Annotated in this window: 190 protein-coding genes, 3 tRNA genes, 6 pseudogenes and 2 CRISPR repeat arrays (1 of these 201 cut by a window edge); of the genes and pseudogenes, 86 read left to right on the forward strand and 113 right to left on the reverse strand. The window is 41.2% G+C overall.

The window, feature by feature from the left end; translation table 11 throughout:
* Positions 1-1,084 precede the first annotated feature (1,084 nt).
* Together mtaC and mtaB are read left to right on the forward strand one after the other, a co-directional pair.
* Positions 1,085-1,852, forward strand: a complete 768-nt coding sequence (mtaC, locus tag FXV91_RS03970; RefSeq protein ID WP_229388615.1) for a methanol--corrinoid protein MtaC — start codon at positions 1,085-1,087, stop codon at positions 1,850-1,852.
* A 13-nt stretch (positions 1,853-1,865) separates the two neighbouring features.
* Positions 1,866-3,251, forward strand: coding sequence for a methanol--corrinoid protein co-methyltransferase MtaB (mtaB, locus tag FXV91_RS03975; RefSeq protein ID WP_229388616.1), 1,386 nt, complete (start codon positions 1,866-1,868; stop codon positions 3,249-3,251).
* A gap of 58 nt (positions 3,252-3,309) precedes the next feature.
* On the opposite strand, the gene FXV91_RS03980 is transcribed toward mtaB, so the two are convergent.
* On the reverse strand, positions 3,310-4,554 hold the full coding sequence (locus tag FXV91_RS03980) for an IS110 family transposase (protein ID WP_229388618.1): 1,245 nt from the start codon (positions 4,552-4,554) through the stop codon (positions 3,310-3,312).
* 878 nt (positions 4,555-5,432) lie between these two features.
* On the reverse strand, positions 5,433-6,452 hold the full coding sequence (gene mtaA / locus FXV91_RS03985; protein ID WP_229388620.1) for a methylcobamide:CoM methyltransferase MtaA: 1,020 nt from the start codon (positions 6,450-6,452) through the stop codon (positions 5,433-5,435).
* 475 nt (positions 6,453-6,927) lie between these two features.
* Between mtaA (FXV91_RS03985) and FXV91_RS03990 the strand changes: the two genes are divergently transcribed.
* A complete protein-coding gene (locus FXV91_RS03990) occupies positions 6,928-7,452 on the forward strand; it encodes an O-acetyl-ADP-ribose deacetylase (RefSeq protein ID WP_229388622.1) in 525 nt (174 codons plus the stop codon).
* A gap of 536 nt (positions 7,453-7,988) precedes the next feature.
* Positions 7,989-13,592 (forward strand): tetratricopeptide repeat protein, encoded by a 5,604-nt coding sequence (locus FXV91_RS03995; RefSeq protein ID WP_229389738.1) that lies wholly within the window; start codon positions 7,989-7,991, stop codon positions 13,590-13,592.
* Positions 13,593-13,882: 290 nt separating this feature from the next.
* Here FXV91_RS03995 and FXV91_RS04000 read toward each other — a convergent pair whose 3' ends face one another.
* A complete protein-coding gene (locus tag FXV91_RS04000; protein ID WP_229388624.1) occupies positions 13,883-15,133 on the reverse strand; it encodes a DEAD/DEAH box helicase in 1,251 nt (416 codons plus the stop codon).
* Positions 15,134-16,536: 1,403 nt separating this feature from the next.
* Here FXV91_RS04000 and FXV91_RS04005 point away from each other — a divergent pair.
* On the forward strand, positions 16,537-16,941 hold the full coding sequence (locus FXV91_RS04005; protein ID WP_229388626.1) for a DUF3303 family protein: 405 nt from the start codon (positions 16,537-16,539) through the stop codon (positions 16,939-16,941).
* A gap of 39 nt (positions 16,942-16,980) precedes the next feature.
* On the opposite strand, the gene FXV91_RS04010 is transcribed toward FXV91_RS04005, so the two are convergent.
* Positions 16,981-17,478, reverse strand: coding sequence for a GNAT family N-acetyltransferase (locus FXV91_RS04010; protein ID WP_229388628.1), 498 nt, complete (start codon positions 17,476-17,478; stop codon positions 16,981-16,983).
* Positions 17,479-17,782: 304 nt separating this feature from the next.
* Between FXV91_RS04010 and FXV91_RS04015 the strand changes: the two genes are divergently transcribed.
* Complete coding sequence (locus FXV91_RS04015; protein ID WP_229388630.1) at positions 17,783-18,670, forward strand: DUF2156 domain-containing protein; 888 nt, start codon at positions 17,783-17,785, stop codon at positions 18,668-18,670.
* A gap of 101 nt (positions 18,671-18,771) precedes the next feature.
* Here FXV91_RS04015 and thiC read toward each other — a convergent pair whose 3' ends face one another.
* The gene (gene thiC / locus FXV91_RS04020) at positions 18,772-20,058 is read right to left on the reverse strand and encodes a phosphomethylpyrimidine synthase (RefSeq protein ID WP_229388632.1); all 1,287 of its coding nucleotides are present in this window, start codon (positions 20,056-20,058) and stop codon (positions 18,772-18,774) included.
* Between the two features lie 698 nt (positions 20,059-20,756).
* Between thiC and FXV91_RS04025 the strand changes: the two genes are divergently transcribed.
* Positions 20,757-23,279, forward strand: coding sequence for a DNA topoisomerase (locus FXV91_RS04025; RefSeq protein WP_229388634.1), 2,523 nt, complete (start codon positions 20,757-20,759; stop codon positions 23,277-23,279).
* A 243-nt stretch (positions 23,280-23,522) separates the two neighbouring features.
* Here the strand turns inward: FXV91_RS04025 and FXV91_RS04030 are convergent, their stop codons facing one another.
* Positions 23,523-24,140, reverse strand: coding sequence for a 30S ribosomal protein S3ae (locus FXV91_RS04030; protein ID WP_229388636.1), 618 nt, complete (start codon positions 24,138-24,140; stop codon positions 23,523-23,525).
* A gap of 439 nt (positions 24,141-24,579) precedes the next feature.
* On the opposite strand from FXV91_RS04030, the gene FXV91_RS19630 reads away from it, so the two are divergent.
* Positions 24,580-24,708, forward strand: coding sequence for a hypothetical protein (locus FXV91_RS19630; RefSeq protein WP_255679910.1), 129 nt, complete (start codon positions 24,580-24,582; stop codon positions 24,706-24,708).
* Positions 24,709-24,764: 56 nt separating this feature from the next.
* On the opposite strand, the gene FXV91_RS04035 is transcribed toward FXV91_RS19630, so the two are convergent.
* Complete coding sequence (locus FXV91_RS04035) at positions 24,765-26,273, reverse strand: serine--tRNA ligase (protein ID WP_229388638.1); 1,509 nt, start codon at positions 26,271-26,273, stop codon at positions 24,765-24,767.
* A gap of 470 nt (positions 26,274-26,743) precedes the next feature.
* Between FXV91_RS04035 and FXV91_RS04040 the strand changes: the two are divergent.
* Positions 26,744-26,926, forward strand: a pseudogene (locus FXV91_RS04040) (nucleotidyltransferase domain-containing protein); the annotation flags it as partial.
* Positions 26,927-27,128: 202 nt separating this feature from the next.
* Positions 27,129-27,251, forward strand: coding sequence for a HepT-like ribonuclease domain-containing protein (locus FXV91_RS04045; protein ID WP_229388642.1), 123 nt, complete (start codon positions 27,129-27,131; stop codon positions 27,249-27,251).
* 58 nt (positions 27,252-27,309) lie between these two features.
* On the opposite strand, the gene FXV91_RS04050 is transcribed toward FXV91_RS04045, so the two are convergent.
* Together FXV91_RS04050 and FXV91_RS04055 are read right to left on the reverse strand one after the other, a co-directional pair.
* Positions 27,310-27,753 carry a hypothetical protein gene (locus FXV91_RS04050; protein ID WP_229388644.1) on the reverse strand — a complete coding sequence of 148 codons (444 nt, stop codon included), beginning with the start codon at positions 27,751-27,753 and terminating at the stop codon, positions 27,310-27,312.
* Between the two features lie 231 nt (positions 27,754-27,984).
* A complete protein-coding gene (locus FXV91_RS04055) occupies positions 27,985-28,506 on the reverse strand; it encodes a hypothetical protein (protein WP_229388646.1) in 522 nt (173 codons plus the stop codon).
* A 511-nt stretch (positions 28,507-29,017) separates the two neighbouring features.
* Here FXV91_RS04055 and FXV91_RS04060 point away from each other — a divergent pair.
* The 3 genes from FXV91_RS04060 (at position 29,018) to FXV91_RS04070 (ending at position 31,148) form a co-directional block, all read left to right on the forward strand.
* Positions 29,018-29,785 (forward strand): SDR family oxidoreductase, encoded by a 768-nt coding sequence (locus FXV91_RS04060; protein WP_229388648.1) that lies wholly within the window; start codon positions 29,018-29,020, stop codon positions 29,783-29,785.
* Positions 29,786-30,197: 412 nt separating this feature from the next.
* Entirely contained in the window at positions 30,198-30,863 is a 666-nt protein-coding gene (locus FXV91_RS04065) for a HepT-like ribonuclease domain-containing protein (RefSeq protein WP_229388650.1), read from the forward strand.
* A gap of 30 nt (positions 30,864-30,893) precedes the next feature.
* Positions 30,894-31,148, forward strand: coding sequence for a type II toxin-antitoxin system MqsA family antitoxin (locus FXV91_RS04070; protein ID WP_229388652.1), 255 nt, complete (start codon positions 30,894-30,896; stop codon positions 31,146-31,148).
* 83 nt (positions 31,149-31,231) lie between these two features.
* Here the strand turns inward: FXV91_RS04070 and FXV91_RS04075 are convergent, their stop codons facing one another.
* The 5 genes from FXV91_RS04075 to FXV91_RS04095 form a co-directional block, all read right to left on the reverse strand.
* Positions 31,232-31,558 (reverse strand): GYD domain-containing protein, encoded by a 327-nt coding sequence (locus FXV91_RS04075; protein WP_229388653.1) that lies wholly within the window; start codon positions 31,556-31,558, stop codon positions 31,232-31,234.
* A gap of 216 nt (positions 31,559-31,774) precedes the next feature.
* Complete coding sequence (locus tag FXV91_RS04080) at positions 31,775-32,581, reverse strand: HNH endonuclease (RefSeq protein ID WP_229388655.1); 807 nt, start codon at positions 32,579-32,581, stop codon at positions 31,775-31,777.
* Between the two features lie 301 nt (positions 32,582-32,882).
* A complete protein-coding gene (locus tag FXV91_RS04085) occupies positions 32,883-33,221 on the reverse strand; it encodes a nucleoside triphosphate pyrophosphohydrolase (RefSeq protein WP_229388657.1) in 339 nt (112 codons plus the stop codon).
* A gap of 101 nt (positions 33,222-33,322) precedes the next feature.
* On the reverse strand, positions 33,323-36,067 hold the full coding sequence (locus FXV91_RS04090) for a DEAD/DEAH box helicase family protein (RefSeq protein ID WP_229388659.1): 2,745 nt from the start codon (positions 36,065-36,067) through the stop codon (positions 33,323-33,325).
* Positions 36,068-36,601: 534 nt separating this feature from the next.
* A complete protein-coding gene (locus FXV91_RS04095) occupies positions 36,602-37,084 on the reverse strand; it encodes a TspO/MBR family protein (RefSeq protein ID WP_229388661.1) in 483 nt (160 codons plus the stop codon).
* A gap of 231 nt (positions 37,085-37,315) precedes the next feature.
* Here FXV91_RS04095 and FXV91_RS04100 point away from each other — a divergent pair, with 231 nt between their 5' ends.
* The 10 genes and pseudogenes from FXV91_RS04100 to FXV91_RS04130 all read left to right on the forward strand — a co-directional run bounded on the left by FXV91_RS04100 (position 37,316) and on the right by FXV91_RS04130 (position 41,118).
* Entirely contained in the window at positions 37,316-38,113 is a 798-nt protein-coding gene (locus tag FXV91_RS04100) for an ATP-binding protein (protein ID WP_229388663.1), read from the forward strand.
* A gap of 41 nt (positions 38,114-38,154) precedes the next feature.
* Positions 38,155-38,226, forward strand: a pseudogene (locus FXV91_RS20140) (Fic family protein); the annotation flags it as partial.
* 9 nt (positions 38,227-38,235) lie between these two features.
* Positions 38,236-38,337: a Fic family protein gene (locus FXV91_RS20145; RefSeq protein WP_345945479.1), complete on the forward strand. Its 102-nt coding sequence runs from the start codon at positions 38,236-38,238 to the stop codon at positions 38,335-38,337.
* 70 nt (positions 38,338-38,407) lie between these two features.
* Positions 38,408-38,779, forward strand: a complete 372-nt coding sequence (locus FXV91_RS04105) for a DUF2283 domain-containing protein (RefSeq protein ID WP_229388665.1) — start codon at positions 38,408-38,410, stop codon at positions 38,777-38,779.
* A gap of 52 nt (positions 38,780-38,831) precedes the next feature.
* Complete coding sequence (locus FXV91_RS04110) at positions 38,832-39,173, forward strand: ATP-binding protein (RefSeq protein WP_229388667.1); 342 nt, start codon at positions 38,832-38,834, stop codon at positions 39,171-39,173.
* A 22-nt stretch (positions 39,174-39,195) separates the two neighbouring features.
* A complete protein-coding gene (locus FXV91_RS19635; protein WP_255679911.1) occupies positions 39,196-39,318 on the forward strand; it encodes a hypothetical protein in 123 nt (40 codons plus the stop codon).
* Between the two features lie 142 nt (positions 39,319-39,460).
* Complete coding sequence (locus FXV91_RS04115) at positions 39,461-39,604, forward strand: hypothetical protein (protein WP_229388669.1); 144 nt, start codon at positions 39,461-39,463, stop codon at positions 39,602-39,604.
* Between the two features lie 2 nt (positions 39,605-39,606).
* Positions 39,607-39,939 carry a hypothetical protein gene (locus FXV91_RS04120; protein WP_229388671.1) on the forward strand — a complete coding sequence of 111 codons (333 nt, stop codon included), beginning with the start codon at positions 39,607-39,609 and terminating at the stop codon, positions 39,937-39,939.
* On the forward strand, positions 39,940-40,161 hold the full coding sequence (locus FXV91_RS04125) for a hypothetical protein (RefSeq protein WP_229388673.1): 222 nt from the start codon (positions 39,940-39,942) through the stop codon (positions 40,159-40,161).
* Positions 40,162-40,824: 663 nt separating this feature from the next.
* Positions 40,825-41,118: a hypothetical protein gene (locus FXV91_RS04130; protein WP_229388676.1), complete on the forward strand. Its 294-nt coding sequence runs from the start codon at positions 40,825-40,827 to the stop codon at positions 41,116-41,118.
* A gap of 450 nt (positions 41,119-41,568) precedes the next feature.
* Here FXV91_RS04130 and FXV91_RS04135 read toward each other — a convergent pair whose 3' ends face one another.
* Together FXV91_RS04135 and FXV91_RS04140 are read right to left on the reverse strand one after the other, a co-directional pair.
* Entirely contained in the window at positions 41,569-41,868 is a 300-nt protein-coding gene (locus FXV91_RS04135; RefSeq protein ID WP_229388678.1) for a hypothetical protein, read from the reverse strand.
* 277 nt (positions 41,869-42,145) lie between these two features.
* Positions 42,146-42,541, reverse strand: coding sequence for a DUF6326 family protein (locus FXV91_RS04140; protein WP_229388680.1), 396 nt, complete (start codon positions 42,539-42,541; stop codon positions 42,146-42,148).
* Positions 42,542-42,895: 354 nt separating this feature from the next.
* Between FXV91_RS04140 and FXV91_RS04145 the strand changes: the two genes are divergently transcribed.
* From FXV91_RS04145 to FXV91_RS04150, 3 genes are all read left to right on the forward strand, one after another.
* On the forward strand, positions 42,896-43,873 hold the full coding sequence (locus tag FXV91_RS04145; protein ID WP_229388682.1) for a winged helix-turn-helix domain-containing protein: 978 nt from the start codon (positions 42,896-42,898) through the stop codon (positions 43,871-43,873).
* Between the two features lie 536 nt (positions 43,874-44,409).
* On the forward strand, positions 44,410-44,544 hold the full coding sequence (locus tag FXV91_RS20150; RefSeq protein WP_345945472.1) for a Fic family protein: 135 nt from the start codon (positions 44,410-44,412) through the stop codon (positions 44,542-44,544).
* 183 nt (positions 44,545-44,727) lie between these two features.
* The gene (locus FXV91_RS04150) at positions 44,728-44,991 is read left to right on the forward strand and encodes a DUF2283 domain-containing protein (RefSeq protein WP_229388684.1); all 264 of its coding nucleotides are present in this window, start codon (positions 44,728-44,730) and stop codon (positions 44,989-44,991) included.
* On the opposite strand, the gene FXV91_RS04155 is transcribed toward FXV91_RS04150, so the two are convergent.
* From FXV91_RS04155 to FXV91_RS04185, 7 genes are all read right to left on the reverse strand, one after another.
* Positions 44,988-45,188, reverse strand: a complete 201-nt coding sequence (locus FXV91_RS04155; RefSeq protein WP_229388686.1) for a hypothetical protein — start codon at positions 45,186-45,188, stop codon at positions 44,988-44,990. The two genes, FXV91_RS04150 and FXV91_RS04155, sit on opposite strands and share 4 nt — an antisense overlap.
* Positions 45,189-45,260: 72 nt before the next feature.
* The gene (locus tag FXV91_RS04160) at positions 45,261-45,524 is read right to left on the reverse strand and encodes a hypothetical protein (RefSeq protein ID WP_229388689.1); all 264 of its coding nucleotides are present in this window, start codon (positions 45,522-45,524) and stop codon (positions 45,261-45,263) included.
* 89 nt (positions 45,525-45,613) lie between these two features.
* Positions 45,614-45,928, reverse strand: a complete 315-nt coding sequence (locus tag FXV91_RS04165; RefSeq protein WP_229388691.1) for an ATP-binding protein — start codon at positions 45,926-45,928, stop codon at positions 45,614-45,616.
* Positions 45,929-46,133: 205 nt separating this feature from the next.
* Positions 46,134-46,757 (reverse strand): PIN domain-containing protein, encoded by a 624-nt coding sequence (locus FXV91_RS04170; protein WP_229388692.1) that lies wholly within the window; start codon positions 46,755-46,757, stop codon positions 46,134-46,136.
* A complete protein-coding gene (locus tag FXV91_RS04175) occupies positions 46,750-47,121 on the reverse strand; it encodes an STAS-like domain-containing protein (RefSeq protein WP_229388694.1) in 372 nt (123 codons plus the stop codon). The genes FXV91_RS04170 and FXV91_RS04175 overlap by 8 nt, the downstream gene beginning before the upstream one ends.
* 216 nt (positions 47,122-47,337) lie before the next feature.
* Entirely contained in the window at positions 47,338-47,796 is a 459-nt protein-coding gene (locus FXV91_RS04180; protein ID WP_229388696.1) for a DNA polymerase ligase N-terminal domain-containing protein, read from the reverse strand.
* A gap of 155 nt (positions 47,797-47,951) precedes the next feature.
* Entirely contained in the window at positions 47,952-48,146 is a 195-nt protein-coding gene (locus FXV91_RS04185; protein WP_322221138.1) for a ferritin family protein, read from the reverse strand.
* A gap of 726 nt (positions 48,147-48,872) precedes the next feature.
* Between FXV91_RS04185 and FXV91_RS04190 the strand changes: the two genes are divergently transcribed.
* Entirely contained in the window at positions 48,873-51,077 is a 2,205-nt protein-coding gene (locus FXV91_RS04190) for a lectin like domain-containing protein (protein WP_229388698.1), read from the forward strand.
* A 206-nt stretch (positions 51,078-51,283) separates the two neighbouring features.
* Here the strand turns inward: FXV91_RS04190 and FXV91_RS04195 are convergent, their stop codons facing one another.
* Both FXV91_RS04195 and FXV91_RS04200 read right to left on the reverse strand, forming a co-directional pair.
* A complete protein-coding gene (locus FXV91_RS04195) occupies positions 51,284-51,517 on the reverse strand; it encodes a KEOPS complex subunit Pcc1 (protein ID WP_229388699.1) in 234 nt (77 codons plus the stop codon).
* Between the two features lie 121 nt (positions 51,518-51,638).
* Positions 51,639-52,976, reverse strand: coding sequence for a DHH family phosphoesterase (locus FXV91_RS04200; protein WP_229388701.1), 1,338 nt, complete (start codon positions 52,974-52,976; stop codon positions 51,639-51,641).
* Between the two features lie 192 nt (positions 52,977-53,168).
* On the opposite strand from FXV91_RS04200, the gene FXV91_RS04205 reads away from it, so the two are divergent.
* Entirely contained in the window at positions 53,169-53,384 is a 216-nt protein-coding gene (locus FXV91_RS04205; protein WP_229388703.1) for a hypothetical protein, read from the forward strand.
* Between the two features lie 130 nt (positions 53,385-53,514).
* Positions 53,515-53,586, forward strand: a tRNA-Gly gene (locus FXV91_RS04210).
* A 577-nt stretch (positions 53,587-54,163) separates the two neighbouring features.
* On the opposite strand, the gene FXV91_RS04215 is transcribed toward FXV91_RS04210, so the two are convergent.
* From FXV91_RS04215 to FXV91_RS04230, 4 genes are all read right to left on the reverse strand, one after another.
* Entirely contained in the window at positions 54,164-55,303 is a 1,140-nt protein-coding gene (locus tag FXV91_RS04215; protein ID WP_229388705.1) for a PGF-pre-PGF domain-containing protein, read from the reverse strand.
* Positions 55,300-56,121: a hypothetical protein gene (locus tag FXV91_RS04220; protein WP_229388707.1), complete on the reverse strand. Its 822-nt coding sequence runs from the start codon at positions 56,119-56,121 to the stop codon at positions 55,300-55,302. Before FXV91_RS04220 ends, FXV91_RS04215 begins: the two co-directional genes overlap by 4 nt.
* A 51-nt stretch (positions 56,122-56,172) precedes the next feature.
* Positions 56,173-56,838, reverse strand: a complete 666-nt coding sequence (locus FXV91_RS04225) for a hypothetical protein (RefSeq protein WP_229388709.1) — start codon at positions 56,836-56,838, stop codon at positions 56,173-56,175.
* A gap of 85 nt (positions 56,839-56,923) precedes the next feature.
* A complete protein-coding gene (locus FXV91_RS04230; protein ID WP_229388711.1) occupies positions 56,924-59,572 on the reverse strand; it encodes an Ig-like domain-containing protein in 2,649 nt (882 codons plus the stop codon).
* 1,040 nt (positions 59,573-60,612) lie between these two features.
* On the opposite strand from FXV91_RS04230, the gene FXV91_RS04235 reads away from it, so the two are divergent.
* Positions 60,613-61,746, forward strand: a complete 1,134-nt coding sequence (locus tag FXV91_RS04235) for a hypothetical protein (RefSeq protein WP_229388713.1) — start codon at positions 60,613-60,615, stop codon at positions 61,744-61,746.
* Positions 61,747-62,162: 416 nt separating this feature from the next.
* On the opposite strand, the gene FXV91_RS04240 is transcribed toward FXV91_RS04235, so the two are convergent.
* The 4 genes from FXV91_RS04240 to FXV91_RS04255 form a co-directional block, all read right to left on the reverse strand.
* Positions 62,163-62,396, reverse strand: coding sequence for a hypothetical protein (locus tag FXV91_RS04240; RefSeq protein ID WP_229388715.1), 234 nt, complete (start codon positions 62,394-62,396; stop codon positions 62,163-62,165).
* 400 nt (positions 62,397-62,796) lie between these two features.
* Positions 62,797-64,524 (reverse strand): radical SAM protein, encoded by a 1,728-nt coding sequence (locus FXV91_RS04245; protein ID WP_229388717.1) that lies wholly within the window; start codon positions 64,522-64,524, stop codon positions 62,797-62,799.
* A gap of 303 nt (positions 64,525-64,827) precedes the next feature.
* Positions 64,828-64,899 (reverse strand) — tRNA-His (locus tag FXV91_RS04250).
* 184 nt (positions 64,900-65,083) lie between these two features.
* Positions 65,084-65,866, reverse strand: a complete 783-nt coding sequence (locus tag FXV91_RS04255) for a sulfide-dependent adenosine diphosphate thiazole synthase (protein ID WP_229388719.1) — start codon at positions 65,864-65,866, stop codon at positions 65,084-65,086.
* Between the two features lie 75 nt (positions 65,867-65,941).
* Between FXV91_RS04255 and FXV91_RS19640 the strand changes: the two genes are divergently transcribed.
* Positions 65,942-66,067 carry a hypothetical protein gene (locus FXV91_RS19640; RefSeq protein WP_255679915.1) on the forward strand — a complete coding sequence of 42 codons (126 nt, stop codon included), beginning with the start codon at positions 65,942-65,944 and terminating at the stop codon, positions 66,065-66,067.
* A gap of 172 nt (positions 66,068-66,239) precedes the next feature.
* On the opposite strand, the gene FXV91_RS04260 is transcribed toward FXV91_RS19640, so the two are convergent.
* The 6 genes from FXV91_RS04260 to FXV91_RS04285 form a co-directional block, all read right to left on the reverse strand.
* Complete coding sequence (locus tag FXV91_RS04260) at positions 66,240-66,476, reverse strand: hypothetical protein (RefSeq protein WP_229388721.1); 237 nt, start codon at positions 66,474-66,476, stop codon at positions 66,240-66,242.
* Positions 66,477-66,548: 72 nt separating this feature from the next.
* Complete coding sequence (locus FXV91_RS04265; protein ID WP_229388723.1) at positions 66,549-67,058, reverse strand: hypothetical protein; 510 nt, start codon at positions 67,056-67,058, stop codon at positions 66,549-66,551.
* A gap of 121 nt (positions 67,059-67,179) precedes the next feature.
* The gene (locus tag FXV91_RS04270) at positions 67,180-67,998 is read right to left on the reverse strand and encodes an IS5 family transposase (RefSeq protein WP_229388725.1); all 819 of its coding nucleotides are present in this window, start codon (positions 67,996-67,998) and stop codon (positions 67,180-67,182) included.
* 645 nt (positions 67,999-68,643) lie between these two features.
* A complete protein-coding gene (locus FXV91_RS04275; RefSeq protein ID WP_229388727.1) occupies positions 68,644-70,014 on the reverse strand; it encodes a hypothetical protein in 1,371 nt (456 codons plus the stop codon).
* Between the two features lie 464 nt (positions 70,015-70,478).
* Entirely contained in the window at positions 70,479-71,147 is a 669-nt protein-coding gene (locus FXV91_RS04280) for an META domain-containing protein (protein WP_229388729.1), read from the reverse strand.
* A 368-nt stretch (positions 71,148-71,515) separates the two neighbouring features.
* A complete protein-coding gene (locus FXV91_RS04285; RefSeq protein WP_229388731.1) occupies positions 71,516-72,109 on the reverse strand; it encodes a hypothetical protein in 594 nt (197 codons plus the stop codon).
* Positions 72,110-72,493: 384 nt separating this feature from the next.
* Here FXV91_RS04285 and FXV91_RS04290 point away from each other — a divergent pair, with 384 nt between their 5' ends.
* The 4 genes from FXV91_RS04290 to FXV91_RS04305 all read left to right on the forward strand — a co-directional run bounded on the left by FXV91_RS04290 (position 72,494) and on the right by FXV91_RS04305 (position 73,949).
* The gene (locus FXV91_RS04290; protein WP_229388733.1) at positions 72,494-72,703 is read left to right on the forward strand and encodes a TOBE domain-containing protein; all 210 of its coding nucleotides are present in this window, start codon (positions 72,494-72,496) and stop codon (positions 72,701-72,703) included.
* A gap of 115 nt (positions 72,704-72,818) precedes the next feature.
* Entirely contained in the window at positions 72,819-72,989 is a 171-nt protein-coding gene (locus FXV91_RS04295; protein ID WP_229388735.1) for a hypothetical protein, read from the forward strand.
* Positions 72,986-73,546, forward strand: coding sequence for a toll/interleukin-1 receptor domain-containing protein (locus tag FXV91_RS04300; protein WP_229388737.1), 561 nt, complete (start codon positions 72,986-72,988; stop codon positions 73,544-73,546). Before FXV91_RS04295 ends, FXV91_RS04300 begins: the two co-directional genes overlap by 4 nt.
* Before the next feature lie 31 nt (positions 73,547-73,577).
* Entirely contained in the window at positions 73,578-73,949 is a 372-nt protein-coding gene (locus FXV91_RS04305) for a hypothetical protein (RefSeq protein ID WP_229388739.1), read from the forward strand.
* 156 nt (positions 73,950-74,105) lie between these two features.
* Here the strand turns inward: FXV91_RS04305 and FXV91_RS04310 are convergent, their stop codons facing one another.
* The 3 genes from FXV91_RS04310 to FXV91_RS04320 all read right to left on the reverse strand — a co-directional run bounded on the left by FXV91_RS04310 (position 74,106) and on the right by FXV91_RS04320 (position 75,542).
* On the reverse strand, positions 74,106-74,297 hold the full coding sequence (locus tag FXV91_RS04310; protein WP_229388740.1) for a CxxC-x17-CxxC domain-containing protein: 192 nt from the start codon (positions 74,295-74,297) through the stop codon (positions 74,106-74,108).
* An 847-nt stretch (positions 74,298-75,144) separates the two neighbouring features.
* Positions 75,145-75,333 carry a DUF2795 domain-containing protein gene (locus tag FXV91_RS04315; protein ID WP_229388745.1) on the reverse strand — a complete coding sequence of 63 codons (189 nt, stop codon included), beginning with the start codon at positions 75,331-75,333 and terminating at the stop codon, positions 75,145-75,147.
* Positions 75,334-75,353: 20 nt separating this feature from the next.
* Positions 75,354-75,542: a DUF2795 domain-containing protein gene (locus FXV91_RS04320; RefSeq protein WP_229388750.1), complete on the reverse strand. Its 189-nt coding sequence runs from the start codon at positions 75,540-75,542 to the stop codon at positions 75,354-75,356.
* Positions 75,543-76,637: 1,095 nt separating this feature from the next.
* On the opposite strand from FXV91_RS04320, the gene FXV91_RS04325 reads away from it, so the two are divergent.
* On the forward strand, positions 76,638-77,678 hold the full coding sequence (locus FXV91_RS04325) for a calcium/sodium antiporter (protein WP_229388752.1): 1,041 nt from the start codon (positions 76,638-76,640) through the stop codon (positions 77,676-77,678).
* A 739-nt stretch (positions 77,679-78,417) separates the two neighbouring features.
* Here FXV91_RS04325 and FXV91_RS04330 read toward each other — a convergent pair.
* Positions 78,418-79,089, reverse strand: a complete 672-nt coding sequence (locus FXV91_RS04330) for a diacylglycerol/polyprenol kinase family protein (protein ID WP_229388754.1) — start codon at positions 79,087-79,089, stop codon at positions 78,418-78,420.
* 629 nt (positions 79,090-79,718) lie between these two features.
* Between FXV91_RS04330 and FXV91_RS04335 the strand changes: the two genes are divergently transcribed.
* Together FXV91_RS04335 and FXV91_RS19645 are read left to right on the forward strand one after the other, a co-directional pair.
* Positions 79,719-79,871: a hypothetical protein gene (locus FXV91_RS04335; RefSeq protein ID WP_229388755.1), complete on the forward strand. Its 153-nt coding sequence runs from the start codon at positions 79,719-79,721 to the stop codon at positions 79,869-79,871.
* Positions 79,872-80,242: 371 nt separating this feature from the next.
* A complete protein-coding gene (locus FXV91_RS19645) occupies positions 80,243-80,368 on the forward strand; it encodes a hypothetical protein (RefSeq protein ID WP_255679916.1) in 126 nt (41 codons plus the stop codon).
* A gap of 140 nt (positions 80,369-80,508) precedes the next feature.
* On the opposite strand, the gene alaXM is transcribed toward FXV91_RS19645, so the two are convergent.
* The 3 genes from alaXM to FXV91_RS04350 all read right to left on the reverse strand — a co-directional run bounded on the left by alaXM (position 80,509) and on the right by FXV91_RS04350 (position 87,778).
* Positions 80,509-81,246: an alanyl-tRNA editing protein AlaXM gene (alaXM, locus tag FXV91_RS04340; RefSeq protein ID WP_229388756.1), complete on the reverse strand. Its 738-nt coding sequence runs from the start codon at positions 81,244-81,246 to the stop codon at positions 80,509-80,511.
* 923 nt (positions 81,247-82,169) lie between these two features.
* A complete protein-coding gene (locus tag FXV91_RS04345; protein ID WP_229388757.1) occupies positions 82,170-85,883 on the reverse strand; it encodes a PGF-pre-PGF domain-containing protein in 3,714 nt (1,237 codons plus the stop codon).
* A gap of 617 nt (positions 85,884-86,500) precedes the next feature.
* On the reverse strand, positions 86,501-87,778 hold the full coding sequence (locus tag FXV91_RS04350) for a cell surface protein (protein ID WP_229388762.1): 1,278 nt from the start codon (positions 87,776-87,778) through the stop codon (positions 86,501-86,503).
* Positions 87,779-88,245: 467 nt separating this feature from the next.
* Between FXV91_RS04350 and FXV91_RS04355 the strand changes: the two genes are divergently transcribed.
* Positions 88,246-89,124, forward strand: a complete 879-nt coding sequence (locus FXV91_RS04355) for a mechanosensitive ion channel family protein (protein ID WP_229388763.1) — start codon at positions 88,246-88,248, stop codon at positions 89,122-89,124.
* A gap of 245 nt (positions 89,125-89,369) precedes the next feature.
* Here the strand turns inward: FXV91_RS04355 and FXV91_RS04360 are convergent, their stop codons facing one another.
* Entirely contained in the window at positions 89,370-89,732 is a 363-nt protein-coding gene (locus tag FXV91_RS04360) for an Mth938-like domain-containing protein (protein ID WP_229388764.1), read from the reverse strand.
* A gap of 216 nt (positions 89,733-89,948) precedes the next feature.
* Here FXV91_RS04360 and FXV91_RS04365 point away from each other — a divergent pair, with 216 nt between their 5' ends.
* Positions 89,949-90,641 (forward strand): AIM24 family protein, encoded by a 693-nt coding sequence (locus tag FXV91_RS04365; protein ID WP_229388765.1) that lies wholly within the window; start codon positions 89,949-89,951, stop codon positions 90,639-90,641.
* Between the two features lie 178 nt (positions 90,642-90,819).
* Here the strand turns inward: FXV91_RS04365 and FXV91_RS04370 are convergent, their stop codons facing one another.
* The 3 genes from FXV91_RS04370 to FXV91_RS04380 form a co-directional block, all read right to left on the reverse strand.
* Positions 90,820-91,632 (reverse strand): DUF166 domain-containing protein, encoded by an 813-nt coding sequence (locus tag FXV91_RS04370; RefSeq protein ID WP_229388766.1) that lies wholly within the window; start codon positions 91,630-91,632, stop codon positions 90,820-90,822.
* A 429-nt stretch (positions 91,633-92,061) separates the two neighbouring features.
* Positions 92,062-92,448 (reverse strand): 4Fe-4S binding protein, encoded by a 387-nt coding sequence (locus tag FXV91_RS04375; RefSeq protein WP_229388767.1) that lies wholly within the window; start codon positions 92,446-92,448, stop codon positions 92,062-92,064.
* Between the two features lie 2 nt (positions 92,449-92,450).
* Entirely contained in the window at positions 92,451-93,953 is a 1,503-nt protein-coding gene (locus FXV91_RS04380) for an L-aspartate semialdehyde sulfurtransferase (protein ID WP_229388768.1), read from the reverse strand.
* 328 nt (positions 93,954-94,281) lie between these two features.
* Here FXV91_RS04380 and FXV91_RS04385 point away from each other — a divergent pair, with 328 nt between their 5' ends.
* On the forward strand, positions 94,282-94,737 hold the full coding sequence (locus FXV91_RS04385) for an FAD synthase (protein WP_229389742.1): 456 nt from the start codon (positions 94,282-94,284) through the stop codon (positions 94,735-94,737).
* Between the two features lie 77 nt (positions 94,738-94,814).
* On the opposite strand, the gene FXV91_RS04390 is transcribed toward FXV91_RS04385, so the two are convergent.
* The 8 genes from FXV91_RS04390 to FXV91_RS04425 all read right to left on the reverse strand — a co-directional run bounded on the left by FXV91_RS04390 (position 94,815) and on the right by FXV91_RS04425 (position 102,979).
* Entirely contained in the window at positions 94,815-95,957 is a 1,143-nt protein-coding gene (locus FXV91_RS04390) for a pyridoxal phosphate-dependent aminotransferase (protein ID WP_229388785.1), read from the reverse strand.
* A 55-nt stretch (positions 95,958-96,012) separates the two neighbouring features.
* Positions 96,013-96,417 (reverse strand): 6,7-dimethyl-8-ribityllumazine synthase, encoded by a 405-nt coding sequence (gene ribH / locus FXV91_RS04395; RefSeq protein WP_011032198.1) that lies wholly within the window; start codon positions 96,415-96,417, stop codon positions 96,013-96,015.
* Positions 96,418-96,457: 40 nt separating this feature from the next.
* On the reverse strand, positions 96,458-96,922 hold the full coding sequence (ribC, locus tag FXV91_RS04400) for a riboflavin synthase (protein ID WP_229388787.1): 465 nt from the start codon (positions 96,920-96,922) through the stop codon (positions 96,458-96,460).
* An 87-nt stretch (positions 96,923-97,009) separates the two neighbouring features.
* Positions 97,010-98,161 (reverse strand): alanine--glyoxylate aminotransferase family protein, encoded by a 1,152-nt coding sequence (locus FXV91_RS04405; RefSeq protein WP_229388790.1) that lies wholly within the window; start codon positions 98,159-98,161, stop codon positions 97,010-97,012.
* 338 nt (positions 98,162-98,499) lie between these two features.
* Positions 98,500-99,063 carry a CBS domain-containing protein gene (locus FXV91_RS04410; protein ID WP_229388792.1) on the reverse strand — a complete coding sequence of 188 codons (564 nt, stop codon included), beginning with the start codon at positions 99,061-99,063 and terminating at the stop codon, positions 98,500-98,502.
* A 324-nt stretch (positions 99,064-99,387) separates the two neighbouring features.
* Positions 99,388-101,682 (reverse strand): CDC48 family AAA ATPase, encoded by a 2,295-nt coding sequence (locus FXV91_RS04415; protein WP_229388794.1) that lies wholly within the window; start codon positions 101,680-101,682, stop codon positions 99,388-99,390.
* Between the two features lie 115 nt (positions 101,683-101,797).
* Positions 101,798-102,454, reverse strand: coding sequence for a flavodoxin family protein (locus FXV91_RS04420; protein ID WP_255679918.1), 657 nt, complete (start codon positions 102,452-102,454; stop codon positions 101,798-101,800).
* Positions 102,455-102,751: 297 nt separating this feature from the next.
* Positions 102,752-102,979, reverse strand: a complete 228-nt coding sequence (locus FXV91_RS04425; RefSeq protein ID WP_011032206.1) for a winged helix-turn-helix domain-containing protein — start codon at positions 102,977-102,979, stop codon at positions 102,752-102,754.
* Between the two features lie 916 nt (positions 102,980-103,895).
* Here FXV91_RS04425 and FXV91_RS04430 point away from each other — a divergent pair.
* The 4 genes from FXV91_RS04430 to FXV91_RS04445 all read left to right on the forward strand — a co-directional run bounded on the left by FXV91_RS04430 (position 103,896) and on the right by FXV91_RS04445 (position 108,019).
* Positions 103,896-104,297 carry a hypothetical protein gene (locus FXV91_RS04430; protein WP_229388798.1) on the forward strand — a complete coding sequence of 134 codons (402 nt, stop codon included), beginning with the start codon at positions 103,896-103,898 and terminating at the stop codon, positions 104,295-104,297.
* 855 nt (positions 104,298-105,152) lie between these two features.
* Positions 105,153-105,977: an integrase gene (locus FXV91_RS04435; protein ID WP_229388800.1), complete on the forward strand. Its 825-nt coding sequence runs from the start codon at positions 105,153-105,155 to the stop codon at positions 105,975-105,977.
* Between the two features lie 713 nt (positions 105,978-106,690).
* Positions 106,691-107,128 carry a transposase gene (locus FXV91_RS04440; protein ID WP_229388802.1) on the forward strand — a complete coding sequence of 146 codons (438 nt, stop codon included), beginning with the start codon at positions 106,691-106,693 and terminating at the stop codon, positions 107,126-107,128.
* Positions 107,129-107,464: 336 nt separating this feature from the next.
* Positions 107,465-108,019, forward strand: a complete 555-nt coding sequence (locus tag FXV91_RS04445; protein WP_229388804.1) for a hypothetical protein — start codon at positions 107,465-107,467, stop codon at positions 108,017-108,019.
* Positions 108,020-109,300: 1,281 nt separating this feature from the next.
* Here FXV91_RS04445 and FXV91_RS04450 read toward each other — a convergent pair.
* The gene (locus FXV91_RS04450) at positions 109,301-109,582 is read right to left on the reverse strand and encodes a hypothetical protein (RefSeq protein WP_229388806.1); all 282 of its coding nucleotides are present in this window, start codon (positions 109,580-109,582) and stop codon (positions 109,301-109,303) included.
* 88 nt (positions 109,583-109,670) lie between these two features.
* Here FXV91_RS04450 and FXV91_RS04455 point away from each other — a divergent pair, with 88 nt between their 5' ends.
* Together FXV91_RS04455 and FXV91_RS04460 are read left to right on the forward strand one after the other, a co-directional pair.
* Positions 109,671-110,255 (forward strand): hypothetical protein, encoded by a 585-nt coding sequence (locus FXV91_RS04455; RefSeq protein ID WP_229388808.1) that lies wholly within the window; start codon positions 109,671-109,673, stop codon positions 110,253-110,255.
* Positions 110,256-110,794: 539 nt separating this feature from the next.
* A complete protein-coding gene (locus FXV91_RS04460) occupies positions 110,795-110,974 on the forward strand; it encodes a hypothetical protein (protein ID WP_229388810.1) in 180 nt (59 codons plus the stop codon).
* A gap of 76 nt (positions 110,975-111,050) precedes the next feature.
* On the opposite strand, the gene FXV91_RS04465 is transcribed toward FXV91_RS04460, so the two are convergent.
* Positions 111,051-111,374: a hypothetical protein gene (locus FXV91_RS04465; RefSeq protein ID WP_229388812.1), complete on the reverse strand. Its 324-nt coding sequence runs from the start codon at positions 111,372-111,374 to the stop codon at positions 111,051-111,053.
* Between the two features lie 2,068 nt (positions 111,375-113,442).
* On the opposite strand from FXV91_RS04465, the gene FXV91_RS04470 reads away from it, so the two are divergent.
* Positions 113,443-116,367, forward strand: a complete 2,925-nt coding sequence (locus FXV91_RS04470; RefSeq protein ID WP_229388814.1) for a hypothetical protein — start codon at positions 113,443-113,445, stop codon at positions 116,365-116,367.
* Between the two features lie 522 nt (positions 116,368-116,889).
* On the opposite strand, the gene FXV91_RS04475 is transcribed toward FXV91_RS04470, so the two are convergent.
* The 13 genes and pseudogenes from FXV91_RS04475 to gvpA all read right to left on the reverse strand — a co-directional run bounded on the left by FXV91_RS04475 (position 116,890) and on the right by gvpA (position 124,835).
* Positions 116,890-116,963 (reverse strand) — tRNA-Val (locus FXV91_RS04475).
* 1,905 nt (positions 116,964-118,868) lie between these two features.
* Complete coding sequence (locus FXV91_RS04480) at positions 118,869-119,441, reverse strand: gas vesicle protein (protein ID WP_229388816.1); 573 nt, start codon at positions 119,439-119,441, stop codon at positions 118,869-118,871.
* Positions 119,431-120,231 (reverse strand): GvpL/GvpF family gas vesicle protein, encoded by an 801-nt coding sequence (locus tag FXV91_RS04485; RefSeq protein ID WP_229388818.1) that lies wholly within the window; start codon positions 120,229-120,231, stop codon positions 119,431-119,433. Before FXV91_RS04485 ends, FXV91_RS04480 begins: the two co-directional genes overlap by 11 nt.
* Positions 120,188-120,544 (reverse strand): gas vesicle protein GvpK, encoded by a 357-nt coding sequence (gene gvpK, locus FXV91_RS04490; RefSeq protein WP_229388820.1) that lies wholly within the window; start codon positions 120,542-120,544, stop codon positions 120,188-120,190. The genes FXV91_RS04485 and gvpK overlap by 44 nt, the downstream gene beginning before the upstream one ends.
* Positions 120,545-120,569: 25 nt before the next feature.
* Positions 120,570-121,241 carry a hypothetical protein gene (locus FXV91_RS04495; protein ID WP_229388822.1) on the reverse strand — a complete coding sequence of 224 codons (672 nt, stop codon included), beginning with the start codon at positions 121,239-121,241 and terminating at the stop codon, positions 120,570-120,572.
* 352 nt (positions 121,242-121,593) lie between these two features.
* Positions 121,594-121,764 (reverse strand): annotated as a pseudogene (locus FXV91_RS20155) (gas vesicle protein); the annotation flags it as partial.
* Between the two features lie 202 nt (positions 121,765-121,966).
* Positions 121,967-122,137, reverse strand: a pseudogene (locus FXV91_RS20160) (gas vesicle protein); the annotation flags it as partial.
* A gap of 211 nt (positions 122,138-122,348) precedes the next feature.
* Positions 122,349-122,624: a hypothetical protein gene (locus FXV91_RS04510; protein WP_229388828.1), complete on the reverse strand. Its 276-nt coding sequence runs from the start codon at positions 122,622-122,624 to the stop codon at positions 122,349-122,351.
* Positions 122,599-122,880: a hypothetical protein gene (locus FXV91_RS04515; protein WP_229388830.1), complete on the reverse strand. Its 282-nt coding sequence runs from the start codon at positions 122,878-122,880 to the stop codon at positions 122,599-122,601. The genes FXV91_RS04510 and FXV91_RS04515 overlap by 26 nt, the downstream gene beginning before the upstream one ends.
* Positions 122,880-123,539: a GvpL/GvpF family gas vesicle protein gene (locus FXV91_RS04520; protein WP_229388832.1), complete on the reverse strand. Its 660-nt coding sequence runs from the start codon at positions 123,537-123,539 to the stop codon at positions 122,880-122,882. Before FXV91_RS04520 ends, FXV91_RS04515 begins: the two co-directional genes overlap by 1 nt.
* A gap of 270 nt (positions 123,540-123,809) precedes the next feature.
* Positions 123,810-123,968, reverse strand: coding sequence for a hypothetical protein (locus tag FXV91_RS04525; RefSeq protein ID WP_229388834.1), 159 nt, complete (start codon positions 123,966-123,968; stop codon positions 123,810-123,812).
* Positions 123,969-124,111: 143 nt separating this feature from the next.
* The gene (gvpO, locus tag FXV91_RS04530) at positions 124,112-124,399 is read right to left on the reverse strand and encodes a gas vesicle protein GvpO (protein WP_229388836.1); all 288 of its coding nucleotides are present in this window, start codon (positions 124,397-124,399) and stop codon (positions 124,112-124,114) included.
* Positions 124,400-124,595: 196 nt separating this feature from the next.
* The gene (gene gvpA / locus FXV91_RS04535) at positions 124,596-124,835 is read right to left on the reverse strand and encodes a gas vesicle structural protein GvpA (RefSeq protein WP_229388838.1); all 240 of its coding nucleotides are present in this window, start codon (positions 124,833-124,835) and stop codon (positions 124,596-124,598) included.
* An 845-nt stretch (positions 124,836-125,680) separates the two neighbouring features.
* On the opposite strand from gvpA, the gene FXV91_RS04540 reads away from it, so the two are divergent.
* From FXV91_RS04540 to FXV91_RS04570, 8 genes are all read left to right on the forward strand, one after another.
* Entirely contained in the window at positions 125,681-126,073 is a 393-nt protein-coding gene (locus FXV91_RS04540; RefSeq protein ID WP_229388840.1) for a PadR family transcriptional regulator, read from the forward strand.
* Between the two features lie 50 nt (positions 126,074-126,123).
* Positions 126,124-126,735 (forward strand): hypothetical protein, encoded by a 612-nt coding sequence (locus tag FXV91_RS04545; RefSeq protein ID WP_229388842.1) that lies wholly within the window; start codon positions 126,124-126,126, stop codon positions 126,733-126,735.
* Between the two features lie 1,009 nt (positions 126,736-127,744).
* The gene (locus FXV91_RS19650) at positions 127,745-127,867 is read left to right on the forward strand and encodes a hypothetical protein (protein ID WP_255679920.1); all 123 of its coding nucleotides are present in this window, start codon (positions 127,745-127,747) and stop codon (positions 127,865-127,867) included.
* Positions 127,864-128,463: a hypothetical protein gene (locus tag FXV91_RS04550; RefSeq protein WP_229388844.1), complete on the forward strand. Its 600-nt coding sequence runs from the start codon at positions 127,864-127,866 to the stop codon at positions 128,461-128,463. Before FXV91_RS19650 ends, FXV91_RS04550 begins: the two co-directional genes overlap by 4 nt.
* Before the next feature lie 31 nt (positions 128,464-128,494).
* Positions 128,495-128,707, forward strand: coding sequence for a hypothetical protein (locus tag FXV91_RS04555; RefSeq protein WP_229388846.1), 213 nt, complete (start codon positions 128,495-128,497; stop codon positions 128,705-128,707).
* 769 nt (positions 128,708-129,476) lie between these two features.
* Entirely contained in the window at positions 129,477-130,592 is a 1,116-nt protein-coding gene (locus FXV91_RS04560; RefSeq protein WP_229388848.1) for a hypothetical protein, read from the forward strand.
* 475 nt (positions 130,593-131,067) lie between these two features.
* Positions 131,068-131,724: a hypothetical protein gene (locus FXV91_RS04565; protein ID WP_229388850.1), complete on the forward strand. Its 657-nt coding sequence runs from the start codon at positions 131,068-131,070 to the stop codon at positions 131,722-131,724.
* 505 nt (positions 131,725-132,229) lie between these two features.
* The gene (locus FXV91_RS04570; RefSeq protein WP_229388852.1) at positions 132,230-133,126 is read left to right on the forward strand and encodes a hypothetical protein; all 897 of its coding nucleotides are present in this window, start codon (positions 132,230-132,232) and stop codon (positions 133,124-133,126) included.
* Between the two features lie 381 nt (positions 133,127-133,507).
* Here the strand turns inward: FXV91_RS04570 and FXV91_RS04575 are convergent, their stop codons facing one another.
* From FXV91_RS04575 to FXV91_RS04590, 4 genes are all read right to left on the reverse strand, one after another.
* Positions 133,508-133,669: a hypothetical protein gene (locus FXV91_RS04575; RefSeq protein WP_229388854.1), complete on the reverse strand. Its 162-nt coding sequence runs from the start codon at positions 133,667-133,669 to the stop codon at positions 133,508-133,510.
* 1,109 nt (positions 133,670-134,778) lie between these two features.
* Positions 134,779-135,870 (reverse strand): RNA-guided endonuclease TnpB family protein, encoded by a 1,092-nt coding sequence (locus FXV91_RS04580; protein WP_229388856.1) that lies wholly within the window; start codon positions 135,868-135,870, stop codon positions 134,779-134,781.
* A 1,065-nt stretch (positions 135,871-136,935) separates the two neighbouring features.
* A complete protein-coding gene (locus FXV91_RS04585; protein ID WP_229388858.1) occupies positions 136,936-137,997 on the reverse strand; it encodes an NAD(P)-dependent alcohol dehydrogenase in 1,062 nt (353 codons plus the stop codon).
* A gap of 378 nt (positions 137,998-138,375) precedes the next feature.
* Positions 138,376-139,287, reverse strand: a complete 912-nt coding sequence (locus FXV91_RS04590; RefSeq protein ID WP_229388861.1) for a Fic family protein — start codon at positions 139,285-139,287, stop codon at positions 138,376-138,378.
* A gap of 705 nt (positions 139,288-139,992) precedes the next feature.
* On the opposite strand from FXV91_RS04590, the gene FXV91_RS04595 reads away from it, so the two are divergent.
* Positions 139,993-140,187, forward strand: coding sequence for a CxxC-x17-CxxC domain-containing protein (locus FXV91_RS04595; protein ID WP_229388863.1), 195 nt, complete (start codon positions 139,993-139,995; stop codon positions 140,185-140,187).
* 443 nt (positions 140,188-140,630) lie between these two features.
* On the opposite strand, the gene FXV91_RS04600 is transcribed toward FXV91_RS04595, so the two are convergent.
* Positions 140,631-140,957: an antibiotic biosynthesis monooxygenase family protein gene (locus FXV91_RS04600; RefSeq protein WP_229388865.1), complete on the reverse strand. Its 327-nt coding sequence runs from the start codon at positions 140,955-140,957 to the stop codon at positions 140,631-140,633.
* A gap of 670 nt (positions 140,958-141,627) precedes the next feature.
* Positions 141,628-142,335 (reverse strand): methyltransferase domain-containing protein, encoded by a 708-nt coding sequence (locus FXV91_RS04605; protein ID WP_229388867.1) that lies wholly within the window; start codon positions 142,333-142,335, stop codon positions 141,628-141,630.
* A 549-nt stretch (positions 142,336-142,884) separates the two neighbouring features.
* Between FXV91_RS04605 and iscB the strand changes: the two genes are divergently transcribed.
* Together iscB and FXV91_RS04615 are read left to right on the forward strand one after the other, a co-directional pair.
* Positions 142,885-144,150: an RNA-guided endonuclease IscB gene (gene iscB / locus FXV91_RS04610; protein WP_229388869.1), complete on the forward strand. Its 1,266-nt coding sequence runs from the start codon at positions 142,885-142,887 to the stop codon at positions 144,148-144,150.
* Between the two features lie 17 nt (positions 144,151-144,167).
* Positions 144,168-145,001, forward strand: a complete 834-nt coding sequence (locus FXV91_RS04615) for a TrmB family transcriptional regulator (RefSeq protein WP_229388872.1) — start codon at positions 144,168-144,170, stop codon at positions 144,999-145,001.
* Between the two features lie 271 nt (positions 145,002-145,272).
* Here FXV91_RS04615 and FXV91_RS04620 read toward each other — a convergent pair whose 3' ends face one another.
* A complete protein-coding gene (locus FXV91_RS04620; protein ID WP_229388874.1) occupies positions 145,273-145,620 on the reverse strand; it encodes a hypothetical protein in 348 nt (115 codons plus the stop codon).
* 207 nt (positions 145,621-145,827) lie between these two features.
* Between FXV91_RS04620 and FXV91_RS04625 the strand changes: the two genes are divergently transcribed.
* From FXV91_RS04625 to FXV91_RS04640, 4 genes are all read left to right on the forward strand, one after another.
* Positions 145,828-146,025, forward strand: coding sequence for a type II toxin-antitoxin system HicB family antitoxin (locus tag FXV91_RS04625; protein WP_229388876.1), 198 nt, complete (start codon positions 145,828-145,830; stop codon positions 146,023-146,025).
* A gap of 326 nt (positions 146,026-146,351) precedes the next feature.
* On the forward strand, positions 146,352-146,672 hold the full coding sequence (locus FXV91_RS04630) for a hypothetical protein (RefSeq protein WP_229388878.1): 321 nt from the start codon (positions 146,352-146,354) through the stop codon (positions 146,670-146,672).
* Positions 146,669-147,028 carry a DUF6516 family protein gene (locus tag FXV91_RS04635; RefSeq protein ID WP_229388879.1) on the forward strand — a complete coding sequence of 120 codons (360 nt, stop codon included), beginning with the start codon at positions 146,669-146,671 and terminating at the stop codon, positions 147,026-147,028. The genes FXV91_RS04630 and FXV91_RS04635 overlap by 4 nt, the downstream gene beginning before the upstream one ends.
* 55 nt (positions 147,029-147,083) lie before the next feature.
* Positions 147,084-147,326: a type II toxin-antitoxin system HicB family antitoxin gene (locus tag FXV91_RS04640; protein WP_229388881.1), complete on the forward strand. Its 243-nt coding sequence runs from the start codon at positions 147,084-147,086 to the stop codon at positions 147,324-147,326.
* 212 nt (positions 147,327-147,538) lie between these two features.
* On the opposite strand, the gene FXV91_RS04645 is transcribed toward FXV91_RS04640, so the two are convergent.
* Positions 147,539-147,832, reverse strand: a complete 294-nt coding sequence (locus FXV91_RS04645) for a DUF86 domain-containing protein (protein ID WP_229388883.1) — start codon at positions 147,830-147,832, stop codon at positions 147,539-147,541.
* A 54-nt stretch (positions 147,833-147,886) separates the two neighbouring features.
* The gene (locus tag FXV91_RS04650) at positions 147,887-148,192 is read right to left on the reverse strand and encodes a nucleotidyltransferase family protein (protein WP_229388885.1); all 306 of its coding nucleotides are present in this window, start codon (positions 148,190-148,192) and stop codon (positions 147,887-147,889) included.
* Between the two features lie 464 nt (positions 148,193-148,656).
* Here FXV91_RS04650 and FXV91_RS04655 point away from each other — a divergent pair, with 464 nt between their 5' ends.
* From FXV91_RS04655 to FXV91_RS04665, 3 genes are read left to right on the forward strand one after another with little or no spacing between them, the layout of a single operon-like run.
* Entirely contained in the window at positions 148,657-148,887 is a 231-nt protein-coding gene (locus FXV91_RS04655) for a type II toxin-antitoxin system HicB family antitoxin (protein WP_229388887.1), read from the forward strand.
* A gap of 22 nt (positions 148,888-148,909) precedes the next feature.
* Entirely contained in the window at positions 148,910-149,104 is a 195-nt protein-coding gene (locus FXV91_RS04660) for a type II toxin-antitoxin system HicA family toxin (protein WP_229388889.1), read from the forward strand.
* Positions 149,105-149,107: 3 nt separating this feature from the next.
* Positions 149,108-149,350 (forward strand): type II toxin-antitoxin system HicB family antitoxin, encoded by a 243-nt coding sequence (locus FXV91_RS04665; RefSeq protein ID WP_229388891.1) that lies wholly within the window; start codon positions 149,108-149,110, stop codon positions 149,348-149,350.
* A 989-nt stretch (positions 149,351-150,339) separates the two neighbouring features.
* On the opposite strand, the gene FXV91_RS04670 is transcribed toward FXV91_RS04665, so the two are convergent.
* The 5 genes from FXV91_RS04670 to carA form a co-directional block, all read right to left on the reverse strand.
* A complete protein-coding gene (locus tag FXV91_RS04670) occupies positions 150,340-153,462 on the reverse strand; it encodes a hypothetical protein (protein WP_229388893.1) in 3,123 nt (1,040 codons plus the stop codon).
* Positions 153,463-153,782: 320 nt separating this feature from the next.
* On the reverse strand, positions 153,783-154,691 hold the full coding sequence (locus FXV91_RS04675; protein ID WP_229388895.1) for a hypothetical protein: 909 nt from the start codon (positions 154,689-154,691) through the stop codon (positions 153,783-153,785).
* Between the two features lie 286 nt (positions 154,692-154,977).
* Positions 154,978-156,165: an argininosuccinate synthase gene (locus FXV91_RS04680; protein ID WP_229388897.1), complete on the reverse strand. Its 1,188-nt coding sequence runs from the start codon at positions 156,163-156,165 to the stop codon at positions 154,978-154,980.
* A gap of 387 nt (positions 156,166-156,552) precedes the next feature.
* The gene (carB, locus tag FXV91_RS04685) at positions 156,553-159,765 is read right to left on the reverse strand and encodes a carbamoyl-phosphate synthase large subunit (RefSeq protein WP_229388899.1); all 3,213 of its coding nucleotides are present in this window, start codon (positions 159,763-159,765) and stop codon (positions 156,553-156,555) included.
* The gene (gene carA, locus FXV91_RS04690; protein WP_229389744.1) at positions 159,765-160,871 is read right to left on the reverse strand and encodes a glutamine-hydrolyzing carbamoyl-phosphate synthase small subunit; all 1,107 of its coding nucleotides are present in this window, start codon (positions 160,869-160,871) and stop codon (positions 159,765-159,767) included. The genes carB and carA overlap by 1 nt, the downstream gene beginning before the upstream one ends.
* Positions 160,872-161,636: 765 nt before the next feature.
* On the opposite strand from carA, the gene FXV91_RS04695 reads away from it, so the two are divergent.
* Both FXV91_RS04695 and FXV91_RS04700 read left to right on the forward strand, forming a co-directional pair.
* On the forward strand, positions 161,637-163,163 hold the full coding sequence (locus tag FXV91_RS04695) for a betaine/proline/choline family ABC transporter ATP-binding protein (RefSeq protein WP_229388901.1): 1,527 nt from the start codon (positions 161,637-161,639) through the stop codon (positions 163,161-163,163).
* A complete protein-coding gene (locus FXV91_RS04700; RefSeq protein ID WP_229388903.1) occupies positions 163,157-163,987 on the forward strand; it encodes a proline/glycine betaine ABC transporter permease in 831 nt (276 codons plus the stop codon). Before FXV91_RS04695 ends, FXV91_RS04700 begins: the two co-directional genes overlap by 7 nt.
* Positions 163,988-164,019: 32 nt before the next feature.
* On the opposite strand, the gene FXV91_RS19655 is transcribed toward FXV91_RS04700, so the two are convergent.
* Positions 164,020-164,151, reverse strand: coding sequence for a hypothetical protein (locus FXV91_RS19655; protein ID WP_255679925.1), 132 nt, complete (start codon positions 164,149-164,151; stop codon positions 164,020-164,022).
* Positions 164,152-164,209: 58 nt separating this feature from the next.
* Between FXV91_RS19655 and FXV91_RS04705 the strand changes: the two genes are divergently transcribed.
* Complete coding sequence (locus FXV91_RS04705; RefSeq protein WP_229388905.1) at positions 164,210-165,160, forward strand: glycine betaine ABC transporter substrate-binding protein; 951 nt, start codon at positions 164,210-164,212, stop codon at positions 165,158-165,160.
* 93 nt (positions 165,161-165,253) lie between these two features.
* Here FXV91_RS04705 and FXV91_RS04710 read toward each other — a convergent pair whose 3' ends face one another.
* Positions 165,254-167,896, reverse strand: coding sequence for a NosD domain-containing protein (locus FXV91_RS04710; protein ID WP_229388907.1), 2,643 nt, complete (start codon positions 167,894-167,896; stop codon positions 165,254-165,256).
* 457 nt (positions 167,897-168,353) lie between these two features.
* Positions 168,354-171,155: a PGF-pre-PGF domain-containing protein gene (locus tag FXV91_RS20105; protein ID WP_229388909.1), complete on the reverse strand. Its 2,802-nt coding sequence runs from the start codon at positions 171,153-171,155 to the stop codon at positions 168,354-168,356.
* 644 nt (positions 171,156-171,799) lie between these two features.
* Between FXV91_RS20105 and mtaA (FXV91_RS04720) the strand changes: the two genes are divergently transcribed.
* The 7 genes and pseudogenes from mtaA (FXV91_RS04720) to FXV91_RS19675 all read left to right on the forward strand — a co-directional run bounded on the left by mtaA (FXV91_RS04720) (position 171,800) and on the right by FXV91_RS19675 (position 180,778).
* Positions 171,800-172,834: a methylcobamide:CoM methyltransferase MtaA gene (mtaA, locus tag FXV91_RS04720; protein WP_229388911.1), complete on the forward strand. Its 1,035-nt coding sequence runs from the start codon at positions 171,800-171,802 to the stop codon at positions 172,832-172,834.
* A 275-nt stretch (positions 172,835-173,109) separates the two neighbouring features.
* On the forward strand, positions 173,110-173,952 hold the full coding sequence (locus FXV91_RS04725) for a tetratricopeptide repeat protein (protein WP_229388913.1): 843 nt from the start codon (positions 173,110-173,112) through the stop codon (positions 173,950-173,952).
* A 685-nt stretch (positions 173,953-174,637) separates the two neighbouring features.
* Positions 174,638-175,941: pseudogene (locus FXV91_RS20165) on the forward strand (IS4 family transposase).
* 585 nt (positions 175,942-176,526) lie between these two features.
* Positions 176,527-178,734: a PGF-pre-PGF domain-containing protein gene (locus FXV91_RS04740; protein ID WP_229389746.1), complete on the forward strand. Its 2,208-nt coding sequence runs from the start codon at positions 176,527-176,529 to the stop codon at positions 178,732-178,734.
* A 200-nt stretch (positions 178,735-178,934) separates the two neighbouring features.
* Positions 178,935-179,175: pseudogene (locus FXV91_RS04745) on the forward strand (IS4 family transposase); the annotation flags it as partial.
* A 462-nt stretch (positions 179,176-179,637) separates the two neighbouring features.
* Positions 179,638-180,177: a hypothetical protein gene (locus FXV91_RS04750; protein WP_229388917.1), complete on the forward strand. Its 540-nt coding sequence runs from the start codon at positions 179,638-179,640 to the stop codon at positions 180,175-180,177.
* Between the two features lie 475 nt (positions 180,178-180,652).
* Positions 180,653-180,778 carry a hypothetical protein gene (locus FXV91_RS19675; protein ID WP_255679926.1) on the forward strand — a complete coding sequence of 42 codons (126 nt, stop codon included), beginning with the start codon at positions 180,653-180,655 and terminating at the stop codon, positions 180,776-180,778.
* A 171-nt stretch (positions 180,779-180,949) separates the two neighbouring features.
* Here FXV91_RS19675 and FXV91_RS04755 read toward each other — a convergent pair whose 3' ends face one another.
* Positions 180,950-182,380, reverse strand: a complete 1,431-nt coding sequence (locus tag FXV91_RS04755; protein ID WP_229388918.1) for an aspartate aminotransferase family protein — start codon at positions 182,378-182,380, stop codon at positions 180,950-180,952.
* A gap of 3 nt (positions 182,381-182,383) precedes the next feature.
* On the reverse strand, positions 182,384-183,862 hold the full coding sequence (locus tag FXV91_RS04760) for an aldehyde dehydrogenase family protein (protein WP_229388920.1): 1,479 nt from the start codon (positions 183,860-183,862) through the stop codon (positions 182,384-182,386).
* A 599-nt stretch (positions 183,863-184,461) separates the two neighbouring features.
* Here FXV91_RS04760 and FXV91_RS04765 point away from each other — a divergent pair.
* Complete coding sequence (locus tag FXV91_RS04765) at positions 184,462-185,079, forward strand: DUF998 domain-containing protein (RefSeq protein ID WP_229388922.1); 618 nt, start codon at positions 184,462-184,464, stop codon at positions 185,077-185,079.
* Between the two features lie 351 nt (positions 185,080-185,430).
* The gene (locus tag FXV91_RS04770; RefSeq protein WP_229388924.1) at positions 185,431-186,723 is read left to right on the forward strand and encodes a TIGR00341 family protein; all 1,293 of its coding nucleotides are present in this window, start codon (positions 185,431-185,433) and stop codon (positions 186,721-186,723) included.
* Here the strand turns inward: FXV91_RS04770 and FXV91_RS04775 are convergent.
* A complete protein-coding gene (locus tag FXV91_RS04775) occupies positions 186,720-188,051 on the reverse strand; it encodes a M28 family peptidase (RefSeq protein ID WP_229388926.1) in 1,332 nt (443 codons plus the stop codon). The genes FXV91_RS04770 and FXV91_RS04775 overlap by 4 nt on opposite strands.
* A 293-nt stretch (positions 188,052-188,344) precedes the next feature.
* A CRISPR array of direct repeats spans positions 188,345-192,400; the repeat unit is 37 nt; unit sequence ATCCGCGAGCAAGATCCACTAAAACAAGGATTGAAAC.
* Between the two features lie 48 nt (positions 192,401-192,448).
* Between FXV91_RS04775 and FXV91_RS04780 the strand changes: the two genes are divergently transcribed.
* The gene (locus tag FXV91_RS04780) at positions 192,449-192,982 is read left to right on the forward strand and encodes a hypothetical protein (RefSeq protein WP_229388928.1); all 534 of its coding nucleotides are present in this window, start codon (positions 192,449-192,451) and stop codon (positions 192,980-192,982) included.
* 683 nt (positions 192,983-193,665) lie between these two features.
* Positions 193,666-194,178: a metal-binding protein gene (locus FXV91_RS04785; protein ID WP_229388930.1), complete on the forward strand. Its 513-nt coding sequence runs from the start codon at positions 193,666-193,668 to the stop codon at positions 194,176-194,178.
* 265 nt (positions 194,179-194,443) lie between these two features.
* On the opposite strand, the gene FXV91_RS04790 is transcribed toward FXV91_RS04785, so the two are convergent.
* The 7 genes from FXV91_RS04790 to FXV91_RS04820 form a co-directional block, all read right to left on the reverse strand.
* Entirely contained in the window at positions 194,444-195,058 is a 615-nt protein-coding gene (locus FXV91_RS04790; protein ID WP_229388932.1) for an ATP-binding cassette domain-containing protein, read from the reverse strand.
* Positions 195,048-196,025 (reverse strand): ABC transporter ATP-binding protein, encoded by a 978-nt coding sequence (locus FXV91_RS04795; protein WP_229388934.1) that lies wholly within the window; start codon positions 196,023-196,025, stop codon positions 195,048-195,050. The genes FXV91_RS04790 and FXV91_RS04795 overlap by 11 nt, the downstream gene beginning before the upstream one ends.
* Positions 196,026-196,215: 190 nt before the next feature.
* A complete protein-coding gene (locus FXV91_RS04800) occupies positions 196,216-197,073 on the reverse strand; it encodes an ABC transporter permease (RefSeq protein ID WP_229388936.1) in 858 nt (285 codons plus the stop codon).
* Positions 197,070-198,062 (reverse strand): ABC transporter permease, encoded by a 993-nt coding sequence (locus FXV91_RS04805; RefSeq protein ID WP_229388938.1) that lies wholly within the window; start codon positions 198,060-198,062, stop codon positions 197,070-197,072. The genes FXV91_RS04800 and FXV91_RS04805 overlap by 4 nt, the downstream gene beginning before the upstream one ends.
* Before the next feature lie 320 nt (positions 198,063-198,382).
* The gene (locus tag FXV91_RS04810; protein WP_229388940.1) at positions 198,383-199,957 is read right to left on the reverse strand and encodes an ABC transporter substrate-binding protein; all 1,575 of its coding nucleotides are present in this window, start codon (positions 199,955-199,957) and stop codon (positions 198,383-198,385) included.
* Between the two features lie 505 nt (positions 199,958-200,462).
* Positions 200,463-202,106 (reverse strand): ABC transporter substrate-binding protein, encoded by a 1,644-nt coding sequence (locus tag FXV91_RS04815; RefSeq protein ID WP_229388942.1) that lies wholly within the window; start codon positions 202,104-202,106, stop codon positions 200,463-200,465.
* 634 nt (positions 202,107-202,740) lie between these two features.
* Positions 202,741-205,321: a CRISPR direct-repeat array (repeat unit 37 nt; unit sequence ATTCGCGAGCAAGATCCACTAAAACAAGGATTGAAAC).
* Between the two features lie 89 nt (positions 205,322-205,410).
* Positions 205,411-205,860 carry a stage III sporulation protein AH gene (locus FXV91_RS04820; protein ID WP_229388944.1) on the reverse strand — a complete coding sequence of 150 codons (450 nt, stop codon included), beginning with the start codon at positions 205,858-205,860 and terminating at the stop codon, positions 205,411-205,413.
* A 427-nt stretch (positions 205,861-206,287) separates the two neighbouring features.
* Here FXV91_RS04820 and FXV91_RS04825 point away from each other — a divergent pair, with 427 nt between their 5' ends.
* Entirely contained in the window at positions 206,288-206,767 is a 480-nt protein-coding gene (locus FXV91_RS04825; protein WP_229388946.1) for a hydrolase, read from the forward strand.
* A gap of 1,306 nt (positions 206,768-208,073) precedes the next feature.
* On the opposite strand, the gene FXV91_RS04830 is transcribed toward FXV91_RS04825, so the two are convergent.
* Positions 208,074-209,351, reverse strand: a complete 1,278-nt coding sequence (locus FXV91_RS04830; protein ID WP_229388948.1) for a tetratricopeptide repeat protein — start codon at positions 209,349-209,351, stop codon at positions 208,074-208,076.
* A 512-nt stretch (positions 209,352-209,863) separates the two neighbouring features.
* On the opposite strand from FXV91_RS04830, the gene FXV91_RS04835 reads away from it, so the two are divergent.
* Together FXV91_RS04835 and FXV91_RS04840 are read left to right on the forward strand one after the other, a co-directional pair.
* Positions 209,864-210,712 (forward strand): class I SAM-dependent methyltransferase, encoded by an 849-nt coding sequence (locus FXV91_RS04835; RefSeq protein ID WP_229388950.1) that lies wholly within the window; start codon positions 209,864-209,866, stop codon positions 210,710-210,712.
* A gap of 212 nt (positions 210,713-210,924) precedes the next feature.
* Positions 210,925-211,887 carry an MBL fold metallo-hydrolase gene (locus tag FXV91_RS04840; protein ID WP_229388952.1) on the forward strand — a complete coding sequence of 321 codons (963 nt, stop codon included), beginning with the start codon at positions 210,925-210,927 and terminating at the stop codon, positions 211,885-211,887.
* A 758-nt stretch (positions 211,888-212,645) separates the two neighbouring features.
* On the opposite strand, the gene FXV91_RS04845 is transcribed toward FXV91_RS04840, so the two are convergent.
* The 4 genes from FXV91_RS04845 to FXV91_RS04860 all read right to left on the reverse strand — a co-directional run bounded on the left by FXV91_RS04845 (position 212,646) and on the right by FXV91_RS04860 (position 215,535).
* Positions 212,646-212,978 carry a hypothetical protein gene (locus FXV91_RS04845; RefSeq protein ID WP_229388954.1) on the reverse strand — a complete coding sequence of 111 codons (333 nt, stop codon included), beginning with the start codon at positions 212,976-212,978 and terminating at the stop codon, positions 212,646-212,648.
* Positions 212,979-213,037: 59 nt separating this feature from the next.
* On the reverse strand, positions 213,038-213,676 hold the full coding sequence (locus FXV91_RS04850; RefSeq protein WP_229388956.1) for a DUF2284 domain-containing protein: 639 nt from the start codon (positions 213,674-213,676) through the stop codon (positions 213,038-213,040).
* Positions 213,677-213,772: 96 nt separating this feature from the next.
* Positions 213,773-213,970, reverse strand: coding sequence for a hypothetical protein (locus FXV91_RS04855; RefSeq protein WP_229388958.1), 198 nt, complete (start codon positions 213,968-213,970; stop codon positions 213,773-213,775).
* Between the two features lie 521 nt (positions 213,971-214,491).
* Positions 214,492-215,535 carry a formylglycine-generating enzyme family protein gene (locus FXV91_RS04860; RefSeq protein ID WP_229388960.1) on the reverse strand — a complete coding sequence of 348 codons (1,044 nt, stop codon included), beginning with the start codon at positions 215,533-215,535 and terminating at the stop codon, positions 214,492-214,494.
* Positions 215,536-215,864: 329 nt separating this feature from the next.
* On the opposite strand from FXV91_RS04860, the gene FXV91_RS04865 reads away from it, so the two are divergent.
* The gene (locus tag FXV91_RS04865) at positions 215,865-216,659 is read left to right on the forward strand and encodes a winged helix-turn-helix domain-containing protein (RefSeq protein ID WP_229388962.1); all 795 of its coding nucleotides are present in this window, start codon (positions 215,865-215,867) and stop codon (positions 216,657-216,659) included.
* A 46-nt stretch (positions 216,660-216,705) separates the two neighbouring features.
* Here the strand turns inward: FXV91_RS04865 and FXV91_RS04870 are convergent, their stop codons facing one another.
* Entirely contained in the window at positions 216,706-217,524 is an 819-nt protein-coding gene (locus FXV91_RS04870; RefSeq protein WP_229388964.1) for a DUF429 domain-containing protein, read from the reverse strand.
* A 194-nt stretch (positions 217,525-217,718) separates the two neighbouring features.
* Between FXV91_RS04870 and FXV91_RS04875 the strand changes: the two genes are divergently transcribed.
* Positions 217,719-218,345 (forward strand): hypothetical protein, encoded by a 627-nt coding sequence (locus tag FXV91_RS04875; protein ID WP_229388966.1) that lies wholly within the window; start codon positions 217,719-217,721, stop codon positions 218,343-218,345.
* A gap of 210 nt (positions 218,346-218,555) precedes the next feature.
* Here the strand turns inward: FXV91_RS04875 and FXV91_RS04880 are convergent, their stop codons facing one another.
* Positions 218,556-219,842, reverse strand: coding sequence for a hypothetical protein (locus FXV91_RS04880; RefSeq protein ID WP_229388968.1), 1,287 nt, complete (start codon positions 219,840-219,842; stop codon positions 218,556-218,558).
* Between the two features lie 345 nt (positions 219,843-220,187).
* Between FXV91_RS04880 and FXV91_RS04885 the strand changes: the two genes are divergently transcribed.
* Positions 220,188-220,406: a hypothetical protein gene (locus FXV91_RS04885; RefSeq protein WP_229388970.1), complete on the forward strand. Its 219-nt coding sequence runs from the start codon at positions 220,188-220,190 to the stop codon at positions 220,404-220,406.
* A 230-nt stretch (positions 220,407-220,636) separates the two neighbouring features.
* Here FXV91_RS04885 and pheT read toward each other — a convergent pair whose 3' ends face one another.
* The 6 genes from pheT to FXV91_RS04915 form a co-directional block, all read right to left on the reverse strand.
* Positions 220,637-222,265 carry a phenylalanine--tRNA ligase subunit beta gene (gene pheT, locus FXV91_RS04890; protein WP_229388972.1) on the reverse strand — a complete coding sequence of 543 codons (1,629 nt, stop codon included), beginning with the start codon at positions 222,263-222,265 and terminating at the stop codon, positions 220,637-220,639.
* A 317-nt stretch (positions 222,266-222,582) separates the two neighbouring features.
* The gene (locus tag FXV91_RS04895; protein WP_229388974.1) at positions 222,583-223,017 is read right to left on the reverse strand and encodes a nuclear transport factor 2 family protein; all 435 of its coding nucleotides are present in this window, start codon (positions 223,015-223,017) and stop codon (positions 222,583-222,585) included.
* Positions 223,018-223,110: 93 nt separating this feature from the next.
* Entirely contained in the window at positions 223,111-224,757 is a 1,647-nt protein-coding gene (locus tag FXV91_RS04900; RefSeq protein ID WP_229388976.1) for a DUF4157 domain-containing protein, read from the reverse strand.
* A 248-nt stretch (positions 224,758-225,005) separates the two neighbouring features.
* Positions 225,006-226,619, reverse strand: coding sequence for a DUF4157 domain-containing protein (locus FXV91_RS04905; RefSeq protein WP_229388978.1), 1,614 nt, complete (start codon positions 226,617-226,619; stop codon positions 225,006-225,008).
* A 467-nt stretch (positions 226,620-227,086) separates the two neighbouring features.
* Complete coding sequence (locus FXV91_RS04910; protein ID WP_229388980.1) at positions 227,087-228,487, reverse strand: ankyrin repeat domain-containing protein; 1,401 nt, start codon at positions 228,485-228,487, stop codon at positions 227,087-227,089.
* Positions 228,488-229,162: 675 nt separating this feature from the next.
* Positions 229,163-230,686: the 3' portion of a DUF4157 domain-containing protein gene (locus FXV91_RS04915; protein WP_229388982.1), read on the reverse strand. 135 nt of this gene lie beyond the right edge of the window; the window shows 1,524 of its 1,659 coding nt (coding positions 136-1,659); the start codon falls outside the window, past its right edge; its stop codon occupies positions 229,163-229,165.

The raw sequence follows: 230,686 nt of genomic DNA on the forward strand, positions 1-230,686 counted from the left end.
CATCAAATTCAGTTAGTTCATTTCGCGATAGATGTGAAAACACCTATCACCCAGAATTAACCGAACCGACAAATCCTCGTCAGACAGAAAACAACTTCTGTCTCCATTAAAAGATGAAAGAGATCTTTGAAATTCAACCCACACAATTGCTTTGTGTGAGGGAATCATACAAGGTATTTCTTGTATATAAACCTTTTTATTGTCCTCCCACATAATTGTTCTGTGTGAGGGAATCATACAAGGTATTTCTTGTATATAAGCTTTTTCCCACCTCGCAGTTTTTCAAGGCAGATTTAGCGCAAAACGAAATTTTGCTTAAATCTACAGAGATACTGCAGCTCCAATCATTAAAGATCGGAAGCAGGCGAGCCTCGCACAATTGACGTGTGAGGGATACATACAAGACATGTCTTGTATATAAAGCTTTTGTCTAGCAATTTACCTGCATACTGATTTTATTGCAAAAGTAATTTTGCCATAAATCAACAAGCTTATTGCCACCTGATCTCTCCTGATCAGGGAATCTTCTAAATGCAGTACTGTTATAAATACTTTTTGGCAGCTTTTGTCGTGCGGTCAGTTTAAGATGATTCGGAGTGATCCTGAAGATGAAAAGCGAAAAATGAGTAGCATACAGATAGCATGCAAGAAATGTAGATGCGCAGCATGACTTCTTCCGATATAGTTCGATACGAGTACTACTGTATGCACATCGACGGTATACAAGAAATTAATGTGTTTGGAGAGAAATCCAGCCCCATAAATAGAAAAAAACAGGATACGCAATGGAAGTGAAAGTACTTGTTTTCAGTCTGAGAACCTTAAACTTGCTCAGTGGGTTTTATATATATAGAACACAATTAAATTAAGGGGAGTTAGGAGTCCCTTTAAGAAATTGGGAAGATTCTGGGAATTTATACCTGATTAGATCAAGGTTAGTTGCTTCTATCTAAAAATGGGGAATTAGTGGACATCTAAACCTATTTCAGGTCTTTTTAGGAACTTTTAGTTTTAACCCGGCTTTTGCCCCTGCAAATAAACAGGGATTATTTGCTCCTCAAATGCTAAAATGGAGGTTAGATATTTGATAGACGTAGATCCCAGTGGTATTCTGGTTCGTTACAACGTTAAAATGGAAAAGGAAATGACACCGGAAGATGCTGCAGAAGAGCTTTATCCAAAAGACTCGACAATATACCCGGTTGCAAAAGCCATCTTCGAGGGAGAAGAAGATGACGTTATTGAAGGGCTGAAGAAAGCTATCGAGTCCGGAAAAGACCCTATTTCTCTTATCAATGATTCTTTGATGGTAGGAATGGGTGTTGTTTCCAAGCTTTACGATGACGGAGTTATTTTCCTGCCCAACGTTATGATGTCTGCTGACGCCATGCTGGAAGGTATCGAATTCCTTAAGCAAAAAGCTGGAAAATCGCCTGAAGTCAAAGGAAAAATTGTCTGCCACGTTGCAGAGGGCGATGTCCACGACATTGGCAAGAACATTGTGGTTGCACTGCTAAGAGCAAACGGGTATGATATAATAGATCTTGGAAGAGATGTTCCTGTCGATGAAGTCATAGCTGCCGTCGAAAAGGAGAGCCCCCTGATGCTGACAGGTACAGCTCTCATGACCACGACCATGTATGCCTTTAAGGAGATCAACGACAAGTTAATGGAGAAAGGCTACAGGATTCCCTTTGCATGCGGAGGTGGTGCTGTGAACCAGGACTTCGTGTCGCAGTATGAGCTCGGTGTATATGGTGAAGAAGCGTCTGATGCCCCGAAAATGGCTGACTTCGTTAAGGCAAATGGGGACAATATTGTAAAGCTGAGGGAGAAATTCCATAAACACTGAGGAGGTGGAGTAGATGGCAGTAAACAGATTCACTAAAATGGCTTATTCTACAGCAGATGAGATGGTCTTCGGAAGAGCTGTCAAACCCGTCAAAACAGGACTCGGGCTTGAGATTGGTGCCGGATACACAACTCCTGAAGTGAACTATGCTCCAAGGCCCGAAGCAGGTGCATCCAAGGAGAAGCTGATTAAAGAGTACGAGAGGATCACCACCGATATCATGGCAAGGATGGTCCAGATAGGAGCCCCTTCAGTTGTACTCGAAACTGAACACGTTCAGCAGATGTCCAATAACCCTTCCTGGGGAGCAGAAGTTGCACACGCCCAGAAAGCCATCATGGAAGACTACCATGACGAACACGGCATAAAGTGCGCACTCCGTCACACCATAGGAGATATCCGTGAGAGCAGAGACTACCTCCAGCTCAGAGGAGACAAATACAACACCTTTATAGAAGCATTCGAACAGTGTGCTCAGAACGGTGCTGATATGCTTTCAGTAGAGAGCATGGGCGGTAAGGAGGTCTTTGACTACGCAATTCTCAGGAACGATATGCCCGGTGTACTTTTCGGCATTGGTGTTCTCGGAAGCATGGACATGGAAATGATCTGGTCCGATATTGCAAACATTGCAAAGAAGAATAAGGTAGTTGCAGCCGGTGACACGGACTGTGCCCAGGCAAATACAGCAATGTTCATTGCAGGCGGTCTGCTTGACAAGAACCTTGCCCACACTATTGCAATTATTGCAAGGGCAATCTCTGCAGCAAGAACTCTCGTTGCATATGAAGCAGGTGCAACAGGTCCCGGAAAGGACTGCGGATATGAAAACACAATTGTCAAATCCGTATCAGGTGTTCCGATTGCTCAGGAAGGTAAGACCTCAACCTGTGCTCACTCTGACCTTATGGGCAACCTGACCATGCAGTGCTGTGACCTCTGGTCCAACGAGTCCGTTGAATACCACGGTGAATTCGGTGGTACCACAGTTCAGTGCTGGTCCGAAACCCTTGCATACGACTGTGCTCTGATGAACGTGGCTCTTAATTCGGGTAATGAAAAGATCCTGAGAGATCTGTTCGCAGCTTCTGATATGTACAGAGACGCCCAGGGTTACGTACTCGCATATCAGAATGCTTACAGAGTAGGAGAGGCAATTGCCAGGGACGGAAATGATATTTACCTCCGTGCCAGGAACGCAGCAATAGAGAGCATTAAAATCGTAGAAGAAGGAGCAGGGGGCAAACTCGAACTTTCCAGGTTCGAAACCAAAGCTCTTGCAGATGCAAAGGCTGCTTTTGAAGCCCTCACTGACGACAGTGACAAGTTCATGAGCGACAACCTGGACAAATATAAGAAGGAAGTCAAAGTCTTCCTGCCGGAGAATTACGGCCTCTAACCAAGGTTGTTCTCCTTTTCCTTTTTCTTTGGCATGAAAGTACATGAGGATATCTTCCTCACGTACTCTCTCTGTCTTCTTTTCCCATAATTGCGAATATTCCACTAATTATTTTGATCCGTTCATCAACCGAAAATATTTCAGTTTCAACAATCTTTCTCTTTTGAACTTCTCCCTTTTCATACCCTGTCTCATCTTCATACATCTCATCACTTGTGATAAGATGCCATATTATCGTTGCAATTTTCCTTGCCAGGGCAATAATCGCCTTTGCATATCCAATTGACTTCTTTTTTCTGTTAAAAAACTCTTTTAACCTGCTATTCTTCTTTCTTGATGCTGCTTGAGCAATCTGTGTCAGAATCCACCTTGCTACTTTTGATCCTCTCTTTGTGATTCTTCCATTATGGTATTTATCTGCAGATTGATACACATTTGGAACTATCCCAAGCCATGAAGCAAGTTTATCCCCTGAAGAAAAGTCTTTGAAGTTTCCTATCTCAGCAATTAGAGTTGCCGCACTCAGTTCTCCAATCCCAGGAACTGACATTAAAATTTCCATTTCATGTTTATGATTTCTATAAGCGTAATTGAAAATTTCTCTTTCCAGAATTTCGATTTCTTCATCCAGATGTTTTATAATGTTCAGGCACATCTGAAGCCTTATTGCAGCACTCTGAGATATTTCTCTGTTCAGAATCTCTCTTATCTGACCAGCTTTCTTCCGAACATTTGGAGAAAGTGATTCTATAATCTGATCAATATTTTTTCCTGAAGAAATTCCTGATAGAATTGCTCTTCCATTTTTTCCGAAAATGTCTGTTAGCACATCACCTAGATGTAACATTTCAGAAGAAAGAATAGCATGAGCTTCATTTTTTATATCTGTCCTTTTTCTTACAAGAGTTAACCTGAGCCTGACATACGACCTGAATTCCCTGTGCTTTTTAGGAAAAACTCTTGACGGTTGAATCATTTTATTCAATGCAAGTTGTGCAATGACTTCCGAATCTATCTTATCGGTCTTTTTATGTGTAAATGCTTTCATATCTCGCGCATTTCCAACTATAACAGGCAAATGATCTATCAATGACTCATAAATCGGAACCCAGAAGTCACTTGTTGATTCACAGGCAACAACATCACATTCTTCTGATGTCACCCAATTTTTAAGGTTTAAAATTCCATCATCATCTCTATCAAAACGTTGTAGCTGTTTTTCACCGGATCTGCTGAGAATAGTAACAATGACAAAATGTTTGTGAATGTCTAAACCACAAGCTTTGTTTATTTCTCCTTCCAATTTACATTACTCCATCATTTCAAGGACAGTGGAATTGCCTCAAAGGCAATTTGGCATCCGTGATCAAAGTCACATCTGGGCCTTCGATGGCAATTCGCTGATTAGTTTTTTGACGGTTTCACAGAACCAAAGAAAAGACAACCTTACTGTCCTAAGGTAATGATGGAGTTAATAAACAAAAAAGTTAGGTATAAAAGGACTTTCATCTTTTTGGGCATGTTATTCGAAGAATATCATGTGCGTTTTTTCAGAAAAAGTTTTTAATAAATGTCTCAGGAGAACTTCCGGATATCTCTTTTCGAATATTTTTTTCTTTGGATAATTTTTTCTTTGGATAGTTTTTTCTTTAGATATTTTTTACTTTGGATGTTTTTTTATTTAGATACTCTTCAGGATACTTTTCCTGCATTTTGAACTTTTACTGAAGATTTTAACTGCTAGTTGCTCCCCATTTATTCTGAAAAATTTTTACCTGCACTGCACTGGACTGAAGCCAGCTCACACCAGCTAAGAAAAAAACACAACGGAACCGCACTGCTGTTAAGAAAAACCAGATCCCAGGAAAAAGTACACCATAGAGATTGAAAAATACTTCCCCTTACCCCGGAAAGTGTTTCAGTCTACTGATAATAGGATGTTCACACCGGCTTACATGGCGGCCGATTGAAAAAAAGAAAAAACCACTGAAGACTTGAAGACCCGGTACAATGAATAAGGCTTTACTGGTAGGAGAGATTTGTTATTCGGTCTCTCAAAAATCACCGCTATAACAAATGTTAGTCCTCTTGAGCGAGTGAAATGGACCACGAAATCCCGAGGCACAATTCGGGAAAGTTAAAAAATAAAATTAAAAAAAATAGGGTTTTTATTTCAACTAATCAAGAGTAATATTCGTCTCTTGCTTCTACCATAGCTTTAATATGAGAAACCGGGGTCATTGGTGCAATTCCACAGCCCGGAGCAAGCACGTCAACGCCGTCAGCGATAGCCTGTTTGGCTTCTGATTTTATTTTGTCAACCGGGCCTGGAAGCAGAGTGAAGGGGCTTGAAATATTTCCTACGAGCCTTGCTCTTTCCCCGAGTATTTCTTTGGCCTTCTTTATACTGCCAATCTTTTCTTCAACGCTCAGACCTTCGAAGCCGCAGTCTGCCATATAGTTGAGGATAGGGTTCACATTACCGCAGATGTGCAGGACTGTAACCGAATCCACATTTGAAGAGAAATTCTGCAATCTGGGTTGAAGCACATTTTTGAAAGAGTCCGGGCTCATAAGGTCAGGAGATGCTACTGGGTCTGCAATGGAAATAACATCTGCCCCTGCAAGAACCATGGAATTTGCATACGCTATTGTGGCTTCGGTTGCAAAGTCCAGTACCTGTTCAAAAAGCTCGGGTTTTTTCAGAGACCATTTCATAAAAGACTTGACACTCGAAAGATCCGAGGCAAGGGTGACCGGTCCTTCCATTCCTCCGATAATAGGCACATCCGGTCCCACTCTTTCTCTAATGATTTTAATCGCATCAAGTACAGCCTGGATCCTGCCCATGTCAATCAAGTTTTCGGGCATTTTCATGCCTTCAAGGTCTTTGGGGTACGGATGAGCAGTAACAGAAGGCTGTCTGTTCTTCGTACCCATATTAACTTCGCAGCCCATGGCTTCGGCAAGCACGGTCAGGCAGTAAGGAACCCTTACAGCTTCGAGACCGCTACGTTCATAGTTTGCAATCGCCAGTTTTGCCATCTGTTCAGGGTCAGAGTGAGCTTCCGGCCAGGGAGCTCCCACTTCGTCCATTAACTCCACAATTCCGGTTTGGGTTACGGAACAAACAGGTACTTTGTCAACTTGCTTACCTTCCAATGCGTTTAAAAGTCTTTCCTTAAGTGTTATGTCGCTCATGGTTAGTCTCCCCATTGAAATAATTAAGAGGTTTATTCCTCGCTATATAAGCCATGGTCAAGAAATATGTTTAAGAAATATTTCGGCTCGATTTGTTTTAGCCACTTGTTTATTTTAACTACTACTGGCTTATTTTATGTGCAACTTCTTATTTTATCGATATATACTTTTGACCCTTCAGATTTTTTAATCTTTCAGATCAACTTCTTAACAGGATCGCCTCGGTAACCCCCAGAGGCATATAAGAGTTTTTAGAACTTTTTAAGCGGGCAATTACGCCTGCAGGTCACCGAAATCCCCGCTTTCGGATTGACTAGTATAATCTATGTTTTATGCTATATCATTGTTTGGGCACACACAAATCAAAAAGCTATGACTTTTGAGAAAAAAACTATCTAATGTGTAGATAAAAGAGCCGAGTACAGGAACCGCATACAAAAGTAAAAGTTGAATAAGTCGAGTACAGGAGTCAAGTATGAAAGTAAGTCCGGATAGAATAAAGATATCCGAAGGGGATATCGTAAAAATGAAAGTGGATGCGATTGTCAATGCTGCAAATAATACACTTCTCGGAGGCGGAGGAGTAGATGGAGCCATCCACAGGGTTGCAGGCTCCATGCTGCTGGAAGAGTGTAGAACCCTTAACGGCGGCCTAACAGGAGAAGCAAAAATTACATCAGGATATCTTCTGCCTGCAAAGTATGTTATACATGCAGTCGGCCCTGTATGGCATGGAGGCAGAACAGGAGAGGATGAACTTCTGGCTTCCTGCTACTGGAATAGCCTTGAACTTGCCAGGAGATACAATATAAAAAGAATTGCCTTTCCAGCCATAAGCACAGGAGCATACGGTTTTCCTTCCGAAAGGGCAGCCGGGATTGCAGTTTCTCAGGTAAGAGAATTTCTTCAGAATAATAAGCTACCTGAAACTGTTTTCCTCGTTTGCTATAATAAAGACAGCTGCAAAAGCATTAAAAAAGCCCTTGAGGGAAATCTTTAAAAAATAATTTATCTTTAGAATATCTTTTTATATATTCTTTTATAATGTAAACTCTCTTCAAAGAGATAGCTTAAATACCTGGTAAACAATGCTCAAAGCAATTTGGAAAGTTTTCCCCCACTCACATTTATGGGAGATTCTTTATATAGTATGTTAGAAAAATAGGTTCTAAATAAAAATTATAATGATAACAAACATGATAGCAATTCCAGATATCCAATAATAGCCCGCCCGAAAAACGAAAGCCGGGCTTAAAAAGACAGATAAAAACATAAAAATATATAATGTAATGCAAGTTTATCAGCAAACATTTATCAGTAAATACTTATCGGTAGCACATATAGGTAACACTTATCACAGGTTTATCAATGTATATTCACTGGCGCAGTTTATTGATATACATTCTCTTGAAAAAAGATACGCACTAAAAGGAAAGTAGTAATATAATACTCAGATGAGCTGCAGGATCTATTGCAAAAAAGGGAATCGGAGGAATTATTATCGTTCACGATGAAGCCTTTCACAGAGGCCTTGACCTGGTTAAACGCAAAAGGTACGAAAAAGCCATTAACACATTCAATAAAATTCTGGATAAAGACCCAACTCATAAGGGAGCCCTTTTCAACAGGGGACTTGCTCTCCTTGAAACTGAAAACCCCCGGGAAGCCCTCAACTCATTTAATGAAGTCCTGCAGCTTGAACCTGGGAACTCCGATGCCCTCTATAGAAAAGGAACCTGTTTTGCAATTCTGGGTGAATTTGAAGAAGCCCTTGAAGCCTACGAAAGTGCACTTGAAATTTCTCCTGATATCTCTGAAACCTGGTATATGAGAGGCCTTGCTTTTGCCGAAGTAGAAAGAACTGAAGCTTCAATCCTTTGCTTTGAGAAAGCTATTGAACTTAAGCCAGATTATGTAGCCGCCTGGTGTGCAATGGGGACAGTAGCCGGAAAGGTGAACAGATATGAAGAAGCACTGGAGAATTTCGGACGTGCACTTGAAATTAGCCCTAAAGATTCGGAAGCCTGCTACGCAAAAGGCCTGATCCTTGCAAAGCTTGAGAAATATGAGAAAGCCCTCGAATGCTTTGATCACCTTATCCGGGAGAACCCAAAAAATACCAGTGCCCTTGAGCAGAAATGTCTTGCCCTTGCAAAGCTAGGGAAAAAAGAAGAAGCTCTGGAATCTCTTGATGATTTTTTAAAGAAGTTTCCTGCAAATGAAGCTTCACTCTATCATAAAAGTATTCTTTTAAGCGAACTTTCAAGATATGAGGACGCAGAAAAAACCCTTTCAAAAGTATTGAAGCTTAACCCCGGGCACAGGGAAGCCTGGTTCAGGAAAGGTTTTGCTCTCATACAGCTGCTCAGGCTTAACGAAGCCATTGAGGCTTTTGAAGAAGCTATCCGGCTCGACCCTGCTTATTTTGAAGCCTGGAATTATAAGTGCTTTGCACTTATGAAACTTGAGGTATACGAAGAAGCCCTAGAAGCCTTTGATACCGTACTTAAAGCCTATCCTGATATGAAGGAAATCTGGTATAACAGGGCACTTGCTCTTTTGAAACTGCAGAATTTTACGGAAGCTATCCGGTCCTTTACCCGTGTTACGGAGCTTGACCCGACAAATACGGATGCATGGTTTCAACAGGGACGCCTGCTTGCCAGAACAGGTAAGTATGAAAAAGCCCTCGAAGCCCTTGAAAAGCTACTTGAATATGATCCTGATTTTACCGAAGCTCAGAAATTCAGGGGCACTGTGCTTGCAGGGCTCGGACGTTTTGAAGAAGCCCTTGAACCCCTTACGAAAAGCCTGGAGAAGGAACCTGAAAACCATAACATGTGGCTTCAAAAAGGGCTCATTCTCCTGGATATCGGAAAATTCGAGCCTGCCCTTAAAGCTTTTGAAAATGCAGCATGCCTGAAGCCTGAAGATGAAATCTGCTGGATGAACAAGGGTTTTGCCCTCTATTCTCTGGAGCGTTATGAAGAAGCCCTTGAAGCTTTTAAAGAAGGCTTGCAGCTGAATCCTTATCTTGAGAAGGGCTGGAACAAGAAAGGGATAGTGCTCGGAAAGCTTGGAAAAACCGAAGAAGCGCTTGAGGCTTTCGAAGAAGCAATAAAACTCAGACCTGACTTTGAGGACGCCTGGAAAAATAAGGGACTTTTGCTTTTTGCCTCGGAAGAGTATGAGAAAGCCGAGAAAGCTTTTGCCGAAGTCCTTAAAACAAACCCTGAAGATATCGATTCTATTTATAACAAAGGCATATCCCTTCTCAGACTGGGAAGAAAAGAAGTTGCCCTGGAATACCTTGAAAAAGTCGTTTCCCTCAGTCCCGATTATCCAGATCTTGCATACAGCCTTGGAGTTGCACTGACGGAACTTGGTAAACAGGAAAAAGCCCTGGAAACCTTTGAAAAACTTGCTGCAAAAAACCCGGACGATGTAGAAATCCAGTGCAGAAAAGGAAAGCTTGCAATGGAGCTCGAGAAACATGAAACTGCCCTGCAGGCGTTCGAAAAGGTATTGCTTGAAAAACCCGAATCAAAAAAAGCCTGGTATAATAAAGGGCTTGTCCTCCTGAAGCTGGAACGCTTTGAGGAAGCTGTAAAAGCCTTTGAAGAAGTAACTATAAGGAACGCTACAAAGGACTCAGGTTATGAGGACGCCGGAACTCTCAAGGGTTTTTCTCAAATGAAGCTCGGAAAATGTATCCCTGCCCTGGAAACCTTTGAAAGTGTACTTGAAAAAAGACCTGACTCCGGCATGACCTGGTACTACAGCGGCCTAACTCTGTATAGACTACACAGGCATGAAGAGGCAGCCCGGGCTTTTGAATCGGCTATCCGCCTTAATCCGGCGGAGCTGTATGATGCCATTGAATACAGGGCAATCTGTCTCTTTGAAACCAGGCAGTACGAAGCAGCTCTTAAGGCCTTTGAGACTGTGCTGGAAAGAGACCCGGAAAACCTTTCAGCCCTGCACAAAAGAGCAATTTGTTTCCTTGAACTCAAGAAGCATAAGGAAGCAGTTGAAGCTCTCTCAAACCTGCTTGAACTTGACCCGGCCAGGGAAGAGACCATGTTTAAGCTCGAAGAGGCGAAGTTCAAGCTCGGGATTGAGCATTTCGAGCTCGGCCAGTATAATGAGGCTCTTGCCCTTTTTGAAGAAATAAATGAGAAAGAAAAGAATGAGAATGAAAATAAAGAAAGAAATGAGAGCGAAGAATTAAGCGAAAACGAAGAAGATAATGAAGGAACAGTAGGGAACCTTCAGAAGACCTATTCTCAGAAAGGCTATTCTCAGAAAGATTATTCTCAGAAAGATTATTCTCAGAAAGATTATCCTGTGCGTTACTGGAAAGGGCTTGTGTTTATCAGGCAGGAAGCTTACGAAAAGGCACTTGAAGTCTTTTCAAGGTTAATTGAGCAGGATCCGAAGTTTGCGGAAGGTTGGTACTTCGTCGGGCTGTCCTGTTCAAAACTCGGGAGACAGGAAGAAGCTTACACGGCTCTCAAAAAAGTTCTTGAAATCGACCCTGCATTCCAGAACGCACAAGACGCATATTATCGGCTGGGTATTTCCTGCTCTGAACTCGAGAAGTATGAAGATGCCCTGAAAGCTTTTGAGGCAGCCCTTAAGACAGCTCCCGGCCCGGAAAAAATCCGGGATATTGCCGGCACGGATGTTATTTACACGGATGTTATCTACACAGATGTTATCTACACGGATATTATCTATAGAAAGAGCCTTGCTCTGCTCAGGCTTGGAAGATACGAAGAAGCCACACCCGGCTTTAAGGAAGTTCTTGCCAGAGACCCGGCAAATGATGAAGCCCTTGCACACATGAGCACTGCCTGTTTTAAGCAGGGATATTATAAAGAGGCTCTTGAGATTTTTGAGAAGGTGCTCAGTCAGACTCCGGGAAGAAAGACCATTCTTTTCAGAAAAGGGCTTGCTTTAAAAGCCCTTGGAAAAATCCAGGACGCACTGGCTGCCTTTGACCTTATCCTAAAACTGAAACCTGACTGCACATACGCCCTCGACCAGAAAGGATATACCCTTTTCGAACTCGGAAAATATGAAGAAGCTGCTGAAGCCTTTAAAGCAGCGCTGGAATACTCTCCGGAAAAAGCAGGTATGCAATATCTAAGAGCTCTTTCCCTTTTCAGGTCTGGTAATTTCAAAGAAGCCGTGCAGGGATTTGAAGAAGCCCTTGCCCTCGGGTGCCAGAAGCCTGACATCCCCTGTTATACAGGGTTTTCCTGCTTTGAAATAGGAGATTATGAAAGGGCTGTAGAAGCCTTTGACATTGTCCTCAGAGTAGGAGTGCAGGACCCCGAAATCCTGCAAAAAAGAGCTCTTTCCCTTTTCGAACTTGGGAGGTTAGAAGAAGCTGTATCTGCGGTAAATTCCCTTCTTGCCCTTCCTGAACTCTCCGTAGAAAATGTAATCGAAGGAGATACAGGAGAGAAAATCGAAAAAAGCACGGGAGAAACTCCTCAGGTATGTCAGGAGCTCCTTGAGAAGTTTGCGTCCGCCCTGATAGAACTTGGAAAGTCTGAAGAAGCCCTGCTGCCGCTTGAGAAACTTGCAGGAGACGGATCGGCTTCAGAAGAGGTTCTTTACAACAGAGGGACGGTACTTCTGGAACTTGGAAAGCAGGAGGAAGCCTGCGATGTTTTTTCAGAGCTACTTAAGGTTTATCCGAACTGCAGGAAAGCATGGTATGGGAAAGGGCTTGTGCTATTCTCACAGGAGAATTACGAAGAAGCCCTTGAAGCCTTCGAATATGCCGTACTGGAAAGCCAGGAAGAAGGGCCGAAAATAAATGATCTGGAATCGGAAGACGCCTGGACTAAAATAGGGCTTTCCCAGCTCAAAACCGAAAGGTATGAAGATGCCTTTGAGACCTTTGAAAAAGTCCTTGAGAAAAAGCCGATGGCTGCTGACGTGTGGTACTTAAGCGGGCTTGTCATGAGAGGGCTTGACCAGAACGAGGATGCAGTGGAGGCTTTTGAGAAGGCCCTGGAACTCAACCCTTCCCTTACAGCTGCCCAGGAGCAGAAAGGGCTTTCCCTCCTTGCACTTTGCAGGTGCGAAGAAGCCCGAAACGCCTTCAGTTCAGCTCTTATCCAGAACCCTGAAAATGCAGATATCCTTTACAGCCGTGCAATAGCCAGTTTCAAGCTCCTTAACTTCGAAGAAGCTGCAAAGGACCTGGAAAAAGTGATCCTCTTTACCCCTGATTTTCCGAACTACACCGAAGCTTGCTACAGGCTCGGTATTGCTAGCATAGAACTTCAGGACTATGAAAGAGCTCTTCAGGCCCTCGACCTGGTCCTTGAACATGAGCCTACGCACAGGGAAGCACTCTACAATATGGCTCTTGTGCTCTTCAACATGGAAGAGTACGAAGAAGCTGCAGGGACCTTTGAGCTGCTTCTCGAAGCATCCCCGGAAGACCCTGAAAGCCTTAACTACCTCGGCCTCTGTCACCTGGAACTTGACAACCCGAAAGAAGCCCTTCAGGCCTTCGAAAAAGCTTCCCTTTTCAACCCGAAAAACGAAGAAGCCCTTTACAATGCAGCCACGACCCTCATCAAGTTAAATAGGGCTCAGGAGTCCCTCGGTTACTTTGATCGCATCCTTGAACTCTCCCCTGAGAACTTCGATGCCATGAACTATAAAGGAATTGCCTTCTGCATGCTTGAGCAGTTCAGGGAAGCTCTCAGGTCTTTTGACGGCGTGCTTGAAAAGGATCCCGATAACATCAAGGCAGTCTATAACGTGGGTGTGGTCTGCTTCAAACAGAAACTTTACGAGACCGCAGCCAGGGCTTTTAAAGAAGCCCTTGCTATTAACCCCTGGCACGAGCAGTCCCTCAGATACCTGGGCATCTCTCTTGCAAAAATCGGAGAATATGAAGAAGCCCTGAAAGCCTTCGAAAAACTGTTAAGGATAGACCCTCAGGACGTCCAGTCCATGAACTACAGGGGAGTTATCCTCGGAAAGATGGAAAGGTACAGTGAAGCAATAAGGGCTTTTGATGAAATTCTGCGCGTTTACCCGGATATGGCGGATGCGAGGAAAAAACTTGAGGTATTAAAGTCCCTTGAGAACGAGGAAAGATCCTATTAAATCTCAAGAACGAAGAAAGATTTTATTAAGCCTCACTAAGAGAGGATTCCTTCTGAGAAGGGATCTTTTCCAATCTTTTATGAATACTTTTTCCTAAGTGTAGACACTTATTGAGAGACTATATTATTGAGAGACTACATTTATTGAGAGACAGAAGGAATCTTCAATGAAATGAGAAATACCGAATATGACGGATATTCGCTGGAATATATTGAGTGCGGTCTATTCAGGAAAAGACAGGAAGGGGAAAATCACTCCCACAACCTGGAAAAATTAACCCTTGTTGACATTTATTTGCTCTCTTTGTCAATCATTATCTTTAATAAAGCAGCAGCTACGTCTAAAGAAGTATATTCCTCTTGAATAAGCTTTTCAACTAAATTATTATACTCCCCGAGATGTCCTGCATCAACAACATCTTTAACATTTTCTAAAATTGTGTTTGTTCTCATCTCTTCAACATCACTGACAGAAGGAATTCTTCTAGCTATAATTTTAGTCTTTGTGAACTGCTGGATCTGCCTTATTCGATATACTTCTTTACCTACCACAAAAGTAAATGCAAGTCCTGATTTTCCTGCTCTGGCTGTTCTTCCGATTCTATGCACGTAATACTCATCATCCGTAGGTATGTCGTAATTAAAGACAGCATCCAGATCTCCTACATCGATCCCCCTGGCTGCCACGTCAGTTGCTACCAGTATCTCAATCTCTCTTTTCCGGAATCTGGACATGACAATGTCTCTTTGCTTCTGCTGCATATCCCCGTGCAGGCCATCAACCAGGTATCCTCTTATCTTGAGATTCTCAACCAGTTCATCCACACGTTTTTTCGTATTGCAAAACACCAGCGATAATTGCAAGTTATAATAGTCAATTAAACGAGCCAGAGCTTCAAATTTTGTCTGTTGCTTGACCTCAAAATAAAATTGCTCGATATTAGGAACAGTCATTTCTTTGTGTACAAGCTTTACAAAATGAGGGTTGTTTTGATATTTTTTAGTCAAGTCCAGGATTGTTTTAGGCATTGTTGCAGAGAAGAAAATAGTCTGTCTTTGCTCCGGGATCTTCTTCATAATAGTCTCGATATCTTCTCTAAACCCCATATCCAGCATTTCATCCGCTTCATCCAGTATGATTATTTTCACGCCTTCCGTTTTCAGAGTGCGGCGGTTCAGGTGATCCATAACACGCCCAGGAGTGCCGGTAATAATCTGTACGCCTCTTTTTAATGCCTTAATCTGGCGGTCTATAGGCTGCCCACCGTAAATAGGTAATATCTCGATGTCCGGTTTATATTTTGAGATCTTTTTGAGCTCTCCTGCTACCTGAATCGCCAGCTCTCTTGTAGGACATAAAATCACAGCCTGTAGCCCCTTTATTTTCGGATCTATCCTCTCTAAAACAGTAATTCCGAAAGCTGCAGTCTTCCCCGTCCCCGTAGGAGCCTGTCCGATAACATCTCTGCCTTCCAGCATATAGGGAATGGACTGAGCCTGAATTGTGGTAGTCTCTTCAAATCCCATATCCTCTACTGCCATCAGTATCTCTTTTGATAGATTTAAATCTTTAAACCCTGAACCTTCCGTATTTAACCCTCCTCTCTCAGTTTCAACCTGTTACCTTTTACCAACCCGGTTTTATTTTCATGGTAGAAATACGTTAATGAACGGACTCCCTCACTATAATCCGGTCCCCTTCCGCGCTGTGCAACAAAACTGCGGTATCATAATGAATAAGGAAAAAGAAAGTGAAAAAACAAAATTTGCAACCACCGAATACAGCCTGTCTTTGATTCTCATTCGCCTACCCTCAAAAAGATCTTAACTATTTAAATATCGGATTTTAATATAAATTCCTAATACTGACTATATGAATATGATCCAGCCAGTAGTGTAATGAAAAATATAATTATAATAAATAATATAACAATTTATAAGGTATATAATTCCTGAATTTAGATCCTTTCAGAACCTTTCTGAGTATTGTTTTCCATTTTTGAGACGAAAAAATCAGAATTCTAAAGCCGAAGAAACCATAATTCACTTTATCAGGTCGCTTTTTTCCAGGCATAAGCCTGTCCATTACCAAGAGCAAAAACCTAAAAAATAAAAAAGATATTTGAAAATGAGTTTATTTAGATAGAATTTGACTTTATTTTCTTTGCACTATTAAAGGTTTTTTGGTCACAATTAATTTTTGCCTTTTCTCTCCTTTTTTAGCGGGAAAGGCTGCCCCTCTTCGTTGAGCGTGACAAAAACGGCTGATACAGCGAATAAGGCTATACTGGTCAGAGATATTATAAGTTAGTCCTCTTGAGCGAAAAGGACATCGTGCTGTTGCACTTGCAGTGCAACTCCCAGAAAATCTTCGATTTCCTGTGATCCCGAAGCGAAACTATGGAAGCGAAACTTGAGAAATAGAGGTGGGAGGGGAAAGGGGCAAAGTTAGAAAACCCCTTTCGATAGAAAGTAATACATTGTAAAAAACGAATCCAGTTTTGTTTTTTTAACCCGCAAAAAACATTTTTTTGCGGGTCTAGCAGGTCTATTCGCATTTAGGGTATGATTATGTCCTTTCTTAACGGTGTAAAATAAGCTGAAAAACTATTTAAGGATTGCTACATGATGGCGTGGCACATACTGGCAGAGCAATACAAAATAGACTGCAGATTTTCACGCTGTAGGAGAATTCCTGAGACCTTCTAATGATTAAGAGCAAAAGGGTTTCGGAATAGGTTAACAAAACGGGTTTTGGAATAAGTTGTATTTCAGATCTTTTTTCCGTATCTTTTTTTCTAAACATTTCTTCCTGAAAGTATATGCCAGTTTGAAGAGAAACAACATTAACTTTGCTAAATATACGTTGAATCCGATTCGGATTCGATTGAACATAATATTGAACATAATTTAGACCTATTTTTAATACAGGGGGTATCAGGCAAATGCTATTGATGGATATAATAACCTGGGAGCCGAAAGACTCAGCAAAGGTTCAGAACCTTTATAAGAACTACGAATACCCGGAGGGAATAAAGATAACCGACGAGTGGATTGACCTTACGGGTTATCGCATGTTTGTAATTTACGAAACTGAAGACGAAAAAACGTATACACCTTCAATCACTCCCTTTATTGGGATCTGCAGGTTCGAAACAATCCTGATTATGAGAGCAGACAAATATATGCAGAGGGCTCAGGAACGTGCCGAGAAAACCGGGGAAAAAGGGGCAGGGGCTGCTCAGGGTAAAGAAGCATCTGAAGGAATCCTTGAGCAGATAGAAGGGCTTGAAAAAAGAGTCGAACGCCTTGAGCACCATTCTTTCATTCAGCAGGAAGATACGACCTGAAACCTTTAAAAAGAAGAATTTCAGGTAAACCTACCTGGTTTACTTTTCAAGCGCACTTTTGAATTTATCCGCACCCATACGATAGATATGCCAGCCATCAACAGGCCCGGCCCCGAAGTATTCGTAAAACTCCCTTGCAGGGTTCCAGTCAAGCACTGCCCACTCCATCCTCCCACAATTCCTTTCTTTTGCAAGCTTAACGCAGTGCATAAACATTGCCTTTCCGATTCCTTTTCCCCGAAACCCAGGTTTCACAAATATATCTTCGATATAAAGCCCCTGTTTTCCAACAAAAGTGGAGAAGTTGTGGAAAAAGACCGTAAAACCTGCAGGCACCCCATCAAGTTCGGCAAAGAAAACTTCAGCATAACGCTTTTCCCCGAACATGGACTCCTCCAGGGTTTCTTCTGTGGCTGTGACCAGGTGAGAGAGGTTTTCAAACTCAGCAATCCCTTTGACAAATTCAAAAATAAGGGGAATATCTTCTTTTTCTGCACTACGGATGTTCAAACCAGATTTTGTCTCAGTTTCAGCCATTTTTATTCCTTTTTTGTTGGTCGGTTAATAGAATTCTAAAAAGCTTGACAGGGTTATGAAAGGTTGCATATAATTGATTCCAATAGTCAAATGCGTAAGCCCTATTAAATTGAAGATAGTATTTTAATGTAATTTCCAGAAGTTAGCTACATTCACGCAGGACCTGATGATAATTATCTGGCACAATTGCTGATCAAAGACCTATCGAAGGAATCAATCAAGAAAATGGTGGGTAGATGAAAACCGATAAATCCGTATGCTTTACTTTCAGAATATTATATTTGCGAACCTCAGGAGATTCCTGATGCTTTGTCAGGAAGACTTCAAACCTGTCACTCTTGCTGACAGGGAATTTTTCGAACGACATTACGCGCTTTACCCGCAAGCCCACAGCATCAACACATTTACAAACATGGTCTGCTGGAACCATTTTACACCATACCGGTACGCATACGTTAACGGGAACATTATTATTTCGTGCACCACTGAAGGGGTTACCAGGTTCCACCCACCAATAGGTCCCCGCGACCCGGTGATTATGCGTGAGCTCATACGGCTGGCACTGGACATGAGCGACGATACGCCCCTTGTGTTCATTGACCCGGAGACTGCACGTTGGATGCAGGAGCTTGAGCCCGGCCTCGTGCTAGTGCCGGACAGGAACAACTTTGAGTATGTGTACAGGGCTTCCGAACTTGCGGAACTCCCGGGAAAGAAGTACCAGAAAATCCGGAGCCACCTCAACAGGTTCCGAAAGAACTGCCTGAACATAACTGAGCCGATTACATCCGAAAACCTGGAAGAGGTAAGGGAACTCCTGAGAAAATGGCACGATTGGAAAGGGTGTGAGAAAAATTTAGTCCTTACCCATGAGATCGAAGCAGCTCTTTACGCGGTCGAGCACTTCACCGAACTTCTCCTGAGGGGCCTTCTAATCAGGGTTGATTCGGAGGTGAGCGCAATCTCCCTTTTTGAGCGCCTCAATGCAGATACAGCGCTCATCCACTTCGAAAAAGGGCTGCCGGACTGTGAAGGTATCTATAAGGCGATTAACGCGGATACGGCAGCAGTTCTTGCCAGCGAAGTGGAGTACATCAACCGGGAGAGCGACCTCGGCGTCGGCGGCCTCAGAGAAGCAAAAATACGGTATCACCCGCATCACCTGGTTGAAGTATATTCTCTCAAACGGTAAACTGTTTTTAGTAAAACGGCTGAAGTCTGAAAAGGAGAATAGTAATTTAAAGGAAAAAGGATTGAAAGAAAAAAGAGATGAAAAAATTAGTTTTTCCGTTTTCACTCTTCTTTCTTCTTTTCCCCGAAGGCTTCCTTTACGATTTTAACTGCACAGAGTTCTCCGCACATGGAACATGCGTCGCTTTCCGTCTTTCTGGCGTCACGGATTTTGCGGGCGCGGTCGCCGTCGATTGCAAGTTCGAACTGTTTCTCCCAGTCAAGGTCCCTGCGGGCATAAGCCATAGTTGTATCCTGTTTCCAGGCGCGTTCTCTCGGGCCTTCTTTTATGAGATCGATAGTGTGGGCTGCAAGCTTTGTTACGAGCAGTCCCTCTTTAATATCTTCGAGAGCCGGGAGGGCAAGGTGTTCCGAGGGGGTTACCATACAGAGGAAGTCGGTGCCGTACATTCCCGCAACTGCTCCTCCGATTGCACCGGTGATATGGTCAAAACCGGGGGCAATATCGGTAACAAGGGGCCCCAGAAGGTAGAGAGGAGCTCCGTCGCAGAGTTCTTTCATGCCCCGGACACTGAGTTCGATTTCGTTTAAGGGGACATGCCCCGGCCCTTCAACGAAAGTCTGGACATCGACAGCCCTTGCACGTTTTACAAGCTCCCCGAGGGTGATAAACTCCATGAACTTGGGGCGGTCGGAAGCATCGGCAATACAGCCGGGGCGCATGCCGTCCCCAAGGCTGAGGGTCATATCGTATTCTTTTGCGATTTCAAGGAGATAATCAAATTCGACATAGAAGGGATTGTCTTCCCCGTTGTGCAGCATCCAGGCAATGGTAAAAGAGCCACCCCGGCTGACCACATTCATAATCCGGTCACTCTGGCGCAGGCGCTCGAGGGAATTCAAGTTTACTCCGGCATGTACGGTTACAAAATCCACGCCCTGTTCGGCATGCTTCCTTACGGCGTTGAACATGTCGTCAGAGGTCATTTCCACGACAACTTTCTGCGAAGCTGCTGCCTGGTAGATCGGGACAGTCCCTACCGGTATATTTACGGCTTTAAGGATACGGGTGCGGATCTCATCCAGGTTTCCGCCTGTTGAGAGGTCCATTACTGCATGAGCCCCGAATAATTCTGCAGTTTTCGCTTTCTCGACTTCGGCATCGATATCGATACAGTCCCTTGATGTGCCTATATTGGCGTTTATCTTTGTGCTCATGTATTTGCCAATACCGACAGGCAGGGTTTCTCGCCTGATATTCCTTGGAATGGCTATGAGCCCTTTTGCCACGCAGGAGCGGACAGTTTCTGCATCTATTCCTTCAGCTTTTGCCACGGCTTCCATTACAGGGGTAATGGTTCCCCGTTTTGCATCTTCCATCAGCGTCATTTTTACTCCGTATGTTGAGGTGGATGAGATAGTATTCCAGTCCAAACTATTCTGGTCTTACAGTGTTTTAGTCCTGAAACATTCCAATCCTGAAATATTCCAGTCCTTAAATATTTCAATTTTAACTAAGGGCTTACAGATAAGGACATACCAGTAAAGAAGATAAGGACTACCGGCAAATGTGTCAGTAACAGTGATAGTGAAACAATATAATTGAGTAATCTTCCTAACTGAGCAATCTTTCTATTAAACAAACTTTCCGTTAGAATGAATGTGACAATTAATCCGGGAATTTCAGTTTGTAGATTAGAACAGAGAGTGAACTGATATATAGCTTTTTACATCCGGAAAAGTCATCCAATAATGTATAAACAGACAAATATATAAATAATGTAAGCATACTAATCAGGGTATGTATATGTATGAGATCTATGTTGATTATTTATAAAGCGAAGGGTTTTTACAGAAGACAGGGACTTTACAGACAGCAAGAATAAATAATTAAAGTCTGCCAGTTAAGCTAAAAAAATCAAACCTGGAAACGTTTCAATGTACTTCCTAATTATGCTTCCTTGACGTTTTCGGCAATATTTCCATGCCATCGTTCAAATGATATTTTCTTACAAATGATATTTCCTTACAAATGATATTTCCTTACAATATTCTATATCTCAATAACAGAGGTTAAGGTATTTTATATGACAGTTGTCGCATTTGCAGAAAAAAATAAAGCAGCAGCCCAGATTGCCAGTATCCTGGGCGATGGGGAAGTGGATAAATTTTCAGTAGAAGGGCTGCCTGCTTATGAGTTTAAGTGGAAAGGGGAAGAATGGCTCGTGATGGGGCTTTCCGGGCACATCATGAACTATGATTTTCCTGAAAAGTACAATAAATGGAGTGAGGTTGACCCTGGTACGTTGCTTGGAGTTGACCCTGAAAAATTCGTCACCAGGAAAGAGTATGCAGCTGCAATAAAAAACCTGGCAAAAAGGGCAGACAGGATTATCCTTGCATGCGACTATGACAGGGAAGGAGAAAATATAGGGTTTGAAGCAAAGACACTTGCCGAAGAGGTTACAAACGTGCCTATTGCAAGGGCTCGCTTCTCAGCACTTTCCCCAAAAGAGGTCAGGAGAGCTTTTGAAAGTACTGTAGATCCTGACCATAACCTCGCTATGGCTGCGGAGGCCAGGCAGATCCTGGACCTGAAAATGGGAGCAGCTTTTACGCGTTTTGTCACGCTCTCGGTCAGGGAAAAGGCAAGAACAAAAGACGTCCTTTCAATCGGGCCCTGCCAGACACCTACCTGCGGGTTTGTGTACGAAAGGGAAAAGGCTATCCGGGCTTTTGAGGCAAAGGACTTCTGGAAGATTACTGGAATCTTTGCTACAAAAGAAGGGGAATTCGAAGGCACTCACAGAGCAGGAAATATCCACGACAAAGAGAAAGCGGTTGAAATCTTCAAGAGGCTAAAAGGGGCAAAAGAAGGACTTGTTGTAAAGAAAACGGTAAAAGAAGCAAAGACCAGCCCTCCAAACCCGCTTAACACGACAGAGTTTCTGAAGCGGGCTTCAAAATTCCTGGGGATCAGCCCGGAAGTAGCCCTTGAGGTTGCAGAACAGCTCTACCTTGCAGGGTTTACAAGCTACCCGAGGACAGAGACCAACAAATATGCAGATGACTTCGACTTCAAGTCGCTACTCTTCGATTTTGCGAGGCAGAAGGAATATAAGCCTTTTGCCGAATCAATCCTCGCTGTCCCCATAGTGCCGAAAAACGGGGAAAAAGACGCACACGACCATCCGCCTATCCACCCTATCCGGGCGGCTGCCAGGGGAGAAATAAGTGCTACAGTAAACATCCCGCAGGCAGCAGAAGTCTATGACCTTATTGCAAGGCACTTCCTGGCAAACCTGATGCCTGCAGCAGTTTTCGAAAAAACTCACCTCCACCTGCAGGTCCAGGAAGAACCTTTCGACTCTTCAGGGACAGTGCTTAAAGATGCAGGCTGGCTCGAAATCTATCCCTTTGAAAATAAAAAAGATAAGCTCCTCCCGTTTGTAGAGGAAAAAGAGAGGGTAGACGTAAAAAAGCTAAGCAATACAAAGTCCAAAACCAGCCCTCCGAAAAAATTGACCGAAGCCGAGCTCCTGACCCTTATGGACAAGCACGGAATAGGGACAAAGGCAACAGCTCCGACCCATATCGAAACAAACAAAAAGCGAGGCTATTTCGAAACCAAAGGAAAGACAGTTTCGATACTTGATACAGGTTTTACCCTGATGGAAGGGCTTTCCCTAACCGTCCCGATCCTTGTGAGGCCGGACATCCGCTCAAAAATAGAAGCCCTTATCCAGGAAGTCGAAGACGGGAAAAAAGAGTTTGAAACCGCTCTCGACGAAGGCACAACCCTGATCAAAGAGATGTATGCCCAGCTTGAAGCAAACAAAATAGAGCTGACTTCAAGCATTGCAGGCACAATCAAGGACGAAGCTGCCCTTGAAGACAAGAAAAACTACGTCGGCAACTGTAAGGCTTGCGGACATATTCTCAAAATCGTGCAGACGGATTCCGGGCGCTTTGTGGGCTGCACAGGCTACCCTGACTGCAGGAACTCATTCCCCCTGCCAAAAACCGGAGCTCTGACCATACTCAGGAGCAAGGAATGCAAAAAAGAAGGCGCAGCCGTCCTGAAGGTAGGAAACAAATACAACTGGGCTGTCGGTATAGGGCCCTGCTTTAAATGCGACCTTGAAAAGGAATGCTATCCACCTGAAACCGTAGGTCCCTGTCCTGAATGTGACGGGAGCATGTTCCTGATCGCGTTCAAAGACAGCCGCTTCCTGGGCTGTACAAAGCGCTGTGGGTACACTCATTCGGTCCCTAAGACCGGAAAACTGACCCTGCTCGATAAGACCTGTGAGACCTGCGGCTGGAAGCTATTCAGGCTAAAAGCAGATGGAGAAGGAGAAAATCCGGAAGAAGATATCTGCGTAAACCGGCGCTGCACGGAAGGCATACAGTACTGGAAAAAAGCAGGTCCCAGAAATGAAGCAAGGTTACGGGCGAAGAGTCCTGCGGGTTCTGCTGCAACAGGGCCTGAAACAGGAAGTGCAGCAAGGAAAGCAGAAAACCCGGCAGCAAGGAAAGTGGAAAGACTCGCACCAGCCAGAGTTTCAAAAGCACCATCGGTTTCAGGTAGCAGGAAAGAGAGTAAGTGAAGACCCGGTAAAAATCCCGGTATGGATCCGTTAAAGAGTCAGTAAAAGAAAATAAGTAAAGGTCCAGAAAAGAGAGTGTAAACAAGCAAGTTAGCAGGGATTATTAAGAAAAGCTTAAGAAAAGCCTAAGAAAAGCCACGAATAAAGTTGTGAATTAAGTTGTAAGTAATTAAACAATTAAAAGAGAGATAAGAAAATCCTTTCGGATTTTCTCCTGCTTCTAATTTTTGAACCGAAAAGAAATTATGCTGCGGCTGATGCAGGTGCAGGTGCAGCTGCGGGCATTTTTTCGACTTCGGTCTTCCTGATCTCGACTCTGCGGAGCGGGTAAATGAACTTGGCCTGCCTGTAAATGGCTGCTGAGAGCCTGCCAAGGATTGCTTCCTGCATGAATGTCTCGAAATCGGATTCTGCTGCGCGCCTTTTGACGATCTCAACCATCAATTCCCTGATGGCTTTCATCTGGCTTGAGCGTGCCCTTTTGATGGTGAAGCAGGTCGGCTTTACACGGATAATGTAGCCGTCTTTGGTTTTAACCTCGACATTGGCGTCGATCCTGGAAGTCTGCCTCTTAACGATTGAGCGGATATAGTCGGTTGTAAGTTCGTGGCCCATGAGGTCGGTAGTTGCTGTGTCTCCGACAACGTTGCTGATCCTGAGGACAACCTTTGTGTTGTTCTTGGTCATGTCGTTGGTGAGTTCTCCAACTGTAGTCTCAACATTGCGGCCTAAGAGCAGAGCAGGGTCTCCTGCCATTGTGTTTCCGACAACAGCCCTGTTTAGGTAAACCGGGGCTTCAATATTGTACCATTCCTTGGATTTCCATCCGTCAAGCTTTCTCTGTACTTTCTTTCTTGCCAAGTAATTCCTCCGAAGTATATTCGTTCTGTGTAGTTTTATTTTGCTTTGCCCTGATGCCCTCAGGCAGTCTCAGGTCTTTGTCTTCCGGATGCTCAGGTGAGCCTTTCCATGATCAATGAGTGTGAAAGGTTTTTCAGGCGTTTCTGCACAGTTTTACACTGCCGCAGGTTTGCTCTTTTATTACCTTCTCTTTGCAATATCAAAAATCTCTGAGCCTCTTAGCATTTCCGGACTGGGGCCCCATCCCATCTGCCGATAGCCACAGGCTCCTGATAGTCAAAAATGCGACCGGAAATCGGCCAGATATTCTCAGAAATTAACGGATACTAACTAGTTAATGGCTCACTATACACATCATTTCCGTATATAAAGAAATCGGTCAGAAACGCTTTCTGCTCTATTGTTCACATCCCAGGAGTAGAAAAAAGAGTGAAAAAACTTGGAAATAGTTAGAGAAGGGTTGAAAAAGAGTGGAAACAGAACTAAAAAAGAGCAAAAAATAGTTAGAAAAGAGTTAGATAAGCTAAAAATTAAAAATGAGTTAAAAAGAAAACAAAGAAAAAAATGAGTTAAAAAAAATTAAAAAGAAAATAAAAAGAAAATAAAAAGAAAAATGAAGGAAATTCAGAGGAAGCGAATTCCTGCTGGCATTTCGCCCACTCTCTTCCTGAACTCTTCAGGCCAGTTTTCCGGATCAAGCCCTTTCTGCGCAAGGAAGACCGCAGCCCACCTTTCAAGCCCGACCCCCGAGCACCCGGACCAGAGTTCTTCTCCGGACTGCAGCTTTACATTGAAGCCTTTCGGATACTTGTCCCCGTTGATGCTAACGTTCTGGAACTCGAGCCATTCGGCGTTTTCCCCGCGATAAGGCAGGCAGGCTTCATAGTCAGTTGTCCCTACAGCATTTCCTTCGGCAAGCCCGAGCAGCCCTTCCTGTGCCATGAACCAGGGAGTAACCCTTGCTTTTCTCCATTCAATGTCCAGGATGCCATTGAAGATATGCATGTAGCGCTCATGAAGCTCTTCCGCACACCTTATTACCTCTTCCTTTGTCCCTATCCAGACGATTTCTATCCTGTGGAACTCATCTACCCTTTCAATTCCGTGGATCCCACCGCTTTCGTACCTGTGCGAGGTCCCGGACCTGTCAAAGACCTTTACAGGAATCCCGTCATTCGGAAGAGTTTCACCTGCAACATACATCCAGAAAGGCGGGCACTGGGCGTAACACATACCGCCTATGGGTTCCCCGATTTTTTCTTTAATGAGCTTTGTCGGAACCTCGTGGGTTACCTTGTAATAGTCTGCAACCTCTTCCCAGTAATCAGGATCCCTTGTCTGCGGAGGGCAGACGTAGTAAATCTCAGGGTATACTCCTTTGGCATGCCCGGACTTCATCCAGACCTCCCAGGTGACCAGCTTCGGGAAGATCATCTCCCTGTACCCGAGGGGCTCAAGTAGTTCGTCAAAAACGATCTTTTCGAAAGTCCGGAAGACCTTTGTGGATTGAGGCCCGTGGATCCACTGACCGCGGCTTGCTCCCCTTTTGAGCCAGCCTTCTTTCATCATCGCCTGGGTAGGGTCTTCTTTGAAGGGGTGCTCCATAGGCTCTCTCTGCCAGATCAGGTTCCAGTGCTCAGCCTTTGCCCCGTACTGGGCAGCCTCGATTTTTTCTTCAAGCAGAGTAAGGATGCGGTCCGGCACCCGGTTCTTCATCTCAGCCTCCCCTACTTCAAGCTCGAGCATGATCCCGCCTTCGATATTTTCCATTCCCTTTATGTAAGGAACCTTCAGCATCCTGAGTTCGTGATCGGTCGGCACCTGAATGGTAAAAGATTCGACCTCAATTCCCCTGATCCCTATCCTGTACTTCTTCCCGAGTTCCTCGGAAAGCACTTTCTTCAGCCGCAGGACGGCATCATGAACCCTGACATACCTTCCGGACTCCAGGGTAAACTCGATCCTGTCTTCCCCGAGCTTCCATTCCGTAATTCTTGCTCCCTGCCCTTCAGGGGCGCCTCTGGTAAGAAGAGTATTGTTTGCCTCTTCAAAAAGCGCAGCCACAGCTTCCTCTGCAGGAGTGGGGTCTGCACCTGTTTTAAAGTAAGCTTTGAGTTTGAACTGTAATTCCAAGGTTTGAGCCTCTTTTAGTTGTATTGAATAGTGTGGTTGTGAGTCTGGAAAGGATGTCAGCAGAATTTAAACGCCTATTCTGGAGATAAATGCTTATTCTATAATAGCAGGTGCCTATAGTTCGGATGTAAAATTAGATATAGATACCTGTACTGGTTGTAGTTTTTTAGTTAAAAGAGAAATTAGCAACTATATAAATATTTAGATTCTGCTATTGACTGGTAACCATGCGGACATTTATAATGTCTATTTAACATGCAATACATTATACAACTGGATAAGATTGCAAATCAGAGTTTCAAATAAGAAGTGAGAAATTAAAGATACAGGATAAGGATATTATGAAAACCAAAGAAACACATATCGACGTTAACCACATCCGGCTTCTTATCCTGGAAAGAAAGGACGAAATTAAAGAAAAATTCAAAGCTGAGGTCGTTGAAACTTTTGGCTCATAAGCCCGAGGCGAGGAAAAGGAAGGAAGCGATATTGATGTCCTAGTGAGGTTTGAAGAAGGAGCAAGCCTTTTTGACTTTACAGCACTTGAGTTTTATCTTGAAGACCTGTTTGGAGTCTCTGTAGATGTTGTTTCGGAAAGAGGTATTAACCCAATAATTAAAGATGATATATTAAAGGGAACTCCCGGGGTATGAAATCCCCTCTGCTTTACCTTTCTGAAATGCTCGGCGCTGCCAGAACTATAAAGGATTTCATACAAAGTATGGAAAAGAGACTTTTTGAAGGATAAAAAAACCAGGAGCGCAGTTGCCCATCAATTACTGGTGCTGGGAGAGGCATCAGAAGCCATTCCCCCCAGATATAAAGTTACGAGCTCCAAACCTGGACTGAAGAGTTATGGCAGGTATGAGAGACCGCCTGACACATGCCTATTTTAATGTGGATTACGACCTTGTCCGGGATACTGCTAAAGAGCTCATCCCAAAACTCACTTTATTCTCACTCATTGAACGTTTTTAGAATTATTTTCACGGTCAGGAACTAGATTGATCATTCGAAATTCAAATATAAGAAGATTTTAAGGAATAAGGCCTTTTTCGCGTAATACTCCCTGCTCATCACTCGTAATATAAGCAAAAATTTTCGGCTTTTCACCTATTATTTGAACAAAATAGATTACATCAAACTCAATCAGTTCTTCTCTTCCGTCTTTTCTGTTATAAAATGAATGCCAGTGTACTTTTGCCATTGAATGGTATTCGTCTAAAGAAGATACCTCAACTGAATCAATGCTCATGGACTTTGTCCCGATACTCCTGTAAAATTCATACCCTTGAGTAATCACAGTACGAAATTGCTCATCATTCTTACCGCATAGAACCCCGAAGGGATTAGCCTCAATAAAACAGTCTGTAAATGAATTTGCAGTCTCTTCAACATCAATTTTCCCGACCAGTGACTTATTAAATCGGGTCTCATGTTCTCTAAAAAAATCTTCCAGTTTCTTATCGATATTATCCATAATCCAGCTTCCTCTGAGATGCTTCTGACCTTCCGCATATGTCTGACAAATTTTTCCTTTTTTATTAACGAGCCTATCCCAAAAACAATTTTTATTCCTTTATTTAGAAAAGTTTCAGAAATACTTTCCTGATCAGAAACTCAATTGAATATTTCAAAATAGAGAATTAGAAAAGTAGATTTGAGTTTTAGGGTCAGCTCATGAATAAAGTCTGGATTGATCTTCAGTTACTCAAGCAACAGACATTGATAGATGTACCTGATAGTAATCCTCCCCCACTTTAATTACATTCGACTCTTTTAAATGAAGAAACTCTTCTACCTGCTTCCATTCAGTGGAATCAATTCTAAAATCCTGTCCTGCAGTCTTGAGTGCTCTCTTCAAAGCCGGATACTCTACTATTTCACTTTCAGTGACAACAGCATATTTTTCGGGTACTGTTCCCAGTTTTTCGGCTCCGATCCAGTATTCGGCTGAGTTCATATGGTTATAAGCCCCAAGAACAAAAAAGCCTGCAGATATCAGAAAGAGGGCTCCAAAAGAGATAGCAAATCCCTTAAGGATAAAACTGGGCGAGAAATCCCTTATAACCAGCACTCCAGTCGCAAAAAGAGTCCAATAAATCAGAAGCATCAGATGAATCGATCTCGGAGCATGTATTCCTCTGAGTATATAACCACTCAGGTAAAATGTGGAAATCCCAATAAAAAAGAACATCGCGTATTTTTTAACTCTTTTATTCAGATTCTTCATAAAATTCCCAATAAGTAATAAATATGACAGTATTTGTTTCTTTCGAGAATACAAAGCCGAAATTTTTATAGAGAATGAACAGGGTTAGGAGGCCAATATCAGGGTTAGGAGGCAAACATCAGGGTTAGGAGGCCAATATTATAGAGCCCAACCCAAAACTCAAAGTTGCTTCTCTAAATTAAATAACTAATCAAGTTTCTAATTATGAAAAATAGCTCTGAGATTCGTATTGATTTTAGAATAAACCCAGTTTTGGGATGAGCTCGCTAAAAATAATGACTATAAATTTTACAGAAATTCCATTATACTGCAGTTCTAATCTGAAATTAACAAATTTAATATACTCCTTTGAATTTAATATACTGTATTCCTTCGTTTTTTTGGACAAAAATTAAGAGGCAGTTTTCAAATCCATATTTTATAAAATTTTTGATAAAAAATGTAGTTTAGAGGGTATAGAGAGCCAATCTTTTGGCTCTGTAGCTAAAACAATAATTAAAGGAGGATTAAAATGAAAAATCTATTTGATTTAACGGGTAAAGTTGCTATTGTAACAGGTGCTTCCTCAGGTCTTGGAGTAGATTTTGCCAGAGCTCTGGCAAATCAAGGTGCAAATATTGCTATAGTTGCACGTCGTGAGGAAAAATTAAAGGAAGTACAGAAGGAAATCGAAGAAATTGGCGTGACCTGCCGCTATTACGTATGTGACGTAATGAAAACAGAACAGATTAAGAGTGCTGTGGAGCAGGTAGAAAAAGACTTCGGCAGAATTGATATCCTTGTAAACAATGCCGGTCTTGGGCTTGTTGACAAGGCAGAACAAACAACTGATGAAATGTGGCGCAATATGATAGATACCAACCTGAATGGTGTTTATTTCTTTGCCCGCGAAGTCGGGAAAGTAATGTTAAAGCAAAAATACGGAAGAATCATTAACATTGGGTCAATTCACTCAACAGTATCAATGAAAGGAATGCCGGTTACAGCTTATTGCTCAACAAAGGGCGGAGTTTTAATGCTCACGAAGTCTCTGGCAACCGAATGGGCAAAAGAAGGCATTACTGTTAATGCAATCGGACCCGGTTATTTTGCTCTCGGAATGGCAGAAGGAGTTGTTGCTGATCCGGAATTTGTAAAAATTATCGAGTTTATGTGTCCTATGGGACGTGCAGGAAAGTCCGGAGATCTGGATACAACAGTTGTTTACCTTGCATCCGAGGCATCAAGGTATATTACAGGCCAGATAATTACAGTTGACGGCGGCTGGACAGCACTTTAACCAGTCCTTCAACTCATCCGCACGGAATAAAAGTTTAATTGATGAATGGTCGGGTTGGAAGAGTTAAGGAAATTTATTCAGAAACTGAAAAGTGAGCCTTTTTAAGCTCTTTTTCAAAGGAGCTGCGTTTCTTTTTTCAGGCTGCCTGAAGGCAGTTTATTCTTTTTGATTTTGATATAACACTCTGCCTAACCAGTTTTTTGTACATGTCCCTTTTACAACTCACCTTCTTGCCCTGTAATCTGGAATCTCTTTTTTCCCTATATTTTCTACTTTACGGACAGGCTCTAAGTCGGGACCAAGTTAGAACCAGAAAAGCAGAAAAAGCATATACACATGAAACATGATATCAGTATAGAGAAAAGTAGCCATTATAATTTCAGCAGTGAAAGAAATACAGGAGGCGGATACTATGGAAAATAAAGAAACACATATCGACGTTAACCAGATCCGGCTTCTTATCCTTGAAAGGAAGGATGAAATTAAAGAAAAATTCAAAGCTGAAGTCGTTGAAATTTTTGGCTCATACGTCCGAGGCGAGGAAAAGGAAGGAAGCGATATTGATGTCCTGGTGAGGTTTGAAGAAGGAGCAAGCCTTTTTGACTTTACAGCGCTTGAGTTTTATCTTGAAGACCTGTTTGGAGTTCCGGTAGATGTTGTTTCGGAAAGAGGTCTTAACCCGATAATTAAAGATGATATATTAAAAGGAACTGCCGGGGGTATAAAATCTCCTCTGCTTTACCTGTGCGAGATGCTCAAAGCTGCCAGAAATATAAAAAAATTCACAGAAGGGATGGACAAAGACACTTTTCTGGACAATAATAAAACAAAGGATGCAGTCGTACTCCAGTTTGAGATCATAGGTGAAGCCGCAAAATCCGTTTCTGATGACATAAAGTCTCTGTCTCCTGAAATTGATTGGGAAGATATAATAGACATACGAGACCACCTGATATGTACTTATTTTGATATAGATTATGACCGCGTTTGGAATACCGCAATAAAAGACATCCCCGTGCTTGAGCAAACAATTGAGAAATTGCTTGATGAGCTGAATTCCAGCAACCAGGGATTATAACGCAAAGAATAGAAATCAGAGGGGAGTGAAATGAAGCCTGACAGGTGTACATTCTGCAGGGGAAAAATCTCAGAAGGCGAGACCGAGCTCGTTGTAAAAATCGGAGAGCAGATTATCGCTATTAAAGATGTTTCCGCCTATGTCTGTGAAAACTGCGGGGAAGCATATTATACTCCAGAGGTTTCAAGAAAAATCGATATAGTCATGAAAAAGTTTCATGAGTCAAAACTGCTTCTTCATCCCGTGGCTGCCGGAGAATTGAGTTTTGACGAGATTGTTGCTTGATATCATATTACTTTTTTATTCTTGACACTATCCAAACAATTGATCGAAAGCAAAGTAAAAAAGAAAAAGCGATTTTTTCTTAATCATTTGCCCGGTGGTTTGTATTCCAGCTTCGATGCTTTCTTCATGGCCTCGATGCCTTCATCGACCGACAGCAACGGTGTAGTCTTAAACACCCTTATAGCACCTCCAGCTGAGACAGCCATTGATAGGGCTACTGCGCTCTCATCATCAGGTAATGTTGCGATTTCCACCACATCATAATCGCCAAGTGCGAACCAATAACCTTTAAGTTTTCCCCCAACGTTTTCAATTAAAGAACGGGCTACTTCTTCACGGTTTTGAGGATTTGCTACTAATGTAGCTACTGCTTCAGGCGCAAATGATATTTGAATCAGGTAATCTTGCATTAATTCCCCTCCCAATTACTTAGGTTAATATTTCAAGTGATAAAATATATACATATCTATTAAAGGTTTTAAATAAATTTGAGATTAAGTTTGGAACAAATGCCCTGCTAAAGAAGGAAATATCTGGATTTTTATAAATAAGACTGTATGTTCTGATGCAGTAGAATTCCTGTTAGATTTGATAAGGACACAAAAAAAATCAGTTCTGGAATCAGTTCACTTAATAATATGTTCTTGACCATCAATTGTTATTTTCCATCCGGGGTCTAAAAATTCAGATTTCACATCAGCATAGTGTAACTTCCTGTGACACAAGGGACAAACAACTAATAAATTCCAGCTTTGAAGGGTTTCCGGTGCCTTTTGATTTAATTCTATCATATGGTGAACTTCTGCATATTTCTCACCGTTCTTTTTCAAAAATCCTGGATATCCACATATCATACATTTGTAGCCGTATTTTTCTTTAATTGCATTAGATAATAAGGAAGGTCTTTGTATCAATTCAATGATAGTTTCTTTAAACTCTGGAGTATTTCTGTATTTAAGGTCTAATTTTTTTATCAATTCATCATAATCGAGGGTTTTTCCTTCTCTAAACTCTTCTGATATAGCAGTTTTGCCAGATACATAAGTATTTACAGCCTCAGATATCCAATTCAATACTCTATCCTCATCTTCAGGTTCTATTACAGCAAAAGTTTGAACTGCATCATAGTTTTTGGAAGTAATTTTTACTTCATTTATATCAAAAGGCTCTACAGGCCTTACATTTTCTCCACTAATTATATATCGCCAGTGCTTTCCCCAGATTTTATCGCTTAAATTATCTACGTCTTCCTCGCAGGATACAAAATTCATTATCCAACGGATTGATTTCTGCCCAGGTGGAAGTGTACTTTTAGTTTGAGCTATCAAGATTATATCGCCCGGCTTGACATTATGGGGTTTTCCATCTGTAGCATGTTTCGCGTTATTAAGAACACCTTCCATAGTTTTAGCTGAGTTTTTAAAAAGTAGCATGTAATACAGGAAAACTTATTAAAGTAATAAATTTTTTGGTTTTGTAAAAGAGTTCCTAAAAAACAAAATCTTGGACATATTCTAAAAGAGTAAGTAAAAAAGATGAGTTGTATGGTAAAAGCCATAATACTTTACACAATCTCACAAACTGATGTGATAGAAAGTTTTGGAATGAGAAAGACCTTAACCGTTTTAGTAAAAACATTTCCGGCAGCTAGGTCTAAAAACCTTCGCTTCTGAAATAGAGTTCAATTACTTCTTTCAACAAAAAAGTGTTCAATCAAAAACCTCCCCACAAACTTCACTCCTCCCCTTTATCAAAAACCCCAATAAGTAAAATCCTACTAGCAAATCCTCCTCTCTCTTCCCTCTTCCTCTCCTGTACATTCACAACATCCTCAAACCCCCTAATCCCGGAAAGTGTATCAATGACCTCCTTTACATCAGCCAGTTCCTCAACGCAAGGGTTCTCAGTAAATTCCAGGACTTCCTCCTGAAGCTTTTTAATGAGGTATCTCAGGTATTCCCCATCGTCATCGAGGATTTTGTATTCAGGAATCCGGGTTGAGGATTTTATGATTTCGGGGATTTTGTCTCGAACCAGTTTGTCGTAGGATGTGAGGTTGGTTTTTTCGGGCATTCTGAAACCTTCGATTTGTAGTTTTTAATTTGCTTAGCTATCAACTATTTGATGTAGTTCTTATGTTGTTATATTTGTTTTACGTTTGTTATCAGCGGTTTTTAAAGGAATTTTGCTTTTACTTCTTCCAGGTTGGGGACTCCATCGAGGTTTTCATAATAGTTTTCAAGGTCTTCTATCATTTTATTCCGGATCTGCTGGAGGTCGGAGTCGTTATTTATTTTTTGCCACAGGTAGAAAGAAAAAGCTATATGGTTCAGGTCTTTGCAATGGTACATGAAACGTTTTCTCTCGAACTTTTCAAAGGGATTTGAGAGTATGCTGGCTTTGATTGTGTTTTCATCCCTGATCACATCGGGACTGTTGAGAGGGCAGTTCGGCCGGTCAACGAGGAGGCCTTTTTCGTGCCTTTCCAGGTAAAAACTTGAGTAGAGGCTGACAAGGTTCTCAAGGCTGCATTCTCCGGTGTGGTCCGTGCATTTAAGGAAAGAGAGCATGAAAATAATTTTGTATGAAAAGGAGTAGTCCCCATTTTCCAGGAACTCGAAGAAGTCCTCATACAGGGTTGTTTCATCGTGTTTCTTGAGCCCCTTTTTCTCCCTGAGCTCCCCGGTTTTTTCCGGCTTGAAATACAGGAGAGATTTCCGGCCAAAGGGAATTTCTACATCGGGGTTTACGTCCCCTTTTCTTATCCAGTCCTTCAGGGTGCCGGTTGAAATGAAAAGTTCTCTTGCGAGCTGTTCCATATTTATATAATCGGGGTATTCTCGCTCAAAGGTGAAGATGTTGATTTTTTCTATCGACCTTTCTTCCTCGTAAAGCCCTGCAAGGACCAGTTCTTCAGGGTCAAGCTCGTATCTTGCTTTCGGGTCCTTCAGGACATTTGCCCAGGGGACGTACCTGTCGATCCCGAAAATGCCGTGGCAGCTCCAGGGCATGTTGAACGGGCCATAGTTGTCAACAACATCGATTACGTAAAGGGCTTCTTTTCCAGGAAATCTCCTTGTCCCCCTGCCTAGCTGCTGGAGGTAGAGGGCTTTTGACATCGTGGGCCTTGCCATTACAATAATCGAAGTCTTCGGGGAGTCCCAGCCTTCCGTAATCAGAGAACAGGTGCAGAGGAACTGGATTTTTTCGTCTTCGTATTCCCGGATATAGTCCATTGACCTTCTGTCTTTTCCGCTTACTGCCTTTGCACTGATCCCCTGTTCCCTCATCCTCCTGGCAAGCGATTCGGCATGTGCAACCGAGACACAGAAAATCAGTCCTGATTTGAAGGGGAGTTTCTCCTGGCTCTCAAAACCAACCCCATTTTCAGCTCTTTCCCGGGCTGCGAAATATTTTTTGAGCACATCAACGATCAGCTGGTCCCTTGAGGGTACGATAAGGTTCTTCTGGAGGTCAGAGGCGACGTAGTCTTTCCCGTTATACCTGATCTCGCTGAGATCAAGGTTACTTTTTACCCGAAAAGCCTTTATGGGAGCCAATATTCCTTTTTCAATAGCCTCTTTTAGGGTAAGGTTGGTTTCATATTCCCCAAAGATTTCTTCAAGCTTTTTCTTATCAAGCCTGTCGGGAGTTGCGGTCAGGCCGAGAAGAGTGTCGGGGTTAAAATACTGAATTACTTTTTTAATTCCGGGGGCAACGGAATGATGGGCTTCGTCAACTGCAATATACTGGAAGTGGCCCTGCCTGAGATTCTGATACCTCCTTGACATTCCGGCATATGTCTGGACCATTATTTTACAGTCTTCGGAGTCCCCTATGCTAATCGAGTAGGTCTCTTTTTCCTCGGTTACTAAAACCTGCTCAGCTGTATTCGCAGTCAAAAAAGGAGATGGAATAGCCCGATTCTGTTTATTCCATACTCTGTACCCCTCAAAAAAATTATCCATCGTTTGCTCCTTCAATTTCCTTGAAGGAACAAGCACAAGTGCCCTTATGGACACATCCTTCTCGTATTCCCTAAAAAAATCCGATATAAGTATATGCGTTTTCCCGGTCCCGGTCGGGAGGTGCACAAGAAACGCCTTTTTCCCGTCCTTCCTTTCCCTTTCGATTGCTTCAAGCACATCTTCCTGGTGATCAAAAAGCTCAAACCCTCTTTTTGCAAGGACATGGTGGCAGTCGATTATCTTTTCAGGCTCAGGGAAATACCTTTTGATCTCCTCGCAAAAAACATCCCGAAACTGCATGGACCCAAGGGACCACCTGTAAACCCTTCCGCCCTGCGAGACTATGGAGTTCTGCTTCAAAAGCTGGTCCTTATATCTCTCTTTTCCGATGATTAGCGGGTGGTGGAACCTTTCCCCGTTCTTCTCGATCCCGATAAATCCGCCTTCGGTATGGACAACATAATCGATCCACCTTGTCCTCCCGTTTACGTCGAAAATGGGGTATTCCCTGCTTATCCGGGAGAGGATATCCCGCCCAAAAACCTCACAAAAGGCGTCCTCAAAATAAGATTCAGGAACAGTAGGGTCCATGCACTGGTGCTCACGATCCATTCCTTTTAAAACAGGAGCCGCATCATCACAGAACTCACCAGAGACCAGAAGGGGGAGCATTTCTTTCATTTCAAGAAAATCAAGCTCGTTGTCAACAACAAATCTGAAAACCCTGCCGCAGGAAAAAACGATCTCATTTTGCTCCTTTGTGTATTCGCTGTAGCTGAAGGGGTGCTCCCGGTTGCAGATGCTGCGATCCACTATCACGGCGATTTCCATTTCAGGAGTTGAGTAAAGAAATCCTCTGAGAAGGGACTTTGTTCTGGTGAGGGAGAAGGTTGAAAGGAAACTATCTATCCGACTGGTCAGACTGTTGTTTTTGCAGGGTAATTCGGGCATGCTCTTTCTTGTAATGGTATTGTAGTTTAAAAACTTTTATAAGTAAACTTGAAGCATTACAATATTTCATTCCGTGATCCCGGAAAGCGCATCAATAACCTCCTTTACATCAGCCAGTTCCTCAACAGAGATTTTCAGTAAATTCAAGAACCTCCCCCTGAAACTTTTCAATAAGGTATCTCAAGCATTCCCGGCCATCATCAAAAATTTTGCATTCAGGGGTCCGGTTTGAGAATTTCAAGATCTAGAGATTTTGTTGCGGACGGTTTGGTGCGGGATCAAAAACTAATAAACGGTTGATGAGGAGAGGGGAGCAGTATGCGCGGGAAATATATTTTTACAGAAAACAATATGTTGTCTCTTTTGACAAAAAAAGGGCTCTGTAGAATCCTGTCTAAACTTGTTTCCACTAGATTCATTTAACCTAGAAACTTGACGCTAAGCCCATTTCAAAATATTTGGCATATCATAAATGGAGGATTTCTACATAGCCTATTTTATTAACTTTTTTTAATAACTTGTTTGCAATTCTCTTCATGAGTTTAAAATCCAAAGATTGTAATTAAGCAGCATTGCGAAACTTACCCACAAGATATAAGGAAGTAATAGGTAAGAAGCTGTTTTTGAGATCTTTCTAAACTGAATTATTGTTAGTAAGATAGCAAACCAGAGCAGAATTATCTCAATAAAAGCATAGTATGGAGACCTTAGACCAAAGAACAGATAGGACCAGATGATGTTAAGACCTAATTGTATACCAAAAATGAGTAATCCAATTTTCACTTCTCTTTGCTGTACTCCTTTCTCCCAGACAATATAAAGAGAAATTCCCATAAGCGTATAGAGCAGAATCCAGACAGGAGAAAAGACCCATGGTGGAGGGCTGAAAAACGGCTTCTCAAGTAAAGGAAACCAGTTTTCAACTGAGGAGGCTGTAAATACCGCGCCAATTGCTCCTGCAAGCTGGCAAAGCAATATCGAGGCCACAAGTTTAAAGAAGTTTATCTTCTGAGACATGTAAGACACAGGAATATTTAGTACTTCACTATATTAACTTTGAGGTCAAAAAGAAGCTTAATTTTTCGGTTTCGAGAATTTATAGCTATTATGTAAATTTCAGGTAAAAGGAATAAAATTCGGCTTTGTAAAAATATTCATGAAGGACCGGATAATGGAGTTTATGTCCGGCTCGGTTCCAGCAACCGAAAAGCCGATAGCGATCTTATCCAGGAGCTTCGCCGAAGTGCGATGGGTCTTGCGTTCGATGAACAAGCACTCCCGGACAGAACAGTGGAAGACCTCGATTTTGAAGCCGCAGTAACCTGTTTTGAACGTCACCGGAAACTTTTAGAAAAAGACCTCGAATCCCTGCGTCTTGTTACCAGACATCAGGGGCACCTGGTTCCTACAGTGGGCGGCATGTTGCTGTTCGGCAGAAATCGGGAGATGATCTTTCCCGATGCATGGATCCAATGCGGGAGGTTCATCGGGACCAATAAGGTCGATATTTTTGATCATATCGAGATCCACGAACACCTGCCGGTAGCAGTTGAAAGAGCAATGGAGTTCCTCAAAAAGCACGCCATGCGCGGAGCGGATTTTTCAGAACTTAGACGTAAAGATGTCTGGAGCATCCCTCTAACGATACTCCGCGAGGCGGTAATCAATGCTGTTGTCCATGCTGACTACTCTCAGAAAGGTGCTCCCATTAGGATCGCTTTTTTTGACGACCGAATCGAAATAGAGAATCCTGGGATCCTGCTTCCGGGGCTAACTGTAGAAGACATGCTCCAGGGTGTATCCAAATTAAGGAACCGAGTTATAGCTCGCGTTTTTTGGGAACTTGATCTCATTGAGCAATGGGGCAGCGGAGTTCCTCGTATGTTTAAAGAAGCTGAAACCCTGAATATACCTGAACCGGAGGTTATCGAGATAGGGATGCGGGTAAGATTAATTATCCACCTTACCGAAAAAATTAAGACTAAAGTCCCAAAAACAGCTATCGAACAAGTAACCGAACAAGTAGCCGACAAGTGCACAGATTGATCTTCTGCCTTCGACAGGGATCTTTGGGGGGTCGTGAAGCTATGCAATGCCTGGGTTTGAATCATCGCCCCACATTTGTTTATGATTATCTACAACCAGCCATCCAGGCAGGTTTTGTTGAGATGACACAACCCGATTCGCCTAGAAGTCCTACTCAAAAATACCGCCTGACGGCTAAAGGGAAGGAATTTCTGGACAAAGAAGTCAGCGGAGACACAAAGTAAAATAGTGTTTCTTTTATTTTTTCAGTCGGATAAAATAATATATAATGTAATAGAGCAAAGAGGAGGCCGGATGAGGCAAGAATCTCTGGTAACTAAGTACGATTACGATTTCGAAAATGACAGCATTTTCTTTTACGGAAGCAACAAGAAGTACAGGTCTTCAATAGATCTGGATGGAATAATCCTTGATATTAGTGAAGATAACCAGATAATGGCTATTGAGATCCTTGATGCTTCAAATAGGTTTAACCTTGCAAAAGAAGATCTACGCAATATCAAATACTTTGAAGCTCGCATCGAAGTTAGCGAAGAAAATATCAGGCTGACAATGAAAATGAGTGTAAATAAGAGAAATAAACTGGTTGACAAAGGTCTTGATGCTCTCGGGCTGAACAGCATGAACCTCCCAATAAGCACGCAAGGGATAGCGCTTAACTGCTAATTTATTTTTCAGGAATCTGAAGGCAATTTAGCTAACTGAAACCTCCAATGTAGTGATTTCTCCCAGCACACAAGCCTGTTCTCCTGTTACTTCAAGGACAAACTGGATAGCTTCCTTAATGTTTTCAAGTGCCTCGAAATTGAGGAACAAAGGGATAGCAGAAGTCTTCTTTGATACCAAAATAATTGAGCAGTGGGGAAGTGGTATCGAAAAGATGCGGATTTACTGCAAAAAAGCAAATGTTCCCGAGCCTGTTTTTGAAGAGTACCAGGGTTTCCGCATAATATTCAGGAAAGGGATTTTTAACGAAGAATATCTTCTGGGGACTCGGGTTGAACGACAGGCAGATCAAAGCTGCGTTTTATGTAAAGGAGAAGGGAAGGATTACAAATAAAGATTATCAGCAAATAAATGAAGTGAAAGAACGGCTTGCAACAATGGAGCTCAAAGAACCTGTAGAGAAAGGAATCTTTGAGAAGGTAGGAAGCAGAGGAAGGGGAACTCACTACATTATAAATCCTGCGTTCATGCTGAAATAATTCCGCATTAATACCGCATTCACGGCATCAGATTTGAAAAAGTAAATTGAGCAATGTTTTTTATATAACGAACTGATAGTAATCAATTAAGATAGCTACTTATATTCTACAACTCTATTTTGTAAATACGGAGGAAACAATTGTGGCAAAGCCAATTGAACTGGGTCTTGTCTTAGAAGGTGAGGACGCCAGGGAATTCTGGGAAAACGAGAAGAAGCCTGCAACCAAACAACAAGTAGAAATGTTTAGGCGGGCAAGGAAACTTGCAAGTACAGTCAGGTTGTAAGCTTGCCGCATAAAATACCGGATCTGGAACTTGTTACTTATTCGCTTTCCAAGAGAAGCGATGTTTCATCTTTTTGCTGTGAAAACACCGATCTTAACGATTTTTTAAAAAACGATGCCCTGATAAACCAAGAACAGCTGATCAACAAGACCTATGTCTGTTACTATCAGGAACAATTGGTAGGGTATTTCACTTTAACTACTGATACCATTCAGGTTAAATCAATCGATAACTCAGATTGTGTAGACGGGTTCCCATATTCAAAATACCCAGCCCTGAAACTTGCAAGATTAGCCACACACGAAAGTTTTGCAGGCCGGGGAGTGGGGTCATAAATGCTGCACATTGCAATATATTTGACTCAAAAAGTATCGAATATCGCCGGATGCAGATACGTCACAGTCGACTCAAAACCAGAATCGGTGGGTTTTTACATAAAGCATGGTTTCAAACTTGTTAGAGGGTCAAGCAAGAAGGAGTACCCTGTGCTCTATTTGAACATGCAGCCAATTGCAGAAGAGCTTGAGCCAATCGAATCTCTGGATCCATTTGTGTAACTGCTTTTCTATTACAGTTCAACTTTCCTTTATAAGTAGTTGTTCGGACACTCTTTTTTGCTATCTCAATATTATTAGCCATTATTGGACTACCTTTTTGGTAATTCAATAAAATTCGCAAGTATACCAAATGGTAAAGTTCTACAATTTTGGAACAATCAAATTTAAGAGCTGATCCCAAAACTCAGAATTAAGTCCCTAAATCTCGAATTTGGAATAATCAATCGATCTTCTGATTAGGAAAATGATCCTGAAATTCTTGTTTATATGAAAATAAAATCGATTTTGGGATGAGCTCATTTACTATTTGTGAACCATTTTCGAGGATTTTTCTAAAATCAATGCAGTTACGAAAAGTCAGTGTTAATCCAGGAAATAAACTTGTCGTTATCATTGAAATAAAATTTAACTAGTTTAGAGTTAATTCAACAAAGTATACCCATAGCATGAGTCACAATTGTATCTGAGGCAGAAATCCTTTCAACCTGTCCTCTCAAGCCTGGGCGGGATAATTGTCTTACTCCGCCTTTAATCTCTTTCGTTCTAAAACTGCTTCATCTATTGAAATCCGAGAATTGAAATGTATCGAGTTCTTAACAACTCTTTACTCCTGCCCGAAGCTCAAAAAGCTTTTAATATCGGTGAGAATATCGAGATGATAATATGATAATGGAGAAAACAGCAAGAGAAATGTACGCGAAGAACCGCGAAAAAATCATGCAAAAAGCAAGGGGTTCCAATAGCGGATTTTTTGGAGTGGGATTCTATAATAATTTCAGCGTTTTACTTTCGGCAAAGAGTACCAATCCTGGAGTTCAATGGGATAATAATCCTGAGTTTCACTTCCAGGTACCCTGTAAGAGGTTGCTAAATTATCGTTATCTTGATGAGCTATTTACCGAATCATTGGATAACTATCTTCTTACCGGTAAAAAATTTTTCGTGAAAGATAAGTGACAAACTAAATTGTCATTTCAAAGGTTAATTTCTACTTTGCCTTTTTCCTTTTCCGTCGCATGATGGAGCGAATCAATACGTGAGGATTAATGTCATAAGATTCATCCCAAAACCAGTTCTATTCTCAAATCATTAAATCTTTAGAATTGTTCTGGGATATAAAACTCGATTGATTATTCGGAATACTGGATTCAGATAAGCAACTTTGAGTTTTGGGATGGGCTCTAAAAATATTATTGTTCAATGAACGTCTACAAAAAATATAATTTTACAGTAATTTTTGATATTTAATATACTTTGCCTCTGATGATTTTAGCATTGTAAACAAACGGCAGGTGGGAGAGAGGGGAGCAGTAAGCGCCGAAAATAGATAAAAACAGATCTGGGAAAACCCATTATCAGCTATCTTAACTTCCAGCCTTTGCCCTGAAAAATCAACCAATAACATCTTTATATCTTTTCTTTTTCCTTATTCAGCGCATCAATTTTTGCCTGTATCTCATCCTTCTGCTGTTTGTACCTTATTTTGATTTCTTTAACCTCTTTGTAAATAAGCATGCTTTCGTCACAGATTCCTGTCATCGCCTCTATATGTATTATGAGTTCATCTACCCCTTCGTCCAGTCGCGGTTCTACTTTCCGCCATTCTGCACACTTAATATCCAGTTCTTCTTTGCTTTTGTCCTCAAGGTCAAAGATCTCATCCCAGAGGTCCATAATCTCGCTGTCTATCTCTTCTTTTGTAGGCATTATTTTTCTCCCCAATTCGTTAAATCTTTGTATAAGGGCACCCCTATTAATCCCTTTCAGTAGCTTTTTTCTATAAGCCATCAGGCCGGCCTTTTCAAACACTTTTACGGAATCAATAGTACTTTTTTGCTTAAAAGATAAATTTGTCGTGGGAAGAATCTCAGAGGCTGTCTTAAAATTACAGTTTTCGAATATTAGCTACATTGTCAGTTCAGAATTTCTGTTCCGAGCTTAATTGCGTGCCTGTATGCTACTATCCGGATCTGGTTAATAAGATTCAAGCTATCTGTTTGGACTTCCATGCATACCAGACAATCAATGCCGAAGCCACGACTGCTGAAAGCGTCATTAGTGCCCCTCCCCAGTATGCAGACTGTGCCGCATCAACTACGCTAACTAACCAGAGGACAGCAAAGATTGCACCCACAATGATGTTTACCCAGCGGTCCATCGAATCTTTCAAGGTCAGGGATAGGAAAGCCATCAACATTGGAACCAGCATTAAGATTGCAAAGAACAGTATCAGTTCAGGCCCTATTTTCTGACCTTCTGCTTCTCCCGCCATTAGATCTGCTATTATACCTGGCTCCATAAGCACCAGTATCTGATGAGCCAAAAAGGCAATTGATGCAAAGAGCCAGAGCACTGAAATCTTTATCTTCCAATCTTCCAAAATCTTCTGCCTCCTTGAGGTTTCTTAAATTCAAACCATCTACAATTGGATAATGAGGAATGTTAACTCTAATGGTTAAGTTACTATCCTGATTATGTGACCAGATTTATTTTAAGACAGGCTCTCAGGTATTCCCGGTTATATCAAAAATTATCTATTCCGGGGTCCGGTTTGAGGAGTTTATTGTTTCGAGGGTTTTGTCACGGGGAAAATAGTAAAGAAATAAGTAAACAGTAGATGGGTAGAGAGTTGAGCAGTCCCCGGTGAAATATAATAAAAAAGTAATATCTCTGGCGGAATCGCTGTCAACCATTGAGAACCTGGCAGGGAAAATATAATAATAAATAATACAGTATGTCTGAAGTCACTATTTCAGGATCTGATATTTTGGGTGAGAAAACAAATCTGCCTTGTTTAGAAAACGTTCTTAGTCAGGCAGTCAAGTACCTCTACAGATATGAAAAATGTACATATTCGGACCTTGAAAAGAGACTGGCTGATGATTTCAAGATAGGAGATGGTTTTCAACAAGAGGATTTAAAGGGAAAAATCCTTGAATTTAAAAATGAAATCTACTGGGTTTGTAAGTACCTTAAACTGATTCAGTTCACTCAATTCGATCCTGAAGGGTTTGTTTCCATTAGCTCAAACGGAAGAGACTTTTTAAGTAAATGTCAACCTGAAAAGAGCCAGCTGGAAAATATTGATCACCTTGTGAGGATAAAGGATTATTTTGTCTCTTTTGACTTTGAACTCGACCCTATTGTTGTTCCTTATAATAAGTTCACACAATTTAGTAACGAAAAAAAAGCAAAAAAGACACTAACAGGCTTCTTTTGTTCAAATGATTCCGATATACAGGACTTTATCCGGAATAAAATGGAAAGGTTTGAAGACAGGTCAATTTGCAGGTCTTATCTCATACTTGACAGAAAGAATAGCGATGATGAAAACTTCTATATCCTTGGATATTTTGCGCTGGCTTTGAAAATATTGACTGTAGATCAGGACAAATTAACTCGAAAGCAAAAAAATGACATGAATCTGTTGAGGGACCAGGATGGCATCCCCTCCTATTTTATTGCCCAATTAGGCAAAAATGATATGTTTAAACATAATTTTAAGGGAAAGTACCTGCTCGATGAAGCTGTCAATATTGTTTATGAATGCATGGAAATGTTGGGATGTAACATAGTCTGGCTCGAAGCAAATAAAGAAGCCGATTACATTATAAATTTTTATAAAAATAGTGGATTCATAGAATTGCAGTCCGAAATTCAAGAGGATAAAGTAGAAAGGACTCAGTTAGTTAAATATTTAAATACTGAGTAATTGGATAAGATAAATTAATAAGGATATAACTATACTATAGTATAGCGGTAAGGAAATAGACCGGATGGTATTACTAAATAATGCTGTCTTTAGCGAATATAATTAATAAAATATCAAATAAAATACAAAACTAAATGGATTGGTTAATACGGCTTCAAGATATCTGGAACAGAACTCTTTACATATATCAGACCCTGTTGCCATTAATAAGTTACATTCCTTATTTGAAAAGAATGAAAAATCCAAACCTCCTGTATCGAGATACAGAAAATCCGAGAAGGAAGTAATGGACTTCTTAAAACGCTAATCTTATCTAGATCATTCTCTCTTTTTTCAATCGTTCTACATGAAAACATTCTCTTTCATATTCTACACCATAGGTCTATGTCGACTCAGGTGCAGATGAAGAAGAACCACGGCTAGAGTCACGGCTTGCGGCTAAAGTGCTCGTTCTTCTGATGAAAAATGATGCCGGAAAAGCCGAACTTGCATCTGGATTGAGCCACAAAACAGTATCATGAGAGCTTAATAAACAGATTAAAAGGCTTCTTGAACTTGGTTATATTGAAATGACAGTTCTTGAAAAACCCCAAAGCAGCAAGCAGAAGTACCGCCTGACGACTAAAGGGAAGGCGTTTTTGGACAAAGAAGCCAGAAGAGATAGAGGGTAAAATAGTGTTTCTTTTGTTCTTTTAACAGGTAGAATAAGCTTTCAATGACGTAGAAAAAGGAGGCCGGATGAGGCAAGAATCTCTGGTAACTAAGAGCCTATCCGAAAAGTGGTTACGTGCTGTAACTTTTACATTAGGTAATATGCAAAACCGCAACTGGTACTCTGATATCATAGACCTATTATGGCTTTCCAGCATGCATTACTGACTTTTCGGATAGGCACTAAGTACGATTTCGAAAATGACAGCGTTTTCTTTTACGGGAGCAACAAAAAGTACAGGTCTTCCATAGATCTGGACGGAATAATTCTTGATATTAGCGAAGACAATGAGATTATGACCATCGAGATCCTTGATGCTTCAAACAGGTTTAGTCTTGCAAAAGAAGACTTGCGCAATATCAAATACTTTGAAGCTCTCATCGAGGTCAGCGAAGAAACCATTTAGGTCTTGATCTGTTCGATGGTAAGCCCACCGTAAAGGAGATCTTTACTTCTGATTTCCACACGGTTTTTGAATACTGCTACATTTACAGAATCATATTCGTAGTAATCCCTGTAACAAAAGGCGTTTATAACTGCTTCTTTTATCTCCTCTTTTGCAATTTCCGGGACGTCGATTCTCTTCAGACCTTCTAGCCGCATTCCAATATAGATGTTTTTAAGGATATATTTTTCAGCCTCTCTGATAAGATAGAAGAGATCACCTGTATAGTCCTACATGTCAACGATATACGAAGTATCATTTGTAGCAAAGACTGCACACCTGAGTTTTGCATTAGGGAAAAAGCCCTCGGGTTTTTTTCCGAAAAGAATTACTGCGGCATTTGTTAATTTTCCATCTTCTGCAAGCTTCAATTTTTTCAGAGAATTTTCAAGCCCTTTGTACTCTTTGCCAGCTTCTTTTACAAAGAACCTGACCTTTTCTTCACTGATATCTTCTAAACTTTCTTCCTTGCAAATAGAACGGTCCCACTTCAACTGTTCTTTATTTTCCTAAGTATCAGGTTCTAAAGTTCTTTTACACTCAGGGGCTTATCCTCGTCAAAAGTGCGAATATAACCTCTATCTTATGCAAAAGAAGGTACCTCATTTCCCTGGAATTTAACTTCAATGCAAGGCTTTCCCTCGAAAATTACCTGCCGGATAACGGGATAGATTTTTGGTTCTATGTACGCTGAAATAGGCTGAGAAATGGTTCTCAAAGTGTCATTCCCAATTTCCTGCCCCACAACTGTCCCATCATCCTTAACTCCAAAGTATAATTTGCCTTCCTGATGCTTATTGAGCATGGCAACTATGGAGATTACTGCAGGTTTCAATTGCGCAGTGGACTTTTTCAGTTCAAGGGTTTCGGACTCTTTTAGCTTAGAAAAAGGGTTCATAACCAAGCCTTAAAAATTACTCTTATACCTTCAAGATAATATCCAAATGTCATAAAAGATATGATTTGGAAATTTCTGAAATTGAGGGTTTTAGGTCTCGCTTACCGACAATCAAAAACTCTCACTATGGTGCGAAAAACTGGCTAAATCCTCAACGCAGTAACTATGGAAAACTTAATTTCTGATTTATATCGAAATTTCCTTCTCATCTCCGCAGCAATTTCTCATTTGCTGTCAGGATCTCAACTCCCATCTCGCTGAAGTCCTTGTCGTGGGTTACGAAGACCAGGCCTTTTGCGCGGCAGATTTCCGCAAAGACAAGATCATTGAAGTCATATTTTCCCTGCTCGAAGAAACGCATGATCTCAGGCAGGTCTATTACTTTTAAGTCAGGGTCGCAGGCAAGGGTATTTCGGAGGATTTTTTTTACATTTGAGGAAATGTCTTCGGCAACCGGGCGGAAACCAAGAGAGTTCCTGAACTCCTTGAACCTGGAATGATCGGTCTGCTGTTTGAACTCTATTCTTGAGAAGGCGTTTATGAATTCCGAGATTACCATGCAGTTTATATAGATCGTGCCGTTTGAGTTCCGAATTTCCCTTAAAGCTCTGGAATAGACCGCTGACTTCTGATCAGGCCAGCCTATAGGGCCGTAGATATAGAGCCAGATATTGGTGTCAAAAAAATAACTCTTCTCTTCGGGGAAATCATAAGTCGCTGTGGAATGGATAGGAGCCGGGCTTGGCTTTATAGGCAGAGCTTTCCCAGGGCGAAGCCTCACACTGCGCCTTACCGGATAAACCACTGCGCGGTGGGTACTTTTAGGCATCTTCGCCTCCGATCACATCCCTGAGAGCCTTTCTGCATGAATATGCATGTTCAAAGTAGCCTTTTGCCCGCTCCATCACCCTCTTAATAATAACCTCGTCCTCAGGGTCAAGGTCCGTAAAAGAGAGGCTTTTTTCAATCAGCCCAGCCGGGAAAGTCCCGTAAAGCTGCCCCACAGCCACGTTCAGAAAGGCAGGCGTAAGTTCATTCATCTCTGCAAAAGAGAGCTCAACCTTCCTGTTTTTACGGAAAGCGTCTGCAATCCTGTCATGAACTTTCTCCCCATCGCAGGCTGCAACGCAGAAATTGTTTTCCGCAGTCTCAATAATTCTTATCTTCACCCTCTCTTCCGTAACCTTCCCCATTTGATCACTCCCCCCATGTCTATCAGAAGCACACTTTTAGCCGGGCACCTGGTACAAAGCCCTGCACCCTTTTTACCAATTTCACTTCAATATTTTTTCTAATTATTTTTCAATACTTTTTACGAGTTATTTCTTAACACCTTTTCCCGTTACCTTCAATAACTTTGTCGGTTTACCTTTTAATCAACTAAAATAACCTATGATACCAATGGCTTCTTAGTCAGCTTTTTTCTTGAAAAAAAGCCATCCTTTATCCTCTTTCCCATACTTTGTCCTTATCAGTACATAATCCCCTTTCAGCTCTTCCCCTTCAAGTGTGACAGTGATCTCTTTCTCATTACGTTTCAGAAGCTTGAAAGTCCCTTTATCCCAGATCTCAACCCTGCCGGCTCCGTACTCTCCTTCAGGAATTTCCCCCTCAAAATCGGCGTATCCGAGAGGATGATCTTCAGTCTCGATAGCAAGCCTTTTGGTACCGGCCTTTTTCGGCGGTTCCTTGGGGACTGCCCAGCTTTTCAGAACCCCATCCATCTCCAGACGAAAATCATAATGAAGATTGGTTGCATCATGGCGCTGGACCACAAAGATAGGTTTACCGGAACTTTTTTCGAACCCTTTAGCAGGAGGTTCGGAGGTCTTATCAAAATCTCTTTTCTTCGCATATTTCTCAAGCATGGAAGATCAATAGAAAATATGGCGGCGCTGGATATAAATGATTATGCAGTAAAGCTTGAAAAAGAGGCTATGAGAAGAGAATTGAAAATCTATAAAAAAGACTCATAAGAGGAATTAATAAAGAAGTGAAAAAAGGAATCTTTAACTCCCTTTTTTCATTTTCTGGCAAGTGCATAATCTGCATAAATCTTTAAAAACTCCTTGTCAGCCTGCAGTAGCACGGTCTCAAACATAGCTACATGGATCTTTTCTTGCCTGGCTATGTCAAGGAGAATTTTACGGATCTCTTCGTTTTTTGTCAGGTTTGCCATCTGTTCATAGAGATTGACAGCATCCAGTTCTGCAATCATTGCGGCTCTCAGAATTTCCTTATCAAGGTCTTTCTGGCTGGTATTCTCAAGGTCTGCAAGTGTTTCCGAAAGCAGGCTTTTACCCCCTAAGTGTCCCTGTAAGGATATGGAAAGGCAAACTTAATGTCTCTTTCTATTGGGAATACTCATGAAAATACTCACGGTAACATTCATTATGAGCACAACTCTATGAGTTTTAAGGTAAATAGAAGACACATAAAGTTATAAATAAATTTACTTAGATGTTCCAAATAAACAGAGATAAATAAATAATAAGGAATAAAATTTTTAGCAACAAGACATTTTACATTTATTTTCTATGTACCTTTATCTGTCTGCCATTTTATTTTACATTTATTTTCTATGTACCTTTATCTGTCTGCCATTTATCTTTTTCTTAATAAAGGAAGTATCAGGCTCATTAGAGTTAATCTTCAAAGATATAATCCCAAAAGGAGATTTTTAGGTAAGCAAATATCTAATTATTTTAGTAAAGAGGTTCATTTTTTTAGAAAAGAACTTATAGATAAATTTAATAAACTAATCATATGAATTAATACTCAGGAAGAATCTACAGAGCAACATTAATTAGGCTGATAATTATTGAATATCTGCTCAGACCGAATCACAGCCTAAAAATAGTTATTCAGAAAAATACTCTCCTGCAAGTTATTCCGTACTATCTTTCAGCTAACCAGAAATTGATCCACCCGAGGCCGAGAATTCTTGAAGAAAATAAACTCCCTTCTGTTCGCACTTATTATTTTATTTTCGTGCTTCTCCGGCAGCCTTGACCTTACCGCCGGAAGTCCCGAAAACTTTGAGCTACCACTGAACGATACATCCATTTCAGAACCTGCAATTGAAACGGCTCCCCTGAACCCAAACTTTCTGGAGCCCACACAACCAGATTCTTTTGAACCTATCTCGCCTCCTGACGGCGGGGAAGTTTCAGGCACTGGATATACACCCTCTCCTGTAAACCTATCAGGGCTTTCAAGGCCTGCGGAAAGGCTTTTGCTTAGAACATCAGGCTCGGAACTCCCTGCAACCTATGACCTGCGCACGGAAGGACAGGTCACCTCTGTGAAGAACCAGGGGCAGACAGGAAGTTGCTGGGCTTTTTCGAGCCTTGCATCCATGGAATCTTACATCCTGGGAGTAGAAGGAGAAGATCGGGATTTTTCCGAAAATAACATGAAAAACCTCGTTACAAAATTCTATTCCGACGGTTTTGATCTTACAGCCGACAACGGCGGAAATGCTTTCATAGCTATGGCATATCTTACCCGCTGGTCAGGGCCTGTAAACGAGTCAGAAGATCCTTTTAGTGAAACTTCAACCTCCTCTCCTACGGGACTTACCATACAAAAAGATGTCCAGGAAGTTCTTATACTGCCTGACAGAACGGGGCCCCTGGACAATGAAATGATTAAACAGGCACTTATGGATTACGGAGCCGTGTACTCCACAATGTGCTGGAGCCTGCTAAATTACCAAGCAAATAACAATGCCTATCTATATACAGGTTCGAGTAATGCCAATCACGCAATAACCATCGTAGGCTGGAACGATTCTTTCGATAGGAACCTGTTCAAACAGGTACCCTCGGGAGACGGGGCTTTTATTGTAAAGAATAGCTGGGGGGAGTCCTGGGGAGAAGAAGGATACTTCTATATTTCCTATTATGACACCAGGCTCGGGTACAACGAAAGTGCAGTGTTTATAACTGCAGGGCAGGGCAACTTTGATTACAATTACCAGTATGACCCGCTAGGATGGACAGGAACAATCGGGTACTCTGGACTAACTGCCTGGGGTGGAAATATATTTTCTTCGAAAGGGAACGAAACACTGAAAGCTATAGGATTCTATACTACGGATCTTGATACTGCTTATGAAATATACGTTTATAAAAACCCGACTAATGGCCCCATTAATCAGGAAAGGAATTTTGTTGTGAAAGAAACCGGCACGTGCTCACTTCCTGGCTACCATACCCACCTGCTGAATTTGCCAGTAGACCTGAGTGCCGGGGAGGAATTTTCGGTGGTTATAAAGTTTAGCAATCCCTCCGACCCGTACACTCTTGCAATTGAGCAGCCGCTTTCCGGTTATAGCAGCAAGGCACAGGCTAATTCCAGAGAAAGCTACATAAGTTCGGATGGAGCCAGCTGGCAAGACCTGACATCAGAAGCCGGATATTCAGAAGTAAACCTGTGCATAAAAGCTTTAACTATTGTTAATAGTCTCCCTGAAGCTGATTTCACTTCAAATATCACCAGCTGGGTTGCCCCTCTCACAGTCCAGTTTACTGACCTTTCACAGGGTGCCTTTTCCTGGGAATGGGACCTTAACGGCGACGGAATTGTAGACTCAACCACCCGGAATCCGGTCTACACCTACACATCATACGGAAGTTATGCTGTCTCACTGAATGTCAGCAACAGGAACGGGCTTGACTCTGAGGCAAAGAGCAATTACATAATATTAACTCAGCTCTTAATTCTCTCTGCAAGTCCCGGAGAAAATATCATAACCTATGAAGGAGACGGGCAGAAATTCAATATCACCACAAACCATAACAGTACTGTAAGCTGGTACCTTAACGGAACGAAAAAGCTTACCGAATCCGGTGTAAAAAACAGTTCATATTCAAACAGTGTACTATCTCCCGGAATATATAATGTTACCGTACTCGCCACAGCAGGAAACGAAGAGGTTATGCGTACCTGGAACTGGACAATCCGCGACTGGAACCCCTGGGATGATTTGACCTCTCAGGAAGGAAAGCATATAAGCACAGAAGAGCTCCAGGAAGCGATTCATGTCTATAAAAATAGTCTTCCGATTCCGAATACAGGAGTAGAACTAACGAGTTCCAGGCTCGGGGAACTTATAAGGCTCTGGCGAGAAAGCCCTGCAGATTAAAAAAGATATTTGGTTTAATAAAGATCGGGAAACTGGGTACAGGTTTCCCTTTTCATTTCTAATTTCTTTTCCAACTTTCTTTTTCTAACTTTCTTTTTCTAATTTTCTTTTTCTAATTTTCTTTTTCTAATTTTCTTTTTCTAATTTTCTTTTTCTAATTTTCATTCTTATTTTTCTTTCTTATTTTTTACTTTCCCTTCTAACTTTTATATTTTCAGAGTCTGTTCGACTCCTTCCCCTATCTTAACGTTCATAAGAAAATCATCAACGGTTGCGAGAAGAGAACCAATTTTCTCGGAATGAAACCGCACAGCAACCCTCTCATCACTGATTTCGCTTTCCATACTCCTCAGGTTGTCCGGGGCAAGGGCTGTCAGGATTCTGGCTGCTGACTCTCTTGACTTCGGGTCAGGAAACTCAATTGTACCTGTAATTTTCATAATATGCCTCATGCGTTTTATATATTAATTCCGAGCTCTTCTTTTTTATTTTATTTTATTTTATTTTATTTTATTTTATTTTATTTTGTTTTATTTTGTTTAATTTATTTTATTTTATTTTTTACCTGGCTTTCCCACTGGAATTTTTCCTGAGCTGGTCCCCTATTATCCGATCTGCAATGCTCAAGAACTCTTCCGTACTCCCCAGAGGGATTGAAGCTCCGGATGCGACACTGTGCCCGCCTCCGCTTCCACCGACTGCGCCTGCAGCTTCCCGAAGGGCAAAGGCAAGGTCAAGGCCTTTTGAAACCAGTTCGCGGGTACCCCTGGCAGAAACCTTCAGGATTCCCTCAGACTCGTTTACACAGATGAAAGGAAGTTCGGGATGGAGATATCTGACTACGGTTGTGGCAAGGCTTCCTGTAGAAAGGGCATCAACCGTGCTAATATACCAGATGTTCTCACCTTTACGGATTTTTTCCACGCTGTCCCGGACATCCACGGCAAGATTCTTTTCATGCTCTTTTGTAAGGGAAAGAGCCTCATCGACAATACTTGAGTCCTTTAGGCAGAGAGCCAGGGCGAGTCCGTAAACTTTCTGCTTCCCGCAGGTATTGAGAATGGAGATGAAATCATAGACGTTGTGCACCAGCTCCCGGTTCAGCAGGAAGACCTCTCCTATAACGGCTTCAATTGCTTCAGGGCTTGCCTGTCTGACAAGTTTCAGGGCAATGGCACTGGCAAGTTTTGAGAGCTCTTCCTCGGACAGGTTTTCAATATTTCCGGAGAGCCCAAGCTGATTTAGGAACTCCGATGCCTTTTCAGGGTAGCCGGTTACATCCAGGAAGGGCTCTGTGCTGTATGCGAGCACATCCGCAAGACCTCCATCCCCTACCTTCAGCCCTTTTCTGACGGACACTACCCCTGCTTTCAGGGCTTCTTCCAGAATAAAAGCATTGGCAGTCTGGAAAAGCTGCCTGTCCCCAACTGCACCTGCAATTGCCAGCCCTGCAAGGTCAATGTTTCCAGTCCCGAGTTCCCTGGCTACAAGATAGCAGGTGCCGGAAGCCGAGATATCCGTTGCTCCATCGATTCCTACCATATGGGCATTTACCACGGCTTTTGCAGGGGACTGCCCTACTGGCTGGTGGTGGTCAAGCACCACGACATCAGCCGCCACCTTCCCGATAAGTTCCGGCTGCCCGCTGCCCATATCACAGAAAATGACAAGCTCTCCCTGAGAGATTCCACTGTTCACTTCTTCGACCACAGACTCGTCCAATTTTCCTGCTATTGAGAGCTGGAAACAAATGCCTGCTCTCAGCAGGGCCTGAGCCATTATCCCGGCTGAAGTCAGACCGTCAGCGTCATTATGACAGACTACACGCACAAAGTTATGCTTCCTGATTTTATTGGCTGCGTTTTTTGCAAGGTTTATCAGTTTTTCAAGTTCGTTCAAAACCCATCACTCATAAAATTCAATAATAAAATCAAAAGGGTCGATTTAATACATAAATGCAGGGTAAATAAAGAATGGCAGTCTATACTGCTTGATAATATAAAACACAATGCTCCAAAAACAGTATACAGAACAGATAGATAATGAGCCCATCTCAAAACCATTTTCATTCCTATATCTAGAACTATTTTGATGATCCGAACCTCGACTGACTATTCCAAATTTAAAGTTCGTAAGAGTAATTTTGAGTTTTGGGATCAGCTCGATAGAAAAGCGAGTAAGAAAAAACAGATAGAAGACAGGAAAGAAAAAAAGGAAGGAAAAGAAAAAGAGAAAGAGAAAGAGAAAGAAAAAGAGAAAGAAAAAGAGAAAGCGGTAAAGGCGAAAAAGGGCCCTGCAAGCAGGTAAAGAAACCGACACACCAGAGACTAAAGCAGATTTTTCTGCTGACCAAATATATAAAACCTTTCCAGGGGTCAACTTAATTAATAAGAAAATATATAGTTAGAAACGCGGCAGGGCGCCCTGCCAGCTTCGTACATCAGTAGTGTAGCGGTCATCACCGGGCGTTGCCAACGCTCGAACCCGGGTTCGAATCCCGGCTGATGTATATATTTATAAATAAGTATATATTCATTCATAAATTATGTCTCTTTTTCTTCTTTTACTATTTTTGCGACCCCGACAATTATTTACTAATATATCCAAATTCGAATATCGCAAGGAGAAACTGAACGTTATGTATGATACTCTTTCCGGGCTCAAAAACACTTTCCTATCCCAGATTGCTTTTTAGTTTACATTATATAACTATCTCCGCCAGACATGCTGGCGATCTGTCAAAAGAGATGAAAAATATAAAATTTGTGTGTTACTTTTACTTTCCAGCTTTTTCTCCTTGTTTTCAGTTTTCGGGGAAAGATTGCTCTCCTTCATCGAGCATGACAAAAATAACCCACCCGATATAACGAAAAAGGTTATACCGGTTATGGATATTTTTAATTCAGCCCTCTTAAATGAAGCTCACTATTATAGCCCATAAATTAGTCCTCTTGAGCGAAACGAAGTGGAGCGAAAAGGACCGCGTACTCCCGAGGCGCAATTCGGGCGAGGCGCAATTCGGGCATCACAAAAAAGAGAAAAGTAAGCAGCTCTGAATGCTGCTTCAAAATGGAAATTTATGGTGTTTAGAACTTCTTTCTCAGTATGCAATATGCGGCTCCAATTGTTCCCAGAAAAGCTGCAGATTCAAAGCCAGGCGTAGAACGCCAGCCTCCACTTGAAGGTTTTTCGGGCTCTGATGACACATTATCCCCCGGATTGTCGGTAGAAACGGGATCGATATTTATCGAACCAGAACCGTCTTTACCGGCTGCAACAATTGCAAAGGATCCGAAACCTGGGGTCTTGGCTTCGTAGTAGACATAAGTGTTGTTGCTCTCATCTATTTTTTTAGTCTCGAGTTTTTTCCACGCCTTGTCATAGTACCAGAGGTTCAACGAATCTTTTTCATCTGTATCAACGTTTTTCTCGACCCAGGCTTTTTCGACTCTAAAGCCAACAACTGCATTCTCGATGTTATCGGAGTTTGCGACTCCGCCTGAACCTACCCAGATATTTACATTCTTATAAACAATGCCTTCAGGCAGGTTCGGAACCAGCTTTGATTGGCCCTTGAGCATTTCGACAAGAGTAGTGATTTTTCCGAGAGTCTTTTTGGCGTCAAATTCAACATACCTTATGCAGGTCACACCATTTGGAAAACTGAACTTGACATGTGTTCCAGCAATGACGGATGTCTGGGACAGCTCTTTAGCTTCGACATTGCTCTGGGGTTCGGGGGAACCTCCAGCTCCGCCACCTGAACTGCCGCCTGAGCTTTTTGAGCCGCTGCCTGAGCCGCCACCTGAACCTCCGTTGTAGGCTGACCCAACACTAATGGAAGAACTTGAAGGGAGGATAGGGAACTCATTTTTGTTGATATCCCTTAAAAGACCCGCGAACTGATATGTCCCGGCTGATGCAGGGGATTTAAGGGTGTAGCTGAAGCTCTTTTCATTCATTAGCAGGAAAGAGACTTTGCTGCCGTTTACGGTTACAGCTCTTTCCGGAAGGGTTGAGTTAATGTACGTGAAACCTGCAGGAAGCTTTTCAAGAACCTGGCCGGCCGCACCATAGTCATCTACATTGACCGTTACCTGAAACACCTGATTGGTATCAACCGAAGAGGGAAGAACCCTTCCTGCACTACCCGCAGAAGCAGGAACCGCACATAAAACCAGGGTCATGAGCAGCACAAAAGCAATTTTAAACTCAGGCTGTTTCATATTTTATCCCACCCGTCAGCAAAGTAGATAGCCAGAACTGCGTATTTGATCCCGCTGGATATCTTACTGTCATTTACAATATTTTTAATTTCTTCGGCAGAGAAGGTCCTGTCAGCCCCTGCGTACCTTGTTGTGAGTTCATCTTCTTTCACTACAGTGATCGAGACGCTGTCTTTATCTGTAACTTGGTTTCCAAAAGAATTTGTAGCTGTAAGGGTGAGCGTAAACTCTCCTGCCAGAGTACTGCCTACATTGCAGGTATAAATGCCTCCGCTTTCAGGCGTCAATGAAACCACTCCTCCGCCTAGGGGGGTGAGGTCGAGAGTCACTGACGCAACTTCGGACAATCCACCCGAGACTTTTGCCCTTATAACCGAATAATCTTTCCCGTCGTTCAGGATGTACACCGGGGATGCAGAGCAGCTTTCTATAACCGGAAGCTCAAAGTCTCCCTCGAAAGAAAGATCAAGTTTCACCGGCGCAGCACCATGCTGGTAAGTCGCGGAAACAGGCTCGGACTCTATGAGACCCAGCTTGAAGGTTATTTTTTTTCCGTTATCTTCCTCGGTACCCGAGACATCCAGCATGTACTTTCCTGCCTCCTCGATAGTTTTAGAGCCGGCAAGCTCGGAACCTATATAAGCCGAAATTATAGTCCCTGCGGGTACATCTGCACCGTTTATAATCAGCTTTCCTTCAAACACGTTGGGAATCGAAGGAATAGTGCTGGCAGATGCAACCGGAACAAGGGATAAGCCCAGTACCAGAATAACCAGGCACGATAAAATTCTTAAGTATTTGTCCTTGATGGTCACCATATCACCTTGAGATTTTCACGTTAACCGTACAGATCCCTTTAGAGAAATCCGTCAGGGCTTCCTTCTCGATTCCCTCCCGAGCTTTGGTCCGAAAGTAAGCAGAACTATGCCTGCAACCGCATAAATAATCTGGAAACCTGGAGCACTGCTTGTTTCAGAGGGTTCTTTGGAAGATTCCGGATTCTGTTCGACCCCGGTATCGACACCTGAATCGGCATCTGTGTTTTCCGAAATCGTTTTTTCCGGAACCGTTACAGTTACATTCGGTAAGGGGACTGAACTTTCAATGACCTTAGCTCCAGAGCCCTCTCCAGAAGTAGAGCCTTTATTAGAACTCCCTGAATTGGCTGTCACACCTGTCGAAAGTTCGACAGATAAGACCTGATTTCCGGATTCCCATTCAAAACTTTGTCCCGAATCCTTTCCATCAACTGTAAAAGTAATGGGTTTTCCTTCATCCTCGGCAGTTCCGGAAATATAAAAAATGAAATCTCCTGCGGGGGTATTTACGAGAAACTGTTCTACCTGCTCCCCGTCAAGGTAAGCTGCAATAACAGTGTCTTTGGGAGCCGGAGACCCATCGATCAGGGCAACTCCTCCCACTGTCATCGGGAGCAGGGGAACTCCATCCTCAGCCATACCTGGATGGGCAGCTGTTACGAAAAATAACATAAGTATAGCTGTTCCTATGATACTATTTTTTAATATTTTGTTCATGATTTACCTCCAATTGCTACACAAAGCAAAAAAAGAAAAAGAACCTTTCAGCCTGAACTGGCTGAAAAGTTACTTGCTTTAGAGTTTATTTTTTCTCTTTTCCGGGTTTGCCTTCACCGGGTTCAGAATCGTCTTCACCGGGTTCGGAATCGTTTTCATCCGGATTTACTATTTCATCTGGATTTACTATTTCATCCGGATTTACTATTTCATCCGGATTTACTATTTCTTCACCGGATGCAGAATCGTCTTCATCCGGGTCTACTAGTTCATCCGGGTCTACTAGTTCATCCGGGTCTACGATTTCATCTGGATTTACTATTTCATCCGGGTCTACGATTTCATCCGGGTTCAATGGATCTACCGGGTTGTCTGAGTTGTTATCTGGGTTTACTATTCCTTCAGGGTAGAAATCTACACTCTCAACGGAAGCGTAGGTACCACATTCCTTCATGAAGATCCAGTATCCCTGTCCTGGGACCATAAGACCCTCTGACTTAAGCACGCCAACTGGGCATGGAGTGTCTTCTTCTGCACCGACCAGGTCTAAGACTCCAAGAGAGATTGTGCCGCCCCAACCTTCATTCTGAGAATACGTGATGAGGTTAGAGAACTTATACTCTAAACCAAGAACACCCTGCAATGAACCCAGAGACGCGGACCACTGTACAGGCAGGTTAGAGGTGTGCCCTATCATCTGCCAGCCGGGAGCAAGATCAAGACAGGCAGGTACATCAGGACTTGTGCTGTCAAGTAACATTGGTTTGAACTTTACATTGCTCACGCAAGCTTCGGGAGTGTAAACCCAGTAACCCTTGCAGGGTTCGATAGTCTCTGGGAATTCCCAGCAGCTGCCGTCCCAGTAAATTACTGTGCTGCATTCTCCAAAGACCGAGCATGTGTCAGCATTGAATTTAGCAGGAGTCTTAGGCACGGACTTCAGGTTCCAGCCTGCATCAAGAGTGATGGTCATGTCTTCATATGTCTTGACAGGCCCGCATACGGCAAAGCAATCGTCGTAGTTGCCAGCCCTGTCCAGGGCAATAACAGCCACCCAGTACTCCTTACCGTAGACAAGAGGCTTTCCGTCGTACTCTCCAATGTACATAAACATTTTTCCGGGCTCTATTACTTCATCACAGCAAACGAACTCTCCGCCATACCCTCCAGTGTACATAGGTATGTACGTGTCACTGTCATAGATTTCACCTACAGGCTCATAGATTTCACTTACAGGCACTGCCAGTTCCATATCCTCAATGCATGAAGGCTTGCAATCGCTGATGAAAACTGCATATGGTGTTCCATAGTAACTGTCTTCTCCATCGTAAAGGTCTTCTTCGGTATTTTTATCCCAGCAAACGTACAGCCCGGGCTCGTCGTATATGTAATACCAGTTAGTGTTGCTCAGCGCATCAGTAACGATCAGGTTTTTCACAGGGGCCGGAGCAGTGCAATCAACGGAGAAATAACATGGGTCAGGTTGATACTCTCTGTCTGCACAGTCGGTGATACGCACGGTCCAGTTTTTATTGAATCCTTCATCTACCGTTGCAGTCACAGAGTACTCGTTAATCCCTTCTTGACCAATAATGAAAGTGCCTTTACAAGGCAAAACCTTCTTGCCGTCAACAAGCAGTTCGTAATCGAAAGGCAGTCCTGCTCCTCCTGAAACACTGAAGTTAAACTGCGGGTTTGCAGGAACGAACCCACCGTTCGGGGAAATGAGCTGGACATCAAGCCCATTACAGTTTACATAGAGATCCCGGACTTGACTTGTACAGCTGTTTCCGGCTTTATCCTCGACTAAAACGGACCAGTTGTGGGCTCCTTCCTCGAGGCCAACTACTGGAATTTCCTCATAATCTCCTGAGATCATGTACCCAGAACAGCCTTCAACAGGTTCTCCATCAATGCACAGCTCATAATACAGTTCCAGGTCATAGTCTGCGCATAGAGTATCCTGAGCGGTGAAATTGAATTCAAGGAAGCCCGTTGTGTCAACGAAGCAGTCCACCGGGGAAACAAGGGTTACACTCGGGGCCTTAGTGTCAACATACAGGTCAATGGGTTCACTGGTACACATATTCCCTGCATCATCCATGAGTCTAACTTCCCAATAGTAATAGCCGTCAGCCATCTCAGGCTCAAACTTTACATATCCGTTAGAACTTACAATCCCTGTTTTCTTCTCGGTATTGTTGATATAGATGGCGTAGGCGATTGTATTGTCCAGTTTATCGAAAGCACTGAACTCGAAAGTCACACACTTTGTATTGACATATTCGGAGCTCGGTTGAATTCTCTTGAATTTCGGAGCTTCGTTGTCAATTACAAAGGCATGAGCATCAGTTTTATAAAAAAATGGTTCTTCACTTTCGATAGCGTCAAATGCAAATACTGTCACGTCTACTGCATCATTTACTCCGCCTTCAACGGTATAATTACAGCACCAGACAGTGTCACTTACCTTATTTGTTTCATCGAATGATAGAAGGACTCCCCCAGCCTCACCCGTTAACTCCGCAAACGGGACGGGTTTATTGAAGGTTGCAGTGATCTTTACAATATCTCCCTCTTTGAAATAGCCGGCTCCGCTGTAGCTGAAACTAATGCTCAGCCCAGTATCTGCTGATACAAGATCCTCATTATCTGTATCTTCAATTGCACCTGCTGTCCCTGCTAAAAGGGATATGATTAGCAGCGTACTGAATAGTATTAATTTTTGTTTCATATTCTGCACCTAGATTCCGCATATGTTCAATTTTAGTTCTATTTGACATTAAATATTATTTTTTACTAAATAATATTTTAAAGTTAGCGAGTTGTAGCAGATTCCAGTTAGTTAGAACACAATTCCATAAACAGTCTAGAAATGTTGAAATTACCTGGTATTTAAAAATCAAATAAAGTAAGACTGTAGGAAATTTACAGTTTATATATTACAAAACTGCTTTTCACCTCCCTCCAAAACTTAATTGACCTTATTAATATAATTTTTAGTTAGTAGATAAGAGAGCCATCGCTTCTCCAAAACCCTTGTCGGGGAGGAGTACGGCAGCCTCTTCCTCTGGCACGGAAAGCATTGACCCCATAAATTATTCCGCAACAGGGGAATTATGAATCAACCCCGTTTTTATACCAGTACTGACCAGTCAGCCCGGCACATCAGACATGTACTTATTAATTGTAAACAGTAAATCGCTAACAAGCAAATTACTATGAATAATAAATATTCAACATATAATATAGTACACGTCTTTATATATTATCTTGTGACGATAATATGAATTAACTTACGCAAATATTTGATATAAATCTTTCTAAAAAAAGTTAGGGATTGGATATAGACATGAATAAAAATTTATATTTAATAATAATGATTTTTTGAAAATAGAATATTTAAGAAGTAGAGTATTTTTATAAAAAACTATAAAAAAATAGCGTAAAAAGAAAATTACTGGTGAGCTCATCCAAAAATTAATCTTATTAACAATAAGCGAACTTCCGGAATTTTCTCCCTAATCTGAAACTGAGTGGTCACTTAAAATCAATGATTACTTAAAAGTAGAAAATTCTGAAAACAGTTTGAGTTGAGATAAACTCTGTATTTAATGGAGTCTTCATAAGCAGCTAAAAATACTGGCTTGAAAGAGTTATATTATTGAATTGAAAGAGTTATATTGTCCAGTATAACAAGTATATACTCACAGATTTAAATGTGGAAAACCTAATTAACAAAAGGTATTTTTTGCAACAGGGGAGGAATTTAAAATGAAATATACCTTTCAGGACTCTACAGAACTGCCTGTCCAGAGAGATTTTATCCAGGACATTCAGGACTTCATTAAGGTTTCAAAAGAAGTGATACCTCTCGAAAAATCGATAATAAGGATAAAACAGGGAAACATACAAGAGACATCGATCTCTCAGAGAAGGCTCGAGGAGATAGACAGGTTCCAGAAGGATGTTACTGACTGTATAGAGGAACATGCGCAGGGAGTCGAATCAGAAGAGATTCTTGAAATCAAGTCCAGGACAATTGAGACCTGTGCAACCATAGCTCTGTTAAAGAAGAATGAAAGACTCGATGATATTGATAGGCAAAACAGGCTGGCAATTATAGAAGTACGGCAGCTTGAAGAAAGAATAATCTCAATCCTCAGCCCCTTTTTTGAGACCAGCATTTATGGCGCCGACAACACCTATTACGCTTCAACCGAAGACAAAAGACTCAAAGGTTGGCAGGTAAGTTCGGTTAACGGCATGAGATCTGAGTTTGAACTGAGTTTTACACAGGACACACTAAAAGTCGAGGACCTTCAAAAACTTACCCTGCCTGTTAGGGCAAAAAGTGGAATTCTGTCAAGAGAAGAAAAGGTAAAAAAGCTGGATGTATCAGATTTCTATATTACAAATATCGAGTACACAAAAAACAATACAAGGACAGTTCTTGAGGATAAGGATGCAGAGAATAGATTCATAATTTCTGCAGATGACAGGACTTTTTTGGTCATGTACGGAGACCATGAAATAACAGGCGATGAAAAACTGGCTCCTGCTATAGACAGAGACGCTCTCTATATGTTCATGGTAAGGATTAAAGAATTCTTCACAAGGTCCGTAGTATCCACACGGCTCAGACTGATCCTGATGGACGGCAAGAACGCTGTTGAAGAAAACATAGTGTTTGACTGCCTGAAGCTCATAGCCGGAATATATGGGACTCTTGCGAGGGAATGCATTGAAAGGGGATACACCAAAGGGGAAGTTACCATTAAGATAGAGGAGCCTGGAAGCGTCCGGACCGAAAAATATATTTCGAAATCTGAAGCTTTGAGCGAACTCTCATCCATTGGGCCCGAAGGTGGGGAACTTGCCAGTATCCTGGGATTTACTGAAGCCTGAGGATTCAACAGGCTATAAGCAACCCAACAGTTAGCACACAGTGAACAAGCTTGCTTTCTGGAGTGCTTCTGTATCTGAGATGTTACAGGAACTCCAGACAAGAACCAAAAGTCTGAAAGGTTCTGAAGATAGTAAATGCCTTAAAACTTATGGGGACAGTATTCTAAAATCAAAAATACATGCTGGCAGCTGCCCTGTTTATTGAGATCTTTACTCCTGGGTACCCGCTGCCCCTTTTGCGGCCTTTCTGAATTCAAACCTCTCCCTGTTCCAGTCATTTTAATTCCTGAACTCATTGCGGGACTGATTCTTAGAGCTGGGATAAAGAGGATCTTTTAGATAAAAAGGAAGCTTCGGAATATTTTGAAATGACGCTCTGCTGACCTGCATGAAATTTCATGTTCCTTTCATGTTCTCTAAAGCTCATCTTCCTTATAATCGTCCAGATTCTCAATTTCTTTATAGCTTGTTCCGTCAGGTAGAAAAGGCGCGAAAAGAATAACTGAAAAAAGGAGCAAAAACGTCCCAAGCATTCTGGGCTGCTCTTCAAAGGTAGCATAAAACATAAAAATCCCAAGCATGACCCATATAATAAAGCTCAACTGAAGAGCAATCTTCACTCTATATAAATTTTCCGTGCTCTCGCTCAAGCAAATCCCCCACGAATATCCCATTTAGAATGATTCGGGATTGAATAAATAACTGCTTATTTGAAAGATTCTGACATTTAAGATTCAGAAATTGGAGATGTTGTCAGGCTAAAAAGAGAGTTTTCCCGAAAAAATCCGATTTTAAGATGAGATGTGCAAATTGCAGATATGTAAAAATCTCAGAAATAGTAGGGTTCCGGAAAATTCCGAAAAAAGAAAGGGAGAAGGAATAAATCAGGTTTAGATACCAGATTTAGAGTATCAGGTTTAGACACTAGGTTTAAAATACCATATTTAAAGTACCATATTTAAAGTACCAGATTTAGAGTGCCAGATTCAGGGTATCAGGTTAGAGTGTCAGTAAGGTATTAGATTTGGACTATCACGTTTCTGTGGAGCATTAAATATCGATAAAACTGATAATCTTTTCTCCCTCGCTTACCCTTCTGAGAAAGTCTTCTCTGTCAGCATAGGGGATGCCTGCAGCTATAAGATCAGCTGTTTTTCTGCCGATTCGCGGGAGTTCACGGATAAGAGCTGGGGAAGCTGCGTTGATAGGCAGAGGATAGGGAATTCCGGTAATTGAACGCATGCCGTGCGCTGTGACAGTAACGTCAGTGAATTTTCTTAAAGGAAGAGAAGCCGGAATACCTACAAGCAGAGGGTAAGAGCCAAGCTGCCTTCCGAAAGTGACCCCTTTGTCATGCACCTCGCACATGACGTCTCTCAGTACTGTCCCTTCCGGCACAACCCTCCGGAGCATTGGGAGGTCAATATTCTTCCGGACCTGTTCCTTATAGTCCAGAAAAAGTCTCTTGTGCTTCTTTGCAGCTTCGTCCCTTCCGTAGATTGGAGTTCCGGGAAATGCCATAACCTGGCGGATATTAATTCTGCGGAGAAGCAGCCCTGAATCAAGCACTTTCTGCAGAAAATCGTAGTTCATCTGGAAAGTCTTTTTTGTCTCACCCATCAGCCCATGTACAAAATTGATGCCAGGGAGAATTTCCGGAAGCCCGTTTGCCCCGCGAATGGCTCCCAGACTGTTTACCAGTTTGACCGCTTCAAAAACTTCTTCGGCAGTTGCCTTGAGGGAGTTTGCTGCAATTACCGCAGGGTCAGCTGTCTCCATGCCAAAGGCTGCTACATCTCCGGAGGTGTGATATTTAATAATCGTCTTCAGTATTTGCTCTGACTCTTCGGGGTATGCGGCAAGGGTTATAGGGTTTGCGTTGTCCATATGGAGTACGGAAAGCTCAGGTGCAGAATTCCGGATTCCTTTATAGAGCTTTTCAAGGACCTCAGGTACAGGTTTCGGGACAGGTCCTCCTGCGTCGATCCCATGATAGGAGAAAAGGTCTGGCTGTCTTCCGACTCTGAAATAACGGGCTCCATAGAAATAAAGTGTAGAGACTTCGGAGACAACATCCTCTACAGGTCTGTAGTCCGAAGCCCCGTAAAAGGGTTCTGTGCAGAAAGAGCAGTGAACCTGCCTGCCACAGCCCCTGTAAGTCTCAAGTTCGCACATGCAATAAGGGTAATCAGGATGCTGCCGAATCAAAAAAGCCCCTTTAAGTCCCCAGCGCCCGACCTCGGCTGTCGTCCTGAAACGGTGGTCAATGGAATCCGGGGCCTTTAGCCTGGCGGGAAAATATTCACCGCTTCCTATCCCACCTGTTCCTTCCTTCTCAAAGAGATCGTAAACAAAAGCCTCAATATCCATTTTTGCAAGTATGGCTTCTTCCAGACCGATACCGCTTTCCATACCCTTTGCAGCCCTTCCGCCCTCGCTGCTAAACCCGAGCCTTATCGGGCCGCCTATAACTTTTACCCCATATGCAGCCCGAAAAATAGTTTCGATCTCTCCAGGTGTGATAGGGGATGCCCGAAGATATTTTCCAGGCACGGTCATACCTGCAATAATGACCAGAAGATCTGCCTTCCCTATAAGTTCGCCAGCTCCGGGTGGATTTTCCCTCAGGGTATCGATGGTCAGGTAGTAGATCTCGTTTTCGGAAAGCCCGCGCTCTCTCAAGGCTCCTGCTACGTACCGTGGATAAGGGGAAAAGTATGGAGGAACTCCAAGGCAGGCGGGTTCGTCTACATAACCGTCTATGATGAGTGCTTTCATATCAGTTCTCGTTTCCTTTGTTTGATAATTGAAATTGGAAGCAATACAATGTGGTTGAATATAATCAGATATAGTCGGAAGTAGTCGGAAATAGTCGGAGATAATCGAGATGATAGGATATAATCGGATATTAGATACAGGGTGATTGATAGATGCAGCAGGGTTCTAGAAACACAGTATAAGGCAACTGTAATAGAGCAGAGGAATAGGTTACAAAATAGGCGTCAGGAACAATATAAAGACGATCCCGCAAAAAACACAGTAAACATAGAATAGAAGAAAATACATTAAAAATAATTATAGGGCCGGGACCGAGAATCGAACTCGGATCGTAGCCTCCACAGGGCCACAGGATAACCGCTACCCTACCCCGGCCACGGGGTCTGATACTTCAGGTTTGAAGCAACCTATAGAAGGAGTTTTTTTATATAAAGTTTTTGCCGGAAAAGCAGGAGACCCTTCTTCGAGAAGGGAGTGGTTCTGCTACCCGGCATCCAGAGCCGGTAAAAACCTGATTTTGAGAGGTTTCACGGTGGCTTCAGGCAAATATCAAATCTATCTAGATCTTTTTAAGCCTGTCAAGGGCAAGTTTTGCAGCCTTTTCTCCGGAAAGGAGCATCCCTCCAAAGACAGGTCCCATTCTCGGGGCACGGGTTGCGGCATTTGCAGCCATGCCTGCAACAATCAGCCCTGGATAAATTTCCTGCGTTGCGTCCACAGCCAGTCGCTCGCCGACCTCAGACCACATTGGCTTTTCCCCTAGCATGCCGAGTTCCCCTATCTTTGCATCAGGGATCTTCCTGAGAATTGTGTTGCAAACAACTGCATCATGTCCTGTCCCATCAATTACGAGTTTTGTGCGGATCATAAGAGGGTCCACATGCAGGCGCTGTGTTGTAACAGGCCCCCAGTTGATAACTATGCCAGTAACCCTGTCATTCTCCCTGATCATGACGTCCTCAAAGCTCACAAGGTTGAAGACCTCAGCCCCTGCCGAAGTTGCCCCTGCAATCAGCTTTCCGACGGATTCCACGGAGTTTGCCACGTAATACCCTGGCTGGTACTCTTTATACCTGATCCCGAAGTCGTCCAGGACGTGGCAGGCCTCTTCCTGCACAACTATGCGAGGGAACATCATGCCGCCAGCCCACATGCCGCCCCCGAGTGACAGCTTCTGCTCATAAATGGCAACCTTTGCCCCGGCTTCTGCTAAATATTTTGCAGCCACAAGGTTTGCAGGTCCTCCTCCTACAAGTGCCACATCAATGTCCGTGTAGTCAAGGAAGGTTTTAGAATACTCTTCAAAAATTGCCCGTGTGATTATGACTTCGTCGAGTTCCATTTTAATCTCTCATAAAGCTTATACGGTTGAAAGTCCGGGAAAAACAACCCGACTTTTTAATAAGTAGATCAGGAATTGTTAACCCTGACTGTAAGCATTGAAATTCATGTTTTGATACAGGGCATTACTTTTAAAGTTGTTGGAATTGGTGGGGAAGGAGAGAAAGGATTTGAGAAGAAAGAACTTGATATATTTTGCTGATGGTACAACAGAATATACAAAAACATCTTGTGAATTATTTCATTCATACATCTGCAGATTCTTGAAGACTTAAGTTTACACAACTAAGAATTAGAAAATTAGAATAGAACTTGGGTTTTTGGTACACTGAAATTAATAAGCTGATGGTTAGAAATATTTGCAATTAATAACATCAATAAGCTTCTTGGTTCTTTCTTTTAGGAAACATGATTTTTATACTATTTTCTTTGAACTTTTGTAATATTTTATTTGGAAGTGGATTTTTTGCAAATGGATTTATCCATAAGGTAGTTATGTCATTTGGACTACTCAATAAAAGTGCAGAAACATTTGAGTAGTCAATACTTTCTTCAATATTGATATAAACAGGGTCACCTTCTGACGTTAAGTCAAAGCCAAATGCTTTCATTATACTTCTTCTTTCGGGAGTATATAAAGTAAGGAAATATAAAGCCACGATCTCAGGATGATCTTTTGATAACTATATGCTTTCTCCTTCAATTTTATCTGAAAATTTACATGGCTCTCGGGTATTAAACTCTATTATCTTCACTCCATTCTCTTTTTCTATTAGTGTCTCTTCTTCAGGGCCTATTCGAGTTGATACTTCTATAAAAATGTCAATACCTTCTAAGTTAATTTTTATATCGCTTACCTTTCCATTTTGAACTAATGGTTCAAACTCTATATTGAATCCCATTTTTTTGAACATATATCCTATTTTTAATTCAATCAGTGTCTTTTCAAATTGGTCTTTAACTCTTAATGTTTTGAAATGTTTCATATGTTTCTTGATTTCATCTTTTAGCAATTCTAAGCAATCTTCAAACTCCTTAAGATACTCAATAGAGAAGTCGTCGTCTAAAATTAACTCTTTTATGAGTAAGTGATTATTTTCTTTTTTAATCTCAGCCTCAAACCACTCAGCAGGAAACACACTTGCAATATTAGGGTAATTGTCAATAACTTCAGAGATATTTATCACGACCATATAGAAGATATAAAGCTATTTAAACATCAGACAATTAATTTATAAAATCGACCGAAAGCAAAGACAAAGATAATTTTTTACATAGAGTAAAGTGGATCAAATTCTATTTTTACCTTAGAGCCTATCCGAAAAGTCCCGCTGCTCTAAATGTCATCCATGCACATGCTAAATGAAGCATAGCAAGGTAATTCTCAACTTTCTTTTCCCATCTTATAAGCAGCCTTCTGAATCTGTTTATCCAGGAATGTGTCCTTTCTACAACCCATCTTCTTGCCCTAAAACCTGGTATCTCTATTCTTATGTTTTCCTCTCCGCGGCTTTTTATATGGGCGGTGTAATCATATTCTTTAACCAGTTCTCTGATATCAGGAAAATCATATCCTTTATCCATACACATATTCTGAATAACATCATCTGGAGAAGTTCTTTCAAAAATAATGGCATCTAAAGTCTCTTTTACAAGCTTTTTATCGTGACGATTTGCTCCATCAACAGTAACCGATGATGGTATACCTTTCCCGTCTGTTAAAATACTCCTTTTTGTACCTTTTTTGCCACGATCAGTTGGATTCGCTCCAGTGCCAGGTCCACCTAATGGTGCTTTTGTCATAGCACCGTCAATTGCTTGCCATTCCCACTCTAATCCTTTGTTATTATCATACTCCAGTAGACCAGCTTTCCACATATTCTCAAATAAGCCTGATCTTCTCCATTCCTGAAATCGATCATGGACAGTGCTTGGAGCTCCATAAAATCGTGGCAGAGATTTCCATTGGCAACCAGTACGAAGAAGATAAAAAATACCACTCAGTATTTTTCTATCATCTTTTCGAGGTCTTTCAGCCTTCTTTTTTGGTTTAGGGAGAGGTAATAATGGTTTGATTTTATTCCAGAATTCATCAGAAATCTCGTAGTCGTGTACGTTTTTTCGTCTTACCACTAATCGACATTACCCTAAAATGTAGTTATTCTACTTTTCGGATAGGCTCTTAATCGAAGGCTGCATTGGTTGAGTTTGGAAGTGACACAAAACTGGTAAAAATCAAAGTTGCGCTGGCGCACCTCGCTGCAAGCAACGGGGTATGTTAGCTCCACCGCTCCAAGTTCCGTTAAAGTAGACGATAACCCTAATAAGATTTAGTTGAGCAGAAGTTAACAACCAAAAATGGAATTGATAAATCATATTATCATTAACGGTTACCTGGGAAGTTTTCCATTCCCGCAACAAGCTAGCGGGGTATTCGATTGAAATAAACATGCCGTCAGAATTTGTTTATGCAAATACTTTCCGGATACTTGCAACTTTAGGTTTGCGTGGTGAGAGATTATGGGAAATTGAAACGATGTACCCCAGATTTATGAGAAGCTTGAGCAGTCATAAAGTAATTAAAGGTTGTTCCGACTAAGAGTCTATCCGAAAAGTCAATAATGACATCTTGTAGAAATTACACTAGGTCATAATATCGAGTATCTGCTCCAGTCGTATATATTGCCAACTGTAAAAATTACAGTAGGTCGGAACACTTTTCGGATAGGCTCTAAGTTAAGCAAGTAACCCGATACTGAAAAAATAAAAAAAGAGATATCATAACTCGCTCGCGATTTCAAGAAAAGCGGGCCGTTTCTTAAATTCGGATTTTAGGTCTGAAAAACGTTTTGCCCACCCGTCTTCGTTCCTCAAGACATAGATATAGATATTTTTGGCCTTTTCAAGATCTTTGACTGCAGAATGATATGTTTTTCTGTTTCCGCCCGGTATGTTTCGATAGGCTTTTTGCCAGTAATATTCAATGATTTTTTCCGGAAAATCATTTGTCAGTTTATCTGCAAACTCATCAAAGCCATTTTCATATGATGAACTAAATCTACTGTAGGGGGGCTTTAAGCTTAGAATTGATTCAAGAACTGTTTCTTTCATACCCTTGTAAAGGCAAATTCTGAGATAATCATAAAAGTCTTTTTCTTTGATTTTATCGAAGATTTCAGGCTCAATGGATTTCCAATCACATGCTTTCAGAAATTTTTTCATCCTTTTGTACTCTGCATAATATTGCTGTCTGGCAAACTTAAATGACCTTAACAGGGCATCTTTTGCGTGCTCATAGTCTCCTTTTAACCTGTAATATTCAAATGACCTGTCCAGCATGTTTTTTTCTTCAGTATTGCGAGATAATGCCGTCTGCACAAGCCGTTCCAGGTTGGCTGTGTCTCCCTTTTTGGAGAAGTATTCCCATAAGAATTCAAACAACTCAGTAAGCCTGCCTTCCCCCTTTAAGATACCTTCTTCTGCCGTTTCCAGGGCTTTATCCGGATCTCCCTTTTCAACATAAAATTTAACCAGGTCCCAATAATTCATCCCATAAATGAGAATTTGCATGCGCTCTTGCAGATAAGCTTCGTCATTGTGAAGGTATTCTCTCTGGATATTCATTATCCGTTCTTTTCTCCAATTAGAAGGATGCTCGTCAAGTTTTTTCACCAGATACTCCCATTCTTCTTTTGTCTGGCAGATCTCAAAAAAAATTTCCATCAGGCCATCTTCAAAACCTGAATTGTGGATGTTGTATTCCTCAAAGGCTTCATCTAAAAATTCAAGTTTTGCAGCAGTTGACAGGCTACCTTCTTCAATCAGGCCTGAAATCTTTTCAAGATAACCAAATGCTTCCTCTTCCTCTTCTTCTGGGCCACCTCCTAGCTCGTTAAACTCTGAAATAATGCTTCTGGCATCTTCCCAGTACTCAAACAACAGGTTATCATTTAGGGAAACGGTATCATTATCTGTCATAGTTTCAGGCATAGATTCCTGTTTTTCTTTGAACCATTCCATAACCAGCTGATATAATTCGGGTTTTTTAATCAGCAGGGTACTTACCAGGTCGTAAAATTCTGAGGTATTCAGGAACCGCAAGCGTTCATGTAATGAGAATCTTTCAGATTGCATGCTATTTTCTGTCACTATTAGTTTCCCACCTTTCTCGTAAGAATACATTAATCATTACATTTAAGCTTGAAATGATTATCTCTGATAATTGAGGCTGCTATAAATACCATATTGGAAATCAAGATAAGCCCACACAACCTTCAAAACTGCTAAAAACAAAAAAGGAGATTTAAATCTGCCAGTCATTCGTCAAAGACGCCTTTATATTATGGAAATGGAATGTAAGAAGACTTTTTTGCAGTTCACCGACCCGGAATTTTGATGAAAACGTTGCATTAATAAATTTGTTAGTGCCATTTCTTTATTTGCCCTGAACATTTCAGAAGGAAAAGAACTTATAATCAAAAAACAAGCAGTTAAATAAACAGATTCAAAGTAAAACGATAAGTATAGAAAAAATCTGCAGAACCCAAAAAGTAAAAACGAGGCTCTATAAAAATTCGAGCCTCTATTCACCTAACTCAATTAAAAATCAACCTTTACTGTTCAGCCTCTCCTCCATTTGTAAAGAACATCTTGTCACCTTCGTTTCCTGGGTAAAGGACAAGTTGTCCATCCTCAAGAGCCACTGCTTCTACAGTGGGTAAAAGTGACAGGTATTCGCCATCCATAGATTCAGGCCCGCATGCCATAAGAGTAATGGTAACAGGACCAAGGGTTAAGTTGTTTCCTTCAAGGACATAAGTCCCGCTACCGCTGTTGCAGTCGGCTTTGATATAATATGTGCCGTCATCGAAAAAGGCAAGCGTATAGTTCTCAGGGTCAGGCACCGTTATCTGGGTTTCAGGGCTGTCAGAGTCCTGGAAGCTGGCCCACTGCCATTCGATACTGGTGATATTGTCAGCAGAAACCGGTTCAAGTTCCTCGGTAGTGCTTCCTGCGCTTCCTGCAGACTCAACAGGCGTGCTTTCTGCAGATTCAGCAGGAGTATTCTCTATGGGTTCTGCAGAGATATTCTCAGCGGGCTCTACAGAAGTGTTTTCTGCAGGCTCAGCAGGAGTGTTTTCTACAGGTTCGGCAGAAGTGTTATCTGAAGGCTCAACAGGAGTTTCTTCCTGCTCAGTACATCCAAGCGAGAAGGAGACCGCGGTTATAACTCCTATAGTAAGGAGTAAAACCATGCCTATAGACGTAGTTTTCATTTTCATAATATGCCTCGTAATACGATTAGATGGAGAGTGATTAGATGGAGAGATGCGCCACTTCAATATATCTTTTGTTTAAGCTTCAGTTTGATTCGCAGTCACCGAATATTTATTCCAATTATTTTACGTAAATTCTGAACAAATCTCATCCACAAATGACAGTTATCAAGCAGCAACCATGTTCACAAAACAGAAACTATAATCTGACGATTATTTATATTCCATAAAGAAAAAACTATAAAGAGTAACTTTATAGAGAGTATAGAGAAGTTTTAGAAACACAAGCAAATCCAAGGCTGTCGGTATCAGCTAAGAGGTTACATCATAAAAAGAGATTATATTTTGTAAAACTCTGCTTCACATGATCATGATTATTTTATGTAGCTAAGGAAGGACTCCAGTTTATTGTTCTTTTTCAGTATTTGAATATAATGAGCGACTAAATATATGTTTTTAAGTTCCTTTGCGTTTAAACCCTGAAGCAGTATTATTTCATCCGCAAGTGACGGGCTGCCTTCAACAAAGACATATCCACTGTGTTTTTCGATGCCGATAACAATAGGACATTTCTCAAAAGGCAATTCTTCAATATTCTTTATTAAATTTTTTTGTTCTTTAAGCAGGTCATGATAATCCTGCTCCTGTTTATCGTAAAGGATTTTTCCGGCTCCCTTGTTTTTTACGATTAGGGCTGTTGTATCCAGAGCAGTATCTTCCTGAAATATATCATCTGGCAAATATTCCCGATACCCCAGTGCATTCAGCTCCACAACCTTTTTTGCCCTGGCAGAAGCATCCTCCTCGGTTGGGTATTTGCTTTTGATATGATTAATTATTTCCTCAGCATCTTCTATATTAGGCTTTAAATATGGGATATATTCATCATAAATAGCTTTCAATTCTTCCATTGCCGTTTCATCCGCACTCGCCTGAACGCAAACGGAATAAATGGTGTTATCCTCCATGTGAACCTCTCATTCTGAAAATAATGAAAATTCTCTGTTTAAGAAATTTTCTGTTTAAGAAATTCTCTGTTTAATAATTACTTATTTCGTACTGAAAAATGTTCATAATCCTGGGTATTATCTTCCCGAAAAACTAACCTTCAGCCCACCCTTTCAACTTATTTGCAACACGTTGTGTTTCATTTAAGCTGGATACATTTTCCCGGGGGTCCGAGTACTTCGAATGGGTGAAGAGATCCAATATGTAAATCTCTAGAATGAAGTTTTAAAGTTCAGTAACCAAGTTCAGAAAGCCAGATTCCTATGTTTCTATAATTCACAAGACTAACCTTATTGATTAACAAATAAAAATCAACAAATAAAAACCTGAATCTGGAGATAAGGATGAAAATAAGCGCACGCAATGTCCTTAAGGAAAAAGTCAAGAGCATAACACATGGATCAGTTAACTCGGAAATCATAGTCGAGCTTCCGGGTGGCACCGAAATCACTTCCATTATCACAAAAAACTCAGCCGAAAAACTGGGTTTGAAAGAAGGGCATGAAGTCTATGCAGTAATTAAAGCCACAAGTGTCATGTTAGCCGCTGACTGACCGACATGACTCTGGGGCTGCATTTTATATTTCATTTTACATTTAATAGAAAGCACTTCGTAAAACCGCCAGAAAATAATTTGTTCTGAAAGTACTATTATTGATAAAGGGGGAGTTGTTTTGGATAAAGAAGACAGAAAACCATCTTTCCAGCCTGAGCCGATACCTGATCCGGAGCCGCAGCCGGTTCCTTCACCCGAACCGATACCTGAACCAGAACCGGATCCTGAGCCTGAACATAAGTCACGAAAAAAAAGATAAGGCAGGTCAAGTACAGCAGGCATGATCACAAAGATTTACATATCTCATTGCGAACAGGACGAGTTGCTTGCCCAGGAACTGGCAAGGGCTCTGTGGGCAGTGGAGCTGGAGAGCTTTTCGGCCCTGTATAGAAAAGCTCGAATCCTTTCTCTGGCCGAAAGAATACGTTTTGGAATCCGCCAGTCAGATTGCGTTATCCCGATTATCACCCAGGAAGGAGTGATATCCCCGGAAGTGAATCAGGAGATAGGACTCGCTGCAGGAATAGATCAGTTAATAATTCCGCTGGTAGAGTCAGGAGTTGAACTACCCCTCCTTATACGTCATCTCCAGCCGATTAATTTTTACCCTGAAGCCTATGAGGATGCTCTGGGAAAACTTATACAGAACATAAGGCAGCTTACGAAACTGGATTGGCTGAAAATAAAGTGCCCTTATTGTGGTGAGGAGATGACACAATACATCTCACCTGAGGAAGATGTGGAGAGGGCTCTTCTTGCAGGGAAACACCTTGAAACAATGTGCAGTTACTGCCAGAGAAACATTTACCTTGACCCGAGAACCTTCAGGCCCACACCCTGAGTATTTCTAATACAGGAAGGGAGGCGGATTAATGGAGAAAAGAATCAAAGATAAACCCGGAGAACCGATGGTTGCTCAGTCCAAATTGGGGGAGGCTACCGTAAGCGAGACTGAAGTCAGGGGTATAGAAGACCTTACTCCAGTAGAGAAGAAACATCTCCTGTTACAGCTTTCCAGGGACAGAGTAAAAGACAGTTCTGCTGGCCCCTGGGAAATTGTTGATATCCGCAGGGAAGAATGGAGAGCAGTTAGAGATACACTGGTCGAACCCATTGAAATTGATATTAGAGATACAGTAACAGACGAACTGTTCAGAGTATGGTTCGATATTACAAAGTTAGAAAGAGAACTGGAGCTGGAATCGAGGGAGCAAGCAGACATCAAGTCAGAGAAAGGTAGGTAACAGGACTGAAGAAAAAAACAGGTAGGAGGAAATAGTAAAATTACGGTATGATAATTGGGAAACAATAAAATTACAGATAAGACTTCAGAAACAGGTTAGAAGTCGTCTGTAAGAAGTATATCTGTTAAAATTAAGCTATCAGATAACCCATCCGGTTTAAAATTTTCTACTTTTCTGTTTTGCGTAGCACTCCCTGCAATAGACCGGCCTATCAGGGTCCGGTTTAAAGGGCACCTCTGTTTCCATATCACAATTCGAACACTTTGCTTTGTACATCTGGTGTGGCTCTCTGCTGAAGCCACCTTCTCTACTCTGGTCCATGTCTTTACTCTGGAAACCTCGTTCCATATGTTTTCCCCTTTGGTTAACCCCTGGTTTTATATCAAGTAATTCAAAAGAGCCGCACTTGAATGGGTTATTCTTTGGTGTGTCTCGATGAACTAATTGAATGATTAATATCTAGCATGGTGATATTTATTATTGTTGCATCGGATTTGAAGTGTATTAAGTCTCTGTATTAAGTCTCTAGCAGTTTATTTTAAGCTCTTAAGCCAGATGTTGTTACAATATTCTCTGTCGATTAATGCAGCTATTTTGACATAATCTAACTTTCCGGAATAGTAGTTTCTACTGTTTTTCAGACCCGTTAGATTTCACATGGTAATCGCCGGCATAAATGTAATCGTTTTATTCCTGCTAAACAGTTTTATTCCTGCTAGACAGTTTTATTCCTGCTAAACAGGTTTATTCCTGCTTCAGCCTGAGCCCAGGCTTTCATCAGTTAAAAATAATAGAGTGGGACCTGTAAATATGACATCTTGTTAATGAAACATCACACCAGGAGTACAATGACATCATAATCCAAATAATAATAATAAATTTGAAATAATAAGGCTAATAGGGCTAAAAAAACTACTAACACTAAGAAACAAATTAAGAAACGATTTGAAAAAAGGGGAGGCTAAAAGCCTCCTGATTCTTTTCTTGCCTCAAATGGGAAGCTACAGGCTTTTTCCAGGAAGCCTTTTAACGCTATAGATTTCTTGAATCTGAACCTTTTTTCATTCGGCGTACCTATCAGATTATCTTTTTTGTAATAACCGAATAGTTTAAGCTCCCTGAGTCTCAACCGGATTTACTTTTGATTTATTTATAAGTAGTCTCCCATTTGAGAGCGGATTTACGCTGATTAGAGTTACTTGCCTGAGAATTCCTTGCTGACGTCAGCAGCGTTGGAGTATTCATGGTCAGGAAGGTCCTGAAGAACTTCCATTACTTCATTGCTGGCTTTATGCTTTTTAGCATGTTCAATGAGTTTTTGTTTCTGTGCAGGATAATCCATACCCTTTAGAGCCTTCTGAACTTCAATAGGACTTGTTTGCATAAGTTTCCCCCCGGTTTTATTTACTTACCTGAGAACTCTCTGCTAACATCCGCAGCGTTGGAGTACTCCTGGTCAGGAAGGTCCTGAAGAACTTCCATTACTTCATTACTGGCTTTGTGCTTTTTAGCATGCTCAATAAGTTCCTTCTTTTTTGCAGGATAATCCATACCCTTTAGAGCTTTCTGAACTTCAATAGGACTTGTTTGCATGATTTTCCCCCATATAATTTTATTTCCCTCTCGAACACCTTATTGACATGAGCAGTCGATAAGCTTTTGTCAGGAAGGTCTTTTAGAACATATACAACTTCACTACTGACGTCGTACGTGGCACATTAACTGGAAATCCTGTTACAGGAAAATTAATACATTCGAACGCCTTCTGGACCTTACTGGATTTGCTGTCGCAAATTCCTTATAAATTCAGTGCTTTGTTAGGTTGTATTCGTTCTAAACGTTCGAGTTTTTGGCAATCAGCAAAGGCATCTTTATTCCTTAAAGGCAGACCTCTCAAAAGATCTGATGCCTGGTTGCTTTTTCCCTCGGTATATTTACAGGAATCTCTTTTAGCCGGATAACCTGTGCCTATCGGATAAACTGTGCCTTATGACTCCCCAACCTGGACTGGATTCCTTTTAATAAGTTCACCTTGCAGGATTCGGATAGCCATTACTTTTTCCCTTAGTTGCCCACCCTCCATTCAGTATTTATGCAATATATAATATAAAAAAGAATTCAACTAAAACGTTTGTTAGAAGATGATTATTTTTGTCTAGAAACACTTTATTTTTTATTAGTATGGTGGGCTGGTTGCACTGAAAACTCGAAAGAGTAGGGAATAGCTTCAATTTGAGTTTAAGTTCAGGATAAAACCCGGATTGAAATCGGAGTAATAAAAGAAAAGTCTCTTCAAAATGGCTATCGAATCGGAAAAGATACTCCATCAGAAAATAAAGCTACTACATATAAAAGAAAGCTTCCTTGAACGTACCTGAGTCTCAGAGGTTACAATCGAAAAAAAGCCTTATGTAATCGAATTTTAGTTATGAGATATATACCTAACGTTTGACTTGTCTGAAGCTTTATTCATTGCCTCAGCTGCCCGAAATGAAAGATTATTATTATTCCATCTCCACGTGGTCATCAGTAGGAAGCTTACGCCTGTAACTGAAAAAGCTTCAGCTTCCAGTGTAAGCAAAAATTTTAATTTTTTCTTTTAACTGAAAACCTTTAATAAGAGTTCTTCAGATTAAAGTCCAAGTCAATAATGAATAAACAGAAGAAAAACAAACCAGATGTTATTATATGGTCACAACAAATTTTCTCATTCTTTTACTTGGCCTTGTCTTTCTTGTCAAGGGTTCAGACTACTTTGTAAAGTCAGCTTCTACAATTGCAAAAAAGCTTGGCGTTTCGGAGTTTGTTATAGGACTGACTCTTGTGGCAGTGGGGACATCAATCCCGGAACTTGCTTCTTCTATAGTCGCTTCTATTCAGCACGCAAGCGGGATAGTAGTAGGGAACGTCGTAGGCTCAAACATTGTTAACATAGGTCTAATTGTCGGGCTTGCTGCAATTCTTTCTCCGATGAAAACCGAAGTTGAAATGCTTAAAAGAGACGGCTACATCATGCTCTTTTCAGCTGTACTATTTTTTGTTTTTGCACTCAACGGAGAACTATCAATAATCGAATCAGGTCTTTTTGTACTGCTATATATCGCTTATGTATTTTTCCTGTTTGAGGAAGCAGAAAAATATGAGGGAAAACTCCACTTCAAAGAGTTTATAATATATTTCTTCAAATTCAAATATATAAACAGTGCAAAGCAAAAGATCAACGGTTCAAACCGTAACGGAAACTCGGATTCAGAAGAGGGAAATGGCCGGCCAGAAGGAGGATTTGCAAAAGATATCTTAACTCTTGTGTTAAGCTGTGCAGCAATTGTAATAGGGGCAAGATATTTTGTTAATGAGTCAATTTTCTTTGCAGAACTTCTGGGGATTCCAGATACCCTCATAGGTACCACTCTGGTCGCAGTCGGAACTTCCCTTCCGGAACTTGTGGTAACGGTATCCGCAGCGAGGCAGGGTTACGGAAGTATAGCCCTTGGCAATATAATAGGTTCGAATATCACAAACATATTTTTAATTCTCGGACTTTCCGGGCTTCTCTACCCCATAAGCGTTGCAGAAATAAGCCTCTTCTTTACAACTCCTGTAATGATAGTAATAAGTTTAATCCTTCTTATCTTTATCAGCACAGGCTGGGAGATAAAAAGGTGGGAAGGAGTAGCGCTGATGGTTTTCTATGCAGCTTTTCTTCCAGTACTTTTCAGTATGAGCTGAAAAATATTCGGATAAGAGTATTATGATAAGATATTCGGTAAGATATTCGGTAAGATATTCGGATAGGAATAACAGGATAGGAATATTCGAATAAAAAAGTAGAATCACAGACAGATATAAAGAATTAAGGAATAAAGGCATAAAGGCATATCCTGACAAAGGTAATGCCTTTATTCTGATGATTGCTATTTTGGTTTAGCCCTTATATCCTGATTTATGTATTCTATTCTGGTTGGCCTGCTTTTTGATTTATATGTTTTATCCGGAAGTCTCAACGCTATTAATACGGTTTCAAAGACTTATTGGTTATTTCCCAGCAGCCCATTTTCCAGATACTGAATTACTCCTTAGCTGTTTCTTTTTTCATTAAATCAAATTCATGTTCAGAAGCACTCGCAGCAGAAAAATCAAATTATCAGTGCAGCGAGACCGCTACTATTCTAACAATCCGGCACGCTACCGTTTATCAACCCCCTATAGTATAAAATGATAATAACTAACGATAATAACTGGACGCTATTCTTTTTCCTGCCGATTAAAGCAAACTCAGCAGTAGCTGGATTAGAATTATCAGAATTATCAGCCCAATAATCAATCTTATAATCCCTGTCATTTGTTTACCCCCATTTACAGATAATTTACAGATATATGATTTATTTATCTATAAATTATAGATATAGTAAATATAAATCTCATCGAATTTAAATCTTCAGCATAATAGAGGTAATGGCTTCAGACATTACAGAAGTTCGAGAGTAAACATGAGTAAACCTGAAAATATGGGAATTAAAAAATTGTCATTGAGGAAGAACCTGAATGCTGCTTGAGAATTAAGTTCTCTTATCGTCTGTAAATCCACAACACTTTCCAGTAACATCCCGCCTGCTGACCCGACAAATGCCTGAGCAGGAGTTACAAAAATCAACGAGGCAAGAAAAGCTGCTATAATGCCGGCAAGCGTTCCTTCCACGCTCTTTTGTTCCGAATAAGGCAATTTATGCCTGCCCATGGTAACGCCTATAATGGTTGCTACCGAGTCTCCAAACTCGACCACTGCAATCGAAGCATATACGATTTCTTTGGGGAACAACACTAGAGAGACAACTATCCCGCAAACAAGCAGAATGGTCCCTTTAAGAGGGATGTTCTGCTTCCCGGGCCGTCCCCACCTGCAAAGGAAAGTGGAAAGTGAAGAAGGAAGCATATCCTTTAAAATCACAAAAGATATTGCCAGATAGAAAGCAAGCAGAAACAGCAGGAACCATAATGCCTGGTCTCCGGTTGCATAAATGAAAAGGATAAAAAAAATTCCTGTAGAAAGATGTATTAGCTGGCGTTCAATCTCACCTTTAAGAGAAGACTTTTTGTCGCGATAGTCGCATCTGGCTCCTTCCTGGTTCAGGTTTGCCATAGAATCACTTCATGAGTTATACCTTATGAGTTACACCTGCTTAAGTCCGACTAATATCTGGGTTGAAGTTCGTGGAATAAAGTGAAAAAGCCACTAGTACGATCCGGTACTGCCGTAAATCCTGCTTATTAAGACGATTATTAAGACGATTATTAAGACGATTATTTTATTGAAGAGAATTATTTCGTTGAATATAATAAATGTATTCAGAATAAATTTGCAGATCAGGCTATATTCGCTATAAAACTGGTATTTCCTTAAATGCCCTCTTATCAGATACCCATTTATAATAACCCTCTGAGAATTTCTACAATCTTCAGAACTAAATCATTTAAAATAGAGTACTCTGAGGGATAAATGCCAGCAAGAGTTTACTTTGATATTCCGGTAGACAACTCTGAGAGGGCAAAGAAGTTTTTACGCAAGATTATTTGTATTTGGCTGGAAGTTTGAGCCTCTGGAAATAGTGTTACTACATGATTGAAACTAAGGGGCTTGAATGGGAACCCGGACCCGAAGGAGGACTCGGGAAAAGGGAAGCGATAGACCAGAGAATAATGAGCTATATTGGAATTTCTTAGGTAGATGAATGCCTCGAAAAGGTAAAAGAACTCGGAAGCAAAATATTGATGCCAAAAACTGTCATCCCCGGCTGGAGATACCTTGCAATCCGTATGGACACCGAAGATAATGCTTTTGGGCTCTGGCAAGAGAAGAAGAAGGTAACCCGGAATTGCCCGTTAAAAGAGAAGACTGGTCGCCCATTCAAAAGAATAATCTGATTGTTTAAAAAATAAAGTAGAATTTTCTGAAGGGACATGACTCTTGGCTGTTACGTTAACCTTTTTCTTCCCAGGAAGTAGTAAAGAACTACCCCAAAAATCGACAGCAACACGATAAGGAGTATCCAGAAAACCATTATTACAGGAGTAAGTTTCCTGTTCCGGGTAAATACATCAAAAAGGACCACGGCAAGCGAAACAATTACCGAGATAACCCATATCGTGATCAGAGTATCAGATACCAGCTTATTCCCCCTATAAAAGAAATTTCTGAAGGAATACTGTTAGGTATAACCTTATACTTTGATTTAAGCAATATTCCTCCTTATTGTTTTTATCTATAATAAGAGAATTATATACTATAATAGATAATGGTATTCATACTTAAAAATCATCGTATACTTCAAAACAGGAGAAAAATTGGAGATCAAATCCTGACTGAAAAATATAAAGCTGAAAAACTGGCTGAAAAGAAGGAGAATATAAAAATAAACTGAAAAAGCAAAAATGAAAAAATTTAAAAGAGTGTGTTATAAACAAATAAAACGAAAGCTGACTTAAATTATACCAGTAAGTATTCCTTCTTTGAAGTAAATTATTATATCGCGGAAAAGACCCCTATTTACCGGTAGCTTTTTCAGTCCAGAAGCGAGAAATACATTCTTCGGTTGCTCTTTCCCTTGTTCTGGAGTTTCTCAATTTTTATTCCTTTTATCTCTCCTGTGTTTTTCAGGTGTGTACCCCCGCAGGCTTCAATTGTGATGCCTTCTATTTCTACAAGGCGGACTTCATTAATTTCTTCAGAGAAACCTTTGGCAAGTGTAGTAAGCCTTGAGAGTTTTTCTTCAGCTTCCCTGCGGCTGACCAGGTGGAGATTTACAGGGTGGTTACCGGCTATTATTTCGTTTGCAATTTTCTCGTATTCTGCGAATTTGTCCCTGTCAAAAGCTTCAAGGCTAAAATCAACCCGACTCTGATCATGCCCAAGCTGGTTTCCAGTAATCTGGGCTCCGGCTTCTTTTTCGATCACATTTGCAATTACATGGGTTGCAGTATGCATGCGCATATGCCTGTAACGGCGTTCCCAGTCAATGACCCCTTTTACCCTATCTCCAGCTTTCAGGACTGCAGATTCAGTTTCACCTGCAAGAGCGATTTCATGGCTGAGGTCTCCATTGAACTTGCCGACATAAATAATCTCAAACTCAGCCCCATCTTCCTCTCTTATCAGCTTTCCGGCATCACTGGGCTGTCCTCCGCTCTCGGGATAGAAAGCTGTGTGGTCAAGGACGACATATTTATCATCAGTCACTTTTTCAACGGTTGCTTCGAATTCTTTCAGGTAACAGTCAAGGAAATAAAGCACTTCTGTCATTGGCAGACCTCTTTACTTAAGAAACTCTTTACAAATTCAATTTTAAGGAAGACATTCAAAAATGTTGATAGCTCTTAAAGCGTACTATAAAGTGAAAAAATAAAGTACACTGTACCCTGATTCTCAAATATATTATCAGGTAAATGGATATTCCTTTAAAAGAGTTTCTAAATAACATGTTAAAAGGATCATTTATTAGCGGTTGATCTATTCCGGAATACGAAGAAGGAATCTTTGGTTTTTCTCATCTGCACCGTCCGGGCCATGGGCCAGCCCGTCAGTATGAAAAAAGAAAAATATACTAATCGGCGCTGCTTTTGAAAAATTACAGGTTCTCTAAAGATATTCCCCATGACTTGAGAAATAATTCTTTTAATCCCGAAAACCGATTTTAATCCGCAGGTAAATATAAACGCCTCCGCCAGCCTGTCTGACAGCCCTTCCCAAAAAAAAGAAGCAGAAAGAAAGAGGAGGGAAAGGAATAAAGAAGAAAGAAGAAACTAAAAAACAGCAAAACAAAAAAGCAGATTCGGGAAAGAGTATTTTTTAGGTTTAGTTTAATCCTGTTTCGCTCGAGTCTTTTCATGTTTTTCGTTAATCTTTTACTGCTAGTTTCTTGAAAGATGGAGTATAGTGAATAGTGTTGTATGGATTAGAAATCGGTTAGAAATATTGTAATTTAGTCCTCTTGAGCGAAGTGAAGCGTAGTGAAAAGAACCTCGTGCTGTTACACTTGCAGTGCAACTCCCAGAAAATCTTCGATTTCTTATGATCCCGAAGCGAAACTAGGAAAGCGAAACTCGGGTAATGCAGGATTTCAAACCAGCCCTTATTTACTTTGTACTCAAAACATCTACATAATAAAACGCCAACATATAAGACTGGACGAACCTATTCTATCTACCGTTCTTCCGATATGTACTTCACTTCTTTTTAACCCACAGTGCGCCTGCAATCAAGAGGAAAATGCATGTCCCAAAGCTGAGGGATGGAATGTTCCTCTTATTTTCGTTGACCTTTTCTGTGAAGTTATCCGCACTCTCGCGTGCAATCCAAATTTCAGGAGCCCCGTCAGGACCTGTTTCAGATGAGTTGTTCTGCAAACCTGTAGGAGAAGAGAACTGTGGAGACTCGCTCTGCTTCTTGCCAGTAACTGCAAAAGATGCAAAACCTGAAGTTTTCGATTCAAAATAGAAAAATGACTCATCTTCTCCGGTAATTCTGGAAGAAAGCTCTGTCCAGTTTGAGTCAGAATACCTGTAGAGAGAAACTGAGGTAGGGTCAATTCCATTTTCGGAAAGCCAGTTTTTTTCTACCCTGAAATCGACTGCTGGGTCCTGTATATTTTCCTGGAATGCAAACCCACTGCTGCCAGCCCAGATATTAAAGTGTCTGTAAACCTCGCCTTCCGGCAAGCCTGAAACCAGAACTGACCGGTTTTTTAGCATTTCTACGATAACTGTAACTTTTCCGGCGTTTTTCCTCGCATCAAATTCTACAGCCGTTACAGGTGTTGCATTCCTGGCAAAATCAAACAGGATATGGTTTCCACTGGTAATGAAACTCTGTGTCAGTTCCTTACTTTCGATATTGCTTGAGGGCTCAGGAGAGCTGGCAATCGAACCACTTCCTTCGCTTCCTCCACTTCCTCCACTTCCTCCACTTCTCCCGGCTCCTGAATTCTTTTCGTTTTCCCCTCCTGAAGTGTTGCTCCTGATTATATTATCTTCATTTATGTCCTCAGGCGCGTCTATCTTTTCTTCTGCAGGATAGATAGTCCAGTTCCAGCTGTGTTGCAGGGTTGAAGAGCTGTTTATCATACCGTTTACCGCAATAACCGTCAGATTGTATTCGGTTCTAAGAGGGGCGACAGTGCTGATTTCTGTGATGCTACCTATCATTTCTCCGGCATTAATGGAAAGAACCGCAGAAGAAGCAGATTCGTTTATCTGTAGAAAAGCTCCGTTTAGTAACCAGCTGAAGGTGCAGTTTCTTGTAGAACGAATCCCGAATTCCAGAGTATCCCCTTCAAAGGAGGCGGGATCCTGAGCAGGAATTGCACTTCCTAATTCAAAACCCGTGGAGTACGATGCCAATCTGGTAATAAGCGGGAAAGAATCACTGCCGTAAGGAGTGTCTCCTATTCCACTGCCATCTGTATCCGGTCCGTTATAGTCCGAGTAAAAATTTCCAAATCGACTTTCATAGATTCCGTCATTATAAAGATAAAATACCTTTGAAGCCGTATTCCAGGTGTTCGAAAGTCCTGTATCTCCTGAGGGACTTTGATTGAAACTTTCATTGATATTGACATTGTTGTCATCAAATTCGTTCTCAAGGATTGTGTTCAGGAAAGAATCTGTTAGCCTGAGCCCTTCAGCATTATTTGAAATGTTATTTTCTGTAAGAGTGTTATTAAATGACTCTTCAAGCAAGACTCCCTGACTACAGCCTGACACCTTATTATTCGTAAGCATACAGGCACCTGCACTTTCGAGATATATGCCAGCACGGGTAGAACCGTTTATACCAAACCCATTGATATTCGCAGAATTTGCAGTCACATGAATAACAGGCTCTCCGGGATATTCAGCTTCGAGAATGGTGTCCTCAGGCTTTCCGGAAACGGAACTTATGTTAAGAGCCCAGGGTACATACACGTTTTCCCTGTATGTTCCGGGGTATACAAGAATAGAATCTCCGGGCCTGCTGCTATTTATTGCTTCCGAGATTGAGACAAAATCCCCGCTCCCGTCTGTTCTTACAATAAAAACAGAAGGGTCTCCTGATGCCTGTTCATGCATCCTGAGGGCATTTACAAGCCCGTGTCCGAAAACAGTATCATATCCGGGCTCACCCAGATCTGTTGATGAAGTATAAAGCAGCCTTCTTATATCCATAGCCGATTTTTCCGGAAAAGCGCTCCAGACAAGCCCTGCAACAGCTGCAACATGTGGGGAAGATGCGCTTGTGCCGTAGAATTTCTCTGAAATTCCACCCGTACCAGTGACACTTACACCATCAAGCCCTGAAAGATCAGCTTTCGGACGAACTTCCTGAGAAGGATAGGAGATCGTAGCCGGACCAATGGAAGAGAAATACTCGATCTCGTAACCTCCGGATTCTCCTGTCCCGACTGCTCCCACAGTTATTACTTCAGGCAGGGCAGGGTGCCCGAAAATCGAGTCTTCGGCAACGATATTTTCAGGATTAATTGTTACTCCCGGCCAGTAATAGATATAGAGCTCGAGTTCTTTTGCTTCCCCGGAAGTCTTTTTGATCTCAATAGAAGCGTTAATGGCGCTTTTTCCATTATTGGTATACATAATATATTCAAGGGGCAGGTTGTCTCCGTCCTGGTAGACCGCACTGGACGCAATGACCTCTGAAGTTTTCCTGTCTTTAAGGTAAAGGTCATAATTATTTCCCGAATGTTCCCATCTATCGTCCCATTGGAGAAAAACCCATGCCTCTCCCGAGGGCTGGACCTCGAGTTCTAGATTCTCTACCTCTCCCTGCCCGCTGCTGAAATCATGCCAGCCACTCCCGTTGTCATGGAAAAACCCCTGGTAATGGCTGTCTCCGGAATTTCCCGCAGAACTTATGTAAAGGAGATCATGCTTTTTTACAAGCTCTTTTACATGGTCTGCTACTATCCCGTCTTCAAAAAAAGGCTCGGAAAGCCAGCCGATATCATCACAGATAACAGTGCACCCTTCATTAACAATAGCATCGACCGCCCTGTTGAATTCGAGCCTGCTGCCTCCGCAGTCGTGAAAATACAGTTCTGCCCCTGGAGCGATATCATGGGCGATTTCAAGCATAGCCGTACCTTCGTTTCCCCCTACCTTATTGCTCAAGATATGCACATTGGAAGGAATATCACCCATGGCCTGTACGTCCTCAAGGTTGTCTACTCCGTCAGATATAATTCCGATTTTGATCCCTGTCCCGTTTACTCCGTAAAGTTCCCTGAGGCTGGAAGAGTTAAGAATGGAGTCACCTTCCGAAACCGTACTTCCCTGCCTGACAAAGGGAGGAAGGACAGTTTGAATACTTCTTACCTCAGGAAGAGAAGCAAGCGTCTCGAGGGATTCGAGCGGAACCCACGCCACTGCGATATGATTTTCTTCATCTCTCTCCGCAACCTCGCAGTACCCGTCAAGTATATTGCTGCGTGCTAAAGGCTCCAGATAAATGTACACATAAACTTTTTCAGCCAAATCGAAAGAAGATTCACTGGCATTTTTCCCTGAACCTGGATAATTCCCCGGGTTTTCGCCTGAAAGAACCGCCCTTCTCGAAGCAGGATCTGCCTGACTTAACTGCCCCAGCTTTGCCATACGGGCTCGCAGAGTTTCAGAGGACTCTTTTCCGGAAAGATAGCGCTCGTCACTCAACTGCAGCAGATCACCTGAGAGCTTCTGCTGTGCAGGGCTTAAAGGCTCTCCGGAAGAAACAGCCCCCCACCCTGTATCTTCCCTGGAAATACTGCTATTTCCACTATCGTGTTCAGCCAGAATGAATTCAACTGCAGAAGCCCTGTGGATGCCCGAAACGCAGAAACTCAGGGCTCCTGATAGAAAAACAGAGATCAGAAAGACACTGACAGATAAACGCAATAATACTCTACTCATAACGACCGCACATTAATTTGTTAAAAATTATCCGGAAAGCACTCAATAGCCACATGAAAAACACAGGTAACACAGTAATACAGGTAACTATCCGAAAAAGCTCTCATCCCCCACGAAATTGAGTTCTCAGAGTAAAATTAACGAGCTGATAATTTATATATTCATAAGATAAACTGATAAGATAAAATGTTAAGGTAGACTGTTAGGTTGTCAACCCCGAATTGCATTGCCCGATTTGTGACTCGGGAGTACGCGGTCCTTTTCGCTCCACTCCGTTTCGCTCAAGAGGACTACTTTATGGGCTATAATAGTGAGCTTCATTTAAGAAGGCTGAACTAAAAACATCCATAACCGGTACAACCTTTTTCTTTATACTGGCCCGTTTTTATCACGCCGTCAGGAGACCGTTTTTCTTACAAAAAAAGGAAGAGAAGAGGGAAGTCAGGAAGAAACGCGATAGGAAAAAAGCAGAAATAAGAAGAGACAGAAAACTTAGATTGAAAAATAATTTGTGGTTAAGAGGAGGATTTATCAGGGAAACTATTTCTCAGGGAAGAGGGATTTCTCTAAATTACCCCTGTTTCAGGCCCTTCAGGTAATATTATAACGCTGGAATGTCAGGGAAGGAATTGAATTCTTACAGTGCTGTCAATTATAGCCACACTGGCCTGAAGCTCTTTTTCTCTAGTTTTGAGATCTTCTTTTAAGGCAGCCAGTTTCTTTTCGGAACTTTCGATCTCTTCTTCAAGCAGACGGGCTCTTGCCAGCAGTTCTGTCTCTTTATGTTCAAGTCCGGCAAGTTTTCCGGTATCTGAGCCTGCCAGTTCGGCTTTTTTTGCTTCAAAAACCTTCCGGGCCTCAATATACTCTTTTTTCTTCTCTTCAAAGGCCGAAGATGCGGACTTGACCTGTGAAAGGGCTTTTTCTTTTTTCTGAGTTTGTATATCAAGAGCAGGGTCCTCAAAAATTTTCTGGAGCTCAGGGAAAAAAGAAGGATCAAGGTTTACAGGGGATTCAAGGCAGATGTCAAGCTGCTGCTTTACCTCTGGTTTCAAGGTATACCTGCCGCTTTCATGAAGTTTTTTTATCTTCGAGAGGTTGCCTGAAAAAGGAACGAAAAGGGAGTTCAGGCCTGTTTCGGCTTTTTTGAGCCTGTCTCTGGCTGTATCTAATTCATCCTGGAGGCTCTGCATACTTTGCCAGGCTTCTCCCCGTTTGAACTCTTCGAGAGCCTGACCGGTTCTGGCAGCTTCGTCTCTTAAAGCCAGAATTTTCCTGTTTTTAGATTCGAGTTCCAGTTTTTCGGCCTCTATTGAAGCAGTTAGTTCTCTCGCTTCCTTTATGCCTATAGAAGCTGCTTCGATAGCGTCCATTTCTTGTTTATGTTCCCTGATTGTTTCCCTGAGACTATTAAGGACCTGACCCAGCCTGCCAAGGCTTTCAGTAACATCTTTTGATTCCAGAGGAAAGACAACCCTGGTGTATCGGAAACTCTGGTTCATATGTTCAAGGCAGGTGTCCAGGTTCTGCACAGCTGCTTCATGAAACCCTTTAAGAGCCCTGAAATCGGTATTCTCCAGAACTCCGAGTTTATCTATGAATACTCCTACTTGCTTTGTTACATTTTCCCGGTTGCTCTTCGCTCGTTTTACAGCCCTTATGTCAAAATCTCCTTCAACTTTTGCTTCCAGAAGCCGGGCATTGCTTTCTTTAAGCTCAGAAATTGCAACCTCAAGCTCTCTGAAAAGGCCTGAAACATTCTTTTCTATTTCAGAAGATACTTTTTGAGAATTCTCCTCCAGCCAAACGGGCAGTTCATCAAAACTGACTTCGCTGGAAACAGCTTTTTCATGTGATCTTTCTTGTTTTCCGAAGAGCTTTTTAATCCACTTCAATATGGGCCTTCCTTGAATTTGATTAGGTTAATAAACATATAAAGTCAATAAATACTTGAGCTAATAATTTTTATAAGGTTTATAACTTGGTAAGGTTTAAGACTTAAGATTTAAGATTTAGATTTAGAACTTAAAACAATTAATAATCCAATAAGCTAAATAATTTGATAAAGTCAACTATTTGATGCGATTATTAGAGGTATAATTCTTTAGTCCCTGTATATGTTAAAGTTTGCTCTATGTAATCCTATTCTTGAGTAAAAGAGGGATAAAAGAAAAGCTATCCTCGAGAAGACACATACAAATCGATTAAAATATTTTATGCTGAAGGCAAATCCAACCAATATAATCCAACCGATGTATCCGGGACTAACGTTATAAAAATACCAGTCAGAGGTATAAAAAGCCTTTTGAGCTTTTCGGCATTCAGGGATAAAAAATCTAGGAGATAAAACAGGAGATTTAAAATGAATGATGGAATAAGCAACGGAATAATAGAGAAGGTGATTCCGTATACTGATATAACGGTATCGAGGCTGATTTTCGCAATAATAGTGCTGATTGCAGGATTTATTTCAGTAAAGTTTCTTGTGTATATACTCAGGAAAGGAATACAGAAAACAAAACTACCCGGCCTTACCACACAGTTTCTGGCACATTTCCTGAGCATTCTCCTGTATGTGATAGTTATTCTGGTCTTTTTGAAGAGCCTGAATTTTGATGTGGATAGTTTTGTAATAGGAATTTCTGCGGTAATAGGCCTGGTCCTGGGTCTGGGGATGCAGGATACCCTTACGAACATAACAGCCGGGGTATGGGTTGCGGCAATTAGACCTATTGATACGGGAGAGATGGTGGTCGTAAACGGGCAGACCGGAAAAGTAAGAGCAGTAGGGATTATGTCAACAGAACTCCTGACCCCTGACAACCAGCTTATAACAATCCCGAATAAGCTTGTATGGGGGAGTTCCATTGTCAATATGACACGCATGCCTACAAGACGGGCTTCCGTGGATGTAGGCATAAGCTATTCTTCAGACATTGAAAAAGCTATCGTGACAGCTCTCGATATTATGAAAGGTCACCCTCTTATACTTAAGGAACCCGAACCTGCAGTGGTCACTACCGAACTTGCCAATTCTTCCGTAAATCTGCAGCTCAGAGCCTGGACGAAAACCGGGGATTTTGCAGCCGTAAAGAATACTCTGACTGCCGGAATCTTTGAGGCTTACAGGAGAGAAGGAATTGAAATCCCCTTCCCTCAGATGGAAATACATGTAAAGGAAGTAAAAAGGGAGATAAAAGAAACTCAAGTAAAAGGCATTGGAATAATAACTTTGGACTAATAGTATTGGATAAATTAGTATTGGACAAATAAGTATTGGATAAATAAGTATTGGATAAATTAGTATTGGATTAATAGTATTGGAACAAATATAACCGGACAAAAGCAGAAAAAGTATAGTTACATGAGCTAAATACAGGGCAGGGCTGCTTCAGAAGAAATCCAGACAGCTCTGCCCGGTTTATAAAATTGCCTGTCAATTCTTGTCAATTATCTGTTTTATTTCCAGCCGGTCTGTTTTGTTTCTTAGCAGGTTATATGAAATAGTGCCGAAACTCTGCCTTCGATTTCATTCCAGCGCTCAATTGCCCAGGGAGTCGGGAATAACTCTACCCCGCATTTCTTTCCCGTGAAAAAGTCTTCAGCTTCCTCCGAAAGTTTCACAAAACCTGTCTGTCCGGTCCCGATGATTATTTTTTCTGTCCCCTCCTCATAGATATTTTCTGCTTCTTCAAGAGAGATTTTATGAGAAGTCCCATACTTTTCTTTTGAGAGCATTTTTTCCCGCATTTCAACCCTGCCGTCGAGGCGGATGAGAATATCGTAATCAAAAGTCTCTCCTTCTACAGTAATTGAACCAAAACTTGTGGAATCAATCTTTGGTTTCATGGTTTACCTCTTAAATTAAAGACTGAAAACGAGATTTCATATTACAATTGTTTTGCATGCTTCATATATATAACAGGAAGTTTGCTCCGGAACCTGAACTCATGTCAGTACGGTTTTCCTTGCTTTCTGAAAGGGACATAGGAAATTTATTTATATTTATTAAAGACTATTGAACATTTAAATAATATTAAAGAAATGAATTAGAGGTGAATAATAATGGGACGCTATTCATTAGAAGATTTTATTCAAAGCACAGGAGAAAGAGACCTCGGACAGGGAATTTTTGAGCTGGAACGAGAACGCCTGCTTGAAGTTAATCTCAATAGTATGGTATGGACCAAAATGAGCTCCATGGTCGCATACACAGGGAATATAAAGTTTACTCGGGAAGGAGTCCTCGAACACGGACTTGGGAAGCTCGTGAAAGTATCCCTGACAGGAGAAGGGGTCAGTCTCACAAAAGCCGAAGGAAGAGGGAAGCTCTATCTTGCGGACAAGGGGAAGAAAATATCAGTTCTGAAACTTGAAAATGATTCTATATTCGTAAATGGTAACGACATCCTGGCCTTTGAAAATACTATCAACTGGGACATCAAGCTGATGAAAAAGCCTGCAGGAGTGATGGCAGGTGGGCTTTTCAACGTAAAACTGGAAGGAAACGGTATGGTTGCCATCACCACTCACCACGATCCTGTAACTTTCAGGGTAACTAAAGAACATCCGGTCTTCACTGACCCTAACGCCACAGTTGCCTGGTCAGGAAATCTGGAACCTGAGATAAAAACTGATATCTCCTTGAAAAGTTTCGTTGGAAGAGGCAGCGGAGAATCTATCCAGATGGTTTTCAGAGGAGAAGGGTTTGTAGTAGTCCAGCCTTATGAAGAGATTTATTTCCAGGCTCAGACCTGAAAAAAATAGTTTACAGCGTAAAAATGGCTTACAGTGTAAAAGCAGTTTACAATATAAAAACAATTTACAATATAAAAACAGTTTACAATATAAATAACAAACTTAATCAAGTCAGGGTTTTTACTAAAGGAAAAGGAGGGAAAGGCACAGGAAAATTGCGCATTTCCTCTTTCCCACTTTAATTTTCAGAAGCCATGGCTTCAACTTCATCGCCGCAGGTTGCCGAAAACCTGGTTTTTTCCTTCTTTGCACACTCCATTCCGTCTTCTACAGCTTCCCTGATGATGTATCCAGCTTTGTGCAGGATAGTATCCCCTATCTGAGGGTCTTTGTCCATACTCCCGGTACAGGGATAGGAATGGTGAGCTCCTGAGATGGTTTCTTTATATCCCGGAAGGTCGGTCCAACCGAGTTTTTTTGCGACAAACCAGGTCGAGCCACATGGAGCGTCCCGGATTACACCTGCTCCTACGAACATTTTCCCGTCAGGGCTCATCTCGACCCTGAGCACCGGTCTTCCGAAGCCAAGGTCAACGAAAGAATCTATCACTGGCTTTCCGGTTTTTTCGAGGGCGCAGAAGGGTTTCGGCGCCTCAAATTCAACACCTGTAGCTTCGAGTTCTTTCCTGAGCTGCTCAAGGACACCGGCAGGAGTTTTCTTCGAATCTTCAGCAGGCGCAATTACGGCTTTTGCCCCGGTTTTCTGCACGACTTCGGGAAGAGCCGCAAGGAGGTCAGGGTGGATCCCTATAGCAAGGATCAAATCACATTCCGGAAGTGATGGAGGCAGAAACTGGGCAGGCTCTTCGATAAACGGAGGCAGGTCTTCCGGAAACTCATGGATTCCCACAATCAGGTTTGCATAAGATTTCCTTGCCTGCCGGCAGTGGTTGCAGAGCTCACCGCACGAAACGCAGAAATTTGACGAATTTACCAAATTCTGGATAACTTTTTTTCCGAGTTCGCCTGTATAGAGTACGAGGATTCTCATATTTTTGCTCTCCTTTTTCAAGGATTCCAATGTCACTATGCAAATTCGCTTTTGTTGTAACGATCCCCGCCTGTTTTGTATCTCATAATGAAAAATACAGAGAAAAAAATCTTTTTTTGCGGGGTTGCTGATATGCTTTTAAAAGGTAGTTCTGACAGAAGGTGCTTCAGACAGCACACACTTCTCACAGCAGACAACTTTCACCTGTTATCATCTTACTATACATTATAATTATTTGTTTCAATCTATAAATAATGGGAGTTTCAAGATAGAAATCAGTATCCACAACTAAATCTGTGTATGAGCGCTCGAAGAGGAATAAAAAGCTGAAAACCGGGAAGAGGGAGGAAAAGGTAAAAAGATCGGGAAAGTGTGAAGAAAAAAAGGAAAAGATGGAAAAAAGAAGAAAATCCGCGGATCAGTTCTCTTTCATTCTCCCAGTTTTAAAGCCCCATGAGGGCACATCTTTATGCACATACCACACTGGATACACTTCTTTTCATCCACGCAAAGGCTCCAGGTTTCATCAAAAGCGTAAACATTCATCGGGCAGACTGAGATGCAGGCTCCGCATTCAACACATTCTTCTTCATCCCTGTGAATGGGGCGATCCAGAATTGCAACTATTGCCCCTCTTGACTCGAGAGCATTTTTAATTTTGTCGAACCTGGAATCTTTAACGTCTGCAATCAGTTCTCCGTAAGTCGAGTCAATATTTGCGACCATAATATTAAGCAGAATTCCGGTTTCGATAATAGACTCGGAGATAATGGGGTTATGTATCCTTTCCGTAGGGATGCTGATCTTTATTTTCATGCTCAGTACCTCCTTGCAAGGAGCTTGCTTATATTATCGCTTGTGATAATTCCAAGTACCCGCTTCTGAGCATCGATCACAGGCATTGCCGAAACTCCATAGCGGTCCAGCCTGCGGGCTGCAAGGTCCACAGGTTCGTTCGGAGCGCAGGTCAGGACCTTTTTCGTCATGACGCTTTCTACGGAATCAAAAATATTTTCGGCAACAGCTTTTGAGATATCCCAGGCAGTAAGTATTCCTACCAGTTCACCTGTATCCGAAATCACTGCAAGGTGGTTGAACGAATTCTCCCAGATTTTCTTTGCAGCGTCCTGAACAGTCTGGTTCTTTTTGATAGTAACAATAAAATCGGACATGACATCTTTTACAAGAGGCACTGCCTGTGTCTGTTTCATGGATTTTGCCGAGCCTTCACAGCAAAGCCTTTCCACAGGCGCGCTGATAAAGAATTTGCCGTGCTTTACCCATTCCTTAAGTTCATTTGCAATCTTTCTTGCGTTCTTGAAGCTTGAAAGGGAAGAGGTTAGAACGTCTTTTCCTTCAATCTGCACAGAGCCTGACCTGAGTTCGGCATAATTTACCTGCCTGACCACAGGCTTATCCTTGCTGCCCACGGCATAATCAAGAACACTGGTAGTAATATCCTCATCACGCACTGCAGTTGAGGCTGCGATCTTTTCATTAAGAATGGGTATTGGGATTCCGATTCCCATATAAAGGGTTGTCCCGTAGCCTGTAAAAGAAGCGGCCCTTAAATAATCAGGGTTCATTTCCTTAAGGTTTCCTTTAAGCATGAGGGTACCAAAACCGCTGGAGGGAGAGTGTTGGGTCCCGTTCCCGATAACATAACCCTGGGCCCCGCCGATAAAAATCCTTGTGCCTGTTCCTATAGTTTCGTAGGTCGGGTCGTTTGACAGGGGAGAAAGGACTCCTGCTCCGGAATAGGTTACGTTACCAAAGTTGGGCAGAAGCTCTCCCATATAAGTATTCAGTATCCGTTTGGAACTATTTGTTGCAGCAGCATATTTCTGGTAGGCATTTCTGGGATTGAGGAGAGCTGCTTCGTTTAAGTCATCAAGGGTGATTGTCGTATCAAGCACTTTCCTGGGATAGCAGTCCGTCCCGTAGGAGGTTGCGTGTACATTGATCTCTTTTCCTCTCAGCAGGTCTTCAATGACATGCGCTCCACCATACTGTATCCCGCGTGTGTCCGAGATCTGGGCAGCTCCAAGGTAAGCGTCAACAGCAGCAAGCCCGCTGTATGCCTCTACATTGTTGAACCATACTTTCTGGATCTTGATTGGGGGTTCCGAATGACCCAGGTTAAGCATCAAACCTGAAGAGCACATGGCTCCAAACGTGCCTGTAGTGACTACATCAACTTCTCTCGCGGCACCTTCCACGCCAAGACTTTCAACAATTCCGACCATTTCCTCGGCTGTGACTACACTGACGCTCCCATCCTCAATTTTTTTATTGATCTCATGAACCGATTTTTTAACCATGGGGGTTTCCTCTTTTTATAAACTTATCTAGATGGTAATTTTTGCCAGAATTATATATTACTTGTTATAACCCCTGGGGTAACAGCTACTTCCGTGAGAGGTAAAAAGTTCTGGCATTGCATTATTTATCTTCAGACTACTGCTGTCAGGTCTTCATTCTAATAATTAATAATCATATTTATGAGCCATATATATTACTTACGATAATCGAAGCCCATTATCATGGAGGCTAGTTATAGAATAATCAACACGCGTTCACACTATATACAGGTTGCATAACATGGAACTCTTATGGTCAGGGAACAGGGCTATTTTCAGTAAGTTTCTTATGCTTACAGGATATTACCCGAGACCAGGTGATTTATTGACGCGTGTACTTGCTACCGGAACTTTTGACATTCTCCATCCGGGACATGTTTATTTCCTGACCCAGGCACGAGCTCTTGGAGATGAACTCTTCGTCATTGTTGCCAGGGATTCCAACGTGACCCATAAGCCAAAACCAATAGTTCCTGAGAAGCAGCGGCTTGAGATGGTGAATGCACTTGGAACGGTAGACAAAGCCACTCTTGGCAGTGAAAAGGATATGTTCGAACCCCTTAAGGAAATAAGACCGGATATCATTGCTCTGGGTTATGACCAGCATTTTGACATTGAGCTTCTGGAGATAGAACTTACTAAAAGAGGGCTTCCTGCAAAAGTGGTCAGGATTCCACTTTCAAAAAGATGCCCTCTTTGCAGTACCGGCGCAATTATAAAAGAAGTCCTGAAACGGTATGGGTAAACTTACCCCTACCGTTCTCTATACTTAAAAAAATACTTTCCGGACCTCTATTAAAAAGGTCGCTTCGGAATCGTGTTTTATGCAAATACTTTTTCAAGCCTTTCAAGCGCTTCGCGGATTCTATCAATGGATGTTGCGTAGGAAATCCGGATAAAGTCCTCGCCGGAAGACCCGAAAGCAACTCCAGGGGTTACTGCAACATGAGCTTCCCTCAGTAGCTTTTCAGCAACCTCGGTCCCGTTTCCGTACTCACTCACATTGGCAAAGGCATAGAAAGCTCCATCCGGTTTCTTGCATTCAAGCCCTATTTTATTCAGCCCATCAATGAGAATGTCCCTGCGCATTTTAAAGCGGTCCACCATTGCCTTCACTCCGTCCTGAGGGCCCTGAAGGGCTTCAAGCCCGCCATACTGGACAAAAGTAGTGGCGCTGCTTACAGAGTGGGACTGGATCTTCTGTAGAAGCTTGAAGATCTCAGGAGGAGCGGTAAGGTATCCAAGTCTCCAGCCAGTCATTGCATACGCTTTGGAAAAGCCGTTTACAGTAATGGTCCTCTCCTGCATCCCGTCAAAACTGCCAATACTGATATGTTCCCTGTCATAGATGATTTTCTCATAGATCTCATCTGAGACTACCAGAAGGTCATGGTCAATTGCAAGATCTGCAATGCACTGCAGGGTTTTTTTCCCGAATACGCCGCCTGTCGGGTTGCCCGGGCTGTTTACAACAATGAGCTTTGTCTTATCGTTTATGTAATCGGCGAAATTGTCAGGCAGGAACCCTTTTTCAGGGACTGTAGGAACCCAGACAGTATCTGCTCCTGCAAAACGAATGCAGGCGTCATAGGTTACCCAGGCAGGATCAAAGAGGAGTGCCTGATCCCCGTCGTCGAGGGCACCCATCATTATTTCGAAAATCCCCTGCTTTGCACCCGGGGTGACCAGCACATCTTTTTCGGTCACATCCAGGCGATTTTCCGTTCTCAGCTTTTCGGCAATCGCTGCCCTTAATTCCGGAATACCGCCAGAAGGAGCGTAGTGGGTCTTTCCCTCATACATAGCCTTTGCTGCAGCATCACAGATGTTTTTAGGGGTGTCGAAATCAGGTTCGCCAAGGCTAAAATTGATAACGTCTGTACCCTCTTTAATCATTCTGGTCGCGATGTTGGAGATCCTGATCGTTGCAGATTCTTCTACACGCTTGAGCCTTGCGGATGTCATAGAGATGGTCCTGGTTTGTTACACTCTTGCTAGCTTATTGAAGCATCAAGGAACTTCACAGCCGCCGCACCAACTTGACTGCAGCTTCTACTGCCCTTTTAGCATAGTCGACACGTTCATGAGCAGCCATCCTGGTCATACCCGGACCCGGAATTCCGAGAGTTACTGGCTTGTTGAACTCAAGGGAAAGATCCATGATCTTCCTTGCGGCATGCTGCATAACCACCTGGTCATGGTCGGTCTCACCTTCGATTACCGACCCTATGGTAACCACTGCATCAATGTCCTCCCTCTGACAGAGCTTCTTGATTGCAAGAGGCATGTCAAAGACTCCGGGCACGAGAATGGTCTCTTTAACTGTTGCCCCCAGGAATTCCGCATGCTCTCTTCCAAGCAGTTCCATCTGGTAGGTCAGATCCCTGTTAAATTCAGCTACAACAAATCCTAGGCTGATAGTCATCTAGTAAGGTCTCCAGTCTTGTTTTTAACTTAAAGTCGCTTCACATTCTCAAAGGACCTGCGTCCTCAAAACCCTGCCTCTGACCGGTACCGGCTTCCCTTACCAGTTTTTCCGGCTTGAAGAGCAGTTTTATCACGTTTAAGGCATGTTCCCGGGTCCTTTGATCCATGAGAAAAGCAAGTTCTTTTTCGTCTTTTCCTTCATCTTCATGGACAAAGACCTCGATAATATGGGTATTTGTCATAAGCTGAGCCATAATAAGGCCCTGAGAAGCTTCATGAGCGCACATTTTGTCTTTTTGCTTCCCGCCAGGCATTCCAAGGGCCATTACGATATCGCAGCCTTCTTCTTCGATAAGCTTTTTGGCTGCTACCGGAAGGTCCTTTATCCCGGGTACGGTTACCCTTTTAATCTTTACGGATACGTTTTTCTGTATCTCGTCGATTGCTGCACGCCCCATATTATAGCGCGCAAACGTGGTATCTGCAATTCCTATTGTGGGCATGTGAATCCGATCGAATTTAAAGCTTAATATTCTTCTGGTTTTCCTGAAACGTTTATAAACCTTGGTTATGAAGGATTTTTGGAATTCTCATAACCTGTCAATGACACGTGATGCAGCTTCAGTGCCTGCTCCCACGCTGCCAATATAACCCCGCTTACTCAGCACGATTTCGAGCTGCTGGACAGTGGAGAGGACATCCCTTGCAGTCACATTTCCCATGCTTCCAATCCTGAAAATCTTGCTCTTCAGGCGTTCCTGCCCGCCAGCTATAATTACTCCACGTTTTTTCATGTCGTTTTTAATGTCTTCACCATCAACTCCTGCAGGAGATTTCATTGCAGTGATAGTGTTGGAGTACTGGCTGTACTCATTAAGCTGTGGGAACATTTCTATGTTCATTGCGCCAGCTGCTGCTCTTACTGCTTCGGAGAGGGTTCTGTGCCTTTTGATCCTTGCTTCCATGCCCTCTTCCTTAACGATATGAAGGGCTTCCTGAAGTGCATAAAAGAGAGGAATTGCAGGAGTGTAAGGCGTTTCAGGCCTGGGTTTATCCCCGCTTTTTTTATATGCCTTAAGGTCATTATAGTATGGCCTCTTCTTTATTCCGTTCATAGCCTCAAAGGCTTTTTCGCTTACGGAAACAGCTGCCATTCCCGGTGGAGCTGCAAGGCATTTCTGGGAACCAACAATTGCAATATCGACATTCCATTCATCGACTTTGACTTCATCTCCCCCGAGGGAGGTAACACCGTCCATAATAAAAAGAGCGTCGTGCTTTTTTGCAAGCTTGCCGATTTCTACAGCAGGATTCATGATACCTGCAGAGGTCTCGTTGTGGACAAGGGTGATAGCTTTTGCCCCTTCCTCGAGCTTTTCCTTAACCTGTTCAAGGTCAACAGGAAGACCCCATTCGAACTCCAGGGGCACCACTTCAGCATAAAGAGCTGCAAGGTCTTTGAAACGCTCTCCGAACTTTCCGTTCTCTATAGCGATAACTTTATCCCCGCTTCCGGCCACGGACCCGACTGCGGCTTCCATTCCCGCAGTCCCGGAACCACTGAGCAAAAAGATGTCATTTTTTGTCTGAAAAACATCTGCAAGAATTGCCCTGCAATCGGTATAAATTCCGGCAAATTCAGCACTCCGGTGGTTGATCATCGGTTTTGACATTGCTCTAAGGACTCTGGGTGCGACAGGTACGGGACCAGGCATCATGAGAAGGGTATCTTCCAGATCCATATTTATTATACTCCACACTTTTTTCAAAGATTAAATTGGTTTTTGTTTTTATTAATTGAGGGGGATTTATGTAAACTCTATGATATTGAAATTATTTCAGTAATGTAGTCCTGAAATAGTTCAGGGTAATATACTTATAGATACGGCATGCCGGAGGGATCCGTAGTACCTTAAGCCCTGATACCTTTTCGACTGCATTTACCATGTTCTCCGGACAGTTCAGACAGGTTAAGTACCGAATTAAATTAAGGATTCAGGTTTAATTGAATCCTAGTATATAATTCATGTGCTTTCCATGTTCAATCTGAGATTCTGGCTTTAAGGAAAAAGGATTCCGGTTATTGGCCCTGAAGAAGTTTCATTACGTCGTGTTTTGTTACAACTCCCACGACTGTTCCTTTTTCTACTACAAGTACGGCAGGATTTCCTTCAAGTATATGTGAAACTACTGAGATCGAGATTCCGGGAGATACTGTAGGGAACGACTCCCCCATTATCCCTGAAACTTTCAACTGAGATATGGATTTTTTCTTGCTCTCACCCATCAGTTTTACGATCATATCTTCCGAAACACTTCCAACCGGAATTCCTCTATCAAGCACGGGGATCTGTGAAATACCATGAACATGCATAAGGTTTACCACCTCTTCTACCGAGTCTTCAGGAGAAACATGAAGGACAGGGGAATGCATCAGGTCCCTTATAATGATCTGCTGCTCCTTTTCAGCTTCCTCAAAAGCATCAAGGATTTTCCTGACCGTTGAGAGCCTGGGGTCTACATCTCCAGATTCGATACGTGCTATAAGAGGCTGGCTTACACCTGCCCTTTTAGCCAGGTCGCTCTGGGTAAGCCCGAGTTCATTTCTTCTTTTTTTAAGATCTTCGGGTGTTGGAAGCTGCATATATATTACCGATAGTAATTATGGTATTTAATGTCATTGGTTAACATAATTTAAAGAGTTTATATATAAATCACTTTCGGAGCCACTTAACCATTTCCAGAAACGTCCAGTGAAACAGGTTGTCAATAAATAATTAAATTAAAAAATAACCGATTTAAGAAAAAAATGGTACAATTACAGTAATAAAAAATTAAGTACTAATTAATAAAAAAGAATGCCACGTCTAAAAAAATTAAACAAATAATAAAAATAGAAAAGAAGGCTGAAAAGAGAATCCTCAAAGGGACAAAAATAAAAATTAGAAAACAGAATTCCTTCTCATACTCAGATATAATAGGAACTTTCTATTTCCTTGGATTTCCTTTTTCTCAGTTCGCCTTTTATTGCCTGGTAGTACTTCATGGTATCCGGAGTAACTGAAGGCCCGGTCTCTTCAATTGCCTGAAGGAAATGTTTTTGCTTAACATTTTTTGCATGGAGGTCTTCACGTAGTGCATGCCGTCCTGCTTTTTTACATACGGCTGCAATGTCCGCACCTGTATACTGGTCTGTAAGGGAAACGAGTTTTTCAATATCGACATCTTCCGCAAGAGCCATATTCTCGATATGGACCCTGAAAATTTCCCTGCGAGCCCCTTCGTCCGGGACAGGCACAAGAATAAGCTCATCAAAACGCCCGGGTCTCAAAAGAGCAGGGTCTATCATGTCAGGACGGTTGGTTGCACCGATTACCACAACAGCCCTGAGTTCTTCAAGACCGTCCATTTCAGAAAGGAGCTGGTTAAGGATTCTTGCTGTAACCTGAGGCTCACCTGTAGAAGCCCCGCGGATAGGTGCAAGGGAATCAAGTTCATCAAGGAAAATGATGGAAGGAGCAACCTGCCGTGCACGCGTAAAGACCTCGGCAATTCTCTTTTCGGATTCCCCGTACCATTTGGAGAGCAGGTCGCTCCCTTTAGCGGTGATAAAGTTGGCATCGGACTCGTGGGCAATGGCTTTTGCGAGGAGGGTCTTTCCAGTACCCGGAGGCCCGTATAAAAGCACACCCTTGGGGGCTTCAACCCCTATATCCCTGTAAGATTCAGGGCTCTTGAGCGGCCATTCAACAGCCTCTTTCAGAAGTTCTTTTACCCCCTCAAGACCGCCAACGTCGTCCCAGCCGATGTTGGGGACTTCTATCAGGATTTCCCTTATAGCAGACGGCTGGACATCTTTCAGGGCGTTTTCAAAGTCCTCCCTTGTGACCTGAAGGGAATCAAGGATTTCTCTCGGGATTTCGGGTTCATTAAGGTTGATTCTCGGTAAAACCCGCCTCAGTGAACTCATGGCTGCTTCCCTGCAGAGCGCAGCAATGTCAGCTCCCACAAACCCGTAAGTTATCTGGGCAAAATCCATCAGGTTTACGTTTTCTGCAAGAGGCATGCCCCTTGTATGGATCTGGAAAATCTCAAGCCTTCCTTCCGTGTCCGGAACTCTAAGTTCAATCTCCCGGTCAAACCTGCCCGGGCGGCGGAGGGCAATATCGATGGCTTCAACACGGTTGGTCGACCCTATAACAATCACGTTTTTGCGGGCTTTAAGCCCATCCATCAGGGAAAGAAGTTGAGCGACCACTCTTCTTTCGACTTCTCCGGTCACTTCAGCCCTTTTAGGAGCAATAGAATCAATCTCGTCCAGGAAAATAATTGCCGGAGCATTCTTTTCTGCGTCTTCAAAGATTTCCCTTATTGCCCTCTCGGATTCTCCGTAGTACTTTGACATAATTTCCGGGCCGTTAATGGAAATGAAATAAGCATCTGATTCGTTGGCAACTGCTTTTGCAAGCATTGTCTTGCCCGTCCCGGGAGGCCCGTGCAGCAGTACCCCTTTCGGAGCATCGATTCCAAGCCTGTCAAAGAGCTCAGGATGCTTCAGAGGCAGTTCTATCATTTCCCTTACCTTGCTAATAGCATCTTTAAGCCCTCCCAGGTCCTCATACATTACAGTAGGGATATTCTGTTCAGGGGTTACCTCCGTAGCCTCAGGCAAAAGCTCTACCTGTGTCATATCAGTAATCTTCACTATTCCCGACGGGGCAGTAGATACCACCTGCAGTTTTATCTCGCCAAGCCCGAAAGATTGGCCAAAACCCTGCCCGAAAAAGTCCTGGAAGAAATCCTCGAACATAACCCCTTTACCGAAAGTCTCCCTCTCCCTGGACCGTCTGAGGCTTGTAGTGGAAATGAAATCCCCTTTTGAAACCGTACGGTTCATGAATACGGCTTTAAGAGTCTCACTTGGGGCATATATCTGCATGCCTTTGGCTACAGGTGCAAGGGTTACACTTTTTGCTTCTTTCCAGTCTGCTTTGCGGATATCTACGTATTCCCCTATACTCGTCTTTGCATTCATACGGATAAGCCCGTCCATGCGGACAATATCAAGGCCCGCATCACTGGGATAAGGACGGCCTATAAGGGCAGAAGTCGATTTTCCACCTCTGATCTCCACAACGTCAAAGGGTTTCAGGCCCATCCTTTCTCTGAACCTTTCATCAATTCGGACAATTCCTTTTCCGACATCCCGTTGATCTGCTTCTGCAACCTTAAGTTTTATAATCGATTTATCCCCATCAGTCAAATAAAATCCTCCATCTCTATCAGTAAAATGTTCCCCTCAGCAAAAGTATGCAGCTATTTGAAAATAAAAGCAACGAAAACAAGTAAAAAGTAACACAAGGCTTTTTAAAGCTGATTTAGACCGAGTCGCTTACCCTTTTTGCCTCCTCATCAAGCATTTTCAAGTTGGTAGGAATAGGATTTTCTTTGAGAAGCTTTGCGAAATACGCAAGATTATGTGCCATGTATCTTACCGTCCGATTCGTGTAAAGGTGCCTTTCCCCTCCTGCTTCGATATAGCTGGGCCCCGGGCCTGCATCCCCGACCCAGTAACAGTCCGCATTGGGAGGCACGGCACATCCCAGGTGTGTGAGGTTGAAGAGTATGGTAGAACATACGTCATGCGCCCCATCTTCATTCCCCGTAACGATAACTCCCGCGACTTTTCCGTAAAGAGGGTACTGCCCGGTTTCGGGATCCCCTTCCATATAGGTCCCGTCCAGCCTCTCAATTACCATCTTGGCTACGGAAGAAAGCACTCCAAACCAGATAGGAGTTGCTATAACCAGGATATTGCAGGCTTTTATTCTCTCAAGTAAAAGGGGCCATTCATCTCCGTTTCCTTCGTCTGAGGAAATCCCGAAAGCTATATTGTGGTCAACAACCCTTATGACCTCGCTCTCAATATCAAGTTCTTTAAGAATATTCACAGCTTTGTCAACAAGAGCATGGGTGTTCGATACCTGAGGTGATTTTTTCAGTGTGCAGTTCAAAAAAAGCGCCCTCATCGCCATAGTATATATGTTTCCAAATGCCTTTATAAATACGGAAGCGCATAAATGTTCAGAAGGATTATTACTTAACTGAGCTGTATTATGGATTTACTGCCGCGATGCCGGTTTCCTTATGAAATCAGGCTTCATCTTTTATTCCCCGGATGAGTTCGCTACTCAATCTTTGATAAAAAATAGAGAGGGGTCCTGGATTCATAGATCAGGGAAGATGAAAACCGGGAAGACAGAAAAAATAAAAAATAAAAAGAAAGCAGATGAAAACAAAATAAAAACATCTAAAGAGAAATAGAAAAATTCTTAAAGTTTAAGTTCTTTAGCCATTTCCTGGAAGACTTTTCCTTTGTCAGTTGTGATGAAAACGCCATTCTCGTGCCTGATAAGCTCTTTTTCTTTTAACATTTCCAGATATTTCTGAGCAATATTAAAGTTAAGGTTTACCTCATAAACGATATGCGTTTTCTTTGCCCCGTTCATCGCCACTCTGAGAATATCTACTGCGATATCTGTCCTGCTTCTTCTCTTCAATACTTACTCCTCCCCCACTGTTAATAGAAATAATCTTTGTAAGAATCAACGCTTTCAAAATATATTAAAGCGTATCTTTTTGTAGGTAACAAAGATTCTAAGTCTTTATCGTTTCCCTTTCTATATAACGATATCAGTATTATATAAAGTATTAAGTTTTAAAAGGAAAATTTAACCTGCAGCTAATACATAAATATACAAATACAATCTGTTACTATATAAAAAAAACTGTTTAGTTTCAGATATAATTAAGCTCAAAAAACTCAGTGGACTCTCTAAGATTCAAATTCATTATTCCGGCCACTTAAAGGTCATTAGTTAATTACTAGCCGATTTTTTGATCTAAAGATATTCAAGCCCTTATGACCCTTTAAATTTTAATTTCCCCAGGAAACAGGTTGTGAAAGACTTTAATTTTAATAATATATGGCTCGAATATAAATCTCTTTTCAGCAGTTATTGACCATAAAAATCTATTGGAAATGACTAAGAAAAGTAATTTTAACGCCTTGTTGAGATTTTTTGAAAACCGGGCTGCTTACAGCCCGGTAGAATTCAGGAACATTCCGCTCAGGATAAAGAGGAGCGCCAACTACGCGGATTACACGGATCATTAATTGTTTTGATTATGAAGAAATAAAGGAGATTTTGGTTACGATCTCAAAAAATAGGGACGCATTTTAAAGATTAAAGGTAAGATATTATTTAGATTCAACATTTTTAGAGTCTCTTCTTTACTTTTTGTGCCGTCACAGTGATTCTACGAAGGTTAGCTTTGATCCAACCTTTATCCCCCGGTAATTCTCTAAATTAAAGGATTTCTATAGAGTTTGCATTCAAAAGAAAAGGGATAAACATAATTAAAAAGTGGTAACTGTTTAATTGTTTTGAATGATTGGTGGAAAAGGGAACATAAATGGACAAAAAAGAAAAGCTTTTTTTGATAACTTTAACTTCAATATCTCTGATTTTACTTCTTTTTACTTCCGTTTCATCTGCCGCATTGGCGTCTACTGTACAAAATACCCAACTCACTATAAATGAAATTCAGATAACTACCAATGGATCTTCTCAAAATATTCCTGATATCTATGAGGACAGAATAGTGTGGGCAGATTATCGCAATGGAAACCTGGATATCTACATGTATGATCTCTCTAACTTCACTGAAGCACAGATTACCACTGATGAATCAAATCAGTACTATCCTGAGATTTACGGCGAGAATATATACTTTCCTATTTTAGCCATTGTAGCTGTAAACAAACGTTATGATATCCCTGATTTCCTACTGATTTTGGCAAATACTAAAGGATGAGATTGATGTCAACGACCTGCTGAAAGCCTTGTAAGCTACAAGCTTCTGGATAATTTAGCTTATAGATAATTTAGCTTAGATAATTTCATCATAAGTAAAGCTCATGAATGGACCAGTTGTGGCAGAGTGCTTGACATCTTCGGTCTCTAAGGACTCAGTAAGAGGACTGTACAGGGTTCCTGAAACCCGGGAAATGATCGTGAAACTATTATTTCAACACCTGGGATAGATTGTTTGCCAGATCGACTTTGAATATACGAATAATAATAATAATAATAATAATAATAATAATAATAATAATAATAATAATAAGGACACTATTGATCCTGAACCTTTCAGGAAGCTTCCTGTTCCTGCCAACTGTTCCTGTATACCTTTACTTGCTGCATTTGTCTCATGACTTCTCTCGCTTTAGAGTCAAGCTGCTCCGTTTGGAGCTTTTTAGAAAAATCGAATAGTTGGCACTACCTTGTTTAACCTGTGTTTATAGTTGCTCACGATGAAGACTTGACGGTGAAATACAGGTTAGACAAAGGTTATACAACCGTTGTATAAATCTGAGTTAGAAACTCGTCTTAACGTAACAGAGGAGAAGTTAAAAATGATATCGAAAGAACATAGGAGAAATTAAAAATGACATCAAAAGGAACGGAAGAGAATTTAAAATGATATCAAAAGGAACAGAAGAGAATTTAAAATGAATCAAAAAGGTTAGAAAATCAAGATGGGCCCGCTGAGATTCGAACTCAGGATCCCCGCCGTGTAAAGGCTGTATTTGACAAATTCAACCTTATTAAACCTCTAATTGGAAATCAAATAAACCAATTAAATTGCGACCTAATAAGTACTCATTCCTTGATAACATACCCTCTACAAGAAAGCAAATGTAAAAGCTCTATACTCAATGATATCTGGTTCAAGCATAAAAATTCTTTTGAAGATTGGTTACACTATAAAAATATATCGCAAACTACTAAAAGAGACTATTTTAATGCCTTAATAAGATTCTTTGAAAATCAAATTATAAGCAAACCAATACAATTTAGAGATATTCTACTAAAAGACAAAGAAGAAAGAGGGTTACGCAATTTATTCAATTACTTTGAAGACAAAGAGATTGATGAAATATGCGGCTATAGCCTTGAGAAATGGAGACGCTTTGTAAAGATCAAAAAATCAGGTGTTGTTGAGGTCTACGTAAATGAGGATGAAATCAAGAAAGGGTATGAAGAATGTCCCGAAGAAATGAAACCTGTATATAGTCTATTGGTTTATTCGGGAAACCGCTTAACTCATATCCATCGAATGCTTGAAAACTTCGACGAACGCAATATAGTTATTGAAGGTGAAGTTGCCCACTATCCAACTTCTTATTTATCAAGCGGTACAAAGAAGACATTTCACCTATTTTTCCCTGCTTCATATATTCCTGAATTAAGGAAACTATGCAGGCTCAAGTCATATTGTAGCGTCATGAAAGAAATCAGAAGCGGACGTGTAACTGCAAAAACCATTCGAAAATGGCATTTAAACCTCATGATTAAGGAAGGGATTACAGAAAGCGTAGCTGATTTCATTCAAGGTAGGGCATCTGCAACCGTTGGAAGTGCACATTACCTCAATAAAGTGCAACAGGCGACAAATCAGTACCGTAGGCTTATCGGGAAACTCCCTATATAATTTCAGTAAACAGAGCCTGTATACCGTGATTCCAAAACCATTTCAGGTTATAGCTGATCGTGAAAAAAATCACCACTAAAAAAATAACCTGAATTACCTGAATTACCTGAAGCTGTTAGCGTTTCTTAACCTGAAATAACCTGAAATAACCTGATTATCAAAAACTTTAGAAGGTAAACTTAAGGATAAGTAAATCAAATCTGGGACATGAGACAATTAACGCACCGCCTACAGCAACAAAGAAACAAGCAAGCAAGCCGGGAATCTCTTTTAAGGAGTTTGCAAAGGGGAATGATATTCGGACGCGGCAAGGCGTAAGGAGCGAAGCGGGCGTTTATTTTATAGATTTGATTAATTATAGCCGATACAGCCTTAATTATTTTCTCCCGTTTTTACCCTCAGTACCAGCTCTGCTAGGACACTTTTTAACTTCCTGAAATCGTTAGCAGAGAGCCACTTAATTAATTAATTTCGATTTTATTCTAATGCCCTTGGGATGCTTCACTTCCCAAATTTTCCGCTTGAGTACCTTATGTGCAACTGTGTAAACTCAAAATTTCACTATAAATCGAGCGTGCAAGGCCACCCTTTTTCCCTCCTCAGAGCCTTGATTTAATCTGTACCTTTACGAACAGTATTTTAAAAAAGGATACAGCATCAATAAAACCTTAGATTATATTCTTATACTCAGAACTTATACAATTTATTTAATTATGACTAAAAAAACGAAATGCACCCCTGAATTAATTGAACGAATGAAAGAAAATGTTAAGTTAGGTTTCACCTACTCAGCTCTGGCTTTATCTCTTGGAATATCAGAAGATACCCTGTACTCATGGATAAGGAAAGGCAGGGATGAACAGCAACAGCCTTATGTAAGCTTTTACGCGGCACTCAAGGAAGCTGAAGCCGACCTTCTTGCAGAGTGCTTGCAACAGCTCAAACTCTCTATGAAAATGGGTAATGTAGAGTCAGCTAAATTCATGCTTGAGAGACGCTTTAATAATATGGGATATGGGAAGCAGTCACAGGTAGATGTAAAGTCCCAAAACCTGAATATGAACTCTACAGTACCCATGACACACGAACAAACAGAGGCAATGCGAGCCGACATATTAAGCAAGCTCACCCCGACGGATAGGATATTCTAAATCTTATCCACCAGCATAATAAAATCTCTTCATTCCCTCCCTTTTCTCCGGGCTGGAAATCCACCAGCTCAACTTTTATAGATTATTAGTGTACATGTGAGTACATAAAAACGCCACCGTTTGACCTTTTACTCTCAAGACCTAACTATCCGGAAAGGCTCAATGTTACACAACGGCAGGAAAGATTAAAAAAAAGTACATGCAACAGGCACGACAGCCACAAACATTATTTCTCTGTGGTAATAACAGTTTGAGAAAGAGAGGAAAGCCGGAACAAAAAACGGAAGGTTTAAAGAGCTTGTTCCCCTCCTCCATTTCATTAAAGGAGTAGGAAAAATGAATAAAGTTCAGAAAGCCATCTCAATTTTTCTTGTTGTTTTTACTGTAGTCTTTGTTGCTGGATGTTCTGGTCAATCATCCCCCCAAGAAAAGACGGCAGACAGCGCAGAGAACACAGGAGAACAAGCAGGGGAACAGCCTGACCAGTCTAAGGAGTGGATGGAGACCACAAGCGCAGACGCTTTAAATGTATCAACCTCAGCAAATGAGCTTGCATCCGTTCTGAGCAATTCCGGAGATCCAACCCAAATCAAAGCTCTGACGCAGTACATTGAGACGGAAGCGGACACTTCCAGCTACGACAGCGCGCAATATTATTATGATGATGATCTTGAGCCAGCCGTACAGAAATACGCGGATATGATGGGCTCTTATGGAGCTTTTGCAAAGCGGGTAGACATGTCTCTTGATCATATTAACGCCGGGGACACAGCATCAGCAGAAGTCACAATAGAAGACGCGGCAGAGTCTCTAACGAGAGGAAACACGTATTACGAAGAATACAAAACGATGACAGAAGACTTTAAGAAAAGCCACCCTGAGACAGCCTAACAACTGTCTAAACTTTCCTATTTTTTGTTTGTAAATTTTGGTGGGAACTCACGCACTAAATATTTTCAGTTAGACCGGATTGGGTTTTCGTTATTAAACATAATAAAAGTATACACGATGTCCGGTATATAATATATAAAGCTTTGCCCCCATCCCAAAGTATATATACATTGAATTACATATATATAATAAAATAGGTATCGTAGTTTTTTCGAAAATTGCGGCATCTATGTATCAAGAAGAATGTCTCATTTTATACACGGATACTTTTTTAGACTTATTAAAAATTGACTTATATTTTTGTTTGAATTGTAATAGTATCAGTAGTCAATACTATGAGCATATATCAGTATTGTTGAACGGAGGAACGTTAAGAAAGATAAAGCTTAAACGAACGGTATACGTCAAAACATAAGTAACTTGGAAGTTATGTTTTCGAAGTTACTTAATGTCTTGTAGAATGAAAAAGGTATGTTTGTCGTTAATTCCAATTTGATTATATGAAATTATGTTAAACAATTATAGCTAACTATAACACTTATATTATTAATATTTAATTATAATTTAAATATATTGCGGAATAAACGTCAGATGCTCCTTTGTGATTGAATGAATAGATAACTATGATCCGCAGTGATCAAAGGAGACAAATAGATGAAATCATTGACAAAAAATAATGTTGTGGTATTTCTTATGATATTCCTCATTGATATAATTATTAATTTGAATCAATGTTTTATTTTTTATATAAATAGTATTACAATAAATATGTAAGTTACCTAATTGTTATAGCTCATTCAAGAATTACATTGAATATTAATTTTCTTGAATGATTCTATTTTTTCGAGTAATTTTTATAATTCATTCATTTTCAACGATTTTTAACATTTGTATTAAATAAATCCCGGATATATCCCATCATATCCCGGAACTCAGAGCAACTATTGAAGGACTGCAATTACTTCTCTCTGAAAAAGATCAGCGTATAGAAGACCTGAGAAGGGACAAAGAAACCCTTTCTATTTTTGCTCATTACTTCAAGAGCCTTGAATACAGGCGATTAGAGGAGAGTTCTGAAGCTGTTGTGCCGGATGTCAAGGAGCCTGTTAAGAGTTCAGCTAGGACAGCCAGGACAGCCAGGACAGCTCCAGCAGGAACGGAGATAATTAAGAAGATCTGCAAGAATTGCGGAGAAGAATTTGATACCCATAACCTCAAAAAAGAAACACGCCCCGATAAGTGCAGATCTGATTATTCACGAAAAAGAACAATAAATTAGAATTAATTTATTTTATGTTTAGTCAATATTCCCATAATAAAATCAAGTGCTTCATTTAAACTGAACATATCATTATCTGATATAAGTGATTCAGGAATCATAGCGCACTCGTCTTTATCAACATAGTCCGTTTTATTCAAATACCCCTCAGAATTACACACCGTCCAATTATTAACTCCGTGTGAATTATATTTTACGACACTGAGTAATCCTTGGTCAGTTTCAAAATCCATTCGCACTACATTATTCAAAAGTTCTTTTAAAATTTCTGTTTCATTTTGCATATACTTGTCTCCTTACTGTCGCCTGAGACTCCCGATATTTAAAAACCATCGTGGAAGTTTTGGTAAATAACAAACAAAGGTGAAAACCATGGTTCCAATACCAAAAAATCGACTCAAGCTCATATTTATATTAGGAACAATACTTTTAATATTTGTTATAATTATTAGAGTCCCAATAACACTTTTGACTTTAAATAATGGGAACTCAACCGAAGTAGCCGTGAATATTGCTGACACTGTTTCTCTTATAATAGCAATGGCGTCTTTCACCGTCTCTCTTATTGCAATGGTGCTGACATATAATTCCCTAGAAATTACACAAAATACACTAGAACGAACTGAAAAAGAACAACAAATAAGAGACATAGAACAGCGTCTCGAACTTTTCTATAACCCAATGTCCTCCTACTTTAAAATTTCAGTCGGTCGCGAAACGAAAAGAGGTATGAATGAAGACGACAGGCGAGAGCGTGTCCGAGCCTATCAACACAGATTCAAAGCAAATGACGAAACAAGAAAGCAATTTGAAGAATGGTATAGGCATATAACTGGAAGAGCAACGACTGGGAAAGCAGGCGTTCAACAGAAGCTAATTGAATACATAGAGGAAGATATCAAAAAGCATAACAACCGAATTCAAGACCTTAATAAACAAATTCAAGAACTCTCATGAATGACAACATAACTGAAATGCCAGTAGCAAAAGCCCAGGTAGAAGTTATGGTAATTTAGGGAAATATGAGGCTTTATAAAAAAAAGATTGAATTTATATACTCCCGTTGCTTTTTCTAAACTGTTGTTATAGAGAGTCCTGAATGTCTCATTGTATAGGATGTCGAATAAACACGAACGATATCAAAAGACATCAAAAAAGAGACCGAAAGAAGCACATGGAGACGTTATAAGCAGAAAGCTAGAGACGCATGTAAGCTTCGAAGTAAAAAAAGCCTTAAAACTTCGGAGTGTGAAATTACGAAAGTAGAATTTGAACCGAAAGAGCTGATAGAGTTCTTGAAGGAGCTAGTAGAACTCTTTACGGTTATAATCATTCTCGTAAGAATGATAATGTGATTACAAAAAGGGCTCTCCTGACAACACATTTTATAACCGTCTCAGATACAAAAAAAGCTTAAATTTTCGCATCGAAAAGCAATAGGAAGCGTTAAAGTGTCATGTTTTTGTTACAAAAAACCAACCCATCCAGTTGGGAAAATGGTAGATGGTAAGCTGGTAATAACACAACCAGAAGAACTCGAATACCGTTGTACAGCTTTTAACTTAGAATACTATCCAGAAGAACAAGAGAAAATAGAACTATGTAAGAGCAACGATTTCGAAAAATGCAAACGCTATATAAAACGACAATCGGGGAAAGCTATAAAAGAAAAATGACAACATTATTATATTAAAAATAATAAACTTTCTTCGTTCAAAATCCAAAAGTAAAAGATATACATAAAAATTTTGTTTAAATTTTTTCTAATATCCAAACTCCTTTTTGAGTAAGCATTATTTCTTTTTCACCCCAATGCGATATTTCACACTTCACTAGCCCCTTCTTGCTTAAACTCGATATTACACCTGATATTTGATTTTTTTTGGTCATTTTGCAGTTCTTAGTAACATTGGACATCATTACTCTTTGATCGTAGAATAAAGGCTCAAGTTCTCTGAAAACACGTAATATATCAATTCTTTTATAATATTTGCCAAAAATTGAAACCATTGGTTTGCATATTCCATAAATTAAAACGTCCTCTTCTAAGTCCGTAATTCCGTCTAAGGTTGTCATACTCCACCAGCAACACTAACTGTACAACTTTAAAGTTGTAAATCAATATATATACTCATCTATTTCGTGAGGTAACTAATAACATATATTTATCGCTTGCCAGCTATCTTTATTCACATCATATTATATTTAGTAATATAAGCAATTTTGAAAATAATACCAAGTAAATCTTATTTCACAGAAGTTTCCTTACCCTGCCTCAACAGATGTTTTATTAGCCAGTTTCCTATGTACACACTATATGATTTTTATAGAGATGTCCACGTTATGCTTTTGTGAGCTCAATTATTCCATAGTATACAGGAATGTATAATATCCCTTCGATTTGGCCAAACGGTAGAGCAAAATCACTCAAAAAATACACATAGGACGAATAGAAAACAGATAGCTGGAGACACGATTTAACCGTATTTGTTTTCGTTCTGACTTACTAAAAAGCTTACAAGAAGTGAGCTAAAAATCAGCCTTTTATTCAGGACAGACTGAAGAACGAAATGACAGACAATTAATATTAATGTCCTGTCTAAAAATCGAATCCTTCCTTATCCGGTTAAGTCAATTATCCAAAAGTACAAGATTTCTGTCCTATTCGGGAAAATCACAATCGGGAATTATCCAAAATCAAATTACTTTGTAACTTTGGAACTTTCAAAAGAGTTGATCATGCAGAGAGGACGGGGGAAATCTCCAATCAAAACAGTACACAGTTTTTAAGACAGTTCACTCTATTTTCTGAAGCTATAGATAGATAGATAGATAGATAGATTTTGATAGATATGTCATATATACATATGGTATATTTGCAATTATATACCGTCTTTAGACCTTTTTTGGAAGGAAATATACTTGTCATTTTTAAGGCGATTAGAGGCTCATGTCCTAGAGCCTGAGTAATTAGTCCTGTCCTCAAGATATTCAATCAAATCTGATGGGTTTGCAACGCCCTGCGGGCTATAACGCACAGCCTGTAGGGAGGGGAAGTTCTTACAGGCCTTCATGCAGGAAGCAACTGCGTACCAGGACGACAATAAAGACAAAAAACAGCAGTACCGATAAGAGAAAAGCAGAGCGGGAACAGCTTTTTTTGCTTTTTTGGACTCTTTAAGCTTAGATAGCAATGGGGAAATCTTAAAAACGCTATCAGGCAATTTTTAGAAAGGTTAGAAAATAAAAGCTCAAAAGATATGTATCAGGTTAAATGAAACGCTTTTTAGGTTCTGTTAAGGAAAAGAAGAATTCTAAACCCTGCGATTAAATAGAATACATTGTGTATGACGAAAGGGAGAATAATAAGGAGACTGTTAACTGTTTTTACTCCTGCCAAGCTAAAAAGCACAGCAGGAGCAGTTTTTTAACGCTGGTTGCTTTTTTATTCTGTTATCAAAACAGAAGTGCAATGATAAGTAAATAGTTTACTAAGTAATTCAACTTCCATCTATTTAAATTGAATTATTCATAAGGTCACGGCATGTATATTATGAGAATTCTATTTTTTAATGTCCAACTGTCTAAAAGGATGTAAAACAAAATTTACATTTTGTTAGAAATACATAACATTGCTATACACGCGCAGAGTATTAAATTCTTCCAAAAGAGCGTATACTTTTTATGCCCTGAACATTTAATTAGTTTGATGACTGAAGACAGAACTCCAGTAATGAAAAAATGTTTACACTGTGGTTACTCTTGGCCGCAGAGGTTCGCAAACAGAACGCCGAAGACTTGCCCGAACTGCCATAATTACAACTATGACCAGCCCCGGAAGAAAGCACCACATATAAGACCAAACAGAAGAATTAAAAGAAGTCAAGAAGTAACGATTATTACTAAAAGTAATATTTTATAACGAAGACATAACTGAGAGTAACAAAAGAAAAAGAAAAGAAAACAAAGGCAGAAGACAGTTTTATAGTTTGGCGACCCTAAAACTGCTTCCTGCTGACTGACTCAATAGTAAGAGTAAGTTAAAAACCATCTCACAATGAAATATTTATTACTCTATTCTATATAGTCTTTTCGCTGTTGGTGGAGAGCCTTCTGTCTTTGTTTTCGGGAAAAAAAGATAAGAATGAAGAGATTAAGTGAAAGAAAACCAACACAGAAACCTATAGAAGGCTGTCCCCGGAAGAGTCAGGACAGGAGAACGGTTTCAGCTTGGGAAATATACGAGATGTTCCAACAGGGACACATAGAGGTATATAAAACTACAAGGGCAGGCGCGACCACTTCCTTAAATGCAGAGTCAGGAAACAGGAAAGAACGGTTTACTTGTATAGTACCTACTAACAAAATTGCAGATGAGACGATTGTAAGGGACTCTATAAACTTCTGTGAGAAGCCGGGACTCGATGTTATACACGTAAAATCTAACATGAACTGTATTAAGAATCAGGAACTATGCGAGGAATACCCCGACCTTAAGGAACTTCAATACCTGCCACTTGCTGACAAGTGCGAGGACTGCGAACATTACGACACCTGCCCGATTACAGCCCCACTAAGAAGACCTAACGCGGACGGTTTTGTATTGACTTATGCGAAGGTCGCCGCCTTACAGCTTGCAGTTATGTTCAGGGAAGGGACAACGGCAGAGAAGATATTAAACAGTATCGCGGGAAGCCGGAATATTATTCTCGATGAAGTCCACGAACTCCAATACGGAAGACAACAGGAATACATAGTCTATGATAGTAAAAACGGATACAGGACAGACTTTAATAAATATAGCTCTGCCTGTCAGGACTTCGAATATATCAAGAACGTTATAGAGCAAATGAAAGCAATAGCAGAGGACGACACTTTTAAGATAAAAGTTCATGAAGTCCTCGGAGGCGCGGAGAGTCCGAAATACTGGAATCACCGCCTTAGCCTTGATTATCAGAATCCAGCTTTCACAGGACAGGAGAGAGACGCAAGAGGAAAGGAAACAGCAGGCTTTATTAAAGAACTGATCGAGCTTACGAAGCACAGAGAGGACTATAATCTAAGTATGGAGGAAGTTAAAGCCCTTCTCCAATTTAACGCAATCGGGAAAAGCTTTAAGCTGTCTATCAATGCTATCAAAGATAGAGGGATTATTCAGATAAAAGTATCCGCTCTCGATTTCTTGTATGCGGACACTATAAGAAAATTTACTATGAGCATGCAGGGAGAAGGCAGGCGAATAATATTAACTACTGCCACTTTTTGCAGTAAGGACTATTCAGACTTTTTTAGGGGGAAGGTTTCACCCCTTAAAACAACATTCGGGCAACATGGCGACCCCACAAACAACAACGAGAAAATGTTAATTCTTGCAGATAACAAGAAATACAACGCCATAGGCGACAGGTCACGCTATAAGATGCGCCCGGAGATTATCAGCCGATGTATTGATATTCTGGAATCCTACGAGGAAGAGGAAGTACTTATAATTGCACTTAGCAAGGAGGAAGCCCGGAGTATAGAGAGGGGACTTAAGCAGGCAGGAAGACCCCACCCTGTAATTTATTATAAAGGCTCGGAAACTATCGGCGTTACCTCGGAAGCCCGAATAATGATTGCTATAGGAATAGCAAACAAACCCTTAAACGCCTTCGACTCAATCACCGAAACAGTAGAAGAGTCTAAAAAACTTTTATACGAGTCGGTACACTGCGACACATGGCAGGCTTGGAGCAGAGTGAAAGACCCAAACGGAAAGAACCCCTCTGTAGTATTCGCCCTTGGATGCTGTATAGACGATGTAAGAGCCTGTGTTAAGTGGGGATTTAACAGGCAGATAACCGGGATAGAGGAACACCGGAACGGATGCAGGAACAAATTAACCATAGAATATGAAGGTTCAGGAATTACTCAACCAAAAATAATTCACTGCAAAAACTTTGAAGAGATGCTTACACATGCTGGAAATCATAGACAACTGTCTAAAAAAGTCTTTCTAAATTCAAAGAACCGTCTATGTAATATTATAGACGGTTTTTCCGATTTTGAGAGCAAAGTTTACACAGTTAACGAGGAATTCCTTAAATTAATCATTAACAGGGAAGATCTTTATAAACTTTATAACCCTGTAACAACTCGATATTTTGATGTAAAAAAGAGCATTTCCAGCAAAGACATTAAAGACCACCTTTCCGGGAAAATGACTATAGGAGGCTACCAGATCGACAACAAGACCAATCTTGTAAAATGGTTATGTTTCGATGTGGATGCACACCCTAAGCCGGAAGCAACAAAGGAAGAGATAAAAGCCTGTATAGAGGAAGCAGAGAAGCAGAAAGGACAGCTTGAGGAATTCCTGAATAAGTTGAACATTCCTTTTGTTCTGGAACTTTCAGGAAGGGAACACTCTTACCACTTCTGGATATTCCTTAAGCCGGTTGATGCGTCTGCCGCTTATGCTTTTGGCAGGGACATTATAAGGGAATTGGGATATAAACCGAACACAGATATAGAGGTATTCCCGAAGCAGGAGCACATAAACCCGGACGAGTTCGGGAACTTTGTTAAGCTTCCCCTCGGAATCAAAAGCGGGCAGAAATCAAAGATAATGCAGGAAGGAAAGTTTCTTCGGAAGATTTCAAACCTTGAGATAAAATTCATTGATATTTCAGGTTACAAGGCTTATGTAGACGAAGCAAAGAAAGCCCGGAAGAAAGCCGCCAGAACCACAGAGAATCCCTCAGTAAGCACCGTAAGCATAGGAGAGTACAAGGTTAAGCCCTGCGTTTTAACAGCTTCTAAGATGCTGTTACACGGTAAGGGAGATGCAGGAAACTTCACCCGCTTATTCATAGCAAGGGAGCTAATAAGCGCAGGGATGCAACCCGGAGATATCTGCAAGTTCTTTGAAACTCAGCCGGACTATAACAAAGAAAAAACCCTGTACCACATCGGGCAGATAATGAAAAAGGATTATCCCCCTATACCCTGCCACACTGTTTATGAGAAGGTTAACAACTTTATAGGCTGTGAGGACTGCCCGAACTTCTGGAAGTGTGGAGTTTATTGACTCCCTCTTCCCGGCACTTATCCGACACTTTCCAGTCCTTACCCTGTAGGTTGTGCGTTGGAGTGACCGCAGGGAACGGGTGTCTGACCATACAGATTGATACTTAACTATCAATAGTCTCGGTTGTTAAAAATTAGTTTTTCACCTCCAAATTCTAATCATATATCAAAAAATGCAAAGTTACATAAATATTTAGTAACCTTTTGTTTGATATTATAGAGGTGGAAGAATGAAGCTTTTAGGTAAGTCCAAAGTTATGAAACATAGGGTTAAACCAGAGATTACATATCCTTTAGTAAGGCTCCCACAATCTGAAATAAACCTTGCCGGAGAAACAGCTTATGTTTTCAAAACGGAATTAAACGGTAAGTCTGTTTATGTGATTTCTTTGGATGAAGAGCTGAACTGTGAACTTAAAGTTACACAATCAGAAGTGAAATCTGACCTTGAAGCAAGAATAGAAGCTTTAGAAAAGGAGGTCTATAAAACCTCTAAATCAGAAAACAAGGAAGAAACAGAAAGTGGGCCCGCTGAGATTCGAACTCAGGATCCCCGCCGTGTAAAGGCGATGTCATGACCGACTAGACCACGAGCCCAGTTTGCTGTTAACTACATTTTTAAGATAATTACTTACAAGCAGTTGCTTGAAATGCAAATCCAACATGTCACTAGTTATATATATGTCTTTTGTTCGGAGAAGACTTTAAAATATTATGAACAATGAGAAAATCCACATATACCCTGATTTTCACTATTAATTGAATAAAAGGCTGGGGAAAGCTGAGACAGAGATATGCATTTAAGCGGGTTTTTTGAGAATGTGGAAAGTCCTGCGTTTGTAGAAGTGAGGATGAAACCTGAATATTTTTTGAGCACTTTAGCGACAGAATTCGTATAAGCAAAATATATTATACAAGATTAGCACGTTTTGTTATGTGGTGAGCCTCTCTTTTGTACATACCCATTATAGAAGGTCTATTTATAAGGTTTAATTAGTTTAATATTTAAACTACTTTTCGTGGGTTCAGACGAGAAGATTGAGAACTTCGTTTGCGGTTTTCTACGATTCAGGGTGCAGAACGGGTGAATTCAGAGCGTGTAAGGTCAAGCATGTCAAGTGCCGTGTTTCGACATATAACATGAAACCAGTATACTGGACAAATGGTTATACAAGCTACAGTTTAGAAATGAAACAAACTGTATACTGAGCAAAAAAGTTACTAGACCACGCAATAGAATTCTCAGATAATAAATTTGAGAAGGATTACATGACCTGACAAGGGAGGGATATTGCGACTGGTGTGATACAGCCCGAACAGCCTCTGCTTTCTCAGCAGAAAGTTGTTACATCATCGGTTTGAAAACCGAATTTTTGTCGTTTAAAACCAATGGATATATAAAGGATTAAACTCGTTTTCGGCACACGGTAAGCATTATATATAAGGAAAATTATTTACCTTTTGCAGCCGCCTGAAGATAATCCCAACCCCCAACACCCCAATTCATACTTCCCCAATTAAGAACAAGCTTTTTTTATAGGCGGCTGTTCCTCAACTTCATCACTTGACGTTTTCTCTTATATCGAGTTCAGGGACAAAATCAACTGGTGTTCTGATTGAATAATAAATATCTCTCCTCCAGAGCTGGTTTTCCTTACTTCGTTGTTGATTTTCATCGAAAAAAGAAAGAGATAAAGCATGGATAGTATTTTCGAACCGAAAATCATTTCCAAGAAATCTTGTTGAGATGTGGGACAAAGAAGTCCTTGATGCTCTCAAGAAATCTGGAGATTAAGTCCCGGAAGGATTCACCTTTTTTGCGCCAGCCCTTTTTGTTTTCATCCCTGAGAAGGCGTAGTAAAAATATATAAAAGTAGAGAAAAATGATCATTTGTTGGAGTTTCCTGCCCAAGTTACAAACCTCAGGCGGAGAGGTCTGTCCACACAATTAAGTGAGCAGAAAAACATAACAGTTATTACTTAAATTTTTGTACGCCGTTTAAATGTTAGAGAAATGGGCAGTTCAAAATAGAATCAATTATTAAGGCGATTTAAGCCCCTCTTCTATCCTGTCTCACCCCACACTTTCCACATTGAAGAATTCCGTTATTACTTCTTATGGATACCCGGCTCAGAAGAATACTGATATTTTCAAACTTGATTTAGGAGTAGTAAAGTGCAAGGATAAAAAATCAAAGTTGCAGAGGCGTTTCCTGCTGCAAGCAACCAGGTATTCGCGCCAGCATTGAGAGACAGAGATGTTTGAAACCGGAATTAGGTTATCGATGTGCACATGCCATTTGAGCGCGTTGGTAAAGCGGGCCTTTTTTGGAAAGGCAGGTATGGGCAAGACTGTGTTACTGACCGAAATAATTCATAACATGGTCAAGCAGCATCACGAAGTATCACGGAGTATCACAGAGTATCACAGAGTATCACAGAGTATCACAGAGTAAGTATTTTACGCTTCAATGGAGTTTAGGTTCTACAATGCGCTGCCTTTCATTTACAGCTAATTAGCTTCCCTGTTGAAGATTCAGGGATAAGTTTGCATATTATATCATATAGTCCAATAAGGTCACCTGAATGGAGATACAATTCTTCGTCGTTTACCAGGGTCAGGCGAAGTTCATCCCGTTCTTCGTCCTGGTAGATTCCTTTGCCGATATCAAGCATCCGAATTGCGGTAAGTGGAATTTCAAATAAAATTATATTAAAAGCTTTATTCCATCCGAAGATTCTGCGGTTGGTTACATAAGTAAAACAGTATTTCCAGATAGGATGAGATTGCTGGAAGTAAGAGCCATAGAATTGGAACTCGATATCTTCATTTTCCTGGAGGAGAGGCCCGGTTTTCCGGTGTTCGAGCTGCCAGGCTCTGGTATTTTTGTCAAGTTCTTCAAAAAGCCCGTATTCAAGCATGGTCTCAATGGATGCAATCGCAGCTCCAAGTTTTACTCCAATGAGAGGAATTCCTGCAACTGAAATTATAACATCTGCATTAATAAGCACTCCCTTTGTAACCAATCGGTTGAGCAGTTCTCCAAGACTATCTTTTTCGCGTTCAGGTTTCATCCTCAATATTCCCCTTGAGATCAACAAAACTGAAAGGTGCCCATGGCCCTGTAAATCTTACTGCAAATCCTTCTCTTCTGTTTATTTTCTCAAGGCTTTGCCCAAGTCTTTCGATGTTGTCGTGGATAACAAGGCAGGAAAATGCAACCATAAGTTTTTTGCCCGTGTATTTCTCAGGTATATAGGGAATTTTCTCCTCAATTTTCAATTGTGTTACATTTTCTCTTATTAATTTCCCAAATTCTTCTCCCAGACTTACCAGATGATCATTTACTGCCTGTTTCAAGCTGAGCTCGAATTTTTTTTTGAAAATGTAAGCTTTTCCCTTTGACATGCCTTCTATTTTATTGTTTATCTCTTCAAGTTCGGGAATTGCCTCTATTACCTGTTTTTCCAGAATTTTCGAATCGTAAAAAATCTGTACAGAATATTCTGCAGAGTTTTTTAACCTGTCAAGTTCTCTTTTATAGGAGCCATAATCCTTTTGAAGCCAGTTTCTTATGGCTTCGTCATCCCCTCTGGCGAGGCATCCGAAAGAAAACGGCAATACGGTGTTAAAGTACTCAGTTGCTTTATCAATTACGTAGTTATGGTTCAGAATCCACTGATGAGCCTGTTCTTCATTCTGTGCAGGCTCGGGTTCAGGTTTAGAAGCATGTACGACAGCTGCAATATCCTGGAAAACAATAGTGTATACAGGCCTATCGCCAATGCCAATGTCTCCCAGGTTTATTTCTTCTTCAGTGTTAGCTATCAAGTAAAGATATCTCCCCTGGTCGGTTTCGGTCATGCTCCTCTACCTCTTTAGCCCATCTTACAGGATTTATTAATTTATCTACTACATCATCTACGACCTCATCCAGTCCACACCGTACGGATTCAACGGTATCTTCGAGATTATTGTCAGCCTTTATGATTTCAAGTGCTTCGTTCAAATCTGCAAGTGCTTCTCCAAGTCTCTCGATCTCTTCATCACTGAGACTATCTTTTTCGATCCTCAGGAGAGCCTGCTTTTCAAGTAACTCGGTTATTATTTCAACAAGAGCTACAACAAGACCCAGTACGCCTTTTTTCAGATTTTTTTCATCAATCTTAAGCGGCATGGAATTTCCTCTCCTTTCATCGATCTTAATCGATTTTTTCTCTTCGTTTTATTTTCAGCTGCAGTACACCGTTGCTAAAACTTTTCTCTTTAATCGCTTCTGCTTCCGAAGGTAAAGTTATGATTTTCCTGTACATCCCTGCAGAAATATTCAGTTTGCTGCCTTCAAGTTCTATCTGGATATCTTCCTCATTGGCGTCCGGAATCTCAGCAATTACAAAAATATGGTCCTCTTCTCCGAAAACATCAAAAACAGGTTCAATTCTGGTAGATTCGATTTTTACTTCTTCGATTCTCTTTTTATGGACCATCCCTGTCGAAGTTTTCGCAGGCTTTGTGTTAAGTGGCCTTATAGAGAATCCATAGTTTACAACAGGCTTTTTATCGCTCCAGCCGGTCTCAAGCCTGTGTTTTATTTCCGAATCAGTTTCGGCAATTCTTTGTCTAAACTCAGGAGAAGTTTTTTCAAGAGTTTTTACTATTTTTCCGAAGCCTGGAATAAGGGAACCTACAAGATCTCCCACAAAACTTTCTTCACGATATTCGGATTCCCTTTTTTCTCCAAGACCTTTCTCAAGTTCCTTTATTCTTTTTTCCATGGCTTTCATTTTGGATTCTAATTCTTCTCTGGACTCTAACTTCTCTTTTTCTTCTTGAGATTCACCTTCATATTTTCTTTCTGCCGTATCCTTTTCCATTTTAGCCCCTTTAATCCAATTTTGCATTTTAAACCCGATAATGTAAACCTTTAAACCTTATATGCAGGTTCAATGCTCTAAATCAGGCACTATCGCCTTGATATCGAGCCATGATAAGTAAATGCAATGCACTGATAACTTAATCCGATGACATTCATCTGGGAGGTTTTATTTCGACTTCAGAGAGTCTTTTATTCTTAAACGGGCTTTCCCATCCGCATATCGGGCATCCCTCTTCTATCAAAAGCTTTTCTTCTCGTCGGTTTCCGCATTCAGGGCAGTTTGCATACGTTTCAAAACTTTTCTCCCAGACCGGAGCATTGAGATTGGTTCCTGAAGGGAATTCAAGCCCGTACTTTGCCGCAGTTTCAAAGGATGCAATAGTAGCTGTGATTTTAACTCCAAGGAGCTCCGTACCTCCGACAGATACAGAGATATCGGCATTAAGTACAAGCCCTTTATCGAGAATTCTATCTATTACGTCAACAAGTCCCCCCGACTCCTTGACAACCGAACCACTCATTATTTCACCTTTTTATCAGTTCCAATCCGAATTTTTAGAGGTTCTTTTTAAGCGGACTTTCCCATCCGCAGATTGGGCATCCCTGTGCCAGCAGTATTTTTTCTTCTCGTCGATTTCCGCATTCCGGGCAGTTTATATGTGTTTCAAAACTTTTCTCCCAGGCCGGAGCATTGAGATTGGTTCCTGAAGGGAATTCAAGCCCGTACTTTGCCGCAGTTTCAAAGGATGCAATAGTAGCTGTGATTTTAACTCCAAGGAGCTCCGTACCTCCGACAGATACAGAGATATCGGCATTAAGTACAAGCCCTTTATCGAGAATTCTATCTATTACGTCAACAAGCCCCCCCGACTCCTTGACAACCGAACCATTCATTATTTCACCGTTTATTCACCTGTTTATTTATCTGTTTATTTATCTGTTTATTAATTCATTTTTAGCTCCTGTAGAACTTCCAGATCCAGATATATGAAACCGGAATTAATGATGTACCGGCATTATTCTCAGTTATTTTTAGAATATATTTACTGTGGGCTGCAAGTGGTTCCCTGGGGATCCTTGAAGGATGTAATAGATTTTTATGTATTTAGCCCTCCTCAGCCTCTGACTTCCTGGATACACGTTTTCCGGGCTTTTCTGCTTTTCTTTCAGAATCATTAACCCTGACATTGTAAGAATATTCGATTTTAGAGCCAACCGGTCCCTTGCAGATATTTCTTCCTGATTTCTCGGATATTTTTTTTGTTTCCATCTCTTCAAGCAATCTGAAGAAGTCCATCATCTTCCAGCAGGATTCTCTGGATTCCGAGTTCCGATCTTTTGTATGTCTTTTCTTCTCAGGCAAGGATGTCGCTTCTGACACTGAGGTTCATCTCCTCAAAACGCTCTGCAAATTTCAGTTGCTCCATGAGCCTGGACTTTGTTTCTTCAAATTCTTCCCTGGGAACCTCACCAAACTCATATAACATTTGATTTTCCTTTATCTCGTTTTTGACTTTTTCAGGGTTGTACAGTTCTTTATACGCAAGGTTTTTTATGATTTCTAGCGTGTAAATTAAATCAAGTCCGGGAATTGAGATTCCCAGCGCCCGGAGAATAAGATCGTCAAGGAGGAACATTACCTGAAGCCTCCCCTCTGTTTGGATAATATATGTATATCTACGAAATTGTAAGGTGACCAGGGTCCACTATACTGGATCTTAAATGAATCATACTTGGTTTCTAGCCTTTCAATTTCATCTGAAAAAGCCTCTATCTTATCTTTTTCCACAAGAAATGAAGTGTTCATTATAAGGCGCTTGCTGAAAAGGCTCATGTCTTTGGAATCAAAAGCTATCTGCTTAAGATCTGTTAAAAACTCGGATTTGCACTGTTCTGCTTTTTGCAAGTCCCCATCAAAATCTTGTGGCAAAATCACCTTTACTCCGAGTTCGACCCTGTTATCCACGATTTTTATGGATTTTCTCATAGCCTTGTAACCGGACCTCATAGAGATGTCTACCAGTTTTTTGTTTTTGAAGATCATGCCATATGCCACAGGGATGACACTGTGCCTTTTCATTACCTCATTAACCACGTAAGTATGAGTCTTTACTTCCTCCTCATTTTCAAGCTCGTACTTTTTAAAAGGCACATCACTTACAACAGGAGAGAATTCCTTATATTTGATAGTGTATACCTCTTTTCCCTGAAAGCCTATGTTTCCGAAACTATCCTGTTCCTCCTGGGCCTTAATTATGCAGTAGACATATTTCCCGTTTCCATTGTCTTTGTTCACCCTGTATCCCCCTAGAGGTGGTCAGAAACTCATTTAAAGTCACTAAAAGTCACTAAAAGTCATTAAAAGTCATTAAAATTAATCTGCTATCAGGTGTTCCTCAAGGATGTTACGGACACTTTTCCATTTTCTGCAGTTTTGACGTTTTTTCTTATCTTAATTAACTTATTAGCTTGAATTAATTAGCTTGAAATTAATTAGCTTGAAATTAATCAGCTTGAAATTAATCAGCTTGAAATTAATCAGCTTGAAATTAATCAGCTTGATAATTTAATGACGTTTCAGCACGCTTCGGTTTGTTTCATCTTTCAGTTTGTTAAGAGAAGTGATGCCATAGGCTCCGGGATTTAGCAGGACAGTGAACTCTCTATGGACAATGTAAAATATTTCTATCCCGCACACAGGTTTACATGCGATAAAGGCAAGCACAAAGATGCCAGCATATTCTTTAATAAGCCGTTATATCATGGAATAGTTCATATTGAAGCCTTAAAAGCTGCTTGCAGGTGGAATTGTCATTTTTTGAATTTAAGAAGCCAGTCTTTACCGATACATCCCTGGCTTCCGCATACTTAATTGATATAACAATCATCCAGTATGACCATGTCTCCTCTATGCCGCAGTCCCACCCTTCTGTACTCCAAAATATTCAGATTTGTATCGAGTTTCATTTCGTAGAGTCCCAGTATGTCCTGTGTATCAGGGACTGCCCTCCTCTCCAGAACTTCTAACTGGACAGTCCAGTTTTCCCCCTCCCTGGATATACCCACTACTCCCTGCCCTTTCTTTTTAAGAAGATACTCTATCTGACGAAGTGCTTTGTCCCCTACTTCTTTTACTGTATTCTTTTCTTCCTCCATATTACCCCTTCCAAGTAAGCACAAATTCTTAGCTAGTAATCCCCAAAAATATATCAAATTCTAATTAATTAGAATTTGATTTTTATGTTAGCTCTGAAATTACATCCTTAACAGATTTCTCTTTTTAGACAATTCTCTTTGGAACTTGTATTTACCTCAATCATATCGAGGACGAAAAAATAGTCAGATTTGCTTCTTATGTATTAACCTGTGGTGGCTCTGCTTCCAACGCAGCTACGGCTCTTTCAATCCTTGTGATCTCTTCAGCATAGTGCAGGAATGTATCCACAGATGCTATAACGATCCTGGCTTCTATTGTTAAGATTTCGATTCCGACAAGTGAAACCCTGGCCCATAAATCTATAACTACGCCTTTGTCAAGTATTCGGTCCAGCACATCTGCCAGACTGGAACCATCAGGACTTTTATTTACCATACTTTATCCCCCGAATATTATAATTTATTTTTAATTTTTAATTTAAGTTATACACATAGCGCTTTAAAATTTGGAACTTTTTGCTCTGAAAATGAATTCAGTACCAAAAGATAGTCCCAAAAACGAACTCCCATTTTCATTATCTTTTAGGGGCGCAGAAGTTGAAGTAGATTAGGATATTCATCTTTTTGTTAGAAAATATGTTTTAAAATACGATACTCTAATTATATTATATAATAAAATAAATTGGAATTATTCAGCTTACCCAAAATCGGCCGATTGATTTAATGTAGTGAACTACTCCTCCCTTTCGCTTACGCTCCGAGGAAGGAGTTCTCTCGCCTTATCGAGATAGAACCAAAATAATATAAAATCGGTTTCAAAAACATAAATTTTTTATCAGTTTTTCTGGATTCTTTCCGGTAAGTATTCTGCATATTCGAAATCCATTTATTGGTATCGATTTTAAGTTTTCATCTATTTAAGATATTGATTTATGCAAAAATGGAAATATAGTTAATTTGCATATTAGTTTTGGATAAATATATAAATTCGTTAATTATATTTCTCTCAAAAAAACTAATATGGGGTATAGTATGGAGTATAATATGGGTATAATATGGGGTATTATATGGGTATAACAAAAAATATCAGTATTGGCTACTTCGAGCTGTAAGCAGAATATAACGCGGAATAATAGAGTCCATTTTTTTATGAACTTAAGAAATATACCTGTTTTTTCAAACTCGATCAATTGACATTCTCAAATGTCTCGAAATAGTTGAATATCAGTATAAAGTCGTTAAGGCAACGATTTAGCCAGATTATGAGGGGGAATATATTAGTTGCATTCAAGACAGGAGCCACTTGCTGGATACTCAAATTCCGAAATCCAAAAAGAATCAGACATCGAAAATATGGTCAAAAAACACCTCGACATGATAGTACTTTCTATTATCAGAACGCAGCCGATGTGCGGTCAGGACATTGTAAAAGAGGTCTTCAGGCAATATCAGGTATTTATTAACCAGAGTTCCGTGTATAAAGTTCTGTATTCTCTTAAAGAAAGAAATATCCTGGAAGCAAGCACTATCAAAGGTGACATGAGATCAAAGGTGTATATTCCAACAGAGCAGGGAAGCGAGATGATTAACTCAATGCTGGATGAGTTTGTTTCCTCAATAGAACACCTGCTTATGGGCCTGAAAGAAGAAACAAGTAATGAGAGAAAGCAATAATGCAGATACTTTGTAAATTAAGTTATAATTTGTTTTTATGATGTGAGACCATGCGAAAACTTGTATACATCAGGATTGTCCATACAGCTGCAGATATGGGTTCTTTGAGCGAAAGTCTCCAGGAAGAAATAATATCCAGGATCGGAATAGATAAGTGGAAAGAGACTCAGAGCATGATCCGGGAGTTCTGGGATAAGCTTGAAAAGGAGCTCCTGGAGCTTAAACTTGACCTTGAACATACGAAAATCTATCAGGATGGGCTTCCGTGCGGGGGAGAAATGGGGATGAAAATCGTGCATACAACCGCAGAACTCGGAAGCCAGAACTACAGGCTTATAGAAAAACTTGTGGAAAATAAAGCAGAGATCGTCGCTACTGAAAAGCCGGAACTCTTAATTGAGGAGCGAAATCTGCTGATGAATGTCTATAATAGTCCGACTCTGGAAGAAAAGGTAAAGGCAAAACAAAGGTATGAAGTAAGAGCTAAAACCCTGTTGCAGGAAAGAGACGAATACGTAGCTTCCAGGATCAACAACACCTTAAAGGATGGAGAAAACGGAGTCCTGTTTATAGGGGCCGAACATAATGTAATTCCCGGTTTGGCAAAGGATATAGAAGTTATTGATCTGGTAAAAAAGAATGAATCCAGACCATATGCATGATCGATAGGCATTCCAGTTTCATATATTTACTATTTGTGCTCTTTTGAAGCGTTTAGGGTAAATTACTACCCATTTTTCGTATCAGGAACTAAAAAGCCAGTTGAATTTATATATTTAAGCTTGTTCCTGCTTCTGAAGGCAATCTTAACAATTCTCCTATTTTGTTTTGATTGCTTAACTCTTCGATTGCGATTTAGTGCCTATCCGAAAAGTCAGTAATGCATGCTGGAAAGCCATAATAGGTCTATGATATCAGAGTACCAGTTGCGGTTTTGCATATTACCTAATGTAAAAGTTACAGCAGGTAACCACTTTTCGGATAGGCTCTTAATAGCCTCTACTTCTTTAAGCAGGAGTTCTTAAAAAGAGCTGGGCGCACAAGTAGATCAAAGCTTCTTATCCTTACAATTCAGCAATGTATTCCTCCATTACTCGCCTGCTATACTCAAGCTTATTCTATTATGGTCTTACATCAATAAGTTCGGCAGTGTGCCAATTTTTCTGTAAAATTATAAATTTTAAAAAGTTACCGAATCGAAAATTCGATATTATTAGACCAATTCCATATACTAGGTACAAAAACTTGACTCAGAATTTACAGCAAATTCGAGACACTGCCATAAGTTCTCAGCGATAGAGTTATGGTCCTTATAGTCCTCGCTTATTTGACCGATAGCTCATAGTTCATCCTGTCTTTCTCACATAGTTCATCCGTCTTTCTTCTGGGTATTTGTGGTTTCAACCATATTTCCCACTATAGCAGCTATAATGATATCTATATTTCAAATATATTCACGGACAAGTTCCATTTCTTAAAAACCTTATTCGAAGAAGGTTTTAAGAAAAAGTAATTCATTATTATAATAGTTATTATAAGTATTATCAGGTGGGGTATCATGGCTACTAATGCCAATAATTTTCTGAGTTTTCGATATATATTTGTTGAAGAGTGCATAGCTGTGATCGTTCTTTAGGGTTAGAAAGACGTTTTTAGAAAAGGGGGAGTAGGATGAATGCTCAGAGCCAGGTGGAAAATAAGCCTCGCAGAAAGAAAGGTAAAACCAGGAAAACTGCAGGACAGACCAGGGATACCATAATATTTAACGAGAAGAGTTTGGAGGCGGTACTATGAGAGGCATTGCGAAACTTCCAGAAGGTCGTGTAAGGGGTATCTCACAGAGTCCAGGAGGTCGCTCAAAGGGTCTCGAAGATATTGGAGAAGCTATCGAGAAGGCTATAGAAAGCCTTGAAAACAATCTACAGGGAGCCGCAGGTAATCTCTCAGGGGCGGCTAATAACATTGTAGGTAGTCTCGCAGGAGGGAGCATCGTCAAGGTACTTACAGATCAGCTCACCAAAACTGCAGGAAACCTTACAGATCAGCTCACCAAAACCCTTATAGAGCAGCTCACAAAAAATGTAAAAGGCCTGACAGATCAGCTCACCAAACCCATTATAGATAAGCTTACCAATACTGTAAGAGGCCTTATAGATCAGCTCACTAAGACCCTTACAGATCAACTCACCAGTGCTGCAGGAGGCCTGACAGATCAGCTCACCAATACTGCAAGAGACCTGACAGATCAGCTCACCAGGACCCTGACAGATCAGCTCACTAACACTGCAAGAGACCTTATAGGTCAACTCACCAAGGCCCTTATAGATCAGCTCACCAAAACTGTAAGTCACCAGGACTCTTCTGTAAGTCACCAAGATCTAATATCATGAGCTCACCAAAACTTTAAGAGGCCTTATAGATTTGGCTAACCAAGCTGCAAGAGACCTTATAGATGATCTCATCGATATACTCCATAAGGTCACCAAGGGGTCTAGAAACATTGAAAAAGTTGTTGAGAAGATTGTACGCGGTCTCGTAAGCAACCTGGAGGAAACTGTAGATGTCTCACTTGAGGGGCTGCTGGAGCCTGCACAGGGACTGGTTTCCAATAAGGGAGCTGAGGCTGAAACTTAAGGAAGAAGGCGAGGTGTAGGAACAGCCCAAGCAGTGAAATTGAGAAGGATCAGTAATAAGAGTAGTAATAAGAGTAGTAATAAGACTCGCGTTAATTTGCCTGTAAGGGTCTAACACTTGGGAGAGATCAGAACCGAACTTTAATTTGGGTCTCTTTTGGGGAGACTTAATTTTTTATCATATCAGTAGCGTTGACACTGCAAACTGATTTTTGGGAATAAGGCTGCCTATCCTCAACTTGCAGCTGATAAAGCCGAGTATCTGGAAAATCAAAAAGATTTGAAAAAATATCAGATCTATGAATAATAATTTGCTTCCATACAGTCTCGCCTCTTTGCATGAGCAGGTTTTCTTATCAAAAACTTCATTATGGAAAGGTTTTAAGAAGAATTAATATATTATTATAATATTGCGATTATTAAGTAATATAAATGGGGTATCACGGCTAACAATGCCGATAGTTCGAGATTTTTCATCGGGTCATGTTTATTGAAAGAGTGATGTTTATTGAAAGAGTGTATAGTTTTGATTATTCTTCAGGATTAAACAGAATCTTTAGAAGGGGGATACCACAAGAACTGAAAGCCAAGGGGAAAGTGGGCTTCGCAGAGTGAAAGGTAAGACCAGAAATACTGCACATAAACTCAAGATACTGTAAAGGCAAAAAAAAGCGAAGCTAAAGGTAATACAAAGATACTACAACAAAGGCTAGGGAGAAATTGTGATTATCTCCAAGATCAATAAGAATCGTTTGAAGAGGAGGAGTAAAATGAGCGCTCAGAAACAAGCGGAAGGTGAGACCAAAAAAACTGAAGAAAATCCCATCGAGGGTCTCGGGCAGGCTTTAGAAGGTTTAGGAAACACTGTAGGTGGTCTTACAAAGGGCCTTGGCAACACTTTAGGAGGCCTTACAGAGGGTGTAGGGAAAACGGCAGGAGGTCTCACAGAGGGACTTGGAGAAACTGCAGGACAGATCATGGAGCCTGCAGGGCAGGCTGGACAACAAGTAACGCAACAGGGAGGACAGCAGCCTCAGCAGTTACAGCAGACTGAAGGGCAGCCCAAAGAGACTGCAGGTCAGACTGTACAACAGGCACAGGACGCTGCGGGAAAGGCCGGAGAGCAGAGCCAACTGCCGGCAGGTAAGACTGGAGGTATAGGAGAACTCATAAAGAGTATCAGAGAGAGCACAGATAGACTCGCAGAGAATATCAGAGAGAGCGCAAAGAGTGAGACTGCTATAGCCGGTCTTGTAAAGGGCATCCATGAGAATACAAATAAACTCGCAGGAGAAGTCAGAGAGGCTGCAAAGAGAGAGGTGACTATAGCTGGTCATGTAAGGGATATTAGAGAGAATACAGAAAGACTAGCAGAGGAAATCAGAGAAAGTGCAGGCGAGACTGAAAGGCAGGGAGGACAGCAGTCTCAACAACCACAACAGTCTCAACAACCACAACAATCACAACAGTCACAACAGTCACAACAGTCACAACAGCCAGAACAGGGAGGGCCTGGAAGTATAAGAAAGACTGTAAGTGGTCTTACAGAAGGTCTCGGACAGGCTGCAGGAGGTATCATGGGAGGTCTCGGAAATATTGCAGGACAATCTGGACAACAAATAGCACAACAGGGAGGACAGCAACCGCAGCAACTACAGCAGACTGGAGAGCAGCCCAAAGAGACTGCAGGTCAGACTGCACAACAGGTACAGGGCACTGCGGGCAGACCTACAGGTGAAGCAAGAGTTCCTGCAGAAGTCACCGGTCAGACCACGGAGACAAAGACCAGAGGGAGCCTCGAAGATTATTTCAGGGAGAGTACAGAAAAATTCAGAGAAGAAGTCAGAGAGACTGCAAAGAGGATGCAAAGTGGAGTCCGAAAATAAAAGTGAAAAGGAAAAGTAGAAGGGATAGAGCAGAAAAAGAAGAAGTAGAATCCAAGGATCCGGGAAGTAAAAAAGCCATGTATCGTATGTCTGTATCCAGCCGTATAACACCGGAGAGATCTCAAACCGAGATATCTCAAGCTCTGTTGTCAACCTGGTAGATCTTCATTCCTTGTTTGTTTTTTTAATCTGGATAGCTATGTTTTAGCCATATTCTCTACTGAGAAGTATAGTACTAAGTATATCTAAAATTTGCATTAACAGTCCCCTGTCTCAAAAACCTTATTAGAGGAAGGTTTTAAGAGGAATTAATTCATTATTATAATAGTACTTTATTAATAGTACTATAAGTGGGGATATCACGGCTATTAATGCCGATAATTTTCAGAACTTTTCGGTTTATATTCGTTAAAAGAGTGCAATAGCTGTGATCATCTCAAAATTTAAAAAGAAACTTTAGAAAAGGGGGAGTATCATGAGCGCTGAGGGTCAAGTGGAAGGTGAAGCTCGCAAAGCTGAAGGTCAGGCCAAGGAAACTGCAGGGCAGGCTGGAGAGCAAGCACAGCAGGCTGGACAACAGGTACAGGAAACTGCAGGGCAGGCTGGACAACAGGCACAGGAAACCGCAGGACAGGCTGGACAACAGGCACAGGAAACTGCGGGACAGGCTTTAGGTCAGGCACAGGAGACTGCTGGAGGTCTTGGACAGGCTGTAGGAGGTCTCGCAGGGGATGTCACAAAGACTGCAGAAGGTCTCACAGGAGAGGTTACGAAAACTGCAGGGCAGGCTGGAGGGCAACCACAGCAGGAGGGACAGCAGGGGCAGCAGCAGGCAGCAGGTAAGGCCGGAGAGAGAGGTATAGGAGAGCTCATAAAGAGTATCAGGGATAGTACAGATAGACTCGCAGAAAACGTAAGAGAGAGTGCAAAGAGTGAGACAACTATAGCTAGTCTCTTACAGGAAATCAATGACAATACAAATAAACTCGCAGATCAGGTGCGAGAGAATGCAAAAAGGGAGGCTACTATGGCTGGTCTCATAAAGGATATCAGGGAAAGTACGGATACTCTCACAGAGGAGATCAGACAGACTGCCAAAAGGATGAGCTTCGACATGGGAACCGAAAGCTAAAGGTGAAAAGAAAAGAGGCGAGGTCTAAGAACAGAAAGAATAGGAGTGAATTAAGAAGGGCCTGGGGAATTAAAAGAGCCGCGTATTATACGCCTGTACCCAGCCATCTAATACCCGAGATATCTCAACCTGAGATATCTCAAGCTCGGGTTGTCAATTTGGTAGATCCCCATCCCTGGCTTGTTTTTTTAATCTGGATGGTTGTAGTTTAGCTATATCTCTTCTACTCTATATCTGTATTCTACTATAATGACTATAATATCAATAGTTGTATCTCAAATATTTACATTGACAAGTCCCCGTTCTCAAAAACCTTCTTAAAGGAAGGTTTTAAGAGGAATTAATTCATTATTATAATAGAATCATTATAAAGTACTATGAGCGGGGGTATCACGGCTAGTAATGCCGATAATTTAAGGAGTTTTTCGGATTACACTCATTGAGAAGAAGCAATAGCTGTGATCATCTCAAAATTTAAAAAAAACTTTAGAAAAGGGGGAGTATCATGAGCGCTCAGGATCAAGTAGAAGAAGAAGCTCGTAAAGCTGAAGGTCAAGCCGAGGAAACTGCAGAACAAGCTGAACAGCAGGCACAACAGGCTGGACAGCAGGCTGGAGAGCAGGCACAACAGGCTAAACAGCAGGCTGGAGAGCAAGCCAAGGAAACAGCGGGACAGGCTGGACAACAGGCACAGGAAACAGCAGGGAAGGCTGGACAGCAGGCACAGGAGACAGCAGGACAAGCTGGACAGCAAGCCAAGAAAACAGCGGGACAGGCTGGACAACAGGTACAAGAGACAGCAGGACAGGTTACAGATACTGCAGGTCAGATTGTAGGTAAGGTCACGGATACTGTGGGACAAGCTGGCCAACAGGGACAACAGCCACAGGGACAGCAGCCACAACAGGGACAACAGCCACAGCAGGGACAACAGCCACAGCAGGGACAACAGCCACAGCAGGGAGGAGGGCCTTTAGGAGGCCTGGGAGAGACTGTAGGTGGTCTTACAGGAGGCCTCGGACAGGCTGTGGGTGGTCTCACAGGAGGTCTCGGACAGGCTGGAGAGCAGCCAAAGGAGGAGAAACCAAAGGAGGAGAAACCAAAGGAGAAGAAGCCAAAAGAGGAGAAGCCAAAGGAGACTGAAGAACAGCCACAGCCGCAACCGCAGCAGGCACAGCAGCCGCAGGAGACCGGCGGAGGTGGAGGGCCTTTAGGAGGTATAGGAGGTCTCACTGATACTGTAAGCGACACTCTCAAGTCGGTCACGGACACCACAAAGGGTATCGGGCTTCCTGAAATATCTGTGCTTTCACCCTCAGCTGAAGCTGGTGCTGAAGCTAAATCTGATGAGGAAGGTGAAAAGAAAAAAGACACTGGACGAGGGAAGAAAAAGCAGCAGTGAACTCGATAAGGATCTTAAAAAGTAAAAGAACTTTGTATTATGCGCCTGTAATCAGTCGTCTAATACCCGAGATATCTCGAGCCCGAATTGTCAACTTGAGAGATCCTTGAGGAAGCTTAATGACTGATTAATTAGCCACGTTGACCTTGAATAACTGATATTTTGGTAACGTGGCTATTTACTTCAATCTTGAGTTGTATTTTTTACTGTACCTTAATGGGGCTTAGTAGAAATCCTCTAAGTTGGATGTATTTACTCTTTTACAAAAATATCAGTAACTGGTGGGGTAATATGCAGCTATAAAATGTCAGTTTGTTGACTTGTGGATTTTAGTTATCCCATAACAGAACCGTCAGACTCATACTACTTATCAGGAAAGCTTTACAGATCTTGAATTATCTCTTTAGTAGCATTTTGTTTTTTAGTCTGCTCTGTGATTTGCTCCTTTCTCTCTGCTGGATACTGCATGTCTCTCAATATATCTTCTATGTTGCTTGCACTGCCCTCATACCTTTTACCTGATATTATTATCCATGCTGTCATAAGGATACTATCATTAAGATACTGTTGTCAGGAGATACTACTCAGGATGGAGCCATAAAAGTTAACATATAAGTCAAGCCAGTTTTGACAGGAGATACATTGTGCTCCCGAAGTGAAACTCGGGGAGTAAAACGAGTGAAACAGATATCGTACTGTTACATTTGCAGTGCAAATCTCAGAAAATTTTCGATTCCCTTTGATCCCGAAGCGAAACTGGGGAAGTAAACTCCGGTCGGCACAACAGTGGCATGATTTGAACCCAATATGCATCCATGCCAGGATTTAGTAAACTCACAATCAGTGCTATTCTTTCTTATCTGTGCTTTTTCCAGTGTTATTCTAAGAGCCCGATTAAGAGTCCTGGTCTTTTTGCCGGTTGTACGGATTCCAGAAAAACATTGTCATGGTAGACAGTTTGAGAAAAAATAGACTATAAGACGGTAATTATAAATTATGAGGTATATAAGAGAAAGCTATTTATACTATGTATGATTACTCATGCTAAGTGAGCGGGCCTCTTTTCCATAGTATAACCCCAAACCCATATCCCCCAACTATTCCCCCAAACTATTCCCCCAAACTCCCCAAGCCCGCTCACAAACTTTTCTCATAGTTTTTTCTCAACCTTGTTTAACAACATCGATTCTATCTCAACAAATCCTAACATTTTTCAGAATTTTCTCAACTTTACCTTAGTTATCTTACTAATATTCATATTGTCCCAACTTTTTTAGTTATTAAACATGAGGCAACGTAGGTTATGCAGAACCGTCGCCATGACGATATAGTTATCCGGATAACTTTTAGCAATAAAGCTGGTTTTAAAATCCCGACTATTTATGTTTTTGACCAAAATAATGTTCCATTCAGTTTCATTGTTCTTAGTTTCCTTATTCACAAATATTATTTTGGAGTGATTAGGGGTAGTTTTGAAACAAGCACAGATATAAATTAGAAGAAAAAACGAGAGAATTGTATGCAAGAGAGCATTAAATAGGACATGCGGCAACATGTAATAAATATATTAACAAAGTGTTTATAACTGAAGTTATACAGAGTATTTGTCAACTATCTCAACGCTAAAGCTGTGGGGCTTGCGCTTCTACGTCTTAGTTTCCTAAGCAGAGCACCATAGGCAGATTGACGACTGCCCTAGAAGCTATATTTTTAGCCGCATTATAATCAGCATTTTCCGTATTCCCACATTCAAGGCAGACGAAAGATGCCTGATTCTTTCTGTTCTTTTTGTTGATATATCCACAAGTAGAACATTCTCTTGAAGTGTTTCGAGGATCAACTGGAACTACCGAAACTCCTAACAGTTTTGCTTTATACTCRATGAAGTTCCTTAATTCAAGAAAAGMCCRTTTTCCAATTGATTCACGAACAGCCTTTGAAACCGTTACTCTCTCCCTAATGCCTGAAAGGTCTTMAAGTGCAATAGCTCGATTTGTGTCTTTGGCTGTGTTTACAATTTCCTTTGAAATACAATGATTGGTATCTTTTTTGAATCTTCTTTCTCTTCCGYTAATCTTTTYCAGATGCTTCTTTGCAGAATGTGTACCTAYTGATTGCAGGACAGCTTTAACTTTTGCGTATTTTTGCCTGATTTTGGTACACTTATCACCTGAATACGATTTTCCGTTTGATGTAGTAGCCAGATTGACGATGCCTAAGTCTACACCTAAGTCTACACCTAATACATCATCTGGAAGGATTGRTTCTGCATCTGGAAGGTCTACTACTATCATCAGATARAAAATTCCATTTTTRTAGATAAGATCAGCCTGTCCTTTTACCCTGTTAGCTTCCAGCTTTCTATACTCACCATACTGAATTTTTACTTCAATTCTTCCTTCCAGAGTTAAGATAGAAATTTCATCTGCTGATTTATAGGACAGTATTCTTTGATCATATACAATCGCACCATGCGGATCAAAAACATGAACYGAATCTTTRTTTACCTTATAACTTTCTGCGACTTTACCGATGGCTCTAACAGCCATTTGTGCAAACAGTCCAAACTTTTCTCTTATTTCATAGTAGATTTGCTTTTGCAGAGCTATTTTTCCAAAAATCCAATTTTTGTATGCAAATTCAGAGATGAAATCACATGCTTCATTGAATTTCTCCATAGTCTTTAAGAGTTTGTCATGTTGCTCTTGATTAGTTATAAGTTTTGATTTGACAGTTAGTAGCATAGATTTCACCTCTTTTATATTGAGTATATGACTCAATAGCATATAGGACTACTCTGCCTTGTGTTAAGTTGACGGAATTCCTCCCTGCACTAAAGCAACAGGGCTTCCTTCCTTATGATCCGTGAAAATACAGCCATTCCTGCGTTAGAGACTTAGAGCCTATCCGAAAAGTGTTGCAATCTGCTGTAACTTTTACAATAGGTAAGATTTGCAACCGGAATGTACACTTGATATTACGGATTATAAATCTCGTAATTTTTACAACATGCCATTATTGGCTTTCACCGATCTTTTAAAATTGATTTTTTTCTTTTTGAGGATGTTTTTGAAATAAATTGAAAACCTTTAAACGCATCCTCTTTTTATTTGATCTATCCGAAACTGGACTGCTGAATAAGAAACGAAAAATCTTCCCCAACCACCAAATCAATTGAAATATATTTTTCCTGCCGGCGGTCTGCTTAAATGTTCCCAGAATACGTTTGTTAAGAAAAAATTGGGAAAAGAGAACAAAAGACCCGTGATTTTTACAGCTTTAGAAGGGGCACTTTACAGGGCTTCTTTAGATTAAGCGATTTCTCTCCCTCTGGGGAGAGATTTTTGATTCTCTGGGGAGAGATTTTGTTCAAGCGACGTTTTTTAAGAGAATCATGGATTAATAATAGCTATTAGAAACTGGTACTACCAAATACGAAATAGAAATATTCCTTCAAAACCAATCCAGATTTAGTAAATTTTTCAGTGGGTGGACGCTTCAATCTAACCGCCGGAAACATTTTTTCCGATTTTTAGAGGTCGAAAATCCAACTGTACATTTGAGCATTAGAAGTTCCCACCCACTCAGTTTCGCCTTTCTCGATTATAACGGAAAACCGCAGGCATTTCCTGTTGAAGTCTGACTGTTCTCATAAAATCTTTAACGATGGTCTCCCCACCATCAAAGCCCATTTTCTTGATTTCATGAAAGTATCCTATCTGATCAATCATTTATCCCATAAGATGAGAATACCCCTTCCTCAAAACCCTGAACTTTGCGGAGAGTTTAGGGAGGGGTAGTTGACTCGCTTATTCATCCAGAAGAACAACAGGTTTGATCAGATCTCTTGGTTTTTCTTTCATGAGCATGAGAGCCTCTTCCATTTTGTCGAATCCTTCGAATACATGGGTGACCATTTTTTCTGGTTTTATTCTTCCGTAGGTACACAGGTCTGCCATTCTTTCCATTCTCAGACGACCTCCGGTTGTCAGGCCGCCACGTATGTCTTTGTGAGCCATACCCGACCCCCATTCAATACGTGGAATAGGAAGCGTGTCTCCGGTTCCGTAGTAGTTGACGTTTGATACCGTTCCTCCAGGTTTTACAATTTTGACTGCGTCTGAAATTGTGTTTTCATTTCCTCCTGCTATGATTACAGAGTCCACACCTTTTCCATTCGTCTTTTCAAGGATCTGTTCAACAAGTCCACCGCCTCTGTAATCAATAATATCAGATGCTCCGTATTCCAGAGCAAGATCAACACTGACTTTCCGACTTCCTACTGCAATGAGCCTACCCGCACCAAGAATAGATGCACCTGCCACTGCCATCAGACCAACAGGACCAATTCCTATGACTGCAACTGTAGAGCCCGTTTTAATATTTGCCATTTCTGCACCCTGTATTCCAGTAGTTGCCATATCTGATAGCATGACAGCCTGTTCGAGGGGCATTCCTTTTGGAAGTAGAGCTAAATTCATGTCTGCATCATTTACATGGAAATATTCGGCAAAGACTCCACTTTTGAAGTTTGAAAACTTCCATCCGGAAAGCATTCCATTTGAGTGCATAGGCATTCCATCCTGCACCTCTATGGATCGCCAGTCGGGTGTAATTGCAGGAACAATTACTTTATCGCCTGGTTTGAAGTCTTTGACCTCTGATCCTATTTCTTCTATAACGCCTACAGCTTCGTGTCCTAGAATCAAGTTTTTGCGGTCTCCAAGCGCACCTTCCCAGACAGTATGAATATCTGATGTACACGGCGCGACAGCAATAGGCCTCACGATTGCATCATATGGTCCTGCTGAAGGTCTTTCAGTATCAATCCAGCCTACTTTTCCAATTTCAAGCATTGCAAATCCTTTCATATTATCACACCAACCTTTTCAAAATAATTATTTTCCAATGTTTTTTATAGTAACCCACATTCTGCAGCAACTACATTTTAACATATAGAAATTTTGGATTATTAGAGGCTTTCTATTTACCTCTGATTTTTTCTAAAAATTTCTTTCATCCTCAATGTTCTCAGGTGATGCAAAATATAACAAAAGCCGTAATTTTTAATTGCCTTCAACAATTTGCAGTATGCGTTTTATATCCGGTTTTGCTTCGGGAATGCCCTCTTTAACAGATAACCAGACTACTTTCATGTTCACTCCGAAGTAAGCGCGGATCAACTTGTCCGGTTTGTAGTATTTATAATTACTAAAGAAGGAAATTTGATATGATTGAGAAAAAAAAGATCAAACACTCTTTTTGCCATGCTCGGATAGATACTGTTCAACCGTACGTCTTGAACTGTGCCACGTTTTTCCTATTTTTACTGCATCCAGAAGCCCCTGTCTTGCTCGTAGACTGAGATATTCCTGAGAATAAGGCGTTTTCGAGGAAAGTTCTTTAAGGGGTAGCAGTTCATCGGCTCCGCCTGAGATGGAGAGATAGAGGGTCAGGTTTTCATCTACGGCTTTTGCAATGAAATTGGCAAATGGTCTAAGGTTTCCAGCATCTGCAGCTCTAAGGGATTTGTAGTATTTTCCTCTGTCCTCTTTTTTGAGCACGACAGGAGGATAATCCCTTGAGATCAAATACAGGTTTATGAGGAGCCGGGCTACCCGTCCGTTTCCATCGCTGAACGGATGAATTTCTACGAATCTGTGATGCAGGAAGGAAGCTGTTTCAATAGGATGCTCATTGCTTTCAGCTATTTTTTCGATAAGTTCATCCGTCAGTTTTACTATCTTCGACCAATCGGGCGGAGATTTTACTGCACCTGTTATCCTCACATTTCTGGTGCGGTATCTTCCGGCGTCCTCAAATATACCTTTGGTTACAGTTTCGTGGATTTCCTGAATTATAATATGGTCTATTGCACATTTTTTCTTTGCCAGTTCCACCATCCGGTCAAAAGCTTTTGCGTTGTTGCTCGCCTCAAGATGTTCTCTGAGCGATTTTCCGCCAATAGTCAGCCCTTCTTCCAGAACAAGTTTTGTCTCCTGGAGTGTTAGCCTATTCCCTTCTATCGCATTCGAGTGGTAGGTATGCACTAACCTCATCTCTTCATGCAATCTGCCTAAAACATCTGCAGGGATGGGCCGCAGGGAGTTTAGCTGCATCATTTTTTCATTTATTCGTGCAAGAAGTTTTTCTTCAATCAAGTGAGTATCGGTATTGGCTATAATTTTACATATCCGATATGTGCCCCTTGGCATATATCGGTCTCGGGAAATTTTTGAGTTATCCGATATAAAGAGTTATCTTTCATATATTCAGTTCAGTTATAGTATATTTTTCCTGCCCACGGTTTGCTTAACTTTCCCCTGAATACGTTTGTGAAAAAAGTAAAAATCCAATATCAAATCCTTTCACCCATAAAAATTTATTTTATTTGCAGACGGGAATAAGGAAGATGAGATCAATTTTCTATTAAAAAACAAATCAAAACCGTGTACACATCTTGAAGACCCTGAGCTATTTACTAACCAATCAGGAGATAAATCAAGTGCATGTATGCAGCATGAAAGTATTGAATCTTTTTTTGAGATTTGTAAGGAAGGTATCTTTTCATTTGGACGATTATTTTAGAAGCGAAAACCTGTTAACCGAATTCTGTTTTCAGGAGCTATCAGAAAAAATAGTTATTATCTCCTTTACAAACCATATCTGGAAATTGTTATCATTTGAGAGTTTGCTTCTATTTTTATAGATAGATTTATATATTTTAAGTGCCATGTATGTGTGTTGATAAATAAAGATACGTATAATGATCTGTTATTAAAAACCAATTTTTGTTTTTGATCAAAGAGTTCTATACAATCTTATTTTAAACAATTAACTAAAAACTAAAACAAGGTGAAACAAAAATGGCTTTTAATGATAGAAACTTTAGAGGAAATTCTAATTCTAATTTCGGCGCTCCCAGAGAAATGCACAAGACAACCTGTTCAGACTGTAAAGTTGAGACAGAAGTGCCTTTCAAACCTGATCCTGAAAGGCCAGTCTACTGCAGGGACTGTCTTCCTAACCACAGGACACCCAGAGAAAACCGCAGATATTAAGTGTTATTTGTGTAACTGAGTTATATCAACACTTATTTCTTTTCCACTTTTTTAACTACACTATCGCAGAAACATACTTTTTTTCTTAACTTGTGATCTTTTGCAGTTTGTGAAAGAGATCTTTCCAGGATTGATTAATTTTGTTATTTATCGGTAAGTCTTCATTGAAGGAATATTTTCAAATAACGTGAAAATCTGTTAATTGAATTCGATTTTTTTTGGAACTATCTGAAACTGGACCGCTGAATAAGAACAGAAAGTTTTTTTCGGCCCCTTTAAATTCAATTAAAATATATTTTTTCCTGCCGTCAGTCTGCTTAAATCTTCCCTGAATTCGTTTGTTAAGAAAAGAGAAATTGAAAATTCGTGATTTTCGTATCTTTTGAAAAAATGCTTTGCAAAACCAATCAGTTTTACTTTTCATTAATATGTTTTCTTCAAGATTATCTTTGTATAAATTCAGAGGAAATATTAATCACACTTTTCATGGTATTTGGTTTTATTTCATCGCAAAGCTCTTTGAGTTTCAGAAAGGCGGCTTTAAATTCTGGTCGTTGACGCCATGCTTGTAAACTTTCCAAATTCTTCCATGGACCAAAAGAAATGAACCGATTCTTTTGCTCCGAATCCTGTAACATTACAACACTAAGACTGCCCTTTTGATAATTCAGAGTCCAATTAGCAAAATCCGTCCAGGTTTTTAGAAAAGCTTCCTCTTTACCTGTTTTGACAGTCCACAATCCAACTGAGTAAACTATTCCTTCATCCATTATAATTTCTCCCCCTCTCAAGTTATTTTTATTCATTTTATTTAATGTTTTGTCTTTTATAGAAAAATTCCTCTAAATCATAATCAAGAGGCTGAAAACAAATAAGTAAAATAATTATCAGTCATTCAGTTCAAATTAATGGGGATCTTTTATCTTAGAGGATTTTTGCAAAGCTTAAAAATTGACACTATACTCATCTTTTTCAGTTCATTTGAAATATATTTTTTCTGCCGGCGGTTTGCTTAAACCTCTCCCAAACACACCTGGATGATTAAGAAATCGAAAACACGGCAACGTACAGTTGAAGAAGTAGCAGTTTCCAACCGCTCATTTTCCTTTATCTGTTTAGAATGAAAGTAATGTGACTTGAAAAGTACTTTCGTTTCTTTTCGCCTGTAATTTGAATAATTTCATGTTTGTGTTTTAAAATATCACTATATTCTTATATTTTACTTGAAATTTTAGTATAGTGAATCTATCCCGAAACTAATATTGTGTTGAAATTATAGTATAGACTTATGTCATTCCATGAAATCGATGATGTTCTATGGGAATCCATAGAACCTTGTTTTCCCCAAAAACCACATACCTGAAGACCTCATGCCGATCTAAGGAAGTTAATGAACAGAATTTTGTAGGCCAGGTCGAGAGCTCCTCAAAAGATTTTGAATTATAACTTTGTAGCTATGATTGAAACCAGATTAAAGTAATTTCCACCTTCAGCTTCCATCATTCCTATATCTCTACGAGCAAAGTCGTTGTCACACATAAGCCAGTCTTTCCATGTTTCTTCAAAGCAATTTAACTCTTTACACTCCTGAATAGTTACCAGATCGGAAGTTTTCCATAAATTATACCACCAGTCGCAGGAGTAAAGATTTATATCATCGACCCAGTACGGCTGTAATTCTGCCGGAACTCCATTCGTAAAATCCTCTTTCAATCCGGGAACTGCAACTGCAATTTGTCCTCCTTTTTTTACAAGCGGAGCAAAATGATTTGTCAGATAATCTTTTTCAGCCCCGAAAAAGTTATAGGCGTCTATACAGATAGCAGCATCAAAAAATTCATTTGCAAACGGCAAATCGTGGGCTTCTGCGTGTATTGGTATTATTTTATCTTCCAGTCCCATTGACTTAATTCTCTCATAGTTATCTGTTGCACTTATCCAGAGATCAGTTGCAAAAACTGTAACATCATATTCTTTTGCCAGGAATATTGAGGTCAGCCCTTTTCCACAGCCAAGATCAAGTATTCTCATGCCTTTCTCAAGCTTTAAAGATTCGGATACTTCCTCAAGAATCTTCATTGAGTTGGGTCCCATCATGTTTTCTTTAACAAAATCAAAATCATACTTATTACTTTTTGTAAACACCATCTTGACCACTTTTCGTTAATCCATTCCATATTTAGTCAATTTATCTCATATTATTCCATGGAGTTTGTTACTTATCATTCTTCTATAGATTTAGAGGCAACTTTGTCACATATCGTCCTTTTGTTTGAACTAATGTATTCAGTCAGTATAGCCTTTAACTTAACAACTTCATTTTCATATGCTTGAACAGTAGTCTTAATATCGTTCAGAAAGATAACCGTTTTACTCTACAATAAACTGAAAAGTAGTGAAAAGGTCAACTACCCCTTCCTGCCCGCTTATGCGGTCAAGGAAGGGGCTTGAAAAAGAGCCCTTGTTGACCAGATCGCTGATTGGAGATTAAGAAAATCGGTAACCGATGTGGAAAAATATATAGTTACCTTCAAATGTCGCCTCAGTTTGAAGCTCTAAGGATGCCGGCTAAAAGTCCTAAAGGGTTATGGACGGTGCTTGCATTTCAAAACTTTCCAACATCAGATCGAGAGGAAGTTGGATTCTGGTTTTGACTCCACAAAATCAGACACACATAACTCTTCGGAGGAAAACTATATGTTAGTTTTCGTAATCAATAAAGAAAATCGACCACTAATGCCTTGTAAACCTTCAAAAGCAAGAAAATTGTTGAAAGAAGGGAAAGCAAAGGTAATTAGAACAATACCATTCACGATTAAGCTACTTTTTGGTAGCAGTGGCTACACTCAACCTATAATTGCAGGAATGGATACAGGTTCTAAAGTAGTAGGTTGCTCTGCCATAGCTAATGGAAAAGTGTTGTATCAATCTGAAGTTTATCTTAGAGAAGATATATCAAAAAAGATGCAACAAAGAGCAATGTATAGGAGAACAAGAAGGAGTAGAAAGACAAGATACCGACCTGCAAGATTTGATAACAGAAGCAATTCTAGAAAAGAAGGAAGATTAGCTCCATCCTTACGGAGTAAGTTAGAATCACATTTCAGAGAGAAAAGGTTTGTAGAATCTATTCTTCCTATTTCTGAATGGAAAGTAGAACTTGCTTCTTTTGATATTCATAAAATAACTGATCCATGTGTTTTTGGTACTGGTTATCAAAATGGAAATCAAAAAGGGTTCTACAATGTTAAAGCATATGTATTATTCAGAGATGGATATACTTGCCAGCATTGTAAGGGTAAGTCAAAAGACCCTAAATTGCACTGTCACCATATTGTATTCCGATCAGAAAAAGGTACAGATTCTCCTGATAATCTTATTTGTCTCTGCAATACCTGTCACGATGCTTTGCATCGAGGAAAATTTAAACTTTCTAACCGAAGATCAAAAACAAAACATCCTAATGAAGTTGGAATTATCAAATCTCAAATTAAGAAATCAGATTGGAATTTCATAGAAACTTTTGGATACGAAACGAAATTCAAAAGAGAACAAATCTTAGAGCTTCCAAAAACACATTATTTTGATGCTGTTTCAATATGCTGTAACGATCAAAAAGTGAAACTTGAAGATATTCTCTATCTTAAAAAACATGTTAGTAAAGGAGATTATCAGCAGAGAACAGGGAAAAGATCAGAAAAAATAATTCCTACTGGTAAATTGTTTGGGTTGAGAAAACTCGATCTTATTAAAACTGAACACGGAGCTGGTATTGTAAAGGGTAAAAGATCTACTGGTTATTTTGCTATAACTGATGTTATGGGAAACAAAATACATGATAGTGTTAATGTAAAACGAAATTGTGAACGATTGAGGGCTAGGACAACTACTCTAATTGAACAGAAAGTAGTTCCAGTAGAGTTGACGCATTCCTCTCCCACCTGTCGGGCTTCGCCCTCCTAGGAAGGGATCTCCTGCTTATGAAGATGAATGAAAAATTACTTGCAAAAATTGGATTGAACAGGTATGAGAGTTCAGTTTACCTGACACTTCTAAAACAGGATTCTATGGAAGCAAGCAAATTATCACATGCATCGAAAGTCCCTATAGGAAAGATCTACGAGATTCTCAAAGCCCTCAAAAACTATGAGCTTGTCGAAATCCAGCCGTCACGCCCACAGAGATACCGGGCGGTTGATCCTAAAAGCGCATTTAAACTCATGTACAAAAGAAAAGAGGAAGAAACACTCAATGAGCTCAAAATCCTCAAAGAAACATTTGATGAAATAGAAAGGGAACTTTGCAACGACAATTTACCACAAAATGTTGAAACTGTCTTCTGGCCTGACAGATTTCGTAATAATGAACTAAATGAAATGGTGGATTCATTTTTTGAGAAAATCGAGCATGAAATATGTGTTGTAATTCATATTAAGTACAAGCCTGGAGGATCGAAGCTATATGATGCCTCGGTATCCACCTTTAGCAAAGCTTATTTGAGTTTAGTACAGCGTGGCGTAAAAGTTAAAATTTTAGATCCGGGATCACAATTACTGCCATCATTAAAAGAGCTTATTGATTCAATAGAAGATCTGTCATTTAAACGCTATTTTAAGGATCTGATGGAAGTAAGAATTTTAGAAACCGAATACAATTTTACAATCATTGATTCTAAGATAACCCTGATCGATATTGAAGACCAGTTCAATATGAGTAGAAATCTCGGTATGACAAGAATATATGATGAATCATATGCAAAGCAATTCAAGACAAAATTTGATGAACTTTGGACAAAGGGTGAATTGTTTCTCTAACTTGACTTGCAAAGATATCCGTAAATTTCAATTTTTCTATTAGTTTTTGCCTCTTTTTCCTAAAGATGAAAGTAAATTACTTAAAATTGAATGAAAGTTCGTCTTCTATATTCAATTCAGTTAAAATATATTTTTCCTGCCAGCGGCTGCTTAAACCTTCCCCGAATACGTTTGTTAAGGAAAAGGATTAAGAAAAGCGAAATTGAAAAACCCTTGATTTTTGTATCTTTATAAAGGGCATTTTGTAGGACCTTTTTTCGATTATCTGATTTTATTTTGCTCTCCTTGCTAAAAAGGTAGAACTGTCTCCGCGATGAAATCTAAACTCGCCTTCCATTACGTCCTTCTCTTTTATCCTGATCCAACCACTACCAAAGACATGGTCGCACTCCTCATTTCCTTCAAAGGTGAATTCAAATCTTTTGCCATCAGCATATTCAACGATCCTTCCGTCGATATCACCATAAACTAAGCCAAACTGAAAATACCCCATGTTGTCTGGCTCTATCATAATATAAGCCTGAACGTCCATATTGAAATAGTCCTCATCCCATAGTTCCATCTCATAAATGTGCCACGTCCCTGTGAAATCCATAATTTTGACTGTCCTTTCTTGCATAAAAATATTGCTACACAATGTCATGAACTTGAATCTTTATAAGGGGCACTCTGCAGGGCTTCTTTAGATTAATCGATTCTTTCCTCTGGAAGGGATTTTTCTGATTCAAGCGATATTTTTTCAAATGTTATATTTTCATGAAATATATCCGAATATCAGATCCTTTCACCCATACAAATATTAAGCAAAAAGCCTTATAATCGGTCTATGCGGTTCAAAATTATCCTTGAGGAAGACGAAGAAGTTGGGGGATTTATTGCCAGCTGCCCCGGTTTGCCAGGCTGTTTTTCGCAAGGAGATACTGTAGAAGAAGTTATTGAAAATATTAAAGAAGCTATTCAGGCCTGCCTGGAATCCTTCGAAGGAGATGAACTGCATAATTCCTTTGAAGCAAATTTCCTGTAAATTTAGCTTTGCGGAATCAAATCAATCTTTTCTGACGGCAGTGTGCCGATTTTTCTGTAAAATCACAAATTTTAATAAGTTTTTGAGTCAAAAATTCCATATCAAAAGATCCATTTTCCCCACAGTACACAATAACTTTACTTTGAATTTACAGCAAATTCGTGACACTGCCTTTCTGACATTAGTAAAGCAACCCTGAAGACTGTTTTCGTTAATTTCTCCGTAATCTCTTTCCTGTTTTGAGAGGAAAATAGAGAAAAGAGGGAAATAAAGAAGTATCGAATTAACAGATATATTTAAGATAGGACAAACAAAATGATAACCAGGTGGTACTCTTGGGAGATGCTATTGAGTATGTAAAAGTCCCCAGAAAAGTCTTTGAGCCTATCAGTGACATGGTAAAAGCAGGCCTGTATAAAGACGAACAGGAGGCCTTGAAGAGGCTTGTTCACGACCAGGCTGAACAAAAAATAGATTACTACGGCAAAAAAATAGCTGAAATGGAACAGAAGTATGGAATGGACTTTTCTGCTTTTGAAAAAAGAATTCATTCGAGAGAAGGGGAAGAAGATTTTGAGGAATGGGATGATTTCATTCTCTGGGAAAGCTATGTCACAGCATCAAGGTACTGGGAACAGTTTTTATGACAATAAGCAAAACTGTTTCTGCTCTTTCTTCCAGCGAGATTGTTCTGGAATTAAAAGTTATCAAAGCAATCTTTGAACCGCCTGTCCAGGCCCTGAAAGCTACAGTGACTCTCAAAGGTGGTTATACATTGCAGATTAATGAAAGCTCGGGACCAGACTTTAGACGATACTCCTACCACCTTCAAAAAGGGGATGAAATGGTAAAACGCTGGGATAATTCTCCTCACTGGAAAGATCTTAAAACGTTTCCTTACCATGTCCATCAGGGAAATGATATGGAGCCAAAAGAGTCTTCCGAAATCTTTATAGAAGACATCCTTCGTGAAGTGGAAAAACTGCTGAGTTCAGGCATGTGAAGCAACTGATTTTCATCTTTCCAAGTAAACCAAAATTAAAAATTGAGGGCTAATCATGCACCGTTTCCTCGTTGTAATCGAAAAAGCAAACAACAACTATTCAGCATATTCCCCTGACCTTCCGGGCTGTGTAGCTACCGGTTCCACCCGAGAGGAAACAGAGAAAAATATCTACGAAGCTATTGAAATGCACGTACAGAGACTGCTTGAGGACAATTTACCTATTCCAGAATCAGAATCCTTTGCCGAGTATGTGGCTCTTGCTGAAAAACCCTCTACCGGTTCTGAAATTGTGTAAATTGTACAAAATTCGGTACTAATCACTTTTTAATTCATTCGAAATATATTTTTCCTACCGGCAGTCTGCCTAAATGTTCTCCGAATATGTTTGTTAAGAAAAAATTGGGAAAAGAGAACAAAAACCCCGTGATTTTTTCAGCTTTAGAAGGGGCACTTTACAGGGCTTCTTTAGATTAAGCGATGCTTTCCTCTGGGAGGGATTTTTCTGATTCACATTTCATCCAGTATTCGTTTGATGTCCGGTTTTGCTTCGGAAATACCCTCTTTAACAGATAACCAAACTACTTTCAGATTAACTCCAAAGTAAGCGTGGATTAATTTGTCCCGTATCCCTGCAAGATCTTTCCATGGAACAAAGGGATACTTTTCTCGTACTTCATATGGGATATTCTTTGTTGCTTCGCCAATGATTTCCAGAGCCCTGATTACTGCAAACTGGGTTTTACGGTCGGCAGCAAAATCTTCGAATGTCCAGCCGCTAACAAATTCTTCTGCTGCTTCCATTGCATTATAGATGTCCTGAATATAGTCTTTTGCTTCGCGAATCTCAATCCCTCTTCAGACGGCTTCAACTTCATTCAGGATATGTTTGCCTATATTCGGCTTCAACGCATCTTTCATAACCAGGTCCACCTTAACGCCCAGAGCGTCCGAAAGGTAGTTTTCAAGGTTGACAAATTTAAAAATAGTAGGAGTTTTGCTGAACTCAACAAGTATATCCAGATCGCTTCCCGGTTTCTGTTCTCCTCGAACGTAAGAACCAAAAATCCCCAGATAACTGACATGATACTTTTCTTTAAGCTCGGGAAGCATTTCGTGAAGTTTCTGAATGTAGCTGTCAGTTTCTTTTCGGTTTTCTGACATTTTTTCAGGCTCTGTCATTCTCTTTGATATGTTATAGTATTCTGCGGTTGTAGTATTTATAATTACTAAAGAAGGAGAGTGAAATCTCCTGTTTAATCTTTCAATTCAATTGAAATATATTTTTCCTGCCGGCGGTCAGCTTAAATCTACCCAGAATACGTTTGTTAAGATAAAGTTAAAAAAAGTGAAATTAAAAAAGCCGTGATTTCTGCTGCTTTAGAAGGGGCACTTTGCAGGGCTTCTTCAGATTAAGTGATTATTTTCCTTTGAGGGAGGTTTTCCTCGAACCAAGTGACATTTTTTAGGTGAGTTATGGATAAGAAAAAAATCGTCATGATTTAGAAAGAGGCATTTTCTTCATCGGTCAACAACAGTAAACCAAAACTTAATCATCCGATCCACAGAATATATATAAGATTTAAACAGCATAAAACTAGATATACCACATTCGGAAAGGTGTAATCATGCTTATCCAGTACATCCACGCAGCTCTTGAAAGGGCAAAATATGAAATCATCGATGACGAAGAACCTTATTATGGAGAAGTTCCAGAACTTGAGGGTGTGTGGGCTACAGGCAAGACCCTTGAAGAATGCCGCAGAAATCTGGAAGAAGTTATTGATGAATGGATCGTTATCAGATTAAGAAATAGACTTCATCTGCCTGGATTCCGCAAGTTTTCGAATTACATTTAAATATCCATGAAGACAGATTGAAATGAAAGTACGTGAGGTCATAAAGCTTCTTGAAGCCGATGGTTGGTATCTGGTTGCAACAAAAGGTAGCCACCGGCAATATAAGCATTCTGCTAAACCAGGCAGGGTAACGATTGCGGGCCATGGTGGAGATGATCTTGCTTCAGGGACATTGAACAGTATATTAAAACAAGCGCAGTTAAAAATGGAGGACTAAATCATGCACCGTTTCCTCGTTGTAATCGAAAAAGCAAATAATAACTATTCAGCATATTCACCTGACCTCCCAGGCTGTGTAGCTACCGGCTCCACGCGAGAGGAGGCAGAGAAAAATATATATGAAGCCATTGAAATGCACGTGCAAGGACTGCTTGAGGATAATTTACCCATACCGGAATCAGAATCCTTTGCCGAGTATGTGACTATTACTGAAAAGCCCTTTACGGGTTCTGAAGTTGTATAAGTTGGCTTTCTAATTTTTAATCTCTTTTTAAGTAAATTGAAATATATTTTTCCTGTCGGCGGTCTGCTTAAATGTTCCCCGAATACGTTTGTTAAGAAAAAATAGGGAAAAGAGAACCAAAAACCCGTGATTTTTACAGCTTTAGAAGGGGCACTTTGCAGGGCTTCTTTAGATTAATCGATTCTTTACCTCTCGGGAAGATTTTTTGATTTAAGGGACTTTTTCAAGTTAATTATAAACTAAAGAAAGTAGCCAGAAAATGGATCGCTTAATAAGAGGTGAAAATTTCTCCTTACCCTTTCCAGGTAACTCAAAATTGATTCGAAAAAGGTAAGTTGGAGTCATCCATCTTCATCCATCTATACGTCTTTTTATATGATTCTGAAATATCTATTATTATGGTTGACACACCCGAAAATTTGCCTGGTTGGGTAATTTGGCTTATTATTATATTTGCTATTCTCACAATTTTGGTAAAATGGGTATTACCTGTTATAAACTCCTAATTCAGAGACAGATACATGGCAATTTTAAAATTCAGATAAATAAGCATGAACTCATTAGAAACTAAAATTTAGTGTCTTCCTTCTAATGTTTTTTAAACATTTCCCCAGCTTTAAGTATTCAAAAGTATCCGAAACTGGACCGCTGAATATGGAATGAAAACTCTTCTTATAATTCCAATTCTTGGGAAATATATTTTTTCTGCCGGCGGTCTGCTTAAATCTTCCCCGAATATGTTTGTTAGGTAATGTCAAGAAAAGTGAAATTGAAAAACCCGTGATTTTTGCAGCTTTCGAAGGGGCACTTTGCAGGGCCGATTATTTGGTGATTTAACAATATATTTATAAGGATCGTTTTAAAAAGTAATCTGTAACAAGCATACGACAAATGTTGTCATTAGTAATTTTTTTGTGTCCTGATCCTATTGCCTACTACAAAACTTTTACACATTTGAAGATAGTCTCATTTTTATGTGATTTCTCTTTCTAAATAACTCCAAATACACGAGCAACACTTGCATATTCTTCTGCCACAAACTTTGGATATTTTGTATAAAGTTCTTTCATTTCCTTCAGGCAATCGTTTAAATCGTAAAATCGCCCAATACTGTTATAATAATTAATTGCACTAATCAATCCTTTTGCAAGTGGTTTTGCCACATTCTCCGGATATTTTGTATAAATTTCTTTCATTTCCTCCAGGCAATTATTTACATCGTCAAATCGTCCGGAAATATCATAACGATAAATTGCATTGTACAATCCTTTTGCAAATAGTTCTGCTATACTCTCTGGAGATTTTATATAAAGTCCTTTCATCTCCTTTAGGCAATATTTCATCTCTTCAAATCGTCCCGCACTGCCATAATGACTTATCGCATTGTACAATCCTTGTGGATATTCTTCTGTTGCATTCCCCGGATCTTTTGTATAAAGTTCTTCCATTTCCTTTAGGCAATATCTCATATCTTCAAATAACCCGGAACTGCCATAAAAACCAATTGCATTAATCAAGCCGCATGCGAGTTTTTTTCCCACATTCGGGGGATGTTTTGTATAAAGTTCTCTCATTCTCTTTAGGCAATCGCTTAAATCGTCAGATCGGTTTGCACTGCTATAGTACTTAATTGCATTAATCAAGCCACTTGCCAGTTTTTCTGCTATATTGTCTGGATATTTTACATAAAGTTCTTCCATTTCATTCAGACAATCGTTTACATCGTCAAATCGTCCAGCACTGCCATAACGACTAATTGCATTTGTTAAACCGTTTGCCAGTTTTTCTGCCACATCCTTTGGATATTTTGTATAAACTTCTCTAATCTCCTTCAGGCAATTGTTTACATCTTCAAATTGTCCAGCACTTCCATAAACAAGAATTGCATTAGTCAATCCATTTGCAAGTTCTTCTGCTACATCCTTTTGATGTTTTAGATAAAGTTTTCTCATTTCCTTTATGCAATCACTTACATCTTTAAATCTGCCAGCATTGCCATAACCAAGGATTGCATTAGTCAATCCTCCTGCAAACTCCTTTGCCACATCATTTGGATGTTTAGAATAAAGCTCTCTCACTTGCTTCAGGCAGTTACTTAAATCTTCAAATTGTCCAGCACTGCCGTAATAACAAACTGCATTTTTCAAGCCGCATGTAAATTCTTTTGCTACATTCTGTGGATGGTTTTTATAAAGTTCCTTCATTTTCTTTATGCAATCGCTTACGTCTTCAAATTGCCCAGCACTGCCATAATAATAAATTGCATTAGTTAATCCTTTTCCAAATATCTCTGTTACATCATTTGGATGTTTAGCATAAAGCTCTCCCGTTTCTTTCAAGCAATCACTTACGTCTTCAAATCGTCCAGCACCGCCATAACCAAGAATTGCATTAATCAAGCCGCTTGCTAGGTTTTCTGCCACATTTTCGGGACATTTTATATACAGTTCTCTCATTTCCTTCAAGCAATTGCTTATGTCTTCAAATCGCTCAGCTCGTCCACATAAAGCTACCAAATTTGCAAGAGTCATTGTAAAATAAGAGCTAACTTCATGCTCACACTTTGATGAAGATACAAAGTTATATGAATCAATGAAATGTTTAAGGTTGAGTTCCTCAAGTGATTGCGAATTGGACTGTAAGAATTTACTTGTGAAAAATAGAAAAGCTTTAAAGTACTCAAGGTTATTTCCTTTTGAACTGTTAATACTTACCCATATATCAGATATATTTTGAGATACCTTTTGGAAATAACTGGGATAATATCTTTGGATCAAAAAAAGATTATATGCCATTCTATAAGGGAAATGGGAGATGTGTCTTTGAATCCAATCTGTTGATTCGTCTTTCTCAATATACTCTGCCCTTAGAAAATTTGCCATAGGGTCATATCTGAAATCATACTCAATATTAGAATTTTTATTAGTAGGATTCTGCCTGTAAAAGAAAATGTCTAAATTTTTGCTATCGGAGAGCCGAATTATTTCTTCTACAACATCGAGATCTTTTTTGTACATTTTCAAAAATTCTTTGTCTTCTGACCATCGGATAGGTGTTATTAAAGAGATTCTTGAAAGAGCTAGTTTTACTTCCTCTATTCTGTATGAAGACCTCTTGCAAATATCATTGGCATACTTTTCGACTCTATGAGCCAAAATATTTTTTGATTCGTTAATTTTACCTTTCTCTTTGAAATACTCAGTGTAAATTATAGCATTCACATCTAAATTTTGTTGTAGAAATTCGGCAATTTCCCCTTTTTCTAGATGGAGATTAGTGAAACTTGCATACCATTCGGCAATTTCCCCTTTTTCTAGATGGAGATTGGTGAAACTTGCATACCTTTCCCTTAACTCACTTTCAATTGAATCTTTGAAAATCGGTCTTTCAATAAGTATGAGTTTCATATCACTGGATTCTTTGGGAGGATGCAAGACAAAATCAATAAGTTTGCTTTTTTCAATTTCTGGATACCTTGATGTTTCATCCAAAATTAGTAATGTATATTTTCTTGCATGAAATCTATTAAAATTGTTCTCACGATGAATAAAATAAACATCCCAATCCTCCATTTCGCGTTTCACAAGTCGAGCAAACTCTATACTCAATCTCGTTTTTCCTACTGCCCCAAGTCCAGTAAGTACCAATATTTTATTAGAAGAAATTGTAAGAAAATCCTTCAGTACATTTAAATCATCTTGCCTACCTACAAAGCATGAATATCTCTGACCACAAATGTCTCTGTTTTCTGTTCTTGACTCAAATTCTTCCAGCGTAAGTAAAGGATTTTCTTTAATGCTTTTTTCAACACCTTCTAATATAGATTCAATCAGATCGATTTTAGTCGTCTTTAATTCTTTTTTCAGTTGTGAACTGTATTCTTCCAACGATATATCTAATATTTTTTCTAGGTAGTCACTGATCTTGCTTTTAATTTCCGGGCTCCAGTTATCAGGATCTGCCACTTCTAACTCAACAGCATCTTTTGGCTCGATTTCTAACAGTTCAAACGAAAGTATTCCAAAAAGAGTTATAGAAGGTTTGATGGAGACCTTAGGTTCTAGACTCACTTTATAATTTTGACAAAAATTTCTTATTTTATCTAATACCATAGGTTTTCCTCATAAACAGAAATTTTTTGGTTAAGACCCCATTTTTCAGGCTGGAGGTTTTAGAATTATTTTTAATGGGATTATATTGTTTTGATCAAATTTCTAAGCAACAACTTTCTTTCATATGGAAAAATAAAACACTTTCTATTTTGTTTAAGAAAAGCCGGTCTCCTCCGTCGACCGGTGAGTGCCCCGGTTACTAGAATAACGTATTAACTAACAGCTTCAGAATTTATCTAAAAAATCAAAAAATAGATCAAAAAACGGAAATAGAGAATAGGACTGGGCATTACTAACGATAGAATTATTATCACAAAAAATCAGCTGCAATAAATTCTGATGTGAGCTGTACATTCATTTATGTTTTTATTAAATTTATCAGTTGGTTGTAAAGAAATAGTTGGTTGTAAAGAAATTTCTTTGTAGTTACAATATTTGGTACTTTTATCTCCTCCGTTCCACATTACGCCAGAGGGCCATTTTTCGGGGACTTTACGGCCAAAGAAAACAGCCGCACCAAATACAGGACAAGCCCATTTTTTTGATGCACCTCCAAAACCATGTCTGGCATAATAACTATCTCCTGAAGAAACTCCGCTTTTTTCTTCACACTCCATATCTTTTCTGCCTTTTGGACAAAAACAGTGCACAAGGTTTAAAATAACATCTGTGTTTTTGTTTTCGATTCCACCTTCTTTTAACCCAAAAATGTCATAACAAACACTTAAATAATATCTTACGCCATTTAGGGCAAAAGTACGTGAAAAACCATCTTCCCCAACTAAATAATTATCTGCTGGAGTTACATACCCTTTTTCTTTTTTTGTTAGACAAAATTTTTTACCTGCGGCTTGAATACCATTTTTATCTATTGCCAGAGCAATCTGATCTCCATATAATCCATCCTTCTGGTCTCCAACTATACCAATACAGACAAAAACATTTCTTTTTTCCATTTTAAGTAGAGGAGTTATGTGTCTCACAATTTCCTTGTATACTTTTGCTCTATCCTTACCTGCATTTATCAAACCCGCTGGAAACAGTATTATTCCATCGCCTTCAACTTCATTTAGAATATCGGATATAACATTAGATAATATTTGAAAATTAATCTCTTTTGAAATCTCTTCTGAATAACAATGTCCTCTTTCTAGCCTTAAAATAACCGTTGAAATCCAATTTGAATTGTTAGTTCTTGGAGAAACTGTCTCTTTAGTAGTTTCGTTCAAAATATTGACCTTCAGCTTTCTCTTTGAGTAGTGTTTCTAATTTCCAACAATTGTTTGTTATTAATAGATATTCATTTTATTTTTTCAGTAGCCTCAATAATAGCCACAACTGGGAAAAAATTAAGACCAATATTTCAATAGCTCCGGTAAATATCAGCACCAATTAGTTAGGAACCTTGAAACAAAACAATCAAAAAACAAAAATGCAGTGAAAAATATTCACTAAATGAAAAAAGTCATCCTGCCCTCCATTAAACCAAAAGGGCAGGCAAAAAACTCACAAACTTTATTTCTTATCCATTACTTTCCTGTACATCCTCGCCTGGAACCCGTGATACTTCGCAAACCCTTCTGCATCCTTCTGGTCAATGGTCTGGCTGTCAAACGAAACCAGGTCTTCAGAATACAGGGCATTTGGCGAGCTGCGGGCAAGGATAGTAAGTGCGCCTTTGTAGAGCTTCACTTTCACTGTACCTGTGACCCTTTCCTGGGACTTGTCGATAAAGGCGTTGAGGTCGGCAAAGAGGGGATCGTCTACAAGGCCACCGTATGCCATTTCGGACCACTGCTCTTCAACAATCTTCTTGAACTTCAGTTCCCCGCGGGTCAGGACGAGTTTTTCGAGGTCGGCATGGGCTGCGAGGAGGACGGTTGCAGCCGGGTGCTCATAGTTCTCGCGGGCTTTTAAGCCAAGGACGCGGTCTTCGATCATGTCTGTCCTGCCGACGCCGTTCTCGCCTGCAATTCCGTTCAACTTCTTGATAAGGGCGTAGCCGCCGAGCTTTTCGCCGTCAAGGGAAACCGGGACTCCTGCTTCAAAGACAATATCAAGGATCGTGGGCTGGTCAGGGGCATTTTCCGGGGATTTTGTCCACTCGTAAATCTCTTCCGGCGGGACAAAAGAGGGGTCTTCAAGCCTGCCGCCTTCGATGCTGCGGCTCCAGATGTTTTCGTCAACGCTCCAGGGCTTTGATTTTGTGGCTTCGACAGGGATGCCGTGTTCTTTTGCGTAATTGATTTCCCATTCGCGGGTCAGGTTCATCTCACGCATAGGGGCAATAACGTCCATGTCGGTCTGGCGGAAAACGGCTTCAAAACGGAGCTGGTCATTGCCTTTCCCGGTACAGCCGTGGGCAAGGGCAACTGCGCCTTCTTTTATGGCTGCTTCGACCACTTTTTTGGCGATCAGCGGGCGGGCTACCGATGTGCCCATAACGTAGCCTTCGTAGTTTCCGTTGGCTTTGATCAGGGGGAAGATGTAGTCTTTTACGAACTCTTCCTTTGCATCGATCGTATAGTGCTTGTTGCTGATCTTATGGGCTTTTACATCAGCTTTCCTGATCTCTTCTTCGGGCTGGCCGACGTCTACCGAGATCGTAATTACTTCATCGTACCCGTACTTTTCCTTGAGGATGGGGATACACACAGAGGTGTCAAGCCCACCGGAATATGCAAGTGCAACTTTCTTTACCATGCTTTTACTACCCCTTATTTAGCGGATTGTGATAAGAACTATAATGATTGGCGTGTTAATGGGTTTAACAGTCAATATAAATGTGTTAATGGATTAGCCTGTTAAATGTTAATTCGTTAGCAGACTACGTGTAAACAATTAACATGCTGCTGAATAATAAGTTTAATAAATCTAATAAGTTTAATAATTTTGGTAGCAATATGCTGAATCCTGATAAGTTTGACAGCTAACGGGCTGGCAAATTTAAAAACTGATTATCTTTTGCCGGAGGATGGAAAACCACCCTACCGGCAATGATTTATACTTAAATTTTCCGCTGGCACAACGGTTTATTTAAGCAGTACTTTTAGCAATTGCTTTGCTGACAGGCTTTTTCTCTACTTTACCTTACTGCTCCATCTCTTTATGATACTCATTGATGGATTTAATCGTAAGGTCCTGCCCTTTCTTCATGGTCTCGATGGCATCAGCCGCTGCAACTGCTGCCTGGATTGTTGTGATGTACGGGACTTTGAAGTCAACGGCTGCACGCCTGATCCTGTAGCCGTCCTTGCGGGACTGCTTGCTTGTGGGAGTGTTAATAATCAGGTCGACTTCGTCTCTGCGCATCATATCGATAACGTTCGGGCTTCCGTCGTGCACTTTCTTTACGGTATCCATGAAGATTCCGTGCTGTGCAAGGTAGTTCACAGTACCGCGTGTGCCCATGAGTTCAAGGCCTGCTGCCTGCAGTTTTCGGGCGGCTTCCACAAGTTCGGGTTTGTCTGCTTCCCTGATAGAGAGGAAGACCTTTCCTGTAAGGGGCAGGAGGTTGTCAGCCGCAAGTTCTGCCTTATAGTATGCCCTTCCGAAGTCGTAGTCAATACCCATGACTTCTCCCGTGCTCTTCATTTCGGGTCCGAGGACAGGGTCTGCTCCTGGCAGTTTGTCAAAGGGCAGGAGGACTTCTTTAATGGAGACATGTTTCGGCTTTGGCTCGTCAGTGTAACCCAGGTCCTTCAGGCTGTGTCCTGCAATTACCTTGGCTGCAATCTTTGCAAGCGGGAGGCCGACAGCTTTTGAGACGAAAGGAATTGTCCTGCTTGAACGCGGGTTTGCTTCGAGCACAAAGACCTTTCCGCCTTTTTCTGCCATCTGAATATTTATCAACCCTTTGACCCTCAGGCCGAGAGCAATCTTGCGGGTGTAATCCCTTACCTGGTCGAGAACTTCCGGAGAGAGAGACTGGGGAGGGATTACACAGGCTGAATCTCCTGAGTGGACACCTGCTTCTTCAATGTGCTCCATAATTGCGCCGATGAGTACATCTTTCCGGTCGCAGACGGCATCCACATCGATTTCGCAGGCTGCTTCCAGGAAGTCATCTATAAGGATGGGGTGTTCCGGAGAGACCCTGACTGCTTCTTTCATGTAGCGTTCAAGGTCGATTTCGTCATAGACAATTTCCATTGCCCTGCCACCTAGAACGTAGGAGGGGCGCACAAGTACCGGGAAACCTATCCTCTGTGCAACCTCGATTGCTTCCTGCTGCGAAGTTGCATATCCTCCTTCAGGCTGCGGGATGCCGAGCTTCTGCATAAGGAGGTAGAACTTCTCCCTGTCTTCGGCAAGGTCCATGTCTTCAGGGTCCGTGCCCATGATCACGGTATCAAGGTCTGTCCTGCGCTTTAACTCCTTTTTCAGGGGAAGTGCAAGGTTAACCGAGGTCTGTCCCCCGAACTGCACAAGAACACCATAGGGCCTCTCACATTCGATTACGTTCATTACGTATTCCATTGTGAGGGGTTCAAAAAAGAGCTTGTCTGAGGTGTCAAAGTCGGTTGACACGGTTTCAGGGTTATTGTTAATGATGTGGGTCTCTATACCCTCTTCCCTGAGAGCGGTTACTGCATGGACGGTACAGTAGTCGAACTCTATTCCCTGCCCTATCCTGATAGGGCCTGCGCCCAGGATAAGGATCTTCTTCCTGTCTGTGGGATTTGTCTCACAGGTATCTTCGTAAGTGGAATAGTAATAGGGAGTTGCTGCCTGGAACTCGGCTGCACAGGTATCCACCATCTTGAAGGTAGCAAGAATTCCTGCTGCGTGCCTGAGGTCGCTTATTTCCTCCCTTTTCTTGCCAGTCAACTCGGCAAGGCGGCTGTCAGGGAAGCCCATCTTCTTTACTTCGCGCAGGAAATCAGGAGTCAGTTCTTCTGTCCTGATGCGCTTTTCCATGTCAACTATCCTTTTGATCTTTGTGATGAAGAAGGGGTTGATGTTTGAAAGTTCGGCAATTTCCTTTACCGACATTCCCCTCTCAAGGGCATGGAAGATAACAAAAAGGCGTTCACTTGTAGGGGTCTTGAGAAGAGTTTTGATTTCGGGTTCTTCCCAGCGTTTTATCCCGAGCTGGGAGTCGATATCAAGAGATTTGAAAGCTTTCAGGAGGGACTCTTCAATTGTCCTGCCTATTGCCATTATTTCTCCCGTACTCTTCATGGCTGTAGTCAGTGTCTTGTCTGCGGTGGTAAACTTGTCAAAAGGCCACCTCGGGATCTTTGTAATCACATAGTCCAGAGCAGGTTCAAAAGAGGCGGGAGTGCTCATGGTAACGTTATTTATTATCTCGTCGAGCGTCATGCCGATTGCAATCTTTGCGGTTACACGTGCAATCGGGTAGCCGGTTGCTTTGGACGCAAGGGCTGATGACCTGGATACCCTCGGGTTTACCTCGACAATGCGGTAGTCGCCTTCCTTTAAGGCGTACTGGATATTGCACCCTCCTTCGATCTTGAGGGCACGAATGATCTTAATAGAGGCACTCCTGAGCATCTGGTGCTCTTCGTCGGTCAGGGTCTGGGACGGGGCAACGACTGCAGATTCTCCGGTATGAACACCCATGGGGTCGATGTTTTCCATGTTACAGATAACGATACAGGTATCGTTTGCGTCCCTCATGACCTCATACTCGACTTCAGCCCACCCGAGCACGCTTTCTTCGATTAGCACCTGGTTGATGCGGCTGCGTCTGAGCCCGCGTTCCGTAATCTCAAGGAGCTCTTCTTTTGTGCGGGCAATTCCGCCGCCAGCGCCGCCAAGGGTATAAGCCGGACGGATAATAAGGGGCAGGCCAAGTTCCTCAACAACCTCTTCGGCTTCCTTTAAGGAATGGACTGCCTTACTCAAGGGGACCTTTTCCCCTATCCTGAGCATGGTCTCTTTGAAAAGTTCCCTGTCTTCCGTGTTTTTAATAGCTTCAACAGGGGTTCCCAGTATCTGAACGCCGTATTTTTCAAAAACGCCCATTTCTGCAAGTTCACTGGTAATATTAAGGCCGGTCTGCCCTCCAATGCCTGCAATTATTCCATCAGGGCGTTCTTTTTCAATGATTTTTTCTATAATTCTGGCGTCAAGGGGCTCGATATAGACCGAATCAGCCATTTCGGGATCGGTCATAATGGTTGCAGGGTTTGAATTTACAAGCACAACCTGCACGCCTTCTTCTTTTAAAGACCTGCAGGCCTGGCTTCCTGAGAAGTCAAACTCTGCAGCCTGTCCGATTGTGATTGGCCCTGAACCTATAAGCAAAACTTTCTTTATGTCTTCGCGTTTTGGCATCAGAGATCCCCTCCGAGGACCTTTACTACCTTGCCGAAGAATGTCTCCTCGGTATCCATGGGCCCTGCCTGTGCTTCAGGATGGAACTGCACACTGAAGATATCCAGGTCTTTATGGGAGACTCCTTCAACGGTTTTGTCGTTTGCGTTCAGGTACTTCACATAGAGCCCTGTCCCTTCAAGGGAATCCGCATCCACGGCGTACCCGTGGTTCTGGGAACTTATGAAAATCCTGTTTTCAACAAGGTCCTTTACCGGCTGGTTTCCTCCCCTGTGCCCGAACTTAAGCTTGTAAGTTCTGGCTCCCATTGCAAGGGAGATAATCTGGTGCCCGAAACAGATCCCTGCGACCGGAATCGTACCTGCAAAAGCCTTTACGGCATTAATTGCATCCGTTGCTTTTTCAGGATCTCCTGGCCCGTTTGAAACAAAAAGGAGGTCAGGCTCGTAGCCTGCAATTTCCTTTGGTTTTGTGGTTGCAGGGACCAGTGTAAGGTCAATTCCCCTTTTATGCAGGTTGTTTATGATATTGCGTTTTATGCCAAGGTCAACTACAACCGCATGTTTGGGTTTACCGCTGCCCTTCCAGGCGCCTTCTGCTCCCGGAATGAAGCGGGGTTCTTTACATGTAACAAGTGCGATAAGCTCTTCATCCGTTATCTGTGGAAAATTCCTTGCCACATCTACGGCCTCTTCCCCATCGTCACTGCCAGTGATCAGGGCTGCACGCATGGTCCCGTGCTCTCTTGCCCCTATGGTGAGCATACGGGTGTCCACACCTTCGATTCCTGGTTTTCCTTCATCCTCTAAAAATTTGTGGATAGAACGGGCGGATTTGTAGTGATAGGGTTTTTTGCAGGCTTCCCTGACAACAAGCCCTTCAGCATGGATATTGTCAGACTGAAACCGCTCTCCGCTGACACCGTAATTCCCTATCAAAGGGTAAGTGAACATTAAAATCTGGCCCTTATAGGAAGGGTCAGTCAGAGCCTCCTCATATCCCGTGAATTGAGTAGTAAAAACGAGTTCGCCGCAAGCTGTGCCTTCGGCACCAAAACCGGTGCCCTTAATAACTGTTCCGTCTTCTAATCCTAGTACTGCTTTCATCATCTGAACCTGCGAGTAAATGTCATAAGACATGTATAAGTGTTGCGATGACTTTTCCGATTCCCTGATTTTTAGTCATTTTATCAGTAGTTTAATATATAAATCTTTCAATTAAATCGTTTATTTTGAGCATCTGTCCTTCAAACTACAAAAAAACTTTCCTCCCGGAAAACTCGGTATTCAGTAATAAAATAATCTCAATACAATCTCAATACAATCTCAATATTATCTCAATACAATCTCAACATAATCTCAACATAATCTCAACATAATCTCAACATAATCTCAACATAATCTCAACATAATCTCAATACAATCTCAAGGCATTAACGAAATGCCAAATAGTATCCGAGAATTTATATTGTTTTATCATAGAAAAAAATACTTTTTTATAAAACAAAGTTACAATCTGAAAACCCGATATGTTAAAGTAAAAGCAAATTTCATACTTTTAGATCCTGAATTCATATCTGATTTATGCCAGTTTTATTCTCCTAAATATTTGTAGTATATAAGTATTCCGCAAAAATAGTATATATGATTGGGTTACAAGTAACAATCAGGAAAATAAGCTGTTAAAGCTGTAAAAATAGAAAGTTTTCTTAAATCTATATTTTCAGTGATCTGAAGTTAATAGTACAGAGAACAAATTCATTCTAATAAAATTTAGTTTTTTATTGACTGAGTTTTTGTGGAAATTTTCCACCTTTTGTGATGATTGCTGATAATTTTTAAAAGTAACTTCGGGCGAACCGGGGTATTTATATGGAAAAGAATGTAAAACTTGAAGTACGGAACATTATCAAAATTTTTGGAAAAAACCCCCGGAAAGTAATTTCCCTTCTAAATGAAGGTTTATCCAAAAGTGATATTTTTGAAAAGACAAAACAGACCGTGGGGCTTAACAACGTCAACTTTGAAGTCTTCGATGGAGAGATTTTCGTAATAATGGGGCTTTCTGGTTCCGGAAAATCTACCCTGCTGCGCTGCTTGAACCGCCTTATCGAACCAACGGAAGGAGAAATCCTGATAGACGGGCAGAATATTACTGACATGAGCCCTGAGGAACTGAGAAGTACCCGCAGGAGCAAGCTTGGAATGGTTTTTCAGAATTTTGCCCTGCTGCCTCACAGGTCTGTCCTGGATAACGTGGCTTACGGGCTTGAAATCCAGGGGATTCCTAGAGAAGAACGCAATTCAAAGGCTCTTGAAGCCATAGAAACCGTAGGGCTCAAAGGTTATGAACACAGCCGGACTACAGAGCTCAGCGGAGGCATGAAGCAAAGGGTAGGGCTTGCAAGGGCGCTTGCAAATGACCCTGATATCCTGCTGATGGACGAGGCTTTCAGTGCCCTTGATCCCCTTATCAGGAGCGATATGCAGGACGAGCTGCTTGCCCTGGAGGACAGGATGCAAAAAACAATTATCTTTGTCTCCCACGACCTGGACGAAGCCCTGAAAATCGGGGACCGCATCGCGCTCATGAAAGACGGAGAAGTTGTCCAGATAGGGACCCCTGAAGAGATCCTTACCGAACCTGCAGATTCCTATGTTTCGAAGTTCGTTGCAGGAGTCGACAGGTCCAAAATCCTTACTGCTGAATCGGTTATGAAGCGGCCTGAACCGCTCGTATCCATCAATTCCGGTCCCAGGGTTGCCATCCAGTTGATGAAAGACCATGGGATTTCCTCGATTTATGTGGTTGAGGGAAAGAACAGGCGCCTTAAAGGCATACTTATGATAAGGGATGCCCTTTCGGCCCTTAAAGCAGGAAAGAGCCTTGAAGCAGTGATGATTCCTGAGATTCCTCGAGTGGCTCTGGATATGCCTCTTAACGAAGTAATCCCCCTGATTGCGGAAAGCCAGTACCCTCTTGCAGTGGTCAATGATTCAGGAAAGCTGCTCGGGATTATAGTCCGGGGCAGTGTTCTTGGAGCACTTGCGATTTCCGGGGAAAACGGGCAAGAAGAAACTTCAGAAGAAAGAGATTCAGAAGGGAGAGAGCCAGAAGGGAGAGAGCCAGAAGGGAGAGAGCCAGAAGGGAGAGAGCCAGGAGAAAAGATCCCTGAAGAGAAGATTCCTGAAAAAACGATATTCAGCGGCAAAAACGAAGGGGAAGCTGGACCTCCCCCCGAAAGCTCAGGCGGCTCTAGCGGTATAATCAACAAAGGAATTGACAACGGACCTGCGCCTATCGAAGCAGAAGCAAAGAAGGGGGTGCCGGCCGAAGCGCCTGCCAAAGCGCCTGTCAGATCTGATACCAGGTCGGGCCTGGAGATGAAAACATGCTGATTCCCAGACTCCCAATCGGGGACACGGTTGAATTTGCTGTGGACTGGGTTGAAGGCAATTTCGGCCAGCTCCTTGACCTCGCAAGCGAGCAACTTGATTTCCTGATATCAGGTTTAAAAGATGCACTTCTTTTCCTGCCTCCGGAACTTTTTGTCCTGGTAATTTCCCTGCTTGCTTATTTTGCAGGGAGGCAAAATATCAAGCTTGCAGCCGGAACTGCATTCGGTTTTTTCCTGATCGAAAACATGGGGCTCTGGGAGCTCTCGATAGAAACACTTGCTCTTGTGCTTTCATCTACTCTGCTAGCGCTCATTATAGGGATTCCCCTGGGGATCCTTTCTGCAAAAAATACGACGCTTCTCCATATTGTAAAGCCTGCACTTGATTTAATGCAGACTATGCCGTCTTTTGTATACCTGATCCCTGCTCTTATCTTCTTCGGGCTTGGAAACGTGCCCGGTATGATCGCAACTGTCGTTTTTGCAATGCCGCCTGCAATAAGGCTCACAAACCTGGGGATCAGGCAGGTCCCGAAAGAGCTTACCGAGGTCGCTGACGCCTTCGGGTCTACGGGCTGGCAGAAACTTGCAAAGGTGGAACTGCCTGTGGCTCTCCCTACTATAATGGCCGGAATTAACCAGTGCATAATGCTCTCCCTCTCCATGGTCGTCATTGCAGCCATGATTGGAGCCCGGGGGCTCGGATATCAGGTGCTTTTCGGGATCCAGAGAGTGGACATCGGCATGGGCTTCGAAGCAGGGCTAGCTATTGTCATAATCGCGGTCGTTCTTGACCGGATCACTCAGCATCTGAGCCCCAGGTAAAAATACTTCATTCCTGACAAAACACTCCATTCCTAACGCTCCATTCCTAACGCTCCATTCCTAACGCTCCATTCCTGTTTCGTCCTTAAAAGGGCGCTCAGGATAAGGCTCTTCACTTTAACAGGGGCACCTTCAACACCCCAGAAAGAAGGGGCATCACTCATTTAAACCCCTGAATTACTCAAAAACCAAAAAGAAACTCAAAAAAAGGTTGTAGATATTTTGACCAATGCAAAATTTAATGTTAACGTAAAAAAGCTCGGATCGATTATGGTAATCGTTCTGGCGATAGGGCTTACCCTCTTTGTGGCAGGCTGTGCAGAACAGGGAGATGAAACTGTAGAAGGAGAAGAGACCACTCCCCCCGGAACAGAGGCAGCTGAGTTTAGCGAACCTGTGAAAATAGGATATGTCTTATGGGACGGTGAAATTGCAAGCACTAATGTGATGCAGCAGGTGCTCGAACAGGCAGGGTATGAAGATGTGGAAATCATTGCAGTTGATGCAGGCCCGCTTTACCAGGGACTCGCTGACGGACAGTTTGATTTCACAACATCTGCCTGGCTCCCTTATACCCACCAGAATTATTGGGAAACTTATGGAGACCGCATGGACTCGGTCCAGACAAACCTTGAAGACTGCAAGATAGGGCTTGTTGTGCCTTCGTATGTAACTATAGACTCCATTGAAGAGCTCAACTCCGAAAAAGAGAAATTTGACGGCAGGATAATCGGCATTGACCCCGGAGCAGGCATCATGCAGGCTTCAGAAACTGCAATTGACGAGTATGATCTGGACATGGAGCTTGTTTCAGGCAGCAGCGCTGCAATGACCACTTCCCTGAAAAAAGCCACCGACTCCGAAGAGTGGGTAGCTGTGACCCTCTGGTCTCCACACTGGGCTTTTGACCGCTGGGACCTCAAGTATCTGGATGACCCGAAAGGCGCTTACGGGTCTGCCGACCACGTTGAAACCCTTGCAAGGCTTGGGCTCGAAGAAGAAAAGCCAGATCTCTACGGCATCCTTACCCGCTTCCAGTGGACCCATGATGATATCCAGGCTATCATGATGGAAATTGAAAACGGAATGACCCCTGAAGAAGCTGCAGCTAAGTGGATTGAAAACAACCCGGAAAAAGTTAACGAATGGATAGGAGGAGAGTCAGAAGAGTAAAAAAGTAAATTTCTCTTCCTTCCATTTCTTTTTTACCTGATTTTTTATTTCGCCGTCCTTTTACAATGCCGGTTAGCGTCGTCGATATCCACCTCAACCACCGCTACCGTGGCTGCTTCCTCCACTGGAATCGTTATCAACGCCGGAACTACTTTCCAGCACAGTTATTGTAGTAAACCTTGAATCTGTACCATCTGGGTTGTTTACTATCAGACAGGCTGTATAGTTTCCTGGTGATAAATAAGTGTGAGCTGGATTATGTTCGTTTGAAGCAGCTCCATCTCCAAAGTCCCAGTTCCATTCGGTTGCGTTTTCTGAACTGTCGGTAAACTGAACTGAAAGAGGTGTAAAACCTCCACTGACATTGCCGCTGAAACTAGCTACTGGAAGTACTGATTCTGGATCTGGGATGATTGCAAGTCCCCCAGGAGAAATCTCGATATTCACTGTTGCTGAAATGGTGTCGCTTGAAGTATCAATTATAGAGATATTGTTGCTATAATTGTTTCCATAATCGCCTTTGGTTACCACATATACCTTCTTCCCATTAGGTGTGATTGCAATCTCTTCAGGACTGCCTTCTACATTCATTGTAGTTACAACTTTTCTTGTAGACGTATCAATTACAGAGACAAAGCCATTTCCACCAGCCACATATACCTTTGTTCCAGTTGGATTGACTACAACTTCATGAGGAGAATTATCTACATCCACTGTAGCTATAACGGCATTTGTAGCTGTATCAATTACAGAGACAGTGTTATCGTATATTTTTGCCACGTATGCCGTTTTTCCATCCGGTGCGACTGCAACTCCACAAGACCAGATTCCTACAGGCACAGTGGCTGTAACGGCATTTGTAGCTGTATCAATTACAGAGACAGTAGTATTGCTAGGGCTAAAAAAACTGCCATAGTTCGTCACATATACTTTTTTTCCATCAGGTGTGAATGCAACTCCTTTAGGCCCACTTCCTACAGGCACTGTGGCTGTAACAGTATTTGTTGCGGTGTCAATTACAGAGGTAGTGTTGCTGTTTTCGTTCACCACATATACCTTTTTTCCATCAGGACTGACTGCAACTTCAGAAGGATTATCTCCTACTTTCACAGTGTCTGTAACGGTATTTGTTGAAGTATCAATTACAGAGACATTACCATCTTGATAGTTTGTCACATATGCCGTTTTTCCATTAGGTACGACTGCAACTCCTTTAGACCCACTTCCTACTTTCACAGATGTTATAACTATTCCTGTGGCTGTGTCAATTACAGAGAATGCACCGTTATTCGTAATGTATACAAATGGCCACGTGGATGAAACCCTTTTTCCAACAGTTATGTTAACAAGTTTGGAGCTAGTATTGATTCCATTGCTAGCTGTCAAATTAACTGTATAGTTTCCTGAAGTCTTGTACGCATATACAGGATTTTGTTTTTTGGAATCTGAGATCCCATCCCCATCAAAGTCCCAGTTCCACACAACTGCGTTTTTCGAGAGGTCTGTAAACTTGACAACAAGGGGTGCAGGCCCATTAGTGACACTGGCTGTAAAGTTAGCAGTTGGGGTAACTGAATTTTGCAGACTGGACATAGATACAAGAGGTAAATAGTCAAATTCGTCTTCATAGACGTTATAAGGATCCTCATAGATTTTATAAGGCAGGTCTCCGATCCCATTCCTATCCAGATCCACGCAGATCTGGGAAAATCCGGTCCCATCTGGCTTTGCCCAGAAGTTGCCTCCAATGTAAGGGCTACCGGCAATATTAGTACCTCGAGTAAGTGAATTGTTCCAGGTATTCTCTCTGCCAGCTCCAAACCTTACGTTTACAGTATTATTAAAATAATTATTGTAGATCCGTTTACCGCCTTCGTTGTACTGATCAACAATCCCGCATTCTGCACTGGACATTATCGTGTTGTTAATTATTTCAGCGCCAAGACAGCCATCACCTAAATGAATCCCTACATCACAGTTTAATATTGTATTATTGTCAATTCCTGAACTTACAAACGAAAGCCTAATCCCATAATTGCAGTTAGCAATCCTGTTATTACGAATCTCTACTGCTTGATCATATGCATAGATGCCAGTGGAACAATTTGAGATCGTATTACCTAATACTGTATTATTTCTTCCACAGCAGGAAATATGTATACCTTCGCCGTTAGAAATTTTATTTTCGGCTATTAAATTGCCTGATATCTCGGATCCCAGAATAATAGAACCGTTTTCAATGTTATTACCTGTCACATTATTCATATCGCCATGAAAGATGATTTTTAAATTGTCTGGCATGTAGGATCCCAGAAAAATGGAACCGTTTTCAATGTTATTACCTGTTACATTATTCATCTTGCCATAAGCAAAGATTGCATTTTTATGATGCATCTTACCGGCTCCTGTTATATTTAAACCACTGATCGTTGTACTATTAGCTGTTATCAGAAAGGTACTTTTACTTTCGTTCAGCGGTTTTACCTGCGCATCACCATTGTTTGATTCTGACCTGATAGTTAGACCTTTTACGTCAACACGAACGTTTTCAGTATAAATTCCGGGCATCACGACTATTATGTCCCCTGTTACAGAATTATTCACAGCTTCCTGAATTGATCTGAAATCAGCTCCAGAACCATCATCTACTGTAATTTCCCTTGCTGATGAGGTAGCTGAAACAGATATTATAAAAATAAAAACTAAAATTATTGAAAAAATTGTTCTATTTCTCATTTCTTTCCCCCCTTTAATTATAATATAATCCCTTATGAATATTAATATAAACCTCATTAACGACATTTAACATATTTTACTTTCCATAGTTATTTTTGATTAATTATTTTCGGAAATAAAGGTTGAATTGAAGCGAGCCACGTAGAAATATGAAGGCTTTTCAAAGGAAAGCATAACAGTGGGGTTATGATGATTCTAGCTATAATGAGAAGCGTTGGAATCGAAGCAATAGAAAAGAAGAATGCCGCAGCATAATACGTACCAGGTTAGTTGACTTCTAAGAATGTCAAAGATATCTTCCTAGAACCACAGTACCTTTCTAAAACAGTTCCAGAAGAGACGCCAAACCAGACTATACAGGCAGATCATTGTAAAAAATATATTTCAAATCTGGCAAACGGGAACGTTCATCGTGTTTAGCCAGACTTGATTAATGATTTCATAGGTTAACCTTTATTTATCTTCTATTATACCAAAATATGCCAAGCAGCCCTAAGACCCCGTAAACAATTTCAAAGTCAGGCATGCTTGTGTTCCTTTCTTTCTCTGGGTCCTGTTCAACATCTATCGTTGAACTTCCATTGTTCTTAACATCTTTAGTATCAGATTCAGGTTGTATTTCAGTGCCAGCTTCTTCTACTATTGTCTTACCCGTTATTGCAAACGGAGAGAATCCAGGTGTTTGTGCCGTGAAATACAGATATTTGTCATCTTCCCTGAGTAGAGTGGTTGGAAGTTCATTCCATTTTTTGTCACTATACCTGTTCAGGGTTATTGAAGGCTTGTCAATACCTTTGTCCTGCATCCAGGATTTTTCAACCATGAAACAGACAACTGAGTTTTCGATGTTCTTTTCAGTTGCATATCCGCTGTTGCCAACCCAGATATTGAGATAATTGTAGACTTCACCTTCGGGTGAATCTGGGGTAAGCGTGGATTTGGTTTTTAGCATCTCAACAATGGTTGTTGTTTTGCCAACGGTCTTCTTTGAATCAAAACTTAAATAAACAATAGCAGTGGCATTCTTTGGGAAATTAAACTTTACAGGGTTTCCGTTTGTAATGAAGACCTGAGAAAGTTCCTTGACCTCAACGTTTCTTGCAGGTTCAGGGGAACCACCTGCATTTCCACCACTACTGTGACTACTTCCTCCACTACTTCCTCCACTACTGCCACCACTTGAACGGCTTGGTGTAAGTACATTTATTGCAGTAGTTTTTGAATTAGTTCCATTTTCGTTGCTTACAGTCAGGTTGACAGTATAGGTTCTAGGATTTGCGTATACATAAACTGGGTTTATATCCCCTGAGTCTGCCTTTCCATCGTTATTGAAATCCCATATTCTTGACGCTACTTTCTGGGAGAAGTCATTAAACTGTACTGTCAGGGGAGCATAACCCTCGGTAACGTTACTATTGAAGTTTGCAACCGGAGCGTTTGGATCGATAACAACTATGTAACCCGGCTTTGTCACTGTACTATTTCCTGCAGCGTTTTCAACAGTCAGACCGATTGTATAATTTCCTGGATTTGTAAATGTATGGGTTGCATTCATAGCTTTTTTTGAATTGATACCGTCGCCGAAATGCCAATACCAAGACGTAGGTGCTTCACCAGTGCTGGTATCAGTGAATAACACCACTAGAGGTGCTGTGCCAGAGGTTACATTAGCAGTGAATGCAGCTATAGGTGCGTTTGCTGCTGGAGAGAGATCACACATATAGATCCCTTCATCCTCCCACACTATCCTGTCTCCATAGATAGCAGGATTACCTTGAGCTGATCTGCTTGAAGTCATCCGGGTATCTGAGGAAGTGGAGATATTATACAGATATAAATAACCCCCGTTCCCGATATCATTTATCCTTACGATCCTATCACCGTAGATTTCATAATACCTTCCAAAATTAAAGCCTTCTGTGATATGGGTTTTTTCATTAGTGACGAGATCGTACATCCAGAGATCATCATTCCCAAAATAATCATCTGTCCATATTATTTTGTCACCATAGATTTTAGGACTGTCGCCATAGATCTTAGCATTATGATTACCGCTATTAGTAATCATTGTCTCTGTGTGAGTGGAAATATTATACATATAGATATAAAGATCATTAACACGGTAATCTTTATACACTATCCTATCACCGTATATGTCAGGGTAGGAGAAGTAGTTCGATCCATTGGTGATTTGAGTTTGGATGGATGTAGATATATCACTCATGTAGAAATTGCCATTTGATCTCCATACAATTCTACTACCATAAATAGAGGGAATACTTTCTCTAGTCACATTTTTTGTAATATGAGAACTAGTAGAGGTATGCACATCATATACATTAAGGTTGAGATTTCCACTACTGTTGTCTAACCACACGATTTTGTTATCATATATAGCAGGATGGGATGCAGAAGAAAAACCTATCTTAATATCTTTTCCAGTAGTCAAGTTATACAGGTGAATTATGCCTAACCCTTCAGTATTATCTGACCATACAACTTTATCATCATAGATAGCAGGCTCGTTAGCCTTTATACCATTTTGCGTAAGCCGAATTTCACTGGACTCGAAAATAAGACTTCCTAGGTTAGATGCATCTAATCCATTAATAATATTTATAAGTTTGAACCCTTCGAATTTGTCACCGTTTTGGAAGACCTTGACATTTGCGTAGTCAATGAGCCACACACCTTGGATGTAAATAATGCTTCCGACTGCACCTCCGAAGACCTGTTTGACTTGGACTTTCAGGACAACGACATCGTCTTCACCCTGAATGTCATCAAGCTTAACTTCCCAAGTTCTTTGGCCATCTATTTCTGGGTAGTAATTTCTAGGAGCAACAATTTCGAAAAGTTCGTCATCTATCAATACTCCGTCCTTAGTAAACTCGAGCAAAACCATATTCTTACTATCAACATTTACTTCTCTGGCTTCAATAGCATAGCCCTGACCGAGATCGAGGCTGTCGCCGGTTCTGAAAGTGTACATATCACGACTGTCAAGAACGAGCTTAGCTAGCTTGTTAACATGGGATTTCCAAATTGGATCGTTATCAACGAGTAAAGGAACGTACTTCTGTCCAAGTAAATTGATTAGTAGATACTGTTCATTAGGCCAACCTTCATATTCGTAATTAGTACTGACAACGTTACAGGTTACAGGAAATGCCGATGCCACAGACGAAATGAGAGTTAAAAATAAAATCAGAGCAGTTGAGACTAAAAGTATTGAATGCAATTTTTTCTTAATTGTCATTTATTTTCCTTCGCCACCCAACATTTAAAAAATGTTATTAACTATTACATTCCAATATTCTTTAAGTATTTCCTTTGAATCTTAACCTGTAACCGATTGGATACTCAAAATATGACTATAACGTTGGTTTGGAATTCTCAAAAAACACAACTGCTAATTCACATAAAAATGAAAACATAATCATAGATAACAGTTTAAAATAAATAGTTACAACTTCTGTATTCCATACATTATATTTAGGAATGATTAATAAATAACTTCAAGCTTTTACTTCTGGAATTGCTCTATAATTCCATTTCCCCAAATAATCATCAAAGACAATTTTCATTTTTTCCTTGAAGTTTTCACTTACTTTTCTTGCCTTAGCATAAACTTTAGTTGTTACATTCTCTGTTGTATTGTAGGAGATCCAGTGGAGGGTACTGTGAGTTCAGCAGGCGTCTCTACAGGTTGCTCGGGTGTTGTATTGTTTACAGGAGTTTCCACAGGTTGTTCTGGTTCAGTAGCAGGTACAGGAGTTGTAGCCTGATTACCGGATGCATCTGTAAATAGGTATAACCACTTAATATGATACAGTAGTACAGTAATAGTAGTACAGCTAATCGCTTCAGCAAAGCAAAAGAAAATAATCCGGGGTCACTTTTATGGAAAAACCGAACTTCAGGACAGAAATCCTCAGAACCCTCGAAGGAAAAACTCCCACTCAGATACCGGTCGGTACCTTCACAACCGCGCCGGTACTCGAACTTATGGACCTGTGCGGAGCAGCCAGACCCGAAGCTGACAGCCAGCCCGAAAAGATGGCAATGCTTGCTTTTTCGCAGTACGTGAATGCCTCTTTTGAAACCCTCAGGTATCCCTTCGATATGGTGGTGCTCGCAGAAGCCATGGGCTGCACAATTAACTCTGGCACGAAAGCCAGGCCCCCGGCTGTGCTTAAGGGTCCTATGGAAATCTCTCCTGCAGTTCCGGAACTACCTGAAGATCTACTGGAAAGGGGCAGGATCCCTGCTGTCCTGAAAGCTACTGAAATTCTCAGGGAGAAAGCCGGCTCGAAACTCCCACTTATTGTGGGCATAGAAGGCCCTGCAGACCTTGCAGCCTGCCTTTGTGGAACCACCCGTTTTCTGAAATGGACAATCAAAAGGCCCCATATAGTAACCAGGCTTATCGACCTCTGCACCGACGCCTGCATAGTGTATGCCCGGGAGTGCCTGAAAAGGGGAGCCGATGTGGTGGTTATAGCAGATGCTATCTCCTCCCCTGACATGATTTCCCCGGACGCCTTCAGGACTCTTATAAAGCCTCGGATGGGAAGAATCCCGAAAGCCCTCGGAAGCGGAAAAACTGTGCTCCACATCTGCGGGGCTGCAGACAGTATTATACCTGAAATGATAGAGTGTGGGTTTGACGGGCTCAGCCTGGAAGAAGGCATAAAAGACCTTAAAACCGCCGCCGAGACTGCTCACGAATCAGGCGTTGCGGTAATTGGCAGCGTTTCAACCTCCAGGACCCTTTTAAGGGGCAGCCCTGAAGACGTTAAAAAGGAAGCTTTCAGGTGCCTCCGGAACGGAGTGGATATCCTTGCTCCGGGATGCGGGCTTGCACCTGAAACCCCTCTTCGAAATCTGAAAGCCCTGGTCGAAGCAAGAAACGAGTTTTGCGGGATAAAACGATGAGTTCAGCCCCTTCAACGCCCTTTTAAGTCATTAAAAACTCGAGTTAATATAGTGAATCTTATTACTATTACTAATATTTTTGTTACTATAGAGGAAGTGTCCCCGGGCAAATTTAAAACATTATATATCACAAAATACCAGTTATTTATTAGAATAATTTTTCAGATTTAAATTTGATTTAAACTAAACCGCTTCAGAATGCGAATTATGGCAGTTCTAATTCTGAGAACGCGAATTTTGATCTTTCTTACAGCTGTAGATATGAGGCAATAAAAATGGCAAAAATGACAAACGCACTCAGAGACCTCGATAGACTGGCCGAGGAAAGCCACAAAAAAGCCAGGATTTTCTTCCAGATGGGCAGATATGAAGAAGCTCTTGCTGCATATGGAGAAGCGGATGGAGCCTGGAAAAAAATCGCAGAAATGCTTTTTGAAAAAGGAAAGGAGGACAGCGGACAGGAATTCCTTGAAAAGGCTCAGGAAGCCCGATCTTGCGCCGGGATGTCTCTTTTCAAGCTCGGAAAATATAAAGAAGCCCTCGAGATTGTTGATGCTTCTCTGGAAGCTAAGCCTGACAGCCCGATTGAATGGTCCAACAGAGGTTTTGTGCTCTCTGCCCTCGACAGGAATAAAGAAGCTCTTGAAGCCTTTGAAAAAGCACTCTCTCTTGACCCCGAATCCCCCAAAATCCTGACCAGCAATGGAATTGTTTACTTCAGGATGGGGCTTCCGGAAAAAGCCCTGGAGGTCTTCGACAGAGCCCTGGCAGCCGAACCTAAACAGGCTTCTGACTGGGCATGCAAACTTCCCAGGTTTAGCTTCTTTTCCCGAAACAAAGCCCCCACAATGAGGCCTGACAACGCTGAAACCTGGCACTGGAAAGGCAATGTCTTCCTGGAGCTGGGAGAAAAAGAAAAAGCCCTTGAAGCCTACAAAAACGCTCTTGAAAGCGACCCTGACCACCTGAACTCTCTCCTTTGCGGGGGCGACCTGCTCTGTGAATTTTCAGAACATAGAGAGGCTTTCAAGTGCTACGTAAGAGCCCTTAAACTCAGCCCCGGAAACGAAGTTGCAAAACAGGGAAAAGAGCTCTGCGAGGCAAAGATTAACGAGTGAAATATACGGACGCAAAAAGGCATAGTAAAAAATATGTTAAAAATATAGTAAAAAGTATGAGAAGGTGCAAAAAAGGAGTTGTACGTGATTACCAGGTTGATATATTCCTGGGCATCCGAAATGAAATTTTCCAGTCTTTTATCCCTGCGTCGCACAGGCTATAATTGGCCTCAAGTAACAAAACAAAGCAACGCATGAACCGTTACTCTCATCAGGTGAGACCAAATACTATCAAAATATATCCAGACTAAGAAATATTTCCTTTGACCCCCGAAGCTCTTCAATCCAAAAGTAATAAAACGCCTCCGTCAGCCTGCCTGGTAGCCCTTCCCAAAAAATTGAGAAGAGCACAAAACAGTATCACTGAAAGGAATCGAAAAAAAGTTGAAAATGAGTATTCTGAGGTAGCTTTAATTCTGTTTATTTCATTCGTACAGGCCTTTTGCTGATTTCATTTTTGGCTTTTTAGGTAGCTTCTTTTTTTGCCTGTTATCTTCTATTCTGTAGCTGTTCTGTTCCCTCTTTTCTGGGAAAGGCAGCTCTCCTTCGTCGAAAGTGACAGGAACGGTTAGGTAAGGCTAATACGGTTGCAAGGTAAGAGATATTTTCATGCTTCATCGGTTAAGCTTTAAATAACTACTCTTGTACATGTGTTTATATTAATACCCTAAATGTTAGTGCATCTATGCCTCCTCGTCCTCCACCTACTCCTGAAGACTCTTTGGGAAATGTTTGCCGAAGAGTGGTTAAGGCAAACTGCCAAAGAAACTGGTCTCATAATACGTGAACATAAAATTGGCCCTGTCGTCATCTTTTGGGTTTTAACTCTCAGTTTTGGTGTACGCTTGCAGCGTACACTTGCCAGTTTGAAAAGAGAATATGAAACCGAATCCAGTAAAATCATAAGTGACAGCAGCTGGTACTATCGATTCACTCCAGAACTTGTTGAGTTTCTTCATCAATGCGTAATTCACGGCATGGAGGAACTTGCAAAAGAACCTGGTAGAAAACTTAGCAAGAAACTCGAAAACTTCCAGGATGTTCTCATTCAGGACAGCACAATTGTTCGTCTTCACTCTTCCTTAGCCGATAAGTTTCCGGCAGCAAGAGCAAGAACAGTAGCTTCTGGGGTAAAAGTGAGAGTTATGGTAAGTGCAGTTGCTAACGGACCCAAAACCGTTGCTTTTATACTCTGAGAAAACAGCTGAGATCAAAACATTGAAAATCGGTCCCTGGATCAAAGACCGTATTCTTCTTGTTGATCTTGGTTTTTATAAAACTCGAATGTTTGCAAGAGTTGAGGAAAACGGAGGATATTTTGTCTCGAGAATTAAGAAGAATGTGGATCCTATTCTTGTTTCTGTTGAAGAGGGACTTTCTAAGGCAAAAAGCAAAGAATTTGCGGGAAAACCTGTTAGTGAATGTATTAAACAACTTTCTGGGAAAAAATATTTATACAGTTTTAAAAATAGAATTCAAAAGAAGAGCATATAACGGCAAACAAAAGCAAGATGAGATGCTTGTACGTCTTGTTGCAGTATATAATGATGAGGATAGAAACATCACATATATAGTACAAATTTTCAGAAAGATGTTTTGAATGCAAAAGATATTGCGAAATTATATGGAGCAAGATGGGACATAGAACTGCTGTTTAAGGAGTTAAAAAGCAAATACGCTCTTGACGTTCTTGAAACAAAGAATGTACAGGTAATTGAGACTCTAATCTGGACAGTAATGTTGACACTAATCGTTAGCAGAAGAATTTATTCTCTTGTAAGAAACTCAACAGCTCATCCTGAAAAAATGGCTCAATATACGCAGTTACGTTGGAGCACAATATTTGCAGAGAATGCATCAGATTTATTGAAAGTAATTCTGAATAGATGTGGAATTCAAAGAACTTTTGAAACGATAATGAATGTATATGAAAGTCAAGCATTGGATCCGCATGTAAACAGAGAAAGGTTCAGAGAAGAATTGTTTTAATGAAAAGGCTCCAGGGTTTGAATTAATATTTGGACTCGTTTCTTTATTGTGTATATTCCTGAAATCTCGGGGAAGGTGATTTTTTCACTAACCTTTTTTGAGAATATATGGCGATATCTAGAGAAACTTAGATAAATTTAAATAATAATATAAAGTTTTGAATATGAAGGCTGTATGATTTTCAAAAACTCAAAGTATTTTTGACATTCAATAAACATAGGTTGTCCTCTATTGTCTGGTTAATATTATTCCCAAGCCTATCCCAAAACCCATTTTATTCACATATGCATAAGAGCTTCACAGCCTTTTTTGGTTAGTAGCTCAATTGATTGCTTCAAAAATCAAGATTCAAAGAAGTAGTTTTTGAGTTTTGGGATCAGTTCCCCAAATGTTCATAAAGTAGTTTAGGTCCTTTTCGTTCCGAACCTCAGTGTAATTGGAGCTGACTTGCGTTCTTTGTACAAAAACGCAAACACTTGCAATACTGGATGTCAAATCGGGGTAATATCAACCATGTAACAATGGACGACCCAACATTACAACCTGCTTAATAAATAAGTTTAGGGGTTTATTCCAGTGTGGAAAATGAAAAAAAGTATGATGATTTTGCTTGCAGTTTTTATATTGACTGCAAGTTGTGGAATAGGTTCTGCATATACAGAAACCAGGATAACTACTAATACAGCTGAACAAACAAACCCTTCAATTTGGAGTAATTATATCGTATGGCAGGATACTCGCAATGGTGGGTCCGATATTTACCTGCAGGACCTTTCAACGAAAGTGCAAACAAGGGTTACTTCAAATGTCGATGCAGAATATCCTTGCGTATCTGGAGATAAGATCGTATGGCAGGATAAGAGGAATGGAAATTGGGATATCTACATGTATGAGATTTCCAGCAAGAAGACTACCAGAATAACTACGAACACGTCAGATCAAACAGTACCAGGAGTGTATGGCAATTACATTGTTTGGGGCGATAATCGTAATGGCGGATATGATATTTACCTAGAAAATCTGTCTACTAAAGAGCAAACTAGGATTACATCAGGTATTCTTGCAGGTAATCCTACTATCTATGGTAACAAGATAGCCTGGCAGACTTTTGAGGATCAATCCTTAGATAAAATTATGTTATATGATATTTCCACGAAACAGACAACTGAAATTACCTATGGTATGATACTTGACTTTTCAATGTATGGGAATCAGATAATTTTCAATGATATGTATACAGGATTAGTTACTACCCTGTATGATTTTTCTGCTAAAAAGTCGATTGAACTACCATTTATGTTCGTTAGAGACCCTGCGATCTACAGCAACAAAATAGTATTTATTGATAATCCTGACGGTAATTCTGATATTTACATGATTACCCTTGATTCAGAAGTTCCAAATGCTGATTTTTCAGCCTCCACGACTTCAGGAAATGCACCGCTAACAGTGACATTTACCGATAAAAGTACAGAATCACCAAATTCATGGAACTGGAATTTTGGGGACGAGACATCTTCCGCAGAAAAGAATCCTGTGCACACATACGACAAAGCCGGGAATTATACCGTCAATTTAACAGTAAGCAATGCACTCGGAAGCACCTCAAAGACATTAGAAATAATCGTGGAGGAAGTTAAAGTTATTCCCACAGCAAACTTCAAAACTAATGTCACGAGCGGCTATGCTCCTCTTACTGTACAGTTTACAGACTTATCTGAGAATTCAACCGGAAGATCCTGGGACTTCAACAATGACTGGAAGGGTGACAGCAGTGAAGCAAATCCAGTTTATACATTTACAAGTCCAGGGACGTACAACGTTAACCTGACTGCAATCAATGAAAACGGAACTTCTACAAAAACAGTTACAATAACCGCAGAAACGAAAACTATCAGTGATGAAAGTAATGGTGACACCAACTCCAGCGATCCTTCTGGCAGTTCACCCGGTTCTTCGGACTCTGACAATTCATCTGATTCCGGCAGTTCCAACAACTCTTCCGATTCTTCGGACTCTTCCGACTCCAGTAGTTCCAGTGATTCTTCCGGTTCATCCGGTGAGTCTCACAGTTCAGGTGGCAGCCATCATAGTTCCGGTAGCTCCGGTGGTGGAACTGGTGGATCCCCTGAACCTCAAAAGAACGTCGAAATTAAAGATACAACAAAAGTTTTCATTCCTGGTGATAAACCTGTTTATTTCAACTTTACAAATGATGTAACTGTTGTTGAGTCTATCAGCTTTACTTCTGAGAAGACTGTAGGTAAAACTACAGCTATTGTCGAAAATCTCAAGGACAAATCTGCTCTGGTTTCAAGCCTGCCTGAAGGTGAAGTTTATAAATCCTTTAATGTGTGGGTAGGAAACGGCGGTTATGGAGACTCCAATAATATTCAGAATGCAGTTATAAACTTCAAGGTTGAAAAGCCATGGATTAAGGAAAATGACATAAATCAATCTTCTATTGTGCTGTACAAATATGATGACAAGAAGAAAGAATGGGAGAAGACAACAGTAACTTTATCAAGTGAAGACGATCAATTCCTTTATTTCACGGCAAATGTACCTGGCTATTCTTCTTTCGTTATTACAGGGGACGAAGGAGAGAAAGAAGAACAAAGTACAGTAGCATCGGAACCTGCTGTAAGATCTACAGGTAGTGACGTAGAAGACAATGCAAGTACTATTGCAGCTAAAGCTACTGAAGAAAAGGAAAAATCACCTGGATTTAGTGTGGTCAGCGGAGTTGTCTGTCTATTTTGCATGTTCTTGTACAGAGTTAAGAGAAGATAAATTAGAGAGAACATAATCATACAGTTAGGACTTTTTTCAAATCTGATAAAACCGAATATATCCTTATCGGATTTGAAAATATTTTTTGCTCATGCATTATAAACAAACTTCATTAGTTATTGATTAAGTGTTAAATTCTACCAATTACACATTTTTTATGAGAATTCCTAAATCTCTCTGTATCTGTTTCTCCTCGTTCCCTGTCTACTCTTGAAGATTCTCTTTTGAAAAGTTTCCCTAAGAGTAGTTGAGACAAACTGCTAAAGAAACTGGTCTTATAGTACGTAAACGTAAAATTGATGACCCTGCAATCATGTTTTAGGTTTTAACTCTCAGAGGTGTCTGCTTGCAGCTTATACGTATCAGTTTGAAACGAGAATACGAAGCCAAGCACGTAAGATTCGAGGAGATAGCAGCTGGCACTATCTTTTCACTCCAGAAAGGTTCAGAAACGAATAGTTTCGGTAAACAATGAAGGAACTTAATACAAAAAACTAACATGAAACTCTTTGCACAACAGGTACGGAAAATGGAAGTACTTTCAAGCACTTTCATGCCAAAGAGGAAGAGGAGAAGAAAATGAATCCTTAACCGAAGACTAATGGAGATATTTTAATTTAGTCCTCTTGAGCTCAGTTCACTGCTATAATCTCCTAAATTAGTCCTCTTGAGCGAAGAGAAAAAGTGACATTGTCCATAAGTTAGTCCTCTTGAGCGGAGCGTAGCGAAAAGGACCTCGTGCTCCCGACGCGAAACTCGGGAAGCGAAACTCGGGGCGAATGAGGTTGTACGGGTTAACTTTTTTACTCAAACCTCAACCACACAAAGCGGATAACCAGAAGAGAACTGAAAAGTATAGCTGAGCAGCCTAAGAAGTATCCCTCGTATAATTGATATACCATCGTGACAATCTTTGAAGCTATGAATAGCAGCAAATCCGAAGATTCCGTTTTACCTTCGCACCTTTCTGACCGTGCAGTCCGTGAAAACCGTGAAATGTCACCTGCCGGGCAGCTCACTCCTGTTTACGAATCAGCTACTTTTTCAATCCCTGCCCTTGACCAGTTCAGGGGACTTTTACCTGACTTCAATAACAGGCTCTCTCCTGTGCGAGATCTCAGGCTTTCTCCTCTAGGGCATTCCCGTCTTAGTTCCGAGCCCCACCCAAGGCTGGTTTCCGACTCTGCCCTTGGACTTGTATCCGGCGCTCTTTCCAGCCCTCTTTCTAGCCCTCTTTCCGGGCTAAAAACCGAGAACCCCGAAATGCCTGTTGGAAAAGGGCTTGAGGTTATACCTAACCTGCCAGGAAGGACCCTTTCAGGAGATCAGATTGGCTCATTCATGCCTGGTGCAGACCTTCCGCTGGGAGCAGTCAGGAGCAGATTTATCGCTCTCAACAGCACCGAAGAGAAGCTAAAGAATGCTGAAAAGGAAAGGAAGTAAAAAATAGTTTGTAATTTTCAAATAGCTTATAATTTTTACAGGAGCAGTGAAACTGCTCTTTTTTTCTTCTGTTGAGACTTACCAGGGAATTCTATTGCTCAACCCTGAGTTACTGCCTGAATAAAAAATAGTTATTTTTAATAAAAGTAGGCGTTTTTTATTGATTTGCGGAAATGAGTTACTTCATACACACCATTATCCCTAAAAGGCTTACTGCAATCGCAATAATATTTATAAAAACAATCAAAGCAGAACCATCGTTCTTAAACTTATCATTGTTCTTATAATCCATAATATTAAATATGCAGATGTTACTTAAAAACCTTTGCAAGTTTTATACAACTGATAATTTAAAAATATCTTTCATAAGCCCTTGTTGCATCCGTACATACCGTAAAATTTATTTATTTACTTATTATATTTTTCAAGTACATACCTTCCTTTTAACTTAATTTTTTTAAGAGGACCCTGTGATATGCATCATGATAGAAAAATAAAAAAGGATGGATTAAAAGGAAACCTGAAACTTAAAACCGGATGTGATGTTTCAAGGGCTACTATGACAAATGGGTACAGGCGTGTTTCCTGCTTAAAACTCTAACCTTTTATCTTCTTCTATTTATCTACTTCATTTTGGAAAAGCCCGTGTCACGTACGGTGAAAAAAACGGTTTAAGGTGATTATTCCGGGTTCACGGGCTTTTTCCTCTAATGGACTTTTCTCAGGAACTTATCTCAAGTTGCGGGAATTTTTTGGAAAATATCAAAAGCCTTTACCTCGCTGCTCTTCTCAGAGATTTTTCGAATTTATCGAGCCCGAGGTCGGCTTCTTCATCAGTCATTACCAGGGGAGGGGAAAAGCGGATTACAGAGTCTCCGCAGGGGAGGAGCAGGACTCCATCTTTAAAAGCCTCCCTGATGATCCTGTCCCTTCGAACGGGGTCTATGGATTTATCGGATTTTACGATTTCCGCACCTATCATAAGGCCGAGCCCGCGGACATCTCCTATGCAGGGGAAATTTTCCTGAAGCTCCCTGAGGCGCTGCCGGACGTGAGACCCCATTTCCCGGACGTGGTTTTCTGTGTTTTCCTTTTCCAGAAATTCGAGGGAAGCAAGGGCTGAAGCTGAGGAAAGGAGGTTTCCGCCAAAGGTATTTGAGTGGACGCCAGGAGGCCAGTCCATAAGGTCACTGTCTGCAAGCATTGCACCTATAGGGAGACCTGCACCAAGGGCTTTTGCAAGACAGGTAATGTCAGCCCTTACCTCAAAATTTTCCATGGCAAGGAAGGGACCTGTCCGGAAACAGCCTGTCTGGACTTCATCGGCTGCAAGGAGGACATCATTATCCGTGCAGATTTTCCTTACTTCTTTATGGAACTCCGGAGGCGGGACTATATACCCTCCTTCTCCCTGGATCGGTTCAATAAAGACTGCAGCAGTGTCTTCTGGACTTAATTCTCTTCTAAAAATGAGGTTTTCGATCTGCTTTGCACATTCGATCCCGCAGGAAGGATATTCGAGTTTCATGGGACAGCGGTAGCAGTAGGCATATTCAGTGTGCACTGTACGGATGGTAGGGAAATGCTCTTTTTGCCGGACTTTAGAACAGGTCAGGGAGAGAGCACCTAAAGTTCGGCCGTGAAAAGCGTTATAAAAAGCGATAAAGTTCTGGCGCTTTGTTTTCCATAGAGCAAGTTTCATTGCAGCTTCCACAGATTCGGCTCCGCTGTTACAGTAAAAAACTTTTGAGTAACTTGAAAGCTCTCTGAGCTTTTTTGCAAGTTTCAGGGGGGGTTCGGCAAAAAAGTCCCCGTATCCACAGTGGACCATTTTTTCCAGCTGGGCAGAGATAGCGGCTTTAACCTCAGGGTTTGAATAGCCTGCGTTCATAACAGCAATTCCTGCAACGAAATCAATGTACTCTTTTCCGTCTATGTCTTTAATTATGGAGCCTTTTGCCCTGTCAACAACCAGCGGATAAGGACGGGATACACATGCGGATACCATATTGCAGTCCTGCCCTATTATCTCTCTGGCTTTTGGGCCAACCGTATCGAGCAGCCCTACTTCCTGTTCGAAAAAGTCAAATTCTCTTTCCAGTTCTCTCATTGCATCCTCTTGTCTTCCCGTTTTGTCAAAGTTCTTCCATTTTTCAAGCTTTTCCGGTGTTTCGTGATCCAGAATGCTTCCCCCTCTTCCCACGTTTCATACAGTATCTATCTGGGCTTTTTGCAGCCTGCCGCTGTAGTCTATGTACACGGCTTTTACCTCAGTGAATTCTTTGATTGCCTCTGTTCCGGCTTCCCTGAACCCGTTTCCGGTCCCTTTTACGCCCCCGAAAGGAAGATGGACTTCAGCACCTATTGTAGGGGCATTGACGTATGTGATTCCTGCTTCTATTTTTTCAATTGCCCTGAAAGCGTTTCCAATATTTTCAGTGTAAATTGACGATGAAAGTCCGTACTTTGTATTATTGACAATCTCTATTGCTTCATCAAGACTCGAAACCATAATGATGCTGAGCACGGGCCCGAAGATCTCTTCCTGAGCAATTCGCATATCCGGCCTGACATCCGTAAAGACAGTCGGTTCAAAGAAATAACCAGGCAGACCGGGGTCCATTCTGTTTCCTCCGAACAGGAGAGTTGCACCTTCTTCTTTTCCTATCCTGACGTACTTTTCTATTTTCTCAAGTTGAGCTTTATTGATTACAGGCCCTACATCGGTTTCAGGCAGAAGCCCGTTTCCTACCCTGAGAGATTTTGTTTTTGTAAGCAGCCTTGCTATGAATTCATCCTTTATTTTTTCATGAAGAATCAGCCTGCTCGTAGCTGTGCAGCGCTGGCCTGTTGTCCCGAAAGCTCCCCAGAGCACGCCTTCAAGGGCAAGTTCAAGGTCGGCATCAGGCATGACAATTACAGGATTTTTGCCGCCCAGTTCCAGAGAGACCCTTTTCATAGTCTTTGCACATTCTTCCATGATCCATTTCCCGGTATCAAGGCTTCCTGTAAAGGAGATTGCTTTTATCCGGGGGTGCTGAACTATGGCTTTTCCAACGCTTCCTCCGGGCCCGGGCACAATGTTTACAACTCCCGGAGGCAGGCCTGCTTCCATCAGGATTTCTACGAGCTTTATTGCAAGCAGGGGCGTATCACTTGAAGGCTTGAACACGACTGCATTCCCTGCAATAAGGGCTGGCATGATCTTCCAGCTGGGAATCGCAATAGGAAAGTTCCAGGGCGTTATCATGCCCACAACTCCTATCGGCCTGAGCACGGTCATGCAGAACTTTTCCTTGAGTTCGGAAGTTGTAGTCTCTCCAAACATCCTCCTGCCCTCCCCTGCTGCATAAACGGTAATGTCTATTGCTTCCTGCACATCTCCTCTTGTTTCGGGCAGCACTTTCCCCATTTCTTCTGTCATGAGTACGGCAAGGTCTTCCTTTCTTTCCTGAAGGATGCGAGCTGCCCTGAAGAGCACCTCAGCTCTTCTCGGAGCCGGAATTTCACTCCATACTCTGAACCCCTTCTCTGCAGCCTCAACTGCTCTGTCCACATCCTCGCTTCCGGCTACCTGTATCGTAGCAAGGTTTTCGAGAGTAGCCGGATTGATATCATCAAAAGTTTCCCCGGTTGATGAGTCTCTCGACTCCCCATCTATCAGTAATTTATACTCCTGAACCACAAGACCCCTCTAAGAATAATGAGTACAATACCACATAAATATATCCAGAAAACAGTTTCGGCTGAACCAAAATATTTTCAGAGTCTTCTACTGTTATTTCTTAAAATTTTCATTCAGTAATGGAGGAGATGAATAAAAAGGGAGTAAAGAGGGAGTAAAAAGGGAGTAAAAAGGAAAAACTGACAGTCCACCTTTACAGGTTTGATCTTTTTAAACAAAAACAATAAAAAATAGCTGGCTCGCCCGAGTTTCGCTGCCCGAGTTTCGCTTCGGGAGCACGAGATCCTTTTCGCTACGCTTCGCTTCGCTCAAGAGGACTAATTTACAGATGCTGATATTGAACTTCGCTCAGGAGGAATAATTTAAAAGTATTGGGAAAAGCTGCTCTCCTTCATCGAGCAGTTTTTCCCAGGAAAGAGAAAAAAGAAAAGATTCTATCAAAACATAAGCTGCTGCATTGCAGGCTTATATTCACCCCTTGCCCCCTGAATGTTCCTGCTCTTCTGATTCTTATCGATCCTCCACTTTCATATAATCCTACAATTTTTTGTTCAGCATAATGACTAAATATTCACGAACTATTATACTATCAGATTGCCATGGATAGATCACACTTTCGCATGCGGTATGAAAACATTGCCGGATCACTTCTATTTACTGCTGGCGTGCTGGCGTTTATGGGAATAATAACAGCTGAAGCTCTTTATCCCGGGTACAGTACGGCACGGAACGCGATAAGTGACCTTGGCGCAACTCTGCCTCCGGACAGCATTATTGTTGAACCTTCTGCGACTATCTTCAATACCACAATGGTTGTGTCAGGACTTTTAATTATTGCCGCTGCTTATTGTATTCATAGCGCGTTCAGGAGGCGGGGGCTTACTGTGTTTCTCAGCCTCTTTGGAACCGGCGTTCTTGGTGTGGGAATCTTTGATGGAACTTATGGGGACATTCACGCCATTTTTGCACTGCTTGCTTTTCTTGCAGGTGGGCTGTCTGCAGTTGCAAGCTCCGGGATACAGAGGGCACCGCTAAGCTATTTTTCAGTTGCACTCGGTGGAATCTCGCTTTTGGACCTCGTTCTTTATTACATAATGCTGGATGCAAGCCCTTTCGCAGTCCTCGGTATGGGGGGGCTTGAGAGATGGATTGCATATCCGATCCTGCTCTGGGTTACAGGCTTTGGAGGGTATATGATGGGACATTCGCAGTCATAAGCCAGTCATAAGCCGTCATAAGCCAGTCACAAGTATAAGTTAAAGCTAACCTGACCTGTAATATATTATTTGAAACCACCCTGTACCGGACTATTTCCAAACCTTATTCCCTACCCACTTGAAAAAGTAAAGCTCCTGCAACGCCAGTTAGCAGATCTTAGAAAAGTAGTAAGATTGTAGTAAGATTGTGTAAGACTGTAGTAAGATTGTAGTAAGATTGTAACTGAGTATTCCTGTTTTCTAAAGTTCTATAAAAATAAAGTTTTACTTGAAAATTCAAACTTCGGGCTACTGCCTGTTTTATTTCATTCAGGTTAATAATAATAAATATCCGAGAAACGTATTTTTATTATGCGTCTGGTTCAGGTACTCATACCCAATGGAAAAAGAGACTCAGTGCTGAAAACTCTCGATGCCGAAGAGATTGATTATGCAGTTTGGAACGAGACCGGAAGAGGAGACTTTGAAGCTCTTGTTGAGTTCCCAATCCCTCCGGTTGGAGTCGAACCTGTGCTTGAGAAACTGCGCAAAGCAGGAGTCAGCGAGGATACTTACACAATTGTCCTGTCACCGGAGATAGTAATTTCAAAGCGGATCGATGCCCTTAAAAAGCGCTACCCTGACCAGCGCATTTCCAGAGAAGAGCTTATCACACGTGCACAGGACCTGGCACCTCCTGCCTCTACGTATATTGCTTTTTTAGTGTTGAGTACGGCTATTGCGACTGCCGGGCTTTTGCTTGATTCGGCTGCTACAATAATAGGGGCTATGGTCATAGCTCCCTTAATGGGACCTGCGATCTCCGCAAGCGTAGGGACAGTTGTTTACGACCGGAAACTTGCTGCCCGCGGATTAATGCTGCAGGTGACAGGCCTTTTGCTGGCAATAGGAGTAGCTGCCCTGATAGGCCTTATGGTCAGGGAATTGAACCTGATGCCACCAGGATTTGATATCCGTGGGATCTCACAGGTATCCGAACGCACAAATCCGAACTTCCTGTCTCTATTTCTTGCTCTAGGGTCAGGTATTGCAGGAGCCATCAGTATAATAAGAAATGCAGGATCTGCCCTCGTAGGAGTTGCCATTGCAGCTGCCCTTGTCCCTCCTGCAGCGACTTCGGGGCTGGGATTTGCGTTTGGGCTCCCGGCAGTGGCAATCATTTCAGCTGTCCTGATGCTGGTGAACGTGCTTGCGATCAATATTTCTGCGCTTGTCCTGTTCTGGCTTGCAGGCTTCAGGCCCTCAAGGTCTTCGGCTGTAGACCATGCCCGAAAGGCTGTGATATCGCACACAATGGTTCTATTAATTGCAATCGCTATACTTTCAAGCGTCCTCGGACTTGTGACCTATGTTTCCTCACAAACTGCGCTTATGGAACAGCAGGCAAAAGCAGAAGTATCGGTGATGCTTAACGAATCCGAGTATTCGGAAATGAGACTGGTCACTGAAAGCGTAGATGTCGAGTACAGACCTGCAGACCTGATCCTGAATGAGCCTGCAAGAGTAACTGTTATCCTATACCGCAGTGCGGAGCAGGAACTTCCCCAGGGCATAGCCCAGAGGATCGACGACCACCTGACAGAATTCACAGGCAGAGAAGTTCGGGTCAGGGTTGGGTTCATAGAAGCGCAGCAGACCACTTAAATTCTCCCGGAACCGCAGATGGAAACGCAGATAGAACCGCAAATAGCTCTTACCAGGTCCAGAGTAAGTCTCACAACCTCTTCAATTTTGTCTACGGAAATGAAGTCAACCCTGTCATCTGCCGTATGAAATAGTTCATAAGTGCCTGTAGAACTTATTGCCATACTCGGGACCCCTTTCATCCAGAAAAAAGTATGGTCGCCTGCAGGCCAGGGTTCTACCCGAATAACCCCGGGATATTTATTTTTTAAATCCAGTGCAGCATTAACAAATTCTTCCGGGCACCCAAAAAACGCAATATTATTAGTCGAGGAATAATGTCCGATCCCATCGATATTTATTGCAGTGGCTATGTCTTCGAAGTTCTGCAGGTTTTTTTCCAGATACAGCATTTCTCCCAGAGCATAATATTCTTCCCCGTTAAAAGCCACAAATTCAATATCGAAAGGAAGGTTTTCATCCTTCAATAACTCATTCTTCAATAACTCATCTTTCAATATTTCTTTTTTCAATATTTCGTCTTCCAATAACCCGTCTTTCAATATTTCATCCTTAAAAATCTCTTCACCGGCTAATTCTGTAATAATCAATTCTGCAACTGTCAGGAGCGCTGCAACCTCGGCCCCGTTATCAGCAGCACCATCGGTCCCATATTTGGTGTCAAGGTGTGCGCAGAGGACAAGCTTTCCTTTTCCGTTTTTACCGTATTTTCCCACAACGTTTGCAGCACTGCCGGCTTCAAATTCGCTTTTTACGGTTAATTTGAGCTTTTCCCCTGAATTTTTCAATAACCTCATGCCGTCAAGGCTTGAAACCGTAATCGAAGGTATTTCGAAGTCCCAGTCCTCTATAATCGGGACAGGATTTATTGCCCTATGGCTTACAGCAACGATAGCAAGTGGCTCTTTTGCTTCCAGAAGCCCTATTATTCTCTTATGCTCATCAGGGTTGTACACGTTATTGTTTTTGGCAGCTAAAGGCGCCTGTGTAAGTTCTCCATAAATTACTGCAATCCTGTCCCTGAAATCCCCGTTTTCCAGTTCGAAAACATTGCCTGCTGCCGTAAACTTTGCTTCAACCCCGCAGGAAGTTGAGTATGTATTGACAACAGCTGGAACCTTTTCTTCCCCGCAGAATAGTTCGACTTTTTCACACTTCCAGCTTTTACAGGCATATTCCTGCTTCTCTACCTGAAGCCCGAGTTCTTCAAATACGCCTGATATATATGATTCAGCCCTGTGGTTGTTTAAAGTTCCAATAGGTCTGCTCCCGATTTCGCGGCATAATTCGTGTAAGTGCCTGGTTATGATTGGCTTGTAGTTTTGCATGTTTTGTCCTCTTTTCCATTTTGGCTTTCAGGACTGAGGAGGAAGGGACTTTTAAAATAAATAACTTTTTAATTGGATCGTTAGTCTGTTTGAGTTTGAATCCCCAGAAAAAACAGCTCTTAAAAACAAGGATTTAATAGAGAGAAGATAATATACCAAACAATTTAAAACCGTCAAAAACCCTGATTTTCTTGTATTTATAAAGGGTTTGATAATTTTCCAGCAAGAATTTTAGCCCTGAAAAAGGGCTCGTTTAAGGCATTTTCTAGCCAAATAACGGAAATCTTTGCCCTATTCGAGAGCAAGATCCACTAAAACAAGGATTGAAACTCTGGCTACTGCTGTTTATTTTCTTCTTCTACAGAATTCGAGAGCAAGATCCACTAAAACAAGGATTGAAACCCGAATATATGAAACGGAGTATGAACCAGTCCGAAGCATTCGAGAGCAAGATCCACTAAAACAAGGATTGAAACAACAGTTGTATATCTCACAGCTCTGGGTCAGATTGAAATTCGAGAGCAAGATCCACTAAAACAAGGATTGAAACCCGTGTGCTGTCCAACGAGAGAAAACCCGTCATAGATTCGAGAGCAAGATCCACTAAAACAAGGATTGAAACCAAAGTCTGTTTTCCGGAAAGTCGCAGTGAACCGAATTCGAGAGCAAGATCCACTAAAACAAGGATTGAAACAACTTACCCGACGTCGAATTACCGATAGATCCATACATTCGAGAGCAAGATCCACTAAAACAAGGATTGAAACTTCAGTCAATCTCACCGTGTCAAGTGACAACGGTATTCGAGAGCAAGATCCACTAAAACAAGGATTGAAACTAGTCCAGTGAATATCTGTAGTTCCTGTTTTTGATTATTCGAGAGCAAGATCCACTAAAACAAGGATTGAAACTTTCTTTCGAAGGGGATTAATTGCCCGGAGAATTCCAATTCGAGAGCAAGATCCACTAAAACAAGGATTGAAACTTTTTGGCCTGGGAGGGCTGGCTATAGGGTCTTATATATTCGAGAGCAAGATCCACTAAAACAAGGATTGAAACTCCTCTACCTCCAGCGATACCGCGAAAACCTTAAGCGATTCGAGAGCAAGATCCACTAAAACAAGGATTGAAACCTTACACGTAAGCTATTTATACTCTTATGCATATTCATTCGAGAGCAAGATCCACTAAAACAAGGATTGAAACCCTGCCGGAATTGTCCTGATGTCGGAGTATAAGGAGTAATTCGAGAGCAAGATCCACTAAAACAAGGATTGAAACTTATTGCTGCCCCTGCATTCCAGAAATTCGAGCCATTCGAGAGCAAGATCCACTAAAACAAGGATTGAAACAAATTATAAATCTCTATGTTCGAACCGCCTGATTTTATTCGAGAGCAAGATCCACTAAAACAAGGATTGAAACACGTTGATCCTCTCTGGTACAATCCTGCACTTGATGATTCGAGAGCAAGATCCACTAAAACAAGGATTGAAACTTTTCTATCAGGGTGTTGTGCCAGCCCTGGACCGTGATTCGAGAGCAAGATCCACTAAAACAAGGATTGAAACGTCTTCCGGTGTTTGGCAAATCAGGGTATGCAACTGATTCGAGAGCAAGATCCACTAAAACAAGGATTGAAACTTTTCATGGTTGATTGAGACCAGCCCACTCTCCCACATTCGAGAGCAAGATCCACTAAAACAAGGATTGAAACCAGGTCATGAGAATATTCATAGCCTGCCATGTCTATTCGAGAGCAAGATCCACTAAAACAAGGATTGAAACTTTACAGCATCGTACCTTTCCGGACCACATTTACCGAATTCGAGAGCAAGATCCACTAAAACAAGGATTGAAACTTTTCCAAAAGTTGACCTGCTGAAATTGCATCTGATTCGAGAGCAAGATCCACTAAAACAAGGATTGAAACATAATCATAATCGGGGGGCTTTAAAGATGTGCGAAAAATTCGCGAGCAAGATCCACTAAAACAAGGATTGAAACTCACATCTGATATCGGCAAGGGTACAATAGAAATAGGCGCACACGACTCATTCGAGAGCAAGATCCACTAAAACAAGGATTGAAACTGTGGAAACATGTGTCCTAACACCAGCAAATAGAATTCGAGAGCAAGATCCACTAAAACAAGGATTGAAACTGATTATGTAGGAAATGACGTTCTTGAAGTATTCGGATCCGCGAGCAAGATCCACTAAAACAAGGATTGAAACAGAGAATAATTGTCGAGAACGGAGAGTAAAAACAATATCCGCGAGCAAGATCCACTAAAACAAGGATTGAAACCAATTCACTCGGCGATGGCATACGAGCGGAAGGAACGATCCGCGAGCAAGATCCACTAAAACAAGGATTGAAACTCAAAATCTGCCCGATCTGCAGGAAGAAAACATCCGCGAGCAAGATCCACTAAAACAAGGATTGAAACTATTTTTTCAATATTGCCTCTGATGCTCTCTTTTCTTATCCGCGAGCAAGATCCACTAAAACAAGGATTGAAACGGCACCACAACTGCCCATAGCGGGGAATTGCAAGAATCCGCGAGCAAGATCCACTAAAACAAGGATTGAAACCCTATGATATGTCAGGGATTGAAGTATATAACAACATCCGCGAGCAAGATCCACTAAAACAAGGATTGAAACTCGCTAGGCTTACTAGATCAGACATGCTGCTGAACTATCCGCGAGCAAGATCCACTAAAACAAGGATTGAAACATTTCAAGAGGAAGATTCGGTATATCGAAACTAGTCAAGATCCGCGAGCAAGATCCACTAAAACAAGGATTGAAACCCGATGTCGATTCGTGGTACTTCGCCTGTTGCAACAATCCGCGAGCAAGATCCACTAAAACAAGGATTGAAACTTTTGATCAGGGAAGGGACCTTCAGGTCAAGAAGATCCGCGAGCAAGATCCACTAAAACAAGGATTGAAACAAAAGTATGCAGCAAACGTTCTCTGAAACAAGAGGTTATCCGCGAGCAAGATCCACTAAAACAAGGATTGAAACTTCCTCTATTTTGTGAGCAACTTCTACAATACGTGATCCGCGAGCAAGATCCACTAAAACAAGGATTGAAACTGCTTGTTACCTCTCCGGCTCTGTTTGCTGTGATAATATCCGCGAGCAAGATCCACTAAAACAAGGATTGAAACTATAGAGAAGATGTTCAGGGAATCCAGAAGCGCATAATCCGCGAGCAAGATCCACTAAAACAAGGATTGAAACTGAAAGTGTTCAATCTCAGAGAGGAACACAGAGGCAGATCCGCGAGCAAGATCCACTAAAACAAGGATTGAAACATATCCGTTGAATCCCAAGCCTGGCAGAGTGTCCATATCCGCGAGCAAGATCCACTAAAACAAGGATTGAAACTTATATTAATGGATTTTCGTCTTATGTGAATGGATATATCCGCGAGCAAGATCCACTAAAACAAGGATTGAAACATAGCGTCTACCATGCGCCAAAGGTGCAAATTGTACATCCGCGAGCAAGATCCACTAAAACAAGGATTGAAACTTGTCCCGGTTGGAAAATGGAAATTAGAGGGAGATATCCGCGAGCAAGATCCACTAAAACAAGGATTGAAACATAAGACCAATGATGTTAGGACGGAAAGAAATATCCGCGAGCAAGATCCACTAAAACAAGGATTGAAACTTGATCTTTTTGAAGGGTTGAAATCATTACGTTTAATCCGCGAGCAAGATCCACTAAAACAAGGATTGAAACAAGCATTATGCACAATATATTCGGAAATTATACCCAAATCCGCGAGCAAGATCCACTAAAACAAGGATTGAAACGATGTCTTTGCACTTTGTCCCGGGTGCAATATTTTCATCCGCGAGCAAGATCCACTAAAACAAGGATTGAAACTTTAAAAATATACCAGTTGATTCTGTGGAATAATACATCCGCGAGCAAGATCCACTAAAACAAGGATTGAAACTTCTTTTTTTTGTTGCACGAGAAAAGACGGAGGAAATCCGCGAGCAAGATCCACTAAAACAAGGATTGAAACTACTTTGCTCGCAAAAGTGACAACTTCCGGGCAGATCCGCGAGCAAGATCCACTAAAACAAGGATTGAAACCTTCTTGTGAAATCGGACTACATAGAACTTCAGTGCATCCGCGAGCAAGATCCACTAAAACAAGGATTGAAACTTTAATCCCACGACTATAAAATAATCAGGAGTAGTCGTATCCGCGAGCAAGATCCACTAAAACAAGGATTGAAACGAAAATTTTTTCCAGCCTTACGTGCGCGCGTTACAGAGATCCGCGAGCAAGATCCACTAAAACAAGGACTGAAACTTGCAGTTAACGAGCTAAACAATGGTGATATTCACGAATTATAGTAAAATGACAGCTGACGATTTTGACAGAATTCTTCACACACTTCTTAAAGAAGAAACTCTTCAATCAATAATTAATATTCCAGACGTTCATGAGACAGTATCCAAACATTTCAATAATAATATACTTCTTAACGAGGAAAATCTTCAATCAGTAATTAATATTCCAGATGTTTATGAAATAGTATCCAGACATTTCAATAATGATATACTTGAAGTATGGGAGTATGAGCAGTATATAAAGGTTAAAGAGATTGTAGAAAAAATTGATTTGTGGAATCCTGAAATGCAACGGACCATAGTGCTATTAAAATTACTAAACGAATTAACCGAAGTTCTTTACGGTATTCTGGATATAAAACTGGACAAATATGTTAACCTTAGAGCACTTCCAGTTAGAGAGTTTTATAAAGATGTTGTGGATAAATATTCAGCGTACCCTATCTGGACATGTGATTTTGAAGGATCCTGTCTTGTTGGCACGGAGAAGTTTGAAATCGAACGTATTGATGCAATTATTTACCGCCTTGAGGGTGAGTAAGTGGCACAAGATAAAGAAATTTTAGGGATTCGCGAGCAAGATCCACTAAAAAAGGGATTGAAAAGCTCTTTTTGATACTTTTACACTATACAGTGAAGCTATTCACAGGTAAAAATCAAAATGTTAAAAATATGAAGCTCTTACATCTTTTATCACAAGCGGAATTCCTATAGGATGGCTCATACAGTATAGGAGCAAGCATTTTAATAGAACAGATGGTGGTAAAATTAAAGAGCAGAATAAATTAACTAATCCCGTTTTTAAAATTATCTGGATGATTTCTGTTTTGCAGAAGAAGTTTCCATGGATCTTTAAATATATTTAAAAGCCGTCACTTCATTTTTCCTGAAGTCGATAAGATTTTGAGCTTATTAAAAACGTAATTTAATGCTAACAGTTCATGACTGCTTTTTTCCCCTCTTTTTCTAATTTCCCTTTCTTTTTCTAATTTTCCTCTCCTTTTCTAATTTTCCCCTTTTTTTTCTAAGCCTCTACCAATTTCAGCCTTTTTATTCATTTTTTGCAAAATTCATCGATAATGACCCAAATAAAATATTAACCATTACCGCCTAAATAATACAAAATATATAAGATGTTTTATAAAACTTGAGGAAGTTGTGAATCGGTTGGAAGAGGTTTGATGAGTGTAGTATATACTCTCCAGTTAAAAAACGGTGTTTAGAATGCCCAGTGGAAAAGCTCATACAAAAATAAATATTGCGTTGCTCTTTGGTATATTGCTGAGTTTACATACAAATTATGTACAATCACGTATTCCCCCGGAATATCTTGAATTTGATACTACGGCAATATTTTCATTTGCACTTATATTTGGGACATACTATCTAAGTCCTGACCTGGATATTCAAAGTGAGCCCTTCAACAGATGGGGAATTCTTAAGTATATCTGGTGGCCCTATCAAAAAATTTTTAAGCACCGTGGAAAACTGCATCATCCATTATCAGGCCCCATTATAATTATTTCAACTGTTGGTTTATTCATCATAGCACCAGTTGTTACCCTGTTTAACTTAGACGTAACTAGTATTCCGACAAGATACATTATTTCATTACTGGCTGGAATGGTTATTTCTATTGAAGCACACATAATTTCAGATATGATATACACTAAAGCAAAAAGAAAATCCACAAAAATAAAAAAGAAGCTGAAAAATATTCACAACGCCAAATCATAAACTTCTACTTTTCATATTCCTTTTAACTCCTACGCTTCTTTTTTAAAGAGCGTAATTGGACAGAGATCAAAACTCATGAGAAAACTCCTGAGGACAGATAAATTTATTTTCTAAACTGGAAATTAGATGAAATTTACATGACGAGTTTACATAGTACTTCGTGCCAGGCGGTTTTTAAGGAATAAATGTTTAGAATCATGAAGAAATAAAAAAGAAGATTAATATTATCTCACAAAGGAGAAATACGCTGTAGAATGACAGCCAATCAGTTAACACTATTTATAGCATCTAAATAAACGACATTATCGCATAACTTATTAATTAAGTTTTTTTCGTGGCTTACAACCAGTACTCCAATATTCAGTTCTTTGACTATATCCAGGACTATATTCCAGATCTGAGCCTGAGTAATAGCATCTACCATTGTTGTTATTTCGTCAGCTATCAAAAATTTAGTTTCAGGGCTTAAAGATCTTGCAAGGGCAAACCTTTGAAGCTCACCTCCGGAAAGTTCATTGGGCCACCTGTTAAGCCAGCTCTTTTTTATTCCAAACGAATCTAGAATGTCCTGTGGAACAATATGTCCTTCATTTAAAATATCTTTCATTTTCCATTTAGGGTTTACAGCTTTTTCCGGGTGTTGGAAGACAAGCTGGACCGGGTTATATCCCTTCGAAGGAACTTTTTTTCCGTCAATAATTACATTTCCTTTATGGTTATTTTCGTAACCAGCTAGTATTTTACATAAGGTTGATTTGCCACTTCCGCTATCCCCAATCAGTCCCAATACCTCTCCGCGGTCTACGGATATATTCACATTATTTAAAATCAAATTGTTTCTTTTATATCCGAAACTGATATTCTCGCCTTTAAGACACATTATTGCACCTCACCACTCCTCCGTTGACATCTTTAAATTGAGGAATACCTTTAGAGCAAAGGACATTCTTTTTAGAGCACCTTTCGTAAAAGATACATCCGTCAGTAACTTCGTCCTGCATTGGTTGATGGCCTTTGATTGCCTGGAATTTGTTCTGGGGGAGTGCGTTCCAGAGTGCCCGGGTGTATGGGTGCCTTAAATTTTCACCGTTATTTTTAAAATCTTCAACGTTAGCTACTTCTAAAACCGTGCCTGCATAGAAGACTGCGATTTTATCGGATATTTTTAATGCAGCTTCTATATCATGAGTTATAATTATCACTGCACAGCCTTTATTTGCCATATCTTTGAAGTAGTTCAGGGTTTCATTCAAAGTTTTTTCGTCCAATCCCGGAGTCGGTTCATCTGCAATTACGAGCTTTGCAGAACTAATTACGGCAGTAGAAACCAGGACTCTTCTGGTCATCCCTCCTGAGAGCTCATGAGGAAACATCCTTTCAACATTCGGTTTTAAATCGTATTTCTGGAAAATTTCCCTCTGGACCTTCTTCATTAAGCCCTCATTTTCTTTTTCAACACATCCTATTACCTGATTAGAGACCCTCATTAAAGGGTCAAGATAGGTTGTGGATTGAGGAACCAGGGCTATTTCTTTACCTCTTATCTCTTCTTTTTTTTCCTGAGTAAGTTCCTTACCGTCATATTCAATCCTACCATTAAGTATTGCATTGGAAGGTAAAATTCCTAATATTGCATGTGCAAGAAGACTTTTTCCAGACCCGCTCGATCCAACGACAGCCAGAATCTTTCCACTATAGGCTTCTATGCTCAGATCGGAGATCACTTTTAACTCGGTTTGCCTGAGCCCTGAAGCATATTGAATGAACGATAATGAGAGGTCTTTTACTTTTAACAGGGCTTCAGTTTTCTTATTTTCTTCAGTGCAGATTTTAGCTTTACTTCTCATATTCCCACCTTTATTTTTTCAGCTCTATTTTCATACTCCCATTTTTTAAATCAGAATTCTAAAACGAAATTCTACTTATGGAATCGAAACATTACATATCCCTGAGCCAATTTCTACTGCAGCATCATGGTTGTCAAGCAAGAATTTTCTTCAACGAACCCATCATAGAATGAGTGAAGTTGAGTATAACTCACTCATGAGCTTTTTTTGGATCTATCAATTTTCCCAGGTTATCTCCTATCATGTCAAACGCCAGGACTACAATTAACAGCGATAGTCCAGGGAAAAACGCAAGCCACCAGTATCCGGCTGAGAGGTACTTCATGGACTCAGATAGGATTATACCGATTGCCGGCTCGTGAGGGGAAAGCCCGAAACCAAGGAATGTTACCGAAGCTTCATGCAGGATAGCGTGCGGGAACATTAGAATCGTGCCAAGCAGTATCTGGGGGATAAGGTGAGGAAAGATGTGTTTTGTGGCTATCCACCATCTGGACTTACCAAGGTTTCTGGAGATATGAATATATTCCTGAGTTTTTATCTGTTTAATCTCCACTCTTACGACTCTAGTCAGGCCTGTCCAGTGCGAGAATGCAACTCCAATAATGACCCCTGTTGCTCCTCCTCCCATTCCTATGGAAATAAGGATGATTAAAAGGAGGTGAGGGATTGAAAGAAACAGGTCTACTATCCAGGAGACAAAAGAGTCTGCAGTCTTTCCAGCACTTGAGAGCAGGCCCAAAATTACGGCAAGTATAGTGCTAATTGTAGAAGCAAAAGCTCCTATCATTATGCTTAAACCGAGCCCCTTCACGGTTCTTATAAACATATCCCTTCCCATCCAGTCAGTCCCGAAAGGGTGTTCCGTTGAAGGGCTGAGATTTTTCGAGCTGAAATCGGTCTGTAAGGATTCTTCTCCCAGAGATACGCTGGAAACAACTATTGTAAGCAATAGAAGTGATGTGAGGCCTATCATCAGAAGCGTCTTCTGTCTCAGGTTCAGCCCTCTGAAAACTCCTCTGTTAACCGTTACAACAGCAGTACTCATAATGTTGCCTCCTGCTGCTTTATTCTGGGATCGACAAATTCATAGATAATATCAGCAATCAGGTTTCCGAAAAAGACAAACAGGGCACTGATAATAACTATCCCTAAAAGCAGAGGCACATCAGACCTTAGCCCTGCTGCCACTGCAGCCTGTCCTATTCCGGGGTAGGAAAATACCTGTTCGACCAGGACTGCACCTCCAAACAGTTCGCTGAATCCTAAAAATTGCAGGGTGATGGCAGGAAGTGCGACATTTCTTATTCCGTGCCTTAAGACCAGGTCCAGCTCTTTTTCACCCCTTGCCTTTGCAAATAATACATAATCGCTTGACATGACTTCTATTAATTTTTCCCGGGTAAACATTGCAATCTGTGCTACTCCGAGCAAACTCAGGGTAACTGCAGGGAGAATTAAATGCTGTACCTTATCAAATAAAGTCACATTCCCAGCCGTAACCCCTATGGGAACACCCAGACCTATAGGGAACCACCCAAGGTACACTGAAAATACCATTAGCAGGACTAACGCCAGCCAGAATGTCGGAGTAGCGGCCAGAGTATAACAGTAAGTCTTTATTGCCCTATCAATCCATGTTCCTTTCTTTATTCCGGCTATTATCCCCAGAGTGAAACCCAGAATTCCTGAAATCAGCCATGAAACTGCCATAAGGGTAAAAGAAGCTGCAGACCTTTCTTTAATCACGTCAATAACAGGAATCCTGTAAATTAGAGAAACTCCAAAGTCTCCTTTGAGAATATTTCCTGCCCAGTTCAGGAATTTTTCCTGCGGCGGCGTATTAACTCCCCAGTATTCTTCGAGCATAACTTTGTGCTCTGCGCTCACTGTCATTTCTCCGATATAAGCTCTAACAGGGTCTATAGGCGAGTATTGAATGAGCATGAAACTTACAAAACAGACCACGACCAGAAGACTCATCAACCTGAGTAGTTTTTTCCCTGCAAAGCTCACTATTTTTTCATTATCCAGCACGTTATTCCCTCCTATATGTCTATTATATAACAACCCTATTTTATCCTGAATATAAATATTATGAATAATATCGAAAATTTTCATACTCCAGGATCGAAATAGACTCCTGCAGAATCTTCTTCAATTATCTTCCACTAAATCCTGATCTCAGATAAAAAACAAAATAAGTGATATTTCTAATATCATTTTATTATGATAGAAGTATCACTCATTTTAAGATCTAACCATTTATTTTAAGCCAGTCACTAATTGGAATCGGGTCATTCATTTTTGAGTCGGGACACTTATTTTAGATACGAGTTATTCATTATAGAGCCGGATCACTTACCCGAAGCCGAGCTAGGTGCATCTCTCCTTGTCCATTCGTAGATATTTCCTAAAATATCAGATCCGGAATTCTTTTGTGGAGTTCCCAGATCCAGGGTTTCATCTACCGCGTAAAGGTAATCCATTGTCACCAGCCACAACCATGCTGCATCCCCTGCAGGCCCATACCCGATATTTCCATCATATGCTGCCAGTTGCCAGTATTCTGTAGCCTTATCCTGATCTGCAGCCTTTAAAGCTGATTCCAAATACCCGTCTACAACAGAATTGTTATAAAGGCCTGGATTTCTGTATGTATCATCTGCTTCTTTGCTATGATATTGCAGATATAAATTGAAGGTGTCTACGCTGCTGTAAGCGTATAAAACAGCTGAACTGTACTGATTTGCGTATATTTCATCCCAGTTTGTACCGACAAGATTTATTTTTATACCTAATTCTCTGGCCTGTTCGCTTACAGACACTGAAAGAGCCTGTCTTGTCTGGTCTGCTGAAGAATAGTACAGGTCAAATTCTGCTTCAGTCCCGTTCTTTTCCCTGATTCCGTTCCCGTCATTGTCTTTCCATCCTGCATCATCAAGGATTTTTCTGGCTTCTTCGAGATTTGAACCATTGATTTTAGCGTCAGGGTTCCCAGATTCCCGCTGGTCCACTCCGGTATATTCTATATCTCCTTTTCCGTATAATACTCCTTCAAGTATGGCTTTTCTGTCGATACCCGTGTTTAAGGCTTTTCGAATAGCAATATCTGCTGTTACATTATTGCCTACCGGATCTCCATCAAGGCTTTTTTTACCGGTATCATTCTGCATGGGGAAAGAAACTCCGAATGCCCTTGCCGAGGGAAGCGAGATCAAACCATATCCATCTATAGTTTGGTTTGCATTATTGATTTCGATTTCAGCTATGTCTACTCTTCCAGACTTTGCAGCTGCAAATGCAGTATCTTTATCCAGGAATAACATGGTTATTTTTTTGAAGTACGGCTTCTGTCCGTAGTAATCTTCGTTGAATTCAAAGATCGCCTGCTGCCCTTTGTCCCATTGTACCAGTTTATATGGGCCTGATCCGACAGGTTGGGACCCGTATGTCTCTTTTTTATAGGCATGTTCAGGCACAATTCCAACATATCTGAGCCTCCATATGAAGCTTGACTGGGGCTCTTTCAATTTGAATTCAACTGTAGTATCGTTTATTGCCCTAGCATTTTCAAGGTTACTCATATCCAGCTCAGAATTACTTCCGACTGCCGTATTAAATGTAAACGCTACGTCTTTTGCGGTTAATTTCTCACCATCTGTGAATTTAACATCATCTCTCACATTTACAGTCCAGGTCCTCCCATCAGGACTGACAGAGTAATCAGTAGCAAGGTCACTTATTATACTTCCATCATCAGCGGATTTAAAAAGAGTGCTCTGTATAAGCGGCTCAAAATTCACATGACCTGATCCCCAGCCCAGAAGCGGATCAAATCCTGCTTCTGGCTCTCCTGTATGTGAATATACGTTCACTACCAGTTCATCAGAAGCCTGGGGAGTCGAGTTAACTGGCTTACTGGCTGACATAAAAATAAAAATAACAGCTATAATTACAACTACTCCACCTATCAGGAGATAGGGCTGGGTTTTCTTAATTTAAACTCCTCCTTTTTATTTGATTAAGTTATTAGAGCAGGAACATAGAAGATGATATTTTAAAGACATGAGATAATATTTTTAAAGACATTTATCCTCGATAAATAATATCTTTCTGGATGAAAATACTATTATGTTGTTACGTTTTACTCTAGAATTATGATATTGAATTAAAACAATTTTACTATAAATACTTTCCTAAAAATACGTATTATTAAATATTTTCTCTAATGAATTTGGTAATACTAAATATGCCTTTTTGTAATATTTCCGATTCTAGTTAGTTAAAACTAGTAGACGCTGAAAACGAGTCTACATTTTGATGATTCCGGAAAAATGTGAAAAAAATAGTTGAAAAGAACGGATGAAAAGAACAAATGAAGGAAAAAATGAAAGAATAGATGAAAAGAAAAAAGATGGGAGTTAAAGTAGAAAGTCAGCTCCCTGTTGAGTTTCCTGTGCGTTTCCATTCCAGAATGCTACCAAAGATATCTGCTCCATGGGGCTGTATTTTTGGAGTTCCGATATCCAGGTCTTCATCCATTATATAGACATAATTAATGGTTGCCATCCACATCCAGGAAGCATCCCCTTTTGCGGAGAATCCTGTTGTCCCGTCCCATGCAGCCAGCTGCCAGTTTTTGTTAGCTGTTTCCTGGTCAGGACTGGTTATGGCTGTTCTCAGGCAATTGTCCACAGCAGAATTATTGTACATTATTACGTTATTATGGGTTGAAGGATCGTAGCTCTTACTGTAGTATCTTAAGTATATGTCAGTCGGATCCAGTGATCCATAACCCCAGACATTTGGAGTCGAATAGCAAAGGGAGTAAATCTCATCCCAGCTCTTACCCTCGACTTTAATATTTATACCTAATTTTTTAGCTTCTTCACCTACTGAAACCGCTAATGCCTGCCTTTCCTGTGCATTTGCAGGATATAAGAGGGTAAATTCGGCTTTCAGGCTATTTTTCTCAACAATGCCGTCTTCGTCTGTATCAGTCCAGCCGCCTTCGTTTAAGATTTTCTTTGCTTCCTCTATATCTCCGTCTTCGAAAATAGCTTCCTTATTACCCCAGGGCAGTTTGTCCACGCCTGTGAATTCTTCTTTTCCCTGCCCGTTTAAGGCCCCTTCAATCAGTGCCTGCCTGTCTATCCCGATGTTCAGAGCTTTTCTTATTGCAGGATCAGAAGTCACATCGTTTCCAATTGCGTAGCCGTTTTCGGTTTTTTCTCCAGTATTCGGATTCATGGGGAAGCTTATTCCACGGGCATCTATGGAGTCAAGGGACATTATTTTCATCCCATCTACTTCCTGATTGGCGTAAGAAGCCGGAATTTCAGCCAGGTCGACCTGTCCTGCCTTTGCTGCTGCAAAAGCAGAGTCTGATCCCATAAATAGCATTGTTAACTTTTTAAAGTACGGCTTCTGTCCGTAATAATCCGGATTTGCTTCAAAGATTACCTGCTGCCCTTTATCCCACTGCACAAACTTATATGGGCCCGAACCTATCGGATTGAACCCGTAAGTTTCAGCGTTGTAAGCATGTTCAGGGACAATGCCAAGAGCTACCAGTTTATTGATGAAGGTAGACTGAGGGTCGTTCAACTCAAATTCAACGGTATAATCATCGACTGTTCCGGCCTTTTCCAGCATAGATAAATCCACACTGCTCCCGGCATCTGCTGCCGTGTTAAATGTGAATGCTACATCCTCAGCCGTTAAAGGCACACCGTCGTGGAATTTAACGTCATTTCTTATTTTTACGGTCCACTTTAATCCATCACTGCTAATCGTATAATTTGTAGCTAAATCGTTGATCAGATTTGCCTGGCTGTCCTTTTTGAAAAGAGTACTCTGAACAAGGGGTTCACGACTGTAACCCCACCCGGTAATAGGGTTAAAACCCGTTTCCGGCTCCCCGCCGTGGGTCCCTATAGCTGCTATCAGTTCATCAGACCCCTGAGAACTTACCAGTTCTTCAGACCCCCTGAATACTATTTCCCCGGAAGCCGGGTCAGATGATGAAGAATCTGAAGCAGGTCTGGACATCGAACTGACAACAACAACAGCCGCCATAATTATGATTATTGAGCCTATGAGCAAATATTGCTGGTTTTTCCTAATCTTAACTCCTCCTCGATGTTTATTAGAATTCTGAATTGTTTTGAAAGTGATTCCTGGACCAGTATTGGCTGGAAAGACCGTGTTTGAATAATACATTTATGATTGGAAATGCTGCCAAAGTGTTACTTTTTAATGTAGAATTATGATTAGTTGAATAAAACCATTTTGCTATATATACGTTTCTAAAAAAATGTGTTACTAAGATAATTGCTTTAGATAATTTAGTATTACCAGATCAGAGAATTTATTTTTTATACAGGTTTTTAATTAGCTGCAGCCATCAGACGCTGAAGATAAGTAGAAATTTTGACGATCAAAACAAGGACTGAAACTATATGTTGTTAAAACAAGTCACGTGCACACCAATCTTGACAACGAAAGCGCCTGAATTAGAAATCTACTTTAACAGTTTTAAAAACAAAAGTTTAATAGAAAGAAAAGCATATGTCCAGATGTTTCTAAACCGCCAAAAACTCTGGTTTTCTTGTATTTATAAAGGGTTTGATAATTTTCCAGCAAGAATTTTAGCCTTGAAAAAGGGCACACTTCAAGCCTTTTCTGGCCAAATAACAGAAATTTTTGCCCTATTCGCGAGCAAGATCCACTAAAACAAGGATTGAAACATCTTTCTCTTCACCTGCATGTCCACCTCACCGCTGAATTCGCGAGCAAGATCCACTAAAACAAGGATTGAAACTCAAAGACATTCTCCTCGATCAGGACATTAGTGAAATTCGCGAGCAAGATCCACTAAAACAAGGATTGAAACTGAGCATACCCACTCTCATAAATAGTATTGTTGAGATTCGCGAGCAAGATCCACTAAAACAAGGATTGAAACGTTATAATTGCCATAGATGACTTCTATGAATTTCTATTCGCGAGCAAGATCCACTAAAACAAGGATTGAAACTATAGGATAAAATACTTCTTATGTTTGTAAGTTCATGATTCGCGAGCAAGATCCACTAAAACAAGGATTGAAACTCAGTATCGGCTTCTGTGCCTGAATATGAATGAGATTCGCGAGCAAGATCCACTAAAACAAGGATTGAAACCCTTGACCCAGAGCCAGAGCCTGAACCAGAAGAGCCATTCGCGAGCAAGATCCACTAAAACAAGGATTGAAACCAAATGGGGCAATGGAGTCACAATCGAGTACAACAATTCGCGAGCAAGATCCACTAAAACAAGGATTGAAACATCAAAAAATGGGGGGAAATTATGCAACTGGATATATTCGCGAGCAAGATCCACTAAAACAAGGATTGAAACATTTCCTGTGACATCTCGAAATCAACTAATGATGATTCGCGAGCAAGATCCACTAAAACAAGGATTGAAACAGACATCCATCCCGTCAATCGGCTCATCAAGCGAGCATTCGCGAGCAAGATCCACTAAAACAAGGATTGAAACACATAAAATCTTACAATGTTGATGTTAGCCGATCCATTCGCGAGCAAGATCCACTAAAACAAGGATTGAAACTGATCCCAACAGCATACCCGCGGCAGGCATCGAACATTCGCGAGCAAGATCCACTAAAACAAGGATTGAAACAAGTTTACAGTCGGTCCTTTGGGAGAGAGTTTTCCATTCGCGAGCAAGATCCACTAAAACAAGGATTGAAACGGATTTAATAGGGTTCTGTGTTTCTTCGTTTTTAACGATTCGCGAGCAAGATCCACTAAAACAAGGATTGAAACAGCCCATATCCTCCACCGATCTTAATAGCAGGAGCATTCGCGAGCAAGATCCACTAAAACAAGGATTGAAACCAGTGCAGGCTATGCAGACGAGTATAACGTCACCGTATTCGCGAGCAAGATCCACTAAAACAAGGATTGAAACTTCTCTCGTTGATGTGCCGGTCATTGTGCCTGAAGATTCGCGAGCAAGATCCACTAAAACAAGGATTGAAACTGCGTTGTTCACTGAGGAACAAGTACTTGCAAACAAATTCGCGAGCAAGATCCACTAAAACAAGGATTGAAACAGGGCTCCTGCTCTTTTGTCCTGGTCCTTGTGGTTTATTCGCGAGCAAGATCCACTAAAACAAGGATTGAAACCAAAATGAACAAATTCTCTGTATTCTGTCATTGCGTATTCGCGAGCAAGATCCACTAAAACAGGGATTGAAACCTTCTCCTTCTCCCTTTTACGGCAGATGCCGGAACAGATTCGCGAGCAAGATCCACTAAAACAAGGATTGAAACCTAAATTTCTACAAGCTTACGGGATGGTGATTTAATAATTCGCGAGCAAGATCCACTAAAACAAGGATTGAAACTCTGGTCGCCTTCCTGGATCACAGCTTCAGCAGGAATTCGCGAGCAAGATCCACTAAAACAAGGATTGAAACTTATTTGAGTATGTTTGACCGAGTACAAAATACACATTCGCGAGCAAGATCCACTAAAACAAGGATTGAAACTTGTATCAATAGTGAGAAATTAACGGAAAATATATAATTCGCGAGCAAGATCCACTAAAACAAGGATTGAAACTTCAATGCTATGAATCCGGACGTGCCTGGAAATTGCGTATTCGCGAGCAAGATCCACTAAAACAAGGATTGAAACTGCCTTGCTTCCCACAGGTTAGGAGGGAATGAAACATTCGCGAGCAAGATCCACTAAAACAAGGATTGAAACTGCAGTTATACCGCTTGACCCCGACGATATCAAGATTCGCGAGCAAGATCCACTAAAACAAGGATTGAAACATATACCGGTATGTAACGGTATGTAATGGTAAAAACGGATTCGCGAGCAAGATCCACTAAAACAAGGATTGAAACCCTATTGGTTACCTATTGGTTACCTTCAAGTTCTTTATTCGCGAGCAAGATCCACTAAAACAAGGATTGAAACTCTCACTGCATCCAAAAATTGCTGTAATTGAAACTGATTCGCGAGCAAGATCCACTAAAACAAGGATTGAAACTGTTTGACCTGTGCCCTTATCACCTTAAATGCAACATTCGCGAGCAAGATCCACTAAAAAAAGGATTGAAACATCGACATTGCCCTGCCTCCTCTCCATCTTCTCGGTATTCGCGAGCAAGATCCACTAAAACAAGGATTGAAACATTTTAACAAAATTGTATTCTGCTTCGTCCATTGTTATTCGCGAGCAAGATCCACTAAAACAAGGATTGAACTTAAAGTTCGTCTTCCCCATCACTCGGAGGCAAAATTCGAAAGCAAGATCCCCGGCGATAATTCTCAGTAATTTCAAATGGCGATGAGGTCTATTTTATACTTATCTCAAGACCTTTTATGTTCACAATTCTGTCTATTTCAGACTTGTCTTCACTAAGAATATGGCTTATTTTTTCATGGGCTATATTTACCAGCCAGGGTTTACCATTTTTATAAAAGCTTAAATCCTCGGGAAAATCATGCTGTACCCATCCATATAATGAATTTAAAACCTCTTTTATTATTTCCCTGGCTTCCGGGTTAGTATGGTAATGATAAACATATGCAGTACTTCCGCACTCCAGTTCTGTACCTGCCCATTTCGATTGCTCTTTCATTTCTTCTAAATGTGGTTTTAGCTTTTCCAATACGGATTTAACGTTACCGTTTAGTTTAATTTCTTTGCGTACAACGAGAATAAATTCGTCACATAAATCAAAAGCAAGGTCTACCAAACTCCTGTAAACATCATTTTTGGGCTCGGAATCAATAATAATCATTAAGTTTCCCCTTCGTATAAATTCATTTATAACATCATACTATGCAAATATGACTAAATCATTAATTATTCAAAAAAGTTTTTTAAATATACAGGGATATTCTGGCAAAAGGCAACATCTCTATATAAAATTATTTGGTTATTAAGTACTTAGAGCCTATCCGAAAAGTGGTTACCTGCTGTAACTTTTACATTAGGTAATATGCAAAACCGCAACTGGTACTCTGATATCATAGACCTATTATGGCTTTCCAGCATGCATTACTGACTTTTCGGATAGGCACTTAATTATTAAGTACTTAACTCTTTATCTTTTATATTTATTTTTGCTTGTTCTTATATTGTGTCAAGAAGAAATTCCTCGCTAAAAATCAAAACCAAAATCCTAAAATAACCCCCAAAGTAATTATTTAACAGGGTGGAAAATTATGACCAGCGAAATAGAAACTCCGGAATGTTGTCCCAGATTTGATCCCACGCCCTGGGATGGAAAAATCTTTGAATGGAGCAATAAAAGGTTCATCAAGGATGCGGTTACTACACAATTTTACATGCCTCTAAACTTTGGAGAGGTAATAATGAGGATGAACGAGAAAGTTGCCCGGGCTGGTGCGGAAATGCCTGACTGGCTCTGCCTGTCAGACCATACCTCAGAAAGCAATATGGACCTTTATGTGGCTGTTGATAGAGAAGTGGATGGGGCTGAGAACGTAACATTTAATGGTAAGTTCCTGACCAGAGCCTACGAGGGAAATTTCGAAAACACAGGAGAATGGTGCAGGGACTTCGAAGAGTATGCAAAAGACAAAGGACTTGAGGTTAAAAAATGGTATATGTGGTACACTACATGTCCAGCATGTGCTGAAAAATATGGGAAAAATTACGTTGTTATCGTTGCCGAAGTTTAAAAAAATAGAATGATGATACCGATATTGAGAGTAATTGTAAGAAATAAGTCGCGGAAAACTTCTGTTTCTGGCAGGTGAGAAACTGCCTTATTGAAAGGGTCCAAAAGACAGAGAATCCTTTCAACTCTCTATAAAAATAGAGCCGATTTCCTCCTTAGTATACTTCCTCTACCAGTCAAACTTGACAGGCTCTTTGACCAGCATCAAAACTGCCAGTCAAAAAAGAAAAAAATCTACTTCCGGGACCCCCTTCATTTTTCACACCCTGTAGCCCCGGGCTTCAAGCTAGACTGAATACTCTGAACCTGCAAAGGGCTATCTCAACACCCCCTGAACCGGAAACAAAACGGTAAAATTCTTTTTCACTCCCATCTGGTACATTTTGGATACGAAAATCCGGATTTGCAAGCTTTCAGGAGTTATTCGATTTATACCGGATCAAACCAGCTATCGAATGTAGCAGAACTCCGGTAAAAGCCATAAAAATCCCTATGAAAATCAGCAGCAACATCAAAATAGCAGACTGAAGATTAAAGTTTCCATCAGGATAAGAAGTTTGTACATGATTAAAGTGTACGTACAACCCACCTGCCACAAGAATAAAACCTGGCAGAGTAAAATAATACAGAGGACTATTGAATTCCATATCGTTAAAAATATTTAACAAAACATTCGGACTATGCCTTAGAGGAATTTCCGCCGAGCGGTTCACTTCATACACTTGAGTAACGTTTTGAAGCGTAAGATCACCTTCCAGTCATTAAATAAATTATTTTAAACACATAATATAGACTAATTTTCTGGAACGAACATACTTCAAAATATAAAAATCCATCCAATGAAAATATATATGGATAAAAATTTAATGTGTGAGTAAAGACTTAATGTGCGAGTAAAGATTTAAGATGTAAATAGAAATGTGTAATTCGGGGAAGTGTAATTTGGGGAAGTGTAATTTGGGGGAGATAGAGGGAGATAGAGAACCTTTGTGAACTATCCCACCTTTTCCCTTCAGAGGCTAGAAAGAGTATTCTCGCTTTATGAGACAAATATGGGAAAATTTTCCTCTGAAGAAGAGAGATTGTTTTTTAGTTTTGGAAAATAGGGTCGCCACAATAGAAACACGTGATTAAGCATTGACCAGTTAGTCATAAACTAGTAGTTAAGCGTCTAACAGTGGTTTATATATACATGGTTAAGAATCTAACCAGTCACTCAAAAACAGATTATAGAAATGGTTAAGAATCCAACCAGTGATTTATATACACATAGTCAGGCATTTAACCAGCTATACAAAATGTGAAAATCACTTCTGCTTTTCTCGTCCTTTCCCAACTTTTTTATCATTCCCCTCTCTTTGGGGTTCTTTCCTTGTCCATTCGTTCTTTTTAGGCTCTTCCTCTCTTTGCTGTCCTTCCTGACCCCACTTTTTCTCAGCCCTTTCTCCTTCTGGCTCTTTCCTTGTCCATTCATTCCTCCTGGCTCCCTCTCCTCTATGTTCTCTCCCCTGCCCCTGGTTTTTCTTCATTATCTCGCTTGTTGGCTCTCTCCTTGTCCATACGCTTCTCCTTACCTCCGGTTTTTCTGCTTTCATTTCTTTGTCTTCTTCATCTTCATAAAGGTCGATTCCGAGTTTGGAGCTTACGGCGTTTCTGGCTTTTCTGGCTTCGACATATTCCGGATTGATCCTTAGGGCTCTTTCAAGAACTTCGAGGGATTCTTCATCCTTACCTAACCCCGAGAGAGCCAGACCTTTGCAGTACCAGGCGTCGGCAGAATCGGGCTTTATTGAGATAGCTTTATTGCAGGGCTCGAGCGCTTTTTTATATTTGCCAAGTTTAACGTGGACCATTGCTTTTCCGATCCAGGTCTTTGCGTTGTCAGGGTTTATTTTAAGGGCGGCATCATAGGCTATCATGGCTTCCACAGATCTGTCCAGGCTATAGAGAGCAAAAGCTTTGCCTTCCCAGGCACGGGCGAGGTTGGGGTTTATTTTGAGGGCGGCTTCGTAGGCCTGTATGGCTTCTTCGTATCTGCCAAGGTCAGCAAGGACAGAGCCTTTTGCATGCCAGGCGCCTGCAAGCTTCGGATTGGCTGCAAGGGATTTCTCAGAGGCTGTAAGGGCTTTTTCGTGCTGCCCGAGCCTGCAAAGGACTGAGGTTTTAAGGTTCCATGCCTTGTCGCTTTTCGGTTTTATTTCAAGCAGCCTGTCAAAAGCCTGCAGTGCGTCTTCATCCCGGTCTAGCTGAAGGAGTACAAAGCCTCTTTCGTAAAGGTAACCGGGATTTTCAGGCTCGATTTCAAGGGCTTTTTCAATAGCTTTAAGGGAGTCCTTATACATCCTGTGCCTTAGATAGACTGCGGCTTTTCCTGCCCAGGCGGCTGAGTCGTCAAGGTTCTTATTAAGGGTTTTCTCATAGGGCGCAAGTGCTTTATTCAGACGGTCATAGGCTGTGTCACCGGCATTATCAATCCTGCCCGCTCCTGTTCTACCTGTCTTGCCAGTCTTACCCGTTTTATCTGCTCTCTCGGGCCTGCCTGTCTTTCCTGTCCTGCCTGTATTTTTTTTAAAATTATTTGCCATAGTATCAATCTCGTGTAATTAGGTTTAGAGTGATCTTTTGTAGAGTAATCTTTTGTAGTGATTTTTTGTAGTGATTTTTTGCAATGAGAATTCGTTACACACCCAACCTCCCCTGGTGGGCGGCAAATTCTCCGAGAAATCTTGTTTCAAACTCCGTTCTCTTATTTCAAACTGATCCTGTTAATCTATTTTAAGTAGTAGGGCACAAAAGTGTTCACCGAAGGGAACAATTCGCCTTCAATGTATAGATTTGACTTTCTCATATCTGCTTTTGTTTAGTTTAAATAGTGTTCATTATAATGATAATATTTGTTGATGAGATGATCATTAGAAGGTTAATCGCAGGAATAAATTGAATCCATACCTCAAGGAAAAGCTGAATCGGAGCCCTGCCAGGATATAAAACAGGTAAATTGCTTTTAATGATATCTTACATAAAATGCTGTTTTGTCTGTTAGTTTTGTTTCACCCTATTAGTTTTATATGTCAGGACTTCAATTAATGTTCTTAAAATGCTCCGCGACCTTTTTCCCTCTATCTATTCCCATGCCTCAAAACCTCCTCTTTTCGAACCAGGCGAGCCCAGTTTTTGGGACGATTCATACATCTCAAAGAGCATGCTCGAAGCTCACCTTGACCAGACACATGACGGAGCAAGCCGGAGAACTGCCGAAATTGAAAAGATGGTTAGCCACCTGACCATTTCAGGCTTCCTGAAAGCAGGAGACCGGGTGCTCGATCTTGGCTGCGGGCCAGGCCTGTACAGCAGCAAACTATGCCTGGAAGGTATGAAGGTAACCGGCATTGATCTGTCCCGAAAATCTGTAGATTACGCCCGCACTCAGGCTGAAAAAGAGCAGCTGGATGTTGATTATATCTGCACCGATTTTTTCGATATCAAGTATGAGGGGTCCTTTGATGCTGTGCTTCAGGTCTATGGGGAAATCTGCACGTTTTCTGATGAAAAAAGGGACTTGCTCTTTAATCTTGTCCATAGGGCACTTAAAGACAATGGGATTTTTATCTTTGATGTGTCCACAAGAGCGCTACGCATGCGGGAAGGGCTCAAAAACAGGTGGTACGTTTCCGAAGGTGGGTTCTGGAGACCGGGAAGGCACCTTGTACTGGAAGAAGGATTCGATTACCAGGAAAATGATACCTGGCTGAACCAGTATATCGTTGTAGAGGAAAATGGGATGGTAAAGGTTTACAGGCTCTGGCTACACGATTATTCTCTCGATACAATAAGCCGGGCGCTTGAGCAGAGCGGGTTTAAAGTTGAGCAGGCATGGAACAGCCTTTCTGGAGAGCCTTACACGGAAGACGGAGACTGGATAGCTGTGGCAGCGAGGAAAGTATAGACGAATTATAAGAAAGGTAAATTAAGAAATATCGGGTTGCTTGAAATAATACAGATATCGGTATAGTACAAACATAGATACAAACAGCACTGATACAAATAATCTCCAGATAATTTTGAAAAACTTATAAAGATTCCCACCCTACAGTCCTGTACAAACCTGTATATAAATAACTAAAAACGGCCAGAAAGACAGAATTGCTGGGTGTATATATGAATGAACTGAATATTCGGGAAGCCGACCGGCTGGAAATAACGGTCCTTATGGATAACTACACGGACATATTTCTAATAGAAAGCACTGATGTATGCAGACGACCTCAGATACCTTTTTTCCCGCAGATGCTTTTTGCCGAACACGGATTTTCGTGCCTGATCAAAGTCTGGGCCGGGAATGAGGAGCACACTGTGTTGATGGATGCAGCAGTTACTCCAGCTTGCCTTTTTAACAACGCAGAGCTTTTGAAGGCTGACCTTGGCAAAATAGAAGCTGTTGCGCTTAGCCATGGGCATCCTGACCACTTTCTCGGGCTTGCAGAGCTTTTGAAATTCGTAAGTAAAGAGCAGAATAAAGAAGTCCCACTTATTCTTCATCCCGATGCCTTTCTTGAACGCCGTTTTAACATTCCTGTAATCGGGCACCCTGTCTTATTACCTACACTCGATGAAAGTGCTCTGAAAGAAGCAAGAGCTGATTTAGTAAATTCTGAAAAAGCTTTTCCGACCGCTAACGGCTTTATCCACACAACCGGAGAGATTGAGCGCAAAATCCCATTCGAAAAAGGATTTCCCTGGGCTGAATCAAAGGTTGACGGAAACTGGATAACTGACCCCTTCAGGGACGACCAGGGGCTTGTAATAAAAGTGAAAGGCAAAGGGCTTGTCGTTATCAGCGGCTGCGCCCATGCAGGAATTATAAATACAGTAGAACATGCAAAGAAAATCACAGGCACAGATAAGGTCCATGCAGTCCTGGGAGGCTTCCACCTGACCGGGCGACTCTTTGACCCTATTATCCAGCCCACAATTGATGAAATGAAAAGGATAGATCCCGATTACATCGTGCCCATGCACTGCACTGGCTGGAAAGCAATAAACCGGTTTGCCGAAGAGATGCCTGCACAATTCATGCTCAATACAGTCGGCACAACTTATGTGTTTGGCGGGAACCTTTAACGCCCGAGTTTCGCTTCGGGAGCACGAGGTCTGTTTCACTCGCTCCGCTCGTTCAAGCAGACTAATTTATAAAAATAACAGCTTTTACTTCCCGAGTTTTGGCTCGCCCGAACTGCGCCTCGGGAATACTCGGTCCTTTTCGTTCCACGGCGCTCCGCTCAAGAGGACTAACTTATTGTTTATAGCAGTTAGTTTCGTTTAAGAGGGTTAAATTAAAAGTATATCTGACCTTTATAACTGTATTCGCTATCTCGTGTCGCTTTTTTCACGCTCTACGCAGGAGAGCGGTCTTTCCCAGAAAAGCGATGAAATCAATAGAAAAGGCAAATAATAAAAGCTACCGAAAGTCGAAAAAAATTAAAATTGATAGAAAAAATTGGCAAATGGATTAAAAAAACAATTAACACACATAGAAGCTATTTTTTCAGTCTTTTTTATCTCTTTTATCTCTTTTTCTTCCTTCTTTCTACTTCTTTCTTTTTCGTTTTTCTTTTTGGGAAAGACCCTTAGAAAGATTGGGGACATTTATTACTATAGATTAAAAAATGGATTCCGGGTTCAAGGGGAGTGTTTCTCAAGCCATGAAGGGAATTTTTCTATAATACCGGTCTTTTCAAAAACATTCCCGGTTAGTAATTATCTATTTATGTTATTGGCAGCCAGCTGTAGACCAGAGCGGCGCAGGGAGAAATAACTGAAAGATTTCCTTTCTGGACTCCGAATATTATCAAACGATTATTGAGAACCATTAATGACTTTCAATGTCCCAATAAGATGGATGCAAAGAATGCCATTATCAGACATACAAAAGTAAAGACGAGAGCAAGGATTGACTTTATCTCTTCTTCATTTTGCATTCTGTAAGGCTTTCCATTCACATATAGTAAATAAAGCACGGCTGTTAAGACAGGCACCATCCAGAAGAAGTACTTGATATTATCGTAGGATGCGACTCCGGTTGCAGTCATCATGATTAATGCAATCATCAACCAGCCTATGACGAGATAAACTCTGATTACCGTCTTCTTTTTTACGGAAAGGAATTTAGAGCAACCGGTGCGGCATTGATCCCGCTTTTTTGGATATGTCAACTGTGTAACACCATAATTTATTATAAGGACTAGGGTTTAAATCTGTTTCTTTCCAGGCTTCAGTCGATCAGGAGGATGGACATTGGCTCAGGCTGCCCTTTGATAGGAAATGTTAGTGGCATTTCTGCTTCTGCTGCCGTCTTTTTCATATTGATTCCAACAGCGTGTTCCGGGATCCTTGCCATATTTGAATGGATGCAGATTCCCTTTTCCACATTACACTTCTCACAGAGCCTGCACGAACCGTTAACAAATGCAACTGCAAAAGTGAAACCTTCGTTAAAGGCTGTTTTTTCAAGCTCGAGCATCGAGAGCAGCATTTTTTTGCTATAGTCAAAATAGTCGGACCAGAATTTTCCTGCTTTTTCTCGTGTTTCTTCAGGTTCGGCAGGGTCAAGCCAGGTCTTATAAGGGGCTTTTGCTATTTCTTCATCCGCAACTGCAGGAGACCGGAACTTGACAAGCAGGGCATACCTGTACTCTTTAAGTATCTCCCGGAACTCGTCAACAGCAGGGACATGTGGTGGACAGGTCAGTTTTTTCCCGTATCCTATACACCCTCTGCATTTTAAGACTACTCTTTTCTCTACAAAGACCTGATAGGTGGGAATTATCTTTGCGTCAATAGCCTCCAGCTCAAAGGCTTTTTTCACAAGGAACTCAAGTTCTTCGGGGGTTATATCTCGAAATGGCATCATCTTCCCTTCTCAAAACCTATTTCACTCAAAGACGGCATAAAAGTCATTTCATTCTTTCGCCATTTTATCCGAAGGCTGTATACTACTTAGCTTTTTTCAAATATTTTTTGTTTCACCGAATGCCGGTTCTATTTTGTTCATGTCCTCTTCTGTTCCTGTTCTATTCTGTTCATGTTCTCTTCTGTTCATGTCCTCTTCTGTTCCTGTTCTATTTTGTTCCTGTCCTATTTTGTTCTGCCAGCCTCTATATGGTTTTGGTTTTTGTTGACTTACTTCTAACACTATTTCTAACACTTACTTCCGATATTCCAACAACTTTTAACAGCAGCAACTTATAACGCCAAACACCCTTGATTTCCGAAAATTCATGTTTTCGAAAACGTAAGATTATAATAATCTTAATTAATATCAAATAGCAAAAAAGTTAACAAAAGTATTAAATATTAGTTAGTAGTATAGATAAATGTCTCTACCCGACAGACACAAGTTTTAAATCGCCTCCTAAATTGTCGAAAGCACCTAAAACTCCTTTTTTCCCCTGCCTGAAAAAAACGGGCAGGGGTAAATGGTGCAAAACTCAGGAGAAATAAATAGGAAAGCACGTCAGTTACAGAGCTTTTTGTTTTTATTTTATTTTATTTTTCCATTTTGAATTTTTTCGGGATAAAACGCAGTCTCATTTTAACGATGGCTCTCTCATTTCTTTTAGATACATTTCGGAAAACGCCGGTCATTTGAAACCAGTGCGATCGCGAGACTAAAAAAGATAATTCAAAAAAGGAATCTTGATGACATATTAAGGACTTATCCTAAAATTATAGCTCCCTAACAACTCTAAACCCTAGGCTGTTAAGCCTCCTATTCTGAGCTGCAAAGAGCCTTTCAGCCGACCGACAGCACCCCGCGTTCCCGTTCCAGCCCCCGCCCCTCCTTATCCTTACAGGCACAGATACACTTGAAAAGGGGCTTTCCCATGCCCTTTCGTCTGAGGGAGCTCCTTTGTAGCTGATATGGTACTCGTCCTGTACCCACTCCCCCACATTTCCGTATATATCATAAAGCCCCCATGGATTGGGCTTTTTCAAACCTACAGGGTGAGTCTCAAGCCCGGAGTTCTTGAGAAACCAGGCGTATTCTGTGAGTTTCGATTCTGTGTCGCCGAAGAAATAGCTGCTTATTGTGCCTGCCCTGGCTGAGTATTCCCATTCGGCTTCTGTGGGGAAGCGGTAAACCGGGCTTTTTTCGCAAGTATTTTCAACTGCATTGAGTTTTCGGATAAAAGCCTGTGCTTCTTCCCAGGAAACATTTTCAACCGGGTACTTTTCACCCCTGAAATAGGAAGGGTTATTCCCCATAACTTTACCCCATTGTTCCTGGGTAACCGGATACCTGCCAAGGTAAAATGGCTGTTTTATGGTTACCCCGTGCACCGGGCTTTCCCAGAGCTTTCTGCGCTTCTCACGCGACGGAGAACCCATATCAAATTCCCCTGAGGGTATCAGGACAAACTCCATTCCGATTGAATTTCTAATCTGGTCATTTACACTGATTGGACTGTTAATAGAGCCTGCAGCCGAAACTTTAACTGAATTATTATTTAGAATGCTGGCTGAGTTCTCAATAAAATCTTCAGCTAAACCTTCAATTGAGTCTCCATGTAAATCTTCGGTTGAACCTTCAGTTAGATGTCCATTTAGATTCTCAGTTGGATTTCCAGTTAGATTATCAATTGGATTTCCAGTTAGATTATCAGTTGGATTTTCAGTTAGATCCTCAGTTAAATTCTCAGACATGGACGCAGATTCTTTTGAGCAGGCACATTTTCTACGAAAGTATACGTTTAGATCCAGCAGTCTCACATCTCCGGAAAGAATAAATATCCTTCAGATTGTTATTTTCTTTTATATTTTTATTCCTTCCTGTTTGATTTTTTTATTTGTTTTATTTTCTGTTTTCGATTCTCCTATTTCTGGATGGGCTTTTAATTCCACCCTCCGGTTTCAATCGTTATATGGAAATTATTCAATCTACTCAATCATCCCAATTAGTAGATATTTTGGACTATAATTAATCAGAGTATATTAAATTTGAAGGAAAATATAAAATATAGGAAGGGCGATTACGTTCAAAAATGAAAAAGTTTTTAGGGCATCATACAGAAGTAACAGAGTAAACTGCAGGTGAGCAGATGAAACAATCACTCATAAATCTCATCCTCTTTTCTGACAGAAGAAAAGATCTTTTACTTCTCCTGAGAGAGGAGCCGAAAGATGTCGACACAATCAAAGAATTGCTCAATGTAGATGCCGGTTCGATCCAGCCCCATATTAAGAAAATGGTAGACGCTAACCTGATCATCGAGGAAAAAAAAGTCTACAGGTTGTCCGAAATAGGAAAAATAATTGTTGAAAATTTAGAGCCTCTCCTGAATGTGATTGAAGTTTTTGAAGCCGACGATGACTACTGGAAGACGCGTGATTTATCTCCGATTCCCGATTTCCTTCTTGAGAGAATCGATGAACTTAGGCACTGTAAACTGCTTGAGCCTGATGTGGAACATCTGCTTGAGACTCCCAAAGTTTTCCTTGAAAACTTCCTGAGTTCAAAAGAGGTCCTTACTTTTGTATCCTATTTCCATCCGGAAGCGCCTTCTCTTTATGCAGGCATTGTGGAAAATGATACAAAGCATGTTCTCTGCATGACAGAAAACGTTGTAGACCGTCTATTTTCCAGTTTTCCGGAAGAAGCTGACAGGCTGTCCAAAAGTAAGAATTCAAAAATGTTTGTCTGTCGAAAACCCGCACCTATTCCCTCAATTGTTGTAACTGACAGGTTCCTTGCACTTAAACTTTTTGAAAATGACGGAAAACTGAGAGACCAGATACTGATATCTACTGAAGAAAAAGCCTTAGGCTGGGGAAAAGAGCTTTTCTGGCACTGCATGCAGATGGCTGAACCGCTGGGAGAAAGGTCAGGTTTTTGAACAGTTCCAAAATTTTAGTTAAACCAGCTTTTTTACTCTACTTGTTTTAACGCTTCTTTTTACTCTTATTCGTTTTAACATTTGATTTTGTACTTACACGGCTTCTAATTTCCGTGCACTCGCAGTAGACCATCTGGATTTTCAGTCCCTTGATGTCAGTTTCAGGCTTATAGGGCACACACGTAAACCCATAAATGCTTCCCATTTTTGCAGTGAGTGCAGCTGCAAAGGCGTCCAGGATATCGTCTTTTGCAAGATCTTTTCTTCTGTATTTTAAAAGGGCATATCTGAGGACTTCATCTGAAAAAGCACAGAAGTTAGCCAGGACTTCCTTTCTTTCAAGAAAACCCTCAACTTTCTTTTTAGGGTATTTCATAGGAAAGCCTGCAAAAGACTGGAAACAGATTTCCGGCCCGACTTCCCTGACCTTTTCCCTGAAGTTTTCGTTTTTAATCAGAAAACTGTCCACATCCCGGATTTTAGGGACTATGTTCCAGGCCTGCTTTGAGATGCGCTTTCCTGTGAGCCTTTCATTGACCTCGGAGGCTTTTTCATAGGTCTCCTCATAAATCGCTTCCCTGCACGGCACAGGAAAGATACTCGATTTTCGCGCTTTCAGGACACTACGAGCACCTGTATCCGAAAGCCTCTCTCCGTCACCTCCGGTTTTCAAGCCTATTGGAATGTCGATAAGGACAAGGGGATCTGCCTGTCCATAATCATTTTTGAGAAAATCAACAAGGCATGAGAACTCCGGGAAAAGTTCAATTTTCCATCTGCAACCATTCTCATTCTCTTCTTCAAGAAACACTGCAAACCAGCCAGCTTTGCAGCCGTCAACTCCCACAAAGACCTTTTTGCCCATACCTGTACCTGAGGGTATAAGCTTAAAAGAGTTTTTCTTGCGGAGGCCCGGAGTTACGGGAAACAGTTAATTAGCAAAGAAGATGTACGAATCCTTAGAAGATCAAAGGTCGGAAAAATCACCAGGTCATGTAAAATTGAAAACTGCAGACAATAAGTAAAAATTGCCATAATAATAGGAGTTAGAGATATCTTATGAAACTCTGGTTGATCAAAGCCGCAGGCACTTTAGAAGACGAAGAGATAATTATGGAAGATGGCGTGATTACCATCGGGGGAGCCGAGTTCCCGGATTTATCCAGTATTAAAAATGAAGAACAGGTAAAGAAACTCATACTCGAGAAATATCCCGGAATGCGGGGAGAGCGTTCCGGAACCTGGGCAGGAGATATCTGCTCTTTCGTTACTAAAATAAAAAAAGGAGATCTTGTAGCGGTTCCTCTCAAAACCAGAAACGAGGTGCTGATCGGAAAGGTTACCGGAAACTACGAATACAGGCATCTCAGCGACTTTATCAACCATATTCGGAGGGCTAGGTGGCTCAAAACCTTTCCAAAAGGTGCATTTGAAGAAGAATACGATGTTGACCTCAACTCTCCTGAATCCCTCTTCCTGATAAAAGCAGACCCTGAAAAGCTGTCAGGTTTCACCGAAACAAAAAGCCTGGGAGCTCTTGTTGAAGAACTTTCTTTTGCTCTTGAAGATATGGACTTAATGAGAGGAAGGATGCTTGAACTTGTGTACAGGCTGGCTGAAACCGAAGAAATACCTGAAGTCCGGAAAATCGCAGCTGAAATGGAAAAGATGCTGAGAGAAAAATAATTAGATGAGAGAATGGGTAAAATGGCTAGGTAATAGAGAATAAAAAGATAAGAAGGGAAAGAACCGGTTAGATAAGAAATTAGCCAGTAAACCCTCAATTATCTGAAGGGACCCTGGAGGGAAAAAGGATCAAGAAGAAAAGACAATATAATTGCAGTATAAATAACATTGTCTTTTCTTATCATCGCCGGGTGGTATTAATTTAATTTCTCACCTTTGCTGAGTCTGTATCTGGTCAATAATCCTCTTTGCTTCCTTAACCATGTAATCCGCTTCTCCAGCAGAAATCTGCTTGCATACCTTCATTTTTTCAGCGAGATGAATGAAGGATTTAAGCATGGAAACAGCTTTTGCGTCTTCACCTTTTTCATAGAAACATTTCGACCTATCAAGGAGAGTAGCCAGGCCTGTTTTTGTCTTCACATGGCACTTATAGGTATTTTCCACATACTCTGTGAGGTCTTTCATTTCCTCCAGAGGCGTTAACTCAGCAGAATCAAGGGTAAACATGTAGATATCCGAGTTTTCATTGCGCCAGTCCTCCCACACTATCCTATCTCCGTAGATAGCAGGAGCGCTTTGATGAACTGATTCATCGCTGGTTATTTGGATTTCCCTGGAAGTAGAGAGGTCATACATGTAGATGTCTGAGGATCCCATTCCATACATCCACACTATCCTTTCTCCATAGATAACCGGGTTCCACGCATCGTAGGCGATGAAAGTTAGTTCTGAAGTAGAGAGGTCATACATCCAGACTAAATCACCTGCTCCTTCACTCATATACACTATCCTATCCCCGTAGATAGCAGGACCGTATTCAAAAAATCCCTCACTGCTTGCGATCTGAGTTTCCGTGAAAGTAGAAAGGTTGTACATGTAGACGTCGGGTGTGTAGATATCCGCAATTCCATTCCTATCATCCGTCCAGATTATCCTGTCCCCGTAGATCGCAGGATCGCTTTGATTCGATTCGTTGGTGGTGATCTGAGTTTCGGTGGAACTGGAGAGGTCGTACATGTAGATATCCGTATTTCCATTCCTATCATCTGCCCAGACTATCCTGTCCTCATAGATCGCAGGATCGCTCTGGTTAGATTCGCTGATGGTGATCTGAGTTTCGGTGGAACTGGAGAGGTCGTACATGTAGACATCGTAGTTACCATTCCTATCATCTGTCCAGACTATCCTGTCCCCGTAAATAACAGGACCGCTCTGGTTTGATTCATTGGTGGTAATCTGAGTTTCGATGGAACTGGAAAGATCGTATATATAGATATCCCAGTTTGGGTCGTATATGTAGGCATCATAACTTCCATTGCGGTCATCCTGCCACACAATCCGTTCACCATAGATATCGGGATTCAACTGGTTCGAGGTATTGGTAGTAATCTGAGTTTCCGTACCCTGTGCCGTATCCGCGGATGCAGTCGCACAGATGAAAGGCAAAAAGAATAAAGCTACAACTATTGAACACAGCCTGTTTCTGGTTTTCATTTTATTTTCCCCTTTTTCCAGATGGATTTTCTTTAATTGTTGGCTATTATTTGTGTTTCTCTTTCTTTATCCAGTATTTAGCAATTACAATTGTCCGTTGCATCAAAATCAAAAGCAATAGACCTACTTTCAAAAAGCTAAACCTTTACTATAAATGCAGTAATATAGCTGGCAAGGCCATATTAATAAGTGTATAATGATAATGACATATAATAACCTCTGGTAATAAAAATCGGCAGCTCCTGCTCAATTTGTTGATATTATTCAAAAAATCCAAAAATTGAATTTTTTGTTTTTCTCCTCTGACTTTTCAGGAATGAAGGCATCTCGTGTGTCATGTAAAAAATGAAGAAAAAAGGAAAAAATAGAGAGAAAGAAGAAAAAATAGGGAGAAAGAAGAAAAAAATAGGGAGAAAGAAGAAAAAAATAGGGAGAAAGAAGAAGAAAGCAGTAAAAGGCAATAAAAACAACTTTGGCCGATATTTACTTTTTATTTCTTTTTCTTCTTTTTCTGGTAATACCCGCTTCCCTTCGTCGAGTGGGGCAAGAATGGTCTTTGTATAGTGAATGATATTGCATGGATAAGAACATTAATCAATTCTCTTGAACTCAGCTCACTCTATAACCCATAAAGTAGTCCTCTTGAGCGAAACGAAGTGAAGCGAAAAGGACCGCGTACTCCCGAGGCGCAATTCGGGCGAGGCGCAATTCGGAAATTGAAGCAGTCCATTTAAAAAAGTAATTTTGAAAGGTTAATTGAAAAAACAGGAAAAATCAACCTTCTAAATTACTTTTTAACCTATAAGGTCGTTCAAATCAAGCTCAAACCCCACAACGGCATATCCGAGAGCGAAGTTGTTTATTACTTCGGGATGGAGTTCTCCAAAGACTCCAAGCTTCTTGCCATTAACATATATGTCCGCCCGCCTGCCTTCGAGAAAAGCCGGGTCTTCGGACTCTTTTACCTCATAAGGGAGCATCATCTCTCTCATAAAAGCATCCACAACCTCGTATACTTCAGTGAAGTTTGCCTGCGGGTGAACCGAGACTGCAGCTATGTGCTGACCGGTTGTTTCGTTGCTTACGACCTCTCCGAACTCGAAGATCTTCTGCGGGAGTTCCCTGTGCTGGTTTAAGGCAAGGATTTCGAGGAGGTTAGGGAGAACGGTTGTCCTGAGCATTGTCTGGTCTTCGCTGATCGGGTGAAGCACGTAGGTAACGTCATCAGTCTTTTGCCTGCGCATATTCTCAAAGTTGACCTTCTCGCTGGTAAGCGTAAAAGGCATAACCTCATAGTAGCCAAGCCCGACCATTATTTCGTTTACCGAAGCCCGCATCAGGGAAATCGGGTGGGACTTGCCTGCGGTATAAGTCTCAGGAACCCTTACTTTAATATTCTCATAGCCGTAACCTTTGGCAATGTCCTCTACAAGGTCAGAATTGTGCAGGATATCTGCCCTGTAGGTCGGCACTTTTACTTCAACGGTTTCCTTATCAAGGGCACATGCCCCAAAGCGCATCCTTTCAAGCTGTTTTACGATCTCTTCAACTGAGAATTCCATGCCTATCAGGGACTTTACCTCGCCTGTAGTAAGCAGCCTTTCTTTTGGCTCAAGGTCAGGCAGGACAAGTTCTTCTCCCCCCGGGCGGATTACCCTCACAAATTCAATCTGTCCTCCCCTTTCTGCAAGCGCTGTAACAACGATATTCAAAGCAGTGTACACAGCCTCCCCAAGCCCTGTGACATCAATGAAAAGGTCGGTTGTGCTTTCGGTTACGGACGTAAGTGTGCCGTTTATGATGGGCGGGAAGGACAGCACATTGTTATTTGCATCCAGGATGATCGGGTATTTGTCAAAACCCCTGACCAGGTGGGCAAACTTTGTACCTTTCGGGTGCTTTTCCAGAATTTCCGTCATGCTCATCTTTTCAGTATAATCGAGAGGCACGAACTCGAATCCGGGGTCCACTGCCATATAGCGGAAAGGAGGTCTAACGTTTGACAGGTCATGTACACCTATCGAGACCTTTTTCCTGTTTCTCCCGAGACCCCAGTGCAGGTCTTCCTGAAGGTCCATAAGGGATTTGATGGAAGAGGATGTGAACTTTACTCCCCTTACAACCGCACACCCTAGGAAGGGCCTGATCTTCAGGATATCCTCACTGACAGATATGGATACCTCGTAGGGCTTTATCTCATACTCAGGAAGCCCGGTCTCAAGGCCCAGAAAACCCCGCATTGCCCTGGCTGCCCCTTCCACACTGTAAAGGTCAGGCCTATCAGGGAAGAACTCGATATCAACATACTCGTCTTCAACCCTTTCGATATCGGCCCCTATCATAGGCACCCGTTTTATGATGGTTTCCTTATCTGTTCCTGTGAGTTTCTCGAGGTCTTCATAATGCAAGGTGATTACTGGCATGGGGATTTCATCTCATCTGTTGCTAGCTAACTTAACCCAAAAATAATCAACTTTAGATTTAATGCTTTTGTTTAGGAGAGTGTTTGAATCAGAATAAATTTAGATTTAAAAAATTTTTAACAACCATTAATTAAAGTGTCTAAAACCATTAATTAAAGTGTCTAAAACCATTTATTAAAGTGTCTAAAACCATTTATTAAAGTGTCTAAAACTATTTATTAAAGTGTCTATTTAATAAAAAATATTGAAAAACATTATTTATATTTTAAAAATTTTATATTACTCCTCGTATTGTTTGAACTTTCGAGCACTCTTTTTTACCATTTCGGGCTGCTTCCAGAACTCAATATGTGTATCGCAATTTTCCATTGGTCATCTTCTTTCTTCCATAGGATAAAGTATGCTCCTTCCTCAAGGTCTTCCCCTACTCCGGTATCTGCTGCAAGATGATAAGTTCCGATTTCGTATGCTACATCACCAAGCACTTCTATATTATTGATTCTCTGTATATACTTGCAACAACCCATTGTAGGAACCCGGAAAACCCTCTCCCAGTATGTGCATATATATTCCTTTGACCACCGGTTTTCCGGAAGAGGATCAAATTGTGGAATATCTCCACCACGTGGCAAGAATTTCGGCTCATCTGCATATAATTTTATAATTTCATTCGTGTTTTGCGAACCTATTGCGGACTGAAGTTGTCTGCTCAGGTTTTCGATTATATTATGCACTTCTTCTGTTGTTGTCATAACTTGTTCCTCCTATTGTATTTTGTGAAAATCTTTCGTATTATCCAGTACCTGTTATTTATCGTGGTAGGAAAGCTTTCGACCGGGAACCACTCATTCTTCGTCCTCAGGTAGGTCGATGGGGGATCGGATCCTGATACATTCGAGAAACTGTGTACCCATCGGACCGGACTCGATATCGACCCAGATCTGAAGATCTGTCAGCTCCTGGAGCTCACTATCGATGATGTCCACGGAGCACTTTGCTTCCACCAGTTGTTTGCGCATGGTTTCGATGTCATCTACCGCAGTATCTACTCGTGTCTTCATGGCCCGCAGTGACTGGATATATTCGTCGTATCGCTGGCAGTAATCATCAGTGGTCTTGTTCATCTTTTCCAACCGGCCTTTCTCACCTTCCAGGTCCGTTTTCGCGGCATTTTCGGTGGAGATCGTATCACGCAAAATTGCCAATGTCATTTCCTTTAGCTCTGTGCAATCATCAATGGGCGGCATATCCTCCTTCTTTTCAGTGGGCGGCAGTTTGTCAGGTATCTCTTCTCCTTTTTCCGGCTGGCCGGGCCGATAAGTGGAAACGTCCCGGCGAATAGTTTTCCCTGATGGATTCACCCAGACCTCTACATCGAAGGCGGCATTCCCGGTGAATTCCATTCCCAGGAAGCCCCATCCTCCAGCCCTGAGTTGTTCTGGGGTTGGCCCTCTGCGAGGCTGCCAGTAGGTTACACTAAAATCCGGTTTCCCGCGTTGTGCAACCTCTCGGAACTGATCCGCAAAAGCAGCGCCATAACGTCGTGCCATACTGTCTAGAATAATGAACCTATCCTGTATGTTTAGCCTCTTCCATGCGAGATGCGCCTCGCGGGGATCCCTCGCCAACCTGTCAAGCCTTGCCTTGTTCTCACGTACTGGCTTTGCATCCGGAGCTGGCTTTCGCTGAATCACGCCACTCGGCATCAATGGATTTGCCAGTGTCTTGACCATTGCTGGTTGCACCCCGGTTTGAGAAAGTCGCAGATTCATTATTGCCGTCGATACATTGTCGGCTTGGCGCTCAAAGTGATCCGATGACCTGTCTATGAACACTGGTTTGACCTGTCCAGAAGAGCTTTGTTGCACAACATGCATCAGTTCATGAGCAATCAACCGCTGTCCTTCGTATGTGCTCGGTGCAAGTCTACCTGCATCAAACACAATGTTATGTCCAACCGTATAGGCATGAGCATTCAAGTCCTGTGCCGATCGCTCAGCAGCTCCGCCAGAATGCACACGCACTCGCGAAAAGTCATAGCCAAAGCGCGGTTCCATAAAGGCACGGGTAGCCGGGTCCAAAGGCCGACCGGAAGATTGCAGTACCTCATGGACAATAGGCTGCACATCATGGCTCCGGGTTATCGTTACCTGTTCTGGCGACTCTTTTACCTCCTTAGCCTTTCTTTTATATTCATTACATGTAGGGCACTTGAGCTGAAGAACAGAGTTCGGCATCCTCATTACCTGCTCTGTTACCTTTTCAGCTTCATGGTCATAAACACCATCAGGCTGACCTGGTCTAAGTTTAGCCTGTAAATCTCCTGATCTGATCAACCTCTGAACTGTCTGATTACCCGCAGTCCTTTGAAGCTGCAGGATTCTGTCAGCAGGAGATCCTGAAGAATTATTATTGAGCTTCTGTTTACAGGAACTCGAGCATTTCTGCTTTGATTCTGTTGTTCTGGTACTTGCAACAATTCTTTCAGCCATTTAATCATCCCCCATACATGACAGATTTTCCGAATTGTGCAGGAGTGGGCTTGACAAGTCTCTCCTCCATATCTTGCCAATTTCGGAAAAACCGATTCGACTTTTCAGGACCTCCTTACCAAATCACTGGGAGCCCTGGATGCTTCCATGTGCCGAATTAGCAAAGGATATCTATCCTGAGCGGGCTGAATGAACTAAACGGCAAAGCAGGCGGAATCCTGGAAATAGCAGGTCCGGCACGCCGGCGTTTACAGGTCTGGGCGCTCTACCGTAATTACAGCATAGTTACCAGTCCGGGCGACATTGCCTACCACATGGAATCTTCTCCAATTTGTGTTCAATTTATCAGCGACTTTGTCAATGACCTTATCACTAACCATTCGAGCCCATTCCTCTGCGAGTTTAATATTTTCTGCATACGTACTGCCGGCAGAGGCGAAACCCTCAACCAGCGCCGAGGCGGTAGGATTCTTCTTTAGATCGGCAGCCAGTGATGTGATAATAGCATCACCTCCCTTGGGTAGATTATTAGAACCAAGAGTGAAGCCATTGATTTTATAATTCGAGACCTTCACACGCGGCACCCTACGGGCATTAGACCAGGTATTCTTGCTGTCGAAACTCTCGTCCCATACAAGGAAATACTTCTCCCGGTCTTCGATTCCCCTGGAGAAACGGGGTTTGCCCTTGCCGGGATCGATGAGTACCGAAAAAGTATTGCGACGCGAACCCGGATGTCCCAATTCACTTTCAATCAAGTTCTCCACCTCTAAAGCCATTTTATGCGACTCGCTGAAAGCAACGCTCCAGTTAAAGTCTTTTAGAGCGTGAGCCTCGTAGTTCTCAACAATCTCGTGGGCAAGTTTTGCTACGCCGCTCCCAGGCGCACCTTTTTCGAGTGCCAGGACATGGTCGATGCGAATTTCCTGCACTGCCCTATCAGGGTCGCTTGGGAATGCGCCTACAGACACTCCCTTTTGTTTGCGCCCCAGGTGGATCTCAGCATCCTGCTTCTGATCGCTTATAATAGTCGCAAGTTGACTGGCCAGCACGAACGAAGGAGGCTTTAGCACGGAGGCGGTCACTGAAACCTCTTTAGTTTTCGGGTCATGCTTGAGACTGAAACCGCTGGCTGGCTCAAGAAGCTTAAGCATGGTTTTAATGTCTGCCTTACTGTCACTTGAAACGAGTAGGCGGCGCTGAACCATTGGATCGACGCCCCCTTTACTTTGCTGCACGACATGAGTTAACTCATGCGCAATTAAGCGCCGTCCCTCATGCGTGCCCGGCGCAAACCTACCCGCATCAAACACCATATTGTGTCCCACTGTGTAAGCATGGGCGTTCATCTCCCGCGCCGATTGCTCAGCAGCCGCACCTAAATGCACCTTTACTCGAGAAAAATCATGGTCGAAGCGCGGCTCCATAAACGCGCGAGTACCCGGATCGAGAGGTTGACCGGGTGAGCTCAATACTTGGTGGACAAGGGGTGGCATACTTTGACCTTGAGTTGCCAGCAATTGCCCTTGCGACTCTTTGGCCTGCAAAACCTTTTTTTCATTCTCATCACACATAGTGCACTTGCGCTGTAGGACAGGATCCGGCATTCTCATGACCTGCTCGGCCACCCTGTCAGCTTCCCGTTCGTAGATATCATTAGGCTGACCTACCCTGATTTTAGCCTGCAAAGCTCTTGATTTGATCAGTCTCTGAACTGCCTGATTGCCTGCAGTTCTTTGAAGTTGCAGTATTCTGTCAGCAGGAGATCCTGAAGAATTATAGTTGAGCTTTTTGCTGCAGAAATTCGAGCATTTCTGCTTTGTTTCTTGTGTTCTTGCCTGAACTCCAGTTTTCTCAACCATATACCCATCCCAATTTATATCTGGTAATTTATATGTTAAATACACCAGCCAAAGATTGAAAACTGTGCCAAAAATTCAAAATCGCACATAGAGGGTAAACGGATTGAGGCGCGATTGTCTTTTTGAGCCTTAGAAGCAGGGTTTACTTTGCTTAGTCCAGGAATCCTTGCTTTTATATCAGCCTTCTTCAGCATTGATTTTCTCCTTTACCATAAGCGTATCCTCTTCAGAACAAAATTTACAATATTGGGACATAGGCCGTTCGGATACCTGAAATCACCTAGCCAGTTCTACAAGCGTCTGCTCCCCCTTGATCGCCCCAAGCGCTACCTTTTGTTTGAAGGCTACGCCGTGGTTCCTTCTCGGTCTTTGCGATTTCCGCGCTCCTCTTCATTTCTTAACGGGGCCAAACAACAAAACAGACTTGCCCATTTGCCAACCAGGTTTCCTATTTTAGAGCAGCTATATTACTTGTGTTCCTGTCCTGTTCTTTTCGGCCAACTCTCCAATAATCTGACGATAAACATGAATTCTTTTTGCATCGATGTATTTCGCAAAATGTCTCTTGCCACCATCAATGCCGTTTCACCGGGCTTAGATTCAACATCAATTCGTGCCCCATAATAGATCAGCGTCTTTACCGTTTCAACATCTCCAATCTCAATTGCTCTCATCAGGGCCGTTTTGTTTTCATTATCCTGCAAATCAAGATTGGCATTTCTAGCGCGTACCAAGGCGCTGAGAACTGCCTGCTTTACGTATGTATCTTTTTGTGGTGATGCTGCAACATTGATAATGGCGCTTCTTTTGTCATTATCCTGGATGTTCACATCGGCCCCTAACCGGAGAAGCAGCTCTACTTCACGTTTGTCGCTTTTTTCGGCCGCATATATCAAGGCAGTTTTCCCCTTAGTGTCTCGTGCGTTGATATATTCAGTTCTTCCCTTCTTGCGCTGTCTTGACATGCCCCCAAGGAGAGAACTCGCTATCCCTGCCCTGGCTGCCATCATTAGTGGTGTCTGGCCGGCAAGATCGGTTCTCGTTATATCGGCCCCACGAGAAACGAGAACTGATACTACATCGGCATGTCCATTTGAGGCAGCCAGCATGAGGGCAGTCAAACCGTTGATTGGGTCTGCATCGTCTATATTTGCGTATTCTTCAAGGAGAATTTCTGCAGCAATTGAATGTCCTTTTTCTGCCGCCGCCATCAGTGGGGTTATGCCAAAATCGGCACGTATGTTTGGATCAGCGCCTTCTAGGAGAAGTCTTGAAAGCACATCGGTTTGATTATTCTCTGCCGCATGAAACAGGGCGGTTTTCTTATCGCGATCTACAATGGCCAGGTCTACATGACGCTTAATTAAGAACTCTACGGACCTCATTGTCCCCGCATCTGCTGCACGCATCAGAGCCGTTAATCCGCTACTGTCTTTTTGATTGATGTCCAACCCCCCGGAAATGAGTAAATCCATCGTGACTACATCCCCTATTGCAGCAGCTTCGGTGAACTGGTCGATAGGGGCAGTTGCTGCCGATGCAGCTGGTGCACCACCTGTACCAGCAGGTTGCATATGCAGAACTGGGCCTGTAATGGAGGGATGGAGCGGTATTGCCGTCTCACGATCTGTCACCCTGTCTGCTTCCTGTTCATATATATCATTAGGCTGGCCGATTTTAAGTTTAGCCTGCAAAGCTCTTGATTTAATCAATCGCTTGACTGCCTGATTGCCTGCAGTTCTTTGAAGATGCAGTATTCTATCAGCAGAAGATCCTGAAGAACTGTAGCTAATATTTTGTTTGCAAGAATTCGAGCATTTCTGCTTTGATTCTTGTGTTCTGGCACGCAATCCAGCTTTCTCAGCCATATACCCTCCTCCAATTTATATTTAGTAATTTATATCCTAAATATGCCAGCTAGAGGTTGAAAGTTTTAAAGAACCAAAATCGAATTAAAGGACAGAGAATCTAGCTCGATAATTATATTTAAAAGGTTTCAAACGATTGAAATAATCAGAAATATATTGAAAATGGACAGACTGAAAATGAGACAAAGAGGTACAAGTAAAGATTTCACACCCATGACATTATTTTTGTTTTCTTCTAGAACTTATCCTTTGTCATCAAATTAGCTCATATGCATCTTATCATGTGCTTAAGTAGAAAATCTCATGTACCAAAGCTCGCTACTTCTTGCAACGCTTGCCATATTTGATATACAGGACACCAATGGTTATTAACGTCGAACTTTGAGCTTGCTTTCTAGCTTAAATGAATGCCTGTTGACTCATCTCTCAACTTCCATCCTGCCTGGGATTATTATTAGTGGTTTACCCGCATGACGGGCTATAACACCTGTAATTCGTCATGCTTAGCAGTCAATAGATCGATCATTTTATCGATCTCTTTTTCACCAACGCCGTTATACCTGTCCTAGCCGTAGGATGGATAGAAGGATAGCCGAAACCTATCAGCTCCATCCGCCATCCTGCAAATGTTTGGATTCATACCTCTCCCCATCATACGCGGGCTAGTTGGGATTCTTATCCTAAGTTTAGGTAGCAGTCTTTCTTGTCGCTAGGTTTGGAATAAGTGTACTTTCTCACCTTGTCGCAGATAACCTCTGTTACCTTGTCCGATTCCTTTTGATTGTGTTTACCTGCGGTGACCTCCATGACAGTACCTGTCAGGCTATGGGCCCACTCACCTAATAAGCCCATGGCGTGCCCCAGCTCATGGGCAACAATAGAGGGATCTAGGCCCTCGACTGCGAAGATTGAATCTCCACCAGGGGTGCCGTAGGTTGCTGCTCCGCCTGCTATATCCTTACTTTTCAAGTTACCTTGTTGAAAATACTCCACCACGAATAGCGAGATGCAGCCGCCAGCTTCACCAGCAGCAAAAAACAAATCTTTCAGCTCTTGTGTCGTGTTTGAGCCGCCATAATCCAACGTCTTAAAGGCCGTCTTTGACACGGTCTTAGACTGTTTGACTGACAGATCGATGCAGCACTTCCCCCATATTGTCTTTGCCGCATCGAAAGACGGAAGGACCGTGGGCTTCTTGCCATTGTCGTCAGCGATCTGCACTGGACGAATGCATACACTTAGTTTCTCTCTCGGGATGGTGGTAATTAGTTGTGCTTTCGTCTCCTCACGGGCCGTGTCAGTGCCGGCGAACTCACGCGAGTGCATTACACGGGTTATTGCCACCTTTTCAGTGATCCCCTCGCGGATCCACCATGCGACGAGCTCTTTTCGCGTCGCCACGACGCCGGTGTTCGTGAAGCGCAATGGATCTTCATCGTCCTCTTGGATGAGGCCCAAGTGCAGGCATCTGACCCACTCGCGAGGTGACAAGTCTTTGGAGGGCACGAGGGTGCAGATAGCGGAGTCTGACCGCTGCCGCCGGAGCTTTAGACGGGTGGAAATTGAGGTGGGAATTGGGGTTAGACCCCGTTCATCACTGCTTTGATCAAGATGAATCCCATCTAACCTTGACTGCTGCACCACATGCGTCAACTCATGAGCAATCAACCGCCGTCCTCCCTGCGTCCCTGGTGCGAACTGACCTGCACCGAAAACAATGTCACGTCCCACTGTGTAGGCATGTGCGTTCACCTCTTGCGCAGATTGTTCAGCAGCTGGGCCGGAATGTATCCGTACCCCTCCAAAGTCGTGCCCAAATATCGGTTCCATATGAGCGCGTGTAGCTGGGTCAAGCGGGAACCCGGGCGAGGACAGGACTTCATGCACAGTTGGTGGTACACCTTGCTGACTGCCAGCAGCGTATGATGGTGAACCCTGCTTCATCTGGAAGATTCCTTCTTCGTCATCATCCTCTTTTTGTTGAATATCTTTCTCAGGATAACGGGTTGCACTTTGAATCGACAGTCCCTCTGGCCGTGAATTGACCGGAGACTGCGAGACAGATGCCGGGTCAGGCATCCGCATAACCTGCTCAGCAATCCGATCAGCCTCCTGTTCGTAGATGTCGTTAGGCTGACCTACTCTAAGCTTAGCCTGCAAAGCTCTTGATTTGATTAGTCTCTGGACTGCCTGATTACC

Origin of the sequence: Methanosarcina sp. DH2 (assembly GCF_020804225.1) — an archaeon.
Taxonomy (GTDB): Archaea; Halobacteriota; Methanosarcinia; order Methanosarcinales; family Methanosarcinaceae; genus Methanosarcina.

Coding starts and splice junctions, on each gene's coding strand:
- mtaB (WP_229388616.1), top strand. CDS start 1,866: ATGGCAGTAAACAGATTCACTAAAATGGCTTATTCTACAGCAGATGAG.
- mtaA (WP_229388620.1), bottom strand. CDS start 6,452: ATGAGCGACATAACACTTAAGGAAAGACTTTTAAACGCATTGGAAGGT.
- FXV91_RS03990 (WP_229388622.1), top strand. CDS start 6,928: ATGAAAGTAAGTCCGGATAGAATAAAGATATCCGAAGGGGATATCGTA.
- FXV91_RS04000 (WP_229388624.1), bottom strand. CDS start 15,133: ATGGCAGTAGAGGATATGGGATTTGAAGAGACTACCACAATTCAGGCT.
- FXV91_RS04005 (WP_229388626.1), top strand. CDS start 16,537: ATGCTATTGATGGATATAATAACCTGGGAGCCGAAAGACTCAGCAAAG.
- FXV91_RS04010 (WP_229388628.1), bottom strand. CDS start 17,478: ATGGCTGAAACTGAGACAAAATCTGGTTTGAACATCCGTAGTGCAGAA.
- FXV91_RS04015 (WP_229388630.1), top strand. CDS start 17,783: ATGCTTTGTCAGGAAGACTTCAAACCTGTCACTCTTGCTGACAGGGAA.
- thiC (WP_229388632.1), bottom strand. CDS start 20,058: ATGACGCTGATGGAAGATGCAAAACGGGGAACCATTACCCCTGTAATG.
- FXV91_RS04025 (WP_229388634.1), top strand. CDS start 20,757: ATGACAGTTGTCGCATTTGCAGAAAAAAATAAAGCAGCAGCCCAGATT.
- FXV91_RS04045 (WP_229388642.1), top strand. CDS start 27,129: ATGGCAGGTATGAGAGACCGCCTGACACATGCCTATTTTAATGTGGAT.
- FXV91_RS04050 (WP_229388644.1), bottom strand. CDS start 27,753: ATGGATAATATCGATAAGAAACTGGAAGATTTTTTTAGAGAACATGAG.
- FXV91_RS04055 (WP_229388646.1), bottom strand. CDS start 28,506: ATGAAGAATCTGAATAAAAGAGTTAAAAAATACGCGATGTTCTTTTTT.
- FXV91_RS04060 (WP_229388648.1), top strand. CDS start 29,018: ATGAAAAATCTATTTGATTTAACGGGTAAAGTTGCTATTGTAACAGGT.
- FXV91_RS04065 (WP_229388650.1), top strand. CDS start 30,198: ATGGAAAATAAAGAAACACATATCGACGTTAACCAGATCCGGCTTCTT.
- FXV91_RS04070 (WP_229388652.1), top strand. CDS start 30,894: ATGAAGCCTGACAGGTGTACATTCTGCAGGGGAAAAATCTCAGAAGGC.
- FXV91_RS04075 (WP_229388653.1), bottom strand. CDS start 31,558: ATGCAAGATTACCTGATTCAAATATCATTTGCGCCTGAAGCAGTAGCT.
- FXV91_RS04080 (WP_229388655.1), bottom strand. CDS start 32,581: ATGCTACTTTTTAAAAACTCAGCTAAAACTATGGAAGGTGTTCTTAAT.
- FXV91_RS04085 (WP_229388657.1), bottom strand. CDS start 33,221: ATGCCCGAAAAAACCAACCTCACATCCTACGACAAACTGGTTCGAGAC.
- FXV91_RS04090 (WP_229388659.1), bottom strand. CDS start 36,067: ATGCCCGAATTACCCTGCAAAAACAACAGTCTGACCAGTCGGATAGAT.
- FXV91_RS04095 (WP_229388661.1), bottom strand. CDS start 37,084: ATGTCTCAGAAGATAAACTTCTTTAAACTTGTGGCCTCGATATTGCTT.
- FXV91_RS04100 (WP_229388663.1), top strand. CDS start 37,316: ATGGGTCTTGCGTTCGATGAACAAGCACTCCCGGACAGAACAGTGGAA.
- FXV91_RS20145 (WP_345945479.1), top strand. CDS start 38,236: ATGACACAACCCGATTCGCCTAGAAGTCCTACTCAAAAATACCGCCTG.
- FXV91_RS04105 (WP_229388665.1), top strand. CDS start 38,408: ATGAGGCAAGAATCTCTGGTAACTAAGTACGATTACGATTTCGAAAAT.
- FXV91_RS04125 (WP_229388673.1), top strand. CDS start 39,940: ATGCTGCACATTGCAATATATTTGACTCAAAAAGTATCGAATATCGCC.
- FXV91_RS04130 (WP_229388676.1), top strand. CDS start 40,825: ATGATAATGGAGAAAACAGCAAGAGAAATGTACGCGAAGAACCGCGAA.
- FXV91_RS04135 (WP_229388678.1), bottom strand. CDS start 41,868: ATGCCTACAAAAGAAGAGATAGACAGCGAGATTATGGACCTCTGGGAT.
- FXV91_RS04145 (WP_229388682.1), top strand. CDS start 42,896: ATGTCTGAAGTCACTATTTCAGGATCTGATATTTTGGGTGAGAAAACA.
- FXV91_RS04150 (WP_229388684.1), top strand. CDS start 44,728: ATGGCTTTCCAGCATGCATTACTGACTTTTCGGATAGGCACTAAGTAC.
- FXV91_RS04155 (WP_229388686.1), bottom strand. CDS start 45,188: ATGCGGCTAGAAGGTCTGAAGAGAATCGACGTCCCGGAAATTGCAAAA.
- FXV91_RS04165 (WP_229388691.1), bottom strand. CDS start 45,928: ATGAACCCTTTTTCTAAGCTAAAAGAGTCCGAAACCCTTGAACTGAAA.
- FXV91_RS04170 (WP_229388692.1), bottom strand. CDS start 46,757: ATGCCTAAAAGTACCCACCGCGCAGTGGTTTATCCGGTAAGGCGCAGT.
- FXV91_RS04175 (WP_229388694.1), bottom strand. CDS start 47,121: ATGGGGAAGGTTACGGAAGAGAGGGTGAAGATAAGAATTATTGAGACT.
- FXV91_RS04180 (WP_229388696.1), bottom strand. CDS start 47,796: ATGCTTGAGAAATATGCGAAGAAAAGAGATTTTGATAAGACCTCCGAA.
- FXV91_RS04185 (WP_322221138.1), bottom strand. CDS start 48,146: ATGATTGCAGAACTGGATGCTGTCAATCTCTATGAACAGATGGCAAAC.
- FXV91_RS04195 (WP_229388699.1), bottom strand. CDS start 51,517: ATGAAAATTACAGGTACAATTGAGTTTCCTGACCCGAAGTCAAGAGAG.
- FXV91_RS04205 (WP_229388703.1), top strand. CDS start 53,169: ATGATCCGAACCTCGACTGACTATTCCAAATTTAAAGTTCGTAAGAGT.
- FXV91_RS04215 (WP_229388705.1), bottom strand. CDS start 55,303: ATGAAACAGCCTGAGTTTAAAATTGCTTTTGTGCTGCTCATGACCCTG.
- FXV91_RS04220 (WP_229388707.1), bottom strand. CDS start 56,121: ATGGTGACCATCAAGGACAAATACTTAAGAATTTTATCGTGCCTGGTT.
- FXV91_RS04225 (WP_229388709.1), bottom strand. CDS start 56,838: ATGAACAAAATATTAAAAAATAGTATCATAGGAACAGCTATACTTATG.
- FXV91_RS04230 (WP_229388711.1), bottom strand. CDS start 59,572: ATGAAACAAAAATTAATACTATTCAGTACGCTGCTAATCATATCCCTT.
- FXV91_RS04235 (WP_229388713.1), top strand. CDS start 60,613: ATGAAATATACCTTTCAGGACTCTACAGAACTGCCTGTCCAGAGAGAT.
- FXV91_RS04245 (WP_229388717.1), bottom strand. CDS start 64,524: ATGAAAGCACTCATCATAGACGGTTATGTAGACGAACCCGCCTGCCTT.
- FXV91_RS04255 (WP_229388719.1), bottom strand. CDS start 65,866: ATGGAACTCGACGAAGTCATAATCACACGGGCAATTTTTGAAGAGTAT.
- FXV91_RS04260 (WP_229388721.1), bottom strand. CDS start 66,476: ATGAAAGCATTTGGCTTTGACTTAACGTCAGAAGGTGACCCTGTTTAT.
- FXV91_RS04265 (WP_229388723.1), bottom strand. CDS start 67,058: ATGGTCGTGATAAATATCTCTGAAGTTATTGACAATTACCCTAATATT.
- FXV91_RS04280 (WP_229388729.1), bottom strand. CDS start 71,147: ATGAAAATGAAAACTACGTCTATAGGCATGGTTTTACTCCTTACTATA.
- FXV91_RS04285 (WP_229388731.1), bottom strand. CDS start 72,109: ATGGAGGATAACACCATTTATTCCGTTTGCGTTCAGGCGAGTGCGGAT.
- FXV91_RS04290 (WP_229388733.1), top strand. CDS start 72,494: ATGAAAATAAGCGCACGCAATGTCCTTAAGGAAAAAGTCAAGAGCATA.
- FXV91_RS04300 (WP_229388737.1), top strand. CDS start 72,986: ATGATCACAAAGATTTACATATCTCATTGCGAACAGGACGAGTTGCTT.
- FXV91_RS04305 (WP_229388739.1), top strand. CDS start 73,578: ATGGAGAAAAGAATCAAAGATAAACCCGGAGAACCGATGGTTGCTCAG.
- FXV91_RS04310 (WP_229388740.1), bottom strand. CDS start 74,297: ATGGAACGAGGTTTCCAGAGTAAAGACATGGACCAGAGTAGAGAAGGT.
- FXV91_RS04315 (WP_229388745.1), bottom strand. CDS start 75,333: ATGCAAACAAGTCCTATTGAAGTTCAGAAGGCTCTAAAGGGTATGGAT.
- FXV91_RS04320 (WP_229388750.1), bottom strand. CDS start 75,542: ATGCAAACAAGTCCTATTGAAGTTCAGAAAGCTCTAAAGGGTATGGAT.
- FXV91_RS04325 (WP_229388752.1), top strand. CDS start 76,638: ATGGTCACAACAAATTTTCTCATTCTTTTACTTGGCCTTGTCTTTCTT.
- FXV91_RS04330 (WP_229388754.1), bottom strand. CDS start 79,089: ATGGCAAACCTGAACCAGGAAGGAGCCAGATGCGACTATCGCGACAAA.
- FXV91_RS04335 (WP_229388755.1), top strand. CDS start 79,719: ATGCCAAAAACTGTCATCCCCGGCTGGAGATACCTTGCAATCCGTATG.
- FXV91_RS19645 (WP_255679916.1), top strand. CDS start 80,243: ATGGTATTCATACTTAAAAATCATCGTATACTTCAAAACAGGAGAAAA.
- alaXM (WP_229388756.1), bottom strand. CDS start 81,246: ATGACAGAAGTGCTTTATTTCCTTGACTGTTACCTGAAAGAATTCGAA.
- FXV91_RS04345 (WP_229388757.1), bottom strand. CDS start 85,883: ATGAGTAGAGTATTATTGCGTTTATCTGTCAGTGTCTTTCTGATCTCT.
- FXV91_RS04355 (WP_229388763.1), top strand. CDS start 88,246: ATGAATGATGGAATAAGCAACGGAATAATAGAGAAGGTGATTCCGTAT.
- FXV91_RS04360 (WP_229388764.1), bottom strand. CDS start 89,732: ATGAAACCAAAGATTGATTCCACAAGTTTTGGTTCAATTACTGTAGAA.
- FXV91_RS04365 (WP_229388765.1), top strand. CDS start 89,949: ATGGGACGCTATTCATTAGAAGATTTTATTCAAAGCACAGGAGAAAGA.
- FXV91_RS04370 (WP_229388766.1), bottom strand. CDS start 91,632: ATGAGAATCCTCGTACTCTATACAGGCGAACTCGGAAAAAAAGTTATC.
- FXV91_RS04375 (WP_229388767.1), bottom strand. CDS start 92,448: ATGAAAATAAAGATCAGCATCCCTACGGAAAGGATACATAACCCCATT.
- FXV91_RS04380 (WP_229388768.1), bottom strand. CDS start 93,953: ATGGTTAAAAAATCGGTTCATGAGATCAATAAAAAAATTGAGGATGGG.
- FXV91_RS04385 (WP_229389742.1), top strand. CDS start 94,282: ATGCTTACAGGATATTACCCGAGACCAGGTGATTTATTGACGCGTGTA.
- FXV91_RS04390 (WP_229388785.1), bottom strand. CDS start 95,957: ATGACATCCGCAAGGCTCAAGCGTGTAGAAGAATCTGCAACGATCAGG.
- ribH (WP_011032198.1), bottom strand. CDS start 96,417: ATGACTATCAGCCTAGGATTTGTTGTAGCTGAATTTAACAGGGATCTG.
- ribC (WP_229388787.1), bottom strand. CDS start 96,922: ATGCCCACAATAGGAATTGCAGATACCACGTTTGCGCGCTATAATATG.
- FXV91_RS04405 (WP_229388790.1), bottom strand. CDS start 98,161: ATGGATCTGGAAGATACCCTTCTCATGATGCCTGGTCCCGTACCTGTC.
- FXV91_RS04410 (WP_229388792.1), bottom strand. CDS start 99,063: ATGCAGCTTCCAACACCCGAAGATCTTAAAAAAAGAAGAAATGAACTC.
- FXV91_RS04420 (WP_255679918.1), bottom strand. CDS start 102,454: ATGGCGATGAGGGCGCTTTTTTTGAACTGCACACTGAAAAAATCACCT.
- FXV91_RS04430 (WP_229388798.1), top strand. CDS start 103,896: ATGGACAAAAAAGAAAAGCTTTTTTTGATAACTTTAACTTCAATATCT.
- FXV91_RS04440 (WP_229388802.1), top strand. CDS start 106,691: ATGACTAAAAAAACGAAATGCACCCCTGAATTAATTGAACGAATGAAA.
- FXV91_RS04445 (WP_229388804.1), top strand. CDS start 107,465: ATGAATAAAGTTCAGAAAGCCATCTCAATTTTTCTTGTTGTTTTTACT.
- FXV91_RS04450 (WP_229388806.1), bottom strand. CDS start 109,582: ATGCAAAATGAAACAGAAATTTTAAAAGAACTTTTGAATAATGTAGTG.
- FXV91_RS04455 (WP_229388808.1), top strand. CDS start 109,671: ATGGTTCCAATACCAAAAAATCGACTCAAGCTCATATTTATATTAGGA.
- FXV91_RS04460 (WP_229388810.1), top strand. CDS start 110,795: ATGGTAGATGGTAAGCTGGTAATAACACAACCAGAAGAACTCGAATAC.
- FXV91_RS04465 (WP_229388812.1), bottom strand. CDS start 111,374: ATGACAACCTTAGACGGAATTACGGACTTAGAAGAGGACGTTTTAATT.
- FXV91_RS04470 (WP_229388814.1), top strand. CDS start 113,443: ATGAAGAGATTAAGTGAAAGAAAACCAACACAGAAACCTATAGAAGGC.
- FXV91_RS04480 (WP_229388816.1), bottom strand. CDS start 119,441: ATGAAACCTGAACGCGAAAAAGATAGTCTTGGAGAACTGCTCAACCGA.
- FXV91_RS04485 (WP_229388818.1), bottom strand. CDS start 120,231: ATGACCGAAACCGACCAGGGGAGATATCTTTACTTGATAGCTAACACT.
- gvpK (WP_229388820.1), bottom strand. CDS start 120,544: ATGCCGCTTAAGATTGATGAAAAAAATCTGAAAAAAGGCGTACTGGGT.
- FXV91_RS04495 (WP_229388822.1), bottom strand. CDS start 121,241: ATGGAAAAGGATACGGCAGAAAGAAAATATGAAGGTGAATCTCAAGAA.
- FXV91_RS04515 (WP_229388830.1), bottom strand. CDS start 122,880: ATGTTCCTCCTTGACGATCTTATTCTCCGGGCGCTGGGAATCTCAATT.
- gvpO (WP_229388836.1), bottom strand. CDS start 124,399: ATGGAGGAAGAAAAGAATACAGTAAAAGAAGTAGGGGACAAAGCACTT.
- gvpA (WP_229388838.1), bottom strand. CDS start 124,835: ATGGTAAATAAAAGTCCTGATGGTTCCAGTCTGGCAGATGTGCTGGAC.
- FXV91_RS04545 (WP_229388842.1), top strand. CDS start 126,124: ATGCGAAAACTTGTATACATCAGGATTGTCCATACAGCTGCAGATATG.
- FXV91_RS19650 (WP_255679920.1), top strand. CDS start 127,745: ATGAATGCTCAGAGCCAGGTGGAAAATAAGCCTCGCAGAAAGAAAGGT.
- FXV91_RS04550 (WP_229388844.1), top strand. CDS start 127,864: ATGAGAGGCATTGCGAAACTTCCAGAAGGTCGTGTAAGGGGTATCTCA.
- FXV91_RS04560 (WP_229388848.1), top strand. CDS start 129,477: ATGAGCGCTCAGAAACAAGCGGAAGGTGAGACCAAAAAAACTGAAGAA.
- FXV91_RS04565 (WP_229388850.1), top strand. CDS start 131,068: ATGAGCGCTGAGGGTCAAGTGGAAGGTGAAGCTCGCAAAGCTGAAGGT.
- FXV91_RS04570 (WP_229388852.1), top strand. CDS start 132,230: ATGAGCGCTCAGGATCAAGTAGAAGAAGAAGCTCGTAAAGCTGAAGGT.
- FXV91_RS04575 (WP_229388854.1), bottom strand. CDS start 133,669: ATGACAGCATGGATAATAATATCAGGTAAAAGGTATGAGGGCAGTGCA.
- FXV91_RS04585 (WP_229388858.1), bottom strand. CDS start 137,997: ATGAAAGGATTTGCAATGCTTGAAATTGGAAAAGTAGGCTGGATTGAT.
- FXV91_RS04595 (WP_229388863.1), top strand. CDS start 139,993: ATGGCTTTTAATGATAGAAACTTTAGAGGAAATTCTAATTCTAATTTC.
- FXV91_RS04600 (WP_229388865.1), bottom strand. CDS start 140,957: ATGGATGAAGGAATAGTTTACTCAGTTGGATTGTGGACTGTCAAAACA.
- FXV91_RS04605 (WP_229388867.1), bottom strand. CDS start 142,335: ATGGTGTTTACAAAAAGTAATAAGTATGATTTTGATTTTGTTAAAGAA.
- iscB (WP_229388869.1), top strand. CDS start 142,885: ATGTTAGTTTTCGTAATCAATAAAGAAAATCGACCACTAATGCCTTGT.
- FXV91_RS04615 (WP_229388872.1), top strand. CDS start 144,168: ATGAAGATGAATGAAAAATTACTTGCAAAAATTGGATTGAACAGGTAT.
- FXV91_RS04620 (WP_229388874.1), bottom strand. CDS start 145,620: ATGCAAGAAAGGACAGTCAAAATTATGGATTTCACAGGGACGTGGCAC.
- FXV91_RS04625 (WP_229388876.1), top strand. CDS start 145,828: ATGCGGTTCAAAATTATCCTTGAGGAAGACGAAGAAGTTGGGGGATTT.
- FXV91_RS04635 (WP_229388879.1), top strand. CDS start 146,669: ATGACAATAAGCAAAACTGTTTCTGCTCTTTCTTCCAGCGAGATTGTT.
- FXV91_RS04640 (WP_229388881.1), top strand. CDS start 147,084: ATGCACCGTTTCCTCGTTGTAATCGAAAAAGCAAACAACAACTATTCA.
- FXV91_RS04645 (WP_229388883.1), bottom strand. CDS start 147,832: ATGGAAGCAGCAGAAGAATTTGTTAGCGGCTGGACATTCGAAGATTTT.
- FXV91_RS04650 (WP_229388885.1), bottom strand. CDS start 148,192: ATGTCAGAAAACCGAAAAGAAACTGACAGCTACATTCAGAAACTTCAC.
- FXV91_RS04655 (WP_229388887.1), top strand. CDS start 148,657: ATGCTTATCCAGTACATCCACGCAGCTCTTGAAAGGGCAAAATATGAA.
- FXV91_RS04660 (WP_229388889.1), top strand. CDS start 148,910: ATGAAAGTACGTGAGGTCATAAAGCTTCTTGAAGCCGATGGTTGGTAT.
- FXV91_RS04665 (WP_229388891.1), top strand. CDS start 149,108: ATGCACCGTTTCCTCGTTGTAATCGAAAAAGCAAATAATAACTATTCA.
- FXV91_RS04670 (WP_229388893.1), bottom strand. CDS start 153,462: ATGGTATTAGATAAAATAAGAAATTTTTGTCAAAATTATAAAGTGAGT.
- FXV91_RS04680 (WP_229388897.1), bottom strand. CDS start 156,165: ATGGTAAAGAAAGTTGCACTTGCATATTCCGGTGGGCTTGACACCTCT.
- carB (WP_229388899.1), bottom strand. CDS start 159,765: ATGCCAAAACGCGAAGACATAAAGAAAGTTTTGCTTATAGGTTCAGGG.
- carA (WP_229389744.1), bottom strand. CDS start 160,871: ATGAAAGCAGTACTAGGATTAGAAGACGGAACAGTTATTAAGGGCACC.
- FXV91_RS04695 (WP_229388901.1), top strand. CDS start 161,637: ATGGAAAAGAATGTAAAACTTGAAGTACGGAACATTATCAAAATTTTT.
- FXV91_RS04700 (WP_229388903.1), top strand. CDS start 163,157: ATGCTGATTCCCAGACTCCCAATCGGGGACACGGTTGAATTTGCTGTG.
- FXV91_RS19655 (WP_255679925.1), bottom strand. CDS start 164,151: ATGAGTGATGCCCCTTCTTTCTGGGGTGTTGAAGGTGCCCCTGTTAAA.
- FXV91_RS04710 (WP_229388907.1), bottom strand. CDS start 167,896: ATGAGAAATAGAACAATTTTTTCAATAATTTTAGTTTTTATTTTTATA.
- FXV91_RS20105 (WP_229388909.1), bottom strand. CDS start 171,155: ATGACAATTAAGAAAAAATTGCATTCAATACTTTTAGTCTCAACTGCT.
- mtaA (WP_229388911.1), top strand. CDS start 171,800: ATGGAAAAACCGAACTTCAGGACAGAAATCCTCAGAACCCTCGAAGGA.
- FXV91_RS04725 (WP_229388913.1), top strand. CDS start 173,110: ATGGCAAAAATGACAAACGCACTCAGAGACCTCGATAGACTGGCCGAG.
- FXV91_RS04740 (WP_229389746.1), top strand. CDS start 176,527: ATGAAAAAAAGTATGATGATTTTGCTTGCAGTTTTTATATTGACTGCA.
- FXV91_RS19675 (WP_255679926.1), top strand. CDS start 180,653: ATGCATCATGATAGAAAAATAAAAAAGGATGGATTAAAAGGAAACCTG.
- FXV91_RS04765 (WP_229388922.1), top strand. CDS start 184,462: ATGGATAGATCACACTTTCGCATGCGGTATGAAAACATTGCCGGATCA.
- FXV91_RS04770 (WP_229388924.1), top strand. CDS start 185,431: ATGCGTCTGGTTCAGGTACTCATACCCAATGGAAAAAGAGACTCAGTG.
- FXV91_RS04775 (WP_229388926.1), bottom strand. CDS start 188,051: ATGCAAAACTACAAGCCAATCATAACCAGGCACTTACACGAATTATGC.
- FXV91_RS04780 (WP_229388928.1), top strand. CDS start 192,449: ATGACAGCTGACGATTTTGACAGAATTCTTCACACACTTCTTAAAGAA.
- FXV91_RS04785 (WP_229388930.1), top strand. CDS start 193,666: ATGCCCAGTGGAAAAGCTCATACAAAAATAAATATTGCGTTGCTCTTT.
- FXV91_RS04790 (WP_229388932.1), bottom strand. CDS start 195,058: ATGTGTCTTAAAGGCGAGAATATCAGTTTCGGATATAAAAGAAACAAT.
- FXV91_RS04795 (WP_229388934.1), bottom strand. CDS start 196,025: ATGAGAAGTAAAGCTAAAATCTGCACTGAAGAAAATAAGAAAACTGAA.
- FXV91_RS04800 (WP_229388936.1), bottom strand. CDS start 197,073: ATGAGTACTGCTGTTGTAACGGTTAACAGAGGAGTTTTCAGAGGGCTG.
- FXV91_RS04810 (WP_229388940.1), bottom strand. CDS start 199,957: ATGTCAGCCAGTAAGCCAGTTAACTCGACTCCCCAGGCTTCTGATGAA.
- FXV91_RS04815 (WP_229388942.1), bottom strand. CDS start 202,106: ATGGCGGCTGTTGTTGTTGTCAGTTCGATGTCCAGACCTGCTTCAGAT.
- FXV91_RS04820 (WP_229388944.1), bottom strand. CDS start 205,860: ATGATTATTATTGATTCCGAGCCCAAAAATGATGTTTACAGGAGTTTG.
- FXV91_RS04825 (WP_229388946.1), top strand. CDS start 206,288: ATGACCAGCGAAATAGAAACTCCGGAATGTTGTCCCAGATTTGATCCC.
- FXV91_RS04830 (WP_229388948.1), bottom strand. CDS start 209,351: ATGGCAAATAATTTTAAAAAAAATACAGGCAGGACAGGAAAGACAGGC.
- FXV91_RS04835 (WP_229388950.1), top strand. CDS start 209,864: ATGCTCCGCGACCTTTTTCCCTCTATCTATTCCCATGCCTCAAAACCT.
- FXV91_RS04840 (WP_229388952.1), top strand. CDS start 210,925: ATGAATGAACTGAATATTCGGGAAGCCGACCGGCTGGAAATAACGGTC.
- FXV91_RS04850 (WP_229388956.1), bottom strand. CDS start 213,676: ATGATGCCATTTCGAGATATAACCCCCGAAGAACTTGAGTTCCTTGTG.
- FXV91_RS04865 (WP_229388962.1), top strand. CDS start 215,865: ATGAAACAATCACTCATAAATCTCATCCTCTTTTCTGACAGAAGAAAA.
- FXV91_RS04870 (WP_229388964.1), bottom strand. CDS start 217,524: ATGGGCAAAAAGGTCTTTGTGGGAGTTGACGGCTGCAAAGCTGGCTGG.
- FXV91_RS04875 (WP_229388966.1), top strand. CDS start 217,719: ATGAAACTCTGGTTGATCAAAGCCGCAGGCACTTTAGAAGACGAAGAG.
- FXV91_RS04880 (WP_229388968.1), bottom strand. CDS start 219,842: ATGAAAACCAGAAACAGGCTGTGTTCAATAGTTGTAGCTTTATTCTTT.
- FXV91_RS04885 (WP_229388970.1), top strand. CDS start 220,188: ATGAAGAAAAAAGGAAAAAATAGAGAGAAAGAAGAAAAAATAGGGAGA.
- pheT (WP_229388972.1), bottom strand. CDS start 222,265: ATGCCAGTAATCACCTTGCATTATGAAGACCTCGAGAAACTCACAGGA.
- FXV91_RS04895 (WP_229388974.1), bottom strand. CDS start 223,017: ATGACAACAACAGAAGAAGTGCATAATATAATCGAAAACCTGAGCAGA.
- FXV91_RS04900 (WP_229388976.1), bottom strand. CDS start 224,757: ATGGCTGAAAGAATTGTTGCAAGTACCAGAACAACAGAATCAAAGCAG.
- FXV91_RS04905 (WP_229388978.1), bottom strand. CDS start 226,619: ATGGTTGAGAAAACTGGAGTTCAGGCAAGAACACAAGAAACAAAGCAG.
- FXV91_RS04910 (WP_229388980.1), bottom strand. CDS start 228,487: ATGGCTGAGAAAGCTGGATTGCGTGCCAGAACACAAGAATCAAAGCAG.